The organism is Streptomyces yongxingensis (genome assembly GCF_055597465.1).
In genome coordinates this window covers 5,044,246-5,269,874 of record NZ_CM145717.1, presented here as the reverse complement: position 1 = coordinate 5,269,874, position 225,629 = coordinate 5,044,246, and the positions used below count along the sequence as shown (strand labels likewise).

Annotated in this window: 203 protein-coding genes, 4 tRNA genes, 3 rRNA genes, 2 pseudogenes and 1 riboswitch (1 of these 213 running past the window's edge); of the genes and pseudogenes, 129 read left to right on the top strand and 83 right to left on the bottom strand. The window is 70.5% G+C overall.

Annotated features, from left to right (window positions below):
- Window positions 1–63: 63 nt before the first annotated feature.
- Window positions 64–990: an HhH-GPD family protein gene (locus ACZ6TD_RS22460; protein WP_471356734.1), complete on the bottom strand. Its 927-nt coding sequence runs from the start codon at window positions 988–990 to the stop codon at window positions 64–66.
- 302 nt (window positions 991–1,292) lie between these two features.
- Here ACZ6TD_RS22460 and ACZ6TD_RS22455 point away from each other — a divergent pair, with 302 nt between their 5' ends.
- Window positions 1,293–2,171 carry a hypothetical protein gene (locus tag ACZ6TD_RS22455; RefSeq protein WP_471356731.1) on the top strand — a complete coding sequence of 293 codons (879 nt, stop codon included), beginning with the start codon at window positions 1,293–1,295 and terminating at the stop codon, window positions 2,169–2,171.
- Between the two features lie 749 nt (window positions 2,172–2,920).
- Here ACZ6TD_RS22455 and disA read toward each other — a convergent pair.
- Window positions 2,921–3,979: a DNA integrity scanning diadenylate cyclase DisA gene (gene disA, locus ACZ6TD_RS22450; protein ID WP_044581604.1), complete on the bottom strand. Its 1,059-nt coding sequence runs from the start codon at window positions 3,977–3,979 to the stop codon at window positions 2,921–2,923.
- 315 nt (window positions 3,980–4,294) lie between these two features.
- The gene (radA, locus tag ACZ6TD_RS22445; RefSeq protein ID WP_471356729.1) at window positions 4,295–5,719 is read right to left on the bottom strand and encodes a DNA repair protein RadA; all 1,425 of its coding nucleotides are present in this window, start codon (window positions 5,717–5,719) and stop codon (window positions 4,295–4,297) included.
- A 305-nt stretch (window positions 5,720–6,024) separates the two neighbouring features.
- Here radA and ACZ6TD_RS22440 point away from each other — a divergent pair, with 305 nt between their 5' ends.
- Window positions 6,025–7,737, top strand: a complete 1,713-nt coding sequence (locus tag ACZ6TD_RS22440; protein WP_471356726.1) for a BACON domain-containing protein — start codon at window positions 6,025–6,027, stop codon at window positions 7,735–7,737.
- Window positions 7,738–8,173: 436 nt separating this feature from the next.
- Here ACZ6TD_RS22440 and ACZ6TD_RS22435 read toward each other — a convergent pair whose 3' ends face one another.
- Window positions 8,174–9,118: a DUF3109 family protein gene (locus ACZ6TD_RS22435; RefSeq protein WP_471356725.1), complete on the bottom strand. Its 945-nt coding sequence runs from the start codon at window positions 9,116–9,118 to the stop codon at window positions 8,174–8,176.
- A 128-nt stretch (window positions 9,119–9,246) separates the two neighbouring features.
- On the opposite strand from ACZ6TD_RS22435, the gene ACZ6TD_RS22430 reads away from it, so the two are divergent.
- The 4 genes from ACZ6TD_RS22430 (at window position 9,247) to ilvD (ending at window position 13,783) form a co-directional block, all read left to right on the top strand.
- The gene (locus ACZ6TD_RS22430) at window positions 9,247–10,176 is read left to right on the top strand and encodes a Ppx/GppA family phosphatase (RefSeq protein ID WP_471356723.1); all 930 of its coding nucleotides are present in this window, start codon (window positions 9,247–9,249) and stop codon (window positions 10,174–10,176) included.
- Between the two features lie 97 nt (window positions 10,177–10,273).
- Window positions 10,274–11,119 (top strand): sugar phosphate isomerase/epimerase family protein, encoded by an 846-nt coding sequence (locus ACZ6TD_RS22425; RefSeq protein ID WP_471356721.1) that lies wholly within the window; start codon window positions 10,274–10,276, stop codon window positions 11,117–11,119.
- Window positions 11,116–11,745: a TetR/AcrR family transcriptional regulator gene (locus tag ACZ6TD_RS22420; RefSeq protein ID WP_471356718.1), complete on the top strand. Its 630-nt coding sequence runs from the start codon at window positions 11,116–11,118 to the stop codon at window positions 11,743–11,745. Before ACZ6TD_RS22425 ends, ACZ6TD_RS22420 begins: the two co-directional genes overlap by 4 nt.
- Before the next feature lie 187 nt (window positions 11,746–11,932).
- The gene (ilvD, locus tag ACZ6TD_RS22415) at window positions 11,933–13,783 is read left to right on the top strand and encodes a dihydroxy-acid dehydratase (protein WP_471356716.1); all 1,851 of its coding nucleotides are present in this window, start codon (window positions 11,933–11,935) and stop codon (window positions 13,781–13,783) included.
- Between the two features lie 38 nt (window positions 13,784–13,821).
- Here ilvD and ACZ6TD_RS22410 read toward each other — a convergent pair whose 3' ends face one another.
- A complete protein-coding gene (locus ACZ6TD_RS22410) occupies window positions 13,822–16,035 on the bottom strand; it encodes a protein kinase domain-containing protein (RefSeq protein ID WP_471356714.1) in 2,214 nt (737 codons plus the stop codon).
- 75 nt (window positions 16,036–16,110) lie between these two features.
- Entirely contained in the window at window positions 16,111–18,456 is a 2,346-nt protein-coding gene (locus ACZ6TD_RS22405) for a protein kinase domain-containing protein (RefSeq protein ID WP_471356713.1), read from the bottom strand.
- A gap of 119 nt (window positions 18,457–18,575) precedes the next feature.
- On the opposite strand from ACZ6TD_RS22405, the gene ACZ6TD_RS22400 reads away from it, so the two are divergent.
- Window positions 18,576–18,908 (top strand): SH3 domain-containing protein, encoded by a 333-nt coding sequence (locus ACZ6TD_RS22400; protein ID WP_471356710.1) that lies wholly within the window; start codon window positions 18,576–18,578, stop codon window positions 18,906–18,908.
- A 148-nt stretch (window positions 18,909–19,056) separates the two neighbouring features.
- On the opposite strand, the gene ACZ6TD_RS22395 is transcribed toward ACZ6TD_RS22400, so the two are convergent.
- Window positions 19,057–20,580: a SulP family inorganic anion transporter gene (locus ACZ6TD_RS22395; RefSeq protein WP_471356708.1), complete on the bottom strand. Its 1,524-nt coding sequence runs from the start codon at window positions 20,578–20,580 to the stop codon at window positions 19,057–19,059.
- Between the two features lie 178 nt (window positions 20,581–20,758).
- Complete coding sequence (locus tag ACZ6TD_RS22390) at window positions 20,759–21,145, bottom strand: hypothetical protein (RefSeq protein WP_471356706.1); 387 nt, start codon at window positions 21,143–21,145, stop codon at window positions 20,759–20,761.
- A 333-nt stretch (window positions 21,146–21,478) separates the two neighbouring features.
- On the opposite strand from ACZ6TD_RS22390, the gene proC reads away from it, so the two are divergent.
- Window positions 21,479–22,288: a pyrroline-5-carboxylate reductase gene (gene proC / locus ACZ6TD_RS22385; RefSeq protein WP_471356703.1), complete on the top strand. Its 810-nt coding sequence runs from the start codon at window positions 21,479–21,481 to the stop codon at window positions 22,286–22,288.
- Between the two features lie 16 nt (window positions 22,289–22,304).
- Here the strand turns inward: proC and trpS are convergent, their stop codons facing one another.
- The gene (gene trpS, locus ACZ6TD_RS22380; RefSeq protein ID WP_471356700.1) at window positions 22,305–23,324 is read right to left on the bottom strand and encodes a tryptophan--tRNA ligase; all 1,020 of its coding nucleotides are present in this window, start codon (window positions 23,322–23,324) and stop codon (window positions 22,305–22,307) included.
- A gap of 730 nt (window positions 23,325–24,054) precedes the next feature.
- Here trpS and ACZ6TD_RS22375 point away from each other — a divergent pair.
- The 11 genes from ACZ6TD_RS22375 (at window position 24,055) to ACZ6TD_RS22325 (ending at window position 36,119) form a co-directional block, all read left to right on the top strand.
- Window positions 24,055–25,581 (top strand): 16S ribosomal RNA (locus tag ACZ6TD_RS22375).
- 277 nt (window positions 25,582–25,858) lie between these two features.
- Window positions 25,859–28,979, top strand: a 23S ribosomal RNA gene (locus ACZ6TD_RS22370).
- Between the two features lie 90 nt (window positions 28,980–29,069).
- Window positions 29,070–29,186 (top strand): 5S ribosomal RNA (rrf, locus tag ACZ6TD_RS22365).
- The 16S, 23S and 5S rRNA genes sit together here, the layout of an rRNA operon.
- Window positions 29,187–29,262: 76 nt before the next feature.
- Window positions 29,263–29,919: an HAD family hydrolase gene (locus ACZ6TD_RS22360; protein WP_471356698.1), complete on the top strand. Its 657-nt coding sequence runs from the start codon at window positions 29,263–29,265 to the stop codon at window positions 29,917–29,919.
- A 24-nt stretch (window positions 29,920–29,943) separates the two neighbouring features.
- Window positions 29,944–31,152 (top strand): MFS transporter, encoded by a 1,209-nt coding sequence (locus ACZ6TD_RS22355; RefSeq protein WP_471356695.1) that lies wholly within the window; start codon window positions 29,944–29,946, stop codon window positions 31,150–31,152.
- The gene (locus ACZ6TD_RS22350) at window positions 31,121–32,293 is read left to right on the top strand and encodes an acetoin utilization protein AcuC (RefSeq protein WP_471356692.1); all 1,173 of its coding nucleotides are present in this window, start codon (window positions 31,121–31,123) and stop codon (window positions 32,291–32,293) included. Before ACZ6TD_RS22355 ends, ACZ6TD_RS22350 begins: the two co-directional genes overlap by 32 nt.
- A gap of 124 nt (window positions 32,294–32,417) precedes the next feature.
- Window positions 32,418–33,233, top strand: a complete 816-nt coding sequence (locus ACZ6TD_RS22345) for a phosphatase (RefSeq protein ID WP_471356690.1) — start codon at window positions 32,418–32,420, stop codon at window positions 33,231–33,233.
- A 129-nt stretch (window positions 33,234–33,362) separates the two neighbouring features.
- Window positions 33,363–33,572 (top strand): helix-turn-helix domain-containing protein, encoded by a 210-nt coding sequence (locus tag ACZ6TD_RS22340; RefSeq protein WP_014053989.1) that lies wholly within the window; start codon window positions 33,363–33,365, stop codon window positions 33,570–33,572.
- Between the two features lie 126 nt (window positions 33,573–33,698).
- Entirely contained in the window at window positions 33,699–33,797 is a 99-nt protein-coding gene (locus ACZ6TD_RS22335; RefSeq protein WP_003948845.1) for a 30S ribosomal protein bS22, read from the top strand.
- 217 nt (window positions 33,798–34,014) lie between these two features.
- Window positions 34,015–35,058: an NAD-dependent epimerase/dehydratase family protein gene (locus tag ACZ6TD_RS22330; protein ID WP_137978961.1), complete on the top strand. Its 1,044-nt coding sequence runs from the start codon at window positions 34,015–34,017 to the stop codon at window positions 35,056–35,058.
- Window positions 35,059–35,072: 14 nt separating this feature from the next.
- The gene (locus tag ACZ6TD_RS22325; RefSeq protein WP_471356687.1) at window positions 35,073–36,119 is read left to right on the top strand and encodes a lysophospholipid acyltransferase family protein; all 1,047 of its coding nucleotides are present in this window, start codon (window positions 35,073–35,075) and stop codon (window positions 36,117–36,119) included.
- A gap of 219 nt (window positions 36,120–36,338) precedes the next feature.
- Here ACZ6TD_RS22325 and ACZ6TD_RS22320 read toward each other — a convergent pair whose 3' ends face one another.
- From ACZ6TD_RS22320 to ACZ6TD_RS22305, 4 genes are all read right to left on the bottom strand, one after another.
- Entirely contained in the window at window positions 36,339–37,583 is a 1,245-nt protein-coding gene (locus tag ACZ6TD_RS22320; protein WP_471356684.1) for a DUF5667 domain-containing protein, read from the bottom strand.
- A gap of 217 nt (window positions 37,584–37,800) precedes the next feature.
- Window positions 37,801–38,607: an ECF subfamily RNA polymerase sigma factor, BldN family gene (locus ACZ6TD_RS22315; protein ID WP_086884617.1), complete on the bottom strand. Its 807-nt coding sequence runs from the start codon at window positions 38,605–38,607 to the stop codon at window positions 37,801–37,803.
- Window positions 38,608–39,124: 517 nt separating this feature from the next.
- Window positions 39,125–40,048, bottom strand: a complete 924-nt coding sequence (locus tag ACZ6TD_RS22310) for an HAD family hydrolase (protein ID WP_471356682.1) — start codon at window positions 40,046–40,048, stop codon at window positions 39,125–39,127.
- 117 nt (window positions 40,049–40,165) lie between these two features.
- Window positions 40,166–40,444, bottom strand: a complete 279-nt coding sequence (locus ACZ6TD_RS22305; RefSeq protein WP_471356679.1) for a glutaredoxin family protein — start codon at window positions 40,442–40,444, stop codon at window positions 40,166–40,168.
- A 350-nt stretch (window positions 40,445–40,794) separates the two neighbouring features.
- Here ACZ6TD_RS22305 and ACZ6TD_RS22300 point away from each other — a divergent pair, with 350 nt between their 5' ends.
- Genes ACZ6TD_RS22300 through hemB form a run of 5 tightly spaced genes read left to right on the top strand, consistent with a single transcriptional unit; the run spans window position 40,795 to window position 46,730 of the window.
- Window positions 40,795–41,598, top strand: a complete 804-nt coding sequence (locus ACZ6TD_RS22300; protein ID WP_121824622.1) for a redox-sensing transcriptional repressor Rex — start codon at window positions 40,795–40,797, stop codon at window positions 41,596–41,598.
- Window positions 41,595–43,082, top strand: coding sequence for a glutamyl-tRNA reductase (locus tag ACZ6TD_RS22295; protein ID WP_471356676.1), 1,488 nt, complete (start codon window positions 41,595–41,597; stop codon window positions 43,080–43,082). Before ACZ6TD_RS22300 ends, ACZ6TD_RS22295 begins: the two co-directional genes overlap by 4 nt.
- On the top strand, window positions 43,079–44,068 hold the full coding sequence (gene hemC / locus ACZ6TD_RS22290; protein WP_471356674.1) for a hydroxymethylbilane synthase: 990 nt from the start codon (window positions 43,079–43,081) through the stop codon (window positions 44,066–44,068). Before ACZ6TD_RS22295 ends, hemC begins: the two co-directional genes overlap by 4 nt.
- A complete protein-coding gene (locus tag ACZ6TD_RS22285; RefSeq protein ID WP_471356671.1) occupies window positions 44,065–45,729 on the top strand; it encodes a bifunctional uroporphyrinogen-III C-methyltransferase/uroporphyrinogen-III synthase in 1,665 nt (554 codons plus the stop codon). The genes hemC and ACZ6TD_RS22285 overlap by 4 nt, the downstream gene beginning before the upstream one ends.
- A gap of 59 nt (window positions 45,730–45,788) precedes the next feature.
- A complete protein-coding gene (gene hemB / locus ACZ6TD_RS22280; protein ID WP_471357945.1) occupies window positions 45,789–46,730 on the top strand; it encodes a porphobilinogen synthase in 942 nt (313 codons plus the stop codon).
- Window positions 46,731–46,830: 100 nt separating this feature from the next.
- Here hemB and ACZ6TD_RS22275 read toward each other — a convergent pair whose 3' ends face one another.
- Genes ACZ6TD_RS22275 through ACZ6TD_RS22260 form a run of 4 tightly spaced genes read right to left on the bottom strand, consistent with a single transcriptional unit; the run spans window position 46,831 to window position 50,292 of the window.
- A complete protein-coding gene (locus tag ACZ6TD_RS22275; protein ID WP_471356668.1) occupies window positions 46,831–47,052 on the bottom strand; it encodes a hypothetical protein in 222 nt (73 codons plus the stop codon).
- A 14-nt stretch (window positions 47,053–47,066) separates the two neighbouring features.
- Window positions 47,067–48,746 (bottom strand): sodium:solute symporter family protein, encoded by a 1,680-nt coding sequence (locus ACZ6TD_RS22270; protein WP_471356665.1) that lies wholly within the window; start codon window positions 48,744–48,746, stop codon window positions 47,067–47,069.
- A complete protein-coding gene (locus ACZ6TD_RS22265; protein ID WP_471356663.1) occupies window positions 48,746–49,366 on the bottom strand; it encodes a nucleoside/nucleotide kinase family protein in 621 nt (206 codons plus the stop codon). The genes ACZ6TD_RS22270 and ACZ6TD_RS22265 overlap by 1 nt, the downstream gene beginning before the upstream one ends.
- Before the next feature lie 59 nt (window positions 49,367–49,425).
- Window positions 49,426–50,292, bottom strand: coding sequence for a sugar phosphate isomerase/epimerase family protein (locus ACZ6TD_RS22260; RefSeq protein WP_471356660.1), 867 nt, complete (start codon window positions 50,290–50,292; stop codon window positions 49,426–49,428).
- A 170-nt stretch (window positions 50,293–50,462) separates the two neighbouring features.
- On the opposite strand from ACZ6TD_RS22260, the gene ACZ6TD_RS22255 reads away from it, so the two are divergent.
- Window positions 50,463–51,671: an ROK family transcriptional regulator gene (locus ACZ6TD_RS22255; RefSeq protein WP_471356658.1), complete on the top strand. Its 1,209-nt coding sequence runs from the start codon at window positions 50,463–50,465 to the stop codon at window positions 51,669–51,671.
- Window positions 51,672–51,824: 153 nt separating this feature from the next.
- Window positions 51,825–52,706 (top strand): D-alanyl-D-alanine carboxypeptidase family protein, encoded by an 882-nt coding sequence (locus tag ACZ6TD_RS22250; RefSeq protein WP_471356655.1) that lies wholly within the window; start codon window positions 51,825–51,827, stop codon window positions 52,704–52,706.
- A gap of 85 nt (window positions 52,707–52,791) precedes the next feature.
- Here the strand turns inward: ACZ6TD_RS22250 and ACZ6TD_RS22245 are convergent, their stop codons facing one another.
- Window positions 52,792–53,379 carry an AMIN-like domain-containing (lipo)protein gene (locus ACZ6TD_RS22245; protein ID WP_471357942.1) on the bottom strand — a complete coding sequence of 196 codons (588 nt, stop codon included), beginning with the start codon at window positions 53,377–53,379 and terminating at the stop codon, window positions 52,792–52,794.
- Between the two features lie 214 nt (window positions 53,380–53,593).
- On the opposite strand from ACZ6TD_RS22245, the gene ACZ6TD_RS22240 reads away from it, so the two are divergent.
- Window positions 53,594–55,087: an alpha/beta hydrolase gene (locus ACZ6TD_RS22240; RefSeq protein ID WP_471356653.1), complete on the top strand. Its 1,494-nt coding sequence runs from the start codon at window positions 53,594–53,596 to the stop codon at window positions 55,085–55,087.
- A 77-nt stretch (window positions 55,088–55,164) separates the two neighbouring features.
- On the opposite strand, the gene argS is transcribed toward ACZ6TD_RS22240, so the two are convergent.
- Window positions 55,165–56,952: an arginine--tRNA ligase gene (gene argS / locus ACZ6TD_RS22235; RefSeq protein WP_471356650.1), complete on the bottom strand. Its 1,788-nt coding sequence runs from the start codon at window positions 56,950–56,952 to the stop codon at window positions 55,165–55,167.
- 152 nt (window positions 56,953–57,104) lie between these two features.
- Between argS and lysS the strand changes: the two genes are divergently transcribed.
- Window positions 57,105–58,853 (top strand): lysine--tRNA ligase, encoded by a 1,749-nt coding sequence (lysS, locus tag ACZ6TD_RS22230; protein WP_471356648.1) that lies wholly within the window; start codon window positions 57,105–57,107, stop codon window positions 58,851–58,853.
- Between the two features lie 82 nt (window positions 58,854–58,935).
- Here lysS and ACZ6TD_RS22225 read toward each other — a convergent pair whose 3' ends face one another.
- From ACZ6TD_RS22225 to ACZ6TD_RS22215, 3 genes are all read right to left on the bottom strand, one after another.
- Window positions 58,936–60,393 carry a DUF2637 domain-containing protein gene (locus ACZ6TD_RS22225; protein WP_471356645.1) on the bottom strand — a complete coding sequence of 486 codons (1,458 nt, stop codon included), beginning with the start codon at window positions 60,391–60,393 and terminating at the stop codon, window positions 58,936–58,938.
- A 97-nt stretch (window positions 60,394–60,490) separates the two neighbouring features.
- On the bottom strand, window positions 60,491–61,195 hold the full coding sequence (locus ACZ6TD_RS22220) for a hypothetical protein (RefSeq protein WP_471356643.1): 705 nt from the start codon (window positions 61,193–61,195) through the stop codon (window positions 60,491–60,493).
- Window positions 61,196–61,342: 147 nt separating this feature from the next.
- The gene (locus tag ACZ6TD_RS22215; protein WP_471356641.1) at window positions 61,343–62,287 is read right to left on the bottom strand and encodes a DUF3558 domain-containing protein; all 945 of its coding nucleotides are present in this window, start codon (window positions 62,285–62,287) and stop codon (window positions 61,343–61,345) included.
- A 163-nt stretch (window positions 62,288–62,450) separates the two neighbouring features.
- Here ACZ6TD_RS22215 and ACZ6TD_RS22210 point away from each other — a divergent pair, with 163 nt between their 5' ends.
- Window positions 62,451–63,644, top strand: a complete 1,194-nt coding sequence (locus ACZ6TD_RS22210) for an RtcB family protein (protein WP_471356638.1) — start codon at window positions 62,451–62,453, stop codon at window positions 63,642–63,644.
- On the opposite strand, the pseudogene ACZ6TD_RS22205 reads toward ACZ6TD_RS22210, so the two are convergent.
- From ACZ6TD_RS22205 to ACZ6TD_RS22190, 4 genes and pseudogenes are all read right to left on the bottom strand, one after another.
- Window positions 63,634–64,912: pseudogene (locus tag ACZ6TD_RS22205) on the bottom strand (cytochrome P450). The gene ACZ6TD_RS22210 and the pseudogene ACZ6TD_RS22205 overlap by 11 nt on opposite strands.
- A gap of 112 nt (window positions 64,913–65,024) precedes the next feature.
- Complete coding sequence (locus ACZ6TD_RS22200; RefSeq protein ID WP_471356636.1) at window positions 65,025–66,413, bottom strand: NAD(P)/FAD-dependent oxidoreductase; 1,389 nt, start codon at window positions 66,411–66,413, stop codon at window positions 65,025–65,027.
- Window positions 66,403–66,639: a ferredoxin gene (locus ACZ6TD_RS22195; RefSeq protein WP_471356634.1), complete on the bottom strand. Its 237-nt coding sequence runs from the start codon at window positions 66,637–66,639 to the stop codon at window positions 66,403–66,405. Before ACZ6TD_RS22195 ends, ACZ6TD_RS22200 begins: the two co-directional genes overlap by 11 nt.
- A gap of 198 nt (window positions 66,640–66,837) precedes the next feature.
- Window positions 66,838–67,593 carry an SDR family NAD(P)-dependent oxidoreductase gene (locus ACZ6TD_RS22190; protein ID WP_471356630.1) on the bottom strand — a complete coding sequence of 252 codons (756 nt, stop codon included), beginning with the start codon at window positions 67,591–67,593 and terminating at the stop codon, window positions 66,838–66,840.
- A gap of 256 nt (window positions 67,594–67,849) precedes the next feature.
- On the opposite strand from ACZ6TD_RS22190, the gene ACZ6TD_RS22185 reads away from it, so the two are divergent.
- A complete protein-coding gene (locus ACZ6TD_RS22185; RefSeq protein WP_471356628.1) occupies window positions 67,850–69,253 on the top strand; it encodes a hypothetical protein in 1,404 nt (467 codons plus the stop codon).
- Between the two features lies 1 nt (window position 69,254).
- Here ACZ6TD_RS22185 and ACZ6TD_RS22180 read toward each other — a convergent pair whose 3' ends face one another.
- Window positions 69,255–69,587: a YnfA family protein gene (locus ACZ6TD_RS22180; RefSeq protein ID WP_360068414.1), complete on the bottom strand. Its 333-nt coding sequence runs from the start codon at window positions 69,585–69,587 to the stop codon at window positions 69,255–69,257.
- 255 nt (window positions 69,588–69,842) lie between these two features.
- Here ACZ6TD_RS22180 and ACZ6TD_RS22175 point away from each other — a divergent pair, with 255 nt between their 5' ends.
- Complete coding sequence (locus ACZ6TD_RS22175) at window positions 69,843–70,379, top strand: DinB family protein (protein WP_471356625.1); 537 nt, start codon at window positions 69,843–69,845, stop codon at window positions 70,377–70,379.
- A gap of 54 nt (window positions 70,380–70,433) precedes the next feature.
- Here the strand turns inward: ACZ6TD_RS22175 and ACZ6TD_RS22170 are convergent, their stop codons facing one another.
- Window positions 70,434–70,982, bottom strand: coding sequence for a hypothetical protein (locus ACZ6TD_RS22170; RefSeq protein WP_471356622.1), 549 nt, complete (start codon window positions 70,980–70,982; stop codon window positions 70,434–70,436).
- 116 nt (window positions 70,983–71,098) lie between these two features.
- On the opposite strand from ACZ6TD_RS22170, the gene hemL reads away from it, so the two are divergent.
- The 7 genes from hemL to ccsB all read left to right on the top strand — a co-directional run bounded on the left by hemL (window position 71,099) and on the right by ccsB (window position 78,944).
- Window positions 71,099–72,415, top strand: a complete 1,317-nt coding sequence (hemL, locus tag ACZ6TD_RS22165) for a glutamate-1-semialdehyde 2,1-aminomutase (protein WP_471356620.1) — start codon at window positions 71,099–71,101, stop codon at window positions 72,413–72,415.
- Window positions 72,416–72,423: 8 nt separating this feature from the next.
- Window positions 72,424–73,110: a histidine phosphatase family protein gene (locus ACZ6TD_RS22160; RefSeq protein WP_256655639.1), complete on the top strand. Its 687-nt coding sequence runs from the start codon at window positions 72,424–72,426 to the stop codon at window positions 73,108–73,110.
- A gap of 219 nt (window positions 73,111–73,329) precedes the next feature.
- Window positions 73,330–74,517, top strand: coding sequence for a polysaccharide deacetylase family protein (locus tag ACZ6TD_RS22155; protein WP_471356617.1), 1,188 nt, complete (start codon window positions 73,330–73,332; stop codon window positions 74,515–74,517).
- Window positions 74,518–74,637: 120 nt separating this feature from the next.
- Window positions 74,638–75,255 (top strand): TlpA family protein disulfide reductase, encoded by a 618-nt coding sequence (locus ACZ6TD_RS22150; RefSeq protein WP_471356614.1) that lies wholly within the window; start codon window positions 74,638–74,640, stop codon window positions 75,253–75,255.
- Between the two features lie 6 nt (window positions 75,256–75,261).
- Window positions 75,262–76,026 carry a cytochrome c biogenesis CcdA family protein gene (locus ACZ6TD_RS22145; RefSeq protein ID WP_471356611.1) on the top strand — a complete coding sequence of 255 codons (765 nt, stop codon included), beginning with the start codon at window positions 75,262–75,264 and terminating at the stop codon, window positions 76,024–76,026.
- A gap of 3 nt (window positions 76,027–76,029) precedes the next feature.
- Window positions 76,030–77,853, top strand: coding sequence for a cytochrome c biogenesis protein ResB (gene resB / locus ACZ6TD_RS22140; RefSeq protein ID WP_471356609.1), 1,824 nt, complete (start codon window positions 76,030–76,032; stop codon window positions 77,851–77,853).
- The gene (gene ccsB / locus ACZ6TD_RS22135; RefSeq protein WP_471356607.1) at window positions 77,850–78,944 is read left to right on the top strand and encodes a c-type cytochrome biogenesis protein CcsB; all 1,095 of its coding nucleotides are present in this window, start codon (window positions 77,850–77,852) and stop codon (window positions 78,942–78,944) included. The genes resB and ccsB overlap by 4 nt, the downstream gene beginning before the upstream one ends.
- A 113-nt stretch (window positions 78,945–79,057) precedes the next feature.
- On the opposite strand, the gene ACZ6TD_RS22130 is transcribed toward ccsB, so the two are convergent.
- Window positions 79,058–79,537, bottom strand: a complete 480-nt coding sequence (locus ACZ6TD_RS22130; RefSeq protein WP_471356604.1) for a PLD nuclease N-terminal domain-containing protein — start codon at window positions 79,535–79,537, stop codon at window positions 79,058–79,060.
- 90 nt (window positions 79,538–79,627) lie between these two features.
- On the opposite strand from ACZ6TD_RS22130, the gene ACZ6TD_RS22125 reads away from it, so the two are divergent.
- The 3 genes from ACZ6TD_RS22125 to ACZ6TD_RS22115 all read left to right on the top strand — a co-directional run bounded on the left by ACZ6TD_RS22125 (window position 79,628) and on the right by ACZ6TD_RS22115 (window position 82,755).
- Complete coding sequence (locus tag ACZ6TD_RS22125; protein WP_471356602.1) at window positions 79,628–81,079, top strand: menaquinone biosynthesis decarboxylase; 1,452 nt, start codon at window positions 79,628–79,630, stop codon at window positions 81,077–81,079.
- Complete coding sequence (gene mqnP / locus ACZ6TD_RS22120) at window positions 81,076–81,999, top strand: menaquinone biosynthesis prenyltransferase MqnP (RefSeq protein WP_471356599.1); 924 nt, start codon at window positions 81,076–81,078, stop codon at window positions 81,997–81,999. The genes ACZ6TD_RS22125 and mqnP overlap by 4 nt, the downstream gene beginning before the upstream one ends.
- 81 nt (window positions 82,000–82,080) lie before the next feature.
- Window positions 82,081–82,755: a UbiX family flavin prenyltransferase gene (locus ACZ6TD_RS22115; RefSeq protein ID WP_471357939.1), complete on the top strand. Its 675-nt coding sequence runs from the start codon at window positions 82,081–82,083 to the stop codon at window positions 82,753–82,755.
- Here ACZ6TD_RS22115 and ACZ6TD_RS22110 read toward each other — a convergent pair.
- Window positions 82,752–82,928, bottom strand: a complete 177-nt coding sequence (locus ACZ6TD_RS22110) for a hypothetical protein (protein ID WP_470009835.1) — start codon at window positions 82,926–82,928, stop codon at window positions 82,752–82,754. The genes ACZ6TD_RS22115 and ACZ6TD_RS22110 overlap by 4 nt on opposite strands.
- A gap of 112 nt (window positions 82,929–83,040) precedes the next feature.
- Here ACZ6TD_RS22110 and ACZ6TD_RS22105 point away from each other — a divergent pair, with 112 nt between their 5' ends.
- The 6 genes from ACZ6TD_RS22105 (at window position 83,041) to ACZ6TD_RS22080 (ending at window position 88,253) form a co-directional block, all read left to right on the top strand.
- On the top strand, window positions 83,041–83,502 hold the full coding sequence (locus ACZ6TD_RS22105; protein WP_020869409.1) for an Lrp/AsnC family transcriptional regulator: 462 nt from the start codon (window positions 83,041–83,043) through the stop codon (window positions 83,500–83,502).
- 45 nt (window positions 83,503–83,547) lie between these two features.
- Window positions 83,548–84,726, top strand: a complete 1,179-nt coding sequence (gene mqnE / locus ACZ6TD_RS22100) for an aminofutalosine synthase MqnE (protein ID WP_471356596.1) — start codon at window positions 83,548–83,550, stop codon at window positions 84,724–84,726.
- A gap of 138 nt (window positions 84,727–84,864) precedes the next feature.
- The gene (locus ACZ6TD_RS22095; protein ID WP_471356593.1) at window positions 84,865–85,524 is read left to right on the top strand and encodes a UdgX family uracil-DNA binding protein; all 660 of its coding nucleotides are present in this window, start codon (window positions 84,865–84,867) and stop codon (window positions 85,522–85,524) included.
- Between the two features lie 100 nt (window positions 85,525–85,624).
- Window positions 85,625–86,149 carry a GNAT family N-acetyltransferase gene (locus ACZ6TD_RS22090; protein ID WP_471356591.1) on the top strand — a complete coding sequence of 175 codons (525 nt, stop codon included), beginning with the start codon at window positions 85,625–85,627 and terminating at the stop codon, window positions 86,147–86,149.
- A gap of 109 nt (window positions 86,150–86,258) precedes the next feature.
- Window positions 86,259–86,546 (top strand): DUF4229 domain-containing protein, encoded by a 288-nt coding sequence (locus ACZ6TD_RS22085; protein ID WP_470009828.1) that lies wholly within the window; start codon window positions 86,259–86,261, stop codon window positions 86,544–86,546.
- Between the two features lie 378 nt (window positions 86,547–86,924).
- A complete protein-coding gene (locus ACZ6TD_RS22080) occupies window positions 86,925–88,253 on the top strand; it encodes a dicarboxylate/amino acid:cation symporter (protein ID WP_471356588.1) in 1,329 nt (442 codons plus the stop codon).
- 136 nt (window positions 88,254–88,389) lie between these two features.
- On the opposite strand, the gene ACZ6TD_RS22075 is transcribed toward ACZ6TD_RS22080, so the two are convergent.
- Window positions 88,390–89,742 carry a tetratricopeptide repeat protein gene (locus tag ACZ6TD_RS22075; RefSeq protein WP_471356585.1) on the bottom strand — a complete coding sequence of 451 codons (1,353 nt, stop codon included), beginning with the start codon at window positions 89,740–89,742 and terminating at the stop codon, window positions 88,390–88,392.
- Window positions 89,743–90,794: 1,052 nt separating this feature from the next.
- On the opposite strand from ACZ6TD_RS22075, the gene ACZ6TD_RS22070 reads away from it, so the two are divergent.
- Entirely contained in the window at window positions 90,795–91,085 is a 291-nt protein-coding gene (locus tag ACZ6TD_RS22070; protein ID WP_385211895.1) for a hypothetical protein, read from the top strand.
- Between the two features lie 429 nt (window positions 91,086–91,514).
- Here the strand turns inward: ACZ6TD_RS22070 and ACZ6TD_RS22065 are convergent, their stop codons facing one another.
- Window positions 91,515–92,285: a GntR family transcriptional regulator gene (locus ACZ6TD_RS22065; protein WP_471356582.1), complete on the bottom strand. Its 771-nt coding sequence runs from the start codon at window positions 92,283–92,285 to the stop codon at window positions 91,515–91,517.
- Window positions 92,286–92,453: 168 nt separating this feature from the next.
- Between ACZ6TD_RS22065 and ACZ6TD_RS22060 the strand changes: the two genes are divergently transcribed.
- The 4 genes from ACZ6TD_RS22060 to ACZ6TD_RS22045 all read left to right on the top strand — a co-directional run bounded on the left by ACZ6TD_RS22060 (window position 92,454) and on the right by ACZ6TD_RS22045 (window position 95,996).
- On the top strand, window positions 92,454–92,810 hold the full coding sequence (locus ACZ6TD_RS22060) for an SCO3933 family regulatory protein (protein ID WP_471356579.1): 357 nt from the start codon (window positions 92,454–92,456) through the stop codon (window positions 92,808–92,810).
- Complete coding sequence (locus ACZ6TD_RS22055) at window positions 92,810–94,120, top strand: FtsK/SpoIIIE domain-containing protein (protein ID WP_471356577.1); 1,311 nt, start codon at window positions 92,810–92,812, stop codon at window positions 94,118–94,120. The genes ACZ6TD_RS22060 and ACZ6TD_RS22055 overlap by 1 nt, the downstream gene beginning before the upstream one ends.
- The gene (locus tag ACZ6TD_RS22050; RefSeq protein WP_471356575.1) at window positions 94,117–94,314 is read left to right on the top strand and encodes a hypothetical protein; all 198 of its coding nucleotides are present in this window, start codon (window positions 94,117–94,119) and stop codon (window positions 94,312–94,314) included. The genes ACZ6TD_RS22055 and ACZ6TD_RS22050 overlap by 4 nt, the downstream gene beginning before the upstream one ends.
- A gap of 299 nt (window positions 94,315–94,613) precedes the next feature.
- Complete coding sequence (locus tag ACZ6TD_RS22045) at window positions 94,614–95,996, top strand: replication initiator (RefSeq protein WP_471357936.1); 1,383 nt, start codon at window positions 94,614–94,616, stop codon at window positions 95,994–95,996.
- 141 nt (window positions 95,997–96,137) lie between these two features.
- Here the strand turns inward: ACZ6TD_RS22045 and ACZ6TD_RS22040 are convergent, their stop codons facing one another.
- Window positions 96,138–97,577 carry a recombinase family protein gene (locus ACZ6TD_RS22040; protein WP_471356572.1) on the bottom strand — a complete coding sequence of 480 codons (1,440 nt, stop codon included), beginning with the start codon at window positions 97,575–97,577 and terminating at the stop codon, window positions 96,138–96,140.
- Window positions 97,578–97,638: 61 nt separating this feature from the next.
- Between ACZ6TD_RS22040 and ACZ6TD_RS22035 the strand changes: the two are divergent.
- Window positions 97,639–97,779, top strand: a pseudogene (locus ACZ6TD_RS22035) (dicarboxylate/amino acid:cation symporter); the annotation flags it as partial.
- Between the two features lie 56 nt (window positions 97,780–97,835).
- Here the strand turns inward: ACZ6TD_RS22035 and ACZ6TD_RS22030 are convergent.
- A complete protein-coding gene (locus ACZ6TD_RS22030) occupies window positions 97,836–98,156 on the bottom strand; it encodes a DMT family transporter (protein ID WP_471356570.1) in 321 nt (106 codons plus the stop codon).
- Between the two features lie 33 nt (window positions 98,157–98,189).
- A riboswitch (guanidine-III (ykkC-III) riboswitch) is annotated at window positions 98,190–98,255 on the bottom strand.
- A gap of 7 nt (window positions 98,256–98,262) precedes the next feature.
- Entirely contained in the window at window positions 98,263–99,279 is a 1,017-nt protein-coding gene (locus ACZ6TD_RS22025; RefSeq protein ID WP_471356567.1) for an alpha/beta hydrolase, read from the bottom strand.
- Between the two features lie 222 nt (window positions 99,280–99,501).
- Here ACZ6TD_RS22025 and ACZ6TD_RS22020 point away from each other — a divergent pair, with 222 nt between their 5' ends.
- The gene (locus ACZ6TD_RS22020; RefSeq protein WP_471357934.1) at window positions 99,502–100,116 is read left to right on the top strand and encodes a TetR/AcrR family transcriptional regulator; all 615 of its coding nucleotides are present in this window, start codon (window positions 99,502–99,504) and stop codon (window positions 100,114–100,116) included.
- Window positions 100,117–100,200: 84 nt separating this feature from the next.
- Here the strand turns inward: ACZ6TD_RS22020 and ACZ6TD_RS22015 are convergent, their stop codons facing one another.
- Together ACZ6TD_RS22015 and ACZ6TD_RS22010 are read right to left on the bottom strand one after the other, a co-directional pair.
- Window positions 100,201–101,370, bottom strand: a complete 1,170-nt coding sequence (locus ACZ6TD_RS22015) for a lipase family protein (protein ID WP_471356565.1) — start codon at window positions 101,368–101,370, stop codon at window positions 100,201–100,203.
- Window positions 101,371–101,469: 99 nt separating this feature from the next.
- A complete protein-coding gene (locus ACZ6TD_RS22010; protein WP_471356562.1) occupies window positions 101,470–102,561 on the bottom strand; it encodes an AraC family transcriptional regulator in 1,092 nt (363 codons plus the stop codon).
- Between the two features lie 185 nt (window positions 102,562–102,746).
- Between ACZ6TD_RS22010 and ACZ6TD_RS22005 the strand changes: the two genes are divergently transcribed.
- Window positions 102,747–103,193 (top strand): cupin domain-containing protein, encoded by a 447-nt coding sequence (locus tag ACZ6TD_RS22005; protein WP_471356559.1) that lies wholly within the window; start codon window positions 102,747–102,749, stop codon window positions 103,191–103,193.
- Window positions 103,194–103,339: 146 nt separating this feature from the next.
- Here the strand turns inward: ACZ6TD_RS22005 and ACZ6TD_RS22000 are convergent, their stop codons facing one another.
- Window positions 103,340–103,543, bottom strand: a complete 204-nt coding sequence (locus ACZ6TD_RS22000) for a cold-shock protein (protein WP_030834854.1) — start codon at window positions 103,541–103,543, stop codon at window positions 103,340–103,342.
- 422 nt (window positions 103,544–103,965) lie between these two features.
- Here ACZ6TD_RS22000 and ACZ6TD_RS21995 point away from each other — a divergent pair, with 422 nt between their 5' ends.
- From ACZ6TD_RS21995 to ACZ6TD_RS21970, 6 genes are all read left to right on the top strand, one after another.
- Window positions 103,966–104,757 (top strand): menaquinone biosynthetic enzyme MqnA/MqnD family protein, encoded by a 792-nt coding sequence (locus tag ACZ6TD_RS21995; RefSeq protein WP_471356556.1) that lies wholly within the window; start codon window positions 103,966–103,968, stop codon window positions 104,755–104,757.
- An 80-nt stretch (window positions 104,758–104,837) separates the two neighbouring features.
- Complete coding sequence (locus ACZ6TD_RS21990; RefSeq protein ID WP_471356554.1) at window positions 104,838–106,613, top strand: serine/threonine-protein kinase; 1,776 nt, start codon at window positions 104,838–104,840, stop codon at window positions 106,611–106,613.
- Between the two features lie 146 nt (window positions 106,614–106,759).
- Window positions 106,760–107,959, top strand: a complete 1,200-nt coding sequence (gene mqnC, locus ACZ6TD_RS21985; protein WP_471356551.1) for a cyclic dehypoxanthinyl futalosine synthase — start codon at window positions 106,760–106,762, stop codon at window positions 107,957–107,959.
- Complete coding sequence (locus tag ACZ6TD_RS21980; protein WP_182467881.1) at window positions 107,959–108,408, top strand: imidazolonepropionase-like domain-containing protein; 450 nt, start codon at window positions 107,959–107,961, stop codon at window positions 108,406–108,408. The genes mqnC and ACZ6TD_RS21980 overlap by 1 nt, the downstream gene beginning before the upstream one ends.
- Before the next feature lie 54 nt (window positions 108,409–108,462).
- Complete coding sequence (locus ACZ6TD_RS21975; RefSeq protein WP_471356548.1) at window positions 108,463–109,155, top strand: demethylmenaquinone methyltransferase; 693 nt, start codon at window positions 108,463–108,465, stop codon at window positions 109,153–109,155.
- Window positions 109,156–109,306: 151 nt separating this feature from the next.
- Window positions 109,307–110,617: a geranylgeranyl reductase family protein gene (locus ACZ6TD_RS21970; protein ID WP_471356545.1), complete on the top strand. Its 1,311-nt coding sequence runs from the start codon at window positions 109,307–109,309 to the stop codon at window positions 110,615–110,617.
- 168 nt (window positions 110,618–110,785) lie between these two features.
- Here the strand turns inward: ACZ6TD_RS21970 and ACZ6TD_RS21965 are convergent, their stop codons facing one another.
- Window positions 110,786–111,568, bottom strand: a complete 783-nt coding sequence (locus ACZ6TD_RS21965; protein WP_471356542.1) for a VOC family protein — start codon at window positions 111,566–111,568, stop codon at window positions 110,786–110,788.
- A gap of 268 nt (window positions 111,569–111,836) precedes the next feature.
- Between ACZ6TD_RS21965 and ACZ6TD_RS21960 the strand changes: the two genes are divergently transcribed.
- Complete coding sequence (locus ACZ6TD_RS21960; protein ID WP_471356540.1) at window positions 111,837–112,256, top strand: CBS domain-containing protein; 420 nt, start codon at window positions 111,837–111,839, stop codon at window positions 112,254–112,256.
- A 138-nt stretch (window positions 112,257–112,394) separates the two neighbouring features.
- On the opposite strand, the gene ACZ6TD_RS21955 is transcribed toward ACZ6TD_RS21960, so the two are convergent.
- Window positions 112,395–113,210, bottom strand: coding sequence for a C40 family peptidase (locus tag ACZ6TD_RS21955; RefSeq protein ID WP_138914458.1), 816 nt, complete (start codon window positions 113,208–113,210; stop codon window positions 112,395–112,397).
- 712 nt (window positions 113,211–113,922) lie between these two features.
- Between ACZ6TD_RS21955 and ACZ6TD_RS21950 the strand changes: the two genes are divergently transcribed.
- The 14 genes from ACZ6TD_RS21950 to nuoN are packed head-to-tail and all read left to right on the top strand — an operon-like array spanning window position 113,923 to window position 130,102.
- Window positions 113,923–114,282 carry an NADH-quinone oxidoreductase subunit A gene (locus tag ACZ6TD_RS21950; protein ID WP_020869381.1) on the top strand — a complete coding sequence of 120 codons (360 nt, stop codon included), beginning with the start codon at window positions 113,923–113,925 and terminating at the stop codon, window positions 114,280–114,282.
- Between the two features lie 32 nt (window positions 114,283–114,314).
- On the top strand, window positions 114,315–114,869 hold the full coding sequence (locus ACZ6TD_RS21945) for a NuoB/complex I 20 kDa subunit family protein (RefSeq protein WP_020869380.1): 555 nt from the start codon (window positions 114,315–114,317) through the stop codon (window positions 114,867–114,869).
- Entirely contained in the window at window positions 114,866–115,621 is a 756-nt protein-coding gene (locus ACZ6TD_RS21940) for an NADH-quinone oxidoreductase subunit C (protein ID WP_137979018.1), read from the top strand. Before ACZ6TD_RS21945 ends, ACZ6TD_RS21940 begins: the two co-directional genes overlap by 4 nt.
- Entirely contained in the window at window positions 115,621–116,955 is a 1,335-nt protein-coding gene (locus ACZ6TD_RS21935) for an NADH-quinone oxidoreductase subunit D (protein ID WP_471356535.1), read from the top strand. Before ACZ6TD_RS21940 ends, ACZ6TD_RS21935 begins: the two co-directional genes overlap by 1 nt.
- A 17-nt stretch (window positions 116,956–116,972) precedes the next feature.
- Window positions 116,973–117,782: an NADH-quinone oxidoreductase subunit NuoE gene (nuoE, locus tag ACZ6TD_RS21930; protein ID WP_471357932.1), complete on the top strand. Its 810-nt coding sequence runs from the start codon at window positions 116,973–116,975 to the stop codon at window positions 117,780–117,782.
- Entirely contained in the window at window positions 117,782–119,164 is a 1,383-nt protein-coding gene (gene nuoF / locus ACZ6TD_RS21925; protein WP_471356533.1) for an NADH-quinone oxidoreductase subunit NuoF, read from the top strand. Before nuoE ends, nuoF begins: the two co-directional genes overlap by 1 nt.
- Window positions 119,161–121,650: an NADH-quinone oxidoreductase subunit G gene (locus tag ACZ6TD_RS21920; RefSeq protein ID WP_471356530.1), complete on the top strand. Its 2,490-nt coding sequence runs from the start codon at window positions 119,161–119,163 to the stop codon at window positions 121,648–121,650. The genes nuoF and ACZ6TD_RS21920 overlap by 4 nt, the downstream gene beginning before the upstream one ends.
- Window positions 121,651–121,676: 26 nt before the next feature.
- Window positions 121,677–123,002 carry an NADH-quinone oxidoreductase subunit NuoH gene (gene nuoH, locus ACZ6TD_RS21915; protein WP_471357928.1) on the top strand — a complete coding sequence of 442 codons (1,326 nt, stop codon included), beginning with the start codon at window positions 121,677–121,679 and terminating at the stop codon, window positions 123,000–123,002.
- A complete protein-coding gene (gene nuoI, locus ACZ6TD_RS21910) occupies window positions 122,995–123,609 on the top strand; it encodes an NADH-quinone oxidoreductase subunit NuoI (protein WP_471356528.1) in 615 nt (204 codons plus the stop codon). Before nuoH ends, nuoI begins: the two co-directional genes overlap by 8 nt.
- A complete protein-coding gene (locus tag ACZ6TD_RS21905) occupies window positions 123,606–124,532 on the top strand; it encodes an NADH-quinone oxidoreductase subunit J (RefSeq protein WP_471356526.1) in 927 nt (308 codons plus the stop codon). Before nuoI ends, ACZ6TD_RS21905 begins: the two co-directional genes overlap by 4 nt.
- Complete coding sequence (gene nuoK, locus ACZ6TD_RS21900; RefSeq protein WP_009715954.1) at window positions 124,529–124,828, top strand: NADH-quinone oxidoreductase subunit NuoK; 300 nt, start codon at window positions 124,529–124,531, stop codon at window positions 124,826–124,828. The genes ACZ6TD_RS21905 and nuoK (ACZ6TD_RS21900) overlap by 4 nt, the downstream gene beginning before the upstream one ends.
- 16 nt (window positions 124,829–124,844) lie before the next feature.
- A complete protein-coding gene (gene nuoL, locus ACZ6TD_RS21895; RefSeq protein ID WP_471356524.1) occupies window positions 124,845–126,785 on the top strand; it encodes an NADH-quinone oxidoreductase subunit L in 1,941 nt (646 codons plus the stop codon).
- A 3-nt stretch (window positions 126,786–126,788) separates the two neighbouring features.
- On the top strand, window positions 126,789–128,453 hold the full coding sequence (locus ACZ6TD_RS21890) for an NADH-quinone oxidoreductase subunit M (protein WP_471356522.1): 1,665 nt from the start codon (window positions 126,789–126,791) through the stop codon (window positions 128,451–128,453).
- Entirely contained in the window at window positions 128,450–130,102 is a 1,653-nt protein-coding gene (gene nuoN, locus ACZ6TD_RS21885) for an NADH-quinone oxidoreductase subunit NuoN (RefSeq protein WP_471356520.1), read from the top strand. The genes ACZ6TD_RS21890 and nuoN overlap by 4 nt, the downstream gene beginning before the upstream one ends.
- Before the next feature lie 363 nt (window positions 130,103–130,465).
- On the opposite strand, the gene ACZ6TD_RS21880 is transcribed toward nuoN, so the two are convergent.
- The 8 genes from ACZ6TD_RS21880 to fahA form a co-directional block, all read right to left on the bottom strand.
- A complete protein-coding gene (locus ACZ6TD_RS21880; RefSeq protein ID WP_471356518.1) occupies window positions 130,466–133,291 on the bottom strand; it encodes a fumarate reductase/succinate dehydrogenase flavoprotein subunit in 2,826 nt (941 codons plus the stop codon).
- A gap of 13 nt (window positions 133,292–133,304) precedes the next feature.
- Window positions 133,305–134,096, bottom strand: a complete 792-nt coding sequence (locus ACZ6TD_RS21875) for an ABC transporter ATP-binding protein (protein WP_471356516.1) — start codon at window positions 134,094–134,096, stop codon at window positions 133,305–133,307.
- A complete protein-coding gene (locus tag ACZ6TD_RS21870; protein ID WP_471356514.1) occupies window positions 134,093–134,992 on the bottom strand; it encodes an ABC transporter permease in 900 nt (299 codons plus the stop codon). The genes ACZ6TD_RS21875 and ACZ6TD_RS21870 overlap by 4 nt, the downstream gene beginning before the upstream one ends.
- Window positions 134,989–136,347 (bottom strand): ABC transporter substrate-binding protein, encoded by a 1,359-nt coding sequence (locus ACZ6TD_RS21865; protein ID WP_471356512.1) that lies wholly within the window; start codon window positions 136,345–136,347, stop codon window positions 134,989–134,991. The genes ACZ6TD_RS21870 and ACZ6TD_RS21865 overlap by 4 nt, the downstream gene beginning before the upstream one ends.
- Window positions 136,348–136,358: 11 nt before the next feature.
- Window positions 136,359–136,586 carry a 4Fe-4S dicluster domain-containing protein gene (locus tag ACZ6TD_RS21860; protein ID WP_471356510.1) on the bottom strand — a complete coding sequence of 76 codons (228 nt, stop codon included), beginning with the start codon at window positions 136,584–136,586 and terminating at the stop codon, window positions 136,359–136,361.
- A gap of 48 nt (window positions 136,587–136,634) precedes the next feature.
- Window positions 136,635–137,405 carry a GntR family transcriptional regulator gene (locus tag ACZ6TD_RS21855; protein ID WP_471356508.1) on the bottom strand — a complete coding sequence of 257 codons (771 nt, stop codon included), beginning with the start codon at window positions 137,403–137,405 and terminating at the stop codon, window positions 136,635–136,637.
- Between the two features lie 227 nt (window positions 137,406–137,632).
- Window positions 137,633–138,130 (bottom strand): hypothetical protein, encoded by a 498-nt coding sequence (locus tag ACZ6TD_RS21850; protein WP_471356506.1) that lies wholly within the window; start codon window positions 138,128–138,130, stop codon window positions 137,633–137,635.
- A gap of 60 nt (window positions 138,131–138,190) precedes the next feature.
- Window positions 138,191–139,441, bottom strand: coding sequence for a fumarylacetoacetase (gene fahA, locus ACZ6TD_RS21845; RefSeq protein ID WP_471356503.1), 1,251 nt, complete (start codon window positions 139,439–139,441; stop codon window positions 138,191–138,193).
- A 391-nt stretch (window positions 139,442–139,832) separates the two neighbouring features.
- Here fahA and ACZ6TD_RS21840 point away from each other — a divergent pair, with 391 nt between their 5' ends.
- The 4 genes from ACZ6TD_RS21840 (at window position 139,833) to ACZ6TD_RS21825 (ending at window position 144,296) form a co-directional block, all read left to right on the top strand.
- Window positions 139,833–140,843: a polyprenyl synthetase family protein gene (locus ACZ6TD_RS21840; RefSeq protein WP_471356500.1), complete on the top strand. Its 1,011-nt coding sequence runs from the start codon at window positions 139,833–139,835 to the stop codon at window positions 140,841–140,843.
- 242 nt (window positions 140,844–141,085) lie between these two features.
- Window positions 141,086–142,330, top strand: a complete 1,245-nt coding sequence (locus ACZ6TD_RS21835) for a LolA family protein (RefSeq protein WP_471356498.1) — start codon at window positions 141,086–141,088, stop codon at window positions 142,328–142,330.
- A gap of 72 nt (window positions 142,331–142,402) precedes the next feature.
- Window positions 142,403–143,386 (top strand): ABC transporter ATP-binding protein, encoded by a 984-nt coding sequence (locus ACZ6TD_RS21830; RefSeq protein WP_471356495.1) that lies wholly within the window; start codon window positions 142,403–142,405, stop codon window positions 143,384–143,386.
- Window positions 143,373–144,296: an ABC transporter permease gene (locus ACZ6TD_RS21825; protein WP_471356493.1), complete on the top strand. Its 924-nt coding sequence runs from the start codon at window positions 143,373–143,375 to the stop codon at window positions 144,294–144,296. Before ACZ6TD_RS21830 ends, ACZ6TD_RS21825 begins: the two co-directional genes overlap by 14 nt.
- A gap of 78 nt (window positions 144,297–144,374) precedes the next feature.
- On the opposite strand, the gene ACZ6TD_RS21820 is transcribed toward ACZ6TD_RS21825, so the two are convergent.
- The 9 genes from ACZ6TD_RS21820 to ACZ6TD_RS21780 form a co-directional block, all read right to left on the bottom strand.
- On the bottom strand, window positions 144,375–145,316 hold the full coding sequence (locus ACZ6TD_RS21820) for a M28 family metallopeptidase (protein WP_471356491.1): 942 nt from the start codon (window positions 145,314–145,316) through the stop codon (window positions 144,375–144,377).
- Window positions 145,317–145,512: 196 nt separating this feature from the next.
- A complete protein-coding gene (rarD, locus tag ACZ6TD_RS21815) occupies window positions 145,513–146,529 on the bottom strand; it encodes an EamA family transporter RarD (RefSeq protein ID WP_471356488.1) in 1,017 nt (338 codons plus the stop codon).
- A gap of 138 nt (window positions 146,530–146,667) precedes the next feature.
- Window positions 146,668–147,525 (bottom strand): SDR family oxidoreductase, encoded by an 858-nt coding sequence (locus tag ACZ6TD_RS21810; protein WP_471356486.1) that lies wholly within the window; start codon window positions 147,523–147,525, stop codon window positions 146,668–146,670.
- 89 nt (window positions 147,526–147,614) lie between these two features.
- On the bottom strand, window positions 147,615–149,669 hold the full coding sequence (locus ACZ6TD_RS21805; RefSeq protein WP_471356483.1) for an amino acid permease: 2,055 nt from the start codon (window positions 149,667–149,669) through the stop codon (window positions 147,615–147,617).
- Between the two features lie 106 nt (window positions 149,670–149,775).
- Entirely contained in the window at window positions 149,776–150,858 is a 1,083-nt protein-coding gene (locus ACZ6TD_RS21800; protein ID WP_471356480.1) for a 2-oxoacid:ferredoxin oxidoreductase subunit beta, read from the bottom strand.
- Window positions 150,851–152,803: a 2-oxoacid:acceptor oxidoreductase subunit alpha gene (locus ACZ6TD_RS21795; RefSeq protein ID WP_471356476.1), complete on the bottom strand. Its 1,953-nt coding sequence runs from the start codon at window positions 152,801–152,803 to the stop codon at window positions 150,851–150,853. Before ACZ6TD_RS21795 ends, ACZ6TD_RS21800 begins: the two co-directional genes overlap by 8 nt.
- A gap of 248 nt (window positions 152,804–153,051) precedes the next feature.
- Window positions 153,052–153,723: a response regulator transcription factor gene (locus tag ACZ6TD_RS21790; protein ID WP_137979036.1), complete on the bottom strand. Its 672-nt coding sequence runs from the start codon at window positions 153,721–153,723 to the stop codon at window positions 153,052–153,054.
- A 140-nt stretch (window positions 153,724–153,863) separates the two neighbouring features.
- Window positions 153,864–155,210 (bottom strand): sensor histidine kinase, encoded by a 1,347-nt coding sequence (locus ACZ6TD_RS21785; protein ID WP_471356473.1) that lies wholly within the window; start codon window positions 155,208–155,210, stop codon window positions 153,864–153,866.
- Window positions 155,211–155,496: 286 nt separating this feature from the next.
- Entirely contained in the window at window positions 155,497–156,762 is a 1,266-nt protein-coding gene (locus ACZ6TD_RS21780) for a sensor histidine kinase (protein ID WP_471356470.1), read from the bottom strand.
- Between the two features lie 180 nt (window positions 156,763–156,942).
- Here ACZ6TD_RS21780 and ACZ6TD_RS21775 point away from each other — a divergent pair, with 180 nt between their 5' ends.
- The 12 genes from ACZ6TD_RS21775 (at window position 156,943) to ACZ6TD_RS21720 (ending at window position 168,915) form a co-directional block, all read left to right on the top strand.
- Window positions 156,943–157,365 carry an NADH-quinone oxidoreductase subunit A gene (locus tag ACZ6TD_RS21775; RefSeq protein ID WP_471356467.1) on the top strand — a complete coding sequence of 141 codons (423 nt, stop codon included), beginning with the start codon at window positions 156,943–156,945 and terminating at the stop codon, window positions 157,363–157,365.
- The gene (locus tag ACZ6TD_RS21770; protein ID WP_471356464.1) at window positions 157,356–158,024 is read left to right on the top strand and encodes an NADH-quinone oxidoreductase subunit B; all 669 of its coding nucleotides are present in this window, start codon (window positions 157,356–157,358) and stop codon (window positions 158,022–158,024) included. The genes ACZ6TD_RS21775 and ACZ6TD_RS21770 overlap by 10 nt, the downstream gene beginning before the upstream one ends.
- Complete coding sequence (locus ACZ6TD_RS21765; RefSeq protein ID WP_471356462.1) at window positions 158,021–159,538, top strand: NADH-quinone oxidoreductase subunit C; 1,518 nt, start codon at window positions 158,021–158,023, stop codon at window positions 159,536–159,538. The genes ACZ6TD_RS21770 and ACZ6TD_RS21765 overlap by 4 nt, the downstream gene beginning before the upstream one ends.
- On the top strand, window positions 159,535–160,500 hold the full coding sequence (locus ACZ6TD_RS21760; RefSeq protein ID WP_471356459.1) for a complex I subunit 1/NuoH family protein: 966 nt from the start codon (window positions 159,535–159,537) through the stop codon (window positions 160,498–160,500). The genes ACZ6TD_RS21765 and ACZ6TD_RS21760 overlap by 4 nt, the downstream gene beginning before the upstream one ends.
- Window positions 160,500–161,135, top strand: a complete 636-nt coding sequence (locus tag ACZ6TD_RS21755) for a NuoI/complex I 23 kDa subunit family protein (RefSeq protein ID WP_471356457.1) — start codon at window positions 160,500–160,502, stop codon at window positions 161,133–161,135. Before ACZ6TD_RS21760 ends, ACZ6TD_RS21755 begins: the two co-directional genes overlap by 1 nt.
- On the top strand, window positions 161,132–161,770 hold the full coding sequence (locus ACZ6TD_RS21750; RefSeq protein ID WP_471356454.1) for an NADH-quinone oxidoreductase subunit J family protein: 639 nt from the start codon (window positions 161,132–161,134) through the stop codon (window positions 161,768–161,770). The genes ACZ6TD_RS21755 and ACZ6TD_RS21750 overlap by 4 nt, the downstream gene beginning before the upstream one ends.
- A complete protein-coding gene (nuoK, locus tag ACZ6TD_RS21745) occupies window positions 161,770–162,171 on the top strand; it encodes an NADH-quinone oxidoreductase subunit NuoK (protein ID WP_471356452.1) in 402 nt (133 codons plus the stop codon). The genes ACZ6TD_RS21750 and nuoK (ACZ6TD_RS21745) overlap by 1 nt, the downstream gene beginning before the upstream one ends.
- Window positions 162,168–164,186 carry an NADH-quinone oxidoreductase subunit 5 family protein gene (locus ACZ6TD_RS21740; RefSeq protein ID WP_471356450.1) on the top strand — a complete coding sequence of 673 codons (2,019 nt, stop codon included), beginning with the start codon at window positions 162,168–162,170 and terminating at the stop codon, window positions 164,184–164,186. Before nuoK (ACZ6TD_RS21745) ends, ACZ6TD_RS21740 begins: the two co-directional genes overlap by 4 nt.
- A 3-nt stretch (window positions 164,187–164,189) precedes the next feature.
- The gene (locus ACZ6TD_RS21735; protein WP_471356447.1) at window positions 164,190–165,779 is read left to right on the top strand and encodes a complex I subunit 4 family protein; all 1,590 of its coding nucleotides are present in this window, start codon (window positions 164,190–164,192) and stop codon (window positions 165,777–165,779) included.
- Window positions 165,776–167,341: an NADH-quinone oxidoreductase subunit N gene (locus ACZ6TD_RS21730; RefSeq protein WP_471356445.1), complete on the top strand. Its 1,566-nt coding sequence runs from the start codon at window positions 165,776–165,778 to the stop codon at window positions 167,339–167,341. Before ACZ6TD_RS21735 ends, ACZ6TD_RS21730 begins: the two co-directional genes overlap by 4 nt.
- Window positions 167,342–167,659: 318 nt before the next feature.
- The gene (htpX, locus tag ACZ6TD_RS21725; protein WP_471356443.1) at window positions 167,660–168,526 is read left to right on the top strand and encodes a zinc metalloprotease HtpX; all 867 of its coding nucleotides are present in this window, start codon (window positions 167,660–167,662) and stop codon (window positions 168,524–168,526) included.
- Complete coding sequence (locus ACZ6TD_RS21720) at window positions 168,523–168,915, top strand: YccF domain-containing protein (protein ID WP_471356440.1); 393 nt, start codon at window positions 168,523–168,525, stop codon at window positions 168,913–168,915. The genes htpX and ACZ6TD_RS21720 overlap by 4 nt, the downstream gene beginning before the upstream one ends.
- A gap of 71 nt (window positions 168,916–168,986) precedes the next feature.
- Here the strand turns inward: ACZ6TD_RS21720 and ACZ6TD_RS21715 are convergent, their stop codons facing one another.
- Complete coding sequence (locus tag ACZ6TD_RS21715) at window positions 168,987–169,475, bottom strand: YajQ family cyclic di-GMP-binding protein (RefSeq protein WP_030835003.1); 489 nt, start codon at window positions 169,473–169,475, stop codon at window positions 168,987–168,989.
- 189 nt (window positions 169,476–169,664) lie between these two features.
- Between ACZ6TD_RS21715 and ACZ6TD_RS21710 the strand changes: the two genes are divergently transcribed.
- A tRNA-Tyr gene (locus ACZ6TD_RS21710) sits at window positions 169,665–169,746 on the top strand.
- Window positions 169,747–169,907: 161 nt separating this feature from the next.
- Here ACZ6TD_RS21710 and ACZ6TD_RS21705 read toward each other — a convergent pair.
- The 17 genes from ACZ6TD_RS21705 to ACZ6TD_RS21625 form a co-directional block, all read right to left on the bottom strand.
- Window positions 169,908–171,272, bottom strand: a complete 1,365-nt coding sequence (locus ACZ6TD_RS21705) for a tyrosine-type recombinase/integrase (protein ID WP_471356437.1) — start codon at window positions 171,270–171,272, stop codon at window positions 169,908–169,910.
- Between the two features lie 63 nt (window positions 171,273–171,335).
- Window positions 171,336–171,524: a helix-turn-helix transcriptional regulator gene (locus ACZ6TD_RS21700; protein ID WP_421109742.1), complete on the bottom strand. Its 189-nt coding sequence runs from the start codon at window positions 171,522–171,524 to the stop codon at window positions 171,336–171,338.
- 118 nt (window positions 171,525–171,642) lie between these two features.
- A complete protein-coding gene (locus ACZ6TD_RS21695; protein ID WP_471356434.1) occupies window positions 171,643–173,043 on the bottom strand; it encodes a DNA primase family protein in 1,401 nt (466 codons plus the stop codon).
- 355 nt (window positions 173,044–173,398) lie between these two features.
- Complete coding sequence (locus tag ACZ6TD_RS21690; RefSeq protein ID WP_471356432.1) at window positions 173,399–174,304, bottom strand: bifunctional DNA primase/polymerase; 906 nt, start codon at window positions 174,302–174,304, stop codon at window positions 173,399–173,401.
- Window positions 174,305–174,400: 96 nt separating this feature from the next.
- Window positions 174,401–174,703, bottom strand: a complete 303-nt coding sequence (locus ACZ6TD_RS21685; RefSeq protein WP_471356429.1) for a hypothetical protein — start codon at window positions 174,701–174,703, stop codon at window positions 174,401–174,403.
- Window positions 174,704–174,925: 222 nt separating this feature from the next.
- Window positions 174,926–177,046 carry an ATP-binding protein gene (locus tag ACZ6TD_RS21680; protein WP_471356427.1) on the bottom strand — a complete coding sequence of 707 codons (2,121 nt, stop codon included), beginning with the start codon at window positions 177,044–177,046 and terminating at the stop codon, window positions 174,926–174,928.
- A 106-nt stretch (window positions 177,047–177,152) separates the two neighbouring features.
- Window positions 177,153–177,485, bottom strand: a complete 333-nt coding sequence (locus ACZ6TD_RS21675; RefSeq protein WP_471356424.1) for a hypothetical protein — start codon at window positions 177,483–177,485, stop codon at window positions 177,153–177,155.
- Window positions 177,486–177,532: 47 nt separating this feature from the next.
- A complete protein-coding gene (locus ACZ6TD_RS21670) occupies window positions 177,533–177,886 on the bottom strand; it encodes a hypothetical protein (RefSeq protein WP_471356421.1) in 354 nt (117 codons plus the stop codon).
- A gap of 16 nt (window positions 177,887–177,902) precedes the next feature.
- A complete protein-coding gene (locus tag ACZ6TD_RS21665; protein WP_471356419.1) occupies window positions 177,903–178,379 on the bottom strand; it encodes a hypothetical protein in 477 nt (158 codons plus the stop codon).
- Window positions 178,376–178,765 (bottom strand): RRQRL motif-containing zinc-binding protein, encoded by a 390-nt coding sequence (locus tag ACZ6TD_RS21660; protein WP_471356416.1) that lies wholly within the window; start codon window positions 178,763–178,765, stop codon window positions 178,376–178,378. The genes ACZ6TD_RS21665 and ACZ6TD_RS21660 overlap by 4 nt, the downstream gene beginning before the upstream one ends.
- A complete protein-coding gene (locus ACZ6TD_RS21655; protein ID WP_471356413.1) occupies window positions 178,765–179,625 on the bottom strand; it encodes a DUF2637 domain-containing protein in 861 nt (286 codons plus the stop codon). The genes ACZ6TD_RS21660 and ACZ6TD_RS21655 overlap by 1 nt, the downstream gene beginning before the upstream one ends.
- The gene (locus tag ACZ6TD_RS21650; protein ID WP_471356410.1) at window positions 179,622–179,909 is read right to left on the bottom strand and encodes a hypothetical protein; all 288 of its coding nucleotides are present in this window, start codon (window positions 179,907–179,909) and stop codon (window positions 179,622–179,624) included. The genes ACZ6TD_RS21655 and ACZ6TD_RS21650 overlap by 4 nt, the downstream gene beginning before the upstream one ends.
- Window positions 179,906–180,358, bottom strand: coding sequence for a Pycsar system effector family protein (locus ACZ6TD_RS21645; protein ID WP_471356407.1), 453 nt, complete (start codon window positions 180,356–180,358; stop codon window positions 179,906–179,908). The genes ACZ6TD_RS21650 and ACZ6TD_RS21645 overlap by 4 nt, the downstream gene beginning before the upstream one ends.
- Window positions 180,355–180,624, bottom strand: a complete 270-nt coding sequence (locus ACZ6TD_RS21640; RefSeq protein ID WP_471356404.1) for a DUF6284 family protein — start codon at window positions 180,622–180,624, stop codon at window positions 180,355–180,357. The genes ACZ6TD_RS21645 and ACZ6TD_RS21640 overlap by 4 nt, the downstream gene beginning before the upstream one ends.
- A gap of 110 nt (window positions 180,625–180,734) precedes the next feature.
- Window positions 180,735–181,184, bottom strand: coding sequence for a protein kilB (locus ACZ6TD_RS21635; protein ID WP_471356402.1), 450 nt, complete (start codon window positions 181,182–181,184; stop codon window positions 180,735–180,737).
- 41 nt (window positions 181,185–181,225) lie between these two features.
- Window positions 181,226–181,432, bottom strand: coding sequence for a hypothetical protein (locus ACZ6TD_RS21630; RefSeq protein WP_471356400.1), 207 nt, complete (start codon window positions 181,430–181,432; stop codon window positions 181,226–181,228).
- A 628-nt stretch (window positions 181,433–182,060) separates the two neighbouring features.
- On the bottom strand, window positions 182,061–182,777 hold the full coding sequence (locus ACZ6TD_RS21625; RefSeq protein WP_471357925.1) for a GntR family transcriptional regulator: 717 nt from the start codon (window positions 182,775–182,777) through the stop codon (window positions 182,061–182,063).
- Between the two features lie 58 nt (window positions 182,778–182,835).
- Between ACZ6TD_RS21625 and ACZ6TD_RS21620 the strand changes: the two genes are divergently transcribed.
- The 5 genes from ACZ6TD_RS21620 (at window position 182,836) to ACZ6TD_RS21600 (ending at window position 187,380) form a co-directional block, all read left to right on the top strand.
- Window positions 182,836–183,648 carry a class I SAM-dependent methyltransferase gene (locus ACZ6TD_RS21620; RefSeq protein ID WP_471356398.1) on the top strand — a complete coding sequence of 271 codons (813 nt, stop codon included), beginning with the start codon at window positions 182,836–182,838 and terminating at the stop codon, window positions 183,646–183,648.
- Window positions 183,649–184,093: 445 nt separating this feature from the next.
- On the top strand, window positions 184,094–184,960 hold the full coding sequence (locus ACZ6TD_RS21615; RefSeq protein WP_471356395.1) for a helix-turn-helix domain-containing protein: 867 nt from the start codon (window positions 184,094–184,096) through the stop codon (window positions 184,958–184,960).
- On the top strand, window positions 184,957–185,856 hold the full coding sequence (locus tag ACZ6TD_RS21610) for an aldo/keto reductase (RefSeq protein ID WP_471356393.1): 900 nt from the start codon (window positions 184,957–184,959) through the stop codon (window positions 185,854–185,856). The genes ACZ6TD_RS21615 and ACZ6TD_RS21610 overlap by 4 nt, the downstream gene beginning before the upstream one ends.
- 90 nt (window positions 185,857–185,946) lie before the next feature.
- Complete coding sequence (locus ACZ6TD_RS21605; protein WP_471356390.1) at window positions 185,947–186,768, top strand: alpha/beta fold hydrolase; 822 nt, start codon at window positions 185,947–185,949, stop codon at window positions 186,766–186,768.
- Window positions 186,769–186,933: 165 nt separating this feature from the next.
- Window positions 186,934–187,380 (top strand): MscL family protein, encoded by a 447-nt coding sequence (locus ACZ6TD_RS21600; RefSeq protein ID WP_471356388.1) that lies wholly within the window; start codon window positions 186,934–186,936, stop codon window positions 187,378–187,380.
- On the opposite strand, the gene ACZ6TD_RS21595 is transcribed toward ACZ6TD_RS21600, so the two are convergent.
- On the bottom strand, window positions 187,377–188,633 hold the full coding sequence (locus ACZ6TD_RS21595) for an amidohydrolase family protein (RefSeq protein WP_471356385.1): 1,257 nt from the start codon (window positions 188,631–188,633) through the stop codon (window positions 187,377–187,379). The genes ACZ6TD_RS21600 and ACZ6TD_RS21595 overlap by 4 nt on opposite strands.
- A gap of 147 nt (window positions 188,634–188,780) precedes the next feature.
- Here ACZ6TD_RS21595 and ACZ6TD_RS21590 point away from each other — a divergent pair, with 147 nt between their 5' ends.
- Window positions 188,781–189,653, top strand: coding sequence for a DUF1206 domain-containing protein (locus tag ACZ6TD_RS21590; RefSeq protein ID WP_471356382.1), 873 nt, complete (start codon window positions 188,781–188,783; stop codon window positions 189,651–189,653).
- Between the two features lie 172 nt (window positions 189,654–189,825).
- A complete protein-coding gene (locus ACZ6TD_RS21585; protein WP_471356379.1) occupies window positions 189,826–190,284 on the top strand; it encodes a DUF3574 domain-containing protein in 459 nt (152 codons plus the stop codon).
- Between the two features lie 27 nt (window positions 190,285–190,311).
- Here the strand turns inward: ACZ6TD_RS21585 and ACZ6TD_RS21580 are convergent, their stop codons facing one another.
- Both ACZ6TD_RS21580 and ACZ6TD_RS21575 read right to left on the bottom strand, forming a co-directional pair.
- Window positions 190,312–190,977, bottom strand: coding sequence for an NAD(P)H-binding protein (locus ACZ6TD_RS21580; RefSeq protein WP_471356376.1), 666 nt, complete (start codon window positions 190,975–190,977; stop codon window positions 190,312–190,314).
- Between the two features lie 24 nt (window positions 190,978–191,001).
- Window positions 191,002–192,282: an amidohydrolase family protein gene (locus tag ACZ6TD_RS21575; RefSeq protein ID WP_471356374.1), complete on the bottom strand. Its 1,281-nt coding sequence runs from the start codon at window positions 192,280–192,282 to the stop codon at window positions 191,002–191,004.
- A 228-nt stretch (window positions 192,283–192,510) separates the two neighbouring features.
- Here ACZ6TD_RS21575 and ACZ6TD_RS21570 point away from each other — a divergent pair.
- From ACZ6TD_RS21570 to ACZ6TD_RS21545, 6 genes are all read left to right on the top strand, one after another.
- Window positions 192,511–192,583, top strand: a tRNA-Thr gene (locus ACZ6TD_RS21570).
- A 59-nt stretch (window positions 192,584–192,642) separates the two neighbouring features.
- Window positions 192,643–192,715, top strand: a tRNA-Met gene (locus tag ACZ6TD_RS21565).
- 87 nt (window positions 192,716–192,802) lie between these two features.
- A complete protein-coding gene (rpmG, locus tag ACZ6TD_RS21560) occupies window positions 192,803–192,967 on the top strand; it encodes a 50S ribosomal protein L33 (protein ID WP_009715907.1) in 165 nt (54 codons plus the stop codon).
- Window positions 192,968–193,051: 84 nt separating this feature from the next.
- Entirely contained in the window at window positions 193,052–193,522 is a 471-nt protein-coding gene (locus ACZ6TD_RS21555; RefSeq protein WP_471356371.1) for an FAS1-like dehydratase domain-containing protein, read from the top strand.
- Entirely contained in the window at window positions 193,519–193,953 is a 435-nt protein-coding gene (locus ACZ6TD_RS21550; RefSeq protein WP_471356369.1) for a MaoC/PaaZ C-terminal domain-containing protein, read from the top strand. Before ACZ6TD_RS21555 ends, ACZ6TD_RS21550 begins: the two co-directional genes overlap by 4 nt.
- 187 nt (window positions 193,954–194,140) lie before the next feature.
- Window positions 194,141–195,196, top strand: coding sequence for a UDP-N-acetylmuramate dehydrogenase (locus ACZ6TD_RS21545; RefSeq protein ID WP_471356366.1), 1,056 nt, complete (start codon window positions 194,141–194,143; stop codon window positions 195,194–195,196).
- Window positions 195,197–195,432: 236 nt separating this feature from the next.
- On the opposite strand, the gene ACZ6TD_RS21540 is transcribed toward ACZ6TD_RS21545, so the two are convergent.
- Both ACZ6TD_RS21540 and ACZ6TD_RS21535 read right to left on the bottom strand, forming a co-directional pair.
- Entirely contained in the window at window positions 195,433–196,446 is a 1,014-nt protein-coding gene (locus ACZ6TD_RS21540; RefSeq protein WP_471356363.1) for an adenosine deaminase, read from the bottom strand.
- 149 nt (window positions 196,447–196,595) lie between these two features.
- Window positions 196,596–197,834 carry a pyridoxal phosphate-dependent aminotransferase gene (locus ACZ6TD_RS21535; protein ID WP_471356360.1) on the bottom strand — a complete coding sequence of 413 codons (1,239 nt, stop codon included), beginning with the start codon at window positions 197,832–197,834 and terminating at the stop codon, window positions 196,596–196,598.
- Between the two features lie 182 nt (window positions 197,835–198,016).
- Here ACZ6TD_RS21535 and ACZ6TD_RS21530 point away from each other — a divergent pair.
- The 16 genes from ACZ6TD_RS21530 (at window position 198,017) to ACZ6TD_RS21455 (ending at window position 217,821) form a co-directional block, all read left to right on the top strand.
- Window positions 198,017–198,089, top strand: a tRNA-Trp gene (locus ACZ6TD_RS21530).
- 108 nt (window positions 198,090–198,197) lie between these two features.
- The gene (gene secE / locus ACZ6TD_RS21525) at window positions 198,198–198,488 is read left to right on the top strand and encodes a preprotein translocase subunit SecE (RefSeq protein WP_037952862.1); all 291 of its coding nucleotides are present in this window, start codon (window positions 198,198–198,200) and stop codon (window positions 198,486–198,488) included.
- Window positions 198,489–198,571: 83 nt separating this feature from the next.
- Complete coding sequence (gene nusG / locus ACZ6TD_RS21520; RefSeq protein ID WP_471356357.1) at window positions 198,572–199,408, top strand: transcription termination/antitermination protein NusG; 837 nt, start codon at window positions 198,572–198,574, stop codon at window positions 199,406–199,408.
- A 181-nt stretch (window positions 199,409–199,589) separates the two neighbouring features.
- Window positions 199,590–200,024: a 50S ribosomal protein L11 gene (gene rplK, locus ACZ6TD_RS21515; protein ID WP_020869305.1), complete on the top strand. Its 435-nt coding sequence runs from the start codon at window positions 199,590–199,592 to the stop codon at window positions 200,022–200,024.
- 95 nt (window positions 200,025–200,119) lie between these two features.
- Complete coding sequence (gene rplA, locus ACZ6TD_RS21510; RefSeq protein WP_471356355.1) at window positions 200,120–200,839, top strand: 50S ribosomal protein L1; 720 nt, start codon at window positions 200,120–200,122, stop codon at window positions 200,837–200,839.
- Window positions 200,840–200,990: 151 nt separating this feature from the next.
- On the top strand, window positions 200,991–201,881 hold the full coding sequence (locus ACZ6TD_RS21505; RefSeq protein ID WP_471356353.1) for an SCO4651 family lipoprotein: 891 nt from the start codon (window positions 200,991–200,993) through the stop codon (window positions 201,879–201,881).
- A gap of 275 nt (window positions 201,882–202,156) precedes the next feature.
- Entirely contained in the window at window positions 202,157–202,720 is a 564-nt protein-coding gene (gene rplJ, locus ACZ6TD_RS21500) for a 50S ribosomal protein L10 (protein WP_020869302.1), read from the top strand.
- 84 nt (window positions 202,721–202,804) lie between these two features.
- On the top strand, window positions 202,805–203,194 hold the full coding sequence (rplL, locus tag ACZ6TD_RS21495) for a 50S ribosomal protein L7/L12 (protein ID WP_030835056.1): 390 nt from the start codon (window positions 202,805–202,807) through the stop codon (window positions 203,192–203,194).
- A 608-nt stretch (window positions 203,195–203,802) separates the two neighbouring features.
- The gene (rpoB, locus tag ACZ6TD_RS21490; protein WP_137979059.1) at window positions 203,803–207,285 is read left to right on the top strand and encodes a DNA-directed RNA polymerase subunit beta; all 3,483 of its coding nucleotides are present in this window, start codon (window positions 203,803–203,805) and stop codon (window positions 207,283–207,285) included.
- 98 nt (window positions 207,286–207,383) lie between these two features.
- The gene (locus tag ACZ6TD_RS21485; protein WP_471356350.1) at window positions 207,384–211,283 is read left to right on the top strand and encodes a DNA-directed RNA polymerase subunit beta'; all 3,900 of its coding nucleotides are present in this window, start codon (window positions 207,384–207,386) and stop codon (window positions 211,281–211,283) included.
- Between the two features lie 330 nt (window positions 211,284–211,613).
- Entirely contained in the window at window positions 211,614–211,985 is a 372-nt protein-coding gene (rpsL, locus tag ACZ6TD_RS21480; RefSeq protein ID WP_014054153.1) for a 30S ribosomal protein S12, read from the top strand.
- A gap of 2 nt (window positions 211,986–211,987) precedes the next feature.
- The gene (gene rpsG / locus ACZ6TD_RS21475) at window positions 211,988–212,458 is read left to right on the top strand and encodes a 30S ribosomal protein S7 (protein ID WP_137979061.1); all 471 of its coding nucleotides are present in this window, start codon (window positions 211,988–211,990) and stop codon (window positions 212,456–212,458) included.
- 38 nt (window positions 212,459–212,496) lie between these two features.
- Window positions 212,497–214,617: an elongation factor G gene (gene fusA / locus ACZ6TD_RS21470; protein WP_470009712.1), complete on the top strand. Its 2,121-nt coding sequence runs from the start codon at window positions 212,497–212,499 to the stop codon at window positions 214,615–214,617.
- Window positions 214,618–214,842: 225 nt separating this feature from the next.
- Entirely contained in the window at window positions 214,843–216,036 is a 1,194-nt protein-coding gene (tuf, locus tag ACZ6TD_RS21465) for an elongation factor Tu (protein ID WP_137979063.1), read from the top strand.
- A gap of 113 nt (window positions 216,037–216,149) precedes the next feature.
- The gene (locus ACZ6TD_RS21460; RefSeq protein ID WP_471356346.1) at window positions 216,150–216,746 is read left to right on the top strand and encodes a hypothetical protein; all 597 of its coding nucleotides are present in this window, start codon (window positions 216,150–216,152) and stop codon (window positions 216,744–216,746) included.
- Entirely contained in the window at window positions 216,739–217,821 is a 1,083-nt protein-coding gene (locus tag ACZ6TD_RS21455) for an SRPBCC family protein (RefSeq protein WP_471356343.1), read from the top strand. Before ACZ6TD_RS21460 ends, ACZ6TD_RS21455 begins: the two co-directional genes overlap by 8 nt.
- 88 nt (window positions 217,822–217,909) lie before the next feature.
- On the opposite strand, the gene ACZ6TD_RS21450 is transcribed toward ACZ6TD_RS21455, so the two are convergent.
- From ACZ6TD_RS21450 to ACZ6TD_RS21440, 3 genes are all read right to left on the bottom strand, one after another.
- Window positions 217,910–219,976, bottom strand: coding sequence for a PIG-L family deacetylase (locus ACZ6TD_RS21450; RefSeq protein WP_471357923.1), 2,067 nt, complete (start codon window positions 219,974–219,976; stop codon window positions 217,910–217,912).
- Window positions 219,977–220,281: 305 nt separating this feature from the next.
- Window positions 220,282–220,869 carry a Uma2 family endonuclease gene (locus ACZ6TD_RS21445; protein ID WP_471356341.1) on the bottom strand — a complete coding sequence of 196 codons (588 nt, stop codon included), beginning with the start codon at window positions 220,867–220,869 and terminating at the stop codon, window positions 220,282–220,284.
- Window positions 220,870–221,010: 141 nt separating this feature from the next.
- The gene (locus ACZ6TD_RS21440) at window positions 221,011–221,829 is read right to left on the bottom strand and encodes a DUF3152 domain-containing protein (protein ID WP_471356338.1); all 819 of its coding nucleotides are present in this window, start codon (window positions 221,827–221,829) and stop codon (window positions 221,011–221,013) included.
- Between the two features lie 618 nt (window positions 221,830–222,447).
- Here ACZ6TD_RS21440 and rpsJ point away from each other — a divergent pair.
- The 7 genes in view from rpsJ to rplV are tightly spaced (at most 47 nt apart) and all read left to right on the top strand, a layout consistent with a single transcriptional unit that may run on beyond the window.
- Window positions 222,448–222,756, top strand: coding sequence for a 30S ribosomal protein S10 (gene rpsJ, locus ACZ6TD_RS21435; RefSeq protein WP_003948644.1), 309 nt, complete (start codon window positions 222,448–222,450; stop codon window positions 222,754–222,756).
- Window positions 222,757–222,769: 13 nt separating this feature from the next.
- Window positions 222,770–223,414 carry a 50S ribosomal protein L3 gene (gene rplC, locus ACZ6TD_RS21430; protein WP_030835094.1) on the top strand — a complete coding sequence of 215 codons (645 nt, stop codon included), beginning with the start codon at window positions 222,770–222,772 and terminating at the stop codon, window positions 223,412–223,414.
- 8 nt (window positions 223,415–223,422) lie between these two features.
- Window positions 223,423–224,076, top strand: a complete 654-nt coding sequence (rplD, locus tag ACZ6TD_RS21425; protein WP_471356336.1) for a 50S ribosomal protein L4 — start codon at window positions 223,423–223,425, stop codon at window positions 224,074–224,076.
- The gene (gene rplW / locus ACZ6TD_RS21420; protein ID WP_030835099.1) at window positions 224,076–224,402 is read left to right on the top strand and encodes a 50S ribosomal protein L23; all 327 of its coding nucleotides are present in this window, start codon (window positions 224,076–224,078) and stop codon (window positions 224,400–224,402) included. Before rplD ends, rplW begins: the two co-directional genes overlap by 1 nt.
- A gap of 47 nt (window positions 224,403–224,449) precedes the next feature.
- The gene (gene rplB / locus ACZ6TD_RS21415; RefSeq protein WP_020869259.1) at window positions 224,450–225,286 is read left to right on the top strand and encodes a 50S ribosomal protein L2; all 837 of its coding nucleotides are present in this window, start codon (window positions 224,450–224,452) and stop codon (window positions 225,284–225,286) included.
- Between the two features lie 12 nt (window positions 225,287–225,298).
- Window positions 225,299–225,580, top strand: a complete 282-nt coding sequence (gene rpsS / locus ACZ6TD_RS21410; RefSeq protein WP_020869258.1) for a 30S ribosomal protein S19 — start codon at window positions 225,299–225,301, stop codon at window positions 225,578–225,580.
- A 40-nt stretch (window positions 225,581–225,620) separates the two neighbouring features.
- Window positions 225,621–225,629, top strand: partial view of a 50S ribosomal protein L22 gene (gene rplV / locus ACZ6TD_RS21405; RefSeq protein WP_059148970.1) — the 5' portion only. 339 nt of this gene lie beyond the right edge of the window; the window shows 9 of its 348 coding nt (coding positions 1–9); its start codon is at window positions 225,621–225,623; its stop codon lies beyond the right edge, outside the window.

Here is a 225,629-nt window from a genome sequence, read left to right as displayed (position 1 = left end):
TCAGAACCGGGTCCTGGGCGTGTCACAGGTCTGTCACAGACAGGGCCGTGACGAGGGATGTTCTCAGGTCAGCGGCAGCCGGTAGAGGCCGTCCGCGAGCGGCTCCACCAGCCCGTCGGAGACGAGTCCGTCGAGCGCGCGGGCGCGCTGCACCGGCTCGTCCCACACCTGGTCCAGCGTCGTCTGCGGCACCGGTGTCACAGCCTCCCGCAACACCGCGAGCAGCCTGCCGCGCACCTGACGGTCCGTACCCGCGTAGGTCTGGCCGCGCCGCGGCGGTCCGTCGTGCTCCGGCGAACCGGCCTGCCGCCAGGCGCACAGCGCGGCGATCGGGCAGCGCGCGCAGTCCGGGGTGCGGGCCGTGCAGACCAGTGCGCCCAGCTCCATCGTGGCGGCCGCCCAGCGCGCCGCGGTCGGCTCGTCCTCGGGCAGCAGGGTGCGGGCCAGCTTGCGCTCGGCGGCGGTGGTGGCGTTCGGCGGGTACTGCGTACCACTGACCGCGCGCGCGAACACCCGGCGCACATTGGTGTCCAGGACCGGATGGCGCTGCCCGTACGCGAACGAGGCCACGGCCGCCGCCGTGTACTCACCCACCCCCGGCAGGGCCAGCAACTGGGCGTGGTCGCGCGGTACGTCACCGCCGTGCCGCTCCCTTATGGCGGCCGCGGCGCCGTGCAGCCGCAGCGCCCGGCGCGGATAGCCGAGCCGGCCCCAGGCGCGGACCGCCTCACCGGGCGGTTCCGCGGCCAGGTCGGCCGGGCGCGGCCAGCGGGCGAGCCACTGCTCGTACACCGGCAGCACCCGGTTCACCGGGGTCTGCTGGAGCATGAACTCGCTCACCATCACACCCCAGGCGCCCGCCTCGGGGCGGCGCCAGGGGAGGTCGCGCGCGTGCGCGTCGAACCAGTCGATGACGGGCCGGTGCAGAACGGCTCCGTCGGGGTCGGAGGATGCGGCGGCCGGGACGGCGGAAGCGGAAATGGCAGTCATCGCATCCGATCCTGACATGACGGGACGGCTCGCGGGGCCCAGGGCGCGGGCGTTCGGGTTTCAGCCGCGCCAGTCGTTGCCAAATCGTGCGATCCGGCGCCCGTACGGGAACGGATGGCCGCTTCCCGCGCCCGGGTGCGGTCTTCCGGTGCCCTCGGGGTGACCTCAGGGCACCTCGGGGACGCCTGGGGGACGCCTCGGGGACCCCTCATGTGCCGGATCCGGTCGGATCATGAGAAAAGTAGGGTCTGGAGCGGGGGTTATTGGCCGGTACTGCTCCCGATCTCTCGTAGAGTTTCCGCGTGGGATCTCTGCGCAATCCGATCGGGCCGCTTCCCTCCTCCATTTACTGGCGGCGGAGGGCCGTTGCGCTGGCCCTGCTCGTCGCCATCGTTCTCGTGGTCATCTGGGCCTTCGGCTGGGGTGGTTCGGGCGGTGGCGGAAGTGACGAGGGCAAGGGATCGGGCGGCGGGGGACCCGCGAGCACGATCACCCCGGGCCCCTCCTCCTCCGGGCCGGTCAACAGCGAACGGCCGGGCGGGCGCGATGAGTCGGACAGCGGCGGCTCGGGCTCCGGCGGCAGCGGGGGCAGCGGCGGCGGCTCGGACGACGGCGGTGCGGACGCGGGCGGCGGTGGCGCGGGCGGCGGCAGCGGTTCCGGCGGTGCCGGTGGCGCGGGTGGCGCGGGCGGCTCATCGGGTGGCGGCGCGGGCGGTGGCATCGGCACCGGGACCGGGCAGGGCCTGCCCGCCGGGTCGAGCCTGCCGGACTGCCGCCCCGGCGACGCGGAGCTGACGGTGCGCAGCGTCAAGGACTCCAAGGTCAAGAACACTTGGGCGCCGGGGGAGAAGCCCACCTTCGAGATCGTCGTGAAGAACACCAAGTCGAGCTCCTGCAAGGTCGACTTCGGGCGCGCTGCCGCCTCGCTGACCATCACCGACGCCCACAACGCCCACGTCTGGGCCTCCGACGACTGCCCGGAGGGCAGCGCCGCCGCGCTGGTCGAGGTGCCGGGGTCCGGCCAGACCAAGCGCACCGTGGAGTGGGACCGCAAGCGCAGCGCCGAGCACTGCGCCACGCCGTCGGGCAGCGCGTCGGCCAAGTCGGGCACGTATCTGGTCGAGGTGAAGGTGGACGGGCTCGGGACGGCCAAGGTGTCGTTCGTCCTCGAGAAGGACTGACCAGGGGCTGACCAGCGGCTTTCGGGGCGCCGGAACCGTGGCGGCGCCCCGCCGCCGGACCCGCCTCGTGACGCCTGCGGCGGGCTGTTCCCCTCCCCGCCCCTTCCCGAAACCGGGGCTCCGCCCCAGACCCCGAAACCGGGGCTTCGCCCCAGACCCCGGGCCGGGGTATCCGCTCCAGCCTCCGGGCCGGGGTATCCGCCGCAGGGCGCGGACCGGGGCTTCGCCCCGACCCCGAAACCGGGGCTCCGTCCCAGCCTCCGGGCCGGGGTATCCGCCGCAGGGCCCGGACCGGGGCTTCGCCCCAGACCCCGAAACCGAAACCGGGGCTTCACCCCAGAACCCGGGCCGGGGTATCCGCTCCAGAACCCGGGCCGGGGTATCCGCTCCAGAGCCCGGGCCGGGGCTCCGTCCCGGCCCCCGGAGCGGGGTTCCGTCCCAGGCCCCGGGCCGGGGTTCCGTCCCAGGCCCCGGGCCGGGGCACCTGCCTCAGGCCCGGGCCGGGGCCCCGTCCCAGCCCCCGGAGCGGGGCTTCGCCTCAGGGCCCGGGCCGGGGCTTCGCCCCTTCCCGCGGTATCGATATGCGGCTCCGCTGTGTGGCGGGGCACCGCCCCAGACACCGGGGTCCAGGGGCGGAGCCCCTGGTAGCGGGAAGGGGCGGGGAGGGGAAAGCAACGCCATGCGGCCCGCAGCGTGGTCCGCCGGACACCCCGTAGACGTAGACGTAGACGTAGACGTACGGCTCTGGGCTAGACGTACCGCTCCAGGATGGACGACTCCGCCAGCCGCGACAGCCCCTCGCGGACCGAGCGGGCCCGTGCCTCGCCCACACCGTCCACCATCTGCAGATCGTCCACGCTCGCGGCCAACAGCTTCTGCAGGCCCCCGAAGTGCTCCACCAGCCGCTCGATGATGGCGCCCGGCAGCCGCGGCACCTTGGCCAGCAGCCGGAAGCCGCGCGGCGAGACGGCGGAGTCGAGGGTCTCCGGCGAGCCGGTGTACCCCAGCGCCCGCGCCACGATGGGGAGTTCGAGCAGCTCGGCGTGGGTCAGCCGGTCCAGCTCGGCGAGCGCGTCGGCCACCGTACGGGTGCGCTTGGCGGTCGGCTCGGGCACGTAGTCCCGCACCACCAGCTCACGCTCGGGCTCCACGCCCGCGATCAGCTCGTCCAGTTGGAGGGAGAGCAGCCGGCCGTCGGTGCCCAGCTCGACCACGTACTCCGCGATCTCGGTGGCGATGCGGCGGACCATCTCCAGCCGCTGCGCGACCGCGCTCACGTCCCGGACGGTGACCAGGTCCTCGATCTCCAGGGCCGAGAGCGTGCCCGCCACCTCGTCGAGGCGGAGCTTGTAGCGCTCCAGGGTGGCCAGCGCCTGGTTGGCGCGGGAGAGGATCGCCGCCGAGTCCTCCAGGACCCGCCGCTGACCGTCCACATACAGCGCGATCAGCCGCATCGACTGGCTGACCGAGACCACCGGGAACCCGGTCTGGATGGAGACGCGCTGCGCGGTCCGGTGCCGGGTGCCGGTCTCCTCGGTGGGGATCGCCGCGTCCGGGACCAGCTGCACCCCGGCCCGCACGATCTTGGTGATGTCCTTGTCGAGGACCAGCGCGCCGTCCAGCTTGCACAGCTCGCGCAGCCGGGTCGCGGTGAACTCGACGTCGATGACGAAGCCGCCGGTGCACAGCGACTCGACGGTCTTGTCGGTGCCGAGCACGATCAGCCCGCCGGTGTTTCCCCGGAGAACGCGCTCGAGGCCGTCGCGCAACGCCGTGCCGGGCGCGACCGCGCTCAGGGAGGCACGCATCAGACCGTCGGCCTTGCCGGGTGCCGATGCCCGGTCGCCTGCTGCCACTGCACTCCTCCGTCGCAAGGTCTGTCGGTGCCACGAGTCGCCCTGCCATGCCGATGCGCGAGGCCACGTATGGGCGAGACCAGGGCAAAGTCTACCGGCGGCCACCGGCCTCCCGTGGGGTCTCCCGGCGTACGCCCGTAGGCGTGAAGCGGAGTGCGGCTCAGCCCGGGCCGTGCGCCACCCGGCGCACCGGCCCCCGCCGTACGCCCTCACCAGGGCACTCGGCCGCGCTCCCGCCACCGCCCCGGTGACGCCTCGCCCACCATGTCAGCCCCGGTCGTCCGCCTCCACCCGGGCCTTCTCGCCCCGCTCCCGGCGCCGCGGCAGCACCCGCAGCGCGTCCCCGATGTCCGCCACCTCCAGCACCCGCATCCCGTCCGGGATCCGGCCCGCGTCGCCCGGCACCAGGGCGTGGGTGAAGCCGAGCCGGGCCGCCTCCGCCAGCCGCCGCTGCACCCCGGTGACCCGCCGGACCTCGCCCGCGAGCCCCACCTCGCCGATCGCCACCAGGTTCTTGGGCAGCGGGGTGTCACTGGCGGCGCTGGCCAGCGCGAGCGCCACGGCGAGGTCCGCGGCGGGTTCGGACAGCTTCACCCCGCCCACCGTGGCGCTGTAGATGTCCCGCTTGCCCAGCGCGCTGATCCGGCCGCGCTGCTCCAGCACGGCGAGCATCATCGAGACCCGGGAGGTCTCCAGACCGGAGGTGGTGCGGCGCGGTGAGGGGATCTGGGAGTCCACGGTGAGCGCCTGCACCTCGGCCACCAGCGGCCGGCGGCCCTCCAGGGTGACCGTCAGACAGGTGCCCGGCACCGGCTCGTCGCGCCGGGTGAGGAACAGACCGGAGGGGTCGGCGAGCCCGGTGATGCCCTCGTCGTGCAGCTCGAAGCAGCCGACCTCGTCCGTCGCCCCGTAGCGGTTCTTCACGCCCCGGACCAGCCGCAGCCGGGCGTGCCGGTCGCCCTCGAACTGCAGCACGACATCGACCAGATGCTCCAGCAGCCGGGGCCCGGCGATGGCGCCGTCCTTGGTGACATGCCCCACCAGCAGCGTGGACATCCCGCGCTCCTTGGACGCGCGGATCAGTGCCCCGGCCACCTCGCGCACCTGCGCCATCCCGCCCGGCGCGCCGTCGATCTCGGGCGAGGCGACGGTCTGCACCGAGTCCAGGACGAGCAGCGAGGGCTTGACGGAGTCGAGATGGCCGAGGACCGCGGCGAGGTCGGTCTCGGCGGCGAGGTAGAGGTGCTCGCTCAGCGCGCCGATGCGGTCGGCGCGCAGCCGCACCTGACTCGCCGACTCCTCACCGGTGATGTAGAGCGTGCGGTGCTCCTCGGAGGCGGCCTTGGCCGCCACGTCCAGCAGCAGCGTGGACTTGCCGACCCCGGGCTCCCCGGCGAGCAGCACGACCGCGCCCGGGACCAGCCCGCCGCCGAGCACCCGGTCGAGCTCGTCCACGCCGGTGCCCCGCGCGGTGGCCTGACGGCCGTCCACCTGGCCGATGGGCAGGGCGGCCGAGGTGACCCGGCCGGGTGCGGTGGTGCGCACCGCGGGCGCCCCGTACTCCTCGACGGTGCCCCACGCATGGCACTCCGGGCAGCGGCCGAGCCACTTGGCGGTGGTCCAGCCGCACTCCGTACAGCGGTAGGAGGGCCGGTCCTTGGCGGATGAGCGGGACGAGCTACGGGCAGCCATGCCGTAACGCTAGCGTCGGTCACCGACAGAGCCGAACGGCGCCGGTCACGGCCCTCCTCGTCGGTCCCTCATCGGCCCCTCGTCGGTCCCTTCGTCGGCCCGTTCAGCTGCCCGTTCGCCGGCCCGTTCGTCGGCCCGTTCGTCGGCCCGTTCATCGGCCCTCCGGAGGGCGCCGGGCGCATAGCAGGTTGTGGCCGCCGGAGGGGGACACCTGTCCCCTTATGAGGGAGATGGTCACCCGTAAGGGTTAAAACAGTGCAAGTGGCGCGAGGAAGTCTGCATCATCCGCCTACCGTCGCCGGGTGATGAGCAGCAGGTCCGAGCACTCGACACAGCCCACCGGCGCACAGCGGGCGCGGCGCCGTGCGCCCCGCTCCACCAGCACCCGCCCCCAGCGGCCTCCGGAACGCTACGAGCCGTACCTGGACGGCCTGTTCACGTACTGCCTGTCGGCCCTGTGCGAGCACGACGCCGCCGCCGTCGCGGTGGGCGACGTACTGGCGGTGGCCGAGCGCCGCACCGGCCGGGGGCGGGGCCGGGGCACCGCGGAGGGCGAGCTGTCCCGCCCCTGGCTCTACGCGGTCGCCCGCTGGGCCTGTCTGCGCAAACTGGCCGAGCGCCGCGGCCGTACGGGGACGGACACCCCGGGCGACGGCGCCGGGGCCGAGCTGCCCGAGCCCATCGCCGCCGAGCGCCGCCGCGAACTGGCCGCGCTGGCCTGGCCGGAGGCCGCCGGGACCTCCGCCGAGCAGCGCGAGGCCCTCGAGCTCGCGGTGCGCCACCGGCTGGGCCCCTCCGAGGTGGCCGCCGTGCTCGGCAAGGACCAGGAGGAGACCCGCGCCCTGCTCTCCAGCGCCGCCTGTGAGGTGGAGCGGACCCGCGCGGCGCTCGCCGTCGTCGAGCTCGGCCACTGCCCGGTGGTCGCCCGGCTCGCGGGCGACACGCAGGTGCTGCTGTCCGCCGCTCTCCGCCGTGAGCTGGTGCGCCATGTGGACGACTGCCGCGAGTGCCGCCGGATGGCCGAGCGCGCCACGGCCGACGGGCCCTGGCCCGGTACGGCGGCCGCGCCCGCCGCGCTGCCGGTGGTGGAGGCCCCCCGCGCCGCCGTGCACGCCGCGCTGCTGAGCGCGCTGGGCGGACGGCCCGCCCGCGCGGCCGCCGGGCCCCGGTTCGACCGGCGCGGCTTTCCGCTGGAGCCCCAGGACCGGGCCGCCCGCCGCAGCCGGATGCGCAGCCGCGTGATGACCACGACGGTGGTCGCCACGGTCGTGGCGGCCCCGGTGCTCGCCCTCTGGGCCGCCTACCGGGGCGCCCCGCTCGCCGGTGACCAGCGCGACACGGACTCGGTGGCGGCCGCCGACGCGGACGGCGCGGACCAGGCCCCGGCCGGTCAGGACCGGCCCGCCCGGCGCTCGTACGAGCAGACCGGCGGCGCGCAGGACCGTTCCGGCACGCGGATCGGCTCCGGCCCGCGGAGCGCCAAGGCGGGCCGTGGAGCGTCGGATGTGTCGGTCGAGGTGATCGACGCGGACGGGACGGTGGAGCGGCCGGGGCACAAGGGCGGCGAGGCGTCCCGCCCGGACGGCTCCCCGGCCGGTGGCGGCCGCCCCGGGGACGGCTCCGGACCCTCCCGGCCCGCCCCGGGACCGGGACGGCTCACGGTCACGGCCCATCCCGAGGGCGATGTGACGGTCATCACCCTCACCGCGTCCGGCGGCTCACCGGTGCACTGGTCGGCCTCCGCCGGGGCGCCCTGGCTCCGGCTGAACCACACGGCCGGGGTGCTGCGGCCCGGCGACTCCACCACCATCACGGTCTCGGTGGACCACGATCGGGAGCCGGCCGGTCACTGGAGCGCGCGGGTCTCGGTGGACCCGGCGGGCGCGGTGGTGCTGATCGAGGGCCGGGGTACGTCCCCCGAGCCCACGCCCACCCCCACGGGCCCCTCCGACCAGCCGACCCCGGCCTCGAGCGACCCGACGCCGACGCCCTCCGGTCCGACCACCGCGAAGCGCTGACGCGATGCGCTCTCGCGTGGACCGGACACGTCAGCCGGACGGCGGCCCCGGACGCGCGTCGACGGCGGTTCCGGAGGCGTCGGACGGCGTGATCGGTCACCTCGACCGGTGGGCCTGGACGCGCCGACCGGCGGGTCCAGGGGTGTCCGCCGGGTCGTGATGCCCGCGGCGGGCTGCTCCCCTCCCCGCCCCTTCCCGAAACCGGGGCTCCGCCCCAGACCCCGAAGCCGGGGTTGTGCTCCGGGCGTCGGGCCGGGGTTGTGCCCCAGACCCCGGGGTCCAGGGGGCGGAGCCCCCTGGTTACGGGAAGGGGCGGGGAGGGGGAAGCATCGATATGCGGCTCCGCCGCGTGGCCCGCCGGACACCCCGTAGACGCGCCGGGTCGTGATGCCCGCGGCGGGCACGACGGTCCGCCCATGCCATCGGCACAGCCGCGTCAGTCGGCCGGATCGGCCGGATCCGCCGGATCGGCCAGGTCCGCCGAAGCGCCCGGATCCACCGGAGCGACCGGATCCACCGGAACCCCCGGGTCCGCCGGATGCGGTGCCAGCAGCGGCAGCGACGACGCCATGCGCTGCTCGCACAGCTCGGCCAGCCGGTCGTACCCGGCCTTGCCCATCAGTTCCGTGAGCTCCGGCCGGTACGACCGGAACACCGGCTCCCCGGCCCCGTGCGCCGAAGTGGCCGAGGTGCACCACCAGTGCAGATCGTGGCCGCCCGGCCCCCAGCCGCGCCGGTCGTACTCGGCGATGGTGATCCGCAGCACCCGGGTGTCGTCCGGCCGGTCGATCCAGTCGTAGGACCGGCGCACCGGCAGCTGCCAGCACACGTCCGGCTTGGTCTCCAGCGGTTCGCGCCCCTCCCGCAGCGCCAGGATGTGCAGCGCGCAGCCCGCGCCGCCCGCGAAGCCCGGCCGGTTCTGGAAGATGCACGAGCCCTTGTGGCGCCGGGTCTGCCGCTCGCCGTCCTCGTCCACCTGGACCCACCCCGAGGCGTGCCCCTCGTCGTGGAACTGCCAGATCTCCGGGGTCAGCCGGGCCATATGGCGTCCGACCCGCGCCTCGTCGTCCTCGTCGGAGAAGTGCGCGCCCAGCGTGCAGCAGCCGTCGCTGGCCCGCCCCGCCTGGATGCCCTGGCAGCCCTGGCCGAAGATGCAGCTCCACCGGGAGGTCAGCCAGGTCAGATCGCATCGGAAGAGCTGCTCGTCGTCGGCCGGATCGGGGAATTCGACCCATGCGCGGGCGAAGTCCAGGCCGACCTCGTCCTCGGGGCTCGGGGCGTCCTCGGTGCCCTCCGCCCCGGACGGCATCGGCTCCTCGGCCGCCCACTCCGGGGCGGCCTTCCGGCGTTTGTCCTGCTTCGCCTTTTTCGTCTTTGCCACGGTGCAAGGGTAGGCGCCTTCGGCGCGAAGCCGGAGGTGGGGACCGCACACGTCCCCGGCGCGGCTCCTGCGCGAGATCGCGGGGGACCTGTGCATGACACCGAGGTGGGCGCAGTAGCGTTCACGTTATGAGACTCGGTGTCCTCGACGTGGGTTCGAATACGGTTCATCTGCTCGTGATGGACGCCCACCCCGGCGCGCGCCCGCTGCCCGCGCATTCGCACAAGGCCGAGCTGCGGCTGGCCGAACTCATCGACGGGGCCGGTGCCATCGGCCCCGAGGGCGTCGACCGCCTGATCGCGGTGGTCCGGGAGGCGCTGGAGGCGGCCGAGGACAAGGGCGTCGAGGACGTCCTGCCGTTCGCGACCTCCGCCGTCCGCGAGGCGTCCAACGCCGATGAGGTCCTGGCCCGGGTCGCCGAGGAGACCGGCGTACGGCTCCAGGTGCTCAGCGGCGCGGACGAGGCGCGGCTCACCTTCCTGGCGGCCCGCCGCTGGTTCGGCTGGTCCGCGGGGAAGCTGCTGGTCCTGGACATCGGCGGCGGTTCGCTGGAGATCGCGTACGGCATGGACGAGGAGCCCGACGCGGCGGTCTCGCTGCCGCTGGGGGCGGGCCGGCTGACCGCTTCCTGGCTGCCCGGCGATCCGCCCGACCCGGCGGACGTACGGGCCCTGCGGCGCCACGTGCGGACCGAGATCGCCCGGAGTGTCGGCGATTTCAGCCGTCACGGGACGCCGGACCATGTGGTGGCCACCTCCAAGACCTTCAAGCAACTGGCCAGGATCACCGGCGCCGCACGCTCCGCCGAGGGGCTGTACGTGGAGCGCCGGCTCACCCGCCGGGCACTGGAGGAGTGGGTGCCCAAACTGGCCGCCATGCCCACCCGGGAGCGGGCCGAGCTGCCCGGCGTCTCCGAGGGCCGGGCCGGGCAGCTCACGGCCGGGGCGCTGGTGGCGGAGGCCGCCATGGACCTGTTCGACGTGGACCAGCTCGAGATCTGCCCGTGGGCGCTGCGCGAGGGCGTGATCCTCCGCCGCCTGGACCATCTGCCCACCTGACCTGAGGAGCGTGACCGAGGCCGGAAAGCGGCGGCCGTTCCGCCGCGATGGCCGCCGCGGTTCGGTTACGGAGAGCAGCCGCCGTACGCTGTCCCTCGTGACAGAGCCAGTGGTGCGCATCCCGGATGCGAAGGTCGCGCTGTCCACAGCCTCGGTCTATCCGGAGTCGACGGCGACGGCCTTCGAGATCGCGGCACGCCTGGGCTACGACGGCGTCGAGGTCATGGTGTGGACCGATCCGGTCAGCCAGGACATCGAGGCGCTGCGTCGGCTCTCGGACTACCACCAGGTGCCGATCCTCGCCGTGCACGCCCCCTGTCTGCTGATCACCCAGCGGGTCTGGTCGACCGACCCGTGGGTGAAGCTCCAGCGGGCGAGGGCGGCCGCCGAGAAGCTCGACGCGTCCACCGTCGTGGTCCACCCGCCGTTCCGATGGCAGCGGGCCTACGCCCGCGAGTTCGTCCGCGGAATCTGGCGGATGGCGGACGAGACCGATGTGCGGTTCGCGGTCGAGAACATGTACCCGTGGCGCTATCGCGACCGCGAGATGCTCGCGTACGCCCCGGGCTGGGACGTCACCCAGGACGACTACCGCCACTTCACGATCGACCTGTCGCACACCGCCACCGCCCGTACGGACGCGCTGGGGATGGTGGACCGTATGGGCGACCGGCTGGCCCATCTCCACCTCGCGGACGGCCAGGGCTCCAACAAGGACGAGCACCTGGTGCCGGGGCGCGGCACCCAGCCCTGCGCCGAGCTGCTGGAACGGCTCGCGGCCGGCGGTTTCGACGGCAATGTGGTCGTCGAGGTCAACACCCGGCGTGCCATGTCCACGACCGAGCGCGAGGCCGATCTGGCGGAGGCCCTGGCCTTCACCCGGCTGCACCTCGCCTCGTCGACCCCGTCCACCCGGCCGAGCAGGGCGGTGCCCGGTTCATGACCGCCGCCGCATCCGGGTCCGCCACACCCCCGCGCAAGCGCGGCCGCCCGGCCCGTACGAGCGCCTCCGACGGTCCCGCCGCCCGCGACCGGATCCTGATCGCGGCGCGCAACGAGTTCGCCGAGCGCGGCTACGACAAGACCTCGATCCGCGGCATCGCCAAGGCCGCCGAGGTGGACCCGGCGCTGGTCCACCACTACTTCGGCACCAAGGAGCAGGTCTTCGAGGCCGCCATCGAGCTGATCTTCGCCCCCGCCATGGGCGTCCCGGACGCGGTGCACGGCAGCCCGGAGGGCGCGGGCGAGCGGATGGCCCGCTATATGTTCGGCGTCTGGGAGAACCCGGTCAGCAGGCTGCCGCTGCTCGCCGTGATGCGCTCGGCGCTGACCAACGAGACCGCCGCCGCGGTGCTGCGCGGCATGATCGAGCGCCGGGTGCTGCTGCGGATGGCGGGTGAGCTGGACGTCCCGAACCCCGAGTTCCGGGCCCAGCTCGCGGCCGGGCACCTGATCGGGATCGCGATGCTGCGGTATGTGATCCGGATGGAGCCGATGGCCTCGGCGGAGACGGACGACATCGTGGCCATGGTGGGGCCGACCCTCCAGCGCTATCTGACCGAAAGCTGAATCGAAATCCCCGCCGGCCGGGCATGAACGGGCCGATCGCTGACCGAGAGCTGATCGGTCCGTTCCGCTCAGTGACCCGGCCGTCTCTGGATCCGGACGGACCATCCGGATCCGTGGACACAGGCGTAGGCTCGGGAGACTCCGATCCGATCCGCAGGACGCACGTATCACGAGGGAGCCGAGCACCGTGCCCGAGCTGAGGTCTCGCACCGTCACCCACGGCCGCAACATGGCGGGCGCCCGCGCCCTTATGCAGGCTTCCGGCGTAGCACGCGAGGACTTCGGCAAGCCGATCGTCGCCGTGGCCAACAGCTTCACCGAGTTCGTCCCCGGCCACACCCACCTCCAGCCGGTCGGCCGGATCGTCAGCGAGGCGATCCACGCGGCGGGCGGCATTCCGCGCGAGTTCAACACCATCGCCGTGGACGACGGCATCGCCATGGGCCACGGCGGGATGCTCTACAGCCTCCCCTCCCGCGACCTGATCGCCGACTCCGTGGAGTACATGGTCGAGGCGCACTGCGCCGACGCGCTGATCTGCATCTCCAACTGCGACAAGATCACCCCCGGGATGCTGATGGCCGCGATGCGGCTCAACATCCCGACCGTCTTCGTCTCCGGCGGCCCCATGGAGGCGGGCCGGGCCACGCTCGTCGACGGCACCGTCCGCAAGCTGGACCTGATCAACGCGATCTCGGACGCGGTCAACGAGAACGTCTCGGACGAGGACATCCTCCGCATCGAGAACAACGCCTGCCCGACCTGCGGCTCCTGTTCCGGCATGTTCACCGCCAACTCGATGAACTGCCTGACCGAGGCGATCGGCCTCTCCCTGCCGGGCAACGGTTCGGTGCTGGCCACCCACACCGCCCGCAAGGCGCTCTACGAGACCGCCGGCCGTACGGTCGTGGAGATCACCAAGCGCTACTACGAGCAGGACGACGAGACGGTTCTGCCGCGCTCCATCGGCTCCCGCGCCGCCTTCGAGAACGCCATGGCGCTCGACATCGCCATGGGCGGCTCGACCAACACGATCCTGCACCTGCTGGCCGCCGCCCAGGAGGCCGGTCTCGACTACGACCTCAAGGACATCGACGAGGTCTCCCGTCGGGTGCCGTGCCTCGCCAAGGTCGCCCCGAACGTCGCCCCCGGCGGCACGTACTACATGGAGGACGTGCACCGCGCGGGCGGCATCCCGGCGATCCTCGGCGAGCTGTTCCGCGGCGGGCTGCTGAACGAGGACGTCCACTCCGTGCACAGCTCCTCGCTCGCCGACTGGCTCAAGACCTGGGACGTGCGCGGCGGTTCGCCGTCCGCCGAGGCCGTCGAGCTGTGGCACGCGGCCCCCGGCTGCAAGCGCTCCGCCACCGCCTTCTCGCAGTCCGAGCGCTGGGACTCCCTGGACACGGACGCCGCCGGCGGCTGCATCCGCGACATGGAGCACGCGTACTCCAAGGACGGCGGGCTCGCCGTCCTCAAGGGCAATCTGGCCCTCGACGGCTGCGTGGTGAAGACGGCCGGCGTGGACGAGTCCATCTGGACCTTCGAGGGCCCGGCCGTGGTCTGCGAATCCCAGGAGGAGGCCGTCGAGCGGATCCTGGGCAAGCAGGTCAAGGAGGGCGACGTCGTCGTCATCCGCTACGAGGGCCCCAAGGGCGGCCCCGGGATGCAGGAGATGCTCTACCCGACCTCCTTCCTCAAGGGCCGGGGCCTGGGCAAGGCGTGCGCGCTGGTCACTGACGGCCGCTTCTCCGGCGGCACGTCGGGTCTCTCCATCGGCCACGCCTCGCCGGAGGCGGCGTCCGGCGGCACCATCGCCCTGGTCCGGGACGGCGACCGGATCCGCATCGACATCCCCGCCCGCTCCATCGACCTCCTGGTGAGCGAGGAGGAGTTGGCGGCCCGCCGCGAGGAGCTCGGCGGCGTCTACGCCCCGAAGAACCGCGAGCGCAAGGTGTCCACCGCGCTGCGCGCCTACGCGGCGATGGCCACCAGCGCCGACAAGGGCGCGGTCCGCGACATCAGCCGCCTGGGCTGACGTCGCGGGGCATCAGCCGCCCCGGGGGACGTCGCGCATCAGCCGCCCCGGCTGACGTCCATCCCGGACGCCTCCAGGGTGTCGTACCCGTAAACCGTGGTGAGGGCGTCCCCGCTCAGCGTCAGCTCGGCGGGGATGCCACCGGGGTCCGTCCGCGCCTTGGTCCGCCACAGCACCCGGCCGTCCCGGCGGTCCAGCGCGACCACCCGGCCCGCGGCGGTGGCCAGATACAGCGCGTTCCGGCGCCCGGACACTACGGGCGGGCCCAGCCACTCCACCTGCGTCGCCTTGCTCCACAGCCGCTTTCCGGCCGTGGTGACGGCGGTGACCTCGCCGTTCTGCCGGACGAAGTAGAGCGTGTCGCCCACCAGGGTGGGCGTGATCTGCTGGGCGGAGAGCCCCTCGGGCAGCCTCACCCGGCGCTCCCGTCCCCCGTCCGTGCCGAGGAAGAGCAGATCGGTGTAGTCGTCGGTGTCGTGGTCGCGCTGCTCCAGACAGAGCAGGTCGCCCGAGCGCTCGGCGAGGAAGGAGCCCATGGCGAGCGTGCCGATCCGCCGGGGTGTTCCCGTGGTGGGGGCGAGGGCGTAGAGCCGGCTCGGAGTGTTCGGGTCGCCCTGGTCCTCCAGCGTTTGGCAGTCGGCGAGGGGGCGTCCGGCCACCACCTCGGGGCCGCAGCTCAGCCCGTGGCCGACCCGGCGCGACCAGAGCGTGCCACCGGTGCGCACGTCCACCGCCTGGAAGGTCTCCTCGTCCCAGCTCTGGGTGAGCACGGCGGGGTGGCGGCCTCGCTGGAACACCGCGCCCTGGTACGCGCTGCCGATATCGGTCTTCCAGACCCGCTCCCCGTCGCTGGTGCGGTAGCCCTCCAGCCGGGCGGTGCCGTCCGACTTCTCCACGGTGCCCAGTACGAGACCGTCGGCCACTCCGATCAGCTCGCTCGGCTTCGCCGACCGGTGCCAGGCCACGTGCCCCCGGACGTCCAGCCGGGTCAGGGCGATCCCGGAACCACCGCAGTACAGATCCGTGCCCGAGGGCAGACAGCGGCGGCCGGTCGGCCCGCTGATCGAGCGCGGGGTGCCATCGCCCCTGGTCACGATGTCGGTGCCGGGCCCGGCGAGGGTGCGCTGCCAGGGGCGCCAGCCGGACGGGAGCGAGCCGTTCGCCGACGAGCGGGTGGTGGGGCGGGCGTCCGGCTCGCCCTCGGGTCCGGACCCGGCCCGGAGGACGACGATCGTTCCCACGACGACGGCGACCAGGCCCGCGGCGGCCGCGGCGGCCACCAGGGGGCGGCGCGTGAGGCGGGCGCGGCCCGGCGCCCGGCCGACTTCGGTCGGCGCGGCGGCGTCGCCTTCGTCGCCCTCGCCAGTGCCGCCGCCCGCGTCCGTGACGTCCTTACCGTCGTCGCCGTCCTTACCGCCGTCGTTGTCCTTACCGTCGTCACCGTCGTCCTCGGGCAGTGTCCGCAGCCGCTCCAGCAGCTCGTCAAGACCGGGGCGCGCGGACGGGTCCTTGCTCAGGCAGTCCGCGACCGCGTCCCGCAGCGGTCCGGTCACCGCGTCCAGCGCCGGGGGCTCGTACACCACGTGATAGGCGGTCATATACGGGCTGTCCGCGTCGAACGGGCTCTGGCCGGTCGCCGCGTACACCAGCACCGTCGCTAGCGAGAAGACATCGGACTCCGGTCCGACCTCGCGCGGATCGCGCAGTTGCTCCGGCGACATGAAGGGGGGCGTGCCCATGACCCGGCCGGTCATGGTCAGGGTCTGGTGGTCGGCCGCCCGGGAGATGCCGAAGTCGATGACGCGGGGGCCCTCGTCGGACAGCACGATGTTGGCCGGTTTCAGATCCCGGTGCACCACACCCGCCCGGTGGATGTCCCGTAGCGCCTCGACCAGCCCGATCGCCAGCCGCCGCAGCTCGGCGCCGCGCAGCGGACCGTCCGCCGCGACCTGCTCGGCGAGGGTGCGGCCGGGGACGTACGAGGTCGCCATCCACGGCAGGACGGCATCGGGGTCCGCGTCCACGACGGCCGCGGTGAACGCGCCGCTGACCCGCCGGGCGGCCGCGACCTCCTGGCGGAACCGCGCCCGGAACTCGTCGTCGTCGGCGAACTGCTGATGCACCACCTTCAGCGCCAGCCGCCGCCCCGACTGCGACCGGGCCAGATACACCGTGCCCATCCCGCCACGGCCGAGCCGCCGTTCGAGTGCGTAGCCTCCGATGGACTCCGGGTCCCCGGCGCGCAGTGCCATTCCTGTCTTCTCCCACCGACCCACGATCCGGCGGTCACTCTAGGCCCGGCTCGCGCCGGGGGCCCGTGGCGCCGCTCACCAACCGGCCGGATTCCGCCCGTCCACGGCGAAGAGCGTGCCGTCCGGGGCCGTCGCGAACACCTTGCCGTCCGCCACCACCGGCGCGGGCATCAGATCCAGGAAGCCCTGACCGGCCGCGCCCCCGCGTGAGCGGGTCTCGCCGATCACCTCGCCCCGCTGGGCGTCCACGGCCAGCAGTCGGCCGTCCGCCGCCGAGAAATACAGCCGGCCGTCCGCCGCCACCAGCGGCGAGGCGTTGGAGACCGAGGTCTCCAGGCGCCAGAGCCGCGCCCGCGCCGAGCCCTCGCGCGCGGTGTCGACGGCCACCAACCCGCCGTCCGTGCCCAGCACATACACCCGGTCGCCGCTGGTGACGGCGCTGAGCGCGGACACCGGCGCGGACAGCGCGACCCGCCGCGCCGCGCGCCGCTCCGGGTCGTAGCGGACCACGGCGGTGGTGCTGGTCCTGGCATCCGTCTCGGTCAGCAGCAGCACGCCACCGGGGCCGCTTCCGGCCGGGGTGAGGTTGCCGCTGAGCGAGGCGTGCCAGCGCGTCGTACCGCGCACCGTGTCCACCGCCGTGACCAGCGTGTGCGAGCCGTCGCCCGCGGTGGTCACGGCGTACGCGGTGCGGCCGTCGCCGTACGAGAAGAAGACGGGCCGGGCGTGGCCGGGCAGCCGATGGCTCCAACGCTCCTTGTTCGTCGCGCCGTTCACCGCCGTGACCGTGCCGTCCGGCGTGACCAGCAGCACGGTGTCGCCCGAGGAGTAGACCCCGCCCTGGTAGCGGGACACATCGCGGCTCCAGCGGACCCGGTGGGTCGTGGGGTCGAGCGCCCGCAGCCGCCCGCCGTCCGGGGACACCGTCCGCACCAGACCGCCCGCGACCACGGGGGCGGAGATCGTCGCGCCGTCCCCGGGGCGCGCCGCCGCGGACGGCCGCGACCAGACCACGCGCCCGTCGTCCGGATCGACCCGGGCGGTCTCGACTCCGCGCCGGGCGCAGTACAGCGCGCCCGCTCCGTACGAGCAGAACGCGGGCCGCGCCCCCGAGCCCGCGGCCGTTCCGGTGTCCAGCCCGGTCGTCCAGGGGCGCCACGCCTCCGCGGTCGCCGCGCTGATCCGCGGCCGGCCGCCGCCGGAGGAGTCCGTGCCGTCGAACGGGCGCAGTGCGACGACCGTGCCCGCGCCGAGCAGCACGACGGCCGCGAGCCCGGAGAGGGCCCACCGCCCGATCCCCCGGCGCCGCGCCCCGGGCTCGCTCGGCACCGACTCGGGCTGGTCCGCGGCCGGTTCCGGCCCGGGAGCCGCCTTCACATGCGTATCGGGAACCGCGGAATCGGGGGCCGCCGTATCGGGGGCCGCCGTTTCGGCAGGAGCCGCCTTCACATGCGTATCCACGGCGCCGTCGTCCTGCCCCCAGCGCACACCCGGCAGCGAGTGCGGCTCCGGCGTCCGCTGCTGCGGCACCAGCGGAACGGGCCCGCGCGGCACCGGCGACTGGAGTCCGTGGACGGCGCGCAGGACCGTCATCAGGGCGTCGGGCGTGGGGCGGTCCTCGGGGTTCTTGGCCAGACACCGCTCGACCAGCGGCAGCAGCTCGTCCGGCACCCCCGCCAGATCCGCCTCGTCGTGCACCACCTGGTACGCCACGATGTACGGACTCTCCGACTCGAACGGCCCCCGCCCGGTGGCCGCGTGCACCAGCACCGACCCCAGCGCGAACACATCCGCCGCCGGGCCCACCGCCCGCGGCCGCTGGAACTGCTCCGGCGCCATGAACGGCGGGGTGCCGATCACCTTCCCCGTCTCGGTGCGCAGTTCACTGTCGGACGGCCGGGAGATGCCGAAGTCGATGACCTTCGGGCCGTCCGCCGCGAGCAGCACATTGCTCGGCTTGAGATCGCGGTGCACCACGCCCGCCCGATGGATGTCCCGGAGCGCCTCGGCGAGCCCCGCCGCCAGTCGCACGGTCTCGTCCGGCGCCAGCGGGCCGCTCCGCTTGACGTGTTCGGCGAGGGTCGGGCCGGGGATGTAGAGGGTGGCCATCCAGGGCCTCGGCCCCTCCGGGTCGGCATCCACCACGGGCGCCGTGAACGCGCCGCTGACCCGCCGGGCGGCCGTCACCTCCTGCCGGAACCGCGCCCGGAACTCGGGGTCTTCGGCGAGCTCGGCATGGACGACCTTCACCGCGAGCCGCCGCCCCGAGGGCGAGCGGGCCAGATGGACCACGCCCATGCCGCCGGATCCGAGGCGCGCCTCGAGCCGGTACTGCCCGGCGTACTCCGGATCCTCCGCTTCCGGGCCCGTCCCGGCTCTGCGCACCGGCGGCATGCCCCACCCCCGTGAATTCGGCCGCATTCGCGACTCGGCGAGCCTAGTCGATGGCACGTGCGAGCCTTGTTAACCTCCGCATGTCGTGTCACTTCACACGACATGTGCACAACTTCGGAAAGAAGTTCAACGGGGGAGGGGCCGTCATGGCCATCGAAGAGACCGCGGAATCCGTAGCCACCACCGACGCCACGGACACCGTCGCGGACACTGTGGAAACCACCGCCGGAGCGATCACCTATCCGGTCGCGCCCGGCTACCAGGTGAACGTCCGCAGCGGGCCCGGCACCAACTACCGGCTCGTGAAGGTGCTGCCGTACAACAGCCGGGTCCCCATCCGCTGCCAGCGGCACGGCCAGAAGGTCTCGGGTCCGTACGGCACCTCGGACATCTGGGACAGCATCGCCCCGGGCCAGTACGTCTCCGACGCGTATGTGAAGACCGGCAGCGACGGCTTCGTCACCGTGCCCTGCGGCTGAGCCGTGCCCCGCGGCCGACCCACGGCCCGGAGCGCAGCCGGCCCCCGGCACCGCGAGTGCGGTGCCGGGGGCCGGGCGACGGACGGGGGTCTTCCCCTTATCCGGGGTCTCCCTCTTGTACGGGCGTCTCCCCCTTATACGGGTGCCGTTATGCCGGGACCCGCTCCTCGAGGGTGGCGTCCCGCTTGACCACCGCGTTGTGCCGCTCGGTCCAGGTGGCCAGCGCCATCTCGCAGGCGTGGTCCACATGGCGCAGCCCGGTCAGGTCGAGCTCCACCTCGCGCTCGCGGGGCAGCCCCTCCAGCTCGTCCAGCAGCTTGGGCAGCCGCAGGAAGGTCGCGTTGCCGCGCACCCGGACGTGCAGGGGCTGGTCGCCCTCCTCGTCCTCGCGCCCGGTGACCTCGACATGCACATGCGAGGTCTCCCAGGCGGTCTTGGCCACGGCCATCAGCAGACCGATGATCACGCCCTCGAACATATTGGTGATCACGATCGCGCCGGCGGTGACGATCAGGATGATCGCCTCACCCCGGTGGGCCTTCCACAGCGGCACCAGGTCCTTGGTCGGGATCAGCTTCCAGCCGGAGTACACCAGCACACCGGCGAGCGTCGCGATCGGGATGACGCCCAGGGCCGAGGGGAAGAGCACCGCGAAGACCAGCAGCCACACACCGTGCAGCACCCGCGACGCCTTCGTCTTCGCACCGGCCTGCACATTGGCCGAGCTCCGCACGATCACCGCGGTCATCGGCAGCGCGCCGAGGACACCGCACACCGTGTTGCCCGCGCCCTGCGCCATCAGCTCCTTGTCGTAGTCGGTGCGCGGCCCGTCGTGCAGCCGGTCCACGGCGGCGGCGCTGAAGAGGCTCTCGGCGGAGGCGATCAGCGTGAACGCGAGCACGGTGCCGATGACGCCCACCTCGGCGAGGGCCTGGAACTCACTGCCGCCGGGCGGCTGGACGGCGTCCAGCAGGCCCTTGACCTCGACCCGCGCGATCGGCAGGTCGAAGATCGCGGTGACGGCTGTGGCGAGCGCGACCGCCGCCAGCGGGCCGGGCAGCACCTTGGCGCCCTGGCGGAAACGCGGCCACAGCACCAGTACGACGATGGTCCCGGCACCCACGGCGACCGCCTTGAGGGCGTCCGCGGAACCGGCCACATCTCCGATGAGCTCCGGAATGTGGAAGATCTTGTCCAGTCCGCTGCTCGGCGCCTTGGCGTCGGCCAGCGCGTACAGCTGTCCGGCGATCAGCACCAGGCCGATGCCCGCGAGCATGCCCTGCACCACGGCGACGGAGATCGCCCGGAACCAGCGGCCGAGGCCGAGCGCGCCCATGGCCAGCTGGAGCAGTCCGGAGACGAGGACGAGGACGCCGAGCGCGGCGACGCCGTATTGCTCCACGGCCTCGTAGACCAGCACGGTCAGACCGGCGGCCGGGCCGGAGACCTGGAGGCTGCTGCCCGGCAGGAAGCCGGTGACCAGCCCGCCGACGATGCCGGTGATCAGGCCGAGTTCGGCCGGCACGCCGGAGGCGACCGCCACCCCCACGCACAGGGGGACGGCCACGAGGAAGACGACGAGAGAAGCGGTGAAGTCGGCGCGGAAGGTTCCGGCGCCGGATGAGCCTGAGGTGCCTCCGGCACCACGGAAACGGTCAAGGAGATTTCGCATGAGGGTTGCCTCCAGTGCGCCCCGTCACCGGCTCATGGGCAGGCGGGGGCACGGCATAGCGCTACGTCAGTGGGATCGATGGAATCGGTCGCTGGCGGTTGAGATCGCTTGCTGCGAGACGCGTGAAAAGCGTTGCGATGTGCGTGAGAGGGACCGCCGGGCTACGGCGGTGTAGCTCTCAGCAGCGGAAGATCTGGAGGATGACGGGCAGTTCGCCCGATCTCGACACCGGAACGGCTTGCCGTCCGGTGACCGGTGCGGAGATGGCGGTACGCGGCACCGGAACACCGGCATCGCAACCGCACACACATCCGTATTTGCCGCTCGGTGTGGGAGCGGAGAGCGGGGCCCTTCCGCGGAGCCCCTTGCAATCTTCAGTTCCGTGGTCGCCGTGCGCGGATACCCATGACTCGGTGGTCGGCCGCGGATCGGCTGGCGCGGTGGCACTGACCGTTTCGGGATGGATGACCTGCGCTGACGCGCAATCGGCGGCGATGAAGAGGGCAAGCAACACGGCAACCGCCGTTACCAGTGCGTGAGCGGTATGCCGGATCGTCCTCACCATCGCCCCCTTCCCGTACGTATAGACACCGAGCCCTATTGTGTCCATGAAGCCGTGACCATTTGCAAGTTGATATGTAACCAACTTGTGAACTCGGAGTCATCGAACAGGACTGTTTGGTTCCGGGCGCCCTGGTTGGCGCGGGCGCAAAGCGGCCTCCCCGTCGCGCCGGACGGCGCGTAAAAATTAATTCATCGAACGATGAATAAGAAATGCATAAAAGCCAGGAGGAATGGGCCACCCGTGCGAGGATGGCGGAGAAACACCTACGCAGCACCCGCACGGAACCGTACGCAGCACCCGCACGAGCCGCACAGGCATGAGGAGAGCCGCACCATGACGGAGAAGGTCGCCGTGCTCGGCACGGGAAAGATCGGCGAAGCCCTTCTCAGCGGAATGATCCGAGGCGGCTGGTCGCCGTCCGACCTGCTGGTCACGGCCCGCCGCCCCGAGCGCGCCGCGGAGCTCCGGTCGCGCTACGGCGTCGAGGCCGTCTCCAACGCCGAGGCCGCCAAGGCCGCCGACACCCTCATCCTCACCGTCAAACCTCAGGACATGGGCGCCCTGCTCGATGAGCTCGCCCCGCACGTTCCCGCCGACCGGCTGGTCGTCTCCGGCGCAGCCGGCATCCCCACCTCCTTCTTCGAGGCGCGCCTGGCCGCCGGCACCCCGGTCGTCCGGGTCATGACCAACACCCCGGCGCTGGTCGACGAGGCCATGTCCGTCATCTCGGCGGGCAGCCACGCCACCGAGGAGCACCTCGCCCACACCGAGGCGATCTTCGGCGGCGTCGGCAAGACGCTCCGCGTCCCCGAGTCCCAGCAGGACGCCGCGACGGCGCTCTCCGGCTCCGGCCCGGCCTACTTCTACTTCCTGGTCGAGGCGATGACCGACGCGGGCATCCTGCTGGGCCTGCCCCGCGACAAGGCCCATGACCTGATCGTCCAGGCCGCCATCGGCGCCGCGGTGATGCTGCGCGACAGCGATCAGCACCCGGTCAAGCTGCGCGAGGCCGTGACCTCCCCGGCGGGCACCACCATCAACGCCATCCGCGAACTGGAGAGCCACGGAGTGCGCGCCGCGCTGATCGCCGCGCTGGAGGCGGCCCGCGACCGCAGCCGCGAACTCGCCTCCGGCAACAGCTGACGGAGAGCCGCTCCGCTCAGGCGGGTGGCAGCAGCCCGACCGCCGCATACGCCTCGTCCACCCGGGGCCGGGCCAGCCCACGCGCCCGCTCGGCCCCGGCCCGCAGCACCCCGTCCACATACGACGGATCGGCGCACAGCTCGGCGTGCCGGGCCTGGAGCGGACGCAGCACCTCCAGCACCGCCTCCGCCGTCGCCCCCTTCAGCGCCCCGTACGAGGAGAACTCCTCGGCCAGCACCTCCGGCTTGCCATCGGTGCACGAGGCGAGCACATCCAGCAGATTGGCCACCCCCGGCTGCTCCGTCCGGTCGTACCGCACCTCGGTGCCGCTGTCCGTGACCGCCCGCATGATCTTCTTCCGCACCGCATCCGGCTCGTCGAGCAGATAGACGATGCCTGCCGTCTCCGCGTGCGACTTCCCCATCTTCGAGGTCGGGTCCTGCAGATCCATCACCCGCGCCGAGACCCGCGGACTGGTGGCCCGGGGCACGGTGAAGACCGGTCCGTACCGCTGGTTGAACCGCTGCGCCAGATCCCGGGCCAGCTCCACGTGCTGCGTCTGGTCCTCGCCGACCGGCACCTCGTGCGTTCCGTAGACGAGGATGTCGGCGGCCATCAGCGCCGGATAGGTGAGCAGCGACAGCCGTACGCTCCCCCCTCTCGCCCGCTCCCGCGCGGACTTCTCCTTGTACTGGATCATCCGCCGCATCTCGCCGTCGGTGGCCGTGCACTCCATGAGATAGGACAGCCGCGCGTGCTCATCCACATGGCTCTGCACGAACAGCGTGCAGAGCTCGGGGTCGAGCCCCGAGGCCAGCAGCAGCGTGGCGGCCTGCCGGGTGAGCCGCCGCACCCGCGCCGGATCGTGCTCCACCGTGAGCGCGTGCAGATCGACGACGCAGAACAGCGCGTCGGCGCGGTGCTGGTCCTCCTGAACCCACCGGCGTACGGCCCCGAGGTAGTTGCCGAGGGTCAGATGCCCGCTCGGTTTGATCCCACTGAAGATCCGGCGCCGTGCCGTCTTCGTCTCTGTCATCTCTCCGCGTCTCCCGCTGTGTCGGGACCGCCGACCCGGCCGGCCGGGCTTCGCGGGAGGGAGAAACGCGAACGGCCGCCGGAGCGGCGGCCGTGGTTGCGCATGTGCTGATAGGGCGGCCGCCGTCAGGCGGCCCACCACCGTGGGTGTACACATGCGCTCGTCATGCCATAGACAGTACGCCCCGACGCGGGGGCCGGCCATGGGTTTGGTGGTCCTCGGGGCGTCGTGTACTGTTCACCGAGTTGCCACGGAGCCCTGCGGGGAAACGCGACGACCACTCGAGCCGCACCTGCGGCAAACCACTCTTGCACGGCCCCTCATCGGGATGGATTTCGGCATGCCGGAATTCGGACCGGGGAACTCGATTATGAGCATCCGGGGGAATCCGCTAAAGTAGTGGACACGCCGGAAGGCGCGAAAGACCCCGCTCCAGCAGGGGGCCGGAAACGGAATTCGGATCGGAAACGACCGGAAATCGGATCTGGTAAGGTTGGAAACACCGAAGGGAAGCGCCCGGAGAAGCCGGTGAAACGGTTTCGAAGGAAGCGTCCGTTTCTTGAGAACTCAACAGCGTGCTAAAAGTCAACGCCAGATATGTTGATACCCCGTCCTTCTTGGACGAGGTTCCTTTGAAGAAACACAACAGCGAGGACGCTGTGGACGGTCCGGGTTATTCCTCCGGTTCCGTTCCGCTCTCGTGATGTGTTGCCGGGATAGCCCGGAAGCATTCACGGAGAGTTTGATCCTGGCTCAGGACGAACGCTGGCGGCGTGCTTAACACATGCAAGTCGAACGATGAACCGGTTTCGGCCGGGGATTAGTGGCGAACGGGTGAGTAACACGTGGGCAATCTGCCCTGCACTCTGGGACAAGCCCTGGAAACGGGGTCTAATACCGGATATGACTACCGACCGCATGGTCTGGTGGTGGAAAGCTCCGGCGGTGCAGGATGAGCCCGCGGCCTATCAGCTTGTTGGTGGGGTGATGGCCTACCAAGGCGACGACGGGTAGCCGGCCTGAGAGGGCGACCGGCCACACTGGGACTGAGACACGGCCCAGACTCCTACGGGAGGCAGCAGTGGGGAATATTGCACAATGGGCGCAAGCCTGATGCAGCGACGCCGCGTGAGGGATGACGGCCTTCGGGTTGTAAACCTCTTTCAGCAGGGAAGAAGCGCAAGTGACGGTACCTGCAGAAGAAGCGCCGGCTAACTACGTGCCAGCAGCCGCGGTAATACGTAGGGCGCAAGCGTTGTCCGGAATTATTGGGCGTAAAGAGCTCGTAGGCGGCTTGTCGCGTCGGATGTGAAAGCCCGGGGCTTAACCCCGGGTCTGCATTCGATACGGGCAGGCTAGAGTTCGGTAGGGGAGATCGGAATTCCTGGTGTAGCGGTGAAATGCGCAGATATCAGGAGGAACACCGGTGGCGAAGGCGGATCTCTGGGCCGATACTGACGCTGAGGAGCGAAAGCGTGGGGAGCGAACAGGATTAGATACCCTGGTAGTCCACGCCGTAAACGTTGGGAACTAGGTGTGGGCGACATTCCACGTTGTCCGTGCCGCAGCTAACGCATTAAGTTCCCCGCCTGGGGAGTACGGCCGCAAGGCTAAAACTCAAAGGAATTGACGGGGGCCCGCACAAGCGGCGGAGCATGTGGCTTAATTCGACGCAACGCGAAGAACCTTACCAAGGCTTGACATACACCGGAAACACTCAGAGATGGGTGCCCCCTTGTGGTCGGTGTACAGGTGGTGCATGGCTGTCGTCAGCTCGTGTCGTGAGATGTTGGGTTAAGTCCCGCAACGAGCGCAACCCTTGTTCTGTGTTGCCAGCATGCCTTTCGGGGTGATGGGGACTCACAGGAGACTGCCGGGGTCAACTCGGAGGAAGGTGGGGACGACGTCAAGTCATCATGCCCCTTATGTCTTGGGCTGCACACGTGCTACAATGGCCGGTACAATGAGCTGCGAAGCCGTGAGGTGGAGCGAATCTCAAAAAGCCGGTCTCAGTTCGGATTGGGGTCTGCAACTCGACCCCATGAAGTCGGAGTCGCTAGTAATCGCAGATCAGCATTGCTGCGGTGAATACGTTCCCGGGCCTTGTACACACCGCCCGTCACGTCACGAAAGTCGGTAACACCCGAAGCCGGTGGCCCAACCCTTGTGGAGGGAGCCGTCGAAGGTGGGACTGGCGATTGGGACGAAGTCGTAACAAGGTAGCCGTACCGGAAGGTGCGGCTGGATCACCTCCTTTCTAAGGAGCACATGGCCGACTGCAAGCAAGTGTCTTGCACGGTTGCTCATGGGTGGAACGTTGACTATTCGGCACACTTGACCTGCTCTGGTCGCTAGTACTGCTTCGGCGTGGAACGTGAGATGGAGGGTTGAGGGTGTCGGGCACGCTGTTGGGTGTCTGAGGGTACGGGCCATGGGTCTGTCCTTCGGGCCGGTCCCGGTGTACTGCACGGTGAGTGTGGGTGACGGGGTACGGGTCGTTGTTTGAGAACTGCACAGTGGACGCGAGCATCTGTGGCCAAGTTTTTAAGGGCGCACGGTGGATGCCTTGGCACCAGGAACCGATGAAGGACGTGGGAGGCCGCGATAGGCCCCGGGGAGCTGTCAACCGAGCTGTGATCCGGGGGTGTCCGAATGGGGAAACCCGGCAGTCGTCATGGGCTGTCACCCATACCTGAACACATAGGGTATGTGGAGGGAACGCGGGGAAGTGAAACATCTCAGTACCCGCAGGAAGAGAAAACAACCGTGATTCCGGGAGTAGTGGCGAGCGAAACTGGATGAGGCTAAACCGTATGTGTGTGATACCCGGCAGGGGTTGCGCATGCGGGGTTGTGGGTTCGTACTTCAGTCGTCTGCCGGCGGCTGGGTGAGTCAGAAATTGTTGATGTAGGCGAAGGGCATGCGAAAGGCCCGGCGTAGAGGGTAAGACCCCCGTAGCTGAAATGTCAGCAACTTGCTTGTGCGATACCCAAGTAGCACGGGGCCCGAGAAATCCCGTGTGAATCTGGCGGGACCACCCGCTAAGCCTAAATATTCCCTGGTGACCGATAGCGGATAGTACCGTGAGGGAATGGTGAAAAGTACCGCGGGAGCGGAGTGAAATAGTACCTGAAACCGTGTGCCTACAAGCCGTGGGAGCGTCGCCGTGTTCTTTGGAGCACGGTCGTGACTGCGTGCCTTTTGAAGAATGAGCCTGCGAGTTTGCGGTGTGTTGCGAGGTTAACCCGTGTGGGGAAGCCGTAGCGAAAGCGAGTCCGAATAGGGCGGTTTAGTAGCGCGCTCAAGACCCGAAGCGGAGTGATCTAGCCATGGGCAGGTTGAAGCGGAGGTAAGACTTCGTGGAGGACCGAACCCACCAGGGTTGAAAACCTGGGGGATGACCTGTGGTTAGGGGTGAAAGGCCAATCAAACTCCGTGATAGCTGGTTCTCCCCGAAATGCATTTAGGTGCAGCGTCGTGTGTTTCTTGCCGGAGGTAGAGCACTGGATAGGCGATGGGCCCTACCGGGTTACTGACCTTAGCCAAACTCCGAATGCCGGTAAGTGAGAGCGCGGCAGTGAGACTGTGGGGGATAAGCTCCATGGTCGAGAGGGAAACAGCCCAGAGCATCGACTAAGGCCCCTAAGCGTACGCTAAGTGGGAAAGGATGTGGAGTCGCAGAGACAACCAGGAGGTTGGCTTAGAAGCAGCCATCCTTGAAAGAGTGCGTAATAGCTCACTGGTCAAGTGATTCCGCGCCGACAATGTAGCGGGGCTCAAGCGTACCGCCGAAGTCGTGTCATTGCAGCATGACCCCTAACGGGGGCTGTGATGGGTAGGGGAGCGTCGTGTGCCGGGTGAAGCAGCCGTGTAAGCGAGTTGTGGATGGTTCACGAGTGAGAATGCAGGCATGAGTAGCGATACACACGTGAGAAACGTGTGCGCCGATTGACTAAGGGTTCCTGGGTCAAGCTGATCTGCCCAGGGTAAGTCGGGACCTAAGGCGAGGCCGACAGGCGTAGTCGATGGACAACCGGTTGATATTCCGGTACCCGCTTTGAAGCGTCAACGCTGAATCAGGCGATGCTAAGGCCGTGAAGCCGCCCTGGATCCTTCGGGTGAAGGGGAGTGGTGGAGCCGCCGGACCAGACTTGTAGTAGGTGAGTGATGGGGTGACGCAGGAAGGTAGTCCAGCCCGGGCGGTGGTTGTCCCGGGGTAAGGGTGTAGCCCGAGGGGTAGGTAAATCCGTCCCTCATTTAAGGGTGAGACCTGATGCCGAGCCGATTGTGGTGAAGTGGATGATCCTATGCTGTCGAGAAAAGCCTCTAGCGAGTTTCATGGCGGCCCGTACCCTAAACCGACTCAGGTGGTCAGGTAGAGAATACCGAGGCGTTCGGGTGAACTATGGTTAAGGAACTCGGCAAAATGCCCCCGTAACTTCGGGAGAAGGGGGGCCATTGCTGGTGATGGGATTTTCTCCTTGAGCTGGTGGTGGCCGCAGAGACCAGCGAGAAGCGACTGTTTACTAAAAACACAGGTCCGTGCGAAGCCGTAAGGCGATGTATACGGACTGACGCCTGCCCGGTGCTGGAACGTTAAGGGGACCGGTTAGTGGGGTTTCGATCCCGCGAAGCTGAGAACTTAAGCGCCAGTAAACGGCGGTGGTAACTATAACCATCCTAAGGTAGCGAAATTCCTTGTCGGGTAAGTTCCGACCTGCACGAATGGCGTAACGACTTCTCGACTGTCTCAACCATAGGCCCGGTGAAATTGCATTACGAGTAAAGATGCTCGTTTCGCGCAGCAGGACGGAAAGACCCCGGGACCTTTACTATAGCTTGATATTGGTGTTCGGTTCGGCTTGTGTAGGATAGGTGGGAGACTGTGAAGCATTGACGCCAGTTAGTGTGGAGTCGTTGTTGAAATACCACTCTGGTCGTGCTGGATGTCTAACCTGGGTCCGTGATCCGGATCAGGGACAGTGTCTGGTGGGTAGTTTAACTGGGGCGGTTGCCTCCTAAAGGGTAACGGAGGCGCCCAAAGGTTCCCTCAGCCTGGTTGGCAATCAGGTGTTGAGTGTAAGTGCACAAGGGAGCTTGACTGTGAGACCGACGGGTCGAGCAGGGACGAAAGTCGGGACTAGTGATCCGGCGGTGGCTTGTGGAAGCGCCGTCGCTCAACGGATAAAAGGTACCCCGGGGATAACAGGCTGATCTTCCCCAAGAGTCCATATCGACGGGATGGTTTGGCACCTCGATGTCGGCTCGTCGCATCCTGGGGCTGGAGTCGGTCCCAAGGGTTGGGCTGTTCGCCCATTAAAGCGGTACGCGAGCTGGGTTTAGAACGTCGTGAGACAGTTCGGTCCCTATCCGCTGTGCGCGTAGGAGTCTTGAGAAGGGCTGTCCCTAGTACGAGAGGACCGGGACGGACGAACCTCTGGTGTGCCAGTTGTTCTGCCAAGGGCATGGCTGGTTGGCTACGTTCGGGAGGGATAACCGCTGAAAGCATCTAAGCGGGAAGCCTGCTTCGAGATGAGGGCTCCCACCCACGTGATGGGTTAAGGCTCCCAGTAGACGACTGGGTTGATAGGCCAGATATGGAAGCCGGGTGACCGGTGGAGTTGACTGGTACTAATAGGCCGAGGGCTTGTCCTCAGGTGCTCGCGTCCACTGTGTTGGTTCTGAAGCAATGAACCGTTTGACCCCCATGTGTATGGGTTGGGTCCGGTGTTTGTTTCATAGTGTTTCGGTGGTCATAGCGTTAGGGAAACGCCCGGTTACATTCCGAACCCGGAAGCTAAGCCTTTCAGCGCCGATGGTACTGCAGGGGGGACCCTGTGGGAGAGTAGGACGCCGCCGAACAAATTTTACGAAAAGCCCGGTTGGGAGCTTCGGCTCTCAACCGGGCTTTTCTCATGTCTGTTTGTAGGCTGACCGCATGCGCTATGACCTGGTCATCTTCGACAACGACGGAGTGCTCGTCGACAGCGAGCCCATCTCCAACCGGCTTCTCGCCGCCTACCTCACGGAGTTGGGACACCCCACCAGCTACGAGGACTCCATACGCGACTACATGGGCTCCGCCATGCATCGCATCCACGACCTGGTCCTCGAGCGCTCGGGCCGTCGGCTTCCACCGGACTTCGACACCACCTTCCACGGCCGGGTCTTCGACGCCTTCCGCCGCGAGCTGCGGCCGGTGGCCGGTGTGGCCGAGGTTCTGGAGAAGCTGCGGGCCGACGGCGTTCCGTACTGCGTCGCCTCCTCCGGCAGCCACGAGCGCATCCGCGTCGCCCTCCGCACGACCGGGCTGTACGACCTCTTCGGCGAGGACCACATCTTCAGCTCCGAGGACGTGGGCCGGGGCAAGCCCGCCCCGGATCTGTTCCTGCACGCGGCCGAGCGCATGGGTGTGGCGCCCGAGCGCTGTGCCGTCGTCGAGGACAGCCCGCTCGGGGTCCAGGCCGCCCTGACCGCCGGGATGGATGTGTACGGCTACACGGCCATGACACCCGCCGCCAAACTCTCCACGGCCCGGGGCCTCTTCACGCGGATGGCCGAACTGCGAGAACTGCTCACCTCTACCCACAAGTAGTCCGGGGCCGTACGCTCCACGGCCATGACGGATTCGCGCCCGAGCCGCCGGCTCCGGCAAGGTCGGGCCTCATTGGCCATCAGCTTCTTCGTCCAGGGCGCGATCTTCGCTCTGCTGGTGACGCGCATACCCGCGCTCCAGGACCGGTACGGGATATCCGATGGGCTGCTGCCCCTCTTCCTGGCCGCCGTGCCGATCCTCGCCGGGGTGGGCAGCGTCGGCACCGAGCACCTCGTCAAGCGGATGCGCCCGGGGCTGGTCCTCCGCGCGGTGCAGCCCATCGTCTCCCTCGCCCTGCTGTCCGCCGGATCGGGGACGACGGTGTGGCAGCTCGCGCTGGCACTCGCCGTGTTCGGGCTGACGGTCGGGGCGCTCGACGCGTCGATGAACATGCTCGGGGTGAGCCTCCAGCGCGCGTACGGGCGCAGCATCATGCTCGGCTTCCACGGCGCGTACAGCCTGGGCGGGATCGCCGGGGCCTCGCTCGCCTGGGCGGGGGCGCACTGGGACCTGCCGCTGCCCACGCTCTACGCGCCGCTGGTGGCCGTTCTGGTGCCCGTCGCGCTGATCGCCGGCCGCTGGTACGTCGACCACCAGGGCGCCGAGCCGACCGAACTGGCGAAGGACGAGACCACCGTGAGCATGCGGGCGCTGCTGCCGCTCTGTCTCGTCATGGCCTTCGCCTACATCGGCGACTCCACCGTCTCCAACTGGAGCGCCAAGTACCTGGAGGACGTGCTGCACAGCTCCGAGCAGCTTGCCACGGTCCCGTACAACGTCTATATGGTCACCACCCTCCTCGGCCGCTCCTTCGGCGACCTCGGGGTGCGGCGGTTCGGCGCGGTCACCGTGGTCCGGGCCGGGGCGCTGCTCGCGGGCGGCGGCTTCGCGGTGGTCGCGACGGCGCCCGGCGCCTGGGTGGGGATGGCCGGGTTCACGCTGCTGGGGCTCGGGTTGTGCGTGCTGGTGCCGCAGACCTTCGCGGCCGCGGGGCGGCTCTTCCCCGGGGCGTCCGACGCCGCCGTCGCACGCCTCAACATCTTCAACTACGTGGGCTTCCTCATCGGCTCCCCGCTCGTCGGCGCGCTGGGCGGGGCGTGGAACTACCGTGCGGCGATGCTGGTGCCGATGGCGCTCGTGCTGATGACGATCCGGTACGCGAGGTCGTTCAGCCCTGTACCAGCCGGATACGGTGACGGGCATGAGCGGCCGCGCACAGTTGATGTGGGATGAGGAAGTAACCGGATACGACTTCGGCGCCGGGCATCCGATGGACCCGGTGCGGTTGGCGCTGACCATGCGGTTGGTGCAGGCGTACGGGCTGGACCGGGCGGTCCGGGTGGTGGCCGCCAAGGCGGCCGGGGAGTCGACGCTGCGCCTGGTCCACGGGCAGGAGTACATCGAGGCGGTACGCCGCGCCTCGGCCGCCCCGGAGGCGGCGGACGGCTCGTACGGCCTCGGGACGATCGACGATCCGGCCTTCGCGGGGATGCACGAGGCGTCCGCGCTGATCGCCGGGCAGTCGGTGGGCGCGGCCGAGGACGTCTGGCGCGGGGAGGCGCTGCACGCGGTGAACTTCGCGGGCGGGCTGCACCACGCGATGCCCCGGGGCGCGTCCGGGTTCTGCATCTACAACGACGCGGCGCTGGCGATCGCGCGGCTGCTGGAGCTGGGGGCGGAGCGGGTCGCGTACGTGGATGTGGACGTCCACCACGGGGACGGGGTGCAGGCGGCCTTCTGGGACGATCCCCGGGTGCTGACGATCTCGCTGCACGAGCACCCGCGGACGCTGTTCCCGCAGACCGGCTGGCCGGAGGAGGCGGGCGGGGAGGGCGCCGGGGGATCGGCGGTCAATCTGGCGCTGCCGGCCGGGACCTCGGACGCGGGCTGGCTGCGGGCCTTCCACGCGGTGGTGCCGGAGCTGCTGGCGGCCTTCCGCCCGCAGGTGCTGGTGACCCAGCACGGCGCGGACACCCATGTCGAGGACCCGCTGGCCCACTTGGCGGTGACCGTCGACGCGCAGCGGGCGGTCGCCGAGAGCTGTCACCGGCTGGCGCACGAGCACGCGGACGGGCGCTGGGTCGCGCTCGGGGGCGGCGGCTACGCGGTGGTGGACGTGGTGCCGCGGTCCTGGACGCATCTGGTCGCGATCGCGGCGGGGCGGCCGGTGGAGGCCACCGCGCCGGTGCCGGAGGAGTGGCGGCAGGAGGTGTACCGGCGGACCCGGATGGACGCGCCGCGGCGGATGACGGACGGGCGGGAGCCGGACTGGCAGGACTTCCACGAGGCCGGGTACGACCCCGCGGACCGGCTGGACCAGGCGATCCTGGCGACGCGCCGGGCGGTCTTCCCGCACCACGGGCTGCTGCCGTAAACCCGTTGGCCAGGGGTGAAGCTCCTGCCACGCGGTGGACACCCCGTGGCGGCCGTTACGCCAACCGTGGGGTCTGCCCGCGTATCCGGGCGGCCGAGGGGGTGGGTCCGCCAGCATCGGTGGCGTGTTGAGTACCGGGGCGCTGCGCGCGCATCTGCTGGCGGCGCGGCTCGCCGGGCCCGTGGCGACGAGCCGGGAGGAGAGCCTGCGCCGCTATCGGCTTTTCGCGGCCCGGGACCCCCGGGTGCTGCTCGGGTTGGAGCCCGAATACGACTGGTCCTTTATGGAATTGCTCTGCCTGATGGGCGAGAAATGCGGGGTTTCGGTCGACCCGGCCAACGTTTCGGGGCCGGATGTGATCGATCCGGAGCTGACGATCGCCGCGCTGGACGCCTTCGCGGACCGGCTGCGCGGTGCCGCCCGGGACCGGCTCCCGGTGCTCCTCGGCACCGGCCATCCCCACCGTCTCCTCGGCTTCTACGCCGCGTTGGCGTCGGCGCTCTCGGCGGCGGGCTGCCGTGTCCTCACTCCCGCGCAGGGTAGATGTATCGACATAACGACGCGGTTCGGCGTACGTACCCACCGGCTCGCCTACGTACGAGGTGTCGCGATGGTGCGGGCGCCCGGCGCTCGGCCGGCCGCCAGTGAGCCGGGCGCCCACACCCATTCGCCGCTCCCGGTTCGGGTCGCCCTCGGCCGTGCCGCGGAGTCCGGCGGGCCCCTGCCGGGGCTCGTCATCGGGGACCACGGATGGGTCTGCGGAGCAGGTCAGCTGGGCTTTGAGGCCATCGGGTTAGGGGACACGGACGATCCCGCGCTGTTCGTCGGGGAGGCCGAGGGGCGGGTGTCCGTCGCCGTTCCGCTTGATGACGGTGTGCGGTCTGGTTACTACCGGCCGATTACTCGCTATGTACTCAATCGAGCGTGTCTGTCACAGTAGGCGTCCGATCGCTACTCCTCTTCCCCACTTGCATCACCCGCCCCTAATCTGGGGTGGAGCGCGCATGCGACCAGGAGTCACCGGAGGGGAAGCCGGTGCCCGACATGTGCGGAAGGTTCAGGTGTTGTCATGGCTGCTGGCGAACGGCCTCTGAACGAGGTTCAGTTTCTGACCGTGGCGGAAGTCGCCTCGGTGATGCGAGTGTCCAAGATGACCGTGTACCGCTTGGTGCACAGTGGTCATCTGCCGGCGATCCGGGTGGGCAGGTCTTTCCGGGTCCCAGAGCAAGCGGTTCATGAATACCTCCGCGAATCGTATGTGGGGGTGGAGTCCGCCTAGGCCGTTTCCGGGCCTGGAGGGCCCTCGGATTACGTGGTTCGCTCGGCGCCGGGTAGGCTGGCCCGATGTAGGTCGTGTGGGCTCGGACGCCCCGCACCGAGTGAATCGAAGTGAGCGAGGGTAGTCGTGGGCTCTGTAATCAAGAAGCGGCGCAAGCGGATGGCCAAGAAGAAGCACCGCAAGCTGCTCAAGCGCACGCGCGTCCAGCGTCGCAACAAGAAGTAAGCAAGCGACGCTGTGTTCGTCCCGCAGCCCTTCCACCGCCGGTGGGAGGGCTGCGGTGCGTGGCCGGCACCGGCCTGAAGCCACGTTCGCCCCTTTGGCCCCGGCTTAAAACGTCGCACCGCGCGGCGAGTGGTCATCACAGCGCAAGATCGAGCGGTTACGGTGTTCGGCACGGCACAGCCCAGCTCGGACGAGGGTGGGAAGGAAGGCGCTGATCTTGGGAAAGGTCGTGCTCGTCACCGGAGTCGCTCGCCGGCTGGGAGGCCGTTTCGTCCGGCGCATACAGCGCGAACCCGATGTGGAGCGGGTGATCGGCGTGGACGCCGTACCGCCCGAACACCACCTCGGCGGCGCCGACTTCGTCCGGGCCGATATCCGTCATCCCACGATCGGGAAACTGCTCGCCGAATACGGCGTCCACACCGTCGTCCACATGGATATCAACGGCACTCCGCTGGGCGCCCGCGGCAACCGCGCCTCGGTCAAGGAGACCAATGTCATCGGCACCATGCAGCTGCTCGGCGCCTGCCAGAAGGCCCCGTCGGTGCAGCGGCTGGTGGTGAAGTCCAGCACCAATGTGTACGGCTCCGCGCCCCGCGACCCCGCCGTCTTCAGCGAGACCACCCCGCCCAAATCCCTGCCCAGCGGCGGCTTCGCCAAGGACACCGTCGAGGTCGAGGGATATGTCCGCGGGTTCGCCCGGCGCCGCCCCGATGTCGCGGTGTGCGTGCTGCGCTTCGCCAACATCCTGGGGCCGTGCGCGGACTCCCCGCTCGCCGAGTACTTCGCGCTGCCCGTGCTGCCCACCGTCATCGGCTACGACCCGCGGCTGCAGTTCGTCCATGAGAAGGACGCCATCGAGGTGCTGCGGATCGCGGCCTCCGAGCCACGCCGGTCCACGCTCAACAGCGGCACGTTCAACATCGCCGGAGACGGGGTGCTGCTCCTCTCCCAGGCCGCCCGGCGGCTCGGCCGCCCGACCCTGCCGCTGCTGCTGCCCACCCTGCGCTGGGCCCGCACCGCACTGCGGTCCCTCGGCATCACCGACTTCTCGCCCGAGCAGATCCGGCTGCTCACCCACGGCCGGGTCGTGGCCACCACCCAGATGCGCGAGACCCTGGGATTCGAACCCGAGCACACCACCGCCGGCGCCCTCGCGGACTATGCGCACAGCCGCGGCCCCGGGCTGCTCCCGCCCGAGACCCTCGCCCGTACCATCGACCGGCTCGCCGCGCTGCTGCCCGCCGGCGCCCAGCCTTAAGGAGCGCAACCACCATGGCGGACGCCAAGGTCATTCCGTTCGGCGAGGAACCCCGGTCGTCCCGGAGGAAGGTCCCCCGGCTGGGCCGCGGCGGCCGCTCCCAGGGCTCGCTCAAGCCCGTACCGCAGCAGCGCGACGAGGCGCTCGAGCAGCGCCCCCAGACGGCGGCCGCGGCCGTGCCGCCCCTGCCGCCCGACCCGCCCAAGCCCGCCCCGGGCAGCGGCGACTGGGAGCGCAAGCTGGCCCACGGGCTGAGCTTTCTGCGCCGCCGGATCACCGGGGACTACGAGGTCGACGACTTCGGCTACGACCAGGATCTGACCGAGCAGGTCCTGATGTCCCTGCTCCGCCCGCTGTCCGACAAGTACTTCCGGGTCGAGGTGAAGGGGATCGAGAACATCCCCGACAGCGGCGGCGCGCTCGTCGTCGCGAACCACTCCGGGGTGCTGCCGCTGGACGGGCTGATGCTCCAGGTCGCCGTGCACGACAACCACCCGGCCAAGCGCCACCTGCGGCTGCTCGCGGCCGATCTGGTCTTCGTGCTGCCGGTCATCAACGAGCTGGCCCGCAAGGCCGGGCACACCCTCGCCTGCGCCGAGGACGCCCAGCTGCTGCTGGAGCGCGGCGAGGTGGTCGGGGTGATGCCGGAGGGCTTCAAGGGGATCGGCAAGCCGTTCTCCGAGCGGTACAAGCTCCAGCGCTTCGGGCGGGGCGGCTTCGTCTCGACGGCGCTGCGCGCGGGGGCGCCGATCGTGCCGTGCTCGATCGTGGGTGCGGAGGAGATCTACCCGATGGTGGGGAACGCGAAGACCGTGGCCCGGCTGCTCGGCATTCCGTACTTCCCGATCACGCCGACCTTCCCGCTGCTCGGGCCGCTGGGCGCGGTGCCGCTGCCGACGAAGTGGACCATCCAGTTCGGCGAGCCCATCCCCACCGACGGGCATCCGCCGGAGGCGGCGGACGACCCGATGCTGATGTTCAATCTGACCGACCAGGTACGAGAAACGATCCAGCACACGCTTTATAAGTTGCTGGTCCAGCGGAGGTCGGTGTTCTTCTGAGGGTTGCCCGGCCGGGGCGGGGAGGGCGGCGCGGCCACCCAGCCCGACGGACGGAGTTCGGCGCAGCCGGTCGAAGCTGGGGAGGCCCTCCAGGGCCGAGCCATGCGAGGGTGGCCGGGAGAGGGGCTAGGTGCTGGTCCAGCGGAGGTCGGTGTTCTTCTGAGTTCGGGCCGCTGACAGGCGGTCCGGGGGTGGGCGGTGTGCCCACCCCCGGCTTTTTCACCTCGTGTCGTCGCCGTCGATGCTCAGGCCCGGCAGCAGGTCCGGGAGCAGCGGGGGGATGGTGATGTCCGGCTGGGACGGCTTGCTGCCCGGGTCGCCCTTGCCCGTGGACGGGCTGGGGCTCGATCCGCCGCCGAGCGGCGGGTCCAGCAGATCGCCGGCCCCGCCCACCAGGCCGCCGCTCTGGTCGTGGGCGCTGGCCGAGGACGACGGGTGCGGGCGGGGTGCCGTCTTCTCGTCGGTGCGGCTGCCGCTCGGGGTGGCCGAGGCGGACGCCGGACGGTCGTCCGGGTCCGTCCCGCCCGCGCGCTGCGGCGCGTGGCCGGTCTGCGGGCCGGACTGGGCCTGCTGCTCCTTCTTCGTGGGCAGCAATGCCCGCAGCGGACCGACCTCTTGGTCTATGGCGTCGAAGACCGAGCTCACCTCGTCGCCGACGTCCATGAGCTGGACCGGCAACTGGTCGCGCAGCCGGCTCCAGCCGTCGCGGTGGGCCTGGGAGAAGGTGGACAGCTGCTGGATCGGGCCGAGCGAGCCGTCGCGCTCGTAGACCTGGTGCAGCAGCCGGTGGCCCTCGGAGGCGTCATGGCGCATCCCGGCCAGGACCCGGCGGATCTCGCCCAGCGAGTCATGGTCCAGATCGCCGGTGCGGGCCCGCTCCATCAGGCGGCGCGCCTCGCTCATCCGCGTGGACGCCTGGTCCAGATAGATCCGGCCCCGGTCGGCGTCGCCGTCCGCCATCTCCAGCTTGAGGTCTTCCATACCGCGCTTGAACCCGTAGAGGGTGTCGCCCGGCAGTGCGTTCGAGCTGGCGGCGGCGACGCCGCCGAACGCGCCCGCCGCCACGCCGACCGTGAGCCCCCCGGCCGCGAGCCCCTTGGACCAGCGGGAACGGGGGCGGAATCTTGCCCCCGGGGGTTTGGCCCGGTGGGCGCCACCGGGGCGGCGGCGCTGCTCGGGCACGCGCGGCGCCCCCTCGGCGAAGGCCGCCTCCATGGCGGCGAGCAGCTGCGCCCGCTGGGTGGCGCGGACCTCCGGGTCCAATGTCGGTGCCGGCAGCTCGCCCAGCCCGCTCGCCAGGGCCAGCAGCCGTCTCCGCTCGGCGCTCTCCGCCGATGGGGAACCTGGCTGTTGCTGCGGCGTCTCGTCCCGGGCGGCCTGGTGGTTGCTCTCCAGGGCCTCCAGGGCCTCCAGGGCCTTGGCGAAGGCGTTCGCCCGCCGGTGTGCCGATACGTTCGCGATCACAGGCGGCACCTCCTCTCGTCGTGACGGTCGACTCCCCAGGACACCCGAGGGTTCCGTGCCATGCGCGCATCCACCCGATCGAGTGAGTGGATCACGGGCAGGGTACGACCACAAGGCGCCTGCATCCCCCACAACGAGCGGCGCAGCACCCGGGTTACGCCCTCCCCGAGGGCCCTCCCGACGGGCGGACGGTCCGTGGCCGGGAGGCTACGGACGGTCAGCGGGCGTCGTCCGGAAGGAGCCGGGCCAGGGTGCGGACGGCCCGGTACTGAAGCGTTTTGATCGCGCCCTCGTTCTTCCCCATGACCCGGGCGGTCTCGGCGACCGAGAGGCCCTGGAGGAAGCGGAGCGTCACGCACTCCTGCTGCTGCGGGTTGAGTTTTCGCACCGCCTGGAGCAGGGCGGCGTTGGACAGCGATTCGAGGACGGAGTCCTCGGGGCTGCGCTCGACCTCGTTGGCGTCCAGCATCTCGCCGGTGGTGACCTCCAGCCGGAAGCGGCTGGACTTGAAGTGGTCGGCGACGAGGTTGCGGGCGATGGTCACCAGCCAGGCGCCGAAGTCGCGGCCCTGCCAGGTGAAGGTGCCGATGCGGCGCAGGGCGCGCAGGAACGTCTCGCTGGTGAGGTCCTCGGCCGTGGCCCGGCCGCCCACGCGGTAGTAGATGTAGCGGTAGACCGTGTCGGCGTACTGGTCGTAGAGCCTGCCGAACGCCTCGGCCTCCCCGGACTGGGCGCGCTCGACGAGGTCCATCATGCGGCGGCTGTCGCTGTCGGCGCCGGGGCGCCGGGCGGTGGGGGTGGAGCCGCGGGAACGTCTGCCGACCGCGGCGCCGCCGTCCGCCAGGGCGTAGCACGGACCGGCCTGGCCGGGGCGGTCGACCGTGCCGACGGCTGGGCTGACGGGCTGTGGGGTGGCGAGGGCGGGGACGGCATACGCGGTGGGGACGAAGCCGCGCAGACAGTCGAGGACCGTTGCGCGCAGCGTAGCCAGGCCCGAGGCGTCAACCCCGACGTGTGGGTACACGGGACTCCCAGAGGCAGAGCTTCCATCACGTGCAGTACGGGACCGTCACCCGCCGTAGGGACGCGTGGGTACCGGTTTGCGTCTAAGGAGAATAACGCTTCGTACAGGCGGCACTACACCCCGTTGCTCAAATCATCGTTTCCGTTCGCTCTGTTATGAATTGATGACGCATCAAGTATCGAACGTGTACCGCCAATTGACCGGAACCGTTCGCGGGTTGTGCGATTGTGTGGCGTGTTGTGACAAAGCGGCGGTAAGGGGACTGGCGGGGGCGCTGTGGGGTAGGAAGCACGGAATGACCGAAACAGGGCGGGCGCGTTCGGTTGGTGACGCTGTGTATCGAGGGGTACGTCGTCACGGAGCGCGATCGGCGGTCAGCCTTGACCGTCCTCGGTCACAGTCGTGCGCAGGCGGTCAGCACCGCCCGAACGGGGCACTCCGGAAGGGGCTCAGCGGGAGGTCAGGCAGGGGATCAGGGGTGACGCCAGGGGCCGGAGCGGGCCTCGGTCGCCGGTGGTCAGCGGCGCCGGCGGTGCAGGGCCACGGCGGCCGCCGTGCCGCCCGCCACCGCGCCCACCCCGGCCGCCGCCGGGATGCCGATCTTGGCCGCTTTCCGTCCGGTGCGGTAGTCGCGCAGCCGCCAGCCCTGCTCACGGGCGTGCCTGCGCAGCCGGGTGTCCGGATTCACCGCGTACGGATGGCCCACGATCGACAGCATCGGGATGTCGTTGGCGGAGTCGCTGTAGGCCGCGCAGCGGGCCAGGTCCAGCCCCTCGGCCGTCGCCAGCGCCCGTACGGCCTCGGCCTTGGCCGGGCCGTGCAGCGGCTCGCCGACCAGCCGGCCGGTGTAGATGCCGCCCACCGACTCGGCCACCGTGCCCAGCGCCCCGGTCAGCCCCAGCCGCCGGGCGATGATCGTCGCGGTCTCGACCGGCGCGGCGGTCACCAGCCAGACCCGCTGCCCGGCGTCCAGATGGGCCTGGGCGAGGGCGCGGGTACCGGGCCAGATGCGGTCGGCCATGTACTCGTCGTAGATCTCCTCGCCGATCGACATCAGCTCGGAGACCCGGTGGCCCTTGACGATGGACAGGGCGCTGCTGCGCACGTCCTCCATGTGCGCCGGATCCTCGACCCCGGCCATCCGGAACCAGGTCTGCTGCCAGGCGAAGCGGGCGAGCTCGCGCTTGCGGAAGAAGTGCCGCTTGTAGAGGCCGCGGCCGAAGTGGAAGAGGGCGGCGCCCTGCATGACCGTGTTGTCCAGGTCGAAGAAGGCAGCGGCCCGCTCGTCCCCGACGACGGGGAACTCCGGTTCGGCGGGGGGCTGCGGTGCGGGGGTTTCGGCCGATGACTTGCGCGCGGCCTCGGCCGATGCCTCTCCGGCGAGGACACTCCGCTCGGTGGCGGGTCGTCGACGTCGGGTGAACCATCCCAGTGCGGCCATGGAGGGAGCATAGCCAGCGCTCCGGCGCATCCCGTTTACGCCCGGGTGTCGGGCCGATTCAGGTTGGGCGAAAGGGAGGCGCGCGAGGGTGGGGCGGGCCCGGTGCGGGGGCCGGGATCAGCCGCCGAGCGCGGCGCGCAGCCGCTGGGGGTTCACCCGCCAGAAGTCGTGCTGCTCGCCGTCGATCAGCACCACCGGGATCTGCTCCCAGTAGGCGCGGTACAGCTCCTCGTCCTGGGTGATGTCCTTCTTCTCCCAGGGGGTGCCCAGCTCGCCGCAGACCTCCTCGACCACGGCCTCGGCGTCCTCGCACAGATGGCAGTCGGGCTTGCCGATCAGCGTGACCGTGCGCTCGGTGGGCTTCTTGCGCGGGGCGCGGCGCAGCAACGGACTCATGCCCCTCATTGTGCCCGCCCGCGCGGGCGGGCCCCTCGTGACGAGTTCGGAAGTGGGCTCTCGGTCGATTACGATCGTGGGCGTTTTGTTGCTGTCCGGGGGTAAAAGGTGAGGAGTGAGGGCCTGTGCTCCCGTCGGCGGCCCATTGGGGCGAGCGTGCCCGCGGGGAACGGTGCGATGCAGGTAGTGGTTCCGCGGCTGGCTCGATAAGGCGCGTGACACCGGTCACTTTGCTCGGACAAAGCGGACACCATCTTTGTGCACGCGTTCACAAAGACATAGCCTGCTGTCGATGGGGCGGTCATGAAACACCCGGCCGCCCGCAGCCTCGCTCTACCCGCAGGAGCACCGTGGCAACTGGCCGAACTCACCGACCGGCGACCCGCAGCCGAGGGATCCCCGAGGCCACCGTCGCCCGGCTACCGCTGTATCTGCGTGCGCTGACCGCTCTCTCCGAGCGTTCGGTGCCCACGGTGTCCTCGGAGGAGCTGGCCACCGCGGCCGGCGTCAATTCGGCCAAGCTGCGCAAGGACTTCTCCTATCTCGGTTCGTACGGCACCCGCGGTGTCGGCTACGACGTGGAGTACCTCGTCTACCAGATCTCGCGGGAGCTCGGGCTCACCCAGGACTGGCCGGTTGTGATCGTCGGTATCGGTAACCTCGGCGCCGCGCTCGCCAACTACGGCGGCTTCGCCTCCCGTGGCTTCCGGGTCGCCGCGCTGATCGACGCCGACCCCGCGATGGCCGGGAAGCCGGTCGCGGGCATCCCGGTGCAGCACACCGACGAGCTCGAGAAGATCATCACGGACAACGGCGTCTCGATCGGCGTCATCGCCACCCCGGCGGGCGCGGCCCAGCAGGTCTGCGACCGGCTCGTCGCGGCCGGGATCACCTCGATCCTCAACTTCGCGCCCACCGTGCTGTCCGTTCCGGACGGGGTGGACGTGCGCAAGGTCGATCTCTCGATCGAGCTCCAGATCCTCGCCTTCCACGAGCAGCGCAAGGCGGGCGAGGAGGTCGCCGCCCCCGAGGAGGCCGCGGGGGCGGTTCCACCGCCGCCCGTGGCCCCCCATCGCGCGCCCTCGGGCGCCCCCGGCGCCGACAGCGGCCGGCAAGGACCTGACGGGGACGTGCCCGCCGTGATGCCGGCATGAGTCTCCTGGTCGTCGGACTGAGTCACCGCAGCGCGCCCGTGAGCGTGCTGGAGCGCGCCGCCCTGGTGGGGGACGAGCCGGCGAAGCTGGTGCAGGACACCCTCGCCGCCGAGCCCGCCACCGAGGCCGCGGTGCTGGCCACCTGCAACCGCATCGAGCTCTACGCCGACGTGGACAAGTTCCACGCCGGGGTCGCCGAGCTGTCCACGCTGCTCGCCCAGCACACCGGCGTCGGACTGGACGAGCTCACCCCGTACCTCTACGTCCACTACGAGGACCGGGCCGTCCACCACCTGTTCTCGGTGGCCTGCGGGCTGGACTCGATGGTCGTGGGCGAGGGCCAGATCCTCGGCCAGATCAAGGACGCGCTGGCGCTCGGACAGGAGCTGCACACCGCCGGCCGGCTGCTGAACGATCTCTTCCAGCAGGCGCTGCGGGTCGGCAAGCGGGCCCACAGCGAGACCGGGATCGACCGGGCGGGCCAGTCGCTGGTCACCTTCGGCCTGGAGCAGCTGGCGCAGGGCGCGCCGGTGGCGGAGTGGGCCCGGGGCAGGCGCGCCCTGGTGATCGGCGCCGGTTCGATGTCCTCGCTGGCCGCGGCGACGCTCGCGCGCGCCGGTGTATCAGAACTGGTGATCGCCAACAGGACGTTGGAGCGGGCGCTGCGCCTGGCCGAGTCCCTGGCCCAGCAGCACGCCGCCACCCCGGTCGCGATCCCCCCCGCCGGTGAGGACACCTCCGCCGGTGCGGAAACGTTGCGCGAGGGCCTGGTGGCCCGCGCCGTGCCGCGGGACCGGGTCTCCGCCGAGCTGCCGCACGCCGACATCGTGGTGTCCTGTACGGGCGCGACCGGCCTGGTCCTGACCGCCGCCGAGCTGCGCACCGCGCTCGCCCAGCGCGCCGCCTGCCCGCCCGGGGCGCACCCCGCCGGGGCGGACGTCTCGCTGCTGGACCTGGCGATGCCGCGCGACATAGACGCGGCGGCGCACCGGATCGAGGGGCTGCACCTGGTCGACATCGAGTCCCTCGCCGAGGCGGCCGCCGAGCCGTCCGGCGCGCCGGGATCGTCCGCCGGGGCGATGGCCGCCGACGTGGACAAGGTGCGGGCCATCGTCTCCGAGGAGGTCGCCGCCTTCGGGGCGGCCCAGCGGGCCGCGCACATCACCCCGACGGTGGTCGCGCTGCGTACCATGGCGGCGGACGTCGTCGCCAGTGAGATCGCCCGACTCGACGGGCGACTTCCCGATCTGGACGACAAGCAGCGGGCCGAGATCACGCAGACCGTGCGCCGGGTCGTCGACAAGCTGCTGCACGCGCCCACCGTGCGGGTCAAGCAGCTCGCCAGCACTCCGGGAGGCGCCGGTTACGCGGACGCGCTGCGGGAGCTCTTCGACCTCGATCCGCAGGCGGTCGCCGCCGTCAGCCGCGCCGACGGCTCGGCCCGCACCGCCGAACCGAACGATCCGAAGGGAGGCCGGGCATGAACGCCACCCCCTCACCCGCCGCCTCCGGCGGCGCTCCGCCGCTGCGCCTGGGCACCCGCCGCAGCGCGCTCGCCATGGCCCAGTCCGGTCTGGTCGCGGACCTGGTCCGCGAGGTCACCGGGCGCCCCGTCGAGCTCGTCGAGATCACCACGTACGGCGACACCTCGCGCGAGCACCTCGCCCAGATCGGCGGCGCCGGCGTCTTCGTCTCGGCGCTGCGCGAGGCGCTGCTCAGGGGCGAGATCGACCTGGCCGTGCACTCGCTGAAGGACCTTCCCACCGCGGAGCCGGAGGGGCTGACGCTGGCCGCGGTCCCGCGCCGCGAGGACCCGCGCGACGCGCTGATCGCCCGGGACGGGCTCACCTTCGCCCAGCTTCCGCCGGGGGCCCGGATAGGCACCGGATCCCCGCGCCGCGCGGCCCAGCTCAACGCGTGGGCCCGCTCCTTCGGCCTCGACATCGAGACCGTGCCGATACGCGGCAACGTCGACACCCGCATCGGCTACGTCCGCTCGGGACGGCTGGACGCCGTGGTGCTCGCCGCCGCCGGTCTGATCCGTCTGGGACGGATCGGCGAGGCGACCGAGCCGCTCGATGTCGACCATGTTTTGCCCGCCCCCGGCCAGGGGGCCCTGGCGGTGGAGTGTGCCGCGTCCAGCGTGGCGCTCGCTGCCCGGCTCGCCGAGATCGACGACCCGTCCACACGGGTCGCCGTGACCGCCGAGCGATCCCTGCTCGCCGCCCTGGAGGCCGGCTGCAGCGCACCCGTGGGGGCGCTGGCCGACCTGTTGGGCGACGGTCAGGCTGTCACCGAAATGCGCCTGCGCGGCGTCGTCGGCACGCTCGACGGCACGACGCTGGTGCAGCTGTCCACCACCGGTCCCGTACCCGCATCGCCCAGTGAGGCCGCGGACCTCGGTCGCGTACTCGCCGCCGAGATGCTCGCCAAGGGTGCGGCCGGTCTTATGGGGGAGCGAGCACTTTGAACCCCAACGCCCCGAATCACCCCGGCTGCGGACACGTCACCTTCCTCGGTGCGGGCCCCGGAGATCCGGGCCTGCTGACCTTGCGCGCCGTGGAGGCACTCGCCTCCGCGGACGTGTTGATCGCCGACCCTCAAGTGCTCGACGTGGTGCGCCAGCACGTCAGGCCGGGCGTGGCCGCGGACGCTCAGGGCACACCGCGGCAGGCGGACGCCGATGGGTCGTCAGGCACCGCCACCGTCCCGGTACTCAGGGACAGCGCCAATCTTGTCATGACGGCCGCGCGCGGCGGCAAGCGGGTCGTGCGCGCGGTCGCGGGCGACCCCGGCCTCGACGGATACGCCGCCGACGAGATGCTCGCCTGCGCCGCCGAGGGCATCGTCTTCGAGGTGGTGCCCGGTGTGGCCGCCGCGGTGGGCGTGCCCGCCTACGCGGGGGTGCCGCTGCGGGACGCCCACAGCGCGGATGTGCGCTTCGTGGACGCCCTGAGCGCCGACGAGCGCTGCTGGAGCGAGATCGGCTCGTCCGACGCGACCGCCGTGGTCTCCGCGACCCTGGAGACGGTGGCCGCCGCCGCGGGCGAGCTGGTGGCCGCGGGCCGCAAGCCGGACACCCCGCTCACCGTCACCGTCGCCGGCACCACCACCCGCCAGCGGACCTGGACCGCGACGCTGGGGACCATCGCCCAGGTGCTGAAGGCGGCCAAGGTGCTGCCGTCGCCGCAGGGCGCCCAGCCGGTGATAGCCGTGGTCGGCGAGCAGAGCGCGGCCGGCCGGCGCGATCAGCTGTCATGGTTCGAATCCAAGCCGCTGTTCGGCTGGAAGGTCCTGGTCCCGCGCACCAAGGAGCAGGCCGCCTCGCTCTCCGATCAGCTGCGCGGCTACGGCGCGGTGCCCAGTGAGGTGCCGACCATCGCCGTGGAGCCGCCGCGCACCCCGCAGCAGATGGAGCGCGCGGTCAAGGGCCTGGTCACCGGGCGCTATGAGTGGATCGCCTTCACCTCGGTCAACGCGGTCAAGGCGGTGCGCGAGAAGTTCGAGGAGTACGGGCTCGACGCCCGCGCGTTCGCCGGGATCAAGGTCGCGGCGGTGGGCGAGCAGACCGCGAAGTCGCTGATCGAATTCGGGGTGAAGCCGGATCTGGTGCCCAGCGGTGAGCAGTCCGCGGCCGGGCTGCTGGAGGACTGGCCGCCGTACGACCCGGTGTTCGACCCGATCGACCGGGTGTTCCTGCCGCGCGCCGACATCGCCACCGAGACCCTGGTCGCCGGGCTGATCGAGCTGGGCTGGGAGGTCGACGACGTGACCGCGTACCGCACCGTGCGCGCCTCGCCGCCGCCGGCCGAGACCCGTGAGGCCATCAAGGGCGGCGGGTTCGACGCGGTGCTCTTCACCTCGTCGTCCACCGTGCGGAACCTCGTCGGCATCGCGGGCAAGCCGCACAATGTCACTGTCATCGCCTGTATCGGCCCGGCCACCGCGAAGACCGCGGAGGAGCACGGGCTGCGGGTGGATGTGCTGTCGCCCGAGCCCTCGGTGCTCAAGCTGGCCGAGGCGCTCGCGGACTTCGGGGCGGCGCGGCGGCAGGCCGCGATCGAGGCCGGGGAGCCGGTCACCCGCCCGAGCGAGCGACGGCCCGGTTCCCGAAGGAGGGCACGCTCTTGAGCATCTCGTACGGCAGCTTCCCCGGTACGCGGCCGCGCCGGCTGCGCACCACGCCCGCGATGCGGCGCATGGTCGCGGAGACCCGGCTGCACCCGGCCGAGCTGATCCTGCCCGCGTTCGTCCGCGAGGGCGTGACCGAGCCGGTGCCGCTGCAGTCGATGCCGGGCGTGGTCCAGCACAGCCGGGACACGCTGCGGAAGGCGGCGGCCGAGGCGGTCGCCGCGGGGCTCGGCGGGATCATGCTCTTCGGGGTGCCGGAGGAGTCCAAGAAGGACGCGGTCGGCACCCCCGGCACCGACCCGGACGGGATCCTCCAGGTGGCGATCCGCGATGTGCGCGCCGAGGTCGGCGACGACCTCGTGATCATGTCCGACCTCTGCCTGGATGAGCACACCGACCACGGCCACTGCGGCGTCCTGGACGCCGAGGGCCGGATCGACAACGACGCCACCCTGGAGCGGTACGCGGAGATGGCCCGCGCCCAGGCCGACGCGGGCGTCCACACGGTCGGCCCGAGCGGCATGATGGACGGCCAGGTCGGCGTCGTCCGCGACGCGCTCGACGGCGCGGGGTACCAGGACGTGTCGATCCTCGCCTACACCGCGAAGTACGCCTCCGCCTTCTACGGACCGTTCCGCGAGGCGGTGGGCTCCTCGCTGAAGGGCGACCGCAAGACCTACCAGCAGGACCCGCCCAACGCCCGCGAGTCGCTGCGCGAGCTGGAGCTGGACCTGGCCGAGGGCGCGGACATGGTCATGGTCAAGCCGGCCCTGCCGTACCTGGACATCCTGCGGCAGATCGCCGACGCCGTGGACGTGCCGGTGGCCGCGTACCAGATCTCAGGTGAGTACGCGATGGTCGAGGCGGCCGCGGCCAACGGCTGGATCGACCGTGACCGCGCCATCATGGAGACGCTGACCTCGGTCCGGCGCGCGGGCGCGGGAATGATCCTCACGTACTGGGCGACCGAGGTGGCCCAGCGGCTGAACCGCGGGGAGTGACACTCCACCGCGCGGATTGAGCACGAGGCGCGCGGAATGACCACGAGGCCGGGGGCGCGGAGCCCCCGGCCTTCGCGTCACCGGTCCTCCGGCCTTCGCGTCACCGGTCCTCGCGTCCCTGCGGGGCCAGCTTGGCCCAGGCCGCGAACGCCGCCGCCACGGCCAGCAGGCCGAGGCCGATCCACAGGTTGATGCGGATGCCGTCGGCCTTGGCCACCTCGGCGGGGCTGTCCGTCACGCCCAGCACGGTCAGCACCGCGCCGTACAGGCCGAGCAGCCCGGCGATGAGCCACCGCACGTCGAAGGTCTTTCCCGGGGTCATCGGGTTCTCTCCATTCATACGGCCACCACCAGCCAGACGCTCAGAGCCGCTGTCAGGGTCAGGATGACGCTCCCCAGCACCACCGGGGACTTCCACCACGGCTGCCGCACCAGCGCCTCATGGGCGTCCGGCGAGTCGGGGTCGGGCAGGCCCCACACCAGACCGGCCAGTTCCGCGACCGGCTTCGGCTTGGTGACGAAGGTGACCGCGACCGTGACGACCGCGTCCACGACGAAGGCGAAGAGCGCGCCGTAGAAGTTGGCCATCTGGGCGTTGATCGTGTCGTGCGGGCCGACCTCGCCGCCGGGGTAGAACCAGCCGATGTGGTACGCCGAGAGATGGGCCGCGGCCGCCGCGACCGTGCCGGAGAGCATGCCCCAGAAGCCCGCCCACGGGGTGACCCGCTTCCAGAACATCGCCAGCAGGAAGGTCGCGAACAGCGGTGAGTTGAAGAACGAGAACAGCAGTTGGATGTAGTTCTGGATGTTGTTGTACTCGGAGGCGACGAACGCGGCGGCCACGCTCACCGCGATGCCCGCGACCGTGGCGTAGCGCCCGGCCTTGAGGTAGTAGCGGTCCTCACGCCCCCTGACCACGTACGGCTTCCAGATGTCGTACGTGAACACCGTGTTGAAGCCGGAGATGTTGGCCGCCATGCCCGCCATGAAGGCCGCCAGCAGCCCGGTGAGCGCGATGCCGAGCACGCCGTTCGGCAGGAAACGCTGCATCATCTCGGGGATCACGTCGTTGTACGTGGGCCCGCCGGGCTTCCCCAGCTTGGGGATGATGACCAGCGCGATCATGCCGGGGACCACGGTGAACAGCGGCAGCGCCATCTTGGGGAAGGCCGCGATCAGCGGGGTGCGGCGGGCCGCGTTGAGGTCCTTGGCGGCCAGGGACCGCTGCACCTCGGCGAAGTTGGTGGTCCAGTAGCCGAAGGCGAGGACGAAGCCCTCGCCCATCGCCAGGCCGATCCAGTCGCCCAGCGGATTGGTCCAGTGGCCCGGTGTGGTGCCCTGCCAGGTGTGCAGCAGGCTGGGGTCCTGCACGGCCTCCCGCAGGCCGCTGAAGCCGCCCACGTAGTGCAGTCCGATGACGACGATCGGGATCAGCCCGGCGAGGATCACGAAGAACTGAAGCACCTCGCCGTAGATCGCGCCCGCGAGCCCGCCCAGGGTGATGTACGCGAGGACGAAGACCGCCGACAGCAGGATGGACAGCCACAGCGGCCAGCCGATCAGCAGCTTGACGATCAGGGCGAGCGCGAAGAGGTTCACCCCGGCCAGCAGCATCTGCGCCACGGCGAAGACGACGCTGTTGAGGAGGTGGGTCTGGTTGTTGAAGCGGCGGCGCAGATACTCCGAGACGCTGTGGACCCGCGTCGAGTAGTAGAACGGCATCATCACGACGCCGAGGAAGACCATCGCGGGGATGGCGCCGAGCCAGTAGAAGTGCACCGCGGCGGCGCCGTACTGGGCGCCGTTGGCCGCGCCGCCGATGATCTCCAGGGCGCCGAGGTTGGCGGATATGAAGGCCAGGCCGGTGATCCATGCGGGCATCGAGCGCCCGGCGAGGAAGAAGTCACCGGTGGTGCGGACGGCCCGCTTGGTGGTGATGCCGATGGCGATGATCGCGCCGAAGTAGACGGTGAGCAGGAACCAGTCGACGGCCCCGAGGCTGAGCGTGCCGGTCATCACCGGCCCCTGACCACGAAGTCGGCGGCCGCCCGCCCGGGGGCCACCAGCCGGGCGTTGGCCTCGTCGGAGGTGAGGACGAAGCGCTCGGCCTCGTCGCGCGGTTTGCCGAACCGCTCATGGCGCTCGATCAGCCGGCGCACCCGCTCCTCGGTGTCCAGGTCGACCCACCAGGTCTCGTCCAGCAGCTCGCGCACCGGGAGCCAGGGCGCCGCGTCCAGCAGCAGGTAGTTCCCCTCGGTGATCACCAGCGGGATCTCCGGCTCCACCGGGATGGTGCCCGCGACCGGCTGCTCGAGCTCGCGGTCGAACCCCGGCGCGTAGACGACCTCCTCGGTGCGCGGCGCCCGCAGCCGCCGCAGCAGCGCGGTGTAGCCGTACGGATCGAAGGTCTCCGGCGCGCCCTTGCGGCCGATCAGGCCGAGTCGGCGCAGCTCGGCGTCGGCGAGGTGGAAGCCGTCCATGGGCACCAGGACGGCCCGGTCGGCGCCGAGGGCGTCGACCAGGTGCTCGGCGAGGGTGGTCTTGCCGGCCCCGGGTGGTCCGGCGATGCCGAGCAGACGGCGGCCGCCTGCGTCGGCCAGGCGCTGAGCGCGCTCAAGGAGGTGCTGGGGAGTCATAGCGGGCGCTTTCGGCGATTTCGGGGATTTTACGGGACGCGGGTGATGGGGCGGGATGCTCAGACCGCCGCGTGGGCGGCCTTGAGCTGGTCGGCGATGTACGAGCGGGCGTGGGTGGCGAGGTCGGCGCCGTCGGCCCACAGGTCGCGCCAGACGGCGAGGTCGTGGGAGAGGCCGGGGGCGACCACGGCGGAGGAGAAGGACTCGAAGGTGATCGGGCCCTGGTAGCCGATGTCCGCGAGGGCGTGGAAGAAGGCGGGGAAGTCCACGGTGCCGGAGCCGAGGTAGCCGCGGTGGGACTCGCCGATGTGGACGTAGCCGAGGCGGTCGCCGCAGGCGCGGACGGGGCGGGCGAAGTCCTGCTCCTCGATGTTCATGTGGTACGTGTCGAGGTGGACCACCACATTGGCCGCGCCGATCTCGTCGATCAGCTCCAGGCACTGCCGTGCGGTGTTGACCAGGTTGGACTCGTAGCGGTTGACCACCTCCAGGCCGAGGGTCACCCCGAGCCCGTCGGCCTCGGCGGCGAGCCTGCGCAGGGCCTGGACGGCGTGTTCGCGGCCCTTGGGGGTCGGCGGGTGGCCGTACTTGCCGAGCGCGCCGTAGAGCACCCCGCCGAAGTAGTGGCCGCCGAGGCCATGGGTGAGGTGGAGGGCCTGGCGCAGCAGCGCCTCGCCGCGGGCGGCGGTCGCGGGGTCCTCGGCGGAGACGTCGGAGTCGAAGGCGAGGCCGCGGGAGCAGGCGACGCCGAGCTCGTGGGCGGCGAGCACGTCGCGGGTGGCCTTCACATCGACGATCCCGGGGTCGTGGAGGGATATCTCGACCAGGTCGTAGCCGGCCTCGCGGCTGCGGGCGGCGGCGGTCCGGGCGCCCTCGGGCGTCCAGTCGCCGGTCCACACGAGTGCGTGCACTCCGAGGTCGTTCATGGCGATCCCTTCTCCTGCCTGCCCTTCGGGCGTGCTGTGCGGCGTTGCCCGCCTGATGTTACGCAGCTTTTGCGTGAAGGCAATACATAAGTCTTCTTGGGGTCGGTCGTAAAGGGAGGTACGGTGTGGGCGGTACCGAACAGAGCGTGAACAGCGGAGGACAGGGCCCAGTGACGGAGGCGGTCTCGGCAGGTCAGCCAGCACAGGCGCATCCCACGGGCCCCGGGGCGGTGCTGGCGCTCATCCGCGGCGGCCGTGCCACCACCCGCGCCCAGCTGATGGCGGCCACCGGGCTCTCCCGGTCGACCATGGCCACCCGGCTGGAGGCGTTGACCGAGGCGGGCTATCTGGAGGTGTCCGGCGCGGCCGACTCCACCGGCGGCCGCCCGGCGGGCTCCTTCCGGCTGCGCCCCGACTCCGGAGTGCTGCTGGTGGCCGACATCGGCGGCAGCCATGTGCACACCGCGCTCGCCGACATGGCCTGTGACGTCCTCGTCGCGCACCGCCGGGACCTCGATGTGGCCGAGGGGCCGGAGGCGGTGCTCGGCCAGGTGGCCGCCGACTTCCGGCGGCTGCTGAAGGAGGCCGGCGAGCCCGCCGAGCGGGTGCGCGGCATCGGCATCGGCGTGCCGGGCCCGGTCGAGTCGGGCACCGGCCGGGTGGTCAGCCCGCCCATCATGACCGGCTGGGACGGCTATACGGTGCCGGACTTCTTCCGCGACACCTACGACTGCCCGGTGCTGGCCGACAAGGACACCAATCTGATGGCGCTGGGCGAGCACCGGGTCAACTGGCCCGAGGTCCGGCATCTGCTCTTCGTCAAGGCGGGCACCGGCATCGGCTCCGGTCTGGTGCTCGGCGGGCGGCTCCACCACGGCTCCCAGGGCGCTGCGGGCGACATCGGCCACATCCCCGCCCCCGGGCTCGACGAGACCTCCCCGGACGCGCCCCTGTGCCGCTGCGGCAACTCCGGCTGCCTGGAGGCGGTGGCCGGCGGCTGGGCCCTGGTGCGCGACCTCACCGCCGCCGGGCACGAGGTGGCCACCACCGACGATGTGGTGCGCCTGGTGCGTTCCGGCAACGGCGACGCCGTACGGCTGCTGCGCCACGCCGGGCGCCTGCTCGGGCAGGGCGTCGCCGACGCGGTCAGCCTGCTCAACCCCTCGATCCTGGTGGTCGGCGGCGGCCTCGCCCATGCCCAGGAGCATCTGATCGCCGGTATCCGGGAGGTCACCTACCGCCGCTCGCTTCCCCTGGCCACGCGGGACCTGCGGGTCGTCCTCTCCCCACTGGCCACCCGCGCGGGCGTCACCGGCGCGGCCCACATGGTCGCGGACGCCCTCTTCGCCCCGGCGGCGGTCGACTCCCAACTGCGGTGACGCACCCGGCGCACAGGCGCACCCGGGGGAATTTCCAGGAAATCTCGGCGGAGGGCACATCCATCGGGCCCTCTTGGAAGTCTGACCAGGGAGCGGCCCTGTGATGCGGCCGCAGGCCAGGGGCATTTGGAGATATTCACGTTGAAAACCGGTATGAAAGGTCTACGTCGCGTATCCGCGGTCACGATCACCGCTGGAGCCGTGCTGACGGCGGGGGCGTTCACCGCCTCCGCGCAGGCCGCGACGACCGCTACTCCCACGATCGCCGCCAAGGGCGGGTTCGTGATGAACAACGCCACGGGGAAGAGCCTGTTCACCAAGGCCGCGGACACCCGTCTTTCCACCGGCTCCACCACCAAGATCATGACCGCCCGGGTGGTGCTCGCGCAGCCGAACCTCAACCTGGACGCCAAGGTCACGGTCCAGAAGGCGTACAGCGACTACATCGTCGACAACAACTGGGCCTCCTCGGCCAAGCTGATCGTCGGCGACAAGGTCACTGTCCGCCAGCTGCTGTACGGGCTGATGCTGCCGTCCGGCTGTGACGCGGCGTACGCGCTGGCGGACAAGTTCGGCACCGGCTCCACCCGGGCCGCGCGGGTGAAGTCGTTCATCGGCAAGATGAACACCACGGCCAAGTCCCTCGGGCTGACGAACACCCACTTCGACTCGTTCGACGGCATCGGGCACGGCGCCAACTACTCCACGCCGCGCGATCTGACCAAGCTGGCCAGCAGCGCGATGAAGTACTCCACGTTCCGTTCGGTCGTGAAGACCAAGTCGACCAAGCAGAAGGTGACCACGAAGAACGGCGGCTACCGCTACATGTCGTGGACCAACACCAACAACCTGCTGGGCAGCTACTCGGGCACCATCGGCGTCAAGACCGGTTCGGGTCCGGAGGCCAAGTACTGCCTGGTCTTCGCCGCCACCCGGAACGGGAAGACGATGATCGGCACCGTCCTCGCCTCCACCTCGGTGGACAACCGTACGAAGGACGCGAAGAAGCTGATGGACTACGGCTTCAGCAGGTAGCCGTCACCCGCGGCACAGCGAGGGGCCTGCCCCGCGAACCATTCGGGTCGCGGGGCAGGCCCTTTTTGTGGCTCCGGCGCCGTGCTCAGCGCACCGCGTTCCAGGAGTGCGCCACGTCCACCACGACGTGCCCGTCGGTCTGGAAGACCCGGAACGGCAGCCGTGCCCGCACCCCGAGGCCGACCTGGGTCTCACCCTCGAAGCTGGCGCCGAAGCGGGTGTCCCGGAAGGTCTGGTAGCCGGAGATGTCCACCCCCGGCAGCGGCTTGCGCGCCCGCCCCGGGTACGACTCGGCGCCGCTGCCCGGGTCGTAGCTCGGCGCGGACACATGGATGTCCAGGATCGCGCCGCCGCGGACCGGGATCTCCTCGCCCGAGCCGTCCTGGTACAGGGTGTTCACATACCCCACGCGGTAGCCGACGCGATCGGCGGCCGTGGCCCCCTTCACGTCGAACACGATGCGGTCGTAGCACGCGTGCCGGCCCGTCCTGACGTTCCCCAGCGGTGCGTGTCCCGCCGGTTGGGCCGTCTTCTCGCCGCTGCCCCAGCCGGTCTCACAGGTCGTCGCCGCCTTGGCCGCGGTCGGCGTGACGGCCCCGGCCGTCCCCGCCGTCGCCGCCAGCGCGCCGCCCGCGAGCGCCGTCGCCGCGAGTGCGGTCCCCCACCGTCGCATGGTCAAGCCCCCAATGGTCTGTTGTCCGTTGATGACAGGTGATTCACGGGGTTGGACGGACCGGGGCGGTGAGAGGTTGTCCTGGTCCGGGAAATGTGTCCCGAATGCTACGTGCGCGGGGGTACTCATGGCAGTCGCCCGGGGGTTTTCCCCCGAGCGGGTCGGCCGGTTGCCCGGATGGGACGGGAAGGCCGGTTCGACAAGGCTTGTGCACATGAGACCGACGACCGGCAGAACCGCCGCACTGGCCCTCGCCACCGCCGCCACCGCCTCCCTGCTCGGGGTCGCGTCCGCGAACGCGGTCCCGGGAGCTTTGGCCGATCCCACCACCGCCGCGCTCGACTGGGGCGCCTGCGAGGGCACCGGGCTCGACCCCCGTCAGGAATGCGCCACGCTCAAGGTGCCGCTGGACCACCGCGACCCCGGCGGCAAGCGGATCTCCCTCGCCGTCTCCCGCATCCCCAGCGAGCGGCCGCAGGCCCGCCGGGGCACCCTGCTGCTGATCCCGGGCGGCCCCGGATCGCCGGGTCTTGACCGGCCCAGCAGGCTCGGCAAGCGGCTGCCGAAGTCGGTGCGGGACGCGTACGACATCGTCAGCTTCGACCCGCGCGGCATGGGGAAGTCCACGCACACCGGATGCGATCTGAACCCCGCCGATCTGTCGCTGCTCGCCTCCCGCCCCTGGCCCGCCCCCGACGGGGACATCACGCGGAACATCACCACCGGCCGCCGCATCGCCGACACCTGCGCCCGCAACGGCGGCGAACTGCTGCGCACCATCAGCACCGTCAACGAGGCGCGGGACATCGACAGCGTCCGCCGGGCGCTCGGCGAGCGGAAGCTGTCCGCGTGGGGCGTCTCGTACGGGACGTATGTGGGCTCCGTCTACGCGCAGATGTTCCCCGAGCACACCGACCGCTGGGTGCTGGACAGCAATGACGACCCGGACCCGAAGCGGGTGGAGCGCCGCTGGCTGGCCAACTACGCCGTGGGCGTCGAGGACACCTTCCCCGACTTCGCCGCCTGGGCCTCCGCGCCCGACAGCCCCGTCCGGCTCGCCGAGACCCCCGACGGGGTGCGGCGGCGGGTCCTGGACCTCGCCGCCCGGCTGGACGCGAAGCCGCTGCCGTGGCCCGGCGCCAACCCGCCCGAGCTGAACGGCAACGCACTGCGCCAGAGCATGCTGAACGCCCTGTACTCCCGGGACGACTTCGAGGGCCTGGCCCGGCTGATCGTCGACGCGGACGCGGGCAAGGCGCCCGCCGAGGCACCGGCCGACCCCCCGCAGGACGCCGCGGCCGTGTCCCTCGCGACCATCTGCAACGACGTGGAGTGGCCCACCTCCCTGCCCGGCTACGCGCGGGATGTCGCCGCCAGCCGTAAGAGCCACCCGCTCACCGCGGGCATGCCGGTGAACGTCACCCCGTGCGCGTTCTGGCATGACGCGCCGCGGGACAAGCCGGTGCGGATCACCGATCAGGGGCCGTCGAACGTCCTGCTGGTGCAGAACAAGCGCGATGTGGCCACCCCGTACAGCGGGGCGCTGGGTCTCCGGCGGGCCTTTGGCGACCGGGCCCGGATGGTCGGCGTGGACGCGATGGGGCATGGCGCGGCGTACGTGGAGAACGGCAGCGCCTGCGCGGACCGGAGGGTGACGGACTTCCTGCTGACCGGTGAGCGGCCGAAGCACGATGTGCTCTGCCGGTGATGCATGTGACGAGCCACCGGTGAACGCGAGGAGCCCCGCCCCGGAAAGCCGGGGCGGGGCTCCTCACACGCGGTGGCTCAGAGGCGCTCGGGGGTGCGGATGCCCAGCAGGGACATGCCCTGCCCCAGCGTGCGCGCCGTGATGTCGCACAGGAAGAGGCGGTTCTCCACCTGGGCCGGGCCGCCCTCCGCCTTCAGGACCGGGCACTGGTCGTAGAAGGTCGTGTAGAGCGAGGCGAGCTGGTAGAGATACCCGGCGAGCTTGTGCGGCTCGTACCCGGCGGCCACCTCGCGCAGCGTCTCCCCGAACTGGTCGAGGTGCAGGCCCAGCGCCCGCTCGGCCGGGGCCAGCGGAAGCTCCGGGTGGGCCAGCGGCCGCTGCCCCTCCTCGGCGCGGCGCAGGATCGACTGGATCCGGGCGTACGCGTACTGGAGATAGACCGAGGTGTCCCCGTTGAGCGAGACCATCTGGTCGAGGTCGAACTTGTAGTCGCGCGAGGCGGAGGTGGACAGATCCGCGTACTTCACCGCGCCGACGCCGACCTGGGCGCCGCGCTCGAGGATCTCCTCCTCGCTGAGGCCGAGCTTCTCGCTCTTCTCCCGGACCACGGCCGCGGCCCGCTCGGTGGCCTCGTCCAGCAGGTCCTCCAGCCGCACCGTCTCGCCCGCGCGGGTCTTGAACGGCTTGCCGTCCTTGCCCAGGACGGTGCCGAAGGCGAGCTGCACGGCGTGCACCTGGTCATTGAGCCAGCCGATCCGGCGGGCGGTCTCGAAGACCATCTTGAAGTGCAGCGACTGCCGGGCGTCCACCACATACAGCAGGGTGTCGGCCTTCAGGTGCTGCACCCGGTCGCGGATCGCGGAGAGGTCGGTGGCCGCATAGCCGAAGCCGCCGTCGGACTTCTGGACGATCAGCGGCACCGGATTGCCCTCGGGGCCCTTGATGTCGTCGAAGAAGACGCACAGCGCACCCTCGGAGCGCACGGCGACGCCGGACTCCTCCAGCAGTCGGCAGGTCTCGGCCAGCATGTCGTTGTAACCCGACTCGCCGACCACGTCGGGGTCGTGGATCTCGATGTCCAGCTTGTCGAAGACCGAGTAGAAGTAGATCTTCGACTCGTCCACGAACTTCCGCCACAGGGCGATGGTCTCCTCGTCGCCCGCCTGGAGCTCCACCACCCGCCGCCGGGACCGCTCCTTGAACTCCGCGTCGGAGTCGAAGAGCGCCCGCGCGGCCTTGTAGAGCCGGTTGAGGTTGGACATGGCCTCCTCACCGGAGGAGGCGTCCTTGTGGTCCAGCTCGTGCGGGTGCTCGATCAGATACTGGATGAGCATGCCGAACTGGGTGCCCCAGTCGCCGATGTGGTGGCGGCGGATCACCTTCTCGCCCGCGAACTCCAGGATCCGCACCACCGCGTCGCCGATCACCGCCGAGCGCAGATGGCCGACGTGCATCTCCTTGGCCACATTGGGCTGGGCGTAGTCGATCACGGTGGTGCCGGGCGCCTGCGCGTACGGCACGCCGAGGCGGTCGTCGGCGGCGCGGGCGGCGAGGGTCGCGGTGATCGCGGAGTCGGCGATCGTGATGTTGAGGAAGCCGGGGCCGGAGACCTCGATGTCGGCGATCACCGGATCGGGGTCGGCCGAGGTGGCGGCGACCGGAAGGTGCGCCACGACCTTGGAGGCCAGCTCACGGGGGTTTCCCTTGAGCTGCTTGGCCAGCGCCAGCATCCCGTTGGCCTGGAAGTCGGCCCGGTCGCTTCGTCGCAGCAGCGGGTCCGCGGAGCCGGCCTCCGGCAGGGCAGCCGAGAGGGCGTCCGTGATGCGCTGATGGACCGTAGCGGCGAGGGAAGGGACCGAAGCCATGGAGTGCCATTCCGATAGTGGTGGTATGGACAACCCAGTATTTCACGGCGGGTCCAACGAATTCCCCGGCCTGTGGACAACCCGGGTCGGCCCGGCGGGCCCTGTGGGCAACTCCGGAGGGGTCTGTTCCGTCTGGGACAATGGGCGGTGCCATGACCGCTAGGAAGGAAGTGCCGACCGTGGCTCAGAGCACCGAGACCGACTGGGTCTCCCGATTCGCCGACGAGGTCATTGCCGAGGCGGAGCGCCGCGCCCCGGGCAAACCTGTCGTCGTCGCCTCGGGCCTCAGCCCGTCCGGCCCGATCCACCTCGGCAATCTGCGCGAGGTCATGACCCCGCACCTGGTCGCCGACGAGATCCGGCGCCGGGGCCGCGAGTGCGTGCACATCCTGTCCTGGGACGACTACGACCGGTATCGCAAGGTCCCGGCCGGGATCGACCCCTCCTGGTCCGAGCACATCGGCAAGCCGCTCACCTCGGTCCCGGCCCCGCCCGGGTCCCCGTATCCGAACTGGGCGGAGCACTTCAAGGCGCCGATGGCCGAGGCGCTGCGGGAGCTGGGCATCGAGTTCCACCCCATCAGCCAGACCGAGATGTACACCTCGGGGGCGTACCGGGAGCAGATCCTGCACGCGATGCGCCACCGCCGGGAGATCGACGCCGTCCTGGACCGGTACCGCACCAAGGACAAGCCCGGCGCCAAGAAGCCCAAGCAGCAGCAGAAGCCGGTGGACGAGGCCGAGCTGGCCGCCGCCGAGGGCTCGGGCGCGGCCGCCGAGGACGACGGCAGCGCGGGCGGGGCGGGTTACTACCCGTACAAGCCGTACTGCTCGGTCTGCGAGCGCGATGTGACCACGGTGACCTCGTACGACGACGAGACCACCGAGCTGACGTACGCGTGCGCGTGCGGCCACGGCGAGACCGTCCGCCTGAGCGAGCACCACCGCGGCAAGCTGGTCTGGAAGGTCGACTGGCCGATGCGCTGGGCGTACGAGGGCGTGGTCTTCGAGCCCTCGGGCGTCGACCACTCCTCGCCCGGCTCGTCCTATGTGGTCGGCGGCCAGATCGTCCGCGAGGTCTTCGGCGCCGAGCAGCCCATCGGCCCGATGTACGCGTTCGTGGGCATCAGCGGCATGGCCAAGATGTCCTCCTCCAAGGGCGGTGTGCCCACCCCGGCCGACGCGCTGGAGATCATGGAGGCGCCGCTGCTGCGCTGGCTGTACGCCCGCCGTCGGCCGAACCAGTCCTTCAAGATCGCCTTCGACCAGGAGATCCAGCGGACCTACGACGAGTGGGACGCGCTGGAGCGCAAGATCACCGAGGGCACGGCCCAGCCCGCGGACGCGGCCGCGTACAGCCGCGCGACCCGGACCGCCACGGGCGAGCTGCCGAGCACCCCGCGCCCGCTGCCGTACCGCACGCTGGCCTCGGTGGTGGACATCACCACCGGCCATGACGAGCAGACGCTGCGCATCCTCGGCGAGCTCGACCCCGACAATCCGGTGAAGTCCCTGGAGGAGACCCGGCCCCGGCTCGACAAGGCCGAGCGCTGGATCACCACCCAGGTCCCGGCCGACCAGCGCACCCGGGTCCGGGACGAGCCGGACACGGAGCGGCTGGCCGCGCTGGGCGACACCGAGCGGGAGTCGCTGCGGCTGCTGCTGGACGGCCTGGACGACCACTGGTCGCTGGACGGCCTCACCACGCTGGTCTACGGGGTGCCCAAGATCCAGGCGGGGCTGTCGCCGGAGGCCAAGCCGACGCCGGAGCTGAAGGTCGCCCAGCGGTCGTTCTTCGCGCTGCTCTACACCCTGCTGGTCGGGCGGGACACCGGCCCGCGGCTGCCCACGCTGCTGCTGGCGGTGGGGGCGGACCGGGTGCGCAAGCTGCTCGCGGCCTGACCTCTCCGGCTCCCGGGCGCCGGGCGGACGGCCTTACGGCCGCCGTCCGGCGTTCCGGCTTCGCGGGACGGCTCCGGGGTGGCTACGGGATGGCCTCGCGCTCCAGGCGGACGCGCTCCTTGAAGTCCTCGACGTACCCGGCCAGCTCGCTGTTGCTGAGGTCGTTCACGCCGTAGGTCTCCCGCAGCCGCTGCCCGAACTGGTAGGCGGAGGGGTACTTGCTGTGGTCGGCGAGGAACTGGCGGAAGGTCGCGTAGTAGACCTCCTCGCGCGGCACGTCGTCCGGTAGCCGGTTGAGCTGCTGCTCCGGCTGCTGCTCCTCGTACGCGTCACCCTCGGGCTCGCGCTGCTCCGGTACGTAGACGCCCTGATGGCTCCCCACGCCCTCACCGCCGAGCGGCCGCACCCGGCCGCCGGGCCCGACCGGCACGGTCAGCTGGGGCTGCTGGAGTTGCTGGAGTTGCTGGAGTTGCTGCGGCTGCCGCTCGGGCTGTGGCGCCTGGCCCGGGACCTGCCGGTCCTGCGGCTGGAGCTGCTGCGGCTGCTGTGCCTGCTGCGGGTGCTGTAGCTGCTGGGGCTGCTGCTCGACCGGCGCGGGGTGGGCGGCCGCCGGGTCGAAGGGCACGGCGTTCCGGCCGTCATGGCCCTGCCCGGCGGGCTGCTGGTACACCGGCAGGGGCAGCGAGAGCGGCAGCTCCTGCGTCTGGGGCTGCTGGGGGTGCTGCTGCGGGCCCGTGTCCGCCACGGCCCCCGGCGGGCCGTACGGGCCCGGCTGGGCCGCCAGGGACGCGCTCTTGGACCCCGTCCCGTCCGCCGCGGCCGACCGGCCCGAGGGGAGCGCGGTCGCCGACACAGTGGACGGGTCAAGACCGGCCGCCGCGAGCCCCGCCGGGGCGGTGTCCGCCAGCGGCAGCCCGTACCGCGCCAGCCGCAGCGGCATCAGCGACTCCACGGGCGCCTTACGGCGCCAGGACCGCCCGTAGCGGGCCCGCAGCCGGGCCTGGTAGACCAGCCGGTCCTGCTCCAGCCTGATGACCTCCTCGTAGCTGCGCAGCTCCCACAGCTTCATCCGGCGCCACAGCCGGAAGGTGGGCACCGGCGCGAGCAGCCAGCGGGTGATGCGGACCGACTCCATGTGCCGGTCCGCGGTGATGTCGGCGATCCGGCCGACCGCGTGCCGGGCGGCCTCGACGGAGACGACGAACAGGATCGGGATCACGGCGTGCATGCCGACGCCGACCGGGTCCGGCCAGGCGGCCGCGCCGTTGAAGGCGATGGTGGCCGCGGTCAGCAGCCAGGCGGTCTGGCGCAGCAGCGGGAAGGGAATGCGGATCCAGGTGAGCAGCAGATCCAGCGCGAGCAGGACCACGATCCCCGCGTCGATGCCGATCGGGAAGACATTGGCGAACTGGCCGAAGCCCTTGTCGAGGGCGAGATCGCGCACCGCGGCGTAGGAACCGGCGAAGCCGATCCCGGCGATCACCACCGCCCCGGTGACGACCACCCCGGCCAGTATTCGGTGCATCCGTGTCAGTTGCATCGCGGCCACCCGCGACCCCTCCCCGTCCTCAACAACAGCCGCATCAGCGTCGCATACACGTCAAGGCTCGTGGGCGGGAAGGGGTCGTGTCGGCGGGTCAGGCGCCGCTCTTGGCGCCCTTACCGATGGCGCCGACGGCCTCCTTGGCGGCGGACTTGGCGTCCTTGAGCAGGTCGGCCGCGTCCGGGGCCTTGGCGGTCTCATAGCCCGCGCCGTCGTACTGGAGGGTGATGACGACATTGGCGGTGCGGGCCACGACCGTCTGGTCGCGGAAGTCGTCGCCGTCCTTCTTCTCCTTGGTGCTGACCGTGGTCGCCTCGTCGCCGATGCCCGTGACCTTCTCGGTCTTGGGGTCGGTCACCTTTCCGGCGGTGGCGGCCCTGCTCGCCTGCTGGGCGGCGTACTCCCCGGCGCGCTTGTCGCCGGAGCCGAGCCCCGGGTCGGAGTGGAACAGCTTGAGGGAGACGGTCAGCGAGCGGTAGTCGAACTCGTCGAGGCCGCTCCACAGGCAGCTTGCCGATGTGTTGGTGTCGGCCGAGGGAAGGGCCTTGCCCTTCTTGTTCTGCGCCTTGGGGACGAGATCGTCGATCGTCTTCCCGGAGAGCGTGGAGCACACGTCGGGCAGCTTGCTGAACTTCGCCGCCGCGACGGTGGGTGAAGCGCTGGGCGAGCCGGGTCTCGCTGAGCCACCGGCGTTCTTGTCGTCCTTCTTGTCCGAGCCGGAGGAGCAGCCGGCGACGAGCACCACCGGTACGGTCGCGCAGGCGAGTATTCGGGCGAGTCGCGGGGCTGAACGGTGCATGGGTCCTTCGCTCATTCTCTGTCGATGGGCGGACGTGCCGCCCGCGTCATTAGTCGGCACGGTACGCGGCCGACGCGCGGGCGTCCCAATTTCCGAGGTCTCCGCGGGGCGGGGCCGGGGTGCTCGCGGGGGTGTGGCGAGGACCCGTTATTCGTTGAGGCGACCGGTCAGTTCATCGGCCAAGTCCTGGGCGTTTTCCTGGAGTTCCTGGCTGCTGGGAATGTGCTTCTTGTCGGTCGTCCACTGGTCGTACTCAATGGTGGCAATCACATTCGAGGACCGGAACACGACGGTGATGTCGCGGTGGATACCCGAGTCCTTGGTGATCAGTTGGTCATTGAGAAAGGCGTCGTCACCGAGGTCGTCCAGCCGGCGCGGGGCGGTGTCCTCCGAGGCGGTGTCACTTTCGTCACTTCCGCCGCTCGCGTCGGTACCCGCGGAGGGGCTATCGGTGCTTTTGCCTCCCTCGTCGGTCTTGTCGCCCTTACCGGCTTCGTCGCCCTTGTCGCCCTTGCTGCTCTTACCGGGCTCGTCGGAGCTGGAACCGGCGGAGGCGGAGGTGGAGGAGCCGCTGCCGTCGCTCTCCGAGCTGCTCCCGGAGCTGGCGGAGGGGCTCGAGGGAGGGCTCGTGGCGTCCGGAATATCGGCGGCGGCGGCCTTCTTCTCGTACGTCTCCTGGGCCCGGTCGTCATCGCTGACCGAGGGGTCGTACGAGACCACCCGCTGGAAGTCGATCGTCAGGTAGCGCGTGCCGCTCGCGGTCTCGACCTTCCAGCGGCAGCCGTCCCGGCGGTCTATGTCATACGTCACGGCCGCCTGGCCGTCGTACACCTTGTCGTCCTGCTCGGCGCCGGGCAGCAGCGCCTGGAGGGTCTTGCGGCTCACCGCGCCGCATGCCTCGGGCAGCGTGCGATAGCGGCCGGGCTCGGCCGAGACGGCCGTCCCGGAGTCGCCGGAGGCGCCGTCGTCCGGGTCGGTCGTCGCATCGGAGCCGGTGCATCCGCCGAGCCCCGCGGCGGCGAGCACGGTGATGAGCACGGCGACGGCCGGGGTGGCCCGCCGTCCGTACGCCCTTCGCTGCGCTGGCTGCACTGTGCGTGTCCCTTCGAGCGACGGAAAACTCCTTGCCGCCCGCAGGCGGTGGCTGGACACAATGTCTATCGCACGCACTGCCGTGCCTGCCGGTCGCCCGCCGTCTATGGGGCATTGGCCCGGCTTTTGCGTTTTCGGTCTTTTACGGGGGAATGAGTACATCATGTCGTATGTCGAGGTGCCCGGCGCGCAGGTGCCGATCCGGATGTGGACCGACCCCTCGACGGTCGAGGGCGTGGCCATGCAGCAGCTGCGCAATGTGGCCACCCTGCCCTGGATCAAGGGCCTCGCCGTGATGCCGGATGTGCATTACGGGAAGGGTGCCACGGTCGGCTCGGTGATCGCGATGCAGGGCGCGGTGTGCCCGGCGGCGGTCGGGGTGGACATCGGCTGCGGGATGTCGGCCGTCAAGACGTCGCTGACCGCCGACGACCTTCCGGGGGATCTCTCGCGGCTGCGGTCCCGGATCGAGCAGGCGATCCCGGTGGGGCGCGGTATGCACGACGACCCGGTGGACCCGGGGCGGCTGCACGCGTTCCCGACGACGGGGTGGGACGACTTCTGGAGCCGGTTCGGGGGAGTGGCCCAGGCGGTCAGGTTCCGCCAGGAGCGGGCCGTCAAGCAGATGGGATCGCTCGGATCCGGTAACCACTTCATCGAGTTCTGCCTCGATGACGAGGGTTCGGTTTGGCTGATGCTGCACTCCGGCTCCCGCAACATCGGTAAGGAGCTGGCCGAGTACCACATCGGCGAGGCCCGGAAGCTGCCCCACAACCAGAATCTGGTCGACCGCGACCTGGCCGTCTTCATCGCGGACACCCCGCAGATGGCGGCGTACCGGCACGATCTCTTCTGGGCGCAGGAGTACGCGAAGTACAACCGCGCGATCATGATGGCGCTCTTCCAGGACGTGGTGCGCAAGGAGTTCACGAAGGCCCGCCCGGTCTTCGAGCCGGTGATCAGTTGCCACCACAACTACGTGGCCGAGGAGCGCTACGAGGGCATGGACCTTCTCGTGACCCGTAAGGGCGCCATCCGCGCCGGGAGCGGGGACTACGGGATCATCCCGGGCTCCATGGGCACCGGTTCGTACATCGTGCGCGGTCTGGGGAACGAGGCGTCGTTCAACTCGGCCTCGCACGGAGCGGGCCGGAAGATGAGCCGTAACGCGGCGAAGAAGCGCTTCTCGATCCAGGATCTGGCGGAGCAGACGCGGGGTGTGGAGTGCCGTAAGGACTCCGGCGTCGTGGACGAGATCCCGGGGGCGTACAAGCCGATCGAGAAGGTCATCGACCAGCAGCGGGACCTCGTCGAGGTGGTGGCGCGGCTCAAGCAGGTGGTGTGCGTCAAGGGCTGAGACACGGGCCTTGTCGCCTGGGGCCGCTTGAGGCGCGCCAGCGCTTCAGGCCGTCGTAGGCGATCGCCAGGTGCCGCGGCCCTCTGAGGACGGCGTTGCGGCGGCGGGTCCTCGACGAGGCGCGGGTTGTCCAGCCGGCGGACCAGTTCGGTCAGGGCGGCCTGCGCCTCGAGGCGGGCCAGGGGCGAGCCGATGCAGTTGTGGATGCCGCTGCCGAAGCCGAAGTGCTGGTTGTCCGGGCGGTCGGGGAGGAAGCGGTCCGGCTCGGGGAAGCGCTGGGGGTCCCGGTTCCCCGAGGCCGGGACGAGCCACAGGGAGGCGCCCTTGGGGATGGTGGTACCGGCGATCTCGATCTCGTCGAGCGTGGTGCGCTCGGGCAGTAGCTGCACGGGCGGTTCGAACCGCAGCAGCTCCTCCACCAGCGGGTAGATCAGCTCGGAGTCCTCGCGCAACTGCTTGAGGGCGTCGGGGTGGCGCAGCAGGGTGAGCATCCCGTTGGTGATCAGGTTGACGGTGGTCTCATGGCCCGCGATCAGCAGCAGCGTCAGATTGCTGAGCATCTCGGGCAGGGACATCGGGCTCTCGTCCGCCGCGCGCTCGGTGGCCAGGCCGGAGATCATGTCGTCCCGGGGCGCGCGGCGGCGCTGGTCGATCAGGCCGGAGAGATAGGCGGCGAGCTGGTGCCGGGCCTCCCGGACGGCCTCCCGGTGGGCCTGTTGCTCCTCGGGTGTGCCGACGGGCGGCTCGACGGCGGCGGCCACGGTGTCGGCCCAGCCGTGGAAGCGCTGCTCGTCCTCCTGGGGGACGCCGAGCAGACGGCAGATCACGGTGACGGGGAAGGGGTAGGAGAAGTCCTCGACCAGGTCGATCCGGTCCCGCCCCTGGAAGCGGTCGACGAGGCCGGAGACGATTCCGGAGATCTCGCCGCGCAGGTCGTAGACCCGCCGGGACGCGTGCGGAGGGCCGTACGTCCGCATGATCAGCCGGCGCAGCCGGTCGTGGTCGGGCGGGTCGAGCCGGATGAAGCTCGGCGGCAGGTCGGGGTCGTCGGTGCCGGCGACGGTCCTCGCCTCGGGGGCGAGATGGCGGACGTCGGAGCTGACCCTGGGGTCGTGGAGCAGGCTGTGGATCTCCCAGTAGGTGCTGACCAGGTAGGGGCCGGACTCGTCCCGCACCACGGGCGTCCTGCGGAGCTCGGCGTACAGCGGGTACGGGTCGGCGCGGTTGGCGTGGTCGAGGATCTGGCCCAGGAGTGCGACCGACGTCATGGCGGAGTCCTTCCGGGTGCGGTGCCGGTGGTGCCCGCGTCAGGCGGAGTGGAGGTGAGGCGGGTGGTGTTCGTGTCGGGCGGGGGTGGAGGTGAGGCGGGTGGTGTTCGCGTCAGGCGGGGGTGAACGTGACGCGCTGGTCGGTCGGGGAGTGGCCGCTGACGGTGACCTCGGGGCCGTGGGTGGGCACCGAGGGGTCAGGGAACCCGGCCGGCACCGGCCGCATGCCCTCGGTCCGCCGGTCGACGGTGGTGAACGGCAGTGGGAAGGGCGCGGCCTGCTCGATCTGCCGCTGGTAGAATTCCAGCCATTTGGCCTGGTCGAAGGTGACGGCGGCGATGACGCGGCCCTGGTAGCCGTAGGCCGCGGTGAAGCGGCGCTCGCTCAGCGACCCCTGGCTGACGAGGATCTGGTCGGCCATGTTCGGCACCCCGACGGACTTGATGTTGACGCCGAACTGGGCCGACCAGAAGTACGGCGTCCACAGGTGCGGGCGGCGCCGCTCACCGGGGCAGATCATGTTGTGGGCCGCGACCTCGGCCTGCGCGACCGCGTTGCCCCAGTGCTCCAGGGACAGGAACTGGTAGCCGAACAGCGGATGCGGGGAGCGGGCCACGTCCCCCGCGACGAAGACGTCGTCGGAGACGATGCCCCGTACGTCGAAGGCCCGGCAGCCCGCGTCGCAGGCGATCCCGCGCGGCCCCGCGGCCAGTCCGGAGCCCGCGAGCCATTCGGTGTTGCGCGTCGCGCCCAGGGCGACGACGGCCACCTCCGCGTCCAGCGCGTCGCCGTCGGAGAAGTGGGCCCGCCGCAGCCTGCCCGCGCCGTCGCCTTCCAGCCCGGTGACCATCACACCGCAGCGCAGATCGACGCCGTACTGGTGCTGCAGCTCGGCGGCCACAGCGCCGATCACGCTGCCCAGGGCGCCCACCAGGGGAGCCGGGCCGCGTTCGGCGACCGTGACGGGCAGCTCCCGCTCACGGCAGACGGAGGCGATCTCCGAGCCGGTGAACCCGGCGCCGATCACCAGCACCCGGCGGGGTCCGGCCCGCAACCGGTGGACCAACCGGGCGGCGTCGTCCGTGGTCCGCAGCACGAAGACGCCGTCCAGGCCGGCCTCCAGCTCGTTCGGCCACGGGCGGGAGCGCACACCGGTGGCGATCAGCAGCCGGTCGTACTCCACCGAGGTGCCATCGGCGAGCGCCACCCGCTTGGCCGACATGTCCAGCGCGGTCGCGGCGACGCCCAGCCGCCACCGCGCGTCGATCGCACGGCGGCGGGGGAGGGCCGTATGGCCGACCGGCACCCGGCCGAGCAGGACCTGCTTGGACAGCGGCGGACGGTCGTACGGCTCGTACGGCTCCTCACCGATCATGGTGAGCGTGCCGGTGAAGCCCTCCTCCCGGAGCGTCTCGGCGGCCCGCAGCCCCGCCAGGGAGGCACCCACGACCACGATGTGACCCTCGCGCCGGAGCCGCTCCAGGGAGCCGTCAAGCGCCATCGGAGGCACCCACCCGGTCCGCCGTCCACCTGCCGCCCGCGCCCTCCACGGTGATGGCCCTGACCGGGCACGCCGCCACCGCCCGCAGCACGTCCGCGCGCCGCGCGTCGTCCGGCTGCGCGTCGTACAGCAGCGCTTCCTCACCGTGCATCGCGAACACGTCCGGCGCGAGGAAGGCGCACTGCGCGTAGCCCTGGCACCGGTTGAGATCAACGACAACCCTCATGACGCCTCCGCTCCACCGCGAGGGATCACCGCGAGGAGTCACCGCGAGGAATCACCGAGAAGAGGCTCCGCGAGGTGACCGCCGCTCCCAGCATCGGAGCGTCCCCGGGATGGCGCACACACACGGAGCCGAACGGGGGACGGGCGGACTGTTACGGCAGGGGCTCTGAGGAGCCGCGGGGGACGAGGGCGGACGGGCTCAGCGCTCGCGGTGGACCTTGTGCTGGGCGGCCTGGGCGCGGGGACGGATGACCATCATGTCGATGTTCACATGCGAGGGCCGGGTGACCGCCCATTCGACCGTGTCGGCCACGTCGTCGGCGGTCAGCGGCTCGGCCACGCCCTCGTAGACGGCCGCGGCCTGGCTCTCGTCGCCGCGGTAGCGGTTCACCGCGAACTCGTCGGTCCTGACCATGCCCGGGGCGATCTCGATCACCCGCACCGGCTCACCGCACAGCTCCAGGCGCAGGGTGGCCGCGATGGCGTGGGAGCCGTGCTTGGCCGCCACGTACCCGCCGCCGCCTTCGTACGCCACATGGCCCGCCGTGGAGGACAGCACGACGATCGTGCCGTCGCCGGAAGCGGTGAGGGCGGGCAGCAGCGCCTGGGTCACCTGGAGCACGCCCACCACATTGACCTCGTACATCGCCCGCCAGTCGGCCGGGTCGGCGGTGGCCACGGTCTCGGCGCCGATCGCGCCGCCCGCGTTGTTCACCAGGACGTCGCAGCGGTCCAGACCGGCGGCGAAGGACTCCACGGCGGCGCGGTCGGTGACGTCCAGGACATACGCCTCGGCCTGGCGCCCCGCCTCGGTCAGCTCGGCGGCGAGCGCCTCGATGCGCTCCTTACGGCGGGCGGCGAGGACGACGCGGAATCCGGCGGCCGCCAGGCGGCGCGCGGTCGCGGCTCCGATCCCGCTGCTCGCGCCGGTGATGACTGCGGTACGGGTGGTCATCGGTCCTCCAGTGGCGACGTGGCGCAAACGGTGGTGCGTGCGCATGATCCATATGCAGGATATGACGGCCTGATTTACCTCCAACCGGGGGACTGAAGATGCGAATCCGCTAGGGGCTCTCGGGCTCGGGGAAGGGTGCACTGCGTCCGGCGCGGCGCCGGTAGTTGGAGCACCCATGCCCAAGGAGTGAATTCAGGTAATGACCCAGCACAGCAGATTCCTTCAGCGGTCTCGTCGTTCCTTCCGACGTTGGGGCGTGGCCTCAGCGGGCGCCATCGCGGCGGCGGCCCTGGTCGCCGGTGCTCCCGGAACCGCATGGGCCTCGGGCAGCACCCCCGGCCCGCACTCGTCGCAGAGCAACCACTGTGCCCAGGACCGGGCGCACGGCGACAACAAGGAGAACCACGACAAGGGGAACCACGAGAACGGCCGTCACGAGGACAAGAAGGGCCAGCACGAGCACGGCCGCTACGAGGCGAAGGACCAGAACGGCCGTCACGAGGACAACGGCCATGAGCACGGCCGCTACGAGGCGAACGGCTACCAGGACCCCAACGGCGGTCGCCGCGACGACCACGCCCGGGACGACCAGGACGGCCGTCATGACGAGGGCGGGCGGTACGAGGAGAAGGAGAACGACCAGCGCGAGGAGAACGACCAGCGCGAGGAGAGCGACCAGCGCGAGGAGCACGGCCGGTACGACGAGAAGAAGGACAGCGGCCGTAAGGAGGACAGCCGCAAGGAGGACAGCCGTAAGGAAGAGACCGGCAAGGAGGAGAACCGCAAGGAGCAGAACGGCAAGGAGCAGAACGGCAAGGAGCAGAACGGCAAGGAGCAGAACGGCAAGGAGGACCACGGCCAGCGCGAGGAGTACGGCCAGCGCGAGGACCAGGGCCGTCAGGACCCGACCCGCTACTTCCCCATCGGGAAGTACTTGCACGGCATCCAGGGCCGCAGCGCGGCGCGCCCCGAGCAGGCCGCGCAGGCCGAGCAGGTGGCGCAGCCCGAGCAGGTGGCGCAGCCGGAGCAGGCCGCGCAGCCGTACGAGGCGGCCCAGTCCGGTGAGGAGGCCCAGGACCGCGGTGCCGTCCGTCCCGTCGCCGTTCCCGTCCACGAGGACGACCAGGCGCGCCAAGGCCAGGAGCACAAGGAGCACCAGGGCCAGGAGCACCAGGGCCAGGAGCACAAGGAGCGCCAGGGCCAGGAGCACAAGGAGCACCAGGACCAGAAGAAGAACGACCCGGTGACGCTCGCCGAGGCGGTCGAGATCGCCGAGTGCGAGGTCGGCGGCCAGGCGGTCAGCGCCGAGCTGGTGGACTGCCCCGAGGACGACCAGCACAACAAGGGCAAGCACGAGGACGGTCGTAAGGACGACCGTAAGGGTCCGCGCCACCACGACGACCAGCGCAAGGACGACCAGCGCAAGGACAAGCAGCGCAAGGACGAGCACAAGGACTCGCACAAGCAGGAGGTCAAGCAGGTGTGGGTCGTGGAGGTCGAGTGCGACCACACCATCACGACCGTCTTCATCGACCCGGACACCGGCTGCGTCCTCGGCACGGAGCGGGAGCAGGACGACCACCACGGTGACCACGGCAAGCAGGGCAAGCAGAACAACCACGGTGACCGTGAGGGCAAGGGCGGCTACGGCCGCCCTTGAGTTACCGCCTGGGCACGTACATGATCACAGCGACTCCGGCCAGACAGATCAGCGCTCCGATCACATCGAAGCGGTCGGGCCGGTAGCCGTCGGCGACCATGCCCCAGGCGAGCGATCCGGCGACGAACACGCCGCCGTATGCCGCGAGGATGCGGCCGAACTCCGCGTCCGGCTGGAGCGTGGCCACGAACCCGTAGGCGCCAAGGGCGATGACCCCGGCGCCGATCCACGCCCATCCCCTGTGCTCACGCACGCCTTGCCAGACGAGCCATGCGCCGCCGATCTCCAGCAGTGCGGCCACGGCGAACAGAGCAATGGAACGTGCGATGAGCATGGGGGAAGGGTACGGCCCGCCCATGAGAGGCCCCGCAGCGGAGCGAGGTCATCTCCGTCGTCGTCTCGAACCTCACCTCCCTCGGCAACCTGCTGCTCGCCGTGGCCACCTGGCAACGAGGCCCGAGCACCGTGCCCGACAGCCACTACCGCTGGACGCGCTACTTCCTCCGCGACGGCCCGGACGCCGACCACCCGGTCTGCCCCTGAGCGAAATTCCCTTTGCGGGCATCCGGCCGTGTGCCAGGGTCGGCCGATGACGACTTCGACGGCCTCCCGCCGCGCCTTACTCCGCTGGCAGTTCGACCTGACCTGGTCGCTCTTCGAGTACCACCTGGAGCGCTTGGAGCCCGAGGACTTCCTGTGGGAGCCCACGGCCCACTGCTGGACGGTGCGGCAGGGCGCCGATGGGTCGTGGCTGCCGGACTGGGCGGAGACCGAGCCCGATCCCGTGCCCGTCCCCACCATCGGCTGGCTGAGCTGGCATATCGGCTGGTGGTGGAGCGTGACCATCGACCACGCGGAGGGACGCGGGCCGAGGGAGCGGACCGACGTCAGCTGGCCCGGCGACGGTAAGGCGGCCATCGAGTGGCTGCGCGGTCTGCGGGCGGAGTGGACGGCCGTACTGGACCGGCTCACCGAGCAGGACCTGGACGCCGTCGCGCCCTTCCCCTGGGACCGGGACCCCGAGCACACCATCGCCCACATGGCCGCCTGGGTGAACGCCGAGCTGATGAAGAACGCCACCGAGATCGGCCAACTCCGCCTGCTGCGCGCCGCCTCCGCGCCGTAGGGGCCATGGCCTCAGGGCCACGGTCCCCGGCTCAGGGCCACGGCCCCGGCGGACTCAGGGCCACACCAGGCAGTACGGCTGGTGCCCCGCCTCGTGCAGCCGGTGGCTGAAGTCCTGCCACTCGTGCAGCAGCTGATACACCGTGAAGGCGTCCCGGGGGCCGCCGCGGTCGGGGACCGTGGACCAGATGAAGGCCGCGGCGCCCACGGCCTCCTCGCCCACACCGCGCAGCGGATCGACGGCGGTCATCGGGAGTTTGACGACGGCGTAGTCCGGGTGGAGAACGACCAGTTCGAGCGGGGGGACCTTGTGGAGCGGGACGCCCTCGATGCCGGTGAGGACCATCGCCGCCACCGTCTCCGGCTTGATCTTCGTGAACATGCCGTGGCCGAGCTCGTCGCCGCCGAGTTCCTCGGGGCGCATGGAGATGGGGACCCTGGCCGCGGTGGCACCGTCCGGCGCACCGAAGTACTTGTAGGTCACCCCCATGCGGCCCCCGCTTCTGCCTGACCTGCCCGCCTCGTCCCGCCGATGGCGTCCGGGCCGGGCACGCTCGGGGCCTCGGTCGTCAGTCCCTTCACCCAGTTCGCCACCGCGATGCATATCTCCACCCGACCACTCGCGGCCACTACCGCGCAACCCGATCTCTGTTACAGAGACCTCCCCCACCATAGAGCTGTGAAACGCCCGGCCGCGGGAGTACGTCCGCCTCTGACAACATGGCTTGCGTGAGCTATCCGTACGCAGCCCCAGTTTCGCAGACGCTTTTCGATCGCGCGGCCACCGTGACGCCCGGCGGCGTGAACTCTCCGGTGCGGGCGTTCCGCGCCGTGGGAGGTACGCCCCGGTTCATGGTGTCCGGGGACGGTCCGTACCTCACCGACGCCGACGGACGCGAGTACGTGGACCTCGTGTGCTCGTGGGGACCGATGATCCTCGGCCATTCCCACCCCGAGGTCACCGCGGCCGTGCAGGCCGCCGTCGCCCGCGGTACGTCGTTCGGCACGCCGGGCGAGGGCGAGGTCGAGCTCGCCGAGGAGATCGTGGCGCGGGTCGCCCCGGTCGAGCAGGTGCGCCTGGTGTCGTCCGGCACCGAGGCGACGATGTCGGCGATCCGGCTGGCCCGCGGTTTCACCGGGCGGTCGAAGGTGATCAAGTTCGCCGGTTGCTACCACGGGCATGTGGACGCCCTGCTGGCCGCGGCCGGGTCCGGGGTGGCCACCTTCGGGCTGCCGGACACTCCGGGGGTGACGGGAGCGCAGGCGGGGGAGACCGTGGTGCTGCCGTACAACGACCTGGAGGCGGTCCGGGCGGCCTTCGTCGCGCACCCCGGGGAGATCGCCTGTGTGATCACCGAGGCGTCGCCGGGCAACATGGGCGTGGTGCCGCCGCTGCCCGGGTTCAACGCGGGCCTCAAGCAGCTCTGCGCCGACCATGGCGCGCTCTACATCTCCGACGAGGTCATGACCGGCTTCCGGGTCTCCAGGGCCGGGTGGTTCGGGCTGGACGGCGTGGAGCCGGACCTGATGATCTTCGGCAAGGTCATGGGCGGCGGCTTCCCGGCGGCGGCCTTCGGTGGGCGCGCCGACGTCATGGAGCGCCTGGCCCCGGCCGGTCCGGTCTACCAGGCGGGCACCCTGTCCGGAAACCCGGTCGCCACGGCAGCGGGCGTCGCCCAGCTGCGGCTGCTGGACGACGCGGCGTACGGACGGGTCGACGCGGCCTCCGAGCGGCTGCGGGCGATGGTGACGGAGGCGCTCTCCAAGGAGGGTGTGGCGCACCGGGTCCAGGTCGCGGGCAACATGTTCTCGGTCTTCTTCACCGGCGACGAGGTCACCGACTACGAGAAGGCCAAGGCCCAGGAGGCGTTCCGCTTCACCGCCTTCTTCCATTCGATGCTGTCCCAGGGCGTCTACCTCCCGCCGTCCGTCTTCGAGTCGTGGTTCGTCTCCACGGCACACGACGAGAAGGCGCTGGAGCGGGTGGCGGCGGCTCTGCCGGGGGCGGCGCGGGCCGCCGCCGAGGCCACTGAATGATGGGTGACATGACACAGAGCGAGAACGACATCACCGTCGTCCATGTGATGCGCCACGGCGAGGTCCATAACCCGGAAGGCGTGCTCTACGGCAGGCTGCCCGGCTACCACCTCTCCGATCTGGGGCGGCGGATGGCCGACCGCGTCGCCGAGCACCTCGCCGACCGTGACATCACCTATGTGGTCGCCTCCCCGCTGGAGCGGGCGCAGGAGACGGCGGCGCCGATCGCCAAGGCGCACGGCCTGGACGTGGCCTCGGACGAGCGGCTGATCGAGGCGGCGAACGTCTTCCAGGGCAAGACCTTCGGTGTCGGCGACGGCGCGCTGCGCAAACCGGGCAACTGGCGCCATCTCACCAACCCGTTCCGCCCGTCCTGGGGCGAGCCCTATGTCGACCAGGTGGTGCGGATGATGGCGGCGCTGGGCCGGGCGCGGGACGCCGCGCGCGGGCACGAGGCGGTGTGCGTCAGCCATCAGCTGCCGATCTGGATCGTGCGCAGCTTCGTGGAGCGGCGGCGGCTGTGGCACGACCCGCGCAAGCGGCAGTGCACGCTGGCCAGCCTCACCAGCTTCACCTTCCGCGGCGACCGGATCGTCTCGGTGGGCTACAGCGAGCCGGCCCGTGATCTCGTTCCGCCCCATCTGCGCGCGGGCGCCAAGCCGGTGAAGGGTGCCTCCAAGGGCTACGGCGCCTGAGCGGCGTCCTGGGGCTACGGCGGCTGAGTGCCGCTCCGTGGGATTCGGCGCCGAGCGGCGCGGCCCTCGGTACCGAGCGGCCCTCGGTACCGAATGGAGACATTGTGTCCGCCGTGTAATTGACCGCGTCCTTTCGGAACCTCGCTATTCGCCTCGCCATCTCCAGGGTTGTCCGGACACCCCGGGCAATCAGAACGGCGAGTGCGAATTGAGGACGTTATGCGTGAGGTCAGCCGGAGGGGGATCCTCGGTCTTGGTATGGGAGCGGCGGCGTCACTGGCCGTCGCCGGCTGTTCCTCCGGGTCCGGGTCCGGTACGCCGAAGCCCGCGAACACGACCCAGGCGAAGCCGATCGGTGACGGCTCCACTTCGCACGGTGAGCGGCGCAAGGAGGCCCCGAAGCCGGAGCGGCTGGAACGGGGGCAGAAGCCGCCGCAGTTCGTGGTGTTCTCGTGGGACGGCGCGGGAGAGGTCGGCAACGGTCTCTTCCCGCGGTTCCGCAAGCTGGCCGAGGACCACGGCGCGACCATGACCTTCTTCCTCTCCGGTATCTACTGCCTTCCGGAGTCGAAGAAGTCGCTGTACCGGCCGCCGAACAACCCGGTGGGCGCCTCCGACATCGGCTATCTCACCGATGAACACATCAAGGCCACGCTGCGGAACGTGCGCGAGGCGTGGCTCGAGGGCCATGAGATCGGCACCCATTTCAATGGCCACTTCTGCTCCGGAAGCGGCTCGGTGGAGAACTGGACGTCCGCGCAGTGGAAGTCCGAGATCGACCAGGCGGTGTCCTTCGTCACAAAGTGGCGGACGAATACGCGCTTCACCGATGTGGATCCGCTGCCCTTCGACTACCGCAAGGAACTCATCGGCGGCCGGACTCCGTGTCTGAAGGGCCAGACCAATTTGCTGCCGACCGCCCGGGAGCTCGGCTGGCGCTATGACGCCAGTTCGCCGGGCGGGCTCCAGGTGTGGCCGTCGAAGAAGCAGGGCCTCTGGGACTTCCCGCTCCAGCAGATTCCCTTTCCGGGGCACTCCTTCGAGGTGCTCTCGATGGACTACAACATCCTGGCGAACCAGTCGAGGAATTCCACCAATGCCCCGCCCGCGAACTACCCGGGCTGGCGCAAGCAGGCCACCGAGGCGTACATAGCCGGTTTCAAGCGGGCCTATGAGACCAATCGCGCCCCGCTCTTCATCGGAAACCACTTCGAGCAGTGGAACGGCGGCATCTATATGGACGCCGTCGAGGAAGCGCTCAAGCACATGGCCGACGAGAAGCGCAAGGACGTCCGGCTGGTCTCCTTCAAGCAGCTCACCGACTGGCTGGACGCACAGGACCCCGCAGTCCTGGCCGAACTGCGCGGGCTCGGCGTGGGCCAGGCGTGGAGCGCGAACGGCGGCTGACGGCGCCGGTGGGCGCGGGACGAGCCGGGGGCGAGCCAGGAGCGAGGGCCCGCGCGGCCCGGAGGGGTGCCCGGAGGGGGGTGGCGAAGATCCGCAAAAGGGCCATGCGAAACTTTTCACATGAGTGCCTGCCGTGCCCCTCGGGGCCTCGCGACCCGTCGTCGCGCAACCGCGCTGGCCATCGGGGCCGCGGTTGCCGCGCTGTCCCTGACCGCCTGCGGCGGGGGCGGCACCTCGGGCGGCTCCGCCGACACCAAGTTCGTCCAGGGCAAGGGCGGCGTGGACACCGTCGCCAAGGAGAACCGTAAGGACGCACCCCAGCTCTCGGGCAAGACCCTGGAGGGCAAGCCACTGGACGTGGCGGACTACAAGGGCAAGATCGTGGTCCTGAACGTCTGGGGCTCCTGGTGCGCCCCCTGCCGGGCCGAGGCGTCGAACCTCGCCAAGGTGGCCAAGGACACCAAGGCCAAGGGCGTGCAGTTCATCGGGATCAACACCCGTGACTCCAACCGCGCCCCCGCGCTCAGGTTCGAGAAGGAGTACGGCGTCGACTACCCGAGTCTGTACGACCCGATCGGGAAGCTCATGCTGCGCTTCCCCAAGGGCAGCCTCAACCCGCAGGCCATCCCCTCGACGATCGTGCTGGACCGGGAGGGCAGGATCGCGGCCCGCGCTCTGACGCCGCTCAGCGAGGAGCGCCTGCGCACGATGGTCACCCCGCTGATCGCGGAGAAGTGACCTTTCGTGAACACGCTGGCCGCCGCGACCGATCCCAACCAGACCGTCCTGACCGGGGCGCTGCTGCTGGCGCTTCCGATCGCCCTGCTCGGCGGACTGGTCTCCTTCTTCTCCCCCTGTGTGCTGCCGCTGGTGCCCGGCTACATGTCGTACGTCACAGGTGTCACGGGCACGGATCTGGCCGAGGCCAAGCGCGGCCGGATGGTCGCGGGTGCCTCGCTCTTCGTGCTCGGCTTCACCGCGGTCTTCGTCTCCGGCGGCGCGCTCTTCGGCAACTTCGGCTGGACGCTCCAGGAGCACAAGGAGACCATCTCCAAGATCCTTGGGGTCGTCACGATCGTGATGGGCCTCGCCTTCATGGGGGTGCTGGGGGGCTTCGGACAGCGGGAGTTCCGCTTCCACGTCAAGCCCACGCTGGGGCTCGCGGGGGCGCCGGTGCTGGGCGCCCTGTTCGGCGTCGGCTGGACGCCGTGCCTGGGGCCGACGCTCACCGCCGTCAACGCCCTGGCGTTCAATGAGGCGAGTGCGGGGCGCGGGGCCCTGCTCACCGCCGCGTACTGCGTGGGGCTCGGGCTGCCGTTCGTGGTGGTCGCCGTGGCCTACCGCCGGGCGCTGGGTGCCTTCGGCTGGGTCAAGCGGCACTACGTCTGGGTGATGCGAGCCGGGGGCGGCATGCTCGTCGCCCTGGGGGTGCTGCTGCTCACAGGTGTCTGGGACACCATGATGGGCTCCATGCAGACCTGGGCTCAGGGCTTCAACGTTGGGATCTGATCGATGTCCACCACCGATACCGACACCGCGGCCGGCAAGGAGGCCGGCACGCCGCCCGAGGGCGGCGCGACCGCCGAGGAGCGCGAGCTCGGCGCCGCGGTGTCGCAGTTGTCCACCGCCCCGGCCGAGGAGATCAACGTCCCCTCGCTGGGGCCGCTCGGCTGGGCCCGGTGGTTCTGGCGGCAGCTGACCTCGATGCGGGTGGCGCTGCTGCTGCTCCTTCTGCTCTCCCTCGCCACGATCCCCGGTTCGCTGGTCCCGCAGACCAGCATCGACCAGCTCAAGGTGCAGGACTTCCAGGAGCGGCACCCGACGCTCACCCCGATCTACGAGAAGCTCCAGCTGTTCCACGTCTACAGCTCGGTGTGGTTCTCGGCGATCTACCTCCTGCTGTTCATCTCGCTCATCGGCTGCATCGTGCCGCGCACCTGGCAGTTCATCGGCCAGCTGCGCGGCCGCCCGCCGGCCGCGCCCCGCCGGCTGACCCGGCTTCCCGCGTACACCACCTGGCGCAGCGAGGCCGAGCCGGAGCAGGTGCTGGCGGCCGCCCGGAAGATCATGAAGGGGCGCCGCTTCCGCGTCGACGCCTCGGGCGACGCGGTGGCCGCGGAGAAGGGCTATCTGCGCGAGGTGGGAAATCTGCTCTTCCACACCGCGCTGATCGTGCTGCTGGTGTCCTTCGCCGCCGGGCAGCTGTGGAAGACCGAGGGCAGCAGTCTGATCACCGAGGGCGGCGGCTTCTCCAACAGCCTCACCCAGTACGACGACATCAAGACGGGGCAGCTGTTCAACAGCGACGACCTCGCCCCCTTCGGCTTCCAGCTGGACCGCTTCACCGCGACCTATGAACGCAGCGGTCCGCAGATGCGCACCCCGCGCACCTTCCGCGCCGATGTGACCTACTGGGACGGCGCGGACGGCGCGAGCCGCAAGACCTCGATCAAGGTGAACGAGCCGCTGGAGATCGCGGGCTACAAGGTCTTCCTGCTGAACCACGGCTACTCGCCGGTCGTCACCATCCGGGACGGCAAGGGCGATGTGGTGCACAAGGGCCCGGTGGTCGGGCTGCCGATCGACGGGGCCAACCTCACCGAGAGCATGGTCATCAAGGTCCCGGACTATCGGGACAAGAACGGCAAGAAGGACCAAATCGGCTTCCAGGGGCAGTTCCTGCCGACCTGGGTGCGCAGCCAGGGCATGTTCTCCGTCTTCCCGGCGCTGGACAACCCGACGCTGGTCCTGACCGCCTACCACGGCAGCCTCGGTGTGGACGGCGGCACTCCGCAGAGCGTGTACCAACTGGACAAGTCGCGGATGAAGCAGTTCCTGGAGCCCGACGGCAAGACCAAGTTCGCCCGCGCGCTCAAGGTCGGCGACACCATGAAGCTGCCGAACGGCGGCGGAACGCTGTCGTTCGACGGCGTCAAGGAATGGGCCAGCTTCCAGATCTCGCACAAGCCGGGTGACCAGGGCGCCCTCATCGGTGCCGTGGCCGCCCTGGTGGGCCTGGCCGCCTCCCTGTTCATCCAGCGCCGCCGGGTGTGGGTGCGCGCGGTGACGGGCGACGACGGCACCACCGTGGTCGAGATGGCGGGGCTCGGCCGCAGTGAGTACGCCAAGCTGCCCGAAGAACTCGCCGATCTGGCCGTCCGTCTCCAGGCGGACGCACCCCCGGCCCCGGAAGCGGAACCCGACCCGGAGCCCGACCGGAACTCCACCGGGGACTCCGGTAAGGACTCCGCCAAGGAATCCACCGAGGACTCCGCCCCGGAATCCGCATCCGACACCGCAGATCCCGCAGATCCTGCCGAAGGAGCGCGCGCGTGAACCTCGCCGCCGAAGTCAACGAGAACCTGGCTCATTACAGCAACGTGCTGATCTACTCGGCGATGGCGGTCTACACCCTCGCCTTCCTGGCGCATATCGCCGAGTGGGTGTTCGGCAGCCGCAGTGCCGTCGGCCGCACCGCCGCCGCGATCACCGCCGACACCGAGGCCGCCCAGCGCGCCAAGGTGACCGTGCGGGTCGGCGGGCAGGGGGGCGGCACCGCCGTCCTGGACCGGCCGAAGATCGTCACCCGCTCTGCGGCGGGCAGCCGCGACGTCCCGGACGGGCCGGGCGCCGCGGGCGGCACCGAACAGGGCGATGTGTACGGCCGGATCGCGGTGGGCCTGACCGTACTGGCCTTCCTCTTTCATGCCGCGGGTGTCCTCCTGCGCGCGCTGTCGGTGCAGCGGGCGCCGTGGGGCAACATGTACGAGTTCTCCACGACCTTCGCCATGGTCGCGGTGGCCACATACCTGGTGCTGCTGGCGCTGAAGAAGAATGTGCGCTGGATCGGGCTGCCCCTCGTCACCACGGTCCTCCTCGACCTCGGTCTCGCCGTCTCTGTCTTGTACACCGCGAGCGACCAGTTGGTTCCGGCCCTGCACTCGTACTGGCTGTGGATCCACGTCAGCTGCGCGATCGTCTCCGGCGCCTCGCTCTACATCGGGGCCGTCGCCACGCTGCTCTACCTCTTCCGCGACCGCTACGAGGTCCAGTTGGAGAACCCGGAGGGCAAGCAGTTCGGCCGGTTCGCCAAGTCCGTTCTCCAGCGGGTGCCCTCGGCGGCGTCGCTGGACAAGTTCGCGTACCGGATCAACGCCACGATCTTCCCGCTGTGGACCTTCACGATCATCGCGGGCGCGATCTGGGCCGAGGCCGCCTGGGGCCGCTACTGGGGCTGGGACCCCAAGGAGGTCTGGTCCTTCATCACCTGGGTCGCCTACGCCTGCTACCTGCACGCCCGCGCCACCGCCGGCTGGAAGGGCCGCAAGGCCGCCTACCTGGCGCTGATCGCCTTCGGCTGCTACCTGTTCAACTACTACGGCGTCAACATCTTCATCACCGGCAAGCACTCCTACGCCGGGGTCTGACACCGAACGAAGCAAACAACGCAAACAACGCAAACAACGCAACGGCCGGTTCCCCTGACCCATGTCACGGGAACCGGCCGTTGTCGCGCTTGACCGGCGCGCCTGACCGCTCTTCAGGACGCGGCAGGCGGGGTGTCCTCCGGACCGGACCCGGACCCGGAACCCGAACCGGAGCCCGGCCCCTCGCCCTTGCGGCGCAGCTCCTCCTCGCGGCGGCGGAGGTCGGCCTCCCAGTCCCTCAGGCGCTCCTCGTCGCTCTCGCGGTCGCCGGGCGTGTCGGCCGATCCGTCCCCGTCGTCCTTACGGCCCTTGCCGTCCAGGGACTTGAGGAACTCGGGGTTGTCGTCCGGCGCGACCCAGCCGCCCCCGCCGCCCGTGCCCCGGACGCCGGGCCGCCCAGCGCCTCCGGGGACGGCGCGCTTGCGGCCCGCGATCAGCCAGGAGACGGAGCCCACGACGGGGAACAGCAGGACGAGGATCGCCCAGATGGGCTTGGGGATATAGCGGATGTCCTGTTCGTCGGTGGTGATGCAGTCGATGAACGCGTAGATGCTCAGTGCCAGCGGCACCAGGATCATCAGCACCCGTAGCATGAGGCGATTCCCCCTGCGTGTGGTGTTCGGGGCGGTGGCTCGGGCCCCCAGTTACGGGACCAGGGTAGTGCGTACCGGATACTGGGACGTATGGCTTATGACGATCTTCGTTCCTTTCTGCGGGCGCTCGACAGGGAAGGCGACCTCAAGAGGGTCAAGGCCGAGGTCGATCCCTACCTCGAGGTCGGGGAGATCGTCGACAGGGTCAACAAGGCGGGCGGCCCCGCGCTGCTCTTCGAGAACGTCAAGGGCTCGGCGATGCCGCTGGCCATGAATGTCTTCGGCACCGACCGCCGCCTCCTGAAGGCCCTGGGACTCGGCTCGTACGACGAGATCAGCGAGAAGATCGGCGGGCTGGTCAAACCCGAGCTGCCGCAGGGGTTCGTCGGACTGCGCGAGGCGTTCGGGAAGCTGGGCTCGATGGCCCATGTGCCGCCGAGGAAGGTGAAGGAGGCGCCCGTCCAGGAGGTGGTCCTCACCGGCGAGGACGTCGATCTGGACCAGCTTCCGGCGCTGTTCACCTGGCCCGAGGACGGCGGGTCGTTCTTCAACCTCGGCCTGACCCACACCAAGCACCCGGAGACCGGGGTGCGCAACCTCGGCCTCTACCGCCTCCAGCGCCATGACCGCCGCACCATCGGCATGCACTGGCAGATCCACAAGGACAGCCGCAACCACTACCAAGTGGCCGCCCGGCGCGGGGAGAAGCTCCCGGTGGCGATCGCCTTCGGCGCGCCGCCCGCCGTGACCTACGCCGCGACCGCGCCGCTGCCCGGCGACATCGACGAGTACCTCTTCGCGGGGTTCGTCCAGGGGCGGCGGGTCGAGATGGTCGACTGCAAGACGGTGCCGCTCCAGGTCCCGGCGGCCGCCGAGGTCGTCATCGAGGGCTGGCTGGAGCCCGGGAAGACGCTGCCGGAGGGCCCGTTCGGCGACCACACGGGCTTCTACACGCCCCAGGAGCCGTTCCCGGCCCTGACCATCGACTGTGTGACGATGCGGCGGCGGCCGCTGCTCCAGTCGATCGTGGTGGGCCGTCCGCCGACCGAGGACGGGCCGCTGGGGAGGGCGACCGAGCGGTTCTTCCTCCCGCTACTCAAGATCATCATCCCGGACATCGTGGACTACCACCTCCCCGAGTCCGGTGGGTTCCACAACTGCGCGATCGTCTCGATCGACAAGAAGTACCCCAAGCACGCACAGAAGGTGATGCACGCCATCTGGGGCGCGCACATGATGTCGCTCACCAAGCTGATCGTCGTGGTCGACGCCGACTGCGATGTCCACGATCTGCACGAGGTTTCCTGGCGTGCTCTGGGGAACACCGACTACGCCCGCGATCTGACCGTGGTCGAAGGCCCCGTCGACCATCTCGACCACGCCTCGTACCAGCAGTTCTGGGGCGGTAAGGCGGGCATCGACGCCACCGCGAAATGGCCCGAGGAGGGCTATACGCGCGACGGCGGATGGCCACGCATGGTCGTGTCCGATCCGGAGACCGCCGATCGGGTGACAAAGCGATGGAAGGAGTACGGGCTGTGAGCGCCGATTCCGCGACCCCCGATCTCTTCGGCCCCGAACCGGCGCCGCCCGGCCGGGTCCGCGCCTTCCTGCGGCTGGTGATGATCGAGCACTCGGTCTTCGCGCTGCCCTTCGCCTACATCGCCGCGCTGACCGCGATGCACCTGTGGGACGGCACCGTCCACTGGACGCGGCTGCTGCTGATCACGATCGCCATGGTGGGCATGCGCACCTTCGCGATGGCCTGCAACCGGATCATCGACCGCGAGATCGACGCCCGCAATCCGCGCACCGCCGGCCGTGAGCTGGTCACCGGCGCCGTGTCGGTGCGTACCGCGTGGACCGGCGCGCTCATCGCGCTCGCCGTCTTCCTGGGCTCGGCGGCGCTCCTGAACCCGCTGTGCCTGGCGCTGGCGCCGGTCGCGGTGGTGCCGATGGTGGTCTATCCGTACGGGAAGCGGTTCACCGACTATCCGCACGCCATCCTGGGCGTGGCCCAGGCCATCGGCCCGGTCGGCGCCTGGATCGGGGTCACCGGCGAGTGGTCGTGGGACGCGGCGATCCTGGGGCTCGCGATCGGCATCTGGATCGGCGGCTTCGACCTGATCTACGCCTGCCAGGACGTGGCGGCCGACCGGGCGCACGGGGTGCGGTCGGTGCCGGCCCGCTTCGGCATCGCGGGCGCCCTCTACGGGGCGCGCGTCTGCCATGTGGTCACCACGGCCCTGCTGGTCTGGTACGCGCTGGCGACGGACGCCGGGGCGTTCTTCTGGGTCGGGCTGTTGATCGTCGCGGCGGCGTTCGCGTACGAGCACACGATCGTGCGGCCGGGCGATCTGTCCCGGCTGAACCGCGCCTTCTTCACGGTCAACGGCTTCATCGGGATCGCCCTGTTCTGCTGCGCGCTCCTCGACCTCGTGGTGCGGGGCCTCGGCCTGTGAGACCCGCCGGATAGGCTCGGTGACGTGGAGAGGCCGCACGAGCCTTACGGACCGCATGAGCCGTACGGGCCGCACGAAGAAGTGAGCGGGCGCCGTCCCTGGGTGGTCGGTGTGTCCGGCGCGTCCGGGACGCCGTACGCCGCCTCGGTGCTGCGCGCGCTGCTGGCGGCGGGGGAGGCGGTCGACCTGGTGATCAGCCGGGCGTCACGGCTGACGCTGCTGGACGAGACGGGGATCGGGTTCCGGGACGCCCACTGGCGCGACGATCTGCGCCGCTGGCTGGCGCGCGGCGCGGACGGCACGCCCGACGCCTTCGAGGTGCCCGCCGAGGTGGCGGACGTGGCCCACTGGTCGCCCGGGGACCTGGCGGCCGGGCCGTCCTCCGGCTCGTATCCGGCCAAGGGGATGCTGATCGTCCCGGCGAGCACCGCGTGTGTGGCCGGGGTGGCGCTCGGGCTGTCGAAGGATCTGCTCCAGCGGGCCGCGAGCGTCACGCTCAAGGAACGGCGCAAGCTCGTGGTGGCGGTGCGCGAGACGCCGCTGAGCGGACAGACGCTGAAGGCTCTGGTGACGCTGGACGAGGCGGGCGCGGTGGTGCTGCCCGCCTCGCCGGCGTTCTACGCGGGGGCGACGCACATCCAGGATCTGGTGGACTTCGTCGCCGGGCGGGTGCTGGACGCGGCAGGGGTGCCGCACAAGCTGTACCGCCGGTGGGAGGGGGAGCTCGGTGGGGACCGGGACCGGGGAACGGCCTAGCGGGTCCAGCGCCGCCTGGTGCGCGCGGCGCGGGCCGCGACGACGGCCGCGCGGCGGGCCGCGCGGGAGACGGGCCGGTGGGTGGTACGGGCTGCACGCGAGCGGTTGGCCAGGTCCCGCAGCTCGAGCATGCGGGCCTCAAGGCCCTCGATCGTGTACACGGTGAGTCTCATCTCCTGAGGGATGGTCGATCGCCTAAAAGATTTACAGGGCTTGTGGCCCTGATGCCTTAGATTCTACATGTAATCTCGCCCAAACTTTGAATAATGGAAGGCGTACGTGCTTATGGACGCGGTGGACAGGCAGCTCATCCAGGCCCTGCGGGAGAACGGCCGGGCCTCCTACGCGGAGCTCGGCAGGCTCGTCGGCCTCTCCGGGCCCAGCGTCACGGACCGGATCAACCGCCTGGAGGCCGCCGGGGTGATCACCGGCTATCGCGCGACCGTGGACGCCGCCTCCCTGGGACTCGGCGTCACCGCGCTGATCGGCATCCAGCTCTCGGACGCCACCGACCACGAGGAAGTGGCCCACCGGTTGCGCGAGCTCGCCGAGATCGAGGACTGCTGGTTCATCGCGGGCGACGACTCCTACATGCTCAAGGTGCGCGCATCCGACGTGGACGGCCTGGAGCGGACCATCCGCCGGCTCTCCGGCACCAAGGGCGTCTCCCGCACCCGGACCACGATCGTGCTGTCCACGAAGTGGGAAAACCGGGTCGGCGAGCTTCCCGAGGACATCGAGGCGTAGTCTCGGCGAAGGCTGACATCAGCAGACGTATGGGAGGCGACCGGGGTGACGGGGACCACACACGACGCGGGTTTCAAAAGGGAGTTGGAGCAGAAGGTCCGCGCGGGCGAGCGGCTCTCGCGGGAGGACGGCATCGCCCTTTACGAGTCCGACGATCTGGCCTGGCTGGGCGGTCTCGCCCATGAGGTGCGCACCCGTAAGAACGGCGACGTCGTGCACTTCAACGTCAACCGCCACCTCAACATGACGAACGTGTGCACCGCGTCCTGCGCGTACTGCTCCTTCCAGCGCAAGCCCGGCGAGAAGGACGCCTACACGATGCGCATCGAGGAGGCCGTCCGCCTCGCCAAGGCGATGGAGAACGAGAACCTCACCGAGCTGCACATCGTCAACGGCCTGCACCCCACCCTCCCCTGGCGCTACTACCCGCGGTCGCTCAAGGCGCTCAAGGAGGCCCTTCCGCAGGTCTCGCTCAAGGCGTTCACCGCCACCGAGATCCACCACTTCGAGAAGATCTCCGGCATGCCGGCCTCGGAGATCCTCGACGAGCTGATCGACGCCGGGCTGGAGTCGCTCACCGGCGGCGGCGCCGAGATCTTCGACTGGGAGGTCCGGCAGCACATCGTCGACCACGAGACCCACTGGGAGGACTGGTCGCGCATCCACCGGCTCGCGCACGAGAAGGGGCTCAAGACCCCCTGCACGATGCTCTACGGGCACATCGAGGAGCCCCGCCACCGGGTGGACCACGTGCTGCGCCTGCGTGAGCTCCAGGACGAGACCGGCGGCTTCCAGGTCTTCATCCCGCTGCGCTACCAGCACGACTTCGTGGACATGAAGGACGGCAAGATCCGCAACCGCCTTCAGGCCCGCACCACCATGGCCACCGGCGCGGAGGCGCTGAAGACCTTCGCGGTCTCGCGGCTGCTCTTCGACAACGTGCCGCACGTCAAGGTCTTCTGGGTGATGCACGGCGTGCAGACCGCACAGCTCGCGCTCAACCACGGCGCGGACGACATGGACGGGTCGGTCGTGGAGTACAAGATCACCCACGACGCCGACGACTACGGGACGCCCAACAAGCTCACCCGTGACGACCTGCTCGACCTGATCCGGGACGCCGGTTTCCGGCCGGTGGAGCGGAACACCCGCTACGAGGTCATCCGCGAGTTCGAGGGCCCGGACCCGGCCCGTCGCGAGACCCCGCAGCCGATGCGGGTGTGATCCGTACGGCGGACGTGACGCGTGCGCGGGCGCATCGCCGGTGTGACCCGTATCGCGGCCGTACCGCCGGTGTGAGCCGTATCGCTCTCCGCCCGGCGGCCGCTGTCTAACGGCCGCCGAGCGGGGCACTCGGGGGCCATGGCCGGTACGAAGAGCCCCGAGGACGCGTACACCGCCGCCCCCTTCGTCCCGGAGGGCGCCGACCTGGGCGCGCTCCGGGAGGCGGCGGCCGGATGCCACGGCTGCCCGCTGCACCGCGACGCCACGCAGACCGTCTTCGGCGCCGGGGATCCGGACGCCCGGGTCGTGCTCGTCGGCGAGCAGCCGGGCGACCAGGAGGACCGGCAGGGCAAGCCCTTCGTGGGCCCGGCGGGCAAGGTCCTCGACCGGGCTCTGGACGAGGCCGGGATCGACCCGGACGAGACTTACATCACCAACGCGGTCAAGCACTTCAAGTTCACCCACGTCCCCGAGCGCGGAAAGCGGCGCATCCACAAGCCGCCCAGCCTGCGCGAGCTCTCCGCCTGCGGACCCTGGCTCGAGGCCGAGCTGGAGCTGATCGAGCCCGAGGTGGTCGTGGCGCTCGGTGCCACGGCGGGGAAGGCGCTGCTGGGCTCGTCGTTCCGGGTGACCGAGCAGCGCGGGACGCGGCTGGAGGGCGACCCGTCGGGACCGGCGCGCGGCGCCCTCATCGTCCCCACGATCCACCCCTCCGCGGTGCTGCGGGCCGATGACCGGGAGGCGGTGTACGAGGGGCTGGTGGCCGATCTGAGGGTCGCGGCGGAGGCGCTGGGATGAGCCCCGGCCGCGGTCACGCACGGGGCCGGCCGGACCGCGATCGGGTACGGGCTCGGGGCGCCCGGGGACGCTGACAGACCCCCTGGGTATCGTCGATCGCATGCCCCTGCGCTGTGAACTCGACCCCGCGACCACCCCCGAGCTGCTCGACTCCGTCTGCGCCCTCTGGGCCGACGTCTCGAACGCGGGCGGCGCCGTCGGCTTCGTACCGCCCGTGGCCAAGGACGACATACGCCCCGAGCTGCTCAAGCACCTCGCCGCGATGACGGAGGGCCGGACCCGTCTGCTCCTCGGCCGCGACGAGGACGGCGCCGTGGCCGCCACCGCCTTCTTCACCTTCAACACCCACCGGCTGATGCGCCACTGGTGCTGGCTCTACACCGTGATGGTGCACCCCTCCCACCAGGGCAAGGGATACGGCCGCGCCCTTATGGCGGCCGCCGAGGACGCCGCGCGCGATATGGACGGCATCCAGGGGATTCGGCTCACCTGCCGCGGCGGCACCGGGGCGGACCTCTTCTACGAGCGGTGCGGCTACAAGGAGGTCGGGCGGGTGCCCGGCGCGATCAAGGTCGCGGACGACGACTTCCGGGACGACGTCACCATGTGGCTGCCGCTGAATTGATCAGAAACCGGCCGTGGTTCACTGGGAGGACAGGTTCTTCCGGTGGCAACCCCCGGAAGAGCTCGCAGCAGAACTCCCCACAGAACTCCCAGGAGAGAGAGGACGAGTCGTGTCCTTCACGCCGAGCGCCGCGTTCCGCTACACCCTCATGCGCCTGGGAATCTTCGTCGGTTCGTTCCTGGCCATCTGGGCCCTGGTCTACTTCCGGGTGCTGCCCTCCGGCCTCGGCAGCTCCAATCTCTTCTGGGTGATGCTGCTCGCGCTGGTCGTCTCCGCGCCGCTCAGCTGGGTCGTGCTGCGCAAGCAGCGGGACGCCATGGCCGTCCAGGTCGCCGAGAAGGTGGACCGCGCCAAGGAGCGGCTGGCGGCGAACCAGAGCCAGGAGGACGGCGTCTGACCGGCGCTGGACTGTAACCCTCCTCACACCACCCCACACGCTCCACCGACGCCCCTCGGGCCAGTTTCCGCTGGCGCAAGGGGCGTTGACGCCTTTTGGCCCCTCAGATGCCCTCGGATGCCCTCAGGCACCCTCAGAAGTCAAAGATTTCCTTTGGGTTCCCCAAAGCGGCGGTGTTAACGTACTTGTCATGAAGACAGCAGCCGCGCCCCACATCGCAGCGAGCGTTCCGCTCGTGGCGCGCCTGCACATCGATCTTTGCCGCTGCCTGTCCGCGGCCTGTCGTCGCCGCTGATCCACCTCGCGCACAGCGGCCGGAGATCCCGTACGGACTCCTGGCTTTCTCCCGCCCTCTTGACCTCCACCGGAGTGTGTCCGTTGTCGTCCGCCCTCAAGGCGTCCCCCCAGGGGTCGTCGTCCTTCCGCCTGCCCAAGGTGCCCTTCTGGGCGCAGATCCTGCTGGGCCTCGTCCTCGGTGTGGTGCTCGGCTGGATCGCCCGCAGCGGTGATGTCGGCTGGCTGGTCACCACGCTCGACAAGATCGGCACCATCTTCGTCCAGCTGCTGAAGCTGGCCGTCGCCCCGCTGGTGTTCTTCGCGATCCTGATCTCGATCACCAATCTGCGGAACGTCAACAATGCCGCCCGGCTGGCGACCCGCACCCTGCTGTGGTTCATGGCCACCTCGCTCATCGCCGTCGCCATCGGCCTGGCGATCGGCCTGGTCACCAACCCGGGCGCGGGCACCGACCTGACCCCCAAGGACGGCGCCAAGCCCGACCACGCGGGCTCCTGGCTGGACTTCCTCACCGGCATCGTGCCGACCGACGTCATCACCCCGTTCACCCAGCTGAACGTGTTGCAGATCGTCTTCCTCGCCGCCGTCGCGGGCGTCGCCGCCCTCCAGCTCGGCGAGAAGGCCCAGCCGATCCTCACCCTGAGCCAGTCGGTGCTCGAACTGCTCCAGAAGGCCCTGTGGTGGGTCATCCGCCTCGCCCCGCTGGGCACCCTGGGCCTCATCGGCACCGCCATCGCCGACTACGGCTGGAACCTGATCGGCAAGTACGCGACCTTCACCGCCGACATCTACATCGGCTGCGCGCTGGTGATGTTCGGCGTCTACCCGCTGCTGCTGGCGACGGTCGCCAAGGTCAACCCCCTGAACTTCTTCAAGGGCGCCTGGCCCGCCATCCAGCTCGCCTTCGTCTCCCGCTCCTCGGTCGGCACCATGCCGCTGACCCAGAAGGTCACCGAGCGGCTGGGCGTCCCCAAGGAGTACGCCTCCTTCGCCGTGCCCTTCGGCTCGACGACGAAGATGGACGGCTGCGCCTCGATCTACCCGGCGATCGCCGCGATCTTCATCGCCCAGATCTTCGACGTGAACCTCGGCGTCGGCGACTACCTCCTGATCGCCTTCGTCTCGGTGATCGGCTCCGCCGCCACCGCCGGCCTTACGGGCGCCACGGTCATGCTGACCCTGACCCTCTCCACCCTGGGGCTCCCCCTGGAGGGCGTCGGCCTGCTGATGGCCATCGACCCGGTCCTGGACATGATGAGGACCGCCACCAACGTTGCTGGACAATCAGTATGCACGTTGCTGGTGGCCGGGCGTGAGGGAATCCTCGACCGTGACGCATATAACAACGTTAAGAGCGTTGACGTGAAGGACGGGGACGCCGAGCCGCAGTCGGTCGCGGCTGCTGCCTAGCAGCAACTTGGTGTTGCCGTCACCTCGTTCACTTCGCCCCCGTTCTCTGTCGAGAGCGGGGGCGAAGGGCTTCATGCGGGCGTGATCCGGGCCCCCGCTCCAGGAGGATGCGGGGCCCGGATCGTGTATGTCGGGTTCAGAACGGAAGTTCGGGTCTGGCGGTGCCTCGTTTGATGGTCATGATCTGTTCGTGGAAGTCCCGTGCAGCTGCTTCGCGCGGGTACCTGGCGCGCAGTTCCTTGTCCAGCTCGTCGGCGACTAAAAGCAGGGACGGGAGGGACTTGCGGTCGGCTTCCAGGGCCGTGGTGCCCATGCCGATGGCTTCTTCGATCTCGCCCGTGCGGGCTGCGGCGACTCCGAGTGTGAGGCGGGCTTCTGCGGCGCGCATGGGCGAGATCTCGGTGCCATCGGGGCCGGTGCTGATGCGGATCACTGAGCGGGCGTGGGAGGCGGCGCGCTCGTCGTCTCCGAGGAGACGGTAGGCGTCCATCTCGTAGAAGTCCCACTTGTCCGGGTCGATGATGAAATGGTGTTCGGGGTGGTCCGGCCTGGGAAGTCGGTCCAGCCTGGCGCGCCCGGCGTCGAGGGACTGGCGGACGAGTCGGGCGTCTCCCATGCGGGCGGCGGCGCGTGCCTTGTGGGCGTAGAGCTGGACGCCGACAGAATGTGTCTGGTCCGCCGTGTGTCCGGCCTCGACGGCGTCGAGCATGTCTTGCCAACGGCTCTGGGTGAGGGCGAACCACGCTTCGATCTCCCATGCCCAAGCCTTGATCTCGCTGTGTCCTGCCTCCTCGCCTATCCGGAGTGCGGCGGCCTTGCTGAGATTGGCGGCCTCGCGCTGGCCCCGGTCGTACTGGACGCACGCGTTCAGCAGGAACAGCCATCCGGTGTCCACGAGAAGTTCCCGGTGTTGGCGGAGGGTCATCCGGCCTTCGAGCTGTTTGGTGACGTATTGCAGGCCGTTCCGGGTGCGGTCGTGCAGGTAGTCGGCGTCGGCGTAGGGGTAGGCACGGGCCAGTTGGTCGATGCCTTCCTCGATCGATTCCAGGGCCGCGCTGTTGATGCTGGACATCTCCGTGCGCCGCAGCATCTCCGCGATGTCCCAGATGCCAGCGCCACCCTGTGAGATCAGAGTGCTTGGATCTTCCAGATGAGTGGTTCTGGCGGGTCGTTCCAGCTCCCAGGGACGCGGGGCGACTCCCGCGAGGTGACCGGGGATGCGCAGACCGTCCACCACTTCGAGGATCTTGTGGAACTGAGTGATCCGTGGGCGAGCACCCTTGCCGTCGGTCTCCGGCCGGGCCATCTTGCCGATGTGCTCGCGCTTGTAGCCGACGGCCTCGGCGATCTTGGCGTAGCTGATGCTTCCGTGGATCTTGGCCAGTCTGAAGACTTCGCCGAAGTCATGGTTGGCGATCGCCGACCGCACGTCCGCGCGCTCCAGTACATGAGGCGGCAGAGCTGCCGGTGTCGGTGCAGCTTCGGTCATCTCACTTCCCCATCGTGATTGACCTACGTCTCTTCTGGTCCGATCTTCGTTCTGATCTGTGTGCCCTCTCGTCTCGCGAGTGTACCCACGAGGGGGGTCCCCAAGAGGGGGGAGCGACGGCCGGGACCTGGGGTGCAACCTCGGGTCACCCTGCCGGGAGGGTCTCGGCAGATGTGATCAGAGACGGCGGTCCGTGTCGTGAACGCGAGGGAAGCCCGGCAACGTGACCACACGATGCATAAGCGGCCTCGTTTACTGCCGTGGCCGAACACGGCAGGGCGGCCCTGTTACCTGGTGACGGATGACAGCGACAGTCCGCTGTCGCAACTGGCTGACGAGATGGAGGCAGTACAACTCCACACTGCATCCGAACTCCTGGGTCGCGCGGGCATGTTGCTTGCTGATCCCCAAGCGGGCGAGGTTGAGATGCGGTTCTTGGTCAAGCGCCTGTGTGAAGGGCTGCGGGACACACTGAGGGTCGCCGAGAGCCGGGGTGGGCGGCTGCCCGCCTTACCTGACGGTGAGCCGGACGATCGCCCCGATGGCCCTTCTGCGCATGAGGGCGGGAGGCCGAATGAGTAGGGCTCTGCCCGGGGCCTCGAAGGAGTGGCACGTCGGTCCCGTGCCGGGGCTGGGTCTGCGCCGTGAAAGGGACGGCCACCTTGTGCTGCCTCTGGCGGTGGCCCGCTGCGGAAAGCACCTCGCGCTTGCGCCGCTCGTGCTGACGGTGGCGGAGGCAGAGCAGTTGCATGCCGCCTTGTGCTACGCGCTCGGCGGCGAGGCTGCACCTGAGGACGCGCCGGAGTGCCGTAAGCCGGTCCGTTACCCGGGTGGCCGACACAAGTACTGAGGTCGGTTCGGACGGAATCACGCGCAACAACTGAAGAAGCAACACCGGACCACCCCTCCGCCTGGACAGCTAGCGGGGTGGTCCGGCTGGGGATCGATCACGAACCCCGGTGCCGATGGTACCGGGGTCGTCGTCGTGCTCCCGCTCGACGTGGCCCGGTCGTCGATTGTCAGTTGGCTTGCAGAGAAAGGGACTTGACCAAATGTGCGGCCCAGGGGACGACGGGTTCGAGGGAGAAGCGGCAGACCTGGAGGCGGGGATATGGGTGCGCGGAGTGGACTACCTGAGCGGCTGGCGGGACGCGCGGGAAGCGACGGCCGAGCTGGGCGACGCGCTGAGCCTCGTCGGCGTGGAGACGGCAGGGCTGCGGCTGCGTGCCGCTTCGGGCACGGACGGCTCCGGGATGGTGCGGCTTGAGCTGTCGGCGGCGTCGGCGCGTGAGGTGGCGATGCTGGCGCGGGTGACGGCGGCCCGGCTGGGCAGGGCGGGCTGATCGGGGTGGCCGGTGGCGGGCGTGCGGTGCTGGATCGGCGCGCTGTGGGCACGCCGCCGGCCGTAGCGGATTTTGGGCGGGAGCTGCCACGGGGCGAGAGAACAGGGGGCCTTACGCTGGCCCGGCGAATCGGGCGGGTCTGTGATCCTGCCCGCGTTTGCGACCGATCGGCCCCCTGTTCTTAGAGGCTCGCCCCGTGGTGGCTGCCTAAAAGCCGCGTAGGCCGTCGGCCCCAGCCACAACGCCCCCGCCCCGAACGGCGGTCGGCTCTCGGCGAGCGAGCGTGGCGCGCTTGGGAGTGCGGGCGGTGGGCGTCCGCCGGGACCGGCGGCCACGCCGCAGCCCGGCGGGGCGGCCAGACCGCCCGGCGCGCCGAAGGCGCGCCCTTGAGTAAGTGAAGACAAGTTTCGACACATCGCCGCTCGAGGCTCAGACGGCGCGGAGCTGGCGGGGGCTGTCGGCGGTGACGCGGTAGCCGAGTTGGGCACGGTCCGCGCTGGCGCGGAGTTCTTCGAGGATTAGCGGCCGGTCGTCGGTGCCGAGGGTGACGCGGGCGGTGTGGATGATCGGGGTCGCGTCGGGGATGTCCAGGGTGCTGCGCTCGTCGGGCAGGGGCATGCGGGCGCTCACGGTTTCATGCCAGGTGAGTTTGTGTCCGGCGGCGGTGAGGATGGCGTAGATCAGTTCCGGCTCGGTGTCCGGCGCTTCGGCTAGCTGCTCGGCCTGGTCGGCGGTGGCGAACGGGATCAGCACGGTGTGCAGTGCGCGCGTTCCGGTGTCGGGGTCGGTCAGTAGTCGGTCAACGCCGAAGAGGGCTTCCCCCTCGGCGAGTCCGAGCAGTGGGCCCGTGATCGCGGTCGTCGTGGTGCGGTAGATGGCCGGAGTCTCGGCCTGCTCCCATGCGTGGTGTCCGGTGCGGAAGGTCTTGCCGTTGCGGGTGATGGTGCGCTCGATGGTGACCGCTGGGGCGGGCAGGGCGCGGACATAGCTGCCTTTGCCGTGGATGACTTCGATGAGTCCTTCGGCGCGGAGTGCGGCGATGGCCTTGCGGACGGTGGGGCGGCTGACCTTGTAGCGCTCGATGAGCTGGGCCTCCGAGGGGAGCGGACTCCCGGGCTCGTACTCCCCTGTGGCGATGCCGCTGCGGATCTCGGCTGCGACCTGCTGGTACAGCGCTCCGGGCCGTTGGATCTCTCCCATGCCGGGCTCTCCTCGTCACCTGTCGTATGCGGTTCTGACGTGAGCTGATGTCACTCGTAAGCATAAGTACTTGCGTCCGGCCGTCAAGACAGGCATAGTCGCAACTCGTAAGCACGAGTGACGTCACATGACGTGTGACGTCTCGACTGGCCAAGGAGGCCCACACCCATGCAGTCCATACCTGTGGACACCACCCGGCTTGGCGTACTGCGGTGCGCGGTCGGGCCTGAACCGAAGATCGCGGATTTTGAGAGCAAGGAGGTCAAGAAGGACCGGGACGGCAACACGGTCTACACGGTCGCCGTGACGGTGCGGCAGGACGGGCGGCGCGTCTCGGTGATCGAAATCGCCGTCCCCGGAGAGCCCAAGGGCGTCGTGGAGGGTTCGGAGGTGCGGGTGACGGGCCTGGAGGCGTTCGCCTGGGCCATGGGCGACCGTCACGGCATCAGCTTCCGCGCGTCGGCCATCACCCCTGTACTGGCCTCGTCGGCAACGGCCCCGGTGGGCAAGGGCGGTGGTGCCTGATGAGTCAGCTTCTCCTCCCCGCTGTGCTCGTGGCGCTGGCCTGGACGGTCGCGCTCGCCACCCGTCGGCCGGAGCAGTGGCCTAACTGGCGCTGGTACCTGACCGGGTACCCGCGTACCGCGCTGCGGGTGATGGTCACCTGGCGCAAGGTCGCTCACCTCAATGACCTCACCGTCTCCCACAAGCCCAACCGGCGGCTGCTGGGTGACCTGGCGGTCAAGGGGGAGCCCCTGCGCACCCACGCCCCGCGCTGCTCCATCCCCCGCCCGATGCCGAACGGGCTGTCGGTGCGGGTGCGGCTGCATCCGGGGCAGACTCCAGCTCCGTTCCTGGCGGCGGCTGAGGCGTTAGCGCACGCCTGGCGGGTGCACGCGGTGCGGGTCGTCTCCCCCGAACGCGGCATCGTGCTGATCACCGCGACGGCGACCGATCCGCTGGAGCATCCGGACCGGCCTACGGGGGAGGCACCGGCGTCGCTGCTGTCGGCGGTGGTCGGCGCGCTGGAGACCGGTGGGGCGTGGGTGATGGACTTCCGCCGGGTGCCGCACTGGTTGATCGTCGGCGCGACTCGGACGGGCAAGTCCACGCTGATCGCCCGGCTGATCACCGAACTCGCTCCGCAACCCGTCGCCCTGGTCGGCATCGACTGCAAGGGCGGCATGGAACTGGGCCTGTTCGAGCAGCGGCTCTCGGCCCTGGCTACCTGCCGCAGTCAAGCGGTCGCCGTGCTCGGCGCGCTGGTGGTCGACGTCCAGGACCGCATGCGCACCTGCCGTGCGGCCGGAGCGCGCTCCATATGGGAGCTCCCGGAGAAGGAACGCCCGGTGCCCGTGGTCGCTGTCGTGGACGAGATCGCCGAGCTCTACCTCACCAACGGGACCAAGGAGCAGCGGGCGGAGGCTGAGCAGTGCTCGACCTACCTGCTTCGCCTGGCGCAACTCGGGGCGGCGCTGGGGGTGCATCTGGTGGTGGCCGGACAGCGGGTCGGCTCCGATCTCGGGCCGGGGGTGACGGCGCTGCGGGCCCAGTTGAGCGGCCGCGTCTGCCACCGCGTCAACGATCCGGGAACGGCCGAGATGACGCTGGGTGATCTGAACAAGGATGCCGTGGCGGTGGCGCAGTCCATCGGGGAGGCCGAACAGGGCGTCGCCGTGACCACCGGTGATTCGGGTGGCTGGATGCGCGGGCGGTCCCACCTGACCACCCCCGCCGCCGCCCAGGTCATGGCGGCCGAGTACGCGGGCCTGGCGTTCCGCCTGCCCGGGGTCACCCGTGCTCTGCAAGACCTGGATGGAGGCGAGGGCGCATGAGCGAATCGGCCGCTCTTCCCCTGGCGCTGCTGTTCGGGCTCGCAACGGTCCTGCTCATCCGCTCCCGCGAGGTGCGGTGGTGGGAAGCGCTGTTGATCGGCCTGTTCGGCATGTACCTGGGCCAAACCCCCGTCATCTTCACCGCAGATGGCCTCGTGAACTGGCTCCTCTCCGGCTTCACCCACAACGGCTAGACACCCCCGGGAGGCCCCACCAGATGCCCATGCGTCGTGTCCGCTGCCCCGTCTGCAAGGGGGAGCGCTACCGCAGGACCCGCACCGGCCGTCGGCGGCGCTGCCGCTGCTGCCGGGGCACCGGAACCATCCGCTAACCCACCTATTCGGCCCGCGAATCAGGGAGTGATCGCCATGGACGACACCCACCCAACCGCATCCATCCGCGCCGCTGCGGCGGCCCACCCCGGGAGGTCCCCACCATCACCGCCGAGACCACCTCGGCTGACAGGCGCGCCCACCTCGACCGTGCGGCGCGCCTGCGTCAGCTCTCCGAAGTTGACCAAGACCTGATCCGCCTCGTCCAAGACCCCCGCTTCACCCGCTGGATAGAGCAGATCGCCACTACCGGCGGCTGCGCCCACCCGATCCACCTCACCGGCTCCACCACCACCCGCAACATGCTCACGGGTGAGGTACTGCACCACTACGACACCCGCAATGAGCCCGGCGAACGGCTCCTGATCCGCTGCCGCAACCGTCGCCAAACCGTCTGCGCCCCCTGCTCCCGCCTCCACGCGGGCGACACCTTCCACCTGGTGCGCGCCGGACTCGTCGGCGGCAAGACCGTCCCCGGCGACGTACGGGAGCGGCCCCGGCTCTTCCTCACGCTCACGGCCCCCAGCTTCGGGCCCGTCCACCATGCCACTGCTGACGGGCAGCGCTGCCGACCTCGACGCGATGCCGGACAGTGCGATCACGGCCGTCCCCTCGGCTGCCCGACCGTCCATCACGCAGACGACTCGCGCACCGGACAGCCGCTGTGCCCCGACTGCTACGACTACCCGGCACATGTCCTGTGGCACGCGCACGCGGGACGGCTGTGGAAGGCGTTCACCGACAACCTCTACAACCACCTCGCGGCCCGCGTCGGCCGCACCCGCACCGGCCTGCGCCGCAGTTTGCGCATCTCCTACGCCAAGGTCGCCGAGTACCAAAAGCGCGCGGCCGTCCACATCCACGCTGTCGTGCGGCTCGACGGCGCACACGGGCCGGACGATCCGCCCCCGGCCTGGGCAACGACCGATGCGCTCACGGCCGTGGTCCACACCGCCGCTGCGGCCGTACGCCTCCGTACCCCCTACAGCGCGGCCCTGGGAGAACACGAACTGCGCTGGGGCGCCGAACTCGACGCCCGGCCGCTCCGGGCCTTCGGCAACGGTGAGGGCCTGGCCGATGACGCGGTAGCCGCCTACGTCGCCAAGTACGTCACCAAAGGGGCCACCGACACCGGGGCCGGACTCGACCACCAGATCACCAACCCTGACGACATCACGGCGGCCCCCGTATCGGCACACGTGCACACTCTCATGCGCACCTGCTGGCGCCTCGGCGGCCTCTCCGAACTGGAAGCCCTCCGCCTACGCTCCTGGGCTCACACGCTCGGCTACCGGGGCCACATCCTCACCAAATCCCGCGCCTACTCCACCACCTACACCGCACTGCGCGCCGAACGAGCCGACCACCAATCCGGCGAAACACAACTCGCCGACCCCGACCTGATCACGGATGCCCACTGGCGCTACGTCGGCTCCGGACACACCCCCGGCGCGGCCCTCATCGCCGCTGGGATCGCCGAAGACCTCGCGCGGAACCGCGAAGCCGCCCGCGACGCGTGCCGGGAGTGGGGCGGGCGCCTGTGACAGAACCTGCTACAGACGCCACCCCTCAAGAGCCGCCGGAGTGGATCGCCGAGATCCTGGCCCGGTGGGTACCACCGCCGGACTACGACGCTCGGCTATCGGCCGTGGTGGACGGTTACCTGGCTGATCAAGTGAAGAAGATCAACCCTTCGAACCATCCGGCTCGGCCCCGACCGGCCAAATCCTGATCGAGTCGAGCTCGGGCGGCTTCTTGCGACCCCTGCCCACGCTGAAGACCTCGACGTGATCGATGACGCTCGCCACGATGGCCCGGCGGCGTTCGAGGTTCTGCATGTCCTCGTCCTTCCACACGGCCAGGGCATCAGTCTCGGTGCGGGTCTCCCTAACCACCGAAGCCGCTTCGCGAGTCCGGAGCGTTTGCAGATCGCTGCGGAGGTAGGTCAACGAGTCGTAGTAGTCCTCGTCGTCCATGCCTCCGTCCTTCCACCGGTTGCGCAGTGCCCGGATGCGTTCCTCCAAGATCTTGATCTCGCCAGACAGGTCTTCGGAGGGTGCTGCCTGCGCCTGCGGCTTCCGCTTCGCCAGCGCGGCCTCTACTACCTCATTGATACGAGCCTCGATCCAGTCCAAGCGACGAATGACCTTGCCGCATCCTCTCTCGCCATTGGCCCCGACCTGGGAGGAGTGGCAGGCCGTCCGACGGAAAGTGCGTCCCTGGATGGTCGCCCACTGAATCCGCATGGTCGATCCGCAGTGTCCGCACTTCAGGAAGCCTGAGTACAGGTGCTTGCGCTTCCCGGAGCCCTTCCGGGCGGGAGTGGCACGGCTGTCAAGGATGGTCTGTACGTTCTCCCACTCCTCCCGCGTGAGCGGGTGGGGGTAGATGCTGTCTCCGATGTCCTGCCCCTTGTAGGAGACGATGCCGCCGATGCGCTCCGAGCGGTACACCCTCTTGACCTTCTGGATGTCCCAGGCGGTTCCGGCTTCCGGTGTCCGTGCCCCTCGCTCGTTCCACGCACGGGCCACATCTCCGGGCGTGCCCCGGTCCAGGAGGATTTGGTAGCCGAGGCGAATCAGCTCCACCTCCCCGGGCTCCACCTCCTGCAAGTTCGACCCCTCCTTGAAGCCGAACAGACGGCTGCCACCGGCGTGGGGCTTGCCCTGCTCGCGGCGCTGGAGCAGGGAGTTGTTGACGCGCTCCGACATGCGCTCGGTCTCCTGCTGGGCGACCGCACCCTTGATCGTCAGAATCATGCGCCCGTTCGCGGTTGCCGTGTCCTCGCCCTCTGTCGTGGCGAAGGCGAAACCGTGTTCCTTCTGCTCTTCCAGGAAGTGCGTCAGCTCGGTGATGCGGCGCGTCAGACGGTCGATCGAGTAGACGACGATGCCGTCAATCAGCCCCTCGCGGGCGTCGCGCAGCATCTCGGTGTATGCCGGACGCCGCCGCTTGCTCGTCGTTGACGCCGACGTATCGTTCTCCGGGTAGACCTTGAGTACGCCCCACCCCATCCGCTCGCACAGCTCGCGGCACGCCTTCTCCTGGCGCTGGATGCCGAGTTCCTGCCCCTTGCGGTCCTTGCTGATGCGGACGTAGATCCCCACCCGCGTCGGCCTGGCCATATTTGTGTCCCCTCCGTTGGCCGCTCCCGCACTGAGCAACGTACATACTCAGGGAGCGGTTACGAACGTGGCAGGGCAGTCGCTGATACCGGTGATCGTCTCGGCCCGCGAGAAGATCCTCGACCACGAGGCGTACGCCCACGCCAGCGCCTCCCCGCTGGACGACCGCGACGAGGCGGAGCCCCAGCTGGCCGCCGCGTAACACCTGCCGGGTGACAAGCGGTGCCCCCGGACCTCGGTCCGGGGGCACCGTGCTGTTCACCCGCCCGCCGTGGCCTCCAGGCCCACGATGGCCACCACCAGCAGCAGCAGGAAGAAGATCCGGGCCGGGGTGACCGGTTCGTGGAAGAGGAGCATGCCCAGCAGGGCGGTGCCGACCGCGCCGATGCCGACCCAGACGCCGTAGGCCGTGCCGATGGGCAGGCTCTTCACCGCCGCGCTCAGCAGCCCCATGCTCACGATCAGACCGGCGACGGTGACCACACTGGGCCACAGCCGGGTGAAGCCGTCGCTCAGCTTCATGCCGATCGACCAGCAGATCTCGAACAGCCCGGCCGTGAGCAGCAGGACCCATGCCATGACGGCACCTCCGTGAAGTCTCTCGATTACGGGGGTGCGTCGTCTTTGCGGGTCCCGGTACGGCGCGTCTCGTCGGGTTCCTCCCGACCGTAGCAAACCTCCCGCGTCAGAGGAGCCGGGCGGTGAGCAGGGGGAGGGCGTGGGCGAGTTCGCGTTCCCAGTAGGGCCAGGTGTGGGTGCCGGGGCCGTAGAGGTGGCCGGTGACGGCCAGGCCGTGGGCACGGGCGCGGCGTACGTAGCGCTGGGCCATCTCGCCGAGGCCGCGCTCCAGGGCGTCCTCGGGGCGGCCCGGCGGGTCGAGGGGGCCGGGGGTGCCGTTGCCGCAGGCGACGTAGAGCGGGTAGCCGCGGGGGAGCCGGGGGATGAGGGCGTACGGGTTGTGGGCCTCCCAGAGCGCGGACTGGGCGGCGGGGTCTCCCCAGAGGGCAGTCGGGTCGGCGCCGTGCCCGGTAAGGATGTTCTGGACGCCGGTGGGGTCCAGGGTGGTGTGGATGACGCCGCTGAAGGACGCCGCCGCGCGGAAGAGGCGGGGGTGGCGGGCGGCGTAGGAGAGGGCGCCGAAGCCGCCCATGGACAGACCGGCGATCGCCCGGCGGCCGTTGGCCCGCAGGGCGCGCTCCAGGAGGGGGCGCAGTTCGGCCAGGTGGAAGGTCTCCCAGGCGGGCGGGCCGTAGTGGCCGCCGTTCCACCAGTCGGAGTAGAAGCCGACGGGGCCGCCCTCGGGGGAGACGATCAGGGCCGGGGTGGCCGCGGTGATGGCCTCCACATCGGTGTTGAGGGTCCATGCCTCCCAGCCGGGGCCCGGGTCGCAGCAGCCGTGGAGCAGGTAGAGGACGGGCCACTGGTGATGGGGCCTGCGGTCGTAGCCGGTGGGGAGGAGGACGCGGGCGTGGCCCTCGCGGCCCAGGGCGGGCGAGTCGATCGTCAGGTCCAGGACGCGCTCGCCGACGCGCTCCGCGGCGACGAGGCGCGCGCGGGCGGGTGCCCCGCGTCCGGCAAGGGCTTCCGGGGAATGGGCCTTCGAGGAGCCGGGCTCCGGGGAACGGGCTTCCGCGCGGGTGGGGAGGAGCGGTGCGGCGGCCAGCGCGGACAGCGCGGCGAGCGTGCGACGGCGGTTCGGCATCGTTCGTTCTCCTTCGCGGCACTGCGGTACGGAGCTGAACGGGGCGCGGTGCGTGGTCAGTTGAAACTTTGATGTCGTCGGGCGGCCGTGGCAAGAGCGCTGACAGCGGTCCCACGTAGGCTTGTCCGCGATATGTGTGCGGGGGCACGATCGAAGGGGGCGGCCTGCGTGGGCGGGGCGACGGGGAGCAAGCGCGTACCGCGGGCGGTGCGGGAGCAGCAGATGCTGGACGCTGCCGTGCGGGCGTTCGCGCGCAGCGGCTATCAGAACGCCTCGATGGACGACATCGCCGAGCTGGCCGGGGTCTCCAAACCGCTGGTCTATCTCTATCTCAACTCCAAGGACGAGCTGTTCACGGCGTGCATACGGCGGGAGGCCGCGGCGCTGGTGACCGCGGTCCGGGCCGCCGTGGAGCGGGACGCGCCCGCCGACCGGCAGTTGTGGAGCGGGCTGAGCGGCTTCTTCGCGCATACGGCCGAACATCCCGACGGCTGGACGCTGTTGCATGTGCAGGCCCGGACGCAGGGGCGGTCCTTCGCCCGTGAAGTGGTCGCGATGCGGGCGGAGATCGTGGAGTTCGTGACGCACCTGATAGGCGCGGCGGCGCGGGAGCAGACGTGCGGGGCGGCGCGCGCCCGGACCCTCGCGGGCACCGAGGTGTCCGGGCTCGCGCACGCGCTGGTGGGCGCGGCCGAGTCGCTCGCGGACTGGACGGCGGACGGGCGAGCGGGTGGGCCGTCGGCCAAGGAGGCCGCGGCCACCCTGATGAACTTCGCCTGGGCCGGGCTGGGGAACCTGCTCCAGGGGCAGGGGTGGTCTCCCGAGCGGGCCGGCTGACGGGTGCGTCGACCGGCTGACGCGGATCGGCCTACGTGTCGGCGGATCGGCCCACGTGCTGGTCGACACCGGGTCAGCCGGGCCTCACGCGGCGCAGTTGCCCCGGGTCGGCTCGTCCGCCAGCCGTCCGGCCATCCACTCCAGGGCCGCCGGGATCCCGGTCACCGCCGTGGTGACATGGTCGAGCGGATAGTCCTTCCACTCCACCGGCACGTCCCGGGCGCACCAGCGGTCGCGCAGCGCCGCGCCGACCCGGTACGGGATCAGTTCGTCCACCGTGCCCTGGTAGAGGTAGACGGGATGGTCCGGGGAGCGGGTGCCCAGGGAGGAGCCACACAGCGCGAGTTGCCAGGCCGGATCGGCCAATGGGTCCCTTACGGTCACCTCGGACCTGTGCCGGAAGAGCCCGCCGATGGTGCTGAGCGACACGCAGTTCCGCTTCATGAAGTCCACATAGCGGCGGCCCCGGTCGTTGAGGTACGAGTCGAGCCGCAGCGCGGGGAAGGCCGCGTCCTGTCCGGTGAGCGCCATAAGGGCGAGTCCGGCGCCCGGCCCGCCGTCGTTGTACTCCAGCGTCGTGGGGAGGTCGGCGGGCACGCCTCCGGCGACCGTGCCCTTCAGCCGCAGCTCGGGGGCGTACGAGGCGTGCAGTTCGGCGGCCCAGCCGGCCGCCTGGCCGCCCTGGGAGTAGCCCATGATGCCCACGGGCGCCTCCGCTGAGAGCCCGGCCTCAGGAAGGCGCTGGGCGGCGCGCGCCGCGTCCAGGACGGCATGGCCCTCGGACCGGCCGACCGTATAGGTGTGGTCCTCCGGGGTGCCCAGGCCCTCGTAGTCGGTGACGGCCACGGCCCAGCCGCGGCGCAGCGCGAGGTCGATCAGCTGGGCCTCGGTCGAGGTGCCCTGCGGGAACCGGCCGGACACCGCGCAGTCGTCGGCGAGGCCCACGGCGCCGATGCCCCAGGTGAGAAGCGGCCGGGGGCCCTGTTTGCCGTCGTCGGGGACGAGGACCGTGCCGGAGACGACGTCGGGGCGTCCGGTGGCGGTGGTGGAGCGGTAGGTGATGTGCCATGCCGTGGCGGTGGTCGGCACCCCTGGCTGGGTGCGGAAGGCGGTGGGGGCGGAGGTGACGATGTCGCCGGGTCTGCCGGTGTCGGCGGCCGGGGCGCCCGGTGCGGCGGCGGCCGGGGCGGCGGGTAGCGCCGAGGTCAGGGCGAGGGCGGCGAGGCCGGCGAGCACGGTGGTGCGGATGCGCATACGGCTCTCCCAACGGTGCGGGCGGTGCGCCTTGGTGGTGCTGAGTCGCTCTGGGAGGACCGTAGGGACGGGCGGGGTGTCTGTGGCTGACCGCGGCGCTCAGATGTGCTGACTCCACGTCTCATGTCGGTATGCGCCCGGTGTTGTCCCGGTCCAGCGCCGGAACGCCCGGTGGAACGCCGTGTCCTCGGAGAAGCCCAGCCGTAAGGCCAGATCGGCGATGGGCTCGACGCCCTCGGCCAGGCTGCTGACCGCCTCGTCACGCCGCACGGTGTCCTTCAGCTCCTGGAAGGACGTGCCCTCCTCGCGCAGCCGCCGCCGCAGCGTGGCCGGGCTGACCGCTAGCCGGGCGGCGACCTCGGGCAGCTCCGGGAGCCGCGCGGTGCGCCGGGCGCGTGGGCCGTCGGACGGGCCGCCGCGCGTCCGCAGTGCGCCGGTGAGCGCGTGCCGCACCTGCTCGGCGACGGTCGTGCCGTAGTCGCGGCGGCTGAGCAGCCCGGCGGGCGCGTGCCGCAGCAGCGTCTGGAGCGTGGACTCGTCCTGGACGACGGGGGCGGACAGCCAGCGGCGGTCGAAACCGGCCGCGGTGCGCGGTGCCCCGAAGCGGGGCGGACAGCCGAAGAGCGGCTCGTAGTCCTCGGCGTACGGGGGCGGGGGATACGCGAACTGGGCCCACAGCAGCGGGATCCGGCGCCCGATCAACCAGCCCGCGACCCGGTGCCAGACGAGCATGAGCCATTCGGCGACGATATGGCTCTCGGCCGCCGTAAGGGCGTCCTCATGCGGGCCCAGCCCGCCGCGCAGGGCGAACACCGCCTCCCGGCCCCGGTCCGCGCCGCGCTCCAGGGCCAGGTTGGGGCCGCCCGGGAAGAGCCGGTAGAAGCGGGCGCCGCGCTCCACCGCCGTGCCGAGGTCGGGGCAGCCCAGCGAGGCGTAGCACATCATCGCGAAGGTGCCGGGCCGGCTGCGGATGGTCCCCAGCCCCAGGAACTCGTCCCCCGTGGCCCGGTGCAGGGCGCGCACCAGCCGGGCGAACTGCTCGGGGGAGACGCGGGCGCGGTCGTCGGTGAGCAGCAGTGGGGGGATCCGGGCCCGCTGGAGCAGGGGGACCGTGTCGAGCCCGAGCCGCTGCGCACCGCGCAGCGCGGCCCGCACATGGTGCACCGTCACCGTCCGCCGCCCGTGCCCCATGGTGAAAACCGTAGCCCGAGCGGGCACACCGCGTCAGCGGTGCGTCGCGGGCCCCCTACACGGCGTGAGCACCGTAAGGACGACGTGAGCGCTTCAGGGGCGGGGTGAGCGCTTTGAGGAGGACGTGAGGTCCCTACGGGCTATCCTCGACGGGCCCGGACGGACGTGTGAGAGCGGTGAGCGACATGGCCACGACCCGACGGCCCGCGACGGCCGAATGGCTCGGTCTCGAGCCCCATCCGGAGGGCGGGTGGTACCGGGAGACCTGGCGCAGCGACGTCACACTGCGGCCACCGGGGTACGAGGGCGAGCGCGCGACCGCCACGGCGATCTACTTCCTGCTGACTCCCGGTGAGGAGTCCCGCTGGCATGTGGTGCGCTCGGCCGAGCTGTGGCTGTGGCACAGCGGCGGCCCGCTGCGGCTCCGGACGGGCGGTACGGGCGACGCCCCGGAGGCGGTGCCCACGGAGGTGCTCCTGGGCCCCGATGTCGCCTCCGGCCAGCGCCCCCAGGTCGTCATCCCGCCGGGCGTCTGGCAGGCGGCCCGTCCGGAGGCGGATGAGGAGGTCCTGGTGAGCTGTGTGGTCTCCCCGGGCTTCGACTTCGCCGACTTCCGGCTGCTGGCGGACTGATCACATCCAGGTACGGGCCCCAGAGCCACGCCCCCAGAGCACGGGCCCAGAGCCACGGGCCCCAAAGGCGCGGGTCCCCAAAAGGCAGGAGCCCCGCCTCCCCGCCGGGCGGGGAGCAGGGCTCCTTGGGTGGTGCTGCTGCTAGATCAGACGGCGCTGACGTTCTCCGCCTGCGGGCCCTTCGGGCCCTGGGTGACGTCGAAGGTCACGGCCTGGTTCTCCTCGAGAGAACGGAAGCCGGTCGCGTTGATCGCGGAGTAGTGAACGAAGACATCGGGGCCGCCGCCGTCCTGGGCGATGAAGCCGAAGCCCTTCTCGGCGTTGAACCACTTGACGGTTCCGGTAGCCATAAGCCCTCCTTGGGCCAAAGGGTTGCCCTGCTCCAGAACCTGCAAGAAGTCTGAAAACTACAAAAGCCCGCGGTTACATGCTCCGCAGGCTCTGTACTGCAAGGAAACCAAACTGCAACTTGCGGCGAGCCTAGCACGCTCCGTGTGCGCGAGGAAAGAGCCGAAGATCACGAAAACGAGGGGTTTCCCGGGCCTCGGAGGTGGATAAGATCGCAGGTCGAGCGGCTACAGGCCAGTCAGCGCAAGGCTACCGGACCACCCCGGCGCGGTTACCCGGGGCGAGCGGGGCTAGCCTCCGAGACGTGGACAATTCACCGAGTTCCCCCTCGCGGAGTACACAGGACGCCTCCGAAAGCCTCAGATCGCCCGGCGGTCATCGGCTGAGTCGGCCAAAAGTGGGGCACATCCAGTACCTCAATTGCATGCCGTTGTACTGGGGCCTCGCCAGGACCGGGTCCCTCCTGGATTTCGACCTCACCAAGGCATCTCCCGACGCCCTGAACGACCTGCTGGTCCGTGGCGATCTCGACATCGGCCCGATCAGCCTGGTGGAGTATCTGCGCAATGCCGACGATCTCGTCGCGCTCCCGGACATCGCGGTGGGCTGTGACGGGCCCGTCATGTCCTGCGTGATCGTCTCGCAGTTGCCGCTGGAGCGGTTGGACGGGGCGCGCGTCGCACTCGGTTCCGCCTCGCGCACCTCCGTACGCCTGGCCCAGCTCCTGCTCGCCGAGCGGTACGGACTCGCCCCCGACTACTACACCTGCCCGCCCGACCTCAGCCTGATGATGCAGGAGGCCGAGGCGGCGGTGCTGATCGGCGACGCCGCGCTGCGGGCCAACCTGCATGACGCGCCCCGGCTGGGCCTGCGCGTCCACGACCTGGGCCAGATGTGGAAGGAGTGGACCGGACTCCCCTTCGTCTTCGCGGTGTGGGCCGCCCGCCGCGAGTATCTGGAGCGGGAGCCGGAGATCGTCCGGCAGGTCCACGAGGCGTTCCTGGCCTCGCGCAACCTCTCCCTGGAGGAGGTCGGCAAGGTCGCCGAGCAGGCGGCGCGCTGGGAGCAGCTCGAGGCGTCGGTGCTCGAGCGCTACTTCACCACCCTCGACTTCAGCCTCGGCCAGGCGCAGTTGGAGGGCATCGCCGAGTTCGCCCGCCGTACGGGACCGACGACCGGATACCCCGCGGACGTCCGGGTCGAGCTGCTGAGCTGACCTTTCCGGCCGCACGACCTGCGGTGGACGGCCGGAACACCCCCTAAGCTGGACCGGCGCACGGAGGGGGAGGCAACGCGATGGATCCGCTGGGAGCGGACGATCCGCAGGTCATCGGCGCCTATCGGCTGCTGGGACGGCTCGGTTCGGGCGGTATGGGCCGGGTTTATGTGGGCCGCAGCGCGGGCGGGCGCACGGTCGCGGTGAAGGTCGTGCACGCCCATTTCGCGCTGGACGAGGAGTTCCGCGCCCGTTTCCGGCGCGAGGTCGACGCCGCGAGCCGGGTCGGCGGCGCCTTCACCGCGCCGGTCCTGGACGCCGACCCGGAAGCACGCATTCCGTGGGTGGCCACCGGCTATGTGGCGGGCCCTCCGCTCAACCAGGCCGTGTCCGACGAGGGGCCGCTGCCCGAGTCGTCGGTGCGGGCGCTCGGCGCGGGGCTCGCCGAGGCACTGGCCGCGGTGCACGCCCTCGGCCTGGTCCACCGCGACGTCAAGCCGTCCAATGTGCTGCTCGCGCTCGACGGTCCGCGGCTGATCGACTTCGGTATCGCCCGGGCCACCGAGGGCACGGTGTCGTTGACCTCGACCGGCGCCTCCATCGGCTCGCCCGGCTATATGGCGCCCGAGCAGATCCTGGGCGAGAACGTCGAGGGCGCGGCCGATGTCTTCTCGCTCGGCGCGGTGCTGGCGTACGCGGCGACCGGTGAGCCGCCGTTCCCGGGCGACACCTCGGCCGCGCTGCTGTACAAGGTGGTGCACGACGAGCCCCGGTTCGGCCGCGAGCTGACCGGGGAGCTGCGCGATCTGGTCGCCGCGTGCCTCGCCAAGAACCCGGCCGACCGCCCCACCCCCGAGCAGATCGTGCGGCGCCTCGCCCCGGAGGACGGCGCCTCGGGGCTGGCGCGGCCGGGCTGGCTGCCGGGGGCGCTGGTCGAGCGGGTGAGCCGGCAGGTGGTGGAGCTGCTCGACCTGGAGGCGGAGGCCGTGGCCCCGCCGTCCGCGCCCGAGCTGCCCGCCGCCGGGCCGTCCCTCGCCGGGCCGTCCCTCGCCGGGCCGTCCGTCACGGAGCCGCCCGCCGCCGAGTCCTCCGACGCCGCCCCGTCCGCCGAGGACCGCCCGACCCCGCCGCCCACCCCGGGTCCGGCCCCGGCCGCGCCCGTGCTGGGCGCCTTCGGCCCGCCCGACCCGTCGTACGCCGACGGGCTGCCCGGGAAGGACCGGCCCGCCGCCCACCCGCTCCCCGCCCCGCCGCCGTCGAAGCCGGGCGGCGGCCGGAGCGTCTCGCTCTCCGCCGCCGTCGGCGGTAAGACGCGCCCCAAGGCGCTGAGCTGCACGCTGGTGCTGTCCGTCGCGGGCGCGCTGGCCGCCGCGACGACCGCCGCCGTGCTCTTCCGGGTGCTCCCCGGCGGCTCCGACGACAGTGCCGACAGCAGCGCCGGGAAACCCCGTCCGTCCGCCACGGAACAGGAGCCGGGAGCCGGGGACACCGGCTCGGAAAAGGGCGATGTGCCCAAGGGGTTCATCGGCACCTGGCAGGGCGATCTGACCTCCGACTCGGGCATCCCGGTGGGCACCCTGACCATCACCTTCCGGCAGGGGCACACCGGGCAGGACGTCGCCAGCGGCCGGGTCAAGCTGTCGGTGCTGCGCTGCGACAGCGCGTGGAAGCTGGTCTCCGCGGCCCCGAAACAGCTCCACCTCGACGCGCGCCTGAAGGGCTCCGAGCCCCAGCAGGGGTGCAGCGACGCCTCGACGGACGAGCAGTTCACCCTCACCTCCGACGGGACGATCAGCTACAAGGCGAAGGACAAACAGGCGGGCGATCCCACGGGCACCCTCCGCAAGCTCAAATGAGGGCGGAGCGAGGGATACCGCGGGTGCGGCGGTTTCGGATGCGCCGGACACGTACTCGTATGTGCCTGACACGTACTCGTACAGGCGTACAGGCCCTGGCGTACTCTGGGTCGGTCCACCCATAAACCTCCGAAAGGTACGCCCCGGTGACCGCAAACGCAGAGGTGCAGGCAGTCCTCGACCGCGCCGCCGACGGGGGGCGGATCACCCCACAAGAGGCGCTCGACCTTTACCGCTCGGCTCCGCTGCACGCGCTGGGGGCCGCGGCCGACGCGGTCCGGCGCCGTCGCTACGCGGGCACCGAGCACATCGCGACGTACATCATCGAACGGAACATCAACTACACCAACGTCTGCGTGACGGCGTGCAAGTTCTGCGCCTTCTACGCCCCTCCGAAGGACACCGCGAAGGGCTGGACCCGCGACCTCGACGACATCCTGCGGCGCTGCGCGGAGACCGTCGAGCTGGGCGGCACGCAGATCATGTTCCAGGGCGGCCACCACCCGGACTACGGGGTGGAGTACTACGAGAAGCACTTCTCGGCCATCAAGCAGGCGTTCCCGCAGCTGGTGATCCACTCGCTGGGGGCCTCCGAGGTCGAGCACATGGCGCGGATCTCGGGCGTCTCGGCCGAGGAGGCCATCCGCCGCATCCACGCGGCCGGTCTCGACTCCTTCGCGGGCGCGGGCGCCGAGCTGCTGCCCGAGCGGCCGCGCAAGGCCATCGCGCCGCTGAAGGAGTCCGGTGAGCGCTGGCTGGAGATCATGGAGACCGCCCACAACCTCGGTGTGGAGTCCACCTCCACCATGCTGATGGGCACCGGCGAGACCAACGCCGAGCGGATCGAGCACATCCGCATGATCCGCGACGTACAGGACCGGACGGGCGGCTTCCGCGCCTTCATCCCATACACCTACCAGCCCGAGAACAACCATCTGAAGGGCCAGACGCAGGCCACCGTCTTCGAGTACCTGCGGATGATCGCCATCGCCCGGCTCTTCCTCGACAACGTGGCCCACATCCAGGGCTCCTGGCTGACCGTCGGCAAGGAGGCCGGCCAGCTGGCCCTGCACTACGGGGCGGACGACCTCGGCTCGGTGATGCTGGAGGAGAACGTGGTCTCCTCGGCGGGCGCCCGCCACCGGTCCAACCGGATGGAGCTGCTCCACCTCATCCGCGCGGCCGGGCGGGTCCCCGCGCAGCGCGCGACGACGTACGAGCACCTGGTGGTGCACGACGACCCGGCGAACGACCCGGTCGACGACCACGTCGTCTCGCACCTGTCCTCGACGGCGATCGAGGGTGGCACGGCCCACCCCGAGCTGACGGTGATCCAGGCGTCCTGATGCTCACGCTCCACGCGGCGCCCGTCGTACGGGTCACCCCCGGCGACGCGGCGCCGCTGCACGACGCCGCCGTCGCGGTCGACGGCGACCGCATCGCGGCCATCGGCCCCCTGGCGGAGCTGCGCGAGACCTATCCGCGGGCCCGGGTGCGGGAGTGGCCCGGGGAGCTCGGCCCGGCCCTGGTCCACGAGGGCCCGGTGCCGGACGCGCCCAGCCCGCGGGAGCGGATCCACGCCCTGCTGCGGCGGGGCGCGACCGCCGTCCTCGCCCACCACCTCGGCGACGCCGAGCTGCGTGCGGCCGCCCACCGGGGCGGCATCGCCGTCCTGGACCGGCCGCGCCCGCCCGCCCTCGCCCCGGCGGGCCGCGCCGACCTGGCCGTCTTCGACGCGGACGGCGCCTGCCTGGCCACGGTGGTGGCCGGGCGGCTGGTGCACCGGCGCCGCTGAGGCACGCCGGGCCCCGGGCGGGGGCGCGGGGCCCACGAGGTGAACAATGGGGGCGTGAGCCGAGCATCCCTGGACAAGCAGCCGCACGAAGTCGCCGCCATGTTCGACGACGTGGCGGCCAAATACGACCTCACCAACGATGTGCTGTCGCTCGGGCAGGCCCGGCAGTGGCGCAAGGCCGTCGCCCGGGCCGTGGACGCGCGCCCCGGTGAGCGGGTGCTCGACCTCGCCGCCGGTACGGGGACGTCCTCGCTGCCGTTCCGGGAGGCGGGCGCGTACGTGGTGCCGTGCGACTTCTCGCTCGGGATGCTCCGGGAGGGCAAGAAGCGCCATCCGGCGCTGCCGCTGACCGCGGGCGACGCGACCCGGCTGCCCTTCGCGGACGGGGTCTTCGACGCCGTCACCATCTCCTTCGGGCTGCGGAACGTCCAGGACACGCGGGGGGCACTGGGCGAGATGCTGCGGGTGACCCGGCCCGGCGGACGGATCGTCATCTGCGAGTTCAGCCACCCCACATGGCAGCCGTTCCGCACGGTCTACACCGAGTATCTGATGCGCGCGCTGCCGCCGATCGCGACGTCGGTCAGCAGCAACCCGGACGCGTACGTCTACCTCGCCGAGTCCATCCGCGCCTGGCCGGACCAGCCCGGTCTCGCCGCCCGGCTGCGGTCGGCGGGCTGGGAGCGCCCGGCCTGGCGCAACCTCACCGGCGGCGTGGTGGCCCTCCACCGGGCGTACAAGCCGTAAGGCGGCCGCACGGACCTTAAGGCGGCCATGGGCTGTCCAGGGCCGGGGGGACGGCCCTTCGCGAGTGCCGGAGTGTGGCCCCCCATAGACTGCACCTGTCCAGTGCCCGGCGCGACCGGCACGCCGTTACCGAGGCTTGGGGAGACCCCGCGTGAGCGAGACCGCACCCATCGAGAGCGCGTCCTCCGGGATCTCGGAGCGCAGCGCCGATGTGATCGTCGTCGGCGCCGGACCGGCCGGCTCCACCACCGCGTACTACCTCGCCAAGGCGGGGCTGGATGTGCTGCTGCTGGAGAAGACGGCCTTTCCGCGCGAGAAGGTGTGCGGTGACGGCCTGACCCCGCGCGCCACCAAGCAGCTCGTCTCCATGGGCATCGACATCTCCGAGGAGGCGGGCTGGCTGCGCAACCGGGGGCTGCGGATCCTCGCCGGCGGGGTGCGGCTGCAGCTCGACTGGCCGGAGCTGGCCGCGTACCCCGACTACGGCCTGGTCCGTAAGCGCGACGACTTCGACGAGCAGCTGGCGCGGCAGGCGCAGAAAGCCGGGGCCCGGCTGTACGAGCGCTGCAACGTGGGCGCCCCGATCATCGACGGGCGCACCGGCCGGATCACCGGGGTCGAGGCCAAGCTGGGCGAGGAGAAGACGCCCGTCACCTTCCACGCGCCGCTGGTGGTCGCCGCCGACGGCAACTCCACGCGGCTCTCGCTCGCCATGGGGCTGCACCGGCGCGAGGACCGTCCGATGGGCGTGGCCGTGCGGACGTACTTCACCTCGCCCCGCCATGACGACGACTACCTGGAGTCCTGGCTGGAGTTGTGGGACCGGCGCGGTGCGGAGGACCGGCTGCTGCCGGGCTACGGCTGGGTCTTCGGCATGGGCGACGGCACGAGCAATGTGGGCCTGGGCGTCCTCAACACCTCGTCCTCCTTCAAGGAGCTCGACTGGCGCGAGGTCCTCAAGGCGTGGTGCGCCTCGATGCCGGAGGAGTGGGGCTACACCCCGGAGAACATGACCGGCCCGATCCGCGGCGCCGCGCTCCCGATGGCCTTCAACCGGCAGCCGCATTACACCCGCGGGCTGCTGCTCGTCGGGGACGCGGGCGGCATGGTCAACCCGTTCAACGGGGAGGGCATCGCCTATGCGATGGAATCCGGGCAGATCGCCGCGGATGTGATCGTCCAGGCGCATGCCCGCGCCACCGCCTCGCAGCGCGAACTGGCCCTCCAGCGCTACCCGAAGGTCCTCAAGGACACCTACGGCGGCTACTACACGCTGGGCCGGGCGTTCGTGAAGCTGATCGGCAATCCGAAGGTCATGAAGCTGGCGGCGCAGCGCGGGCTGACGCATCCGATGCTGATGCGGTTCACGCTCAAGCTGCTGGCGAACCTGACGGATCCGACGGGCGGCGACGCCATGGACCGCATCATCAACGGCCTCACCAAGGTGACCCCGCGCGCCTGACGGCCCCGTAAGGGCCGAAGGGGCGCGGGCCTGTATCAACATGCGGCTCCGCCGCGGGGCGCGACCAGCCACGGGTTGCGCCCCGAAGGGGCGCGGGGAACTGCGCGATCAGCCACGGCGGCGCCGCAGTCGACCGACAACGCAATCGCGGCACTCCCAGCGGAGCGCTTACGCGCCCGGGCCGCCGCTCGCTATGACGCCGAACGGCGCCCGGCCCGCATCCGTCAGCCAGGCCATCCGGCCGATCCCCTCGGCCGACATGGCCGGCATCAGCACCGAACCGCCCAGGTCCTGCCCCCTGGCCACCACCATGTCGCAGTCCGTCACCTCGAAGTACGGCAGCCACTGCGGCGGTGTCGAATGCCCCTCCTGGAGCTGGGCGACGCCGCCAAAGGAGCCCTCCCGGCCGGCGCCGGACGTCATCAGCACCGTGTACGCCCCGCCGGGGAAGGACACCTCCTCGGTGTCCCAGCCGAAGATCTTGCGGTAGAAGGCGAGGTCCTTCGCGGGATCGGGGGAGTGCAGCTCGGTCCAGCACAGGGTGCCGGGGTCGGTGACCGCGTCCAGCCCCGCCGTCCTGCCCGGCTGCCAGACGGCGAAGCGGGCGCCGCCGGGATCGGTGAACTGGGCCATCCGCCCTTCCTCGAAGACGTCGAACGGAGCGAGCCGCACCGTGCCGCCCGCCTGCTCGACGGTCTTGGCGGTCGCCTCGGCGTCGGGGGTGTGGAAGTACGGCGTCCAGGCGGAGCGCGCGCCTTCCTCGGTGAGCGGCCCGACGGCCGCGACGGTCTTCCGGTCCAGGGTGAAGAAGCCGTACCCGCCCGCTTCGGGGCCTGCCGACTCGAAGCGCCAGCCCAGCAGGGAGCCGTAGAAGGCCACGGCCGCTTCGGGGTCGGGGGCGCCCAGATCGAGCCAGTTGGGGGCGCCGGGGACGTAATCGGTGGTGAGCATGGGGCGCTCCTTCGACGGTCGGGCGCGAAGGCGCAGGAGAGTTCTGCAGGAGAGTTCTGCCGGAGATTGCCTCGTTCTGTCCGGGACTGCCTCGTTACTCAGTCTGGCACCGGGCACCGACGGCCGCCGCCGGGCTCGACATGACGTCGCCGTGCGGCGGTGGTGACAATGAAGGCAGGGGCGCCGTGTGCGTCAGCCGCGGCGACGCCGGATCGATGGGGCCCACGGGGCCGGATCCACCGCCGGTGGGCCTGGCAGGAGGTACACCATGACGAAGGCAGCGGACATCATGCACCCGGGCGCGCAGTGGATACCGGAGAACGAGACGGTGCTGCGTGCCGCCCAGCTGATGCGGGAGCTGGGCGTGGGGGCCCTGCCGGTCAGCGACGCCAACGAGCGGCTGTGCGGCATCGTCACCGACCGCGACATCGTCGTCGGATGCATCGCGGAGAGCGCCGACCCTTCGGGGACGCCCGTCGGGGCGCTCACCAAGGGCACCCCGCGCTGGATTCCCGCGGACGCCGATGTCAGGGACGTCCTGCGGGAGATGGAGGAGCACAAGATCCGCAGGCTTCCGGTGATCGACCAGAACAAGCGGCTGGTCGGAATGATCTCCGAGGCGGATCTGGCCCATCACCTCAGTGACGACCTCCTCGGCGAGTTCGTGGAGAAGGTCTACGCGCAGTAGGGCCCGTCAGGGAAGGTCTGCGCGGCAGCAGGGCCCGTCAGGGAAGGTCTGTGCGCAAGAGGGACGTGAGGCCGCCGTCCACGGCGGGAACGGCGGCCTCAGGCTCTCACTCTCACCTTCACATGACCGGCGGGCGTCTTACAGGACGCGCACGGCCCCGGTGGGCATGTCGTAGTCCAGCGGGCGCTCGACGATCCCGGTGCTCGAGTTCTGGGCGCCGATGAACTTGCCGCCGCCGACGTAGACGCCGACGTGGTACGCGCTGCCGGCGCTGCCCCAGTAGAGCAGGTCGCCCGGCTGGAGGGAGTCCAGCGAGACCGGGGTGCCGGCGGTGGACTGGTCCTGCGAGACCCGCGGCAGGCTCACGCCGACCTGCTTGAAGGCGGCCTGGGTCAGCCCGGAGCAGTCGTAGGAGGACGGACCGCTGGAGCCGAGCACGTACGCCTTGCCCAGCTGCGCCTTCAGGAAGCTGATCAGCGTCGCGGCATTGCCGGAGGCGTTGCTGACGCTGGTGGTGGAGAGCGTGGTGCGCTCGGCGGAGCGCGACGCCTTCGCCGCCTGGGCCTTGGCCTCGGCCGCGCGCTTGGCGGCCGCCTTACGAGCCGCCTCCCGGGCTTCCTTCGCCTTGCGGTCGGCCTCTGCCTTGGCCTTCTTGGCGGCGATCTTCGCGTGGGCGGCCGCCTGGTCCTTCTGGGCCTGGAGCTCGTAGTCCGACGCCGCCTGCTGGGTGGCGTCGGCGGTCTGGGCGGCCGTGCTCGCCAGCGTGGCGCTGACGGTCGGCATCTCCAGGGTGGACTCGGCGGGAGCGGCGTTGTTCTCCGTGGCGGAGGCGGGCACGGCGGCACCGGCCACCGCGAGGGTGAGGAAGCCACCGGTCACCCCTGCGCGGAGCGCACGCGTCGACGCGGCACGGCGGGGCTTCCGGTGGCTGGGTATGTGTGCGACTGGGGACATAGGTCACTGGCTACCAGGGCCCTAAGGCCCAGATCAACAAAAGTGGGGTGCGCCACATTTGGCGTGCACACGTCCAAAATCCGGGCCAAATGATCTCCATGGCCCACTCAGTCGGCTTGCCCGAATTTCGCGATCATGTGTCTACGCACGGCATTTGACGGCCATGCGGCGGTGGCGCGGGACCTATCACCGATGCGGCCCGCGTACAAAGGGTTCCCGTGAAATCTAGATCCACAACCCGTCTGGGCGTGGGATACCTCACTCGCTCCGACCCGCTCGTGAACGCGTGCGCGAAGCGGTGATCGCGAGCGCGCCTGAATCCGTGATCAGTCGTCCCGGGACGAAGGTCACTCATGAGGATGGAAGGCGCATATCAGCTGACGCTGTCCAGAGCAAATTTGCATGTATGTACCATGTCTTGGTAAGGGCGCAACGCGCTCACCTGTGATGACGTCTCCGAATGTCACTTCTCGTGGTCGTTCGGATGCTTCGTGTACAAGATCACCGCTCATCCGACTTCATGATCCTTCGTCAGGTGGTGGAGATCACAAAGACGTTGTCGTACCCCGTGTCGCAGATCACAGACCGACGGGCATAGGATGCAGGCGAAACGGGCTTGTGAACTGCCTCACATGTGCGCGATCTTCGTGGGGCGGCGGCATGTCCGTGCGGTCCGCCAAGCAGTCATCGTCGACTGAAGGGAGCGAGGACGGTGAACGCATACGCGCCCATCCTCGTACTGGGAGCCCTCGGGGCAGGTTTTGCGATCTTCTCGGTTTTCATGGCCGCGATCATCGGCCCCAAGCGCTACAACCGGGCCAAGCTCGAAGCCTATGAGTGCGGCATCGAGCCGACTCCGCATCCGGCCGGCGGTGGGCGCTTCCCCATCAAGTACTACCTGACGGCGATGCTCTTCATCGTCTTCGACATCGAGATCGTCTTCCTCTACCCCTGGGCCGTCACCTTCGACGCGCTCGGCCTGTTCGGGCTCGTGGAGATGCTCCTCTTCGTGCTCACGGTCTTCGTCGCCTACGCCTACGTCTGGCGGCGCGGCGGCCTGGAGTGGGACTAAAGGGGCTCTAGAGGAGATAGGGGAAACATCGCATGGGTATCGAAGAGAAGCTCCCGAGTGGGTTCCTGCTCACCACCGTGGAACAGGCCGCCGGGCTGGCCCGTAAGTCCTCCGTCTTCCCGGCCACCTTCGGCCTGGCCTGTTGCGCCATCGAAATGATGACCACCGGCGCGGGGCGCTACGACCTCGCGCGCTTCGGCATGGAGGTCTTCCGCGGCTCGCCCCGCCAGGCCGATCTGATGATCGTCGCCGGGCGCGTCAGCCAGAAGATGGCCCCGGTGCTGCGCCAGGTCTACGACCAGATGCCGAACCCGAAGTGGGTCATCTCCATGGGCGTCTGCGCCTCGTCCGGAGGGATGTTCAACAACTACGCGATCGTGCAGGGCGTCGATCACATCGTCCCGGTCGACATCTATCTGCCCGGCTGTCCGCCGCGGCCCGAGATGCTCATGGACTCGATCCTCAAGCTGCACGAGAAGATCCGCGAGGAGAAGCTCGGCGTCAATCGCGAGCGTGCGGCCCGTGAGGCGGAGGAAGCGGCGCTGAAGGCGCTGCCGATGATCGAGATGAAGGGGCTGCTGCGTTGACTGAGGCTAATGGGGTCAACCCGGGGGCCAACGGGGTCAACCCGGACAAGGACCTGAACGCTGAGAACCTCCCCGGCCGCCGCGGCGACCAGGGCGAGCCCATCCGCGTCCAGCGCGGGATGTTCGGCGCCAACAACGGCGGCGACACCACCGGCTACGGCGGGCTGGTGCGCCCCGTACGGCTGCCCGGCCAGGCCACCCGGCCGTACGGGGGCTGGTTCGACGAGGTCGCCGACGAGCTCGAGGGCGCGCTCGAGGAGCAGTCGCTGCTCCCGGAGAACGCGATCGAGAAGACCGTCGTGGACCGCGGTGAGCTGACCTTCCACATCGCCCGGGAGCACCTCCCGCGGGTCGCCCGGACCCTGCGCGACGACCCGGCGCTCCGCTTCGAGCTGTGCACCGGCGTCAGCGGAGTCCACTTCCCCGGCGACAAGGGCCGTGAGCTGCACGCCGTCTACCACCTGCGGTCGATCACCCACAGCCGGATGATCCGGCTGGAGGTGAGCGCTCCCGACAGCGATCCGCACATCCCGTCGATCGTCGATGTCTATCCGACCAACGACTGGCATGAGCGCGAGACCTACGACTTCTTCGGCCTGATCTTCGACGGTCATCCCGCGCTGACGCGGATCATGATGCCCGACGACTGGCAGGGCTTCCCGCAACGCAAGGACTACCCGCTCGGCGGCATCCCCGTCGAGTACAAGGGCGCCCAGATCCCGGCTCCGGACCAGCGGAGGTCGTACAGCTGATGACTGCCCCCCACGCAACCGCTTCCGCGTCCGCGCGCGAGACCACCGAAGGCACCGTCTACACCGTCACCGGCGGCGACTGGGACGAGGTCGTGGCCGCCGCGGCGAAGGCCGACGACGAGCGGATCATCGTCAACATGGGTCCGCAGCACCCCTCCACCCATGGAGTGCTCCGGCTGATCCTGGAGATCGACGGTGAGACGGTCACCGAGGCCCGCTGCGGAATCGGTTATCTGCACACCGGAATCGAGAAGAACCTCGAATTCCGGAACTGGACGCAGGGCACCACCTTCGTGACGCGCATGGACTACCTGACGCCCTTCTACAACGAGGCGGCGTACTGCCTGGGCGTCGAGAAGCTGCTCGGCATCGAGGACCAGATCCCGGACCGCGCCTCGGTGATCCGGGTGCTGCTGATGGAGCTCAACCGGCTCTCCTCGCATCTGGTGGCCATCGCCACCGGCGGTATGGAGCTCGGCGCGACCACCATCATGATCTACGGCTTCCGGGACCGCGAGCTGATCCTGGACATCTTCGAGCTGATCACCGGCCTGCGGATGAACCACGCGTACATCCGGCCCGGCGGGCTCGCCCAGGACCTGCCGCCGGGGGCGGTCGACCAGATCCGGGCCCTCCTGAAGACGATGCGGAAGAACCTGCCCGAGTACGACAAGCTCGCCACCGGGAACCCGATCTTCAAGGCCCGGCTCCAGGACGTGGGCTACCTCGACCTCGCCGGCTGCATGGCGCTCGGCGTGACCGGCCCGATACTGCGGGCCACCGGGCTGCCGCACGATCTGCGCAAGTCCGATCCGTACTGCGGCTATGACACCTATGACTTCGAGGTGCCGACCGCCGACACCTGCGATGCCTACGGCCGCTTCCTGATCCGGCTGGAGGAGATGCGCCAGTCGCTGCGGATCGTCGAGCAGTGCCTGGAGCGGCTGGAGCCGGGCCCGGTGATGGTCGCGGACAAGAAGATCGCCTGGCCCGCGCAGCTCGCGCTCGGCCCGGACGGCCTCGGCAACTCCCCGGACCACATCAAGAACATCATGGGCACCTCCATGGAGGCCCTGATCCACCACTTCAAGCTGGTGACCGAGGGATTCCGGGTCCCGCCCGGACAGGCGTACACGGCGATCGAGTCGCCCAAGGGCGAACTGGGCGCCCATGTGGTCAGCGATGGCGGCACCCGCCCGTATCGCGTCCACTTCCGCGACCCGTCCTTCACCAATCTGCAGGCCGTGGCGGCGATGTGCGAGGGCGGCCAGGTCGCCGATGTGATCGTCGCTGTCGCGTCCATCGACCCCGTGATGGGAGGAGTGGACCGGTGACTGATGTCCAGCTCGGGATGCCGGAGCTGCCGGCCCCCGACTACCCGGCCGAGGTGCGCACCCGGCTCGAGGAGGACGCCCGGGAGGTGATCGCCCGCTACCCGGACAGCCGCAGCGCGCTGCTGCCGCTGCTGCACCTGGTGCAGTCCGAGGAGGGCCATGTCACCCGCACCGGCATGCGGTTCTGCGCCGAGATGCTGGGCCTCACCACCGCCGAGGTCACCGCGGTCGCCACCTTCTACACGATGTACCGGCGCAAGCCCTCCGGCGACTACCAGGTGGGGGTGTGCACCAACACCCTGTGCGCGGTGATGGGCGGCGACGCGATCTTCGAGGAGCTCCAGCGCCATCTGGGGGTGGGCAACGGGGAGACCACCGAGGACGGCAAGGTCACTCTGGAGCACATCGAGTGCAACGCGGCCTGCGACTACGCACCCGTGGTGATGGTCAACTGGGAGTTCTTCGACAACCAGACCGTCGAGTCCGCGAAGGCGCTGGTCGACGAGTTGCGGGCGGGCCGGACCGTCGAGCCGACCCGGGGCGCGCCGCTGTGCACGTACAAGGAGACCGCCCGCATCCTGGCCGGCTTCCCCGACGCCCGTCCGGGCGCCGTCGAGGCCGGTGGCTCCGCGGGGCCCGCCTCGCTGGTCGGGCTGCGGCTGGCCAAGGGGGAGGTGGCCCCCGGCCGGGTGGTCTCGCCGAGGTCCGCGGGCGCCCCGCAGGACGAGGCGCCGCCGACGCATCCCAGCTCGCATGACGCGCCGCAGCGGACCTCCGCCTCCGATCCGCACCACCCGGCCGGTCCGGTCGCCGAGGAGGGGGAGTGATGACCGTGACAACCGAGATCAATGGGCACAGCCCCGAGAAGCTGCTGGCACCCGTGCTCTCCGCGTTCTGGGACCAGCCGAACTCCTGGGCCCTGCGCACCTATCTGCGGCACGAGGGCTACGAGGGCATGCGCAAGGCCCTCGCGATGGACCCCGACGCGGTGATCGCGCTGGTGAAGGACGCGGGTCTGCGCGGCCGCGGCGGCGCCGGCTTCCCCACCGGAATGAAGTGGCAGTTCATTCCGCAGGGCGACGGCAAGCCGCACTATCTCGTCGTCAACGCCGATGAGTCGGAACCGGGCACCTGCAAGGACATCCCCCTTCTCTACGCCAATCCGCACTCCCTGATCGAGGGCATGATCATCGCCTGTCATGCCATCCGCTCCGAGCACGCCTTCATCTATCTGCGCGGCGAGGTCGTCCCCGTGCTGCGGCGGCTGCACGAGGCCGTGCGCGAGGCGTACGAGGCGGGCTACCTCGGCACCGCGGAACAGCGCCGGCGGAAGCTCGGGGTGGACGGACTGCCCGGTCTCGACATCACCGTGCACGCGGGCGCCGGCGCGTACATCTGTGGTGAGGAGACCGCGCTGCTGGACTCGCTGGAGGGCCGCCGCGGCCAGCCCCGGCTGCGGCCTCCCTTCCCCGCGGTCGCCGGTCTGTACGCGTGCCCCACTGTTGTCAACAACGTCGAATCCATCGCCTCGGTTCCCGCGATCCTCAACAAGGGCAAGGAATGGTTCCGTTCGATGGGCAGCGAGAAGTCCCCGGGCTTCACGCTCTACTCGCTGTCCGGCCATGTGGCCAACCCCGGACAGTACGAGGGCCCGCTCGGGATCACCCTGCGCCAGCTGCTCGAGATGAGCGGCGGGATGCGCCCCGGCCACCGGCTGAAGTTCTGGACCCCGGGCGGCTCGTCCACCCCGCTGCTCACCGATGAGCACCTCGACGTCCCGCTGGACTACGAGGGCGTGGGCGCGGCCGGGTCGATGCTGGGCACCAAGGCGCTCCAGTGCTTCGACGAGACCACCTGCGTGGTGCGGGCCGTGACCCGCTGGACCGAGTTCTACGCGCATGAGTCCTGCGGCAAGTGCACACCCTGCCGCGAGGGCACGTACTGGCTGGTCCAGCTGTTGCGCGACCTCGAGGCCGGCAAGGGCCGCATGGAGGACCTCGACAAGCTGGCGGACATCGCCGACAACATCAACGGCAAGTCCTTCTGCGCCCTCGGCGACGGCGCGGCCAGCCCCATCTTCTCCTCGCTGAAGTACTTCCGCGAGGAGTACGAGCAGCACATCACCGGCGGAGGCTGTCCGTTCGACCCGGCCAAGTCCACGGTGTGGGCCGACGAGCCGCGCTCCACTCACCTGGGGGTGAACGCATGACCGTGACCACCAACGCACCCTCGTCGGGCGGGGAGGCGGCGGTGCCGCGAGAAGATCTGGTCTCCGTCACCATCGACGGAATCGAGATCTCCGTCCCCAAGGGGACGCTGGTCATTCGCGCCGCCGAACTGCTCGGCATCGAGATCCCGCGGTTCTGCGACCATCCGCTCCTCGACCCGGCCGGCGCCTGCCGCCAGTGCATCGTCGAGGTGGAGGGCCAGCGCAAGCCGATGGCCTCCTGCACCATCACCTGCACCGACGGGATGGTGGTCAAGACGCAGCTCACCTCGCCGGTGGCCGAGAAGGCCCAGCGCGGGGTGATGGAGCTGCTGCTGATCAACCACCCGCTGGACTGTCCGGTCTGCGACAAGGGCGGTGAATGCCCGCTGCAGAACCAGGCGATGAGCGCCGGACAGGCCGACAGCCGGTTCGAGGGCCAGAAGCGGACGTTCGCCAAGCCGGTGCCGATCTCGGCCCAGGTGCTGCTGGACCGCGAGCGCTGTGTGCTGTGCGCGCGCTGCACCCGCTTCTCCAACCAGATCGCGGGCGACCCGATGATCGAGCTGCTGGAGCGGGGCGCGCTGCAGCAGGTGGGCACCGGCGAGGGCGACCCGTTCGAGTCGTACTTCTCCGGGAACACCATCCAGATCTGCCCGGTGGGCGCCCTGACCTCGGCGGCGTACCGCTTCCGCTCCCGCCCCTTCGACCTGGTCTCCTCGCCCAGTGTGTGCGAGCACTGCGCGGGCGGCTGCGCGACCCGCACCGACCACCGGCGCGGCAAGGTCATGCGGCGGCTGGCGGCGGACGACCCCGAGGTCAACGAGGAGTGGATCTGCGACAAGGGCCGCTTCGGCTTCCGCTACGCCCAGCTGCCGGAGCGGCTCACCACCCCGCTGGTGCGCGACCGGGAGACGGGGGAGCTGGAGCCGGCGAGCTGGCCCGAGGCGCTGGCCGCGGCGGCCGACGGGCTCAGCATGGCGCGCGGCCGCACCGGCGTGCTCACCGGCGGCCGGCTGACCGTCGAGGACGCCTACGCCTACGCGAAGTTCGCGCGGCTCGCCCTGGACACCAACGACATCGACTTCCGGGCCCGTCTCCACAGCGACGAGGAGGCCGACTTCCTGGCCACCCACATCGCGGGCCGGGGGCGTGACCTGGACGGCGGCGGACTCACCTACACCGCGCTGGAGAAGGCCCCGGCGGTGCTGCTGGTCGGCTTCGAGGCCGAGGAGGAGTCGCCCGGCGTCTTCCTGCGGCTGCGCAAGGCGCACCGCAAGCACGGACAGCGCACCTTCTCGATCGCCACCCACGCCACCAGGGGCCTCGAGAAGGCGGGCGGCACCCTGCTGCCGGCCGCCCCGGGCACCGAGACCGAGTGGCTGGACGCCATCGCGGGCCGCACCGGTCTGGACGCGGACGGCGAGCGGGCCGCCGAGGCGCTGCGCCAGGAGGGCGCGGTGATCATCGTCGGCGAGCGGCTGGCGTCCGTGGCGGGCGGGCTGACCGCCGCCGTGCGGGCCGCCGCCGCCACCGGGGCCACGCTCGCCTGGATCCCGCGCCGGGCGGGGGAGCGGGGCGCCATCGAGGCGGGGGCGCTGCCCGGGCTGCTGCCCGGCGGCCGCCCGGCCCATGACCCACGGGCCCGTGAGGAGGTCTCCTCCGTCTGGGGCACCATCGACCTGCCGCACCAGGTGGGCCGGGACACCGGCCAGATCATCGAGGCCGCGGCGGTCGGCGGGCTCGGCGCACTGCTGGTCGCGGGCGTCGAGGTCGCCGATCTGCCCGATCCGGCGCGGGCCCTGGAGGCCCTGGACGCGGTGGACTTCGTGGTCAGCCTGGAGCAGCGGCCCTCGGAGGTCACCGAGCGGGCCGATGTGGTGCTGCCGGTCGCGGCGGTCGTCGAGAAGTCCGGCACCTTCCTCACCTGGGAGGGCCGGGCCCGGCCGTTCGAGGCCGCGCTCAAGCCCGACCAGATGACCCGTCGCCACACCCTCCCGGACGCCCGGGTGCTGCACATGCTGGCCGATGCGCTGGACGCCCCCCTGGGCCTGCCGGACGTCGAGGCCGTACGCGCCGAGATGAGCCGGCTGGGCACCTGGCAGGGCCCGCGCGCCACCGCCTCGCTGGAGACGGGCGGTCCGCTGCCCCGGCCGGCCGAGGGCGAGGCGGTGCTCGCCGGCCATCGGCTGCTGCTCGACCAGGGCCGGCTCCAGGACGGCGATCCGGCGCTGGCCGGGACCCGCCACGCGGCCGTGGCCCGGCTGTCGGCGGCCACGGCGGCTGAGGCCGGGGTCGAGGACGGCCGGCTCGTCCGGGTCACCGGCCCGGCCGGCTCGGTCCAACTGCCGCTGAGCGTCACCGCGATGCCCGACCGGGTGGTCTGGCTGCCGCTGGCCTCCGTCGGCGGCGGTGTCCAGCGCGATCTGGGGGCCCGCCCCGGCGATGTCGTGACGATCACTGCCCCCGCGACGGAGGTGACCCAGTGAGGTATCTCGCCGCAGAGGACCTGTCGATGTTCGGCCGCGACCCGTGGTGGCTGATCGTGATCAAGGCCGTCTTCTGCTTCGCGTTCCTGATGGTGACGGTGCTCATCTCCATCGTCATGGAGCGCAAGGTGGTCGGCTGGATGCAGCTGCGCATCGGGCCCAACCGCCACGGCCCCTGGGGCATGCTGCAGTCCCTCGCGGACGGCGTGAAGCTGATGCTCAAGGAGGACGTGGTCGTCAAGGGCGCGGACAAGGTGGTCTACGTCCTGGCGCCGGTCGTCGCGGCCATCCCCGCCTTCATGGCGGTCGCGGTGATGCCGTTCGGCCCGTCCGGCGGCGAGGTCTCGGTCTTCGGGCACCGCACCGCGATGCAGTTGACCGATCTGCCGATCGCCGTCCTCTACATCCTCGCCACCGCCTCGGTCGGCATCTACGGCATCGTGCTGGCGGGCTGGTCCTCCGGATCGACGTATCCGCTCCTGGGGGGCTTGCGCTCCTGCGCCCAGATGATCAGCTACGAGATCGCGATGGGGCTCTCCTTCGCGGCGGTCTTCCTCTACTCCGGGTCGATGTCGACCTCGCAGATCGTCGAATCGCAGCAGGACCGCTGGTACGCGGTGCTGCTGCCGGTCTCGTTCCTCATCTACATCGTCTCGATGATCGGTGAGACCAACCGGGCGCCGTTCGACATGCCGGAGTCCGAGGGCGACCTGGTCGGCGGCTTCAACACCGAGTACTCCTCGATCAAGTTCGCGATGTTCATGCTCGCCGAGTACATCAACATGGTCACCGTCTCGATGGTCGCCGTCACCCTCTTCCTCGGCGGCTGGCGGGCGCCCTGGCCGATCAGCACCTTCTGGGAGGGCGCCAACCACGGCTGGTGGCCGATGCTGTGGTTCGTCGGCAAGGTCGTGACATCGCTGTTCGTCTTCATCTGGGTGCGCGGCACGCTTCCGCGTGTGCGCTACGACCAGTTCATGAAGCTGGGCTGGAAGGTGCTCATCCCGATCTCGATGGTCTGGCTGATGCTGGTCGCCACCGTCCGGGCGCTGCGCAACGAGAACTACGACTACCAGGACATCGTGCTCTACGTGGGCGGCGCGGTGATCGCGCTGCTGCTGCTGTCCTTCGTGGTCGACTTCTTCCGCGACCGCACGGCGCAGGCCGAGGCCGGAGCGGAACAGGGACCGGAGCCCGCCTTCGATCCGATGGCGGGAGGTTTCCCGGTGCCGCCGCTGCCCGGCCAGACCTTGCCGCCCGTCCCCCGCCGACGTCCGCGCACCGAGCGTGAGTTGATTGTCAGTGGTGGCCCCGACACTGTCAGTGACGGAAAGGAGGCCGACGGTGTCTGACTTCCAGAATCCGGTGGCCGGCTTCGGCGTGACCTTCAAGGCCATGTTCAAGAAGCGGCTCACCGAACAGTACCCAGAGGTGAAGAAGCCCACCGCGCCCCGCTTCCACGGACGCCACCAGCTCAACCGGCACCCGGACGGGCTGGAGAAGTGCATCGGCTGCGAGCTGTGCGCCTGGGCCTGCCCCGCCGACGCGATCTATGTGGAGGGCGCGGACAACACCGACGAGGAGCGCTACTCCCCGGGCGAGCGCTACGGCCGCGTCTACCAGATCAACTATCTGCGCTGCATCCTGTGCGGCCTGTGCGTCGAGGCGTGCCCCACCCGGGCGCTCACCATGACCAATGAGTACGAGCTCGCCGACCGCAGCCGCGAATCGCTCATCTACACCAAGGAGGAGCTGCTCGCGGGCCTCGAGGACGGGATGGTCGACTCTCCGCACGCCATCTACCCCGGCACCGACGAGCAGGACTACTACCGGGGCCTGGTGACCGAGGCCGCGCCGGGCACCACCCGGCAGGTCGCGGTCAGCAAGGGCGAGACCCTGTCCGACCAGGCCGCGGGGAACGAGGAATCGCAGGAGCGGCAGCGGGGGGTGCAGGCATGAGCGGCGGCGCTCTGGCCGCGGCGGCCTCCACCACCTCCACCGGTGAGGCCCTCCAGTTCTGGGTGCTCGGCACCGTCGCCGTGATCGGCGCGCTGTGCACGATCCTGATGCGCAAGGCCGTGCACAGCGCCCTGTGCCTGGCGGGCACCATGATCGTCCTGGCGGTCTTCTACCTCGCCAACGGCGCGTACTTCCTGGGCGTCGTCCAGATCGTCGTCTACACCGGCGCGATCATGATGCTCTTCCTCTTCGTGGTGATGCTGGTCGGTGTCACCGCCGCCGACTCCCTCAAGGAGACCCTGAAGGGGCAGCGCTGGCTCGCCGCCCTCTGCGGGCTCGGCTTCGGCATCCTGCTGTGCGCCGGGATCGGGAACGCCTCGCTGAAGACGTGGAACGGCCTGGGCCAGGCCAACTCCGGCGGCAATGTGGAGGGCCTGGCGGCCCTGGTCTTCACCAAGTACGTCTTCGCCTTCGAGATCACCGGCGCGCTGCTGATCACCGCGGCGGTCGGGGCGATGGTGCTGACCCACCGCGAGCGCACCGAGCGGGCCCGCACCCAGCGCGAGCAGTCCGAGGCGCGGGTGCGCACCGGTCGGAACGTGCCGCCGCTGCCGGCGCCCGGTGTGTACGCGCGGCACAACGCGGTGGACATCCCCGGTCTGCTGCCCGACGGCACCCCGTCCGACCTCACCGTCAACGCGACGCTGCGCGGCCGCGGTCAGATCCGGGACGTCTCCCGCGAGGCGCTGGCCGAGCTGGCGGCGCTGGAGCAGCGCTCGCAGCGCTGGCTGGGCCGGAAGGGCAACGGGACCGGCAAGCCGTCCGGAGGCGCCGGGAAGTCGGGCACGTCCGAGAACGGCGAGAACGGTGAAAACGGCGAGAACGCGGGCAGTGCGCCGAACCCGAGGGGAGTCGCCAAGTGAATCCGGTCAACTACCTCTACCTGGCCGCCCTGTTGTTCACCATTGGTGCGGCCGGCGTCGTCATCAGGCGGAACGCGATCGTCCTCTTCATGTGCGTCGAGCTGATGCTGAACGCGTGCAACCTGGCGTTCGTCACCTTCTCCCGGCTGCACGGCAATCTCGACGGCCAGATCATCGCCTTCTTCACGATGGTCGTGGCCGCGGCGGAGGTCGTGGTCGGTCTCGCGATCATCGTGACCGTCTTCCGCTCCCGCCACTCGGCCTCGGTCGACGACGCCAGCCTGATGAAGCTCTAGAAGGGGTCGCGTTCACGTGGAGAACCTCATCGGATTGCTCGTCGCCGTCCCGCTGCTCGGCGCGGCCCTGCTGCTGTGCGGAGGGCGGCGGCTGGACGGCAAGGGCCACTACATCGGCACGGTGCTCGCCGCCGCCTCCTTCGTCATCGGCGCGGTGCTCTTCGCGGACATGCTCGGCCGCGGCGAGCACGACCGGGCCATGCACAGCAAGGTCTTCAGCTGGATCCCGGTGGGCGGCTTCCGCGCGGACGTCGCCTTCCAGCTCGACCAGTTGTCCATGACCTTCGTCCTGCTGATCACCGGTGTGGGCACGCTGATCCACATCTACTCGATCGGCTATATGGAGCACGACGAGCGCCGCCGCCGCTTTTTCGGCTATCTCAACCTCTTCCTCGCGGCGATGCTGCTGCTCGTCCTCGCCGACAACTACCTGCTGCTGTACGTCGGCTGGGAGGGCGTCGGCCTCGCCTCGTACCTGCTCATCGGCTTCTGGCAGCACAAGCCCAGCGCGGCCACGGCGGCGAAGAAGGCGTTCATCGTCAACCGCGTCGGCGACGTGGGCCTGTCGATCGCGATCATGCTGATGTTCACGACGTTCGGGACCTTCACCTTCGCCCCGGTGCTGACGAACGCGGACCACGCGAGCGAGGGCAAGCTCACCGCGATCGGGCTGATGCTGCTCCTCGCCGCCTGCGGCAAGTCGGCCCAGGTGCCGCTGCAGTCCTGGCTCGGGGACGCGATGGAGGGCCCGACTCCGGTCTCGGCCCTGATCCACGCGGCGACCATGGTGACCGCGGGCGTGTATCTGATCACCCGCTCCGGCGCGATCTTCAACGCCGCGCCGGACGCCCAGGCCGCGGTGGTCACGGTCGGCGCGGTCACGCTCCTCTTCGGTGCGATCGTCGGTTGCGCCAAGGACGACATCAAGAAGGCGCTTGCCGGGTCCACCATGTCGCAGATCGGTTACATGATCCTGGCCGCCGGGCTCGGCCCGATCGGCTATGTCTTCGCGATCATGCACCTGGTGACCCACGGCTTCTTCAAGGCGGGGCTCTTCCTCGGGGCCGGGTCGGTCATGCACGCCATGAACGACGAGGTCGACATGCGCAAGTACGGCGGCCTGCGGAAGTACATGCCGGTCACCTTCGTCACCTTCGGGCTCGGCTATCTCGCGATCATCGGCTTCCCCGGACTGTCCGGCTTCTGGTCCAAGGACAAGATCATCGAGGCGGCGTTCGCCAAGGGCGGCACCGAGGGCTGGATCCTCGGCGGCGCGGCCCTGCTGGGCGCGGCCATCACCGCGTACTACATGACGCGGGTGATGCTGCTGACCTTCTTCGGCGAGAAGCGCTGGGGCACCACGCCCTCGCCCGAGGAGCCCAGTGCCGAGCCCGCCGCCGAGTCGGCCGGGGCGCACGCCGAACCGCATCCGCACGAGTCGCCCTCGTCCATGACCATCCCCATGATCGTCCTGGCCGTGGGATCGGTCTTCGCGGGCGGGCTGTTCAGCGTCAACGACGCGTTCCTGAAGTGGCTGGAGCCGGTCACCGGCCACAGCCACGGCGACTCCCCGCTCAGCGCCGCGGCGGTCACCGCCGGGACGATGGTGGTGCTGGCGATCGGTGTCGCCCTCGCCTGGGCGCAGTACGGGCGCCGGCCGGTGCCGCGCACCGCCCCCCGCGGATCGCTGCTCACCCGGGCCGCCCGGCGCGATCTGCTCCAGGACGACTTCAACCACGTCGCGCTCGTCAAACCCGGCCAGTATCTGACCCGCGGTCTGGTCTATGTCGACCACAAGCTGGTCGACGGGGTGGTCAACGGCACCGCGGCCTCCGTCGGCGGGCTCTCCGGCCGGCTGCGAAAGCTGCAGAACGGCTATGCCCGTACGTACGCGGTCTCGATGTTCGGCGGTACGGCGGTACTCATCGCCGCGACCCTGCTGATGAGGGCGGTCTGAGTCATGTCATTTCCCCTGCTGACAGCCACGGCCGCGGTGCCCGCGCTCGGCGCGGTGGCCACCGCCGCCGTGCCCGCCGCCCAGCGCGCCGCCGCCAAGTGGGTGGCGCTGGGCTTCTCCCTGGTCACCCTCGCCCTCGCGGCGGTCGTGCTGGTCCGTTTCGACCCCGGCGGCGCCCGCTTCCAGCTCACCGAATCCCACGCCTGGATCAAGGACTTCGGCGTCCGCTACGAACTGGGCGTGGACGGGATCGCGGTCGCGCTGATCGCGCTCACCGCCGTGCTCATCCCCTTCATCATCCTGGCGGGCTGGCATGACGCCGATCCGCTGGAAGGCGCCCGCCCCAACCGCCGCTGGCGGCCCACCCAGGGCTTCTTCGCGCTGATCCTGATGGTCGAGGCGATGGTGGTGATCTCCTTCGAGGCCACCGACGTCTTCCTCTTCTACATCTTCTTCGAGGCCATGCTGATCCCGATGTACTTCCTCATCGGGGGCTTCGGGGACCGGGCCGGGGGCCGCTCCGAGGAGGAGACGGCCACTCAGCGCTCGTACGCCGCGGTGAAGTTCCTGCTCTACAACCTGGCGGGCGGGCTGATCATGCTCGCCGCGGTGGTCGGTCTGTACGCGGTCACCGCCGATCAGCTCGGCACCGGGACCTTCTCGCTCCAGGAGATCGTTCAGGCGCGCGCGGGCGGCCACCTGGACATGGCGGCCGGCACCGAGCGGCTGCTCTTCCTCGGCTTCTTCTTCGCCTTCGCGGTGAAGGCGCCGCTGTGGCCGCTGCACACCTGGCTGCCCAACGCGATGGGGGAGTCCACCGCCCCGGTCGCCGTGCTGATCACCGCGGTGGTCGACAAGGTCGGCACCTTCGCGATGCTCCGCTTCTGCCTCCAGCTCTTCCCGGAGGCCAGCAAGTGGGCCACCCCGGCGATCATGATCCTGGCGCTCATCAGCATCATCTACGGGGCGCTGCTGGCGATCGGCCAGCGGGACATCAAGCGGCTGATCGCCTACGCCTCGATCTCCCACTTCGGCTTCATCATCCTGGGCATCTTCGCGATGACCACCCAGGGCCAGGGCGGCGCCACCCTCTACATGGTCAACCACGGCATCTCCACGGCCGCGCTGATGCTGGTGGCCGGGTTCCTGATCACCCGGCGCGGTTCGCGGCTCATCGCCGACTACGGCGGGGTGCAGAAGGTGGCCCCGGTGCTGGCCGGCACCTTCCTGATCGGCGGGCTCGCCACCCTCTCGCTGCCCGGTCTCGCGCCGTTCATCAGCGAATTCCTGGTCCTGGTGGGCACGTTCAGCCGCTACCCGGCGCTCGGTGTGATCGCGACCGTCGGAATAGTGCTGGCGGCGCTCTACGTCCTGATCCTCTACCAGCGCACCATGACCGGTCCGGTGAAGGCCGAGGTGCGGTCCATGCCCGATCTGCGGGTGCGTGAGCTGGTCGTCGTGGCCCCGCTCATCGCGCTGCTGATCTTCCTCGGGGTCTATCCGAAGCCGCTGGCCGACATCGTCAACCCGGCGGTCGACCACACGATGTCCGTGGTGGACAAGAAGGATCCCAAGCCCGATCACCCCGTCACCGACGCGGGCTGGTTCAGCTACAGCCCGAAGGCCGACGGTGCTTCCCACGACGGTGCTTCCGGAGGTGCCAAGTGACCCACGCGGCCACTGTCCACAGCCTGTGGACAACAGCGGCGGCGGCGCCCGACAAGATCCCGTCGCCCCATATCGAGTACGGGCAGCTGTCGCCCACGCTGATCGTGCTCGGCGCCGCGATCGTCGGCGTCCTGATCGAGGCGTTCCTCCCGCGCCGCCAGCGGTATGTGGCGCAGTTGTTCGTCTCCGTGGTCGCCCTGGCCGCGGCCTTCGCCGCCGTGATCGGCCTCGCCGCCGGTGACTACGGCACCAGCAAGGCCCATGTCGCGGCCATGGGCGCGATCGCGGTGGACGGACCGGCGCTCTTCCTGCAGGGAACCATTCTCCTGGTGGCGCTGGTGGCGGTGTTCACCTTCGCCGAGCGGCGGCTGGACTCGGTGGCGCACGGCAACCGCGTGGACTCCTTCGCGGCGCAGGCCGCCGCCGTGCCCGGTGGCGAGGCCGAAAAGGCCGCGGTCAAGGCGGGGTTCACCACCACCGAGGTCTTTCCGCTGGTCCTCTTCGCGGTCGGCGGCATGCTGGTCTTCCCGTCCGCCAACGATCTGCTGACGCTCTTCGTGGCGCTGGAGGTCTTCTCCCTGCCGCTGTACATCCTGTGCGCGCTGGCCCGGCGCCATCGCGCGCTGTCGCAGGAGGCCGCGGTCAAGTACTTCCTGCTGGGCGCCTTCTCCTCGGCCTTCCTGCTCTTCGGCATCGCCCTGCTGTACGGCTACGCGGGCACGGTCGCCTACTCCGGGATCGCGGACGTCGTCGACGGCCAGGTCAGGAACGTCACCCCGGCGCTCGCCGGGACCATGGGCAATGACGCGCTGTTGCTGATCGGCGGGGCGATGGTGCTGATGGGGCTGCTGTTCAAGATCGGCGCCGTGCCGTTCCACATGTGGACCCCGGACGTCTACCAGGGCGCCCCGACCCCGGTGACCGGCTTCATGGCGGCGGCCACCAAGGTCGCGGCCTTCGGCGCGCTGCTGCGGCTGCTGTACGTCGTGCTGCCGGGGCTGCGCTGGGACTGGCGGCCGGTGATGTGGGGCGTCGCCATCGTCACGATGCTGGGCGGCGCGATCGTGGCCGTCACCCAGACCGATGTGAAGCGGCTGCTGGCGTACTCCTCGATCGCCCACGCCGGGTTCATCCTGGCCGGTGTCATCGCCACCACGCCCGACGGCATCTCCTCCGTCCTCTTCTACCTCGCCGCGTACTCCTTCGTGACCCTCGGCGCCTTCGCGGTGGTCACCCTGGTGCGGGACGCGGGCGGCGAGGCCACCCACCTGTCCAAGTGGGCCGGTCTCGGCCGCCGTTCGCCCCTGGTGGCCGCCGTCTTCGCGGTCTTCCTGCTGGCCTTCGCCGGTATCCCGCTGACCAGCGGCTTCGCCGGGAAGTTCGCCGTCTTCAAGGCGGCGGCCGACGGTGGGGCGGGTGCGCTGGTGGTGATCGGTGTGATCTCCTCGGCGGTCGCCGCGTTCTTCTACATCCGGGTGATCGTGCTGATGTTCTTCAGCGAGCCGCGCACGGACGGCCCGTCCGTCGCGGTGCCGAGCCCGCTGACCTCGTCGGCCATCGCGATCGGCGTAGCGGTCACGCTCGTTCTGGGCGTCGCCCCGCAGTACTTCCTGGACCTCGCGAGCCAGGCGGGCGTCTTCGTCCGCTAGCGGTCACCCCAATCCAGGGGGCTCCGCCCCCCTGGACCCCGGCCGGGTCCGGGCACCGAGACGGTGCCCGCGCCCGGCCGGAGCTGTTCCCCACCCCGCCCCTTCCCGAACCAAGGGGCTGCGCCCCCCCTGGACCCCGACCTGGCGGGGATGGCGTGACGGTGCCCGGGGTCAGGGTGCGTGTGATCCCGGTGCGGGAGGCGCAATTCCAGCCCCTCCAGGGGGCACCTCCCAGCGGTAGCTGGGGGAGTTTGAGGAGCGGGGTCCGGGGCGGAGCCCCGGCGGGGGTCAGGGGGCGCAGCCCCCTGGTTCGGGAAGGGGCGGGGCGGGGGCAAGCCCGCCGCAGGCGCCGGTGCGCCGACCCTAGGCCGTCGCCGTCGCCTTGGCCGCGTAGGCACGGACATCCGCGTCCGGATCGGAGCGGACCGAGGACAGGGCCTCCCGGGCCCCCGGCTCCCGCTCCGCCAGCGGCAGCAGCGCCAACACCGCCGCCTTACGGACGTCAGCGTGCGCGTCGCCCAGCGCACGGGCCAGCGCCGGGACGCCGAGCCCCGGCTCGGCGGCGGACAGCGCCGTCGCCGCCCCCTTCCGCACCTGCCAGGCGGTATCGCCCAGCGCCGCCACCGCCTCGGCGTCCAGCGGCGCCGGGCACCCGGCCGAGGCCAGGGCCTCCAGGGCGGCGGCCCGGACAAGGACGTCCGGGTCCCGCAGCAGCGGCGTGAGCAGCCGTCGGGCGTCCGCCGCCCGGCCGCCGGGCGCCAGGGTCCCCAGCGCCCCCGCCGTCGCCACCCTCACCTCGCGCGACGCGTCCGCCGCTCCCGGCTCCAGCGCGGTGAGCGCGTCCACCGACACCAGCCCCCGCACGGCCTGGATACGGACCCCGATCGCGGCGTCCGCCAGCGCCCGCGCGAACAGTTCCGCGTCGCCGAGGCCCAGCGCGCGCAGGACGTCCAGCGCCGCCGCCCGCACTACCGGATCGGCCACGGCCAGCCCGTGGACCAGGGATTCGCGCAGAGCGGGCTCCGGGGGCAGCACCTCGACCAGCTCGCGCAGCGAGGCCGCGGCACCGGCGCGTACGCCGGCGTCCGCGTCGGCCAGGGCCGCCGCGAGGGCCGGGCCGGTGCCCGGCGGCGCGGTCTCGGTCAGGGCGGCGACGGCGGCCCGGCGCACCGCGGGGTCGGGGTCGGACAGATAGGGCCGGAGCGCGGAGAGTTCGGGCTGCTCCTCGGCGAGGGCGAGCAGTTCGAGGATGCGCGGTGAGGCGGCGGTGAGGGCCGCACGGGCGGCCGAGACGCCCATGACCTCCTTACGGCCTTCACCCTCCTTACGGTCCGCATCCTCCCTATGGCCTTCATCCGCCTTACGGTCCGCATCCGCCTTACGGCTCTCATCCGTCCGTCCCACCCCCGGCCGCGGCGCGCTCTCGCGCGGCCCCGCCGTGGCCACCTGCTCCGGCCGCACCTCGCCGAGCGGGCGGGACGGCCCGCCCGCAGGCGCGTACTCCGCCACCGGGACGAGATACGGGGCGACGGGACGCGCGGTGAACTCCATCGTCCCCGACGCCGACTTGCGCAAGTCCAGATGGTGCAGCCAGCCCTCGTCGTCGCGCAGCGGATGGTCGGTGCGCTCGTGGTAGAGCCCCCACCGGCTCTCCGTCCTGGCCAGCGAGGAGCGCGCGGCCATCTCCGCGCAGTCGCGGATGAAGCTCACCTCGGCGCAGCGCATCAGCTCATGGGGGGTGTGGGCGCCCATCGCGGCGATGTCCCCACGCATCCGCTCGAACGCCTCGATGGCGAGCGACAGCCGGGCACCGCTCTTGGGCGGGGCCACATAGTCGTTGACCAGGCGCCGGAGCTTGTACTCGACCTGCGGCTGCGGCGGCCCCCCGGGCTTCCGCAGCGGGGCGTAGATCAGCTCATGCGCCTCGGCGAGCTGATCCGGGGGCAGTTCGCCCCGGTACGCCGACTGGCGGGAGGCGTCCTCGCCCGCCAGATCGCCGAAGACAAAGGCGCCGATCATGTAGTTGTGCGGTACGCAGGCCAGGTCACCGGCCGCGTACAGCCCGGGGACGGTGGTCCGGGCGTGGGCGTCGACCCGCACCCCCGAGGCCGAGTGGCCGCCGCACAGCCCGATCTCGGAGATGTGCATCTCCACGTCATGGGTGCGGTAGTCATGGCCGCGCCCCGCGTGGAAGGTGGCACGGGTGGGGCGTTCGGTGGAGTGCAGGATGGACTCCAGCGCGGCCACCGACTCCTCCGGCAGATGGCTGAGCTTGAGGTAGACCGGGCCACGCTCGCTCGCCACCTCCGCCGCGAACTCCGCCATCATCTGCCCCGACCAGTAGTCGGAGTCGACGAACCGCTCACCGTGCCGGTTGACCTGGTAGCCGCCGAAGGGATTGGCGACATAGGCGCAGGCCGGGCCGTTGTAGTCCTTGATCAGCGGATTGATCTGGAAGCATTCGATCCCGGTCAGCTCGGCACCCGCGTGATACGCCATGGCGTAGCCGTCGCCCGCGTTGGTGGGGTTCTCGTACGTCCCGTAGAGATAGCCGCTCGCGGGCAGGCCGAGCCGCCCGCAGGCGCCGGTGGCCAGGATCACCGCCCCGGCGCGCACGGTGACGAACTGGCCGGTGCGGGTGTGGAATCCGGCGGCGCCGACGGCCCGGCCGCCCGCGGTGAGCACCCGGACCGGCATCACCCGGTTCTCGACGCGGATCCGCTCGCGCATCTCGCGCCGCCGCAACTGCCGGTACAGGACCTTCTTGACGTCCTTGCCCTCGGGCATCGGCAGGACGTACGAGCCGGAGCGGTGCACCTGGCGGACCGCGTACTGGCCGTGCTCGTCCTTCTCGAACTTCACGCCATACCGCTCCAGCCGCTGGACCATGGCGAAGCCGCGGGTGGCGGTCTGGCGCACGGTGGACTGGTCGACGATGCCGTCGTTGGCGCGGGTGATCTCGGCCACGTAGTCATCGGGTTCGGCCCGGCCGGGGATGACGGCGTTGTTGACGCCGTCCATGCCCATGGCGAGCGCCCCCGAGTGGCGGACGTGCGCCTTTTCGAGGAGGAGGACGGAGGAGCCGTGCTCGGCGGCGGTGAGCGCCGCCATGGTGCCGGCCGTGCCGCCGCCGATGACGAGGACGTCGCAGGTCAGCTGCTCGGCCGCGGTGAGGGCGGGGATCTCCATGGGATGGGGCCTTTCACATGCCGAGGGATTCGAGGACCTGACGGCGCAGCGCGACGGTCGCGGCGGCGTCATGGGCGGCGCGCTCGCGCGGATGCGGGATGTCCAGCACCCGGCCGCCGCCCTCCGCGCCGCCCAGCAGCGCCACCCGGTCGCCGAGGAACAGCGCCTCGTCCACGTCGTGGGTGACGAAGACGACGGTGGCGCGGGTGCCCCGGAGCACCTCGACCAGCAGCCGCTGCATCCCGGCCCGGGTCTGTGCGTCGAGCGCGCCGAACGGCTCGTCCATGAGGACGGCGCGTGGCTCGCCGACGAGCGCCCGGGCGAGCTGGGCCCGCTGCCGCTGGCCGCCGGAGACCCGGTGCGGAAGCCGCCCGCTGTGCTCGGCGAGCCCGACCCGCTCCAGCCACGCCTCGGCCCGGCCGCGGCGCTCGGCGCGCGGTACGCCCCGTATGGCGAGCGGGAGTTCGACGTTGGCGCGGAGGGTGCGCCAGGGCAGGAGCGCGTCCTCCTGGAAGATCAGCGCCCGGTCGGCGTGCGGCCGGGTGATCGGGATGCCGTCCTGGGTGACCCGCCCGCCGAGGGCCGGGAGCAGTCCGGCGAGCGTGCGCAGCAGGGTGGATTTGCCGCATCCGGACGGGCCGACGACCGTAAGGATGTCACCGGGCGCGACCTCCAGGTCGAGACCGCCGAGGACGGGTGCGCCGGGGCGGCCGAGAGCGGCGTCCTCCAGGCGCAGCCGCACGCCCGGCGGGGCGGCTTCGGCGGCCGGCGCGGCCGGGGTGGCGGTGACGTCGGATGTGCTCACGGGGTGGCTGCCTCCTTGCGCGCGGGCGCCGGCCGGGCCGTGGTCTCCGTACGGGGCAGCCATCGGGTCAGCCGCCGTCCGGCCAGCTCGACCGCCGTGGAGGTGAGCCAGCCGAGCACGCCGATCGTGGTCATGCCGACGAAGACGCCCGGGTAGTCGACGATCGTGTAGTCCTGCCAGGTGCGGTAGCCGACGCCGTAGGCGCCGGAGATCATCTCGGCGGAGATCACACAGATCCATGAGACGCCGATGCCGACGGAGAGACCGCCGAGGATCCCGGGCAGTGCCCCGGGCAGGACGACGGACAGCAGGACGCGTCCGCGCCCGCCGCCCATGGTCAGCACCGCCTCCTCCCAGACGGGGGCCAGCGCGCGGACCGCGTGCCGGGTGCTGACCATGACCGGGAAGAAGGCGGCGGTGAAGGTGATGAAGACGATCCCCTGCTCATTGCTGGGGAACATCAGGATCGCCACCGGCACCAGCGCGATGGCCGGGATCGGGCGGCACACCTCGAGGACGGGGCCGAGCAGATCGGAGACGAGCGGGGAGCGGGCGATGGCGGTGCCGACCGCCACGCCCAGGACGGCGGCGAGCGCGAATCCGGTGAGGATGCGGCTGAGGGAGTCGGTCAGGTCCTGCCAGTAGGCGCCGGTGCCGAGGCGGTCGGCGAACTCCCGGACCACATCGGTGGCGGAGGGGAACTGTGCGAAGCGCAGCCACAGATTGACGTCGAGGACGGTGAGCGACTGCCACAGGCCGAGCGCGGCCAGCAGCGAACCGGCGCGCAGGGTGTACCGGACCCGGGGGCGGCGCCGAAGCGGCGGGGGCGCGGCGGCCCGGGCTCCGGGGGCCTCCGGGGCCGGGCGGGGCCGTACGGACGAGGTGGGCGCGCTCATCGGGCCGCCGCCAGGGCCGCCGGGTAGCTGAGGGTGCGGGCGCCGGGGTGGCCGGCGATCCAGGTGCGGGCGTTGTCCGGGGTGACGAAGGCCCGCAGATCGCGGCCGCTGCGGACCCAGATCGCCCGGTCCGCGAACCATCGGGTGCCGGTGGCCGCGTCGGGCACGTAGGCGGCCCGGACGCGGTCGCGGTGGCTTCCGGCGAAGCGCAGCAGCTCGGTGGGGGTGGCGAAGGTGCGGAGCCGGTCCTCGCCCTTGAGCCAGAGCTGGTTCGGGGAGGCGGGCGGGGTGGCGCGCAGCGCCTTGGCGTAGGCGTCCGTGCTTCCGTACGCCCGTTTGAGATAGCGGTCGTCGACAAAGGACGACACGTCGACCGGGCCGACCAGTTTGGCGTCACGCAGCACCGGGACGTCCTTCTTGAGCGCGGCGGTCAGCCGCGGCTTGAGGGTCGGGTCGAAGGTCGCGATGCCCCCGGTGCCGTTGTAGAGATAGACCACTTCGGGCGGCAGCCCGGTGGCGGTGGCGACCTTACGGGCGGCGTCGAGCGGATGGGCGCGCAGATAGCGGGTGGCGTCGATCTGGGCGGCGAGGAACGCCTGGACGACGTCCGGGCGCTCGTCGGCGAACGCCTTGCGCGTGGTGACCCCGTGGAAGGTGGGGAGGTTCAGCCGGGCGCCGTCGTACAGCGCCTTGGCCTTGCCCTGGAAGGCGAGCAGCCCCGGCCAGGCCACGAACTGCGAGAGGGCGTCCGCGCTGCCCGCCTCGAGGGCCGAGGCGCCCACGGCGGGCTGCTGGTTGAGCTTGTGGATGCCGCCCTCGGGGTCGATACCGGCCCGTTGCAGGGCGCGCACGAGCGTGCCGTCCGCGGCGGAGCCGACACTGGTGGAGACGTTCTTGCCGCGCAGCCCGGACAGGGCGCGCAGCGTGGAACCGGGCGCGGTGAGGACCGTATTGAGGCCGCCGCGCAGGTTGTAGCCGGTGACGGAGACGAGGCGGGTCGGCGCGTTCAGCTGGGTACCGCGCCCGGAGTTGATCAGGAGCGGGAAGTCGCCCATCGATCCGATGTCGACCTTACCGGCGACCATCTGGGCGGTGATGGGCGCTCCGGTGGCGTAGTCCTCCCACTTCACCTTGTACGTACGGCCGTCGCGGCGGCCCAGGGCGCGCAGCTCGCGTTCGAAGGCGCCGAGCGAGCGCAGCAGGGTGCCCGCGGTCACGGTGTTGATGGTCTTGGACTGGTAGCCGACGGTGACGGTCACGGTCTTGCCGTCCGCGCCCGCGGCGCCGCCGCAGCCGGTGAGGGACAGCAGCAGGGCGCCGGCGGCGAGGGCCGACGGGAGGGTCGTGCGCTGCATCGAGGGGCCTTTCACCTCAGGAGATAGGGCATGTCGACCGTGACCGCGCCGGTGGGACAGCGGGCGGCGCACGGGCCGCAGTACCAGCACTCGTCGACGTGCATGTACGCCTTACCGCTGTCGGGGTGGATCGCGAGGGAGTCGAGGGGGCACATGTCCACGCACAGGGTGCAGCCGTCGATGCACTTGGACTCGTCGATCGTCACCGGCACGTCGGCACGCTGGGGCGCCAGAGGCATGGCTGTCTCCAGGGAAGGGCGTGAAGGGGCAGAGGGTGTTGGTGGGTCTCAGGCGGTGCGGCGCAACTGGCCGCTCATGGTGATCCGGTCGCCGCGGAACCGGATGAACTCCAGGTCCACCGGGCGTCCGTCGCGCAGATGGGTGAGCCGCTCCAGCATCAGGACCGCCGCGCCGCGCGGGGCCTGCAGGACGGCGGCCGAGTGGGCGTCGGCGTTGACGGCCTCGAGGGTGATCTCGGCGGTGCCCAGGGGCTGTCCGGTGATCTTCTCGATCAGCCGGAAGACATCGGTGTTCTCCAGGTCGGCGCCGATGAGGTCGGCGCCGATGTCCATGGGGAGGTAGGTGAGGTCGAGGGAGAGCGGGAGTCCGCCGAGCCGGCGCAGCCGCTCGACGTAGAGGACATCGGAACGGGCGGGGACGCCCAGCCGGTCCGCGACGCAGGCGGGCGCGGGGACGGGGCCGACGGTGCGCACCTCATTGGTGACCCGGCCGTGCTCGTGAAGGGTCTCGGCCAGGCCCATCAGCCGGTCCAGGCCGTGCGGGTACTTCTCCGCGACGACGACCGTGCCCACCCCGGGCTGCCGCTCCACCAGGCGCTCGGAGCGCAGCAGGTCGAGCGCCTGGCGCACGGTGTTGCGGGAGGCGCCGTAGTCCTGGCCGAGCGCGTCCTCCAGGGGGAGCACGCCCCCGGGGAAGCCGCCGGTGAGGACCTGGTGGCGGAGCAGATCGGCGAGTTGCCGTGCCCGGTCGGCACGGAGCCGCCGGCGGCGCGCGGCGGCGACCGGCGGGGCGTGCTCGCGGGGGCGTTCGGCTGGCATCGGCCGGCTCCGGGGGTGTGCTGGTAGGCGGGGTCGTATCGGGACCATACCGACGGGGCCGGGACGATGGTGTTGCCGAAGTATTGCGCCACCTGACGGTGGCTTTCTCACCGCTTCTGCCTGCGGTTTCGTGTCCGCGGCGGCAAGATCTGCCACTGTGCGCGGCGGGCCCCCGGCGCGTCGGCACGCCAGGGGCCCGGGGCGCCGGAGGGGTCCGGCGCCGTGGTTCAGCCGGTCGGGAGGCCGGTCGGCAGATCGGTCGGGAGGCCGGAGGGCAGCGACGTCGGAAGGCCCGAGGGGAGGTCGCTGGGCGAGGTCGTCTTGATGAACGTGTCGTTCTTGGCGAGCGCGTCCCAGTCGACCGTGAGGGTCTTGCCGTCCGTGCTCGCGGTGACCTTGCCCGCGCTGCGGTCGGTGTTGCCGTCGGCGCACTTGAGCATGAGCATCTTCCCGCCCATGTCGGCGTACTCGCCGTTGCAGATGTGCTTGCCGGCCATCAGGACGGCCTTCTTGCCGCTGATGGACAGGATGACGGCCCCGTCACCGTCCTTCGCCACATAGGTGCCGGAGACCTTCGTGTCCGCGCCCCCCTCCGCCGGGGCGCTCGACGCGGAGGAGGGGTCGTTGGAGGTGTCCTTCTTGTCGTCGCCACCGTCACTGCCGCATGCGGTCAGCAGCAGGGCGGCCGCCGCCACCGTGCCGGCGATGCTCACTGCCTTCTTCACGTGCTTCTCCTCGGTCGTCCGGGATCCTCAGGGCAGGAGCACGACAAATTAGCAGCCGCGTCAGGGCGTGGCCGGGACGACCTGGCCGGTCACCTCGCCCAGGCCGATACGGGTCCCCTGCGGGCCCGGCGCCCAGGCCGTGACGGTCACCTCGTCGCCGTCCTCCAGGAAGGTGCGGGCGCCGTCGGGGAGCCGCAGGGGGTCGCGGCCGCCCCAGGTGAGTTCGAGGAGACAGCCGAGCTCGTCCGGGCGCGGACCGCTGACCGTGCCGGAGGCGAAGAGGTCGCCGGTGCGCAGCGAGGCGCCGTTCACCGTCAGGTGGGCGAGCTGCTGGGCCGCGGTCCAGTACATGGCGGAGAAGGGCGGGCGGGAGATCGTGTGGCCGTTGAGGGCGACCTCCAGGCGCAGATCGAGCCCGCCGGGCTCGGCGGCGCTGTCGTCCAGGTAGGGGAGGGGCGGGACGTCGCGGGCGGGCGGGCTGGTACGGGCCGCGGTGAGGGCGTCCAGCGGGGTGACCCAGGCGGCGAGCGAGGTGGCGAAGGACTTGCCGAGGAAGGGGCCGAGCGGGCGGTACTCCCATGCCTGGATGTCGCGCGCGGACCAGTCGTTGAGCAGACAGACGCCGAAGACGTGGTCGTGGAACCCGGAGAGCGGCACCGGTGTATTCACAGTGGAAGGGGCGCCGACGACGAAGGCCACCTCCGCTTCGAAGTCGAGGCGCAGGGAGGGGCCGAAGACCGGAGTGGGGGAGGAAGCGTGTGGTGCGGAGGTATCGGCCGGGGGCAGATGCTGGCCCTGCGGGCGGACGATGGGCGTGCCCGAGACGAGGATGGTGCCGGCCCGGCCGTGGTAGCCGATCGGCATGTGCTTCCAGTTGGGGGTGAGCGCCTCGCCGTCGGGGCGGAAGATCCTGCCCGTGTTGGTGGCGTGGTGCTCGCTCGCATAGAAGTCGGCGTAGTCGGCCACCTCGAAGGGGAGGTGGAGCGCCACGGTGGGGAGGGGATGCATCAGGGGCTCGATGGTCGAGCGGTGTGCCGGGTCGGTGAGCCAGTCGAGCACCTCGGCGCGCACGGCCTGCCAGACCGGGCGGCCCGCGGCCATCAGCGGGTTGAGGGTGTCGGCGCCCAGCGGCTCGGCGTGCGGAGAGGCGGTGGCGGCCGCGGCGGCGCCCACATCGAGCACATGGTTTCCGTAGCGCACCCCGATTTTCCGCAGATGAGGAGCGTGTGGCGCGGTGAAGACGCCATAGGGGAGGTTGTGCGGGCCGAAGGGGTCGCCTTCTGGCAGGTCCAGCGGGGATCGCTGCGGCATCGGGGCTGCCTCGCCTTCTCCTTGTCACTGTGGGACGCAGCACACCCTAAGGCGCGGCGAGTGCGGGGAAGTCCGACGAGGAGGCGGCGGTGCTGATCGCCGAGCACGCGGATCGGCTCGACGGGGAGGGCCGGTTCGGCGGACCGTCCGGCGGTCCGGCCGGGCGGACGGGAGGGGTCCGGCCGGGCGGACGGGAGAGGTCCGGGGCATGAATGATCTGCTGCGATCGCGGTACTGCGATGTGAAGCGGTCGGTTCGGGAGAGAACGGTGAGAGGCGCACAAGGCGGGAAGGCGCCAACAGTGATCCATACCCGACCGGATACGCTGCCTGTTGGTGGAGGCAGCGACACATCGACATTCGCGTCATTCGTAGGCAGACAGGAGTACCCCGTGAGCTTCGTCGGGCCCTTGGGGCTGAGCGTGCGGGACCGGACTCTGGAAGCCGACACCCAGGCCGGGCTGACGGCGGTCGAAGAGGGCCTGCTGGAGGCCACCAAAAGCGACGTGCCCTTCATCACGGAGGCCGCCCAGCATCTGGTGCGGGCCGGCGGGAAGCGGTTCCGGCCCCTGCTGGTGCTGCTGGCCGCGCAGTTCGGTGACCCCCACGCGCCGGGAGTGGTGCCCTCGGCGGTGGTCGTCGAACTCACCCATCTGGCGACGCTGTACCACGACGATGTGATGGACGAGGCGGAGGTGCGGCGCGGCGTCTCCAGCGCCAACGCCCGCTGGGGCAACTCGGTGGCGGTCCTCACCGGCGACTTCCTCTTCGCCCGGGCCTCGCACATCCTGGCCGACCTCGGCCCCGAGGCGGTGCGGATCCAGGCCGAGGCGTTCGAGCGGTTGGTCACCGGCCAGATCCTGGAGACGGCGGGCCCCCGCGACGGCCGTGACCCGGTCGAGCACTACCTGGATGTGCTGGCCGGTAAGACGGGCTCGCTGATCGCCGTCTCCGGCCGGTTCGGCGCGATGATGGCGGGCGCCGACGAGAGCATCATCAGCATCCTCACCCAGTACGGCGAGCGGCTCGGCATGGCCTTCCAGCTCGCCGACGACGTACTGGACATCGCCAGCGACAGCCATGAGTCCGGCAAGACCCCCGGCACCGATCTGCGCGAGGGCGTGGCCACCCTGCCCGTGCTCTATGTGCGGGAGCAGGCGGAGGCGACCGGTTCGGCCGACGACCGCGAGCTGTGCGAGCTGCTCGCGGGCGATCTCACCGATGACGCGCGCCATGCCGAGGTGCTGCGGCGGCTGCGCGCCCATCCGGCGCTGGAGCGGGCCCGCCGGGTCACGGTCCGCTATGCGGCGGAGGCCCGTTCGATGCTGGCGCCGCTGCCCGAGGGCCCGGCGAAGGCGGCTCTCGAGGGGCTGTGCGACGCGGTGGTCCACCGGGCCGGGTGACCCCCGCCCGGCGCCTGTTCCACCCCGATCGGCCCCTGACCCCGGGGAGACCGCCCCTGACTCCCGGTGGAGCGATGTCATACCCGAGCATTACGCCGAGGTGATCCTGCGGGCTGACGCGCCACGTCGAACGATTTGGTGGGATGAAAAGACCACCACATGGCGGGATCGGGTGACAATGGCCCGAGAGGTGGACGAGTGCAAGCTGACGAACCGCCGCCGACGACGGAGGTAGAGCACACATGGCACGGATCCGACCGACACAGGTCGCCGACGACGGCTTCTGGGACGAAGAGCGCCCATCACGAGGGAAGAAGGCCGCCCGGTACGCCGCTCCGGTCGCCGTCGCGGGCATCGCGGCGGCGACCATAGGACTGGTCCCGGCGCTCGCCAGCACCGGCGACCCCAATCTGCCGAAGATCTCGGCGCAAGAGCTCATCAGCAAGATGGCGGCATCGGACGCCCAGCAGATGTCCGGTTCGGTGAAGATCACCACCGATCTGGGCATCCCCTCGCTCCCCGGCGGCGGCTCCCTCGCCGACCTCGGCGGGGCGCAGGGCGGCGACGCGTCCGCCGCGCCCGAGTCCAAGCTGATGGAGCTGATCTCCGGCTCCCACACCCTGCGGGTGGCCACCGACGGCCCCGACAAGCAGCGGGTGTCGATCGTCGAGAACGCCGCCGAGTACAGCATGATTCACAACGGCGACGAGATCTGGGCGTACGACAGCGGGAGCGACTCCGCCTATCACGCCACCGCCCCGAAGGACGCGAAGGCCAAGGGCGACCACCGGCAGGACATGCCGAAGGACCTGCGGGACGCCACGCCCCAGGAGATCGTCAAGACGGTGCTCTCCTCCGTGGACGACACCACCGATGTGACCGTCGACGGCACCTCCCGGGTCGCCGGGCGGGACGCCTACGACCTGCTGATCAAGCCCAAGCAGAACAGCGACTCCACGATCGGATCCGTCCGTATCGCGGTGGACGCGGACAACGGTGTCCCGCTGAAGTTCACGCTCTCCCCGAAGAGCGGCGGCAAGGCGATCATCGACGTGGGCTTCACCAAGGTGGACTTCGGTAAGCCCAAGGCCGGCACCTTCGACTTCCACCCGCCCAAGGGCGCCAAGGTCACCGAGGAGCCCAAGGCCGACCGGAAGGACGTCCCGAAGGGCTTCGGCACCAAGGACTTCAAGGACGCCCAGGGCGCCCTGTCCGGGCTGAAGGTCCTCGGCGACGGCTGGGACTCGGTCGCCCGGCTCGACACCCCCGGCGGCGCCGCGGCGCCCACGGCACCCGGCGGCGACAGCGGCCCGGGTGCGGCCTCCGGCCTCCTCGGCGGCTTCGGCAAGGAGGTCAAGGGGAAGTTCGGCTCCGGCACCGTGGTCAGCACCCGGCTGGTGAACGCGCTGCTCACCGACGATGGCAAGGTGTTCGTCGGCGCGGTCGACAAGGACGCCCTGGTCAAGGCCGCCAACGCGGCCAAGTGAACCCACTGGGCGCATAAGGCGCGGTGACGGACGACGCAGGGCGCGGATACGACACGGAACGAAGGGGAGCCCGTGGAGCAGCGGTCCACCGAGGGGGACGACGCCGCGGTGGAGACCCGCGGGCTCACCAAGCGCTACCGGGGCGGACAGCTCGCGGTCGACGCACTCGATCTGTCCGTGCCGCGGGGCAGTGTCTTCGGCTTCCTCGGGCCCAATGGCTCGGGGAAGACGACGACCATCCGCATGCTCATGGGCCTGATCGAGCCCACCTCGGGCAGAGCCAGGCTGCTCGGCGAGCCGATGCCGCGCGCCGCCCGGAGCGTGCTGCCCAGGGTGGGTGCCCTCATCGAGGGCCCCGCCCTGTACCCCTTTCTGACCGGCCGCGACAATCTGCTCCGCTACGACGCGGCCGACCCCACCGCCGACCCCCGCACCCGGGCCACCCGCGTGACGGCCGCCCTGGACCGGGTCGGGCTGGCCGCCGCGGCGGGGAAGAAGGCCCGCGCGTACTCGCTCGGCATGAAGCAGCGCCTGGGCCTGGCCGCCGCGCTGCTCCAGCCGCGTGAGCTGCTGGTGCTGGACGAGCCGACCAACGGCCTCGATCCGCAGGGCATGCGCGAGATCCGCGCCCTGGTGCGCGAGCTGGCCGACGAGGGCACCACCGTCTTCCTCTCCTCCCATCTCCTCGACGAGATCGAACAGGTGTGCACACACGCCGCCGTGATGGCCCAGGGCCGTCTGATCGCCCAGGGCACGGTGGCCGAGCTGGCGGCGGGCAGTCGCGGCCGGCTGGCCGTCACCACCCCGGACCCGGTGGACGCGGTCCGGGTCCTCAAGGAGCACGGGGTGACGGACCTGGTGGTCCTGGACGAGCGGGTCTCCGGCGAGCTGCCGGTGCCCGGCCCCGGCGTGGACGACGCACCGCTGGAACTGGCCGATCTCAACGCCGCCCTCGTACGCGCCGGGGTGCGGGTCCGGGCCTTCGGGGCCGAACGCGCCTCGCTCGAGGACGCCTTTGTCGCGCTGACCGGGGAGGGCTTCGATGTCGCGGGCTGAGGAACCGAGGGTGGCCGACCCCGGCGCACTGGCGGAGAGGGCCGCGAACCCGCCCCGCCCGAGCCCCCTGTGGGCCCTGGCGCTCTTCCGTTCCGAGCTGACCACCACCCTCCGCCGCTGGCGGACCCTGGCCCTGCTCGGGGTGCTCGCGCTGATCCCGATCCTCATCGGCGTCGCGGTGAAGATCGAGACGAGTGACGGCGGCGGCTTCGGCGGCGGCCGTGGGGGAGAGGGGCAGGGCCCCGCCTTCTTCCCGCAGATCACCAACAACGGGATCTTCCTGGTCTTCGCGTCACTGGCGGCGACGCTGCCGGTCTTCCTGCCGATGGTGATCGGCGTGATCGCCGGTGACGCCATCGCCGGGGAGGCGGGCTCCGGGACGCTGCGCTATCTGCTGGTCGCCCCCGCCGGGCGGACCCGTCTGCTGCTGGCCAAATTCACCACCACCATGGCCTTCTGCCTGATCGCGACCCTGGTCGTGGCCCTCTCAAGCCTGGTGACGGGGGCGCTGCTGTTCCCGCTCGGCGATGTCACGCTGATCTCGGGCATCACCGTCTCGTTCGACGAGGCGCTGCTCAGGGCGCTCGGCGTGGCCGCCCTGGTGGCCCTGTCGCTGGTGGGGATCGCCTCGGTGGGGCTGTTCATCTCCACCCTCACCAACAGCGGGATCGCGGCCATGGCCACGACCGTGGGGTTGGTGATCACCGCGCAGATCCTCGACACCATCCCGCAGTTGCACGCGATCCACCCGTACCTCTTCCCGCACTACTGGCTCAGCTTCGCCGATCTCCTCCGCGAGCCGGTCTACTGGGACGAGCTGGTCAAGAACCTGGGGCTGCAGGGGCTGTACGTGGCCGTGTTCGGCTCGGCGGCCTGGGCCCGGTTCACCGCGAAGGACATCACGGCCTGAGCGGCCCGAGAGACCTGAGCGGCCGAGAGACCTGAGCGGCCCGAGCCGGCGGAGCCGAACACGGCACGTCATCCGGGATCAGGCGCCGCCGAGCGTCCAGACCGCGTACGCGATGGCGTCGCTGTTGCGGTCCAGGGCGGTGTCGTCGATGTTGCTCGAGGTGTCGCAGGAGCGGTGGTAGCAGCGGTCGAACGCCTGACCGGAGGTGCCGCCCCACTTCTGGGCCTGGGCCGCGGTCTTGATGTAGTCGGCGCCGCTGAAGAGACCGCCCACCGGGATGCCCTTGTTCTTGAACGGCGCGTGGTCGGAGCGGCCGTCGCCCTCGGTCTCGATCTCGGTGGGCACGCCCTTGGCGGAGAAGAACGCCTTGAAGACCGACTCGATCCCGGGGTCGTCGTCATAGACGAAGTAGCCGGGGTTGGGCGAGCCGATCATGTCGAAGTTGAGATAGCCGTCGATCTTCGCCCGTTCGGCTGACGGCAGGTTGTTGATGTAGTAGGTGGAGCCGACCATTCCCCGCTCCTCGGCGCCCCACCAGGCGAACCGCAGATGCTTGGTGGGCTTCGCGCCCTGGCGGGCCACGGTGAGCGCGGTCTCCAGGATTCCGGCGGAGCCCGAGCCGTTGTCGTTGATCCCGGGGCCCGCGGTGACGGAGTCGAGGTGGGCGCCGGAGAACACCACGTTGTTGGTGTCGCCGCCGGGCCAGTCGGCGACGAGGTTGTAGCCGGTGGCCCCGCCGGAGGTGAACTGCTGCACGGTGGTGGTGTATCCGGCGGCGTCCAGCTTGCCCTTGATGTAGTCGAGCGACGCCTTGTAGCCGGGTCGGCCATGGGCGCGGTTGCCGCCGTTGGCCGTGGCGATGGACTGAAGCTGCGCCAGATGGGCCTTCACATTGGCCACGGAGATGTCGGGCGCCGCGAGGGCGGTACGGGCGTCCGCCGTGTGCCGGGCCGATGCGGCGGCGGAGGTGGCGGGGGCGGCCGAGACCAGGGCGGCGACCGCCGTACCGGCGGCGGCCATGACGGCCGCACGCCGTATCAGGGATCTTCGGGGGCGGGCTTGCGCGCATGAGGACATGGGGGGCTCCGGTTCCGAACGAGGACAGGACGGAATGACGTGACGCTGTGTGGTGCACGTGCCCGTGGGGGCGATGGAGCGGTGAACGTGCTGATGCTCCGGGCGTGGCTGACTCCGCGTCAAGGGCGGAAACCGGACATCAGCCGCCGGATATCGGGCCCGGCCGGGTATCGGACACCGCGGCGTCCGGAACCACATCGGCCTCCACTGTCGCCGACAGCACCGCCGCCCGCGCGGCGGCGTCGGCCAGCGCCCGCCGCGCCCGCCGGGCGGTGCGCAGCGCGTCCCAGGTCAGCAGCGCGAGCGCGAGCCAGACGAGGGCGAAGCCCGCCCACCGTTCGGGTGGCATCGACTCGTGGAAGACGGCGAGCCCGAGGATGAACTGGAAGGTCGGCGCCACGTACTGGAGCATCCCGATCGTCGACAGCGGCAGCCGCACCGCCGAGGCCCCGAAGCAGATCAGCGGCAGCGCCGTGACGAAGCCGCAGCTCGCCAGCAGCGCGGCGTGCCCGGCGCCCTCGCTCGCGAACGTGGCTCCGCCGTGCGCCCCGAGCCAGATCAGGAAGCCGAGCGCGGGCAGGAACTGCACGGCGGTCTCGGCGGCCAGCGACTCCAGCCCGTCAAGCCCGACCCGCTTCTTGGCCAGGCCGTACGTCGCGAAGCTGAAGGCGAGGGTGAGCGCGATCCACGGCAGCTTGCCGTAGCCCACCGTCAGCACGGCCACGGCCACCACCCCGACGCCGACCGCCGCCCACTGCGCGGGCCGCAGCCGCTCACGCAGCAGCAGCACCCCGAAGGCGATGCTGACCAGCGGGTTGATGAAGTATCCGAGCGCGGTCTCCACCACATGCCCGCTGTTGACGCCCCAGATGTAAAGGCCCCAGTTGACCGAGATCACGGTCGCGGCGAGCGCGATCATGCCCAGCCGCCGGGGCTGCCGCAGCAGCGGCCGTATCCAGCTCCAGCGGCGCAGCACCAGCAGCACCAGACCGACGGCCGCCAGCGACCACACCATCCGGTGGGCGAGGATCTCCATCGCCCCGGCGGGCTCCAGCAGCGGCCAGAAGAGCGGCACCAGACCCCAGATGCCGTACGCCGCGAAGCCGTAGAGGAGACCGGCGCGATCGACGCGGTCCTGCTGGTTCTGCGGCGTCACGGCACCCTCCCCGACGGCATGACGAGCCCCCCGGCGGGCCCGTTCCGAGGGTCCGAAGGTAGCGCTGGTGAGGCCCGCCTGTCATTCCCGTATCGGAATACGGTGATGACAGGCGGGCCGTGGTGCGTACGGGGCGGGTCAGCCCTTCAGCGCGGCCGCCACCGAGTCCGCGATGGGGGTGGTCGGACGGCCGATGAGCCGGGACAGCTCGCCCGGGGTGGCGTCCAGCCGGCCGCGCCCGATGGCCGCCTCGACATCGGAGAGGATCACGGCGAACGGTTCGGGGACGCCCGCGCCGGTGAGGATGGACTGGTACTCGGCGGGGGAGACGGCGCCGTAGACGATCTCCTTGCCGGACTGCCGGGCGACCACCTCGGCGTACTCGGCGAAGCCCCAGGCGGTGTCGCCGGACAGCTCGTACGCCTTGCCCTCGTGGCCCTCACCGGTCAGGACGGCGACGGCGGCCGCCGCGTAGTCGGCGCGCGCGGCGGAGGCGACCCGGCCCTCGCCCGCGGCGCCCACGACGGCGCCGTGCTCCAGGACGGTGGAGAGGTTCTCGGTGTAGTTCTCGTTGTACCAGCCGTTGCGCAGCAGCACGTACGGCAGACCGGAGTCGAGGATCGCCTGCTCGGTGACCTTGTGCTCATCGGCCAGGGAGAAGTCGGCGGCGGGGCCGCCCAGGATGCTGGTGTAGGCGAGCAGTGCGACTCCGGCCTCCTTGGCGGCGTCGATCACGGCCTGGTGCTGCGGCACCCGCTGCCCGACCTCGCTGCCGGAGATCAGCAGCACCTTGTCGCCGGCGGCGAAGGCGCCGGCGAGCGTCTCGGGCCGGTTGTAGTCGGCCACATGCAGCCGCACCCCGCGATCGGCGAGGTCGGCGGCCTTCGCGGTGTCGCGCACGACCGCGGTGATCTGGTCGGCGGGAACCTTCTCCAGCAGCCCCTCGACGACGAGGCGGCCGAGGTGGCCGGTGGCTCCGGTGACGACGATGCTCATATGCGTGACTCTCCTGGTTCGGTATCGGCACACCCACCTTAAGGGAAGCGCTAACCAAAAGAAAGGTACTTCCGGTTAAGTAAGTGTGTTCATTCGGGGCCGGGCCGCTCACGAGGCCCCCGCTCTCCAGGCCCCCGCTCCCCAGGCCCCCGCTCTCCAGGCCCCCGCTCCCCGGGCTCCCGCTCCCCGGGCTCCCGCTCCCGTGCCGCGAGGCCGACGGCGAATGGCAGGATGGTCACCGCGACGCCCGGCAGCCGCTCCAGCGCCTTGGCCAGCGACTCCGCCGTGCCCCGGTGCAGCAGCTTGCCCAGTGGGGAGGCGTAGGTGCGGCGCGGCACCAGCAGGGTCAGCGCGGTCCGCCCGTCCTCGGTGGTACGGGCCGCCAGCTCCATCACCGCGTGGCGCAGCCGCCGGTCCGGGCACTCCACGACCTCCAGCGGCACCGTCACCCCCGCCGTGGCCTCCCACCGCGCCATCAGCCGCCGGGCATGGGTCTCGTCCACCATGAAGTGCACCGCGCGGACCTCGTCGGGCCGCAGCTCATGCGCGTACCGCAGCGCCTTGACCGTCGCGAGGTCGATGCTGTCCGCCAGGACGAAGACCACATGGCGCCGCCAGCGCGGGACGTCGTCGCCGGGGCGCTCCACCGCCTCCAGGGCGGCCGCCTCCGCGCGGTACTCGCGGTTGATCCGGATCAGTGCCCAGACACCCAGCGGGAAGACCACCACGACCAGCCAGGCGCCCTCGGTGAACTTGGTGATCCCGAAGATCAGCACCACGGCCGCGGAGACCACCGCGGTGATGAGGTTCACCGCGACCTTCCACGTCCGCCCCGGCTCCCGGCGCCGCAGGTGATAGGCCGTCATCCCGGACCCGGCCATGGTGAAGGCGGTGAACACCCCGATCGCGTACAGCGCCACCAGCCGGTCCACATTGGCCTCGGTGACCACCAGCAGCGCCAGCGCCACCACGGCCAGCGACACGATCCCGTTGGAGAAGGCCAGCCGGTGGCCGCGCCGGGTGAGCTGCCGGGGCAGAAAGCGGTCCTCGGCCACGAAGCTGGCCAGGAACGGAAAGCCGGTGAAGGGCGTGTTGGCGCCCGTGTAGAGGATGAGCGCGGTCGCCAGTTGGACGAACGCCAGCCCCAGGGCGCCCAGCACCCCGCCGCCGAAGACCAGATGGGCCTCCTGCGCGAGGACGGTCGGGGTGCCGTCCCGGTACGGGATGGCGTGGGTGAAGTGGGCCAGGGCGGAGACTCCGAGGACCAGCGTGCCCAGGACGCAGCTCATCGTGATCAGTGTGCGGCGGGCGTTGCGGCCCTTGGGGTCGCGGAAGACCGAGACGCTGTTGGAGATCGCCTCCAGACCGGTCAGCGAGGAGCCGCCGTTGGCGAACGAGCGCAGCACGATGAAGAGCGAGGCGCCGTAGAGCCAGCCGCTGCCCGGAGTGCCGAGCTCCACGGCGCCCGCGGCGTGCACATCGGCGTGCGGAAGCGTCCCGGTGAGCCCGCGGATCACGCCGACCACCAGCATCAGGCCGACGGCGACGATGAACAGGTAGGCGGGCACCATGAAGACCCGCCCGGCCTCCCGCAGCCCGCGCAGGTTCCCGTAGGCGAGGATCAGGATCACCAGGGCGCTGAGGGGCAGTTGGAGATGGTCGATACCGGTCCACCTGCCGCCGACGAGATGGGCGAACGAGATGATCGCGTTGGTGCCCGCCGAGACCTGGACCGCGACGGTGACGATGTAGTCCACCAACAGCGCCACGGACGCGATCTGGGCGATGTCCGGGCCGAAGCTCTCCCGCGCCACCACATACGAGCCGCCCGCCCGGGTGTAGATCATCACCACATCGCTGTAGCAGAGCGTGACCACCAGCAGCACCAGCAGGATCGCCCCGGTCACCGGGAGGATCAGGGTGAACGCCGCGACCCCGATGACCGGCACCAGCACCCGCAGCATCTCCTCGCTGCCGTACGCCGTCGAGGAGATGCAGTCGGAGGCCAGCACGCCCAGCGCGGCCCGGTTGCTCAGCTTCTCGCGCCGGATCCGCTCGGTGACCAGGGGCGGGCCGAGCAGCAGCCGCTTGAGGCGGTAGCCGGGGCGGTCGGGCGGCTGGAGCGGGGCGGCGGTGTCGGCCATGGGCATAGGAGAGCGGGTGCCCGGCCGGGGCGCGGTCAGACGCTCCGGCCGGGCACCCGCCTGTGCCCATATGTACGAACGCGCCCGGTGGGCGCGCCGTACGGGGTCAGCCTACGACGGTCCAGGTGTCGCCGCCCGCGAGCAGCGTGCCGAGGTCGCCCTTGCCCTTCAGCTCCACGGCGTTGTCGAGCTGGTCGGACATCTGAGTGTCGTAGACCGGGCGCTCCACATCGCGCAGCACCCCGATGGGGGTGTGGTGGAGGGTGTCGGCGTCGGCGAGCCGGGTCAGCGCGAAGGCCGTGGTGGGCGAGGCCGCGTGGGCGTCGTGCACCAGCACCTGGTGCTCGTTCTCGGCGGTGACGGTGACCACTTCGAGGTCGCCGGTGCCCTGGTTGCGGATGACGCCCTTGGACCGGTCGGCGCCGAAGCGGATCGGCTGCCCGTGCTCCAGCCGGATCACGGCCTCCTCGGCCTGGTCCTTGTCCTTCAGGGCCTCGAAGGCGCCGTCGTTGAAGATGTTGCAGTTCTGGTAGATCTCCACCAGCGCGGTGCCCGGGTGGGCCGCCGCCTGCCGCAGCACCTCGGTCAGGTGCTTGCGGTCGGAGTCCACGGTGCGGGCCACGAAGCCCGCCTCGGCGCCGAGCGCGAGCGACAGCGGGTTGAACGGCGCGTCCAGGGAGCCCATCGGGGTCGACTTGGTGATCTTGCCGACCTCGGAGGTGGGGCTGTACTGACCCTTGGTCAGGCCGTAGATGCGGTTGTTGAAGAGCAGGATCTTCAGGTTCACATTGCGGCGCAGCGCGTGGATCAGGTGGTTGCCGCCGATCGACAGCGCGTCGCCGTCACCGGTGACGACCCACACCGACAGATCGCGGCGGGAGGCGGCCAGGCCGGTGGCGATGGCCGGGGCGCGGCCGTGGATGGAGTGCATCCCGTAGGTGTTCATGTAGTACGGGAAGCGTGAGGAGCAGCCGATGCCGGAGACGAAGACGATGTTCTCCTTCGCCAGGCCCAGTTCGGGCATGAAGCCCTGGACGGCGGCGAGGATCGCGTAGTCACCGCAGCCGGGGCACCAGCGGACCTCCTGGTCGGACTTGAAGTCCTTCATCGTCTGCTTGGTGTCGCTCTTGGGCACCAGGGAGAGCGCGTGCCGAGCCGATGCCGCGCCCTCGGCGATGGTGTCAGTCATCGATGGCCTCCTTGAGGGCGGTGGCGAGCTGTTCGGCCTTGAAGGGCAGTCCGCGGACCTGGGTGAAGGAGCGGGTGTCGACCAGATAGCGGGCGCGCAGCAGCGTCGCGAGCTGACCCAGGTTCATCTCCGGCACCACGACCTTCTCGTAACCCTCCAGCACCTTGCCGAGGTTGGCCGGGAAGGGGTTGAGATGGCGCAGATGGGCCTGGGCGATCCGGTCGCCCGCGGTGCGGACGCGGCGCACCGCCGCAGTGATCGGGCCGTACGTGGACCCCCACCCCAGGACCAGGGTGCGGGCGTCGCCGGTCGGGTCGTCGACCTCGATGTCCGGCACCACGATGCCGTCCACCTTGGCCTGGCGGATGCGGACCATGTGATCGTGGTTGGCCGGGTCGTAGGAGATGTTCCCCGTGCCGTCCTGCTTCTCGATGCCGCCGATCCGGTGCTCCAGACCGGGCGTGCCGGGCACGGCCCAGGGGCGGGCCAGGGTCTCCGGGTCGCGCTTGTACGGCCAGAAGACCTCGGTGCCGTCGGCCAGTACGTGGTTGGGGCCGGCCGCGAACTGGACGCGCAGGTCGGGCAGCTCGCCGACGTCCGGCACCCGCCACGGCTCCGAGCCGTTGGCCAGATAGCCGTCCGACAGCAGGAACACCGGGGTGCGGTAGGTCAGGGCGATCCGGGCGGCGTCGAGCGCGGCGTCGAAGCAGTCGGCCGGGGTCTTCGGGGCCACGATCGGCACCGGGGCCTCGCCGTTGCGCCCGTACATGGCCTGGAGCAGATCCGCCTGCTCGGTCTTGGTGGGCAGCCCGGTGGAGGGGCCGCCGCGCTGGATGTCGATCACCAGCAGCGGCAGCTCCAGCGACACCGCGAGCCCGATGGTCTCCGACTTCAGCGCCACACCGGGGCCGGAGGTGGTGGTCACGGCGAGGGAGCCGCCGAAGGCCGCGCCCAGCGCGGCGCCGATACCGGCGATCTCGTCCTCGGCCTGGAAGCTGCGCACGCCGAAGTTCTTGTGCTTGGACAGCTCGTGCAGGATGTCCGAGGCCGGGGTGATCGGGTACGACCCCAGGAACAGCGGCAGATCCGCCTGGCGGGAGGCCGCGATCAGCCCGTACGACAGCGCCAGGTTTCCGGAGATGTTCCGGTAGGTGCCGGTGGGGAACGCGGTGGTGGCCGGGGCGACCTCGTAGGAGACGGCGAAGTCCTCGGTGGTCTCGCCGAAGTTCCAGCCCGCCCGGAAGGCGGCCACGTTCGCCTCGGCGATCTGCGGCTTCTTGGCGAACTTCTGCCGCAGGAACTTCTCGGTGTTCTCCGTCGGCCGGTGGTACATCCACGACAGCAGCCCGAGCGCGAACATGTTCTTGCTGCGCTCGGCCTCCTTGCGGGACAGCCCGAATTCCTTCAGCGCCTCGATGGTCAGCGTGGTGAGCGGCACCGGGTGGACGCGGTATCCGTCCAGCGAGCCGTCCTCCAGGGGGCTTTGGTCATAGCCGACCTTGGCCATGGGGCGCTTGGTGAACTCGTCGGTGTTGACGATGATTTCCGCCCCGCGCGGCACATCGGGGAGGTTGGCCTTCAGTGCGGCCGGGTTCATCGCCACCAGCACGTTCGGCGCGTCACCTGGTGTGAGGATGTCGTGATCGGCGAAGTGGAGCTGGAAGCTCGACACTCCGGGCAGCGTGCCGGCGGGGGCGCGGATCTCCGCCGGGAAGTTGGGCAGGGTCGACAGGTCGTTTCCGAACGACGCCGTCTCCGAGGTGAACCGGTCACCCGTGAGCTGCATACCGTCACCGGAGTCCCCCGCGAACCGGATGATCACCCGGTCCAGACGGCGGACCTCCTTGCCGCCGTCTGCTGCTCGCTGCCCCCCGGCGGGCGTCTGCCCGCCCTGCTGATCGGCTGGTTCGGCCTGCTCGGCCGGGCTACTGACCTGGCTGGTCACTGCTTCGGACCTCCCTTGAGGCGGCGCTCCTGGACAGTCGGTGCCGACCGGTTGTCCCATGACCATCGTACGTCGGTAAGGGTGGCCTTCCTTGGCTGGATCACATGGTGGACGCCGAAAGAAGAACCATATATGTCCTGGTTTGCCATGACGTGCCCCTCCCTCCGTGCTGGCATTTCCGCTGATCCCCCGTTCAGCCTTTGGCCCCGCTTTGGTGCGCGGGAGCCTGCTTTCAGGAATGGAGAGTTTCAGGAATTGAGATAGGTGAGAACGGCGAGCACCCGACGGTGATCTCCGTCACTCGGCGACAGGCCGAGCTTCAGGAAGATGTTGCTCACATGCTTCTCGACCGCGCCGTCGCTCACCACGAGCTGCCGGGCGATGGCCGAATTGGTACGGCCCTCGGCCATCAGCCCCAGGACCTCCCGCTCCCTCGGGGTGAGCCCGGCCAGCACATCCTGCTTGCGGCTGCGGCCCAGCAACTGGGCGACCACCTCCGGATCGAGCGCGGTGCCGCCCTGGGCGACCCGCACCACCGCGTCCACGAACTCGCGCACCTCGGCCACCCGGTCCTTGAGCAGATAGCCGACGCCCCTGCTGTTCCCGGCCAGCAGCTCGGTGGCGTACTGCTCCTCCACGTACTGCGACAGGACCAGCACCGCGAGACCCGGGTGGTCACGGCGCAGCCGGACGGCCGCCCGGACCCCCTCGTCGGTGTGCGTGGGCGGCATCCGGACGTCGGCCACCACCACATCCGGTGGCGCGCCCTCGTCGGCCAGCTCCCGCACCGACTTGATCAGCGCCTCCGCGTCCCCGACGCCCGCGACCACGTCATGGCCCCGGTCGGTCAGCAGCCGGGTCAGCCCCTCCCGCAGCAGCACCGAATCCTCGGCGATGACCACCCGTACTCTGTCCGCCACGATGCTCGGCCCCCGTTTCACTCGGTTCGTCGGGGACCAGCATCCCAGGGTTCGGCCGCTCGCGTCGCGCAGAACCGGCCGCGTACGGGCCGCGTACAAGTGGAGGGGCGTGCGCCGTGGGCCCCCAGTGGCGTGCGCCGTCAGCGCCAGGGGAGCTCGGCGGTCACCGTGGTCGGGCCGCCCGCCGGGGAGTGGACGACCAGGATCCCGTCCACCGCGTCGATCCGCTCGGCCAGCCCGGCGAGACCCGAACCGGTGGAGGTGCCGGCCCCGCCCCGCCCGTCGTCCGTGATCTGGAGCATCACCCGGTCCTCGGTACGCCAGACGTCGACCTCGGCGGTGCGGGCGCCGCTGTGCTTGCTGATGTTCTGCAGCAGCTCGGAGACGGTGAAGTAGGCGATGCCCTCGATCGCGGGCGCGGGCCGCTGCGGAAGGTCCACGGTCGCCTTCACCGGGACGGTGCAGCGTGCGGCGAGGGCGGAGAGGGCGGGGCCGAGGCCGCGGTCGGTGAGGATGGCGGGGTGGATGCCGCGGGCGAGGTCGCGCAGCTCCTGGAGGGCGAGCTTCACCTCGCCGTGGGCCTCGTCGACCATCTTGGCGGCGGCCTCCGGGTCCTCCTCCAGCTTCTCCTTCGCCAGACCCAGATCCATGGCGAGGGCGACCAGCCGGGCCTGGGCGCCGTCGTGGAGGTCGCGCTCGATCCGGCGCAGGTCGGCGGCGGCGGTGTCCACCACGGTGCCCCGGTCCGACTCCAGCTCCCAGACCCGGCTCGCCAGCCGGGACGGGCCCAGCAGCCCGGTCACCATGACCCGGTCGACCGAGGTCAGCGCACGCAGCACCCACGGGGTCAGCAGCAGGACCAGCACGCCGACGACGCAGGCCACGGTGGTCTCGAAGGGGGTGTCCAGATAGAAGTGGCGTCCGCGGTCGTCGTCCCCGAAGAGCTCCAGGCCCGGCTCGTCCAGATACCGGGGGAAGACCCAGCGCCACAGCGGATAGGTCGCGAAGCCCCAGCCGTAGAAGGTGAACGCCACCGCGAAGCCGAAGGAGAACACCGCCCACGGCAGATGGATCAGCGCGTAGATCACATGCCGCCAGGAGGTGCCGCTCCTGAGCAGCGCGCCCACCCAGGCGACCGGTCCGCGCCTGCCCCCGCGGCCGCCCCTCCGGCCGAGGACGGGCTCGGGCTCGGCCACCTCCAGCCCCAGCAGCGCCCGGGCGCGGGCCCGCTCGACGACGCCGAGCGCCCGGCAGCCCGCGAGGGCGGCGCCGAGCACCGGGACGCCGAGGAAGGTGATCAGCAGCCCGGCGCCGAGCGCGATCATCGTGACCGTGTAGACGAAGGTGAGGATGGCCATCGGCAGGCTGATCAGGACGTAGAGGAACTCACGCCACACGCGGCCCTGGAACGGCGCCTTCAGCACTGAGGGCACCAGATGGCCACGGGGCTCGGTCCCCGGTTCGTAGGGGCGGTATGCGGTGGCCATCGTCTCGTCCGTCCTCCGGGGCCTGGTCGGTCGCTCGTCTGCGTTTCCCCAAGGGTCCCGGAGCGGGGTCGGCCCGGCCATCGGGCGGATCGGCCTCTTCACCGGGGGGTTAGCCCTACCTCGAGGGGTGAGGTCAGGTGCCAGGACCGCCGGGGGTGGGGTCCGGTGCCAGGTGGGGGGCAGGTCGCTGCCAGGGCCAGGGCCAGGGTCAGTGCCAGGTGTCAGGTCGGGGCCGGCTCTCAGGCTCTTCGCCGGACCGTTCTCAGGCTCTTCGCCGGGGCCGATCTCAGGCCCTTCGCCCGGACCGTGCCACCGCCGCGCCCGCCGCCGACCCGGTCCGGTGGCGCCAGGGCAGCTCGGCGGTCACGGTGGTCGGCCCACCGGACGGCGAGTCCACCGCGAACAGCCCGTCCACCGAGCCCAGCCGCTCCGCCAGGCCCGCGAGCCCCGAGCCCCTGTCGGTGGACGCCCCGCCGCGCCCGTCGTCCCGCACCTGGAGCAGCAGCCGGTCCTCGGTGCGCCACAGCTCGACCTCGGCGGTGCGGGCGCCGCTGTGCTTGCTGATGTTCTGGAGCAGCTCGGAGACGGTGAAGTAGGCGATGCCCTCGATCGCCGGTGCCGGGCGTTCGGGCAGTTCGACCGCCACCTTCACGGGGACGGTGCAGCGGGCGGCGAGGGCGGAGAGGGCGGGGCCGAGGCCGCGGTCGGTGAGGATGGCGGGGTGGATGCCGCGGGCGAGGTCGCGCAGCTCCTGGAGGGCGAGCTTCACCTCGCCGTGGGCCTCGTCGACCATCTTGGCGGCGGCCTCCGGGTCCTCCTCCAGCTTCTCCTTCGCCAGACCGAGCCCCATCGCGAGGGCGACCAGCCGGGCCTGGGCGCCGTCGTGGAGGTCGCGCTCGATCCGGCGCAGGTCGGCGGCGGCGGTGTCCACCACGGTGCCCCGGTCCGACTCCAGCTCGGCGATCCGCCGCTCCAGCTCGTCGGAGGGGAACAGCAGCCCGCGCACCATCGCCCGGTCCACATGCGTCAGCCCCCGGGCGATCCACGGCAGCACCGGCCAGGCCGCGAACAGCGAGGTCAGGGTGAGCGCGAAGGTGACCACCGACCACGGCAGCCGGATCAGGGCGTACAGCGTGGCCCGCCAGCCGACCGGGTCCCGCAGGCTCGTCCACAGCCTGCCGAGGAAGCTGCTGTCCGGCTGGTACGGCAGGGGGCTGGGCTCGTCGATGTGCACCGAGAGCAGCGCCCTGGCGCGGTTGCGCTCGAACCGGCCGAGCAGCCGGCTGAACCGCAGCCCCACGGCCAGCAGGGGCAGGCCCACCACCGTGACGGACAGCCCCAGGCCGACGGCCAGCCAGACCAGGGTGAAGACGAAGCACACGATGCCCACCAGCAGATTGGCCAGGAGATGCGCGATCTCCTTCCAGGTCTGCGTGGGAAAGGCGAACGCGGGCGGGCGCGGCAGCCGCTCGTCGGCGCGGCCGCGGCCGCCGCCGTAGCCGCCGCCGTCGGGGCCGTCGACGGGCCCGTCGACGGGGGAACTGGAGGTCATGACAGCAAGACTGCCCGGCCCTGCGGGGGCTCCGCCATGGGGCTACCCCCACCGCATGGCGGACGGGCCGCCCGGCCGGGCGGCGGCAGGGCCTAGACTTCCCGTCCGTACGGATCGTCGAACACGCGAGGTCGACGAGGAGCGGACAAGGACCACGAGACCAGGGAGCGAGGGGCGGACGTGCCGGAGGCGACGACCGTACGCACCACCAGCGCCACCAGCGTCCAGCTCGCGGCCGACTACTTCCACGGCTATGCGGTGGTCGGACTGCTGGCGGCGATCGGCGTGATCTTCGTCGCCGTGGCCTTCGGGGCCGGACGGCTGCTGCGGCCCGTCGTGCCCACGCCCGAGAAGCTGCTGACCTACGAGTGCGGAGTGGACCCCGTGGGCGAGGGCTGGGCCCACACCCAGGTCCGCTACTACGTCTACGCTTTTCTGTATGTGATTTTCGCCGTGGACTCGATCTTCTTGTTCCCGTGGGCGACGGTCTTCGCGGCGCCCGGCTTCGGGGCCGCCACACTGGTGGAGATGTTCATCTTCCTCGGGTTCCTCGCCGTAGGTCTGCTGTACGCATGGAAGAAGGGCGTCCTGGAGTGGACGTGACACCGAACCCGACGCCGACGCCGACGACGGCCTCCGGGCCGTCGGTCCCCGCGCCCGCCCCGGTGGACCTGCCGGAGCCGCGCCGTCTCGGCCCGCTGGCCCGGCTGGCCCCCGAGCCGATGAAGGTGGTCCTGAACTGGGGCCGCCGCTACAGCCTGTGGGTCTTCAACTTCGGGCTCGCCTGCTGCGCGATCGAATTCATCGCGGCGTCGATGGCCCGCCACGACTTCATCCGGCTCGGCGTGATCCCCTTCGCGCCGGGACCGCGCCAGGCCGACCTGATGGTCGTCTCCGGCACGGTCACGGACAAGATGGCGCCCGCGGTGAAGCGGCTGTACGAGCAGATGCCGGAGCCGAAGTACGTGATCTCCTTCGGGGCCTGCTCGAACTGCGGCGGCCCCTACTGGGACTCGTACGCCGTGACCAAGGGCGTCGACCAGATCATCCCCGTCGACGTCTACGTCCCCGGCTGCCCGCCCCGGCCCGAGGCGCTGCTCCAGGGCATCCTCAAGCTCCAGGAGAAGATCGCGCGCGAGTCGCTGGGCGAGCGCTACGGGAACTCCGGCCCCGGCACCCCGTCCACGGCCGCGGGCCGCCCGTCGGCGGCCGCGCTGCGCAGCGGACTGGTCACGCCTCCGGGGCGGGAAGACACGCGATGACCGAGCGCAACGAGCCGAACGAGCCGAACGAGACCCCGGGGCCGACCGGGGCCGTGGAGGCGACCGGGGCGGCGGAAGGCGCGGAGGTCCCCGAGGCCGAGCCCGCGGCCGAGGTGGCGCCTCCTGTGGGCTGGCTGCCGCGGTCCGCCGCGGAGCTGTTCGGCGAGGGTGCCGCGGCGGAGCAGGCGTACGGCCTGCTGACGGTCGACGTCCCCGCCGACTCCTGGATCGCGGCGCTGGAGACGGCCCGCGACACCCTCGGCTGTACCTACTTCGACTGGCTGAGCGCGGTCGACGAGCCGGGCACCGGCTTCCGGGTGGCCGCGTACGTCGTCGCCCTGGGAACCCGCGGGGCCACACCCGGCCCTGGGCCCGGGGCCGGGCCCGCGGTGCGCGGTCTGCTGCTGCGCACCACCGTGCCGCACGAGGCGGCCGCGCTGCCGACCGCGACCGGCGTCTACGCCGGGGCGGCCTGGCACGAGCGCGAGACCCACGAGATGTTCGGCATCGGCTTCCCCGGGCACCCCGGTCTCGCGCCGCTGCTGCTCCCCGACGGCTTCGAGGGGCATCCGCTGCGCAAGGACTTCGTACTGGCGGCCCGGGTCGTCAAGGCATGGCCGGGCGCGAAGGAGCCGGGGGAGTCCGAACACGGCGGCCCCAAGCGGCGGCAGATGCTGCCGCCGGGTGTCCCCGACCCCAACGAGTGGGGCCCGCTCAAGGGCCAGTTGCCCCCTGCCCCGGCACGCCCGGCGCGGGGCGCCCGCGCGGCGGGCGCCGCCGCGGGTGAGCGCCCCGCCCGCCGCACCCGCAGCGCGACGGCGGGCTCGGCGAGTCAGCGTCCGGCGGAGGCGGCTACGGAGGCTCCGGCCTCGGCGGCCGAGCGCCCGGCGCGGCGTGCGCGCAGCGCCAGCGAGGGCTCGGCGAGTCAGCGTCCGGCGGAGGCGGCAGATACGACGGGGGAGACTCCCGCCTCTGCGGCCGAGCGCCCAGCACGGCGCTCCCGCAGTGCGAGCCAAGGTTCCGCGAGTCAGCGTCCGGCGGAGGCGGCGGGGAAGGCTCCGGCCTCTGCGGCCGAGCGCCCGGCGCGGCGTGCGCGCAGTGCGGGCGAGGGCTCGGCGAGTCAGCGTTCGGAGGGTGCGGAGGCGGCGGCCGAAGCCTCGGCCACGGACGCGGCCGCCGGTGGGCGGGACGCGGCCGCCGAGCCGTCGGCGCCCGAAGCCCCGGCTCCCCCGCGGCGCCCGGCGCCGCAGCGCCGTTCGTCCGACGCCCCCTGGCACCACGCGCGCCCCGCGCGGGACGAGGACGCCGAGCCCCCGCGTGAGCCGAACGCGCCGGAACCGGAAGCGGAGACCGAGGCGGCCGGAGACGGACGCGGCGGGAAACCCGAACCCGCACCTGCACCCGACGCCCCCGACGCCCCCGACACACCCGACGCCCCCGACACCCCGGCCGTCCCGGACGCCACCCCCGACAACGACAACGACACCGACGACCAGCCAGGAGGCACCGCGTGAACGACGTCCTCGACGTCGCGCTGCGACTGCTCGCCCTCCTGCTCGCCTTCCTCGTGCTGCCCCTGGTCGTGGGGCAGACCGAGCACAAGGTCATGGCCCATATGCAGGGCCGCCTCGGGCCGATGTACGCGGGCGGCTTCCACGGATGGGCCCAGCTCGTCGCGGACGGGGTGAAGTTCGCGCAGAAGGAGGACGTCGTACCGGCCGGAGCCGACCGGCGGATCTTCCAGCTCGCGCCCGCCGTCGCCCTGCTGCCGTACCTCCTCGTCCTCGTCGCGATCCCGATCGGCCCCGCCGAGGGCGCGGTCGGCCAGGTCCTGGACGCGGGCATCTTCTTCGTGCTCGCCGTGATGGGCGTCGGGGTGCTGGGTTCGCTGATGGCGGGCTGGGCCTCGGCGAACAAGTTCTCCCTCCTCGGCGGTCTGCGTACCGCCGCCCAGCTCATGGCGTACGAGCTGCCGATGCTGCTCACCGCCGCCTCCGTGGCGATGGCGGCGGGCACGGTCTCGCTGCCCGGCATCCTCGACGCGTTCGAGTGGTGGTGGGTGCCGTGGCAGATCGTCGGCGGGGTGGTGTTCTTCACCGCCGGTCTCGCCGAGCTGCAGCGCCCGCCGTTCGACGCGCCGATCGCCGACTCCGAGATCATCTTCGGTGCGTACACCGAGTACACGGGCCTGCGGTTCGCGCTCTTCCTGCTCGCCGAGTACGCGGGCATCGTCGTCCTGTGCGGGCTGACCACCGTCCTCTTCCTCGGGGGCTGGCACGGTCCGTCCGCCGACGGCCTCGGCTGGCTGTGGACCCTGCTGAAGACGGCCGTCCTCGCCTTCATCGTGATCTGGCTGCGGGTCAGCTATCCGCGGTTGCGCGAGGACCAGCTCCAGCGGTTCGCCTGGACCTGCCTCATTCCGCTCTCACTGGCCCAGATCGCCCTCACCGGCGTCGTCAAGGTGGTGATCTCCTGATGGGCATCCCCGGATCCGGTCTGGCCAAGGGCCTGGCCGTCACCCTGCGCACGATGACCCGGAAGTCGCACACCGCGCAGTATCCGGACGCGCAGCCCGAGCTGCCGCCCCGCACCCGCGGGGTGATCGGGCTGTTCGAGGAGAACTGCACGGTCTGCATGCTGTGCGCCCGCGAATGCCCGGACTGGTGCATCTATATCGACTCGCACAAGGAGACCGTCCCCCCGGCCGCCCCGGGCGGGCGCGAGCGCAGCCGCAATGTGCTGGACCGGTTCGCGATCGACTTCGCGCTGTGCATGTACTGCGGTATCTGCATCGAGGTGTGTCCTTTCGACGCGCTCTTCTGGTCGCCGGAGTTCGAGTACGCGGAGGAGGACATCCGCGATCTCACCCATGAGCGGGACAAGCTCCGCGAGTGGATGTGGACGGTGCCCGCGCCGCCCGCGCTCGACCCGCGCGCCGAGGAGCCCAAGGAGATCGCCGCCGCCCGTAAGACCGCCGACAAGCTCGCCGCCGCCGAGGCCGCGCGGGCCGCCGAGGCCGCGCAGGCCCAGGCCGAGCGCGGATCCGGCGGGAACGGGGACGGAGACGGGAACGGGAACGGGAACAGGACCGGGAACGGAGCCGCCTCGTGAGCCCTGCGGTCCACTTGGCCGCCACCGGCCACGGGTTCCTGTCGCCGACCGGAGTCGAGATCGCCTTTCTGCTGGTGGGCATCGCGACCTTCGGCGCGGCCGTCGTCACCGTCACCACCAAACAACTGGTGCACGCCGCCCTGTGGCTGGTGGTGGCGCTCGGCGGCCTCGCCGTGGAGTACCTCCTGCTCACGGCGGAGTTCATCGCCTGGGTGCAGGTGCTGATCTACGTCGGTTCCGTCGTCGTCCTCCTCCTCTTCGGGCTCATGCTCACCAAGGCGCCCATCGGCCGCTCCCCGGACGCCGATTCGGGCAACCGCCCCGCCGCGCTCGCCGTGGCCGTGACCGCCGCGGGCGTCCTGGTGTGGGTGGTCGTGGACGCCTTCCGGACCACCTGGATCGAGCTGGACAAGGGCGTGCAGGGCTCCACCGCCGTCTCCGGTGAGAGCCTCTTCCGCCACTGGGTGCTGCCGTTCGAGGCGCTGTCCGTGCTGCTCCTCGCCGCGCTCGTGGGCGCGATCGTCCTCTCCCGCAAGAGCGGCGCCGACAGCGTCCCTGGCGCCGACCCCCGCAGCGGCCCCGGCACCGGCCACGACAGTGGCCCACGCGCCGGCCACGGCAAGGAGAAGCGCTGATGCACCTCGCCTACCCCGCCGTGCTCGCCGTCCTCCTCTTCTGCACCGGTCTGTACGGCGTCCTCGCCCGCCGCAACGCGATCCTGGTGCTGATGTCGGTCGAGCTGATGCTCAACGCCGTCAACCTCAACCTCGTCGCCTTCGACGTCTGGCTCCGCGACACCCTGCACGCGGGCCAGGCGCTGACCCTCTTCACCATCGCCATCGCCGCCGCCGAGATCGGCATCGGCCTCGCCATCGTCCTGCTCGTGTATCGCAACCGCGGCACCTCCGACGTCGACCGGCTGCGGGACCTGGCCGACCCCCCGTCGGCCGGCCAGGACCCGATGGACGACAGCGTGGCAGCCCCCACTGACAACGACGCCGACCAGGCACGACGCGCCCGGAGGCAGACCGCGTGACGACCACGACCGCCGCCGTTCTCGTCCCCCTCCTGCCGTTCCTCGGCGCCGTCGCCGGGCTCCTGCTGGGGCGCCGCGCCCCCGGTTTCGTCCGCCCCCTCGCGGTGCTGCCGACCCTCGCCGCGGCCGGGCTCGCCGTGCTCGTCGCCGTGCGGCAGGGCGGGGGAGCGGGCGGCGGCACGGCCCCGCTCACCGCCGCGACCCGGCTCGCCGACACCGGCTCGGTCCCGGTCGACCTGGCCCTCCAGATCGACGGCTTCGCCGCCCTGGTCGCGGTCCTCGTCGCCGTCGTCGCCTGCTGTGTGCAGATCTACTCGACCGGCTATCTGCGGGACGACCCCCGTTACCCCTCCTACGCCGCGCTCGTCTCCCTCTTCACCGCCGCGATGCTCCTCGTCGTCTACGCCGACGACCTGATCGTGCTGCTCGTCGGCTGGGAGATCATGGGCATCTGCTCGTACTTCCTGGTCGGCCACTACTGGGAGACCGCGGCCGCGCGCTCGGCGTCTCTGAAGGCGTTCCTGGTCACCAAGCTCGGCGACGTCCCGTTCCTGATCGGCGTCTTCGCGCTCGCGGGCGACACCGGCACGTTCCGCATCAGCGAGATCCACACCCGGCTCACCTCCGAGACCGCCGGGGCGCCGCTGGACCACCCCACCCTGATCGCGCTGCTGCTGCTGGCCGGGGTCGCGGGCAAGTCCGCGCAGTTCCCGCTGCATACCTGGCTGCCGGACGCGATGGCCGGTCCCACCCCGGTCTCCGCGCTGATCCACGCGGCCACCATGGTCGCCGCCGGTGTCTATGTGGTGGCCCGGCTGCTGCCCGTCTTCGCCTCCTCGGCCGCCGCGCTCGCCGTACTGGCCGCCATGGCGGCCGTGACGATGGTCGGCTCGGCGCTCGCCGCGCTGGCCCAGGACGACATCAAACGCGTCCTCGCCTACTCGACCGTCGGCCAACTCGGCTATATGACGGGCGCGCTGGCCGTCGACGACCGCGGCGCCGCCGTCTTCCACCTCATCACCCACGGCGCGTTCAAGGCGCTGCTGTTCCTCGGCGCGGGCGTGGTGATCCACGCCGCCGGCAGCAACTCCCTCGCCGCCATGTCCCGGATGAGCGGCCTCGCCCAGCGCATCCCCGACGCCTTCTGGACGATGACGGTCGCGCTGCTCGCGCTCGCCGCCATCCCGCCCTTCGCGGGCTTCTTCTCCAAGGAAGCCGTCCTCGGCGCCGCCGAGCACGCCGCCACCGGTCACACCTCCGGCGTCCCGGAGGGCGTCGGCTGGACCGTGTTCCTCGCCGGGTTGCTCACCGCGCTCCTGACCGCCGGATACGCGGCCCGGCTGTGGCTGCTCGCCTTCCGCGGCCAGGGCGAGCGCGCCCCCGACCACGGCAAGCAGCCGGTGGCCATGAACGCCGTCCTGTGGGTGCTGTTCCTCCCCACGGCCGCCCTCGGTCTCGCCTACGGCACGCTGCCCGACTGGTTCGACGGCGAGTCCCTCACCCCGACCCTCACCACGTCCGTCCTCGGCACCGGGCTGGCCCTCGGCGGCGCCCTCGTCATGTACGGCGCCTGGCGGCACAGCTCGGCGCGGGCCCGCCGGGTCCCGCTCGGCGCGGTGGCCGCCCATCCGGAGGCCGCCGACGCCGTCTCCGAGGCCGAGGCCATCGCCACCCACGAGGCGGCCTACGGCTCCATCGCGGGCGCCAGCGACCCCGCCGACCCCGGGCGGCTGCTCCTGGGCCCGCTGCACCGCCACGCGGCCGTCGGCTTCCACCTCGACGCCGTCTACAGCGCCCTGTTCGTCCGGCCCGTGCGGGCCGCCGCCCGGCTCGTCCGCTTCCTCGACCGTGAGGTCGTCGAGACGTACGTACGCGGCGCGGGCGGTGCGCCCCGCCTGCTCGGCGCGGCCGTGCGGCGCGCCCAGACCGGCAATGTGCAGACCTACCTCGGCGCGCTGCTCGCGGGCTCCCTCGTCCTGGCCGTGGCCGCCGTCCTCGTCGCAGCGGGAGCCTGACCCGTGAACCACACCGTCCTGCAACTCCTCCTCGCCGCCCTGGTCGTGCTCCCCCTGCTCGGCTCCGCCGCCGCCCTGCTCCCGGCCCCGCCCGGGCTGCGCGGCCGCGGCCCCGACCAGGCCGTCATGCGCCACGGCGTGACCGTCACCGGCGTGGTGCTCGCCGCCGCCATCGCCCTGGCCGCCGGTTTCGACCACGACCACCCGGCCAGGATGCAGGCCCAGACCGACATCGGCTGGATCCCGGCCCTGGACATCCGCATCCACCTCGGCGTGGACGGCGTCTCGCTGCCGCTGCTCGTGCTGACCGCGCTGCTGACCTTCCTCAGCGCGCTCTACGCCTACTTCAACCGGCCCTCCGGGCCGTCCCCCAAAGCCTTCGTCGCGCTGCTGCTCCTCCTGGAGTCCGGCACCCTGGCCAGCTTCGCGGTGCTGGACCTGATGCTGTTCTTCCTGGCGTTCGAGATGGTCCTCATCCCGATGTACTTCCTCATCAACCGGTGGGGAGGCGCCGAACGGGAGCGTGCCGCCTGGCGGTTCATCCTCTACACGCTGCTCGGCTCCGTCGTCATGCTGCTCGGCCTCCTCCTCGTCGGGCTCAAGGGCGGCACCTTCGACATGGTGGCACTCGCCACCGACAATGGCGCGAAGCTCAGCCACACCACCCAGCTCATCGCGGCCCTCGCCATCATCGTCGGACTCGCCGTCAAGGCCCCGATGTGGCCGCTGCACAGCTGGCTCCCGGACGCCCACACCGCCGCCCCCACCGTGGGCTCGGTGCTGCTGGCGGGCGTGCTGCTCAAGATGGGCACGTACGGCCTCGTCCGCATCGTGCTGCCGATGACCCCCGACGCGGCCCACACCTACGCGCCCTACCTCGCCGCGTTCGCCGTCGTCGGCATCATCTACGGATCCCTCGCCTGCCTCGCCCTCGCACGCACCGGCGCCAAGGGCGACCTCAAGCGGCTGATCGCCTACTCCTCCGTCGGCCATATGGGCTTCGTGCTGCTGGGCATCGCGACCCTCACCCCCACCGGTGTGAACGGCGCGCTCTTCGCCAACATCGCCCACGGCCTGATCACCGGACTGCTCTTCTTCCTCGTCGGCGCCCTCAAGGACCGCTCCGGCACCACCGACCTCGACCAGCTCTCGGGCACCAGCGGTGCCGCCCTCTACGGCAGGGCGCCACGCCTCGGCGGGCTGCTCGCCTTCGGCGCGGTGGCCTCCCTGGGGCTGCCCGGACTCGCCGGGTTCTGGGGCGAGATGCTCGCCATGTTCGGCGCCTTCGACCCCGCCGACGGGCTCAGCCGCCCGGCGTATCTCACCTATATGGCGCTCGCCGCCTTCGGCACCCTGCTCACCGCCGCCTACATGCTCATCGTCGTACGGCGCGTCTGCATGGGCGACCATCCGATCGAGCCCGGCACCGGGAGCGAGGCCGAGCGGCCCGCCCTGGCCGACGTCCACGGCCATGAATTCGCCGCCTGGAGCCCCCTGGTGGCCCTCACCGTCCTCGCCGGACTGTGGCCCGCGGCCCTCCTCGGCCTCACCGACCCGGCCGTGCAGCAGCTCCTCGCGGGAGGCACCCGATGACTCCGAACGCCTCGAGCCTCGCCACGAGCCTCGTGCAGTCCGTCGACTGGCTCGCCGTCGCACCGCCCACCATCGCGGCCCTGGCCGGCCTCGCCGTCCTCGTCGCGGACCTCTTCCTGCCCGAGCGCAGGAAGCACCTGCTGGGCTGGGGAGCGATAGCGGGACTGGCCCTGGCCGCGCTCGCCCTGCTGCCGCTGCTGGACGGCGACCGCTCCACCTTCTGCCTGACCACCGGCGCCCACGCGTGCAGCTATACGGCCGACACGTTCGCGCTCGTCATCCAGTTCCTGGTGCTCGGCGGGGCGCTGCTCACCGCGCTGCTGTCCTTCAGCGCCCTCGACGATCTCAAACTCCCCGCGGGCGAGTTCTGGTTCCTGCTGCTGTCCTCCGCCTCCGGGGCCGCCCTGCTGCCCGCCTCCCGCGATCTGGCCACCCTGGTCATCGCGCTCGAGGTGGCCTCGCTCCCGGCCTTCGCCCTCGTGGGCCTGCGCCGCGGCGACCGCCTCTCCTCCGAGGCCGCGCTGAAGTTCTTCCTCTCCTCGGTCACCGCGACCGCCGTGATGCTGCTCGGCGTCAGCTTCGTCTACGCCGCGACCGGCAGCCTCCACCTGTCCCGGATCGCCGACGCCCTCACCCATGTCGACCCGCGGCTGGACACGCTCGCCCAGGCGGGCGTCGTGCTCACCCTGGTCGGCTTCGCCTTCAAGACCGCCGCCGTGCCCTTCCACTTCTGGGTGCCCGACACCTACGTCGGCGCGCCGGTGCCCGTCGCGGCGTATCTGTCCGTCGTCGGTAAGGCGGTCGGCTTCTCCGGCCTCATCCTGGTGACCGTCCTCGCCTTCCCCTCCTACGCCGATGTGTGGGGCCCGGCCGTCGCCGTCCTGGCCGCCCTCACCATGACCGCGGGGAACGCCGCGGCGCTGCGCCAGCGCCCGGAGCGCGCCTTCAGCGCCGTACGGCTGCTCGCCTGGTCCTCCGTCGCCCAGGCGGGCTATCTGCTGGTCCCCATCGCGGCGGCCGGCTACGCCGACTCCGGCCGGGACGCCTCCCGCGCCGTCGGCTCCACCGTCGCGTACGCCCTGATGTACGCGGTCGTGAACCTCGGCGCCTTCGCCGTGGCCGCCCTGGTGGCCCGTACGAGCCCGGCCAACCGGCTCACCGACTACCGCGGGCTGTACGCGGCCCGCCCGGCCGCCGCCCTGGCCCTGGGCTTCTTCCTGCTGTGCCTGGCCGGGCTGCCCCCGGGCGTCATCGGCCTCTTCGCCAAGGTGACCGTCTTCTCGGCGGCGGTGGACGCGGGGCTGGGCTGGCTCGCGGTGGTGATGGCGCTGAACGTGGTGGTGGCGCTGTACTACTACCTCCAGTGGACGACGGTGCTCTTCCGCACCCCGGAGCCCGCGCCCGCCGCCGGGACGGAGCCCGTGCCCGCCGCCGGGGCAGCCATCACCCGCCCCCGCGCCGTCCCCCTTACGGCCGCCATCGCCCTCACCGCGGCCGCCGGCATCGCCCTCTCCGGCGCCCCGCAACTCGTCCTGCGATTCGCCTCGGACACCCTGCTGTAACCGCGTACCGCGCAACCGCCCCCGCGGGCCTCACCCGCGGGCGCCGCGCGCCTGGTCCGCCGTGCGCCGCGCCCGCCTTACGGCCGCCCCGGACCTCGCCGCGGCCTTCGGCATCGCCCTCTCCGGCGCCCCGCAACTCGTTCCGCGATGCGCCTCGGACACCCTGCCGCAGGCACCCCCGCGGGCCCCGTGGGTCCGCGCCCATGTGCACAAGGGAACTGGTGCCCTTCGCCTGACGTTGACTTTTTCAGGAGGGTCCACTGGAAGGTGGAGACACCAGGCAAAGGGTTCCCCTGCGGCACATCGGGAGGGCACACCGTGCACCGCCGGCACAACGGGCTGAAGACCGCCGTACTCCTCGGTGGTCTGTCCGCGCTCATCATCGTCATCGGCAGCCTCTTCGGCCGTACCGGACTGATCATCGCGGTGATCGTCGCACTCGGGACCAACGCGTACGCCTACTGGAACAGTGACAAGCTCGCCCTGCGCGCGATGCGCGCCCGCCCCGTCAGCGAGTTCGAGGCGCCAGGGCTGTACCGGATGGTGCGCGAGCTCTCCACGGCCGCGCGCCAGCCGATGCCCCGGCTCTACATCTCCCCGACCGAGGCCCCCAACGCCTTCGCCACCGGCCGCAACCCCCGTAACGCGGCGGTCTGCTGCACCGACGGCATCCTGCGGCTGCTGGACGAGCGCGAGCTGCGCGGGGTCATCGGCCATGAGCTCAGCCATGTCTACAACCGGGACATCCTGATCTCCTCGATCGCGGGCGCGCTCGCCAGCGTCATCATGTTCCTGGTGAACTTCGCCTGGCTGATCCCCATGGGCCGGTCCGACGACGACGAGGGCCCCGGCTTCCTCGGCATGCTGCTGATCATGCTCCTCGGCCCGCTCGCGGCCTCGATCATCCAGCTCGCCGTGAGCCGCTCCCGCGAGTACGAGGCGGACGCCTCCGGCGCCCAGCTCACCGGCGACCCCCTGGCCCTCGCCAGCGCCCTGCGCAAGCTGGAAGCGGGCACCAAGCAGCTTCCGCTGCCGCCCGAGCCCCGCCTGGAGACCGCCAGCCACCTGATGATCGCCAACCCTTTCCGCGCCGGTGAGGGCATGGCCAAGCTCTTCTCCACCCACCCGCCCATGCGGGAGCGCATCGCCCGCCTCGAGCAGATGGCAGGAGGCGGCCGCCCGTGAAAACGCTCCTGAACCTGGTCTGGCTGATCTTCTCCGGCATCTGGATGGCGATCCTCTATCTCCTCGCCGGGGTCCTGCTCTTCGTCACGATCATCGGCATCCCCTTCGCGATCGCGTCCTGGCGCATCGCCGGTTTCGCCCTGTGGCCCTTCGGCCGCACCGCCGTCCCCCGCCGCGACGCCGGAGCACCCTCCTGCGTCGGCAACGTCCTCTGGCTCGTCCTCGCGGGCTGGTGGCTGGCCCTCGGCCACCTCGTCACCGGTGTCGCCCTCTGCCTCACGATCATCGGCATCCCCCTGGGCCTGGCCAACTTCAAGCTCATCCCGATCTCCCTGGCCCCTCTCGGCCACGAAATCGTCCCCACCGACCAGCCCTTCGCCCACCGCTGACCGGGGGCGCCGACAGCGCCAGGGGCGGCACGGCCGTGCCGCACCGCCCCTGCCGCACCGGTCCGCGCTGCCTACCGGTAGTTGACGAACTGCACCGCGAAGTCGAGGTCCTTGCCCTTGATCAGGGCGATCACGGCCTGGAGGTCGTCCCGGCTCTTGGAGGTCACCCGCAGCTCATCGCCCTGCACCTGCGCCTTGACGCCCTTGGGGCCCTCGTCGCGGATGATCTTGGCGACCTTCTTCGCGTTCTCCTGAGAGATCCCCTCCTGCAGCGAGGCGAAGATCTTGTACTCCTTGCCCGACGCCTGCGGCTCGCCCGCGTCCAGGGCCTTCAGCGAGATCCCGCGCTTGACCAGCTTGGACTGGAAGACGTCGAGGATCGCCTTGACCCGCTCCTCGGAGTTGGCCCGCATCTCGATCCGCTCGCCCGACCACGCGATCGAGGCGCCGACGTTCTTGAAGTCATAACGCTGGGAGATCTCGCGGCTCGCCTGGTTCAGAGCGTTGTCGACCTCCTGCCGCTCGACCTTCGAGACGATGTCGAAACTGGAGTCGGCCATCGTGAGTTGGCTCCTCGTACGTAGATCCGTCAGTGGCACGGCCCAGCGGACCGCTCCGGCCAGCCTAGCGATCTCGGCCATGATCGAGCGGCGATCAACCGGGTGGCGAAGCACCCCCGCACATCAGGTATCGTTTACGTCGTTGCCAGGGAGCAGCGCCGCGAGAGCGGGGCACCTGGCCACATCCCAGGCGGTGTGCCCGAGTGGCCAATGGGAGCGGACTGTAAATCCGTCGGCTTAGCCTACCCAGGTTCGAATCCTGGCGCCGCCACACGAGGGAACCGGCCCCTGAACTGCGGAAACGCGGTCAGGGGCCGTTCTCGTCGGCAGATGGGAATCACGCCCGGAATGGTAGGGAATGTCCCAGACTGTCTCACTCGATTTCGCGTGTTGACCAGCGCGTGTGGGACATCTGTGGGACGGAGATTCCGATCACTTCCAGGTCTTCAGCGCCTTGTCGATGCGCGCGTTCGCCATGGTGGTCGCTCCGTCGAGGCACTTCGCGTAGACCTTCAGCAGGACGGCCACGGTGTGACCGGCGCGGCGCGCGACCTCCATGGGGTCCACCCCGGAGTTCAGCCACAGGGACACGCAAGCGTGACGCAGGTCGTAGGGGCGGGCGGCCAGCGCCGAAGCCTGCTGCTCCGGCGTGAGCACCTGCTTGCGGGCCCGCGCCCAGACCTCCCCGTAGCCGCTCTCCTGCACCAGACCGCCCCGGGCGGTTTGGAACAGCCGACCGTCGGGGGCCGTGCCGTACATCACCAGGTGATCCCGCAGCATCGTCACCAGGTCCGGCGGGATCGGAACCGATCGCACTTCCTTCCGGGGGCGCCGCTTCAGTCCGCGCTCGTCGTGTGCGGTCCCGGAGTCCGTCCAGGAACTGCCGACACGCGGCCGGGAGCCGTCGAGCCGCAGCGTCCCCCAGCCCGTGGCGGGAAGGTCGCAGTTCGCGCGCCGTAGCCACACGGCCTCACCAGGGCGCATGCCCGCGTGGTAGAGACAGCCGAAGAACGCCCGGAGGTGCTTACCCCGGTCGCCCTGCTCGGCGACGGCGTCGAGCAGGCGGCGCGCCTGCCGGGGGTTCACCACGGCACCGGGGTCCACCTGCTCCACCGAATCCGGGATGGTCCACTGCACCTGGGGGAGCGGGTTCGTGGTGAGCCGCCGTGCCTCCACGGCGAAGCCCAGGGCGTTATGGAAGATCGCGCGCTTGCGGCGGATCACGGACGCTGCGGCGTGCTCGCCGTCGAGGCGCAGCGTGAACGCGGTGAGCACCTTCCGCAGGAGCAGGGGGTCATCCAGCGCGCTCACGGGCACCGTGTTCCGTTCCACCCACGCGAGGATGCGTTCCACGTCCCTGGGCGGGTCCTCCTTCCAGCGGTTCATGTTGAACGCCCAGCTGTAGAGGGCCCGGCGGAGTTCCCTCGCGTCGGGCATTCCGCGACGGGTGGTGACCAGGGCCGGGGTGGCGCTCGCCATCGCTTCGGCCAGGGTGGTGCGCGTCTTGGCGGGGGCGGCCGGCCATTTCATCTCGATGTAGTCGCGTGCGTGCTGGTACCAGCTCACATCGTTGAGCTTTCGTAGCTCGGACAGTGGCAGGCCGGTGACCTCATCGAACGCTTCGCCCTTGTTGACGGCCATGAGCAGTTCGGCGCGGCGGCCATCGGCCTGAGTCTTGGTGGCAAAGCTCTCGGAGTGGGGCGTGCTGCCGACCTTCCAGCGGAGTTCCGCTGTGGTCCGGCGCAGATCCTTCCGCTGTCGTACGGCCCAGATGCGGACGTTGAACGTGTGTCCCACGGGGGTCCTTCCATGAGAAAGGGGTCCGGCCGCAGAGTGCGACCGGACCCCTTCGAGCCGAGGTCAGTAAGCAGGGGAATCGAGGTCTCGCCACCAGGCATCCAGGTCGCTACGCAGAACGCGAAGGTGACCGTTGGGGAGCTTGGTGAGCTTCGGGGCCTTGCCCCGGGCGCGCATCCGGTAGAAGGCGGCGCGGCTCATCTTGATCTCTTTGAGGACTTCGGGGAGCTTGAGCTTTTCGTCGCGTGCCACGCGTTCGACTCCTTCGAACAGCCGGTTGGTGAAAGGCTGGGGAGTTGCGCCCACATTGCTCTGAGTCGCGACTCATCGCGACTCAGAGCGGGTTGGAGGGCGCCTGAGTCGCGATGAGTCACGTCTCAGGGAGATGTGGTTCGGACTTGAGGGTGAGTCCGTTGTAGGTGGCCACCTGTCGCCCGTACGGGTCACGGGGCCGCGTCCGATGGAGCTGAGGGACGACAGACAGCAGGTTGCGTCCAAACACCTGCTTCGTGCCAGCACGAACGCCGTTGTCTTCGGCCCACTCCCGCCAGACCCCCCACAGCGCGTCCACGGGCACGCTGCACGTGGGTCCGGTGGTGCAGCGTTCGCGGATGAATGCGCTGGTGGGTGAGGCGGTGTCCTGCATGGTGGTAACTGCATCGCGACTGGACGCTGGCTCTGTGATCCGGCCGATGGACTCCAGTCGGGCGAGTCCATCGAGGGCCCAGTTGAGGATGCCGGGCATCTCCGCGATGAGCTTGTCCATGAGGGTGGGGTCTTCCTTGCCCAGCCAGGACACCGTCGTGTTGAGCAGGATGAAGCGGCGGGCGATGACTCCGGAGGAGTCGCCGAAGTGCGGCAGCTCGTTGGACAGGATCATCAGCCGCGTGGGCAGTTTGCCGGTCCACGGCTCGCGGTATTTGCGGTCGATGTCGATGGTGTCTTCGCCGGAGATGGTCAGCAGCCGTTCCACCACCTGGCTGTTGTCGTTGCCGGACAGCCGGGCGTCGGAGATGACCGCCAGCGGCTTGCCGATCAGGGTGGACAGACCGAAGTTCGTGCCGAGTCCGGCGAGGGTGGGCCCCGCGAGGTTCTCCTTGCCCACCAGCTCTTTCAGCACCCGGGCGATGGTCCCCTTGCCCGAACGCGACGGCCCGACCATGAGAAGGATCTTCTGTTGCTCGGTACGGCCGGACAGGACGTACCCGAACCACTCCTGAACCGCCCGGATGGACTCGGGGTCATCTGGCCAGACCTGCCGCAGGAAGCGTTCCCAGGTGGGCGCGCTGGCGTGCGGGTCGTAGGCGAAGGGGACGGAGACGAGGTTGAAGAAGTCAGGACTGTGCGGCAGCAGCGCGCGGTCCCGGATGCGCAGCAACCCGTTCTCGCACGCGACGATGGGGCCGTCGTCCCGGTCGGCGGCTTGCCGGTCGAGCCAGGCGGGGGCGTCCATGTCCGTGGGCAGCAGGGTGATGGCCCCGAGGGCGTCCAGCAGGTTGCCGATCTTCGGTTTGGTGGGGGCCCAGTCGCGAATCTCCGGCTCCCCGTCCTTGTCGGTGCCTGCCTGGTAGGTGGCGTGCTCCAGCCGCTCGTACATGGACTTCTTCACCTGCTGCTCGTCCAGCTCCCGCCAGCAGGTGCCGGTCCACCGCATCCACGAGCCGCGCCAGCGCCTGCACAGCAGGTGCCCGTCCTCGGTCTGCCAGTCCGGGAGGAGACGACGCGCGACAGCCATGGGGTTGGTGGGGGCGGGCAGTTCTTCGGCGGTCATGCGGCAGTCCTCCCTTCCTGAGAGCTGCGGAGCGGGCAGGCGGTCTTGTGGGCTTCGTGGTCAGCGATCAGCGCCAGCACCCCGCGACGGCCGACCGCGCTGCGGTCCCGGCCGCATGCGCACCACGAGTGGGCGGTGGGGGTGGCCCTGCGGTCCGGGGGTGCGGTGATGTGGAGCCACCCGACCGGGTACCGGCCGTCTCCCTGCTGCTGGCCAGAGCGAAGAGCAGAAGGGACGGCCTTCCGGCCGACGACTTTCGGCGCGCTACGGCCGTCCGGGGGCAGGCCCGGTTCGGCGGGGCCCGGCTGGTCGGCGGTGCTGGGGATGCTCTTCAGGGGAGGGCGGCGGGGGGTGTTCATGCCGTCTCCCGGCGCTGCTGGTTGTGTGCGATGGACCAGTTCAGCGCGCTGCGGAGGGTCGAGCGGCACTCGGACGCGGTGAGTCCGGCCGCCTCCCCCGCTCCCTGAAGAGCATCCTCGACCACGGACCGGGGGAGGTCGCCCCACGCGATGAACCGCCCGAGTGCTCGCGCCGCCCGGAACAGGGCCGCTTCGCGTCCGCCGTGTTGGGCGGCGGCCACGCTGCGGGTCTCGTTGGCCAGCGCGGTGTCGGCGTATCGGCGGGATTGCGCCGTTACGGCAACTGACGGGGCCTGTACGGGCTTTGGAGCGGGTTTGAGGATGCTCAGCAGCCATGAGGGCAGCGGGGCCGCCACAGGGGCTCCTACGGCTTCATACGGCCCGGCGGGGGTGATGCTGCCCGCAGCGACCACGTAGCCGCCCCATGCGCGGGTGTCGATCTTCTTCGCGAGCGTGCCCTTGGTGCTGGGCAGGCGGATGCCGGGCGGGGTGGTGAAGTACAGGTGCCTTCCGCCGCTGGGAGTCCGCACCGTGAGCGTGGTGGGGGCGGCCTGCCCGGCGCGCTCGTAGAGCGCATGGAAGGACGTCACGCCGCAAGGCGTGTCCGCATCGTCTTCCGGCTTGGGCATGTCGAGGTCGACCACGACCAGCCCGGACGGGCCGGTAGCGATGCCGATGTTGAACGGGGCCCGTGACCATGCCGTGCGGATGCGGTCGGGGTCGGTGGTGGCGCGCTGTTCCCACTTGCGGTGCCCGGCCGCGCACTCGCCCGTACCGGTGCAGGATGCCTCGCCGTGCAGGGCCGGGGGCTTGGTGCCGGGTCGGAGGGGGAAGACGTGCCAGTCGCGTTCAGCGGCCTCCAGCGCTGCGCGGAGCAGCGCGGAGCGTGCGTCATGGGTCATGCTGGAGGTCTCCAGTTCTATGGATTGGGCATGGAGACCGGGGCGGCCCTGAATCATTGGCGTGAGAGGGGGCCGCCCCGGGTTTGAGCCGGGATGTCAGGGCCGGTGCGGGCGGTGTTTGGCTCCGAGGTCGATGAGCCAGGCAGGCCAGTGCTCCGGCCAGCCCTGGTAGAACCACTGGGTTTTCCGAGCCGGGTTGTTGAAGCTCCACCTGCCCGGGCGTGCCAGCCGGAAGCGCCCGTAGACCTCGGCGCGGACGGGCCAGATCCCGGCGACGGGGCCGGTTGAGTCAAGCCTGTAGACGAAGGTGATGATTTCGGGGGTGATGATCACCCTGTCCCGGTAGACGATGTCGGGCTTGTCTTCCACGTGGAGCTTCACGGTCACGGTGTCGGCCATCGTTCCCCTCGTCAGTCGATGCGGAATCTGTGTTCGGAGCGGGCAGGGAGGTGGAGGCACCCCCTGTCGGGGCGGCTGTGGAGGGGGTTTCAGGGGTGCTGACCTGCGTGCCTCCCTGCCTCCCTGATGGATCATTTGGGCTGGTCAGGGCCAGGGAGGCGGCCCAGGGAGGGGTTCAGGGAGTTCTCCCTGCCTCCCTGGGTCGCGAGGGTTCGGCTCCCTCTACTCGGCAGCGGAAGCGGAATCCGTCTCGTCCCGCTCGGCGAGAGCGCGCAGGATGCGGTCGCGGCCGACGACCATGCGGCCATCGGACTTGTACGGCTCGGCCCCGGTGCCCTCCAGGACGCGCTTGAGGTCGATGAATGACCACTTGCCGTAGACGTCGGCGTCCAGCGCGGCGAGCCGCTTGAGCACGTCCTGGGTGAGCACGCGCGAGGCGTCCCCGACCACGTCGGCGATGTCGGCGAGCGGGTTCCGCTCCTCACCCCGGTCGATGACATGCAAGGTGGTCACGCCGTCCCGGAGGGCCTTGGCCCGGTTGATGATGGCCTCGGCCTGGTCGTCGTCGATGTAGTGCGTGCGCACCGTGAGGGACGACTGCCCCTTGGGGATCTCGATCCCGTCACTGGCGACGACCAGGGTTCCCTTGTCCAGCCCCTGCCTCAGCAGGTGCGGCGCGGCCCCGCCGTCGACGGCCTTGTCTCCCAGCGCCATGCGGGCCTGGGACTCGGTGCCCAGGGCGAGGGAGGCCCGGGTGTGGGCACCCTCGCGTACGAGCTTGGGGAGGTTCTGGTCGGTGGGGTCCTGTGTGCCCTCCCACAGGATCACGTCGACCGCCCGGCCCTGGTTGTGGACCTTGCGGACGGCCATGAAGTACCGGGAGGTGGCTTTGGAGCCGCCGTAGGGCCGGTTCTCCTCGTCCTTGACCGGGCACATGAACGCCACCTGTGCCTCGTCCACGATGCCGATCAGCGGCGCGAAGACGGCCTTGGGGTCGAGCCTGCGCGCCTCGATCCGGCGGTTCATCTCCACCACCAGACCCTCAACCATCTCGGTGGCCTCGATGACGTTCTCATCGGCCGGACCCTGGATCAGCACGGTGGCCAGGCCATCGAACATGGCCCAGTCGCCTACGCCCTTCAGGTCAGCGATCCGGAATTCCACCGTGCGGTCCAGCGCCGCCCACAGGGCCAGCGCGCGCAAGGACGCGGTCTTGCCCTGGTTCGACAGACCCGTGACCAGCAAGTGCCGCTGAAACAGGCTCAGCGCGGCAGCGTCCCCACGCAGATCCTGACCCCAGGGGGCGCGGCCCTTCTTGTAGTCGGCGGTCAGGGTCTCGTCGGTGACCAGCGGGGACGGCCCGATCGGCTCATCAAGCGCCCCGGAATCGGCAACCCACAACCTGACGGTGCGGGCCGCTTCGGGGATGGTGATGAACACCTCGTGCTCATGCCGGGACAGGTTCTCCGCGAGCTTCCGGCGCCGGTTCTGCACCTCGATCGTGGAGACCCCGGAAGGCAAGGTCACGTCGAGCTCGACGCCGCATCCGGCGATCACGATCGGGGAGAGCATCGCGGCCCCGGCGTCGCCCATTTCCTTGATGGCGTTGCGCAGGGCGGGAACGCCGAGGTCGCGCAGGGCTTTGACGACGATCGAGGGGGTGATGGGCTCCCCCTCGCTGCTGCGGGCGCCTGTGGGCAGGGCCCAGTTGGGTGCGGCTTGCTGGTGGCGGCCGACCGTCCACAGGCCGAGCAGGGCGAGGATGGGGCCGATCGTGACCAGCGGGCCCCACACGATGGCCACGATGGTGATGAGCAGCCGGATGAACTCGACCACGGCCATCAGCGGCGTGACCACGTCGGTGATGTCCTTGTTGGCGCAGGCCAGCACCACCCCGAGCGCCACCAGCGCGCCCATGCCCACGCCGGTGCCGACCACGGCGCCCTTGGCCATGGCGACCGGGGCGCGCAGCAGGTCCATCCGGCGGCGGTGCCTCGCCTCGCGGAAGCGCTGCCCGCGCTCCTCCCACTCGGCGGCCACCTCATAGTTTCCCGCGGCTTCGGCGGCCCGCAGCATGCGCTCATAGCGGGAGGCGGTCCGGCTGTCCCAGGTGCGGCGGGCAACGATCCGCGCCCCGCCCACCACGTACATGTTGTGCCGGACGACCGCACGGGCGGCGGTCTTGGTGCGCTCGTGCGTGACGGCCGTCCGCGCGGCGCGGCCGGAGCGCACCCACAACGGCACGGCCGGCGCGGGCGTGGCCTCGACCACGGTCAGGGTCGGCCGGTCCTCGGGGGTGGGAGTTGGGGTGTGCTTGTGGAGGTGAACGACGTTGTCGCTCATGCTGGAAGTCTCCTCAACTGCCCCCCTTTCGGGGGCGGGAGTAGGGGTGAGAGCCCCGGGGCGGCCGGTATTCCTTGGCCGGGAGAAGGGCCGCCCCGGGGCCAGGTCACAGACCCGCGCGGCGAATCGCCTGCGCGGTGGCCCGCGCCCGCTTCTCCGCCTGCGTGAGCGCGGTACGGGCGGCGGCCTTGTCCTCGCGGGAGGCGGCGCGTAGGGCGGCCTTGGCGGTGGCCAGCTCGGCCTTGGCCTTCTCGTTCTGGCGGTGCAGAGCGGCGGCCTCCAGGCGGCCGCGCTCCTCAGCGGCGTCGTCGATGGCGTCGATCTGCCGCTCGATCTTCGGGTCCACGGCATCGGCGGCCGCCTGCTTGACGCCGCGCAGGATGAGCCAGGCGCGCTTGCGCTTCTCGGCCGGGGTGTAGGAGCGGAAAGCCTCGCTCACAACGGTGTCCTTCCTGGTCACAGAGGAAATGGGTACGCGGGTGCCGGTCAGGTGGTGTGCTCGGATTCGCCGAACACCCCGTTCACCTCGATGAGCTGCACTTCGGTGGCCATGAGGTGTCCGAGGAGGCGGCCGGTGTCGGTCGCGGGGACGTCCCCGTACTCGCTCACCAGGGCGCGCACGGCTTCGAGGGTGAGGATCTGTTCGGCGAGGCGCTCCACGTCGTCGGTGGTGGGCTGGGTGACCGTGGCGGCCACCTCCGCGAGAAGGGTCCTGGCCTCAGTAAGGCGGCTGGACAGCTCTTCGGGGTCGTTCAGGTCGACCAGGCCCATCGCGGCGACGTAGTCACGGACGCGGGCGAGGGTGATGATCTGTTCGGCGGTGCGGACGATGTCGTCCATGGGGAGTTCTCCCGGGTCAGCGGTTGCGGATGGTGGTGTGGGAGCGGCCGAACCAGCGGTTGGCCACGTGGTGGTTGGTGATGTAGGTGTCGCCGCTCTTGCGGCGGCCGGTGGCCAGGGCCGCACCAGCAGCCACACCCCCGGCGAGGAGGGCCTTAACGAGGGAATCCACGACGATCGCGGCGGCCCCGGCGGCGAAGTACGCACCCACCCCAGCGCCAGCAGCGAACACGCCCTTGGCGGCCACCCGCTGAGCCTGCGGGTCCGCCCCGGACGGGGCCGGAACGGGTGCGGGGGTGTGGATGGTCGGCAGATCCTCGCGGCGGACGGCCACGAAGCCGCCGTGAGCGCCGGGCACGTAGACCACGGGCCCACGCTCGGCGGCGAGTTCGACAGCCCCGCTCAGCGGCTGCTGGGTGGGGCTGTAGGGGGCGGGGGTGAGCAGGTCGGGGACCGGCTCACCGGGCGGGTGGTAGGGCAGGGGCGTGGTCATGCCGCCTCCGTGTAATCGTCGGGATAGGCGCAGGTCACGCACACTCCGAGCGAAGTGGGGATGCAGTAACCCGCGTCCGTGGAGCACTGGGGGCAGGTCCGGCGGGCGCGCATCATCGCCTCGTGGGAGCGCCACAGGGCCGGGGTCATCGGCCGAACGGGCTTGGCCAGGTCCAGGCGGTAGAGGTAGGCCACCGACACACCGGACTTGCGGCGGCGGGAGCGGCGCATCACCTGAGCCGCTATCGGCTGACCACCCGGGCGCAGACCACGAGCCCGTAACTGACGACGCGTCGCGTAGCCGTCCGGCGCCAGTCGCCACGGGTACGTGACCAGGCCCCATGTGGTGCCGGTGGGGTCGTAGCACTTGCCGAATGCCGGGGACATCAGGCGGCCGCCGTCTCAGTAGCGGCGGACGACTCGGCGCGCTCGGCACGGAGCGCATCCCGCAGACCGCGCGCCTTCTCCGCTGAGGTGTGGACCTCCTTGCGGATGCGCTCGGCGGTCAGTTCGGCATCGGCCCACTCGGCGGTTGCTTCTCGGGCCTCGTCGAACAGTTCGGCGGGTGTCCGCTTCGGTCGGGTGGGCCGGGCCGACTTAGGTACTCGACCGGTCGCCCGACGCGGACGGGCCGACTCAGCCGCCACCGCCACAGCGGACGGGGCCGACCGGTCGGGGCCGGGCAGCTCGACCGGAGCCGGGGCGGGAAAGGGGGTCGGGGCGGCGCCCGGGGCGGGAGGCTCGTCGGCCGACTCTCCCAGGTAAGATATAGACCGATTGCTACCAACCTCAGCCGTTTTATCCGCATCGGTCGGCTCGGGTCGGTGGTGGAGCACCTTGGCGACCAGATCCGACCCGAAGTAGATCGACCCGACCGGAAGCGACGTGGCGAGCAGCACCAGGACCCAACCGACCTTGCCCAAGTCAGTCAGTCGGCCCGCGTCGACCGAACCGCTGTGCAGCTCGGGGACCAGTCCGTGAACGTAGTTCAGGACCAGTGAGGCGGTCGTGTAGGCGGCCAGCACTCGCAGCGCGAACCGCCGGTCGGCCCGGTCGGTCAGCACCAGCGCGGCAACCAGAGCCAAAGCCATCAGACCGTCGACCACGAACGGGTACAGCGTCGCGGCCGTCTCGTCGGCACCGATCGCGGCAGCGACGTCCCGCAGCGCGTTCCACGACACCCGGAACGCCATCCCGACCACGCCGACCAGAGCGAGAACGAGGGCGACCTTCGCCTTGCCGTTCATGCCGGGCCCCCTGTGTCTTCCCAGGGGGTGTAGGTGACCGGCGCGGTTTCGGTCCGGCCGCGCAGGTACGCGGTGGCCGACTCAAGGGCGTGGTCGTGTTCCAGGACACCGGCCAGAACGATCCGCGCAACGGCCGCACGGTCGGTCAGCAGCTGGTAATGCTCCCGCTCGTCCTCATCGGCCAGGCCCGGCAGCGGCAGGTCCAGCGCGTCATGCACGGCCCGCAGCAGCGCTGTAACGGCGTCCTCGGCCGGAGCCGCCCCGGGGGTGATGGCCTCGCTCACAGCGCACCCCCCACGGCCATACCAGCAGCCACGACCAGCAGGGCCCCGGCCGCGCGGGTCACGTCGATCGCGCGCTGAAGGGCGGCGAACTTGAGCAGCGCGATCCGCGAGAGGTTCGCGATGTCCTCCCCGCGCCGGTCCTCGGCCAGCAGGGCGCGGATCTCGTCGCCGGTCAGCCGGGCCCACAGCGGGAAACCCGCCACCGCGCCGGACATGTTCGGCCGGACCACCCGCAGCAGCAGCGCAGCGGCCGTCACCAGCAGCAGCACGCCCATGCCACCGACCACGTACACGGGGGTGGGAAGGTGCGCGTCGCCAGCGACGGTCCACACACCGGCCAGCACCGCGCCGATGAACGCCAGCAGCAGGCTGGCCTTGCCATCGGTCCGGGCGATTTCCGCCTTCACCTCCGCATGCGCGGCGGCAAGGTTCGAATCCAGCGTGTTCACGCCCTCACCTCCGACGTGCTCAGGTCGGCGGCGCGGTTGGCCAGCTCACGGCGGGCGGCCAGCACCCGCCGGTGGGCCCGGCGGATACGGCGCGCGTCCAGCTCGGACACCGGCCGGTCAAGCGTCATGATCTGCACGTCCAGCAACTCGACCTCGGCCGCGATGAGCGGCATCTCAAGGTCGATCGCGTCCAGCTCAGCGGCTGTCGGCTCGCGGTCGGACAGGTCGGCGGTAACAACCGCCTGATCAGCAGCGATGTGCTTCATGGGTCGTGGTTCCTTTCAACAGTGGTACGGCCCGAACAGCGGCGCCCGGTGTTGCAGCACCGGGCGCCGCGCGCCGTTGAAGTAATGGGAAGGCTCGTCGGGGACGGGCCTTAGAACAGAGCGGCAGCCGCCGTCACCAGCCGGTCAGCCGCCTCGATGGCGTCCTCCCGACGTGCGGCAAGCGCGTTGGGGTCAGGGGCCCCACGCAGCGCGTAGGTGGCTCGCGCCGCGTCCTCGGCCATCCCGGTCAGCTCGGGGGCCAGGAGAGCGACCGTGGTCAGGGGCGCGGTGATCGCGGCGCGGGTGGTGTGGCTGTCGGCGCGGGCAGCGGCGTACGCCTCGGGGGCGTCGCCGGTCATCCGCAGATCCTCACGCACCCACATCGCCCGGCGGTGCTCGGCCAGCGCCGCCACCAGCGCGGTCACGGCGGCCAGCCGGTCACTCCGACGAACCTCGGTACGGGCCTCGGCCCGCTCGACCCGCCCGGCCCGCTGCTGTAAGACGTACGCCACAGCCGACCCCAGCAGGGTCCCCACCACGGCAATGATGCTGCTCCACATAAGCCCTCCCCGAATCAGGCGGTGCCGGAATACCCGGCTCGTCAGTTGGTGTAGTTGGCCCTGGCGGCGTCCAGTTCCTCCCAGGTGGCCCCAGCGTTCCGGGCCTCCCGCTCAGCCCTCGCGGCCTCCTGCAAATACGGCCGGTGCTCGGCACTGCCGAACCCGTGAACCCGCTGCGCCGTCCGCGCCACGCTGTGCGTGTTCGCGGCTTCCTCGACCAACTCGCTCTTCTTGCTGAACAGGCCCATGACACGTCCTCTCGGATGCGGGCCGGACTGTCCGGCTCCCCACACCCCGCCCGTACGGCACCGCACAGAAGCGGCCCGGACGGGCGGAGGAGGCAACCGGCCGCAGCGCTAGCCGCTGCGATGGCAGGAAGAAGGGGGACCGGCTTGTTCGTCGGCGGAAGACGCCGCGAACGGGGTGACATGCAGGCGCCGCTGTGCCGGTCGATCACGGCGGCGCCCAGGTATTTCGTTGGCTGTGCACGGTGCCTCCCTGAATGGGAGCGGGCGTGGACAGGTCTCCTTCGAGGTGGGCCGCGCCCGTATCAGGTAGCGCGGCCATGACCTCGTGTAGGCGTATGGAGACATGACCTTTCGGTCTAAGCCCTCCGGTTAATGACAAGGCGCCGGGTCGCCTCCCCCCGTCCAATGCGGGGCTCCTGGTCGTGCATGGCGAAGCAGCCCCGCCCCCGAAGGGTTCGGGCTGGCTTGCGGCCACATCCATAGACTGGACCGGTGGACCGGTCCAGTCAACCTCTTTCGATGAGATTCGGTTACGACGGATCGCATCTCTGCTGGTGAGAGCCGCTTTTCGGGAAAGAAAAAAGCTGGACCGGCGGACCGGTCCAGCTCCTCTTGTTGCGCCTGACGGCTACATCTCGTAGGTCTCTTCCCGCTCATAGAGAGGGCCCGGCGTGACCCCTTCCTCACAGACCAGCGGGCGCCCCTCTTGGTCGTACGCCGTGTGCAGCACGACGGCTACCGGTGTCGGATCCGACAGACCCAGGTGCTCCGCCTCGATCTCCGTCGCCAGGCGCACCGTGGTGACGTCCGCCCCCTCCACGGGGAACCGGCCGGTCTGTCGGCGTACGTACCGCGTCGTCCCCTCGGCGATGGGGGCGGTCTGGGCCAGGCGGGGCGCCGCCTCCGCCACCTCGGGCGGGAACCACGCCACCGCGTAGCTGTGGGGGCTCCCGTCGGGAAGCTGCATCACGCGCACCCGGCGGAGTGCCTCCGCGTCGCCGTCCATCCGAAGCGCCTCGGCCACGTGCGCCGGAGGTGCCGCCCAGTCGGGGGCGCCCACGCGCAGGAACGGCATACCGCCGGTCACGCGCGCCGAACCGGCCCGGCGCCCACCCGCCGGCCGCGCCTTGGGGGTCTCGGTGACGATGAACCCCGTGCCTTGCTTGGCCTCGACCACGCCGTCGTTTCGCAGCACGTCCATGGCCTTGATGGCAGTGGCCCGTGACACGGACCACTGCTCGGCCAGATCCCGCCCCGATGGGACGATCTCGCCCGGCTCGAACTCACCCGCTGCGATCCGGGACCGCAGTGATTCCGCGATTTCCTCGTACTTCAGCAGCGCCATGGCTCCCCTTGTCAGGTCCGTACTGGACTGGTCCACCGGTACACAGGATACTGCCCTTATGCCGAAACCAGAGCTGGCCCTAGCACCGGAGATCGAACACTTCTACTCACAGGTCATCGACGAGAACGCCCGGCTGAGCATGTCGGCAGACGGGCGGCTGGAACTCATCCGCACTCAGGAGATCCTGCGCCGTTTCCTCCCACCGGCCCCGGCGCGCGTCTTCGATGTGGGGGGAGGGACGGGGGTGCACGCGCGGTGGCTTGTCGAAGACGGCTACAAGGTCGAGCTGATCGACCCCGTGGCCCGGCACGTCGAGCAGGCGGCGGCCATTTGTCCCGCATCGCAGGGCGACGCGCGTGCGCTGGACGCGGCAGACGCCAGTTACGACGTCGTGCAGCTCCTCGGCCCGCTCTACCATCTGCCCGATCCGGGAGACCGGCGCCAGGCCCTCTCGGAGGCTCGGCGCGTGGTGAAGCCGGGGGGCCTGGTCGCCGCAGCGGGCATCAACCGGTACGCCTCCCTCTTCGAGCACGTCAGCTATGCCCACCTGCACACCGACCGTCTACAGACGGCCATCTCCAAGATCCTCAGCACCGCTGTGCACGACGGCAAAGGCTTCACCCTGGCCTACTTCCACCGTGCCGAGGAACTGGCGGACGAACTGCGTGCGGTGGGACTGACCGACGTCGAGGTGTTCGGGATCGAGGGCCCCGCGTGGTCGCTGCTCAAGGCGGTTGAGCAGCAGCCGGGCGAAGGGCCTACAGACGACCTCTTCGCCTCCGCACTGACAGCCGCGCGGATGGCTGAGCCCTACCCCGAGCTTCTGGCCGCCAGCTCCCACCTGTTGGCGGTCGGGAAGGCGCCCCTGTAATCCGGGCTGTCCGGCGCGACCCATGGGACAGGCGTGGGGCAGAGCGGCCCAGTTGGGCTGTTCTGCCTGGTCATAGCAGCACGACCGCGCAGTCTGTAAATCCGTCGGCTTAGCCTACCCAGGTTCGAATCCTGGCGCCGCCACATCAGGGAAACGGCCCTCGAGCTGCGGAAACGCGGCCGGGGGCCGTTCTCGTCCGCGGACCGGGATCAGGCCCGGAATGGGCGATCCATCCCCCTGTGTCCCACCCGATCTCGCGTGCTGACCACCGTGTGCGGGGCATGCGTGGGGCACGCCCGGGGACCACCCCCGGTTCGTCAGCGCCGCATCGATCCGGGCGTCCGCCACGGCTGCGGCTACCCGCGATGGCGGGTCCTGCTGCCGCGCCCGGGTGGGTGCACCGCACCCACGCCCCGACGCGGGGGACCGATTTAGCGTGGTGGGCATGGAAAGCGACAACGAGCTCGGTGACTACCTGCGTGCTCGCCGAGCGATGGTCACGCCGCGGGACGTCGGGCTGCCCGACGGTGGGGACCGGCGGGTGCCGGGGCTGCGGCGGGACGAGGTGGCGCTGCTGGCCGGGGTGAGCTCGGACTACTACATCCGCCTGGAGCAGGGCCGTGAGCGCCATCCGTCCGAGCAGGTGCTCCGGGCGATCGCCGGGGCACTGCGGCTGGACGGTGCCGCGGCCGGCCACCTGTTCCGGCTCGGTCTGCCCGTCTTCGCCACGGCGGCCGCGGCGCCGACCGTCGCCGTGGAGCTGCTGCGGTTGATGGACGGCATGCGCGACGTGCCGGCCTTCGTGGTCGGCGCGGCGCAGGACGTACTGGCGGCCAACGCGATGGCGCGCGAGCTGTACCGCGGTTTCGCCCGGTACGACAACCTGCTGCGGATGATCTTCCTCGATCCCTTCGCGCGGGAGTTCTACGCCGACTGGGACAAGGCGGCGCACATCGCGGTGGGCAACCTGCGGGCGTCCTCCTCGCAGTTCCCGGGCGATGAGCGGATCGAACGGGTCGTCGGCGAGCTCAGCGTGCGCAGCCCCGCCTTCACCGGCCTGTGGGCGCGTTACGAGGTCCGTCCGCGCACGCGGGAGGACAAGCATTTCCGCCACCCTCACGTGGGCGAGCTGCGGCTGCACTTCGAGGCGCTGGCCGTCACCAGCGCCCCGGGCCAGCACCTGTCCGTCTACAGCGCGGAACCCGGCAGCGCCGGCGCCGATGCCCTGGCCCTGCTCCGTCGGTCGGCCGAGCGGGACTCAGCCGCCACCGGCCAGGACGCTCCCGCTGAGGAAGGAGAATTCCGATCATGACCGCGTCTCTGTCCGACGCCGTCGGCACCTTCGAGGTGGCCGGCAAGAAAGTCACCCGTCTCGGCTTCGGCGCCATGCGCCTGACCGGGCTCGGCGTGTGGGGCGAGCCCGACGACCGCGAGGAGTGCGTCCGGGTGGTACGCCGGGCCGTCGAACTCGGCGTGCGGCTGATCGACACCGCGGACTCCTACGGCCCCTACGTCAGCGAGGAGATCATCCGGCAGGCGATCCATCCCTACCCCGACGACGTGCTCATCGCGACGAAGGCCGGGCTGACCCGCAACGGCCCGGACACGATCAGGACCCCCGAGGGGCTGGTGCGCCTGGGCCCGAAGGCGTGGCCGCCGGTCGGGCGCCCGGAGTACCTGCGCCAGCAGGCCCTGATGAGCCTGCGCCGACTCGGCCTGGACCACATCGACCTGTTCCAGCTGCACCGCGTCGACCCGAAGGTTCCGCTGGAGGACCAGGTCGGTGAGATGAAGAGGCTCCAGGACGAGGGCAAGATCGTCGCGATCGGTCTGTCCCAGGTCACCGTCGACCAGATCGAGCAGGCTCGCACGATCGCCGAGATCGCCACCGTCCAGAACCGCTACAACCTCACCGACCGCAGCTCCGCCGACGTCCTGGACTACTGCACCCGCCACGGCATCGGCTTCATCCCCTGGGCGCCGGTGGCCGCGGGCGATCTCGCCCGCCCCGGCGGCCCGGTCGACCGGATCGCGGCCGCCCACGGCGCCCGTCCGTCCCACGTGGCGCTGGCCTGGCTGCTCGCCCGCTCCGAGGTCGTGCTGCCCATACCCGGCACCTCCAAGGTCGCGCACCTGGAGGAGAACCTGGCCGCGGCGACGCTGCGGCTGACCGACGCGGAGATCGACGAACTCACCCGAGCCGCCTGACCGGCGCCCGGCGAGGCCGCCCGTAGCCCTCCACGCCGGAAAGTCACCTCTCTTCCCCCACTCCATTCACCGAAGAAGGCGCCTCACGCCATGCTGCTTCCCTCCGATGAGGCAGGCCGGGGACGGCCTGTCGTCCTGCTGCACGCCCGGCCCACCGACCGCACCATGTGGGACGCCCACCTCCCGCTGCTCGCCGAGGCCGGCGTGCGGGCCATCGCCCTGGACCTGCCCGGCCACGGCGACGCGCTCGTGCCCGACCGCCACGAGGTGGCCCCCTGGTCGGACGTGCTCGACACGCTCGACCGCCTCGGGGCCGACCGCTTCGTCCTGGCCGGGAACTCGCTCGGCGCCCTGGTGGCGCTCCAAGCCGCCGTCACGGCACCCGAGCGGGTGGAGGGCCTGGTACTGGTCGGGTACCGGCCCCATGACCAGCCCGCCTCCCCACGTCTGCGAGCCGCCTGGGACGCCGAAAGCGCGGCGCTGGCCGCGGGCGACCTGGACACCGCGGTACGGACCGGCGTCGAGGCGTGGACGTCGGCCGACGCGACCGACGAGGTACGCGCCCACGCCGCCCGCATGCTCCGCCGCCGGCTGACCGGCCAACTCGCCCACGGCGAACCGCCACAGGCGGCGGACCCGCTCGGCACGGGCCCGGCGACGCCGCGCACGCTCACCGTCCCCGCCCTGGTCGGGGTCGGCGAACACGACATGCCCGACTTCCACGAAGGCGGCGAGGGCCTGGCCCGTGACCTCGACGCGGGCCGGACCGTCGTCATCCCCGGCGCCGGACACCTCGCGCCGCTGGAACAGCCCGCGGCGTTCTGCGCCCTGCTGATGGACTTCGTCCGCCGCCTCCCGCGGCAGTCGTCGCCCGCACACGGCTGGAAGTCCGCTGAGTCCGGCGGGAGCTGATCCCGGCCGAGCGGCCCGGAAGGTCCGGCGGGGCGAAGGACACCATGTCGCCGTGGGTCTCCCACTGCCGCCGTACGGGCGGCCGTTCGTCGTGGCGCACCGTGGGCTCCGTAAGACCGCTCCTAGGGTGGTGATTCCCCCGTATCAGGACAGAGAGGGCGGATCGTGTTCAGGGGCTTCAAGAACTTCCTCATGCGCGGTGATGTCATCGTCGTCGCCGTCGGTCTGGTCACCGCGCTGGCGTTCTCGACGCTGATCAAGGCGTTCACCGACTCCGTGATCAACCCGATCATCGCCCGGCTCCAGGGCGGCACATCGGTCGGGCTCGGCTGGCAGCTCGGCGCCCAGGGGAACACCTCGACCTACCTCAACATCGGGTCGTTCATCTCCGCCCTGATCTACTTCATCATCTTCATGGCCGTCATCTACTTCCTGATCGTCGTGCCGTACAAGTACACCCAGCGCCGCCGGGGCGCGGAGGTCTTCGGGGAGCCGGGCCCGATCAAGACCTGCCCGGAGTGCCTCGCCGAGGACGTCCCCGAGGCGGCGCGCAAGTGCCGCTACTGCGGCTCGGACCAGCCGCGCACGAGCGAGCCGCCGCGCCCGGCCTAGCCGCCGCGTACGGCCTGGCCGCCCGCCCCCGCCGGACGCGCCCGGTCGAGGTCCAGCTCCAGCATCCGGATCGCGTTGCCGCGGAGGATCTTGTACGTGGTCTCGGGGGAGAGGCCGGCCACATGCTCGGCGGCGATGCGGCGGGTGTGCGGCCAGGTGGAGTCGACGTGGGGGTAGTCGGTCTCGAACGTGGCGTTGTCCACGCCGACCGTGTCCAGCGAGGCGACCCCGTGCTTGTCGCGGAAGAAGCAGCAGAAGATCTGCCGGTAGTAGTACGTGGACGGCGGCTCGGGGATGAGGTCGCGGACGCCGCCCCAGGCGCGGTGCTCCTCCCAGACGTCGTCGGCGCGTTCCAGGGCGTAGGGGATCCAGCCCATCTGGCCCTCGGCGTAGGCCAGCTTCAGGCGCGGGAAGGAGACCAGGACGCCGCTGAAGAGGAAGTCCATCATCGACGCCATGGCGTTGTTGAAGCTCAAGGATGCCTGGACGGCCGGCGGGGCGTCGGGGGAGGCGGCGGGCATCTGGGAGGAGGAGCCGATGTGCATGCACACGACCGTCCCCGTGGCCTCGCACTCGGCGAAGAACGGGTCCCAGTAGCCGCTGTGGATGCTGGGGAGCCCGAGGTAGGTGGGGATTTCGCTGAAGGTCACCGCGCGGACGCCGCGGGCCGCGTTGCGGCGGATCTCCCGCACGGCGAGGTCGACGTCCCACAGGGGGATCAGGCAGAGCGGGATGAGGCGGCCGCCGCTGTCGCCGCACCACTCCTCGACCATCCAGTCGTTGTACGCGCGGACGCACGCCAGCCCGACCTCCTTGTCCTTCGCCTCGGCGAAGGTCTGGCCGCAGAAGCGGGGGAAGGTCGGGAAGCACAGCGACGCCTCGACATGGTTGAGGTCCATGTCGGCGAGCCGGGCCTTGGGGTCCCAGCAGCCGCGGCGCATCTGCTCGCGGGTGATGCCGTCGAGGGTCATCTCGTCGCGTGAGAAGCCGACGGCGGCGATGATCCGCTTGTAGGGGAAGAGGTCGCCCTCGTACTGCCACCAGTCGGTCAGCTGGCCGTCCGGGTCGGTGGTGAACTTGTACTTGCCGCCGATGTAGGCGAGTTCGCCGATCCCGGCCGTGAGGGGCTTGGGGCCGCGGTCCCGGTACTTGGCCGGGAGCCAGGTCTCGAAGAGGTGCGCGGGCTCGATCACATGGTCATCGACGCTGATGACCAGGGGCAACTCGGTGGTGCCGTTCGTCTCGCCGGTCATCTCGCCATCTCTCCCCGGTCTCCTCGTGGTGGTCCTGTCCGTTCGCTTCATCTGACGGTTCGTCAGATTCGGTGCGGGAAGAGTAGGGCGGATCGCTTCAACCAACAAGAGAAAGTCCCGTTTCCGCACGTACGTCCGGGGCAGACGATGGTGCGACAACGGGAGGGAACGGTGAACAACGCATCGTCGATCGCACGCGGATGGGGTTCGGCAACGCGCACCCGCGCCCCGCGCGAGGCGGGCACCCGGGTCATCGAGACGGCGGCCCGCTGGGGGCTGGCCACCCGGGGAGTGCTCTATCTGCTCATCGGCGTCCTGGCGCTGCGCATCGCCTCGGGGGACCACGGCGAACAGGCCGACCGGGGCGGGGCAATCCAGGTCCTCGCCGAGCAGCCGTTCGGCGCGGCGCTGGTCTGGGCGGTCGGCATCGGGCTGGTCTGCATGGCGCTGTGGCGGCTGTCCGAGGCGGTCTTCGGGGCCGCGGGGCCGGACGGGGGCGCGGCGCGGAAGCGGCTGGCGGGGGCGGCCCGCGCGGTCTTCTACGGCGTCGTCGCGTACTCGGTGCTCTCCTTCGCCACCGGCGAGCAGGGCAGCGGCTCCAGCGACCGCCAGTCGAAGGACGTGACGGCACGCGCGCTCGACCTGCCGTACGGCCGGTGGCTGGTCGCCGCCGCCGGGACCGCGGTGGCCGTGGCGGGGGTGTGGATCGCGGTACGGGCGATCCGGTGCGGCTTCCGCGAGCACCTCAAGGTGGGCGCGATGTCCCGGCGGACGCGGCGGGCCGTGGAGGCGCTGGGGATCTGCGGCGGGGTGGCCCGCGGGGCGGTGTTCGCGGTGGCGGGCGGCTTCGCGCTCACGGCCGCGGTGCGCTACGACCCGGGCAAGGCGAAGGGCATCGACGACACCCTGCGGACCTTCGCCGGGACGGCGGCGGGGCCCTGGCTGCTGATGGCGGTGGCGCTCGGGCTGGCGCTCTTCGGGGTGTTCTCGTTCGCGATGGCCCGGTGGCGCAGGGTCTGAGCGACGTCCTGGGCCGGGTGGGTGGTCCCGGGTCGGGTTTCCGCCCCCTGCCGCCGGGCCGGATCAGGCCCCGCGCATCGCGCGGATACGCCCCCGCGCCTCGCACGGATGTGCACCGTAAGGCGCTCTTCCCGAGGACTCCCGGCGCCGGGACGATCGGACGATGCCGACCATGAAGCCACGCGTCCGTCTCGCCGCCGTCGGGGCGGCCTTCGCCCTCGCCGCCGCCACCCCCGTCGCCGCGTACGCCGCGCTGGACGACCCGCCCGCCGCGGCGGCCTCCGGCGCCGTGGGCCGGGGCAAGCCGTACGTCGAGACCCGGCTCTTCTTCGGCACCGAGCGTCCCGACGGCGGGCCGCCCGTCACCGAGAAGCAGTTCCTGGCCTTCGTGGACCGGCAGATCACCCCGCGCTTCCCCGCCGGCCTGACCATCCACGACGGCCGGGGGCAGTGGCGGGACCAGAACGGGACGATCGAGCGGGAGCGCTCGTACGAGGTGGTCCTGCTCTACCCGGCCTCCGAGGCGGGGACGCAGGACCCGCGGATCGAACGGATCCGGACGGCGTACGAGCGCGGTTATGCCCAGGAGTCCGTGGCCCGGGCCGACGCCCCGGCCCGGGTGGACTTCTGAGCGGCCGGGTCGGACCGGACCGGCCCCTCACCCCCGCTCGGCGACCGCCCCCACCGCGTCCGCCACCGCCGTGTCGCCGTTGATCAGCTCCAGCGTGCGGCCCGCCGTACGGGGCTCGTCCAGGAGGGCGACCAGGACCGCGGCCACGTCGTCTCGGGTGATCTCGGCGCGGCCGGTGCGTTCGGCCAGCTTCACCCGGCCCGTGCCCGGGTCGTTCGTCAGCCGTCCCGGGCGCAGCACGGTCCAGTCGAGGCCGTCCCGCGCGCGGATGTCGTCGTCCGCCGCGGCCTTGGCGCGCAGATAGGCGGCGAAGACCGGGTCGGTGTCCGGCGGCGGCTCGTGGGAGGCGCCGGTCGAGGAGACGATCAGGAACCGCCGGGCCCCGGCCCGTTCGGCCGCGTCCGCGAAGAGCACCGCGGACCGGTGGTCGACGGTGTCCTTACGGGCGGCACCGCTGCCGGGGCCCGCTCCGGCCGCGAAGACGGCCGCGTCCGCGTCCTCCAGATGCTTGACCACGTCCTCCGGCGAGGCCGACTCCAGGTCGCAGACGACCGGTTCGGTGCCCGAGGCCAGCAGGTCGCCCGCCTGTTCCGGCTTGCGGATGATGCCCGCCACTTCGTCTCCGCGCGCGGTGAGCAGCCGCTCCAGCCGCAGCGCGATCTGTCCATGTCCACCAGCGATGACAATGCGCATGATCCCGACCGTACGCCGTGCGGCCTACTGTTGCTCGCCGCCGCTCTGCGGCCGCGCCTGCCGGGGCAGATCCAGCGCCGCCGCGGCCGCCGAGTCGCAGTACTCCCGCACCGCGCTGGTACGGGCCACCACCCGCCCCCGGTGCACCACGACCCTGCTGTACGCGAGCGAGAGCACCCCCGCGAGGCCGTCCCCGCGCACCGCGAGCAGCTCCGCCGGGAACCCGGCCTCCACCCGCACCTCGGCGAGCCCCATCGCGGCCCGCGCCCGCGCGCACACCGCCTCGTACGCCTCCTCGGGCCGCGACCCGCCCCGGGACGCCAGCAGAAAGGCGGCCTCCAGGGGATCGCCGCGCCCCACCGGGTTCACCGCGTCCCGCAGCGCCCCGCTGCCCGCGGCCACCCGGACGCCCGCGGCGCGCAGCAGCCGCACCGGCGCGCAGGCTCGGGTGCGCGCTCCCCGCATGCCCTGGTGCTCCAGCCCGGCGCAGTCGCCCTGGGGGAGGCAGACGACGGTCACCCCGGCCGCCGCCAGCCGCTCGGCGGCCCTCCCCGCCATCTCCGCGGGCAGCCGGGACAGCCCGCCGCAGGGGCCGATCGTGACGCCCGGCCGCAGCCCTCCGGCCATCGCCGCGAGCCGGGCGAGGCGGGCCGGGTCGTCACCGTCCGTGTGCAGATCGACGGCGCAGCCGTGGTGCGCGGCGAGGTCGAGGACGGCCTCGGCGTGGCCGGTCGGATCCGGGTCGAGGTCGGGGCAGCCGCCGATGACCGACGCGCCCATCCCCACCGCGTCCCGCAGCACCGCCAGACCGTCCGCCCCGGCGGTGCCGGTCAGCACCCGGGGCACCGCCACCGCGCTCAGCTCGGTGAGCCCGCGCAGCGACCGGCCGGCCTCCAGGACCGCCTCCAGGGAACGCAGTCCGTGCACCCCGCCGATGCGGACATGGGTGCGCAGCGCCGTCGCGCCGTGGCCGAGCTGGAGCAGGGCGGCCTCGACGGTGCGCCGCTGGACGTCCTCGGGGGCGTAGGGGACCGGGCCCGCCATGTCGGCCGTAAGGGCGGTGTCGCAGTGGGCGTGGGGTTCGGCGGGGGCGGGCAGCAGCAGATAGCCGCCGAGGTCCAGCCGGGTGCCGGGGACGAGGCTGCCCGCCGTGCCCACGGCCTCGATCCGCCCGCCGCTGAGCCGGACGTCCACGGTGCGCCCGTCGGCGAGCCGGACGCCGCCGAGCACCAGGGCGGTGGGCTCGCCGGGGGCCGCTCCGCCGTTCCTGGGCGGCTGTTGCGGCTGCTGCTGGCTCTCGGGCATCGCGCTCCTGGGATTCGCGCCGAGCACGCGACGGGTGACGCGCCGGGCACGCGTCGGATGCGTGCGCAGTCAAGATCACGTGGGTGCGAAGCGAAGCCTAGGACGAGGTGGGGGCGGCTTCGCGGAGGAGCCGAATAGTCGTACTGGTGTGGTGCATGAGCCCAGGGTGACGAGGGGCCGATACGGATTTCACCTTCGGCTGCCGACCGTGTAATGTCTTCATCGCTCGCCCCAATAGCTCAGTCGGCAGAGCGTCTCCATGGTAAGGAGAAGGTCTACGGTTCGATTCCGTATTGGGGCTCTGATGTGTGAGGCTTCCCGTTCCGCTACGCTGGTTGGGCGGGGAGTCACTCGCATCGCAGCGGTGTAGCTCAGTCGGTAGAGCAAGCGGCTCATAATCGCTGTGTCACCGGTTCAAGTCCGGTCACCGCTACTGACAGTAGCCGATTGTGGGGTCGGTCCTTCGATCGGCTACTCTTTCTGCGTTAATCCCCTCATCCGTTCGTCAAGGAGCACTCACGTGGCTGCCACCGACGTCCGCCCGAAGATCACGCTGGCCTGCGTGGAGTGCAAGGAGCGGAACTACATCACCAAGAAGAACCGGCGCAACGATCCGGATCGTCTTGAGATCAAGAAGCACTGCCCGCGTTGCAACGCGCACACCGCGCACCGTGAGACGCGATAGCAATAAACTCGCATTCGAGGCCGCCCCCACTCGCGGGGGGCGGCCTCGTTTCGTTGGTCATTCAATCGCAGGAGGTGTGCGCCGATGGCGCTCGACCAGTCCTTCGTGGGGCGGACCTACCCGCCCACCGCCCTGTACGAGGTCGGCCGGGAGAAGATCCGGGAATTCGCCGAGTCCCTCGGTGACACCAATCCGGTCTACACCGACCCCGAGGCGGCCCGGGCCCTCGGTTACCCCGATGTGATCGCCCCGCCGACGTTCATCTTCACGATCACCTTCAAGGCGGCCGGGAAGCAGGTTGTCGAGGACCCGCAGCTGGGACTGGACTACAGCCGGGTGGTCCACGGCGACCAGCGGTTCGAGTACACCCGCCCGGTCCGCGCGGGGGACCGCCTGGGGGTCACCTCGATCATCGACTCGATCAAGTCGCTGGCCGGCAACGACATCCTGTCCGTCCGCGGCGAGGTCCACGACGAGGCGGGTGATCATGTAGCGACGTCGTTCACGACGCTGGTGGCCCGCGCCGCCGACGCAGAGGTGGAGGAGAGCAGATGACGGCCAAGATCTCGTATGACGCCGTGGAGGTCGGCACCGAGGTGCCGGTGCGCGAGTTCCGGGTGAACCGCGCCGACCTCGTGCGCTACGCGGGCGCGTCGGGCGACTTCAACCCGATCCACTGGAACGAGAAGTTCGCCAGGGAGGTCGGCCTCCCCGACGTCATCGCGCACGGCGCCTACACCATGGCCGAGGCGGCCCGGGTGGTGACCGAGTGGGCCGGCGACCCCGGCGCCCTCGTCGAGTACGGCGTCCGCTTCACCCGGCCGGTCGTGGTCCCCAACGACGACAAGGGCGCGGTCATCGAGATCGGCGCCAAGGTCACCGCCAAGCTGGACGACGAGGCCCGTACGGTGCGCCTCGACATCACGGCGACCAGCGCCGGCCAGAAGGTGCTGGGCCGGGCCCGCGCCGTGGTACGGCTCGGCTGAGCCCCCGACCGCGCCCGATGCGGCCCCCGGGCGGATGAGAGCACGCCGGAGCGCGTGCGGCCCGTCCGAGCCCCTTACGGGCAGCACGGAGCCCCTTACGGCCCGCAGGCCCGCCGGCCCCCGGATTCCCCACACCGGGGGCGGCCGCCGCCAGGAGCCCAGGGGGCGCCCCCGTACTCTTGAGCGCGTGCAGGAACTCCACGACGCCCCCCTCGCGCCCCTCACCACCTTCCGCCTCGGCGGACCGGCCAACCGGCTGCTCACGGCCACGACCGACGACGAGGTCATCGCCGCGGTCCGGGCGGCCGACGCGGCCGGGACCCCACTGCTGGTGATCGGCGGCGGCAGCAATCTGGTCATCGCCGACAAGGGCTTCGACGGCACCGCCCTGCACATCGCCACCAGCGGCTTCACGCTCGACGGCACCCGCCTGGAGCTCGCCGCGGGCGAGAACTGGTCGGCCGCCGTGGCCCGTACGGTCCAGGCGGGGCTCGCGGGCATCGAATGCCTCGCCGGAATCCCCGGCTCCGCGGGCGCGACGCCAATACAGAACGTCGGCGCCTACGGCCAGGAGGTCTCGGCCACGATCACCGAGGTGATCGCCTACGACCGCCGCGCCGACGAGGTCGTCACGATCCCGAACGCCGACTGCGCCTTCTCCTACCGCCACAGCCGCTTCAAGGCCGACCCCGACCGCCATGTGGTGCTCCGGGTCCGGTTCGAGCTGGAGGACGCGGGCGGGCTCTCCGCGCCCGTCCGGTACGCCGAGACCGCGCGGGTGCTCGGCGTCGAGGTGGGGGACCGGGTGCCGGCCGCCGTCGCCCGCGAGACCGTCCTGGGGCTGCGCGCGGGCAAGGGCATGGTGCTCGACCCCGAGGACCACGACACCTGGTCGGCGGGGTCGTTCTTCACCAACCCGGTGCTCGACCAGGACGCCCACGCCGCCTTCCTGACCCGCGTCGCCGAACGCCTGGGTCCGGACACCGTGCCGCCCGCCTTCCCGGCGGGCGACGGCCTGATCAAGACCTCCGCGGCCTGGCTGATCGACAGGGCGGGCTTCACCAAGGGCTACGGAACCGGCCCGGCCCGGATCTCCACCAAGCACACGCTCGCCCTCACCAACCGGGGCGACGCCACGACCGAGGACCTGCTGGCGCTGGCCCGCGAGGTGGTGGCCGGGGTCGAGGAGGCGTTCGGGATCCGGCTGGTCAACGAGCCGGTGACGGTCGGCGTGAGCATCTGAGGCTCACAAGCGCAGTGTCACGTGACGCTGTGCGCTACGGGGGTTCGGCGGATCTACGCTCTCCCCCGGCCCCTTCCCGCAGCCGATATGCGGCTCCGCCGCGTGGCAGGGGCTTCGCCCCTGGACCTGGGGTCTGGGGCAGAGCCCCACCACGCGGCGGAGCCGCATATCGATGCTGTGGGAAGGGGCGGGGAGGGGAGCAGCCCGCCGCAGGCGGCAAGATCCGCCGGACAGCCCTAGGACGCGATCCATTCGTCGATCTCCGCCAGCATCCGCCGCCGGACCTCCTCCGGCGCCGCCGAGCCGCGCACCGACTGACGCGCCAGCTCGGCCAGTTCGGCGTCCGTGAAGGCGTGGTGCTCGCGCGCCAGCTCGTACTGCGCCGCCAGCCGCGAGCCGAAGAGCAGCGGGTCGTCCGCCCCGAGCGCCATCGGCACCCCCGCGTCGTACAGCGTGCGCAGCGGGACGTCCTCCGGCTTCTCGTAGACCCCGAGCGCCACGTTCGACGACGGGCACACCTCGCAGGTCACCTCGCGCTCGGCGAGCCGGGCGAGCAGCCGCGGGTCCTCCGCCGCACGCACCCCGTGCCCGACTCGGGCCGCGCCCAGGTCGTCCAGGCAGTCCCGGACGCTGCCGGGGCCCGACAGCTCACCGCCGTGCGGCGCCGCCAGCAGCCCGCCCTCCCGGGCGATGGCGAAGGCCCGGTCGAAGTCGCGGGCGAATCCGCGCCGTTCGTCGTTGGAGAGGCCGAAGCCGACCACGCCGCGGTCCGCGAAGCGCACCGCCAGCCGGGCGAGGGTGCGGGCCTCCAGCGGATGCTTCACGCGGTTGGCGGCGACCACCACCCTGATCCCGAGACCGGTCTCCGCGGAGGCGCTCTCGACCGCGTCCAGGATGACCTCCATCGCGGGGGTCAGCCCGCCCAGGCGCGGGGCGTACGAGGTGGGGTCCACCTGGATCTCCAGCCACTGGGCCCCGTCCCGCACGTCCTCCTGGGCCGCCTCGCGCACCAGCCGCCGGATGTCGTCGGCCTCCCGCAGGCAGGAGCGTGCGATGTCGTACAGCCGCTGGAAGCGGAACCAGCCGCGCTCATCGGTGGCGCGCAGCTTCGGCGGCTCACCGCCGCTCAGTGCCTCGGGGAGATGGACGCCGTACTTGTCGGCGAGTTCGAGGAGGGTTCCAGGGCGCATGGAGCCGGTGAAGTGGAGATGCAGATGCGCTTTGGGGAGCAGGTGTACATCGCGTGCCATCTGCAGATACTGCCGCACGTCCGGACCCGCCGGTACCGCTTTCCCCGAACGGGGAGGCGCGCGCACGCGGAACGGGCCGGAATCCGCCCCCGCGGACTCCGGCCCGTTCCTCTCATGCGTACGGATCGCGTGTACGAAGGCCAGGCGCCTTACGCGCTCGCCTCGCCCAGCAGCTTCTGCAGCCGGGAGATGCCCTCGACGAGGTCCTCGTCGCCCAGCGCGTAGGACAGCCGCAGATAGCCCGGAGTGCCGAACGCCTCACCCGGCACCACCGCGACCTCGGCCTCCTCCAGGATGATCTCGGCCAGCTCGACAGTGGTCCGCGGCCGCTTGCCGCGGATCTCCTTGCCGAGCAGCGCCTTGACCGAGGGGTAGGCGTAGAAGGCGCCCTCCGGCTCCGGGCACTCGACACCGTCGATCTCGTTCAGCATCCGCACGATGGTGCGGCGGCGGCGGTCGAACGCCTCGCGCATCGCGGCCACGGCGTCGAGGTCGCCCGCGACGGCGGTCAGCGCGGCGACCTGAGCGACATTGCTCACATTCGAGGTGGCGTGCGACTGCAGGTTGGTCGCGGCCTTGACGACGTCCTTGGGGCCGATGACCCAGCCCACCCGCCAGCCGGTCATCGCGTACGTCTTGGCGACACCGTTGACCACGATGCACTTGTCGCGCAGCTCGGGCACCACGACCGGCAGCGAGTGGAACTCCGCGTCGCCGTAGACCAGGTGCTCGTAGATCTCGTCGGTCAGCACCCACAGCCCGTTGTCGGCGGCCCAGCGGCCGATCGCCTCGACCTGCTCACGGCTGTAGACCGCGCCGGTGGGGTTCGAGGGGGAGACGAAGAGCAGCACCTTGGTGTTCTTGGTGCGGGCCGCCTCCAGCTGCTCGACGGAGACCCGGTAGCCGGTCGTCTCGTCGGCGACGACCTCCACCGGGACACCGCCGGCCAGCCGGATCGACTCCGGGTAGGTGGTCCAGTAGGGCGCGGGGACGATGACCTCGTCGCCCGGGTCCAGGATCGCGGCGAACGCCTCGTAGATCGCCTGCTTGCCGCCGTTGGTCACCAGGACCTGGGCCGCCTCGACCTCGTACCCGCTGTCACGCAGCGTCTTCGCGGCGATCGCGGCCTTGAGCTCGGGGAGGCCGCCGGCCGGGGTGTAGCGGTGGTACTTCGGGTCGCGGCACGCCGCGGCCGCGGCGTCGACGATGTAGTCGGGCGTGGCGAAATCGGGCTCACCGGCGCCGAAGCCGATCACCGGACGGCCTGCGGCCTTGAGGGCCTTGGCCTTGGCGTCGACGGCGAGGGTCGCGGACTCGGAGATCGAGCCGATCCGGGCCGATACCCGCCGGTCGGTCGGGGACTGTACTGGGGGAGTAGCAGCGGTCATAGATGCATCGTCGCAGACGGGCGAAATGGGTGGCACACGGGTTTGCTCCAGAGTTCGCGCGCTTCTCGTTCGACGCCCGGCCGTCAAGCACGTACACTCATCCGTCGTTGGCCGATCAACAGCCGGATCCGACCGCACACTCCGTGCAGCCGGGTGTATGCGGTAGGTTGGGAGTGCCGCAAAGGGTCGTAGCTCAATTGGTAGAGCACTGGTCTCCAAAACCAGCGGTTGGGGGTTCAAGTCCCTCCGGCCCTGCTACACGCACTGTGATGAGGGTGCGTGCATGCGTACGCAAGGACAAGCACCGCTGTGCGGCCGGGCCGGACGCGGCACGGCCACGACCCGGATTCAGGTGAGGACGTAGTGACGGAAGCCCTTGGCTCCACCGCGACGCCTGAGAGCGGTCGTCCCGAGGATGAGGAGACGACCAAGCGAGGTCGTCGTGGTGGTAAGCGCGCGAAGAAGGGGCCCTTCGGCCGGCTCGCGCTTTTCTACCGCCAGATCATCGCCGAGCTGCGGAAGGTCGTCTGGCCCACCCGCAGCCAGCTGTCGACGTACACCAGCGTGGTGATCGTCTTCGTCGTCATCATGATCGGCATCGTGACCGTGATTGACTATGGGTTCAACAACGCCATCAAGTACGTCTTTGGCTGAGACCCTCGCGAAAGGCGGCCGCTTCCCGGCGTCGCCTCTTTCGCACGTTCCACCCCCTTTGAAGCCAGGAAGAAGCAGCCACCGTGTCTGACCCGAACCTGAACGACGCCGCCGAGCCCGTCGAGTCCCGTGAGGACGAGCTCGACATCGTCGAGGCGGCGGACTCCGACCAGGCTGAAGCAGCCGACGCCTCGGCGGGCGTTCCCGCCGAGGAGGACGCGCTGCGCGTCGAGGACGAGGAAGCCCTCGAGACCGAGACGGCCCAGGCGGATGACGCGGTCGAGGCTGAGGCCGAGGCCGAGGTCGACCCGGTCGCGGCGCTCCGCGAGGAGCTGCGCGGGCTGCCCGGTGAGTGGTACGTGATCCACACCTATGCGGGCTACGAGAAGCGCGTGAAGGCCAACCTGGAGCAGCGTGCCGTCTCGCTGAACGTCGAGGAGTTCATCTACCAGGCCGAGGTCCCCGAGGAAGAGATCGTCCAGATCAAGAACGGCGAGCGCAAGAACGTCCGGCAGAACAAGCTGCCCGGCTATGTGCTCGTCCGCATGGATCTGACGAACGAGTCGTGGGGCGTCGTCCGCAACACCCCGGGCGTCACCGGCTTCGTGGGCAACGCCTACGACCCGTACCCGCTGACCCTGGACGAGATCGTCAAGATGCTCGCCCCCGAGGCCGAGGAGAAGGCCGCCAAGGCCGCCGCCGAGGAGAGCGGTGTGCCGGCGCCGAGCCGCAAGGTCGAGGTCCAGGTGCTGGACTTCGAGGTGGGCGACTCGGTCACGGTCACCGACGGCCCGTTCGCGACCCTGCAGGCGACGATCAACGAGATCAACGCCGACTCGAAGAAGGTCAAGGGCCTGGTGGAGATCTTCGGCCGGGAGACCCCGGTCGAGCTGAGCTTCGACCAGATCCAGAAGAACTGAGTCTTTTCAGAACTGAGTCTCTTCACGAGAACTTCCGAACAGGTCAGACGGGCTTTTACGGCCGGTCTGACCTGCTCGGTTTTAAGGCGCACAGCTATACCCGTTATCGTTGTGCGGTATGCCTCCATCCGGATGATCCGGTTCGGAGGCGAACACCCTCTCACTAGGACCCGGAGAGAGCATGCCTCCCAAGAAGAAGAAGGTCACGGGGCTGATCAAGCTCCAGATCCAGGCCGGCGCCGCGAACCCGGCCCCGCCGGTCGGCCCCGCGCTGGGCCAGCACGGCGTCAACATCATGGAGTTCTGCAAGGCGTACAACGCCGCGACCGAGTCGCAGCGCGGCATGGTCGTGCCGGTGGAGATCACGGTCTACGAGGACCGCTCCTTCACCTTCGTGACCAAGACCCCGCCGGCCGCCAAGCTGATCCTCAAGGCCGCGGGCGTGGAGAAGGGCTCCGGCGAGCCGCACAAGACCAAGGTCGCCAAGATCACCCGCGACCAGGTGCGTGAGATCGCCACCACCAAGATGCCCGACCTGAACGCCAACGACCTGGACGCCGCCGAGAAGATCATCGCCGGCACCGCCCGCTCCATGGGCATCACGGTCGAGGGCTGACACCCCACGCGCGAGGGCCGACAGCCCCCGTGGCCACCTGTGGCAGGGCCAAGCGCTGGCCCGGACCACGAACTCCACAGACATCAGGAGCAAGAGTGAGCAAGCGCAGCAAGACCCTCCGCGCTGCGGACGCCAAGATCGACCGGGAGCGCGCGTACGCCCCGCTCGAGGCCGTCCGTCTGGCGAAGGACACCTCCACCACCAAGTTCGACCCGACCGTCGAGGTCGCCATGCGCCTGGGCGTCGACCCGCGCAAGGCCGACCAGATGGTCCGTGGCACCGTGAACCTGCCGCACGGCACCGGTAAGACCGCCCGGGTCCTGGTCTTCGCGACCGGTGACCGTGCTGCGGCCGCGGAGGCCGCCGGCGCCGACATCGTCGGCTCCGACGAACTCATCGACGAGGTGTCCAAGGGCCGTCTGGACTTCGACGCCGTCGTCGCCACCCCGGACCTCATGGGCAAGGTCGGCCGCCTCGGCCGGGTGCTCGGTCCGCGTGGTCTGATGCCGAACCCGAAGACCGGCACCGTCACCCCCGACGTGGCCAAGGCCGTCACGGACATCAAGGGCGGCAAGATCGAGTTCCGCGTCGACAAGCACTCCAACCTGCACTTCATCATCGGCAAGCTCTCGTTCGACGAGACGAAGCTGGTGGAGAACTACGCCGCGGCGCTCGAGGAGATCACCCGTCTCAAGCCGTCCGCCGCGAAGGGCCGCTACATCAAGAAGGCGACCCTGACCACCACGATGGGCCCCGGCATCCCGCTGGACGCCAACCGCACCCGCAACCTGCTGGTCGAGGAAGACGCCATCTGAGGCAGCCCCTGATCAGCGCACCACGGTGTGCAACCGCCGGGCCCCCGCACCGCGTCGAAGGTGCGGGGGCCCGGCGTCTTCTGTTGTCGGCCTCCTCCGCTAGAGTCACTCTGCACAAGACGTAAAAGAGAAATAAAAACTAGGGGGAGCCGTGCGCGGTACTCATGTCGGTGCGCGATGGGCGATAGCCGCTGGAAGTCTCGTTCTGATGGTCGGTCTCACCGCGTGCGGAAGCGAGAAGTCCGGTGACGACAAGGCCGGTGACAAGACGGGCGGCGACAAGTCCGGGCAGTCCGCGATGAACCCGCTGGCGGCGCTCAAGCTCGCCTCGCAGCAGACGGACAAGAAGAACTCGGCCAAGGTCGAGGGCACCACCAAGATGGGCGAGCAGAACTCGCAGATGTCCGGCGACATGGACTGGGCCAACGGCATCCGGGCCAACATGTCCATCACCCAGAACGGTGGCGCCATCGCCTCGTCCCCGATCGCGGGCAAGCCGATGGACGCCAAGTACACCCCGGACGCCATGTTCCTGAACATGGGCGACGAGTTCGCCGCCCAGGCGGGCGGCGGCAAGCACTGGGTGAAGTACGACTACGACGTGCTGGCCCAGAAGGCGGGCCCCTCGGGCGCCTTCCTGAAGGACCAGATGCAGAACAACAACCCGTCGCGCTCGGTGGAGCTGCTGCTCGCCACGGGCAAGGTCAAGAGCGTGGGCAGCGAGGACGTGAAGGGCGTCAAGGCCACCCACTACACGGGCACGGTCAAGGTCTCCGAGATCGCCAAGATGCAGTCCAAGGAGCTCAGCCAGTCGGATCTGGACGCCCTGCAGAAGCAGCTCGAGTCCTCCGGTATGGACACCGAGACCATCGACCTGTGGGTGGACGAGGAGAACCTGCTGGTCAAGAAGCGTGAGCAGGCGCAGAGCAACAACGGCGCCTACGACTCCACGGTCTTCTACTCGGACTACGGCACCAGCGTGACGGTCACCGAGCCGTCCTCCTCGGACACCGTGGACTTCCAGGACATGCTCCAGCGGTAGAGCCGATTTGCCTGGCCGCGGCCCGTTCGCGTAAGCTCCCACAGAAGCCAAAGACCGCTGGTTGTCGCCGTGTCCCGCAAGGGATCCGGTGGCTGAAGGATCCGCTAGCCGCGGGCGACCTGCGTAGGTGACTGTGGTTGTACTCCCGAACGGGCCGTGGGTCCGGGTCGGTCGAGTTACGCCCCGTGCGCCTGCGCCGGGGCGTTTTCGCGTTGTCTCAGTCTCCTTCCTTCAGGCCGAAGCGGTCCTCATCACCCGGAAGGAGGCCGAGGCTCATGGCGAGTCCTGACAAGGTCGCAGCCGTCGACGAGATGCGGGAGAAGTTCCGCAACGCGAACGCGGCCGTTGTGACCGCGTACACCGGTCTCACCGTTGCGCAGCTGAAGGAGCTGCGCCGTTCGCTCGGTGAGAACGCTCAGTACCGTGTGGTGAAGAACACGCTGACCAAGATCGCGGCCAACGAGGCCGGGATCAACCAGCTCGACGACCTGTTCTCGGGTTCGTCGGCCGTCGCCTTCGTGACCGGTGACCCGGTCGAGGCGGCGAAGGGTCTCCGTGACTTCGCCAAGGACAACCCCGCTCTCGTCATCAAGGGCGGTGTCCTTGACGGTAAGGCGCTGTCCGCCGACGAGATCAAGAAGCTCGCGGACCTCGAGTCCCGTGAGGTGCTGCTCGCCAAGCTGGCGGGTGCGATGAAGGCCAAGCAGTCCCAGGCTGCCGCGCTCTTCCAGGCCCCGCTGTCGAAGTTCGTCCGGACCGCCGAGGCGCTCCGGCAGAAGCAGGCCGAGCAGGGCGGTGCCGACACCCCGGCTCCCGCCGAGGCCGAGGCCGCCGAGTAATCAGGCCCCGGTCGCAGCGGGCCCGGAAGCCCGCCGACATGTACATCCGGCACCACCTGCCGAATTAGTGGAAGGACCGCCATCATGGCGAAGCTCAGCCAGGAAGACCTGCTCGCGCAGTTCGAGGAGATGACCCTCATCGAGCTCTCCGAGTTCGTGAAGGCGTTCGAGGAGAAGTTCGACGTCACCGCCGCCGCCCCGGCCGCCGTGGTCGCCGCCGCTCCGGGTGCCCCGGGCGCCGCTGCCCCGGCCGAGGAGGAGAAGGACGAGTTCGACGTCATCCTCACCGGCGCCGGCGACAAGAAGATCCAGGTCATCAAGGTCGTGCGTGAGCTGACCTCCCTGGGTCTGAAGGAGGCCAAGGACCTCGTCGACGGCACCCCGAAGCCGGTCCTCGAGAAGGTCAACAAGGAGCAGGCCGACAAGGCCGCCGAGTCCCTCAAGGGCGCCGGCGCCTCCGTCGAGGTCAAGTGACCCCTCGAGGTCGACTGACCTCGCGGCCCGCCGCCACACGCCGGTAGGACGTCCGGCGGCGCGGCCCGGTTCCACGCCAGGGGCGATCACCCGTTCGGGTGGTCGCCCTTCGGCGTTCCCGTGACGGTTACATTGCCTTATGGGCTTGTGGAGGTAGGGTGATCTTCGTTGCCCGTCGCCACGCCCTGTGACGATCTCGCCGGAGTGGGGGGCCTTGACGAACGGCACGCAGCGCGCAATTCTCAGGACGCGACGTCACACCGATCCGAAAGTCCGAGGCATGGATCGTCGGCGAAGCGGGCAGTATCGATATGCGCATCGACAGCGCGGGCTGCCGACAGGGCGTGAGAAGACAACGAGGGGCGCGCCCCCTCACCGGAGGGAGAGATTGGCACTGCCGGTCTCAGAAACTCGGCGCTGGACATCAGTGTGCCAAGTGGCTACACTGACCCTTTGCGCTGCCTGTTAGCTGCTCCCTGCCCGTCACCAGGGGCATACCTACCTTCGAGCACTACCGATGAAGACTCCCTGACCTGGGATTTCATCCATGGGCTCTCGGTGGGACCGGTACGCGCGTAGTGAGTCCGAGCCCTCGGAAGGACCCCCTCTTGGCCGCCTCGCGCAACGCCTCGACTGCCAATACGAACAATGGCGCCAGCACCGCCCCGCTGCGCATCTCCTTTGCGAAGATCAAGGAGCCTCTCGAGGTTCCGAACCTGCTCGCGCTGCAGACCGAGAGCTTCGATTGGCTGCTCGGCAATGCGGCGTGGAAGGCTCGCGTCGAGGCTGCGCTGGACAGCGGTCAGGACGTCCCCACCAAGTCCGGTCTGGAAGAGATCTTCGAGGAGATCTCCCCGATCGAGGACTTCTCCGGGTCGATGTCCCTGACCTTCCGTGATCACCGTTTCGAGCCGCCGAAGAACTCGATCGACGAGTGCAAGGAGCGTGACTTCACCTACGCCGCTCCGCTCTTCGTCACGGCCGAGTTCACCAACAATGAGACCGGTGAGATCAAGTCCCAGACGGTCTTCATGGGCGACTTCCCGCTCATGACCGACAAGGGCACCTTCTGCATCAACGGCACCGAGCGTGTCGTCGTCTCGCAGCTGGTCCGCTCGCCGGGTGTTTACTTCGACTCCTCCATCGACAAGACGTCCGACAAGGACATCTTCTCGGTCAAGGTCATCCCCTCCCGTGGTGCCTGGCTGGAGATGGAGATCGACAAGCGCGACATGGTCGGTGTCCGTATCGACCGCAAGCGCAAGCAGTCCGTCACCGTCCTCCTGAAGGCGCTCGGCTGGACCACCGAGCAGATCCTCGAGGAGTTCGGCGAGTACGAGTCCATGCGCGCCACCCTGGAGAAGGACCACACCCAGGGCCAGGACGACGCGCTGCTCGACATCTACCGCAAGCTGCGCCCGGGCGAGCCCCCCACGCGGGAGGCCGCGCAGACGCTGCTGGAGAACCTCTACTTCAACCCGAAGCGCTACGACCTGGCGAAGGTCGGCCGCTACAAGGTCAACAAGAAGCTGGGCGCGGCCGCTCCGCTGGACGCGGGCGTCCTGACGGTCGAGGACATCATCGCCTCGATCAAGTACCTGGTGAAGCTGCACGCCGGTGAGACCGAGACCGTCGGGGACAACGGCCAGTCCGTGGTCGTCGAGACCGACGACATCGACCACTTCGGCAACCGCCGCATCCGTAATGTCGGCGAGCTGATCCAGAACCAGGTCCGCACGGGTCTGGCGCGTATGGAGCGCGTCGTCCGCGAGCGCATGACCACTCAGGACGTCGAGGCGATCACGCCGCAGACCCTGATCAACATCCGGCCGGTCGTCGCCTCCATCAAGGAGTTCTTCGGCACCAGCCAGCTGTCCCAGTTCATGGACCAGACGAACCCGCTGTCGGGTCTGACCCACAAGCGCCGGCTGAACGCGCTCGGCCCCGGTGGTCTCTCCCGTGAGCGGGCGGGCTTCGAGGTCCGTGACGTGCACCCGTCGCACTACGGCCGCATGTGCCCGATCGAGACGCCCGAAGGCCCGAACATCGGTCTGATCGGCTCGCTCGCCTCGTACGGCCGGGTCAACGCGTTCGGTTTCATCGAGACCCCGTACCGCAAGGTGGTCGACGGTGTCGTCACCGACGAGGTGCACTACCTGACGGCCGACGAGGAGGACCGCTTCGTCATCGCGCAGGCCAACGCGCCGCTGACGAACGACCTCCACTTCGCCGAGAACCGCGTCCTGGTCCGCCGCCGTGGCGGTGAGGTCGACTACATCCCCGGTGACGACGTCGACTACATGGACGTCTCGCCGCGCCAGATGGTGTCGGTCGCGACCGCGATGATCCCGTTCCTGGAGCACGACGACGCCAACCGCGCGCTCATGGGCTCGAACATGATGCGCCAGGCCGTGCCGCTGATCAAGGCGGAGTCCCCGCTGGTCGGCACCGGCATGGAGTACCGCTGCGCGGTCGACGCCGGTGACGTCATCAAGGCCGAGAAGGACGGTGTCGTCCAGGAGGTCTCCGCCGACTACGTGACGGTGGCCAACGACGACGGCACCTACACCACCTACCGGGTGGCCAAGTTCTCCCGCTCCAACCAGGGCACCTCCTTCAACCAGAAGGTCGTCGTGGACGAGGGCGCCCGGGTGGTCGCCGGCCAGGTGCTGGCCGACGGTCCGTCCACCGAGGACGGCGAGATGGCGCTCGGCAAGAACCTCCTGGTGGCGTTCATGCCGTGGGAGGGCCACAACTACGAGGACGCGATCATCCTCAGCCAGCGTCTGGTGCAGGACGACGTCCTCTCCTCGATCCACATCGAGGAGCACGAGGTCGACGCCCGGGACACCAAGCTGGGCCCCGAGGAGATCACCCGGGACATCCCGAACGTCTCCGAGGAGGTCCTGGCCGACCTCGACGAGCGCGGCATCATCCGCATCGGCGCCGAGGTCATCGCCGGGGACATCCTGGTCGGCAAGGTCACCCCGAAGGGTGAGACCGAGCTGACCCCGGAGGAGCGCCTGCTGCGCGCGATCTTCGGTGAGAAGGCCCGTGAGGTCCGTGACACCTCGCTGAAGGTGCCGCACGGTGAGACCGGCAAGGTCATCGGCGTGCGCGTCTTCGACCGCGAGGAGGGCGACGAGCTGCCGCCGGGCGTGAACCAGCTGGTCCGCGTCTACGTGGCGCAGAAGCGCAAGATCACCGACGGTGACAAGCTCGCCGGCCGCCACGGCAACAAGGGCGTCATCTCCAAGATCCTTCCGGTCGAGGACATGCCGTTCCTGGAGGACGGCACCCCGGTCGACATCATCCTCAACCCGCTGGGTGTCCCGTCCCGAATGAACCCGGGGCAGGTCCTGGAGATCCACCTCGGCTGGCTGGCCTCCCGCGGCTGGAAGGTCGAGGGCTCCGAGGAGTGGATGGAGCGGCTGCGGGCGATCGGTGCCGACGAGGTCCAGCCCGGTACCAACGTCGCGACCCCGGTCTTCGACGGCGCCCGCGAGGACGAGCTGGCCGGCCTGTTCGAGCACACCGTGCCGAACCGGGACGGCGACCGCCTGGTCCAGCCCTCCGGCAAGGCCCGGCTGTTCGACGGCCGCTCCGGCGAGCCGTTCCCGGACCCGATCTCGGTCGGCTACATGTACATCCTCAAGCTGCACCACCTGGTGGACGACAAGCTGCACGCCCGGTCCACCGGTCCGTACTCGATGATCACCCAGCAGCCGCTGGGTGGTAAGGCTCAGTTCGGTGGCCAGCGCTTCGGCGAAATGGAGGTGTGGGCGCTGGAGGCTTACGGCGCCGCGTACGCCCTCCAGGAGCTGCTGACCATCAAGTCCGACGACGTGACCGGCCGCGTGAAGGTCTACGAGGCCATCGTCAAGGGCGAGAACATTCCCGAGCCCGGCATCCCCGAGTCCTTCAAGGTGCTCATCAAGGAGATGCAGTCCCTGTGCCTCAACGTGGAGGTGCTGTCGTCCGACGGCATGTCCATCGAGATGCGCGACACCGACGAGGACGTCTTCCGCGCTGCGGAGGAGCTCGGTATCGACCTGTCCCGGCGCGAGCCGAGCAGCGTCGAAGAGGTCTGACGGGTCTGGCCGGGGTACTCGCCACAGAGCGCCCCGGCCTCTCCCCGGACCCCCAGTCAGACCCGAAGACACGACCCTGAAAGAGGGATTGACGACAAGTGCTCGACGTCAACTTCTTCGACGAGCTGCGGATCGGCCTCGCCACCGCTGATGACATCCGTCAGTGGTCCCACGGTGAGGTCAAGAAGCCGGAAACCATCAACTACCGCACCCTCAAGCCCGAAAAGGACGGACTCTTCTGCGAGAAGATCTTCGGTCCGACCCGGGACTGGGAGTGCTACTGCGGGAAGTACAAGCGCGTCCGCTTCAAGGGCATCATCTGTGAGCGCTGCGGTGTCGAGGTCACCCGCGCCAAGGTGCGCCGTGAGCGGATGGGCCACATCGAGCTGGCCGCTCCCGTCACCCACATCTGGTACTTCAAGGGCGTGCCCAGCCGTCTGGGCTACCTGCTCGACCTCGCCCCGAAGGACCTCGAGAAGGTCATCTACTTCGCCGCCTACATGATCACGTGGGTGGACGAGGAGCGCCGCACGCGCGACCTGCCCTCGCTGGAGGCCCATGTCTCCGTCGAGCGCCAGCAGATCGAGCAGCGCCGCGACGCCGACCTCGAGGCCCGCGCCAAGAAGCTGGAGGCGGACCTCGCCGAGCTCGAGGCCGAGGGCGCCAAGGCCGATGTGCGCCGTAAGGTGCGCGAGGGCGCCGAGCGCGAGATGAAGCAGCTGCGCGACCGCGCCCAGCGCGAGATCGACCGTCTCGACGAGGTGTGGAACCGCTTCAAGAACCTCAAGGTCCAGGACCTGGAGGGCGATGAGCTGCTCTACCGCGAGCTGCGTGACCGCTTCGGCACGTACTTCATGGGCGGCATGGGCGCCGCGGCGCTGCAGAAGCGCCTGGAGTCCTTCGACCTCGACGAGGAGGCCGAGAAGCTCCGCGAGATCATCCGGACCGGCAAGGGCCAGAAGAAGACCCGTGCGCTCAAGCGCCTCAAGGTCGTCTCCGCCTTCCTGCAGACCCGGAACAGCCCCAACGGCATGGTGCTGGACTGCATCCCGGTGATCCCGCCGGACCTGCGTCCGATGGTGCAGCTGGACGGTGGCCGCTTCGCGACCTCCGACCTGAACGACCTGTACCGCCGTGTGATCAACCGGAACAACCGGCTGAAGAGGCTCCTGGACCTCGGCGCCCCGGAGATCATCGTCAACAACGAGAAGCGCATGCTTCAGGAGGCTGTTGACGCCCTCTTCGACAACGGCCGCCGCGGCCGCCCGGTCACCGGCCCCGGTAACCGTCCGCTGAAGTCCCTCAGCGACATGCTGAAGGGTAAGCAGGGCCGGTTCCGTCAGAACCTGCTCGGTAAGCGCGTCGACTACTCGGCCCGTTCGGTCATCGTCGTCGGCCCGCAGCTCAAGCTGCACCAGTGCGGTCTGCCCAAGGCCATGGCGCTGGAGCTCTTCAAGCCGTTCGTGATGAAGCGCCTGGTGGACCTGAACCACGCGCAGAACATCAAGTCGGCCAAGCGCATGGTCGAGCGCGGCCGCACGGTCGTGTACGACGTGCTCGAAGAGGTCATCGCCGAGCACCCGGTGCTGCTGAACCGTGCGCCCACCCTGCACCGCCTCGGTATCCAGGCGTTCGAGCCGCAGCTGGTCGAGGGCAAGGCCATTCAGATTCACCCGCTCGTCTGCACCGCGTTCAACGCGGACTTCGACGGTGACCAGATGGCCGTGCACCTGCCGCTGTCCGCGGAGGCGCAGGCCGAGGCCCGCATCCTGATGCTGTCCTCGAACAACATCCTCAAGCCGGCCGACGGCCGTCCGGTGACCATGCCGACCCAGGACATGGTGCTGGGCCTGTTCTTCCTCACCACCGATGAGGAGGAGCGCGAGGTCAAGGGCGAGGGCCGGTCCTTCGGCTCGGTCGCCGAGGCGATCATGGCGTTCGACGCCCGGGAGCTCTCGCTCCAGGCGAAGATCGACATCCGCTTCCCCGTAGGCACCGTCCCGCCCCGTGGCTGGACCCCGCCGGTGGCCGAGGAGGGTGAGCCTGCCTGGCAGCCCGGTGACAGCTTCCGGCTGCGCACCACGCTGGGCCGCGCGCTCTTCAACGAGCTGCTGCCCGAGGACTACCCGTTCGTCGACTACTCGGTGGGCAAGAAGCAGCTCTCCGAGATCGTCAACGACCTCGCCGAGCGCTACCCCAAGGTCATCGTCGCGGCGACGCTGGACAACCTGAAGGCGGCCGGTTTCCACTGGGCCACCCGCTCCGGTGTCACCGTCGCCATCTCCGACGTGGTCGTGCCCGAGGCCAAGAAGTCCATCATCGAGGGCTACGAGGCGCAGGACGAGAAGGTCCAGAAGCAGTACGAGCGCGGTCTGATCACCAAGGACGAGCGCACCCAGGAGCTGATCGCGATCTGGACCAAGGCGACCAACGAGGTCGCCGAGGCGATGAACGCGAACTTCCCGAAGACCAATCCGATCTTCATGATGGTCAACTCGGGCGCGCGCGGAAACATGATGCAGATGCGTCAGATCGCCGGTATGCGTGGTCTGGTGTCCAACGCGAAGAACGAGACCATCCCGCGGCCGATCAAGGCGTCGTTCCGTGAGGGTCTCTCCGTGCTGGAGTACTTCATCTCCACCCACGGTGCCCGTAAGGGTCTCGCCGACACCGCCCTGCGTACCGCCGACTCGGGTTACCTGACCCGTCGTCTGGTGGACGTCTCGCAGGACGTGATCATTCGCGAGGAGGACTGCGGCACCGACCGCGGCCTCAAGCTGGCGATCGCGACCACGGGCGCGGACGGCGTGCTGCGCAAGACGGAGGACGTCGAGACCAGCGTGTACGCGCGCTGCCTCGCCGAGGACATCGTCGTGGACGGGAAGGTCCTGGCCCCGGCCGGCACCGACCTGGGCGATGTGCTCATCGACGAGCTGGTCCGCCACGGCGTGGAGACGGTCAAGACCCGCTCGGTGCTCACCTGCGAGTCCGCCGTCGGCACCTGCGCCATGTGCTACGGCCGCTCGCTGGCGACCGGCAAGCTGGTGGACATCGGCGAGGCGGTCGGCATCATCGCCGCCCAGTCCATCGGTGAGCCCGGCACCCAGCTGACGATGCGTACCTTCCACACCGGTGGTGTGGCCGGTGACGACATCACCCAGGGTCTGCCGCGTGTCGTCGAGCTCTTCGAGGCCCGTACGCCCAAGGGCGTCGCCCCGATCTCGGAGGCGGCCGGCCGCGTCCGGATCGAGGAGACCGAGAAGACCAAGAAGCTCGTCGTCACCCCGGACGACGGCTCCGACGAGACGTCCTACGGCGTCTCCAAGCGAGCCCGTCTGCTGGTGGGCGAGGGCGACCACGTCGAGGTCGGCCAGCCGCTGACCGTGGGTGCCGTCAACCCGCACGACGTGCTGCGCATCCTCGGCCAGCGCGCCGTCCAGGTGCACCTGGTGGGCGAGGTCCAGAAGGTCTACAACTCGCAGGGTGTGTCGATCCACGACAAGCACATCGAGATCATCATCCGGCAGATGCTGCGCCGTGTGACGATCATCGAGTCCGGCGACGCCGAGCTGCTGCCGGGCGAGCTCGTGGAGCGCTCGCGCTTCGAGGGCGAGAACCGTCGTGTGGTCCAGGAAGGCGGCCACCCGGCCTCCGGCCGTCCGCAGCTGATGGGTATCACCAAGGCATCGCTGGCGACCGAGTCCTGGCTGTCGGCGGCGTCCTTCCAGGAGACGACCCGGGTGCTCACCGACGCGGCGATCAACGCCAAGTCGGACTCCCTGATCGGCCTCAAGGAGAACGTGATCATCGGTAAGCTCATCCCGGCCGGTACGGGCCTGTCCCGTTACCGCAACATCCGGGTCGAGCCGACCGAGGAGGCGAAGGCCGCGATGTACTCGGCCGTCGGCTACGACGACATCGACTACTCGCCCTTCGGCACGGGCTCCGGCCAGGCGGTTCCGCTGGAGGACTACGACTACGGTCCGTACAACCAGTAGGTCCGCGGACGGCTGGTCAACGTTCACAGGGCGGTCACCCCATGGCGGGGGTGGCCGCCCTGCGGCTATGCTCCGGGTTGGTGTGTCCAGCGCGTGTGCATTTGTTTTGACCGGAGCCGATGCTATAGGTACGCTCTGACCTTGTGCCTGGGGTGTCCCTGGGCTCCTGTGCGCGCTTCCAGACCGCTCGGGGGCCCGAGGTGTCGACACCAACAATCTGCACTCTCTGACTTTCGCAGAGGGCTGCGGTGCGCGACACACCCGACCGCGTGGGTCGGAGAAACTCCAGGTTAGCTTTACCGAGACTGGCACACAGAAACCGGAGAAACGGTGCCTACGATCCAGCAGCTGGTCCGCAAGGGCCGCCAGGACAAGGTCGAGAAGAACAAGACCCCCGCCCTCGCGGGGTCGCCGCAGCGCCGTGGCACATGCACCCGTGTGTTCACCACGACGCCGAAGAAGCCGAACTCGGCGCTCCGCAAGGTCGCGCGTGTCCGGCTGAGCAGTGGGATCGAGGTCACCGCCTACGTCCCGGGTGAGGGGCACAACCTGCAGGAGCACTCCATCGTGCTCGTGCGCGGCGGTCGTGTGAAGGACCTGCCGGGTGTTCGTTACAAGATCATCCGCGGCTCCCTCGACACGCAGGGCGTCAAGAACCGCAAGCAGGCTCGCAGCCGCTACGGCGCCAAGAAGGAGAAGTAAGAATGCCTCGTAAGGGCCCCGCCCCGAAGCGCCCGGTCATCATCGACCCGGTCTACAACTCTCCTCTGGTGACCTCCCTCATCAACAAGGTGCTGCTGAACGGCAAGCGCTCCACCGCCGAGCGCATCGTCTACGGCGCGATGGAAGGTCTGCGGGACAAGACCGGCAACGACCCGGTCATCACCCTCAAGCGCGCGCTGGAGAACGTGAAGCCGACCCTCGAGGTCCGCTCCCGTCGTGTCGGTGGCGCCACCTACCAGGTGCCGGTCGAGGTCCGTCCCGGCCGCTCCTCCACCCTCGCCCTGCGTTGGCTCGTGGGCTACTCGCGCGCGCGTCGTGAGAAGACCATGACCGAGCGGCTCATGAACGAGCTGCTGGACGCCAGCAATGGTCTGGGTGCCTCCGTCAAGCGGCGTGAGGACACCCACAAGATGGCCGAGTCCAACAAGGCCTTCGCGCACTACCGCTGGTAGTCGCTACCCCATCGAGAACCGAGAGAAGACTGAGCCATATGGCCACCACTTCACTTGACCTGGCCAAGGTCCGCAACATTGGGATCATGGCCCACATCGACGCGGGCAAGACGACCACCACCGAGCGGATCCTGTTCTACACCGGCGTGAGCTACAAGATCGGTGAAGTCCACGACGGCGCTGCCACCATGGACTGGATGGAGCAGGAGCAGGAGCGCGGCATCACGATCACGTCGGCCGCGACGACTTGTCACTGGCCGCTTGAGAACGTCGATCACACCATCAACATCATCGACACCCCGGGCCACGTCGACTTCACCGTCGAGGTGGAGCGTTCGCTGCGCGTCCTCGACGGTGCCGTGACCGTGTTCGATGGCGTCGCCGGTGTGGAGCCGCAGTCCGAGACGGTGTGGCGTCAGGCGGACCGCTACGGCGTTCCGCGTATCTGCTTCGTCAACAAGCTCGACCGCACCGGTGCTGAGTTCCACCGCTGCGTCGACATGATCACGGACCGCCTGGGCGCGACTCCGCTGGTCATGCAGCTCCCGATCGGCACCGAGGCCGACTTCAAGGGCGTGGTCGACCTCGTCCGGATGAAGGCGCTGGTCTGGTCCGCCGAGGCGACCAAGGGCGAGATGTACGACACCGTCGACATCCCGGACACCCACAAGGAAGCCGCCGACGAGTGGCGCGGCAAGCTGCTCGAGGCCGTCGCCGAGAACGACGAGGAGATGATGGAGCTGTACCTGGAGGGCGAGGAGCCCTCCGAGGAGCAGCTGTACGCGGCGATCCGCCGCATCACCATCGCCTCCGGCAAGGGCGGCGGCACCACCGTCACCCCCGTGTTCTGCGGCACCGCGTTCAAGAACAAGGGTGTGCAGCCGCTGCTCGACGCGGTCGTCCGCTACCTGCCGTCGCCGATCGACATCGAGGCGATCGAGGGCCACGCGGTCAGCGACCCCGACGAGGTCATCAAGCGCAAGCCGTCCGAGGACGAGCCGCTGTCGGTCCTGGCGTTCAAGATCGCGAGCGACCCGCACCTGGGCAAGCTCACCTTCATCCGGGTCTACTCGGGCCGTCTCGAGTCCGGCTCGCAGGTCCTGAACTCGGTGAAGGGCAAGAAGGAGCGCATCGGCAAGATCTACCGGATGCACGCGAACAAGCGTGAGGAGATCGACTCGGTGGGTGCCGGCGACATCGTCGCCGTCATGGGTCTGAAGCAGACCACCACCGGTGAGACCCTCTGCGACGCGTCGAACCCGGTGATCCTGGAGTCGATGGACTTCCCGGCCCCGGTCATCGAGGTGGCCATCGAGCCCAAGTCCAAGGGTGACCAGGAGAAGCTGGCCGTCGCGATCCAGCGGCTTGCCGAGGAGGACCCGTCCTTCCGCGTCAAGACCGACGAGGAGACCGGCCAGACCATCATCTCCGGCATGGGCGAGCTCCACCTCGACGTGCTGGTCGACCGGATGAAGCGCGAGTTCAAGGTCGAGGCCAACGTCGGCAAGCCGCAGGTGGCCTACCGCGAGACGCTGCGCAAGGCGGTCGAGCGGTACGACTACACGCACAAGAAGCAGACTGGTGGTTCCGGCCAGTTCGCGAAGGTGCAGATCGCGCTGGAGCCGCTCGAGGGCGATGGCTACGAGTTCGAGAACAAGGTCACCGGTGGCCGCATCCCGCGGGAGTACATCCCGTCGGTGGACGCGGGCTGCCAGGAGGCCATGGAGTTCGGCGTGCTCGCGGGCTACCCGCTGACCGGTGTGAAGGTCACTCTGCTCGACGGTGGCTACCACGAGGTCGACTCGTCCGAGATGGCGTTCAAGATCGCCGGTTCGATGGCCTTCAAGGAGGCCGCCCGCAAGGCCAGCCCGGCCCTGCTCGAGCCGATGATGAAGGTCGAGGTCACCACGCCCGAGGACTATATGGGTGACGTGATCGGCGACATCAACTCCCGTCGCGGGCAGATCCAGTCCATGGAGGACCGGAGCGGCGCCAAGCTGGTCACCGGCCTGGTTCCGCTGTCGGAGATGTTCGGCTACGTGGGCGACCTGCGCAGCAAGACGTCCGGCCGCGCCAGCTACTCCATGCAGTTCGACTCCTACGCCGAGGTTCCGCGGAACGTCGCCGAGGAGATCATCGCGAAGGCCAAGGGCGAGTAAGGCGGGTTCATCCGCATTTCTCACCCTTTAGGCTGGAAGCACAAGGCATCGGGGCATTACGTCGTGGAGCGCGTCCACCGCGTTCCATGACGGGCCCCGGCCGCCGGCCCCCATACGAATACGGCGAAGGGCATCCCCCTCGGGGTCCTGGCCGGTTCGGTAAGACCACCTGAACCCATCCGCAAAGCGTGGATGCGTACAGAACCACTCCACAGGAGGACCCCAGTGGCGAAGGCGAAGTTCGAGCGGACTAAGCCGCACGTCAACATCGGCACCATCGGTCACATCGACCACGGTAAGACCACGCTTACCGCTGCGATCACCAAGGTGCTGCACGACGCGTACCCGGACCTGAACGAGGCCTCGGCCTTCGACCAGATCGACAAGGCTCCTGAGGAGCGCCAGCGCGGTATTACGATCTCCATCGCGCACGTCGAGTACCAGACCGAGTCGCGTCACTACGCGCACGTTGACTGCCCCGGTCACGCGGACTACATCAAGAACATGATCACCGGTGCGGCGCAGATGGACGGCGCCATCCTCGTGGTCGCCGCCACCGACGGCCCGATGCCGCAGACCAAGGAGCACGTGCTCCTGGCCCGCCAGGTCGGCGTGCCGTACATCGTTGTCGCCCTGAACAAGGCCGACATGGTGGACGACGAGGAGATCCTGGAGCTCGTCGAGCTCGAGGTCCGCGAGCTGCTCTCCGAGTACGAGTTCCCGGGCGACGAGGTTCCGGTCGTCAAGGTCTCGGCGCTCAAGGCGCTCGAGGGCGACGCCGAGTGGGGCCAGTCCGTCCTCGACCTGATGAAGGCCGTCGACGAGTCGATCCCGCAGCCGGAGCGCGACGTCGACAAGCCGTTCCTGATGCCGATCGAGGACGTCTTCACCATCACCGGTCGCGGTACGGTCGTCACCGGCCGTATCGAGCGCGGTGTGCTGAAGGTCAACGAGAACGTCGACATCATCGGCATCAAGCAGGAGAAGACCTCGACCACCGTCACCGGTATCGAGATGTTCCGCAAGCTGCTCGATGAGGGCCAGGCCGGTGAGAACGTCGGTCTGCTGCTCCGCGGCATCAAGCGTGAGGACGTCGAGCGCGGCCAGGTCATCATCAAGCCGGGCTCGGTCACCCCGCACACCGAGTTCGAGGCCCAGGCGTACATCCTGTCCAAGGACGAGGGTGGCCGCCACACGCCGTTCTTCAACAACTACCGTCCGCAGTTCTACTTCCGTACCACGGACGTGACGGGCGTTGTGACCCTCCCCGAGGGCACCGAGATGGTCATGCCGGGCGACAACACCGAGATGTCCGTCCAGCTGATCCAGCCGGTCGCCATGGAGGAGGGCCTGAAGTTCGCCATCCGTGAGGGTGGCCGGACCGTCGGCGCCGGCCAGGTCACCAAGATCGTCAAGTGACCTGACGCTCCCCGGAGCAAAGAGCCCCATTCGCTTCTTGCGGGTGGGGCTCTTTCGTATGTGGGTACCCGGCCGTCCACATCGAAGCCGCGTTCGACTTCGGGAGCGAAGAGATGATGACCAATGGCAAAATCGCGGTCGCGGTCGTGGGGGGCTACCTCCTCGGGCGGACGAAGAAGGCGAAACTGGCTGTCGGGCTGGGCATGTTGCTGGCCGGTAAGAAGATCACGCTGGATCCGCAGCAACTGAAGAAGTCCCTCGCCCAGGCGCCGCTGCTGAGCGGCCTCAACTCGGAAGCGCGCAAGGAGCTTGCCGACGCCACGCGGCAGGCCGCGACCAAGGCCGTCTCCGACCGGGTGAGCGGCCTCGCCGATTCGCTGCACGAGCGCACGGCGCTGCTGCGCGGCGAAGGCGGGGACGAAGGCGAGGAGGCCGAAGCCGGGGACGAGAGGGGCCGGGGCGAGGGCGAGGAGCCCGCCGAGGGGCCGGACGACGAGGTGGAACCCGAGCCGAAGCGGAAACCGAAGCCGCCGAGGGCTCCGCGCAAGGCGGCGGCCAAGGCCCCGGCCCGCCCGGCGAAGAAGACCGCCGCGTCCGGTTCCGGGACGGCGAAGAAGGCCGCGGCCAAGAAGACCACGGCGAAGAAGACGACAGGGAAGAAGGCCGCGGCGAAGAAGACCGCCAGGACCGCGGGGGGCCGCAATGGCTGACACGCTCGGCAAGCTCAAGGACGACATCGTCAAGAACCCGGCCACCGACCGTCTGAAGGACGAGCTGCGGAACTATGTCCAGGCACGGGCGACCCATGCGATCTCCGGCCTCGGCTCGGGCCTCGCCAAGGGCGCGCAGTCCCTCTCCGAGGGCAAGTCCCCGGGGCAGGCCCTGATGAAGGCCGGTACCTCCCAGCTCAAGGACTCACTCAAGGAGTCGCTGAAGGAGAAGGTCAAAGGGGCCTTCGGCAAGGGCGGACGGGGCAGGAGCGGGGGCGGCAAGTCCAAGAGCGTGACGGTCGTCGAGGACATCGACGTCGGGGTGCCGGTCCGCGAGGCGTACGACCAGTGGACCCAGTTCCAGGAGTTCAGCACCTTCGCCAAGGGGGTCGTCAGCGTCGAGAAGGCCGACGACACCAGCAGCAACTGGAAGGTGAAGGTCGCCAAGTCCACCCGCGGCTGGCGGGCGAACGTCACCGAGCAGGTGCCCGACGAGCGGATCAGCTGGACGACGGAGGGTGCGAAGGGCACCGTCAAGGGCGTCGTCACCTTTCACCCGCTCGGGGACAACCTCACCCGGGTGCTGCTGGTTCTCGAGTACTTCCCCAAGGGCTTCTTCGAGAAGACCGGCAACATCTGGCGCGCGCAGGGCCGGCGGGCCCGGCTCGATCTGAAGCTCTACCGGAAGTTCATCATGATGCGTGGCGAGGCCACGGACGGCTGGCGCGGCGAGATCCGGGACGGCGAGGTCGTGCGGGACCACGAGACGGCCGTGGAGGAGGAAGAGCGCGAGCAGGCCGGCGAGGGCGGCGAGGGCGAGGAGACCGGGGGAGACGCCGATGAGCCGGACGAGGCCGCTGAGGACGCGTACGAGGAGCAATCCGAAGGCGCCGAGCCCGAGGAGTACGACGAGGAGTACGAGGGCGAGCCGGAGGCCGCCGGGGAGCCGGACGAGGCCGAAGAGCCGGAAGAGCCCGAGGAACCCGGGGACGCCGAGGCGTATGAGGAGCCCGAGGAGCCCGAGGAGGAATTCGAGGAGGAACCCGGCCGCCGCACCGCCGCGGCTGGCCGCTGAGCACCCCCGGCGACCACGACCGCCGGACCTGACGGGCCCCGCCCAGACGCAAGACGCCGGGCGGGACCCAGCGGGCGGCGACCGGCCGCTACGCCCGCGAGGTGGGGCGGGGGCGCCAGATCCAGGGGGTGGCGTCGGGGGACAGGCCCACCACGCAGACGCCGTGGTGGCCGTCGTCCGCCAGGAGGGCCGGGGCGGCGACCGGGGTCAGATGGCCGGGGGAGCGCAGCGGCTTGGCGTCCGGGCCGGTGCCGTACTGGACCTGGACCTCCCCGCCCAGGTCGCGGCCGACCAGCAGCAGCGTCTTCGCCTCGCGGCGGCCGGACGGTTCGGCCACGGTGTGGGCGGCGATCGCCCCGTAGCCCTCGAAGTGCCGCACCGTGAGGGAGGTTCCGCCGTGGACGGCGGGAACGGTGGCCGTGGGGGTGCGGTAGACCAGCGCGAGCGTGCCGTCGGGCGCCACCGCGGCGCCCAGCGGATCCCCGCCGGGGCGCGGCAGACCGGACGGCGGGCGCAGGGCCACCGGGCCGCCGGCCCACTCCTGGGACCAGTGGTGGACGGTGTCGCGGCCGGGGGCGAGCACATGGACCCGCCCCTGCGCGTCCAGCAGCGCGGTCAGCCCGTCCTGGATCTCGGCGCCGCCGAGCCGCTGCCAGGGACCCCAGCGGCCGCCCGCGTCCCGTACTCGGGTCGCGAGGCCCTTGTCCGCGGTCCGTACGAAGAGGTGCACCCGGCCGTCCGGGGTGGCGACCGCCGCCGGGCAGCCGACCCGGCGGCCGTGCTCGGGGTCGGTCTCGGGGGTGCCGAGGCCGGTCCAGGCGCGGAACGGGCCGTCCGGGCGGCGCTGCTCCAGCACCACGATCTCGCGCAGGTCGCCCGCGCCCTGCCCGGCCAGCGCCGCGAACCGCAGGGCGAACAGCGCCTGCCGCCCCGCGCTGTCCCGCACCGCGGCGAGCGCCGGGGCGAGCGGTCCGCCGCCGAGCCCCCGCGGCGCCCCGAACCGCCCGCTGCCGGGCGCCGTCTCACGCCACCGCACGGCCTGGGTGCCGAGCACGCCGTACGCCACGAGCCGCCCCTGGGCGTCGGTGGTGGGGGCGGGCAGCGAGGTGGGGTAGCGGTAGTGGGTGGAGCGGATCCAGCCCTTGCGGTTTCGCAGCGGGCGCACCCCGCCCTGGCTGTAGTCGCCGCACCCGGCCGCGTTGCCGCAGTCCCAGTCCGGCGCACCGCCGTAGGACTTGATCGCCCGCGCCTTCTGAGCCAGCACCGCGGGCGGCAGATTGTGCGGCCAGCGCTGGTTGTAGTAGCCGCGGAACGCGGTGGTGGTGAAGCGCGGGGCGCTCTTGTCGCGCCGCGTGGACGCGGCCACCCACTGGGCGATCGCCTTCCAGGTGAACAGCGCGACCGGCGTGTGGTCGCGGTGGTCCGAGCAGCCCGGCTGATCGTTGTCCTTGGGGTGCAGGACGTCGTGCACCTGGAAGTCGGGGTCCGGATCGAGCGTGTGGATCAGCGTGGGCCGATAGCGGTCCATGATCCCGGCGAGCACGTCGACCAGTGTCTGATGGCCGTACGAACTGGGGTGCGCCACGGGGGAGCCGGTGGCCAGGAGGGTGCGCATCACGGTGCCCGGGGTGCTCCACAGCGCGGGGATCCGGACGCCGCCGTCCGACAGCATCGCGATGTTGAGGAAGATCAGCCGGGCGCTGCGGGCGCCGTTGGCGAGGGTGTTGGTCTCCGCCGTGACCCCGCCGGGCAGCCGCAGCACCGACCGCTGCCAGGGCGCGAACTGGTTCAGCCCCATCATCTGCGCGTACGCCTGCCGCAGCCCCTGGTGGCGGGAGGCGGAGTACGCCGCCTTGTCGGCGTGGGGGATCGGCGTCCCCGCCTGATGGTTGATCCCCCGGGCCTCACCGGCCGTGACGTACACGCACACCACCGGGACACCGGAGCGCAGCACATGCTCGGCGTCCGGGTTCATGAAGTACAGATCGTCGTCGGGGTGCGCCATGATCTGCAGCAGCAGCGCCCGCTTGTCGCCCACCGTCGAGGTGAACGGCTCCGCCGCCCCCGGCTCACTGGCCCGCGCGGGCTCGGCTGCCGCGCCACGCGAATGTCCGGCCCCGCATCCGGCGATCCCGGTGACCCCGGCGATCCCCATGGCTCCCCCGGCGGTGAGCGCCGCCAGCGCGGCGAGCGTCTGCCTGCGGGTGGTCCGCGCCCCCCGCGATGTCCATCGACTGTTCAATTTGGTGACCCTGTCACTTCGGCAGCGCGTAGTCTCCGGCTGCTCCAAGTGAAGGGACGGTCGGTGATCTTGACAGGTTGTCCGCCGGCCGGGAGGTATCGGTCACAGATCGGACACATCGCCGCCACCAGGCCGACGCATATCGGCCGGGGCCGACTTTCGGCTACGTCAGTCGGCGATCAGCACCCCGAGCACCGCGCCCGGCCGGGGGTGCTCCCCTATGTGTAGCGCGGCAGGTTCTCGGTCGAGACGGTCCACTCGCCGATGGTGATTTCCTCCCCGTAGACGAAGTCCTTTCGGGTCGCGTAGCGAGGACCGTGCGGGGTGGAGTGGATGTCGGACAGTACGGAGCCCTCGCCCGTTCGGGGATCGAAGATCACATACACGGGGATGCCGAGCTGTGGATAATCCCTTGCCTTGCCCACCCAGTCATTGTCCGGATTGGACCGGGACACGACCTCGATGGCGGCGAGGAGCGTATGCGGGTCGAGGGCTCCTTCGACGTCCATGTCCGCCTCGGCGATCACGATGACGTCGGGGTGGCGCAGTACGCCCGAGTTCGGGTCCTCGACGTCCGGTGTGCCGGTATGGGCCAGCAGTCCCTCCGGCATGACCTTCTCCAGCCGACGACTGATACGCGCCGCCGTCAGCTCGTGCGGCCCCCCCGGCGACATCATGTCGTGAACGATCCCTTCCTTGGTGATCTCCAGCTTTCCGGGAACGCTTTCCTGTATCTGCTCGACGATGTCCCGCATGGACTGGTAGCGGAGTGCGTCACGGTCGGCGTGATCCGGGGCGATCGTCATGGCGCTCGCTCCTCTCTCGGGCGGCGGCCGCGTCGGGCGACGGGAAGACCTCGCAGCCATGCTAGCGACACGGATGGTTCGGGCCGTGGACGCGAGCTCACTGTCGACATCGACCTCGCCGCGATCGATCGCATGGAGGCGTTATGACACCGCCGGGCCCTCGATGTACCTGCCTTTCGCGCTGTAGGGCCACTCGTTCGCGACACAGCCCTTGAGCCCGTATATCTGCTGCATCATCACCGGCGCCCGTTTGCCCTTCCCCGGGCAGGTCTCGTGGCCGTGGCCGATGCGGTGGCCGACCTCGTGGTTGACGATCAGCGCCCGGTAGCCGCTGATGGGGCCGGAGAACTCCGGCGAGCCGGTGTTCCAGCGCTTGAGGTTGACCATGATCTGGGTGCCGGCGTCGCAGTTGACCTCGCCGTGGGTGTCCAGGCCCACGGCGCCGCAGATCTCGTCGACCGTGTCCGGAGTGGCGATCTTCACCTCGAAGTCGGAGGGGCCGTCGGCGACCAGCTGGAAGGAGTGCTTGCCGTCGTTGGTCCAGCCGCGCTTGTCGGCGAGGATCGCCGAGATCTCGGCCGCGGCCCGCTTCGCGTCGACGCCGGTGGCCTTCTCCACCATGACCTTGAACCGCCGCAGATCGCTTCCCTCGCCGATCACCGCGCCGGAGGACTTCGCGGTGACGAACTCGCCGGTCGCGGTGGTGGGGGAGCCCGGGGGGCGGGGTCTGGAGGTGGCCGAGATGGCGTCGGGCGGGTGGGCTGCCGGGGCCGTGGCGCGGGCCGCGCCCTTGCCGCCGCCGCCGTCGCCGTCGCGTAACGCGAACACGACCCCGGCGATCAGGGCCGCACCGGCGGCCAGTGCCACCGCCACGTTCCGGGCGCGGGCGCTCCGGGTGGTGCGCCCCCGTCGTCTTGGTGGTGAGGTGGATGGGCCGGGGGTCTGCGCGGTGGAGGTCATGGGGGCGCTTCCAGGGGTGTCAGCGGGGCGGGTGAATCGGCCGCGTGCGCATGCCGCGTGAGCATGTCGGTGCCCCGGAGTGCGAGTGTGTCGTGTGTCCCCTGGAGAGATACGTGTGGGGAGGCGGACCGGTTGGGGCTTGTGACCTGTTGTGCGCGGGGTCACATGGGTGACACCCCGAATCTCACACTCGCACGTGACAGGGTGCCCCGGCCTCCGGTGCCCGCCGAGTTTGAAGCGCGCCCCGCGCGGGGTACGCTTCCGGGCCCCTGATTGGCGTCCGGAGCAGCCGCTATGGCACACTAACCAGGTTGCTCGGTTGAGTGCCGATGCTGCGCGCCTCCCGCCGGGAGGACCGGAAGCGAGTCCCACAGTACTCGTCGCCCCTGATCAGGGGCGGAAGTACGGGAATCTTCCGGGAAGTGTCAGCGGGGCCCCAGCCAGGCGCCCGGTGGGTGACTTTCTCCCCCAGCAACCCCCTTCACCAGGGATCTCCGTGCGGAGATTTATGAGAAGGGCTGCGACACGCCCGACCGCGTGGGTCGGGGGTGAGGTGGAGGAGGACGCGAACGCCATCGGGTCCCAGAGCGTTACGAGAGACAGGACTACGAAGTAGCCATGGCGGGACAGAAGATCCGCATCCGGCTCAAGGCTTACGACCACGAGGTCATCGACTCCTCGGCGAAGAAGATCGTCGAGACGGTGACCCGGACTGGTGCGTCGGTCGCGGGCCCGGTGCCGCTGCCCACAGAGAAGAACGTGTACTGCGTCATCAAGTCGCCGCACAAGTACAAGGACTCGCGCGAGCACTTCGAGATGCGTACGCACAAGCGCCTCATCGACATCCTCGACCCCACGCCGAAGACGGTTGACTCGCTGATGCGTCTCGACCTGCCGGCCGGCGTCGACATCGAGATCAAGCTCTGAGGTGACGCGCGAGATGGCTAAGCAGATCAAGGGCGTCCTGGGCGAGAAGCTCGGCATGACGCAGGTGTGGGACGAGAACAACCGCGTCGTCCCGGTCACCGTCGTCAAGGCCGGTCCCTGCGTCGTTACCCAGGTCCGTACCGCTGACGCGGACGGCTACAGCGCCGTCCAGATCGCCTTCGGCGAGATCGACCCGCGCAAGGTGAACAAGCCGCTCAAGGGTCACTTCGCCAAGGCGGATGTGACCCCGCGCCGCCACCTGGTGGAGCTGCGTACCGCCGACGCCGGTGAGTACACGCTCGGCCAGGAGGTCACGGCCGAGGTGTTCGAGTCCGGTGTCAAGGTCGACGTGACCGGCACCAGCAAGGGCAAGGGCACCGCCGGTGTCATGAAGCGCCACGGCTTCGGCGGCCTCGGCGCCGGCCACGGCACCCAGCGCAAGCACCGCTCGCCGGGCTCCATCGGTGGCTGCGCCACCCCGGGCCGCGTGTTCAAGGGCCTGCGCATGGCCGGCCGCATGGGCAATGAGCGGGTCACCACCCAGAACCTGACCGTCCACGCCGTTGACGCGGAGAAGGGTCTGCTCCTGATCAAGGGAGCGGTTCCTGGTCCGAACGGCGGCCTCGTCCTGGTCCGTACCGCGGCCAAGGGGGCCTGAGGTAACCGATGAGCACCATTGACATCCTTTCGCCGGCAGGCGACAAGGCCGGGACCGTCGAGCTCCCCTCGGAGATCTTCGACGCGCAGGTCAGCGTTCCGCTGATCCACCAGGTCGTCGTCGCCCAGCTGGCCGCTGCCCGCCAGGGCACGCACAAGACCAAGACCCGTGGTGAGGTCCGCGGCGGTGGCAAGAAGCCGTACCGCCAGAAGGGCACCGGCCGCGCGCGCCAGGGCTCGACCCGCGCGCCGCAGTTCGCCGGCGGTGGCGTCGTGCACGGCCCCGTGCCGCGCGACTACAGCCAGCGCACCCCGAAGAAGATGAAGGCCGCCGCGCTGCGCGGTGCCCTCTCCGACCGGGCGCGTCACGAGCGCATTCACGTCGTGACCGGCGTGGTCGACGGTGAGATCTCCACCAAGGCCGCGAAGGCCCTGCTGGGCAAGATCAGCGAGCGCAAGAACGTGCTCCTGGTCGCCGAGCGGAGCGACGAGGCCGCGTGGCTGTCCGCCCGCAACCTGCCCCAGGTGCACATCCTGGAGCCGGGCCAGCTGAACACGTACGACGTGCTCGTCTCCGACGACGTGGTCTTCACCAAGGCCGCCTTCGAGTCCTTCGTGGCTGGTCCCAAGGCCGCTGAGAAGACCGAAGGGAGCGCCGCCTGATGAGTGAGGCGACCGCTGTCACCAGCAAGACCTTCACCGACCCCCGCGACGTCCTCGTCAAGCCGGTGGTCTCGGAGAAGAGCTACGCGCTGCTGGACGAGAACAAGTACACGTTCATCGTCGACCCGCGCGCGAACAAGACCCAGATCAAGCAGGCCGTCGAGGCGGTCTTCTCGGTCAAGGTCACCGGGGTCAACACGATCAACCGCCAGGGCAAGCGCAAGCGCACCCGCACCGGTTTCGGCAAGCGCAAGGACACCAAGCGCGCCATCGTGACCCTCGCCGAGGGCGACCGCATCGACATCTTCGGCGGCCCGGTCTCCTAACGGAGATCGGAACGTCCAGAAGTCCGGAATCTTCCGAGGACTGAGAAATGGGTATCCGCAAGTACAAGCCGACGACCCCGGGCCGTCGTGGCTCCAGCGTCGCCGACTTCGTCGAGATCACGCGGTCCACGCCGGAGAAGTCGCTGGTCCGCCCGCTGCACAGCAAGGGTGGTCGTAACAACGCCGGCCGCATCACGGTCCGCCACCAGGGTGGCGGTCACAAGCGTGCGTACCGCGTGATCGACTTCCGCCGTCACGACAAGGACGGCGTCCCGGCGAAGGTCGCACACATCGAATACGACCCCAACCGCACCGCGCGCATCGCGCTGCTGCACTACGCCGACGGCGAGAAGCGCTACATCCTCGCGCCGCGCGGCCTGACGCAGGGCGACCGGATCGAGAACGGCCCCGGCGCCGACATCAAGCCCGGTAACAACCTCGCGCTGCGCAACATCCCGGTTGGTACCACGCTGCACGCCATCGAGCTGCGGCCCGGCGGCGGCGCGAAGTTCGCCCGCTCCGCGGGTGCCTCCGTGCAGCTGCTGGCGAAGGAGGGCTCCATGGCCCACCTGCGCATGCCGTCCGGTGAGATCCGCCTGGTCGACGTCCGCTGCCGCGCCACCGTCGGCGAGGTCGGCAACGCCGAGCAGTCGAACATCAACTGGGGCAAGGCCGGCCGCATGCGCTGGAAGGGCGTCCGCCCGACCGTTCGTGGTGTGGTCATGAACCCCGTCGACCACCCGCACGGTGGTGGTGAGGGCAAGACCTCCGGTGGTCGCCACCCGGTCTCGCCGTGGGGTCAGAAGGAGGGCCGTACGCGCTCGCCGAAGAAGGCCAGCAACAAGTACATCGTCCGCCGCCGCAAGACGAACAAGAAGCGCTAGGAGCGGGTTTAGATGCCGCGCAGTCTCAAGAAGGGGCCCTTCGTCGACGACCACCTGATCAAGAAGGTGGACACGCAGAACGAAGCAGGCACCAAGAACGTCATCAAGACCTGGTCCCGCCGCTCGATGATCGTCCCGGCCATGCTCGGCCACACGATCGCGGTGCACGACGGCCGCAAGCACGTCCCGGTGTTCGTCACCGAGTCGATGGTCGGCCACAAGCTCGGCGAGTTCGCGCCGACCCGCACCTTCCGCGGCCATGAGAAGGACGACCGCAAGTCGCGTCGTCGCTGATCAGCGGAAAAGACTCATGACAGACACCGAAGGGACAACCATGGAAGCC

Coding starts and splice junctions, on each gene's coding strand:
- ACZ6TD_RS21860 (WP_471356510.1), bottom strand. CDS start 136,586: ATGCCTCTGGCGCCCCAGCGTGCCGACGTGCCGGTGACGATCGACGAG.
- ACZ6TD_RS22170 (WP_471356622.1), bottom strand. CDS start 70,982: ATGCATCGCGGTGGCGAACTGGGTGAAGGGACTGACGACCGAGGCCCC.
- ACZ6TD_RS21800 (WP_471356480.1), bottom strand. CDS start 150,858: ATGACTGACACCATCGCCGAGGGCGCGGCATCGGCTCGGCACGCGCTC.
- ACZ6TD_RS22295 (WP_471356676.1), top strand. CDS start 41,595: ATGAGTCTCCTGGTCGTCGGACTGAGTCACCGCAGCGCGCCCGTGAGC.
- ACZ6TD_RS21660 (WP_471356416.1), bottom strand. CDS start 178,765: ATGTCCCCGGCATTCGGCAAGTGCTACGACCCCACCGGCACCACATGG.
- ACZ6TD_RS22110 (WP_470009835.1), bottom strand. CDS start 82,928: ATGAGACTCACCGTGTACACGATCGAGGGCCTTGAGGCCCGCATGCTC.
- ACZ6TD_RS22065 (WP_471356582.1), bottom strand. CDS start 92,285: ATGGGAGAGATCCAACGGCCCGGAGCGCTGTACCAGCAGGTCGCAGCC.
- rplJ (WP_020869302.1), top strand. CDS start 202,157: ATGGCGAGTCCTGACAAGGTCGCAGCCGTCGACGAGATGCGGGAGAAG.
- rplB (WP_020869259.1), top strand. CDS start 224,450: ATGGGTATCCGCAAGTACAAGCCGACGACCCCGGGCCGTCGTGGCTCC.
- ACZ6TD_RS22305 (WP_471356679.1), bottom strand. CDS start 40,444: ATGAGTCCGTTGCTGCGCCGCGCCCCGCGCAAGAAGCCCACCGAGCGC.
- ACZ6TD_RS22410 (WP_471356714.1), bottom strand. CDS start 16,035: ATGGCACTGCGCGCCGGGGACCCGGAGTCCATCGGAGGCTACGCACTC.
- ACZ6TD_RS22175 (WP_471356625.1), top strand. CDS start 69,843: ATGACGACTTCGACGGCCTCCCGCCGCGCCTTACTCCGCTGGCAGTTC.
- ACZ6TD_RS22040 (WP_471356572.1), bottom strand. CDS start 97,577: ATGGCCAGGCCGACGCGGGTGGGGATCTACGTCCGCATCAGCAAGGAC.
- rplK (WP_020869305.1), top strand. CDS start 199,590: ATGCCTCCCAAGAAGAAGAAGGTCACGGGGCTGATCAAGCTCCAGATC.
- ACZ6TD_RS21455 (WP_471356343.1), top strand. CDS start 216,739: ATGGCTGACACGCTCGGCAAGCTCAAGGACGACATCGTCAAGAACCCG.
- ACZ6TD_RS22195 (WP_471356634.1), bottom strand. CDS start 66,639: ATGAGGGTTGTCGTTGATCTCAACCGGTGCCAGGGCTACGCGCAGTGC.
- ACZ6TD_RS22090 (WP_471356591.1), top strand. CDS start 85,625: ATGCCCCTGCGCTGTGAACTCGACCCCGCGACCACCCCCGAGCTGCTC.
- ACZ6TD_RS21610 (WP_471356393.1), top strand. CDS start 184,957: ATGACCGCGTCTCTGTCCGACGCCGTCGGCACCTTCGAGGTGGCCGGC.
- ACZ6TD_RS22270 (WP_471356665.1), bottom strand. CDS start 48,746: ATGACCGGCACGCTCAGCCTCGGGGCCGTCGACTGGTTCCTGCTCACC.
- nuoK (WP_471356452.1), top strand. CDS start 161,770: ATGCACCTCGCCTACCCCGCCGTGCTCGCCGTCCTCCTCTTCTGCACC.
- ACZ6TD_RS21965 (WP_471356542.1), bottom strand. CDS start 111,568: ATGCTCACCACCGATTACGTCCCCGGCGCCCCCAACTGGCTCGATCTG.
- rplL (WP_030835056.1), top strand. CDS start 202,805: ATGGCGAAGCTCAGCCAGGAAGACCTGCTCGCGCAGTTCGAGGAGATG.
- nuoE (WP_471357932.1), top strand. CDS start 116,973: ATGCCGGAGCTGCCGGCCCCCGACTACCCGGCCGAGGTGCGCACCCGG.
- ACZ6TD_RS21685 (WP_471356429.1), bottom strand. CDS start 174,703: ATGGCCGACACCGTGACCGTGAAGCTCCACGTGGAAGACAAGCCCGAC.
- ACZ6TD_RS22460 (WP_471356734.1), bottom strand. CDS start 990: ATGACTGCCATTTCCGCTTCCGCCGTCCCGGCCGCCGCATCCTCCGAC.
- ACZ6TD_RS22420 (WP_471356718.1), top strand. CDS start 11,116: ATGACCGCCGCCGCATCCGGGTCCGCCACACCCCCGCGCAAGCGCGGC.
- ACZ6TD_RS21555 (WP_471356371.1), top strand. CDS start 193,052: ATGGCGCTCGACCAGTCCTTCGTGGGGCGGACCTACCCGCCCACCGCC.
- rplC (WP_030835094.1), top strand. CDS start 222,770: ATGGCTAAGCAGATCAAGGGCGTCCTGGGCGAGAAGCTCGGCATGACG.
- ACZ6TD_RS22020 (WP_471357934.1), top strand. CDS start 99,502: ATGCTGGACGCTGCCGTGCGGGCGTTCGCGCGCAGCGGCTATCAGAAC.
- ACZ6TD_RS21805 (WP_471356483.1), bottom strand. CDS start 149,669: ATGGCCGACACCGCCGCCCCGCTCCAGCCGCCCGACCGCCCCGGCTAC.
- ACZ6TD_RS22390 (WP_471356706.1), bottom strand. CDS start 21,145: ATGGTGAGGACGATCCGGCATACCGCTCACGCACTGGTAACGGCGGTT.
- ACZ6TD_RS21540 (WP_471356363.1), bottom strand. CDS start 196,446: ATGGCACGCGATGTACACCTGCTCCCCAAAGCGCATCTGCATCTCCAC.
- ACZ6TD_RS22220 (WP_471356643.1), bottom strand. CDS start 61,195: ATGCACCGTTCAGCCCCGCGACTCGCCCGAATACTCGCCTGCGCGACC.
- ACZ6TD_RS22000 (WP_030834854.1), bottom strand. CDS start 103,543: ATGGCTACCGGAACCGTCAAGTGGTTCAACGCCGAGAAGGGCTTCGGC.
- ACZ6TD_RS21445 (WP_471356341.1), bottom strand. CDS start 220,869: ATGACGATCGCCCCGGATCACGCCGACCGTGACGCACTCCGCTACCAG.
- ACZ6TD_RS21755 (WP_471356457.1), top strand. CDS start 160,500: ATGGGCATCCCCGGATCCGGTCTGGCCAAGGGCCTGGCCGTCACCCTG.
- ACZ6TD_RS21440 (WP_471356338.1), bottom strand. CDS start 221,829: ATGACCTCCACCGCGCAGACCCCCGGCCCATCCACCTCACCACCAAGA.
- ACZ6TD_RS22055 (WP_471356577.1), top strand. CDS start 92,810: ATGAGTCAGCTTCTCCTCCCCGCTGTGCTCGTGGCGCTGGCCTGGACG.
- ACZ6TD_RS21595 (WP_471356385.1), bottom strand. CDS start 188,633: ATGACCGGCGAGACGAACGGCACCACCGAGTTGCCCCTGGTCATCAGC.
- fahA (WP_471356503.1), bottom strand. CDS start 139,441: ATGCCGCAGCGATCCCCGCTGGACCTGCCAGAAGGCGACCCCTTCGGC.
- ACZ6TD_RS22095 (WP_471356593.1), top strand. CDS start 84,865: ATGGCCGGTACGAAGAGCCCCGAGGACGCGTACACCGCCGCCCCCTTC.
- proC (WP_471356703.1), top strand. CDS start 21,479: ATGACGGAGAAGGTCGCCGTGCTCGGCACGGGAAAGATCGGCGAAGCC.
- rpsS (WP_020869258.1), top strand. CDS start 225,299: ATGCCGCGCAGTCTCAAGAAGGGGCCCTTCGTCGACGACCACCTGATC.
- ACZ6TD_RS21855 (WP_471356508.1), bottom strand. CDS start 137,405: ATGCCAGCCGAACGCCCCCGCGAGCACGCCCCGCCGGTCGCCGCCGCG.
- ACZ6TD_RS22155 (WP_471356617.1), top strand. CDS start 73,330: ATGCGTGAGGTCAGCCGGAGGGGGATCCTCGGTCTTGGTATGGGAGCG.
- ACZ6TD_RS22240 (WP_471356653.1), top strand. CDS start 53,594: ATGAGACCGACGACCGGCAGAACCGCCGCACTGGCCCTCGCCACCGCC.
- ACZ6TD_RS22070 (WP_385211895.1), top strand. CDS start 90,795: ATGTGCGGCCCAGGGGACGACGGGTTCGAGGGAGAAGCGGCAGACCTG.
- ACZ6TD_RS21695 (WP_471356434.1), bottom strand. CDS start 173,043: ATGACCGCCGAAGAACTGCCCGCCCCCACCAACCCCATGGCTGTCGCG.
- ACZ6TD_RS22160 (WP_256655639.1), top strand. CDS start 72,424: ATGACACAGAGCGAGAACGACATCACCGTCGTCCATGTGATGCGCCAC.
- ACZ6TD_RS22245 (WP_471357942.1), bottom strand. CDS start 53,379: ATGCGACGGTGGGGGACCGCACTCGCGGCGACGGCGCTCGCGGGCGGC.
- ACZ6TD_RS21460 (WP_471356346.1), top strand. CDS start 216,150: ATGATGACCAATGGCAAAATCGCGGTCGCGGTCGTGGGGGGCTACCTC.
- ACZ6TD_RS22030 (WP_471356570.1), bottom strand. CDS start 98,156: ATGGCATGGGTCCTGCTGCTCACGGCCGGGCTGTTCGAGATCTGCTGG.
- rpsG (WP_137979061.1), top strand. CDS start 211,988: ATGCCTCGTAAGGGCCCCGCCCCGAAGCGCCCGGTCATCATCGACCCG.
- ACZ6TD_RS22190 (WP_471356630.1), bottom strand. CDS start 67,593: ATGACCACCCGTACCGCAGTCATCACCGGCGCGAGCAGCGGGATCGGA.
- ACZ6TD_RS22015 (WP_471356565.1), bottom strand. CDS start 101,370: ATGCGCATCCGCACCACCGTGCTCGCCGGCCTCGCCGCCCTCGCCCTG.
- ACZ6TD_RS22105 (WP_020869409.1), top strand. CDS start 83,041: ATGGACGCGGTGGACAGGCAGCTCATCCAGGCCCTGCGGGAGAACGGC.
- trpS (WP_471356700.1), bottom strand. CDS start 23,324: ATGACAGAGACGAAGACGGCACGGCGCCGGATCTTCAGTGGGATCAAA.
- ACZ6TD_RS22005 (WP_471356559.1), top strand. CDS start 102,747: ATGGCCACGACCCGACGGCCCGCGACGGCCGAATGGCTCGGTCTCGAG.
- ACZ6TD_RS21575 (WP_471356374.1), bottom strand. CDS start 192,282: ATGCCCGAGAGCCAGCAGCAGCCGCAACAGCCGCCCAGGAACGGCGGA.
- ACZ6TD_RS21990 (WP_471356554.1), top strand. CDS start 104,838: ATGGATCCGCTGGGAGCGGACGATCCGCAGGTCATCGGCGCCTATCGG.
- ACZ6TD_RS22350 (WP_471356692.1), top strand. CDS start 31,121: ATGAGCGGCCGCGCACAGTTGATGTGGGATGAGGAAGTAACCGGATAC.
- ACZ6TD_RS21920 (WP_471356530.1), top strand. CDS start 119,161: ATGACCGTGACCACCAACGCACCCTCGTCGGGCGGGGAGGCGGCGGTG.
- ACZ6TD_RS22275 (WP_471356668.1), bottom strand. CDS start 47,052: ATGACCCCGGGAAAGACCTTCGACGTGCGGTGGCTCATCGCCGGGCTG.
- ACZ6TD_RS22395 (WP_471356708.1), bottom strand. CDS start 20,580: ATGCGAAATCTCCTTGACCGTTTCCGTGGTGCCGGAGGCACCTCAGGC.
- ACZ6TD_RS22265 (WP_471356663.1), bottom strand. CDS start 49,366: ATGACTCCCCAGCACCTCCTTGAGCGCGCTCAGCGCCTGGCCGACGCA.
- ACZ6TD_RS21670 (WP_471356421.1), bottom strand. CDS start 177,886: ATGGACGACATCGTCCGCACCGCCGAACAGATCATCACCCTCGCCCGC.
- ACZ6TD_RS21550 (WP_471356369.1), top strand. CDS start 193,519: ATGACGGCCAAGATCTCGTATGACGCCGTGGAGGTCGGCACCGAGGTG.
- ACZ6TD_RS21810 (WP_471356486.1), bottom strand. CDS start 147,525: ATGAGCATCGTCGTCACCGGAGCCACCGGCCACCTCGGCCGCCTCGTC.
- rplD (WP_471356336.1), top strand. CDS start 223,423: ATGAGCACCATTGACATCCTTTCGCCGGCAGGCGACAAGGCCGGGACC.
- hemC (WP_471356674.1), top strand. CDS start 43,079: ATGAACGCCACCCCCTCACCCGCCGCCTCCGGCGGCGCTCCGCCGCTG.
- ACZ6TD_RS21625 (WP_471357925.1), bottom strand. CDS start 182,777: ATGGCGCTGCTGAAGTACGAGGAAATCGCGGAATCACTGCGGTCCCGG.
- ACZ6TD_RS21640 (WP_471356404.1), bottom strand. CDS start 180,624: ATGAAGCACATCGCTGCTGATCAGGCGGTTGTTACCGCCGACCTGTCC.
- ACZ6TD_RS21450 (WP_471357923.1), bottom strand. CDS start 219,976: ATGGGGATCGCCGGGGTCACCGGGATCGCCGGATGCGGGGCCGGACAT.
- ACZ6TD_RS21955 (WP_138914458.1), bottom strand. CDS start 113,210: ATGTCCCCAGTCGCACACATACCCAGCCACCGGAAGCCCCGCCGTGCC.
- ACZ6TD_RS22225 (WP_471356645.1), bottom strand. CDS start 60,393: ATGCAACTGACACGGATGCACCGAATACTGGCCGGGGTGGTCGTCACC.
- ACZ6TD_RS22325 (WP_471356687.1), top strand. CDS start 35,073: ATGGCGGACGCCAAGGTCATTCCGTTCGGCGAGGAACCCCGGTCGTCC.
- ACZ6TD_RS21590 (WP_471356382.1), top strand. CDS start 188,781: ATGGTGCGACAACGGGAGGGAACGGTGAACAACGCATCGTCGATCGCA.
- nuoH (WP_471357928.1), top strand. CDS start 121,677: ATGTTCGGCCGCGACCCGTGGTGGCTGATCGTGATCAAGGCCGTCTTC.
- argS (WP_471356650.1), bottom strand. CDS start 56,952: ATGGCTTCGGTCCCTTCCCTCGCCGCTACGGTCCATCAGCGCATCACG.
- ACZ6TD_RS21870 (WP_471356514.1), bottom strand. CDS start 134,992: ATGAGCGCGCCCACCTCGTCCGTACGGCCCCGCCCGGCCCCGGAGGCC.
- ACZ6TD_RS21680 (WP_471356427.1), bottom strand. CDS start 177,046: ATGAGCGACAACGTCGTTCACCTCCACAAGCACACCCCAACTCCCACC.
- ACZ6TD_RS22050 (WP_471356575.1), top strand. CDS start 94,117: ATGAGCGAATCGGCCGCTCTTCCCCTGGCGCTGCTGTTCGGGCTCGCA.
- disA (WP_044581604.1), bottom strand. CDS start 3,979: ATGCGTGCCTCCCTGAGCGCGGTCGCGCCCGGCACGGCGTTGCGCGAC.
- ACZ6TD_RS21730 (WP_471356445.1), top strand. CDS start 165,776: ATGACTCCGAACGCCTCGAGCCTCGCCACGAGCCTCGTGCAGTCCGTC.
- ACZ6TD_RS22355 (WP_471356695.1), top strand. CDS start 29,944: ATGACGGATTCGCGCCCGAGCCGCCGGCTCCGGCAAGGTCGGGCCTCA.
- rpsJ (WP_003948644.1), top strand. CDS start 222,448: ATGGCGGGACAGAAGATCCGCATCCGGCTCAAGGCTTACGACCACGAG.
- ACZ6TD_RS21655 (WP_471356413.1), bottom strand. CDS start 179,625: ATGAACGGCAAGGCGAAGGTCGCCCTCGTTCTCGCTCTGGTCGGCGTG.
- ACZ6TD_RS21535 (WP_471356360.1), bottom strand. CDS start 197,834: ATGACCGCTGCTACTCCCCCAGTACAGTCCCCGACCGACCGGCGGGTA.
- ACZ6TD_RS22125 (WP_471356602.1), top strand. CDS start 79,628: ATGGCTTATGACGATCTTCGTTCCTTTCTGCGGGCGCTCGACAGGGAA.
- ACZ6TD_RS22430 (WP_471356723.1), top strand. CDS start 9,247: ATGAGACTCGGTGTCCTCGACGTGGGTTCGAATACGGTTCATCTGCTC.
- ACZ6TD_RS22310 (WP_471356682.1), bottom strand. CDS start 40,048: ATGGCCGCACTGGGATGGTTCACCCGACGTCGACGACCCGCCACCGAG.
- fusA (WP_470009712.1), top strand. CDS start 212,497: ATGGCCACCACTTCACTTGACCTGGCCAAGGTCCGCAACATTGGGATC.
- ACZ6TD_RS22340 (WP_014053989.1), top strand. CDS start 33,363: ATGGCTGCTGGCGAACGGCCTCTGAACGAGGTTCAGTTTCTGACCGTG.
- ACZ6TD_RS22260 (WP_471356660.1), bottom strand. CDS start 50,292: ATGAACGACCTCGGAGTGCACGCACTCGTGTGGACCGGCGACTGGACG.
- ACZ6TD_RS21620 (WP_471356398.1), top strand. CDS start 182,836: ATGCCGAAACCAGAGCTGGCCCTAGCACCGGAGATCGAACACTTCTAC.
- ACZ6TD_RS22130 (WP_471356604.1), bottom strand. CDS start 79,537: ATGCTACGGGTGCTGATGATCCTGGTGCCGCTGGCACTGAGCATCTAC.
- radA (WP_471356729.1), bottom strand. CDS start 5,719: ATGGCTGCCCGTAGCTCGTCCCGCTCATCCGCCAAGGACCGGCCCTCC.
- ACZ6TD_RS21585 (WP_471356379.1), top strand. CDS start 189,826: ATGAAGCCACGCGTCCGTCTCGCCGCCGTCGGGGCGGCCTTCGCCCTC.
- ACZ6TD_RS21980 (WP_182467881.1), top strand. CDS start 107,959: ATGCTCACGCTCCACGCGGCGCCCGTCGTACGGGTCACCCCCGGCGAC.
- ACZ6TD_RS21690 (WP_471356432.1), bottom strand. CDS start 174,304: ATGACCCATGACGCACGCTCCGCGCTGCTCCGCGCAGCGCTGGAGGCC.
- hemL (WP_471356620.1), top strand. CDS start 71,099: ATGGCTTGCGTGAGCTATCCGTACGCAGCCCCAGTTTCGCAGACGCTT.
- ACZ6TD_RS21635 (WP_471356402.1), bottom strand. CDS start 181,184: ATGTGGAGCAGCATCATTGCCGTGGTGGGGACCCTGCTGGGGTCGGCT.
- ACZ6TD_RS22405 (WP_471356713.1), bottom strand. CDS start 18,456: ATGCGGCCGAATTCACGGGGGTGGGGCATGCCGCCGGTGCGCAGAGCC.
- ACZ6TD_RS22250 (WP_471356655.1), top strand. CDS start 51,825: ATGAAAGGTCTACGTCGCGTATCCGCGGTCACGATCACCGCTGGAGCC.
- ACZ6TD_RS21960 (WP_471356540.1), top strand. CDS start 111,837: ATGACGAAGGCAGCGGACATCATGCACCCGGGCGCGCAGTGGATACCG.
- resB (WP_471356609.1), top strand. CDS start 76,030: ATGTCCACCACCGATACCGACACCGCGGCCGGCAAGGAGGCCGGCACG.
- ACZ6TD_RS22200 (WP_471356636.1), bottom strand. CDS start 66,413: ATGGCGCTTGACGGCTCCCTGGAGCGGCTCCGGCGCGAGGGTCACATC.
- ACZ6TD_RS21785 (WP_471356473.1), bottom strand. CDS start 155,210: ATGGCCACCGCATACCGCCCCTACGAACCGGGGACCGAGCCCCGTGGC.
- ACZ6TD_RS21880 (WP_471356518.1), bottom strand. CDS start 133,291: ATGGAGATCCCCGCCCTCACCGCGGCCGAGCAGCTGACCTGCGACGTC.
- ACZ6TD_RS22025 (WP_471356567.1), bottom strand. CDS start 99,279: ATGCCGAACCGCCGTCGCACGCTCGCCGCGCTGTCCGCGCTGGCCGCC.
- ACZ6TD_RS22440 (WP_471356726.1), top strand. CDS start 6,025: ATGAGCAGCAGGTCCGAGCACTCGACACAGCCCACCGGCGCACAGCGG.
- ACZ6TD_RS21935 (WP_471356535.1), top strand. CDS start 115,621: ATGACTGCCCCCCACGCAACCGCTTCCGCGTCCGCGCGCGAGACCACC.
- rplW (WP_030835099.1), top strand. CDS start 224,076: ATGAGTGAGGCGACCGCTGTCACCAGCAAGACCTTCACCGACCCCCGC.
- ACZ6TD_RS21820 (WP_471356491.1), bottom strand. CDS start 145,316: ATGGCCGCCGCCGGTACGGCGGTCGCCGCCCTGGTCTCGGCCGCCCCC.
- ACZ6TD_RS21765 (WP_471356462.1), top strand. CDS start 158,021: ATGACCGAGCGCAACGAGCCGAACGAGCCGAACGAGACCCCGGGGCCG.
- ACZ6TD_RS22210 (WP_471356638.1), top strand. CDS start 62,451: ATGTCGTATGTCGAGGTGCCCGGCGCGCAGGTGCCGATCCGGATGTGG.
- ACZ6TD_RS21890 (WP_471356522.1), top strand. CDS start 126,789: ATGTCATTTCCCCTGCTGACAGCCACGGCCGCGGTGCCCGCGCTCGGC.
- ACZ6TD_RS21995 (WP_471356556.1), top strand. CDS start 103,966: ATGCCGTTGTACTGGGGCCTCGCCAGGACCGGGTCCCTCCTGGATTTC.
- ACZ6TD_RS21780 (WP_471356470.1), bottom strand. CDS start 156,762: ATGACCTCCAGTTCCCCCGTCGACGGGCCCGTCGACGGCCCCGACGGC.
- ACZ6TD_RS21630 (WP_471356400.1), bottom strand. CDS start 181,432: ATGGGCCTGTTCAGCAAGAAGAGCGAGTTGGTCGAGGAAGCCGCGAAC.
- ACZ6TD_RS21665 (WP_471356419.1), bottom strand. CDS start 178,379: ATGACCACGCCCCTGCCCTACCACCCGCCCGGTGAGCCGGTCCCCGAC.
- ACZ6TD_RS22400 (WP_471356710.1), top strand. CDS start 18,576: ATGGCCATCGAAGAGACCGCGGAATCCGTAGCCACCACCGACGCCACG.
- nuoF (WP_471356533.1), top strand. CDS start 117,782: ATGACCGTGACAACCGAGATCAATGGGCACAGCCCCGAGAAGCTGCTG.
- hemB (WP_471357945.1), top strand. CDS start 45,789: ATGCGGCGCATGGTCGCGGAGACCCGGCTGCACCCGGCCGAGCTGATC.
- ACZ6TD_RS22075 (WP_471356585.1), bottom strand. CDS start 89,742: ATGACCGAAGCTGCACCGACACCGGCAGCTCTGCCGCCTCATGTACTG.
- ACZ6TD_RS21945 (WP_020869380.1), top strand. CDS start 114,315: ATGGGTATCGAAGAGAAGCTCCCGAGTGGGTTCCTGCTCACCACCGTG.
- ACZ6TD_RS21835 (WP_471356498.1), top strand. CDS start 141,086: ATGGCACGGATCCGACCGACACAGGTCGCCGACGACGGCTTCTGGGAC.
- ACZ6TD_RS21615 (WP_471356395.1), top strand. CDS start 184,094: ATGGAAAGCGACAACGAGCTCGGTGACTACCTGCGTGCTCGCCGAGCG.
- ACZ6TD_RS21825 (WP_471356493.1), top strand. CDS start 143,373: ATGTCGCGGGCTGAGGAACCGAGGGTGGCCGACCCCGGCGCACTGGCG.
- ACZ6TD_RS22360 (WP_471356698.1), top strand. CDS start 29,263: ATGCGCTATGACCTGGTCATCTTCGACAACGACGGAGTGCTCGTCGAC.
- ACZ6TD_RS22060 (WP_471356579.1), top strand. CDS start 92,454: ATGCAGTCCATACCTGTGGACACCACCCGGCTTGGCGTACTGCGGTGC.
- ACZ6TD_RS21715 (WP_030835003.1), bottom strand. CDS start 169,475: ATGGCCGACTCCAGTTTCGACATCGTCTCGAAGGTCGAGCGGCAGGAG.
- lysS (WP_471356648.1), top strand. CDS start 57,105: ATGACCGCTAGGAAGGAAGTGCCGACCGTGGCTCAGAGCACCGAGACC.
- ACZ6TD_RS22150 (WP_471356614.1), top strand. CDS start 74,638: ATGAGTGCCTGCCGTGCCCCTCGGGGCCTCGCGACCCGTCGTCGCGCA.
- ACZ6TD_RS21605 (WP_471356390.1), top strand. CDS start 185,947: ATGCTGCTTCCCTCCGATGAGGCAGGCCGGGGACGGCCTGTCGTCCTG.
- ACZ6TD_RS21905 (WP_471356526.1), top strand. CDS start 123,606: ATGAGCGGCGGCGCTCTGGCCGCGGCGGCCTCCACCACCTCCACCGGT.
- ACZ6TD_RS21580 (WP_471356376.1), bottom strand. CDS start 190,977: ATGCGCATTGTCATCGCTGGTGGACATGGACAGATCGCGCTGCGGCTG.
- ACZ6TD_RS22180 (WP_360068414.1), bottom strand. CDS start 69,587: ATGCTCATCGCACGTTCCATTGCTCTGTTCGCCGTGGCCGCACTGCTG.
- ACZ6TD_RS21865 (WP_471356512.1), bottom strand. CDS start 136,347: ATGCAGCGCACGACCCTCCCGTCGGCCCTCGCCGCCGGCGCCCTGCTG.
- ACZ6TD_RS22010 (WP_471356562.1), bottom strand. CDS start 102,561: ATGGGGCACGGGCGGCGGACGGTGACGGTGCACCATGTGCGGGCCGCG.